Raw genomic sequence first — 230,686 nt, forward strand, 5'->3', positions numbered from 1 at the left:
AAATTTATTTGATTATTAAAAACTTTCAAATCCCATGCACAATATTTTCCACCAAGAACACGTATCTGCTTTGAGAGAGTTTCGCCTGTAGAGTCCTTTCCTCTATCATGATTTCCTAAAATAACAAAAGTAGGAATTTTGATCTCATTAATTTTTTTAATTATTTTGACACTCCCATCAGAAATATCACCAACAAATAAAACAATATTTGGGTTTATAATCGATAAGACTTTCAAGTCTAATTCAGACCATTGACCATGACAGTCACCAACAATAGCAATTTTTAAATTTGTCAGAATTTTTTCTGTTTAAAGGCATATAATCTATTTAGAGATATTCTAAATCCTGACCAGTATAACTTCTACTGCAAAACAGAAATCCATTCAAAACGAAGAGGAATTGATTTCTGAAATAAAGGAGCGTTGCAAAAAAGCTAATGCCATTATTCTTGCGCACTATTATCAAGCTCCAGAGATTCAGGAAATTGCAGATTTTATTGGCGATTCATTAGATCTATCTAGGAAAGCTGCAAATAATGATGCAGATATAATAATTTTTTGCGGGGTACACTTTATGGCCGAAACCGCAAAAATACTTAGCCCAAATAAAACAGTCCTATTACCAGATATTGATGCAGGATGCTCATTAGCAGACGATTGTCCCTCAGATAAATTTCAAAAGTTCAGGGAAGAAAATCCAGATCACTATGTCGTAAGTTATATTAATTGTACTGCAGAAGTAAAAGCTCAAAGTGATTTGATATGTACAAGTAGTAATGCAGTCTCATTAATTAAAAAGATACCTGAAGATAAAAAGATAATATTTGCACCAGATCAGAACCTTGGGAGATGGGTACAGAAAAATTCAGGAAGAGATCTTAAATTATGGCCTGGCAGCTGTATTGTTCATGAATCATTTAGTGAAGAAGCACTACTAAAATTAAAATACCAAAATCCAGGATCTAAAGTAATTGCTCATCCTGAATGCAGTCAAAATTTACTACTTCTATCAGACTTTATTGGATCAACAAGTAAACTGCTTGATTTCATCACCAAAGATACATCAAAAACTTACATGGTATTAACTGAACCTGGAATAATACATCAAATGAAGAAGAAAGAACCTAACAAAATTTTTATTGAGGTTCCGGATATAGACGGTTGCAAATGTAACGAGTGTCCCTATATGAAATTAAATACTCTAGAAAAAATTCTTGATTGTTTGAAAAATAATTCTCCATCTATTGAACTTGACTCAGAAATAATTAAAAAAGCATATGTTCCAATAAAAAGAATGTTGGATATGAGTAATTAATTTAATGAAAATACTTTTTCCCTTTTATTAATTCCTAAGAATGCCTTCAGGTTTTTAGTCTTAGGGTCAAATTGACTAATCTGGTTTTTTCTTTTAATTATATTTATAAGTTCTTTTTCGCCTGCTCTATATTGATTATCTTTTCTAGTACCAACCTCTCTTGGAAGAATAGGATTAATATTCATTTTTACTTCTATATCTGGAACAATTCCTGATTTATTAATATCCGTTCCGTTCGGAGTTAAATACTTAGCAACAGTGACAGTTAATCCTGAACCATCTACAAGAGTTCTCATGGACTGAACTAGACCTTTACCAAAAGTTTTTTTCCCAACCAACTTACCTCTTTTATTATCTTTTATTGCTCCAGAAACTATTTCACTAGCACTTGCAGAAGCCTCATTAACCAGGACAACTAAGGGCTTTTTTGTTAGAGCTTGACCATTTCCTCTTTTAGTTTCTTTTAAACCATCTTTGCTTAGTGTACTTACTATTATTCCGTTATTAATAAAATGCCTAGATATATCAATACTGGAATCTAGCAAGCCTCCCGGATTGCTTCTTAAATCAAGAACATATCCAGAGACCCTTTTTGTTTCTAAATCATTAATAGCCTCTCTTGTCTCTCTTGAGGCATTTGCATTAAATTGTTTTATTCTTACATAGCCAATTAATAAGCCGTTTTTGGTTTTGTTCACCCTACTTGAAACAGATTTTATTTCAATCTTTTCTCTTGATAAAACTCTAAAAAATGATTTAGAACCTCTAAGAATTTCCAGCTTAACTTTAGTACCTCTTTTCCCTCTTATCAATTTAACGGCATCTTCTATATTCATCCCTTCTGTAGAAATATTATCTATAGATAAAATTTTATCTCTAGATTTGATTCCAGCATCATAAGCAGGTGTTCCCTCTATAGGAGAAATTATTATTAAGTCATCAGATTCTTTATCTTTAATTATTTGGATACCAACTCCCGTAAGCTCACCAGAAGTATCAATTCTCATTTGATTAAATTCCTTTGGTTCTAAGAATCGCGTGTAGGAGTCATCCAAACTCAATAACATATTCCTGATCGCATCATATGCTTCATTACTATCAGAGTATGTTTTTGATAAAACTTCTTTTCTTAACTCTATCCAATTAGACCTTTGAAATTTGCCACTTGAATCAAGAAAATCCCTATATACAATTTGCCAAACATTATCAATTACTTCTTTGTAACTATTTTTTAAAACTGTTGCTTCTGCAGGAATACTATAAAATATCCCAGAAAAAGTAGTAGCAAATAAAATTATAAATTTTTTTTTAAGCAATTTTCTTATCTTTAAAAAAACAATTATTTTTCATTATAAAAAAAAATTATTTAAAAATTAGAAATTTGACAAATCCTTAAGGGTCAATCCACTTGCCATCATCCTTAATAAGTTGAATTAAAGCATTAACCCCCTCATCTTCAGGTACTCTTTTTATCTCTTCTTTCCTTCTATATAGTGCAATAGTTCCTTTGCCTTTACCAACATAACCATAATCAGCATCTGCCATTTCTCCTGGTCCATTTACTATACATCCCATTATTGCTATATCTAAACCAGTCAAATGTGAAGTAGCATTCCTAACTTTATCTACAACTTCTTCTAAATTGAAAAGTGTTCTACCACAACTAGGGCAACTGATATATTCAACCATTGTTTTTCTTAATCCTAAAGATTGCAAAATTGAATAGCACACTGGTATTTCCTTCTCTGGGGCTTCTGTTAAAGAAACCCTAATGGTATCTCCTAATCCCTCTGCTAGAAGCGTTCCGATTCCTGCAGTACTTTTGATCCTTCCATAATCACCATCTCCAGCTTCGGTCACTCCCAAATGTAAGGGATAGTTATATCCTTCTGAGTCAAGCCTATCTGCAATCATTCTGTAAGCTGCCATCATGACTGGAGCCCTAGAAGCTTTCATAGAGATAATTATGTTATGAAAATCAAGCTCATCACAAATTTTGACGAACTCCATCGCAGATTCTGTCATTCCTAATGGCGTATCTCCATAAGTAAAAAGCATCCTCTCGGATAGAGACCCATGATTAACTCCAATCCTTAGAGCTTTGTTTTCAGCCTTTAAAACTTCAACTAAAGGGGTAAATCTTTTAAGTATTGTTTGTTTGATGGTTTCAAATTCCTCATCTGTATATTCAGTTCTTGTAGGGTCTGATTTTTCAAACACAAACAATCCAGGATTAATTCTTACTTTATCAACATGCTTTGCAACCTCCATTGCAATTTTCATGCCATTATGGTGAACATCAGCTACCAAAGGGGTATTGATATTATTTTCTAATAATTTTGCTTTAATATCTCCTACTGCTTTTGCATGCGCTAAGGAAGGCACAGTTAACCTTACTATTTCACAACCTACATCATGAAGTCTTTTGATAGCTAAGTAAGCATTTTCGACATCCATAGTATCTTCATTTATCATCGATTGAACTCTTACTGGATAATCACTTCCAATAGCTACATCACCAACCATTACTGTTCTAGTTATCCTTCTCTCAATATGAGTTGAATATCTTTTGGAGAGACTATTAACCTCTTTTGATTGAGTTAATGACATTAAAATTTTTGATATTCAAAAAGGATTCTCTAAATTATACGGCATATAGTTTACTACTTACATTCTCTAGGTCTTTCAAAGTTAGATGGTAAGGTTTGTTGATTTCTTTTGAAGGAAATCTCAACAAATAAGATGGATGAAAAATTACCATAATTTCTCTCCCATCTTTTTTAATCCATTGGCCTCTTAAATTGCTTATAGGATCTTTAACTTCTAAAATAGCCCTCACAGCAGTCGAACCAGTAAGTAATATAAATTTTGGATCAACTAGCTTTATTTGCTTTAACAACCAAGGTTTATGAATATTAATTTCTCTAGCAGTGGGTTTTCTATTATTTGGTGGACGACATTTAATAACATTGCAAAAATAAACATCCTCCTTATAGTCAATCCCAGCTTTTATCAATAATTCGTTTAATAACTTGCCGGATTTACCTACATATGGTTTTCCTTCTAAGTCTTCCTGAGCTCCAGGTGCCTCACCAATTATTAACAATTCTGCAAATACACTTCCTCTCCCAATAACTAACCTTTTCACCGAAAATAAAACTTTAAATATTTTTTATCTTAAGAACTCAAAACATGAAAATAAAATAGATTAAGAAAATGAACTAAATTAAACCATTATGTGATACTTTTATTTATTCTTAATCTATGCATTTGTCATTATTAAAAGTCATATTTGAAAAGTTATAAGTCAATGAGTCAAGTTAATTTATCGGAAAGGGCACTTTCAATTGAGCCTTCTCTTACATTGCAGATAAGTGCCAAAGCAAATCAATTATCTAAAGAAGGAGTAGATATTTGCAATTTAAGCGCAGGAGAACCTGACTTTAATGCTCCAAAAGAAGTTATAGAAGCTACAAGTAAAGCTATATTTGATGGATTCACAAAGTACGGGCCCGCAGCAGGCAATTTAGATCTCCGAAAAGCAATTGCAAATAAATTTCAAGTTCAAAACAATTTAAATTATGAATTTGAAAATGTAATGGTTACAAATGGTGCTAAGCAAGCAATATATAATCTTTTCCAAGTTTTGTTAAATACTGGAGACGAAGTTATTATTCCTTCTCCATACTGGTTAAGTTATCCCCAGATGGTTAGATTGGCGGGTGGAAAGCCAATTTTTACAAATTCTTCAGCAGAAGATGGATTTAAAATAAATATAAAAGATTTGAAGTCTAAAATCTCTTCAAAAACTAAATTTATAATTATCAATTCTCCAAATAACCCTACTGGAAGAGTTATGTCAAAGGAAGAATTATTAGAAATTGCCGATTTAGTCAGAGAAAATCCAAATATCAATATTCTTTCTGATGAGATTTACGAACTAATCCTTAAAAAAGAATTTCAACACTACAGCTTATCTTCATTAGCAAATGACTTAAAAGATAGGATTTTTATAATAAATGGGTTTGCTAAAGGATGGGCCATGACTGGCTGGAGGATAGGATATTTAGTAGGTCCCAAAGATGCAATCAAAGCATCCTCAGCATTACAAAGTCAAAGTACAAGTAATGTTTGCTCTTTTGTTCAAAAAGGTGCTTTGGAGGCTTTAAAAATTAATAATGAATATTTCTCAATGATAAATAGTCATTATGATCAAAGAAGAAGTCTTCTCTATAAAGGCCTTAAGAATATAAATGGTATTTATATTGAAGAACCTAATGGGGCATTTTACGCATTTCCAAGATTACCTAACTCCTCAATTACTTCTGTTGATTTCTGCAATAAAGCTCTTCAAGATTATGGATTAGTTGTCGTACCAGGAAAAGCTTTTGGAGCTGACGAATGTATAAGAATGTCTTGTGCCGCTTCAGACATTAAAATAAAAGATGGATTAGAAAGACTTGAAAAAGCGATATCCGAATATTACTAATCTAAAATCTATCATGTTAAATTTTAAAAATTTCCTATTAAGTTTATCTATATTATTTTCAATTTTTTCATCACCTGTATTTTCAAATCCCAAAGTTTTAAAAGTTGGAGCGATACCTGATCAAAATCAAGATGTTTTAGACAAAAGATTAAATTTATTTTCAAAAGAATTATCCAAACAACTTAATGTAGAAGTTAAATACATTCCTGTTATTAATTATGTGGCAGCAGTAACTGGATTTAGAACTAAAGATTTAGATTTAGTTTGGTTTGGTGGTCTATCAGGAGTTCAAGCAAGATTACAAACTCCTAATTCAGTTGTTCTAGCTCAAAGAGATATCGATAAGGAATTTAAAAGTGTTTTTATAGTAAACAAAAATTTAGAAATTAACTCAATTTCAAACATTAAAGGACTTAAAAAACTAAAGAATTTAAGATTTACTTTTGGCTCTGAAAACTCAACTTCTGGAAGATTAATGCCAGAATATTTTTTAAATCAAGCAGGAGTAGAAATTAAACACTTCAAAGGGAAAAAAGCAGGTTTTAGTGGAAGCCATGATGCCACTATAGCTTTAGTTAATAGTGGCGCATTTGATGCTGGAGCTTTAAATAAACAAGTTTGGGAAAACAATCTTAAAAATAATACCAAAAGAACAAGTAATTTAGAATTATTCTGGATCACCCCAGAATATGTTGACTATCATTGGGTAGCGCAAGGGGATCTTGACAATAAATTCGGGGAAGGTTTTACAAAACAACTTAAATCAGTAATTCTAAATTTAGATATAAATCAAAAATCACATAAACAGATATTAGATATGTTCAATGCAAAAAGATTTGTAAATGCAGAAGCAAAACAGTATAAAAATATAGAGGACATTGGGAGAAAATTAAATAAAATTAGATGAATAATAATCTCTTAGAATTAAAAAACATATCTTATAAATACAAAAATAATCTAATTCTTAATAAAGTAAATTTAAAAATAAATTCAGGAGAGAAAATTGCACTTCTTGGTAAAAGTGGTTCAGGAAAAACTACACTTATATCAGTACTTAATGGCACTATCAAGCCAACTCAAGGTGAGGTTAAATTATTCAATAAAAGTTTCGAGGAATTAGATAGAAAGCAGAAAAGTAAAATAACAACTATATGGCAAGATTTAAGATTAATAGAAGATCTTTCTGCAGAACAAAATGTTAATTGTGGACTACTTGCGGAAAACAATTTTTATTTCGCTTTGAAAAATTTGCTAAATATAAGTTCTTTTAATAAGGCGCATAAATATATGCAATTATGTAGACTTCATAACTCTATTTACGACAAAAAAATCAGAAAACTATCTGGAGGACAAAAACAAAGGGTGGCTATAGCTAGATCATTGATTCAAGAGTCTAATATATTACTTGCAGATGAGCCTTTTAATAATCTAGATCCCAAATTGATAACAACAATTAAAAACCTACTGCTAGAAAGTGCCATTAAAAATAATACAAAAAAATCCCCAAAGACGGTATTAGTTGCATTACATCGATTAGATTTGATGAAGGATTTCGATAAAGTTATTGGAATCAGGGGTGGTGAAATTATTTTCAATATCAAAAGAAATAACTTAAAGAAGCTTCATTTAGACAAAATATATTAATTAGTTGAATAAATTAAAATTAAACTATACCTCATTATCTTTTCTTCCAATTTTGGTATGCATACCTCTAGGGTATCAATTAATAAACAATATTCATTTTGGAGGATTTAAATTATTCCAAGAATTCTTAATTTCTGCATTTAATCCCAAGATCGATAATGAAATTATAATTATCGTAATTAAGCGATTAAATGAAACTATCTTAATTGGTTTTTTTAGTTGGTTAGTAAGTATTATTTTTGGAGCAATTTTTGGAATAATTTCCTCAAATATTTTTTATAAAATCTTTAATATTCCAAATTTTTTCTACCGCATAATAAGGTTTTTTCTAACAATAATAAGATCTATACACGAAGTGGTTTGGGGAATACTATTAATGCAAATATATGGAATAAATTTTTCGATAGGAATAATAGCTATATGTATACCTTATATTGCTGTAAATTCAAAAGTTTTTGCTGAACAATTAGAAACTATTGACTACAAAAGTTTTGAATCTATAAATCAAATAAGTGCACCTAAATTTTCTTCTTTACTAACTTTAATATGGAATCCAATAATAAATACATTTAAAAACTTTGGTTTATATCGATTAGAGTGTTCAATAAGAAGTACGGTGATTTTAGGACTTTTTGGAATTGGAGGAATAGGTACCAGTATTTTTTTATCTTTCCAAACTTTGAATTTTAGAGAGTTATGGACTTATTTATGGTCCTTAGCAATTTTGATAATTCTTTCTGGATTAATTATCAAAAAAATAAAATTTAATACTACAAATAAAATCCTATCTATTTTTTTTATTGCAGTTTTTTTCATAACAATTTTATTTTCTTTTTCATATTTTCTTTATTATATTTTTAATAATAATTTTGAAAATTTTAATTCCATTAGTTCTCTATTTAAATCAAGCTCAGATTTAGGATTATTTGATTTCTTGCAACTTATATTAGAAACAATAATTTTAAGTCTTTTATCAACAGGAATCGCAATTAGTTTACCTCCGTTAGTAATAGGAATTTTTAACAACAATACTTCTAAAATTTTTATAAAAATTTTTGCATTTTTATTACGTTTAATACCTACACCTGTAATACTTCTAACTCTATTAACTTTTAATAATCCTTCTGTATCTTTAGCAGCTTTAACATTAGGTCTCCACAATGCTGGTATTACAAGCAAATTACTTTTTACAAATCTAGATAGCCAAGACAAGAGAAATTATATTGCAATGAAATCTCTAGGAATCTCAAAAAAGACTAGTTGGCTTTTAGGTTTATTTTCTCAACAAGCAAAAAGTTACTTATCATATTGCGCTTATAGATCTGACATCATTATTAGAGAAACTGCAATTGTTGGAGTTATTGGAAGTGTTGGTCTAGGTTGGCAATTGCAAGAATCACTAAGTTCCTTCGCATGGCAAGAAGTTACCGTAGTTTTGATAGCTTATAGCTCCATCGCAATAGTTGGCGAATTAATAAATGGTAAAATCAAAAATAGTTTAACTTGATTTCTAAGAATAATTTGTTGAATCAAGTAATTATTTTTTTCCGGTTATAGTGATTAGTTTACCAAAACAGCTAGTTGTAATTGGAGATAGTTCAGTTTATGGATGGGGAGATAATGAAGGTGGCGGATGGTGTGAAAGGCTTAGAAAAGATTGGTGCAAAAACCAAAGTGGGCCAGTAATTTATCAACTTGGCGTAAGGGGAGATGGGATAGAAAAAGTTTCATCTAGATGGGAAAAAGAATGGTCATCTAGAGGAGAAACGAGAAGAAACAAACCTAAAGCAATTCTGCTTAATGTTGGTCTTAACGACACTGCAGCAATTGGTCAGAATAACGGAAGACATCAATTAGATATAGGTGGATTTCAATATGGATTAGAGAGACTTATTAATGAAATGAATTCTCAAACAAATGTCTTTGTTATTGGTCTGACGCCTGTTGACGAGAGCAAAATGCCGTTCGCAGGATGTCTATGGTACTCAAATGATTTTTGCAATTCTTATGAAAGAAGAATGGAGGAAGTATGCCTCAATCAAAATGTCCCATTTCTTCCTACTTTTAGAGAAATGTACTCTGATAAAAGGAGTAAAAACTGGATTACGCATGATGGAATTCATTTAAATTCCGAAGGTCATTTCTGGCTTTTCCAAAGACTGAAGAGCTGGGAGATACTTACAAAATGGAAGGAATCCTAGATCTTTCCAAATATTTTTAATTTAAAAAATATGAATATAAAACTAGAGCAAAGATAGCAAAAACAGATGCAATACTTGTCTGAATAGCATTTACTAATTCATTACTTAATTTATATTTGTTTTGAAATTTAGCTCCAATAATACTTTCAGAAAGTGTTGCAAAGAATCCAGAAAATACAACAATTATAAAATGATATTTTGTAGAAATAATTGATAGACGAAGCATTACAAAGGCCATAAATATTGATCCCAAAAAACTAGCTAATGTCCCTTCTAAACTTACTCCTCCTTCTGTTCCTCTATCAACCTTTTTAAGAGAAGTAATTAAATATGTATCCTTCCCAAACCTTTTCCCAATTTCGCTGCCAAAAGTATCCGCCAACTTTGCAGCAAAACTTGCAGCAAATCCTATTTTAAAAATCACTACATTGGCGGGATTAAATTTAGTCATAATTGCAAGAAATAATCCTGTAGCTGCGGAGCCCCATACATTTTCAGGACCTCTTCTCCCACCTCTTTTTTCAGCTATTCCTTGTTCTTTTTTAAATTTAAAACCTATTTTAGTAACGAGAGATCCAAATATTAAATAAATTACAACTGACATCCATCCCTGCCAAGACAAACAACCCCACAAAATTGTTCCTAAAATACCTGCACTAATCCAACCACCTTTTGTCATCAAAGGAATCTTGCAAAATATATAAATCAAAATAAAATTAATAAAAAAACCTATAAAAAATTGATTTCTAATTAAATCCATATTTATCTAATTACTTAATTTCAAATCAATTCTCCATTGATTTAGAATTGATGATGCGTTAATACTAGCTGTTGAAGTTCTTAAGATAGTATCAGAAAGTTTAACAAAGGTAATATTATTTTTATTAAAAAAATCAATTTCTTTAGAGGACCAACCTCCTTCAGGGCCGATTACATTCCAAAAAATACCTCCTTTTTTATTCTCAAATTCTTGCTGTTTTCTTAACCATTTATTTAAGTCATACATTGTTTCTTCTCTAGTTATAGAAATTGAAACTCTTTCTTGATTATCTCTACTTTTTAACCATTCAATAATATCCATACCATCTAAAATAAATGGTTTCCATAATCTCTCACTTTGCTCAACTGCTTCTTTGATAATTGAATTCCATCTCAAAAGTTTTCTCGAAAAATTTAAATTTTTGTTTACCTGTCTTTCTGAAAATAATGGCTGTATATAATCAATTCCTATTTCAGTACACATTTTTAAAATATCCTCAAAACCACTTTTTGGTATAACAACAGCTATTCCTAATAGGTAAATTTCTTGTTCTTGAAATAAATAAGGTTTTTTTAATTGAATTATTTCTAAACAATCATTTTTAACTTTTATAGCTTTCCATAATGAGCCCTCTCCGTTAGCTATAAATATTTCTTTACCATTTTTTATCCTCATTACTTTATTTAAATAATGAGCCTCTTCTTTAGAAAGTTCTAAGTTTTTGTTCTTAATATTTTCAATTCTCTCATGGGAAATTATTAATCTAGTTAAGTCTTCCATCTAAAACACTTAATCTTTGAAAACTAAATCTTCATGTTCTTCAATTGCCCAATCATTATTTTCACCCCCAATAATTAACTCTTCAATTTTTACATAATTATTTGATATCTCATTCAAAGAATTTATTAATATATCTATTGAAATGGAGTCTGAAGTTCCAAAATCAACCCAACATCTTCCCCAAAAATTTTGATATTCCATAATTCCTAAATTATGCATTAAGGCTGGAAGAGATGCATTTTTTTGATCATTATCGTAGGACATCCAACTCAGATCGGAACCCTCTTCATGAGTTTGCAAATTTTCAGAATTAAATCCACCTAATCTTCCTAAAACGTACCAACTATCAAAAACACCATCTAGATAATTTTTTTCATCTTGAGTTGGTGATTCTGCAAACCTGATCCATATCCAACAATTAAAAGGATCAACTTCCCTAAAAATAATATTCATATTGACTAATAACTTTTTAGATCTACAGCTATTATAAGTAAGTTATTACTAGATTAAAATTCATACCTATAACTTAATTAATAATGCTTGACTTAAAAGAAATATCTTATCAACCCCAAACTGGTGAAAGAAAAATAATAGACAATTTAAATTTAAAAGTTCATGAAAATGAAATCATTTTAATTTGCGGCAATAGTGGTACTGGGAAAACAACACTACTCGAAATAATAAGCGGATTAACAAATCCACAAAAAGGGAAAATTGCTTGGAAGAATAAAATTTTATCTTCTAGACAAAGAAGATGGTTTTGTGGAGTAGTATTCCAATTTCCCGAAAGATACTTTATAGGTACAACCATTGGGAAAGAATTAAAAATTGGCCATAAATCTTTAAGAGAAAAAAATATAGAAATAGTTTTAAATAAAGTTGGTTTAAAAAATATTAATCTAACTCAACCACCAGAACAGCTAAGTGGAGGACAACAAAGGCGGTTAGCTGTAGCAGTTCAACTACTTAGAAACCCCTCAATTCTTTTACTGGACGAACCAACTGCTGGATTAGACTATTCAATGAGAAATGACGTGAAGAATTTAATTCTTGATTTAAAAAATAAAAATACAATTATTATTGTTACTCATGAACCTGCCTTATTTGAGGGAATTCCTTCTAGAATATTATTCTTGGAGAAAGGGAAAATCAAAAATTTCATGAAAGAAAATCATGCAGGATAAGATAGTTCGGGCTACTGCAGCAAATGGAGGAATAAGATTAGTTGCGGTCTTAACAACAGAATCTTCTTTAGAAGCAAAAAAAAGACACGGTCTTTCTTATTTAACTACCTGTATCTTAGGAAGAGCATTTAGTGCTTCACTGCTTTTAGCAAGTTCGATGAAGATAATGCATGGGAGAGTTACTTTAAGAGTTAGATCTGACGGACCTTTAAAAGGATTACTAGTTGATGCAGGTAGAGATGGAAAAGTTAGGGGTTATGTAGGAAATCCGAATTTAGAATTGGACCTAGTCAAAATAGATAATAATAAATATTCTTTTGATTTCACAAAAGCATTAGGTACAGGATATTTAAATGTAATTAGAGATAGTGGATTTGGAGAACCCTTTACAAGCACTGTTGAATTAGTAAATGGGAATATTGCTGAAGACTTAGCTTCATATTTATATCATTCAGAGCAAACTCCCTCTGCTGTATTTATTGGAGAAAAAATTCAAAATAAAAGTGTTATTTGTAGTGGTGGCCTATTAGCTCAAGTTTTACCTAAAAAAGATACTGACCCTCTGCTAGTCTCACTACTTGAAGAAAGATGCAAAGAAATTAATTCTTTCAGCGAAGATCTATTTAAGTCAAAAGATAATCTTCTTGAGTTAATTAGAAATATATTTCCCGATATTGACGATAAATCTATCTCTGAAAAAGCTCGTTCTCAAGAAGTGAGTTTTAAATGCAAGTGTTCCAAACAAAGAAGTTTAAACGCGATGAAAATGCTTGATAAGAGCGAGTTAGAGGACATCCTCAAGAAAGATGGCAAAGCAGAGTTGGTTTGTGAATTTTGTAAAAATAAATATCTTATAAGTTATGAAGAAATTAAATTTATGATAGAAAATCAATCATAAAAAAATTACGCCTAGCCATAAAATAACCATAGCCGGAATACTTTGAATTTTTTGTATTGATAAAGAGTTGTTTGATACTTCCTGAATGAAAGAATTATTTTCAAGCAATCCACCAAATATTAATCCTATCGAGAGAAAGGTAACACTCCAACCCAGAGAACCTATAAATCTTTTCCCTGATTTAATTTGAGTATAGGTAAGTATTAATGTTGAGATAGAGAGCAAAAGTCTATTATTATAGTCTGGACTGATAAATAACAAAATTAAAAATAAAAACCCAACAGATATTTTTATTGAAAGATTATCAAATGAGGGGGTAGTTATTTTTGGCAGACTATACTGACTTGAATTGTTAGAGTTATTATTTAAATTTTTTATCTTAGAAAGAAGTGGGAAGTTATTATTGGTAAATTGATTAATTTGTTTTTCTTTTTTTGAGGCACTCACAGCTTCATAGCTTACATTTCCTGATTGCCTGGCTTTCAAACTACCCATGAGTAATTGATCAAAGGAAGATTCTATTTTCGCTTTTAAAATTAAGTCTTCACCAGCCTCTTTAACTTTAATATCTCTAGCCTTCTGAATATCCTCAAAAGCAGCACCTTCTTTTACACCTAAAATTTCATAAGGTGATTTTTCGTTATTGTTTTTATTACTGTTTGAATCCAAAATTTTTTACCAATACTAACAGATTAACTAATTTTATAATCCATTAAGACTTTATAAAGCAATTGGTTCGACTCCACTAACAACGGGCGCAACTTTGTTTAAATTTAATTGATTATTGTCTTCAACAAACTGATTTAGATTCCACTCATTTTTGAAAAGAATAACTGGCCTATTCCAACAATCTTTAACTATTTTACAGTTGAATATTCTGCCTAGTTTTTCAATGGCTGGCCATCCATCAGAAATCCATCTAGCCAATTGATATGGCATTGCTTCAAGATTTGCATCTACACCATATTCACTTTTTAATCTGTGAGTTACTACCTCCAACTGCAATTGACCAACGGCTGCGAGTATAGGGTCTCTTTTACTCTCATCAAAGTCATAAAGAATCTGAACAGCTCCTTCTTCTCGAAGTTCATTAACACCCTTTCTAAAGTTTTTAAATGCTGAGGGATTTGGATTTCTTAGCCAGCTGAATATTTCAGGACTAAAGGATGGTATGCCCTCATATTCCAGATGAGCACCCGTATAAAGAGTATCTCCAATAGAAAACATCCCTGGATTATTTAAACCAATAACATCTCCAGGATAGGCATCATCAACTACTTCTCTATCTTGCCCAAATATTTTTTGTGGTCTTGATAATCTAATTGTTTTCCCAGTTCTGGAATGTTTAACTGACATATCCTTTTCAAATTTGCCACTACAAACTCTTATAAAAGCAACCCTATCTCTGTGCTTTGGATCCATATTTGCCTGAAGCTTAAAAACAAACCCACTAAATTCATCGCTTGCAGGTTCAATATCCCCTTTATTACTATTTCTTGAAGTTGGTTTTTGTGCCATTTTTAAAAAACTATCTAAAAATGGCCTTACGCCAAAATTAGTCATGGCAGATCCAAAGAAAACTGGTGTTAAAGAGCCATTAAAAACATTTTCTTTTTCAAATTTAGATCCTGCCTCATCAAGAACCTCCAATTCTTCAAGTGAGTTTTCAAGTAAATCTCTTTCTACATATTTTGATAGCTCTTTATCTTCAAGACTTAATCTTTTCTCATTCGATTGTTTCCCTCTCACTGCTTTATCAAATAAAATCACCTCTCTTGAAAATCTATCAATAACCCCTCTAAATTCCTCGCCACTCCCAATTGGCCAGTTTATAGGTAGGGTATTTAATCCAAGTTCTGATTCAATTTCATCAAGTAAAGAAAATGGCTCTCTTCCTGGTCTATCCATTTTATTTATGAAAGTAAATATTGGTATTTTTCGCATCTTGCAAACTTCAAACAATTTTCTAGTTTGAGGTTCTAGTCCTTTAGCAGCATCTTCCAACATAACTGCATTATCAGCAGCAGCTAATGTTCTATAAGTATCTTCGGAGAAATCTTGGTGTCCTGGTGTATCTAATAGATTAATTACAGATCTTTCATATTCAAATTGCAATACAGTTGATGTAATAGAAATACCTCTTTGTTTCTCAAGTTCCATCCAGTCTGAGGTTGCTTTTCTCTGATTACCCCTAGCTTTTACTGCTCCTGCCTGTTGAATGGCACCTCCATACAAAAGAAGCTTCTCGGTAAGAGTCGTTTTCCCAGCATCTGGATGTGAAATAATAGCAAAATTTCTTCTTTTATTTACCGCATCCAGTATTTCTTTATTATTTAGAATTTTAGTACCTAAGCTCATTTATACAATATAAGGGCCTTTCACTTAGTTCTTAAACATTACCATAGACTATTAAATAATTTTCACCTTCCTCAAAAACATCTAAAGAGGATAGATCATTCTCTAAGATGAAATTTTTTAACTCTTTAAAAGTATAAGAAGCTCTTAAAGAGGCATAATAATCATTAGTTAAAATCTCATTATATTTAGTTGAACATTGTGCTTTGAGTTCTAAAGCAGACTTTTCATCTAATGGCCTTTTTAAGTCCTTGTGAAAATTTACAGTAATATTACTAGATAAAATTCTTATTGTGTTGAAGAAATCTTCAAGATTGGTAATGTGATGAATCAAACTGTTGCTTACAAGTAAGCTAATTCTTTTTTTTAATAAAAAATTATTTGATTTAATGTCTTTGATATCAGAACAAATGTAGCGTAAATTTTTTAATTTTTTTTGATTATTAGAAATACTTTTATTATATTCTGCTCTCAAAATCATCTCTTTAGAACCATCTATTCCTACGACTGCAGTATTAGGCCATTTTATTGCTAACTTCTCAGAAATATTTCCTGGGCCACACCCTAAATCAACTATTAAATCTTTTTCACCTAAAGAAATATTTTTTTTCAAAAGATATTGATTTATTTGATTAATTAGATTAACTTCCCCTTCTGAAAAATCAGCTTTGTCATAAGAAATGACCTGCTCTTTTTCTTCCATTAATTCAGGTTCGGGGACTCTTTCCATATCCTTTCTTGAAACAAAGATTTCATATTAAACATAATTCTACACAAACCGTTAAATAGTGGTAAGAATGGTTGCAGACGCCACAGGTAGAGTTATTCTTCCAGTACGGGTTATTTACATACTTTTTTTTTATCGTGACTGTTGCACCAAATAAAGCTTCTTCAGAGAGCAATTCCAATAATCTTAAAAAAGATGATTTTCCAAAGACTGCGCCAGCTGCTTACCCAGTTTTTTTCAGATCTTATAGTAGAAAAACTTCATCTGGCAAAAGGGAGAACTGGAGCGAAGTAGGCGAAAGGAATTTATCGGGATTAAAAGAATTAGGAAAACTTTCTGAAGAAGAATTAATCCTAATGAGAGAAATGCAAAGTAACCAAAAAGCTCAGCCTTCAGGAAGATGGTTATGGATAGGCGGAACCCCTTGGATTAATAAGAACCAAAATTTCTCAGGAGCATACAATTGTACCTCAACAAACTTAATTGATTGGGAAGCCTTCGCATTAATGATGGACTTAGCAATGATGGGATGTGGAACAGGTGCAATAATTGAGCCTCATTTTATAAATAATCTACCTACGGTAATTAACAAAATAAACATTAAATCAGTCAGTGAAGTTGGAATAACTCCTAAAGATCAAAGAGAAGAAAAGTCATCAATAGAAATTAAAGGAAAAGATCTTCATATCAAAGTTGGAGATAGCAGAAGAGGATGGGTAGATAGCTATAAATATCTTCTTGAGGCATCGAGTAACGAGAGTCTTGAAAGAGAAATTGATGTTTATATTGATTTGGAAGATATTAGGCCTGCGGGAGAATCATTAAAAGGTTTTGGTGGTATGGCAAATCCTATCAAATTGAAAGATCTTTACTCTAGAGTCGCATCACTTCTTGGAAAGGCAATTGGTAGGAAATTAAGCACAGTAGAGTGTTGTTTATTAATTGATGAAGCTGCAGTAACCATAGTTGCTGGGAATATAAGAAGAAGTGCTGGGATGAGACAATTTGCTTCAGATGATAAGGAAGCCGCATCAGCAAAAGAAAATTTATGGAGTCAAGATGAGAATGGTAATTGGAGAATAGATCCTGAAAAAGATGCCCTCAGAATGGCCAATCATACTAGGGTTTACCATACAAAACCCACTTACCAAACTGTTTTGGATGCAGTAACAAAACAATTCCATTCAGGTGAGGGAGCTATTCAATTTGCACCAGAAGCAATCGCAAGGTCAAATGCAGATATTCTCAAAGATGATGAATTGAGAAAGGAATTTATTGAAATCTACTCAGAACAAGGCAAGGATGAAGCGAGAAATTGGATAAATAGTAGTTATGGTCCTTTTTCAGAAGAAGAGTTAGACCACAGGATGAGCCGATATGGACTTAACCCTTGTGGGGAGATCTTGGGAAATGATTTCCATTGCAATTTGGCTGAAGTTCATTTAAATCAGATTGATCCAGGAAATTTTGAAGAGCAAAAAAAAGCTTTTAAAGCAGCCGCTCTTTCTGTAGCATGCTTACTTAATCATGAATTTGAAGTTGAGCGTTACAGAAAAAGTAGGGAATATGATCCTATCGTAGGAGTAAGTTTCACTGGATTATTTGATTTTTGTGTCCATGCCTTTGGGACGCCATGGTTGAAATGGTGGGAAGCAGGAAGGCCAAATTGCGAAGAAGGGAAGGCCTTCAAAGAAAAGGAAGCTAAATTCTTAGATTCTTGGAGAAAAATAGTAAAAGAAACTGTATGGGAATATTGTGATAAGCATAATCTAAGGAGACCAAATAGATGCACAACAGTTCAGCCAGCTGGAACTAAAAGTCTTCTTACTGGAGCAGCTCCAGGTTGGCATCCTCCAAAGGCTCAAAGATTCATAAGAAGAATAACTTTCAGGAAAAATGACCCAATCGCTTTAGCTTGCATGGATTATGGTTACTCAGTTGTTCCATCTCAATCTGATAAAGATGAAAATGGTTGCTTGCTCGATAATCCATTTGATCCAAGATGTACAGAATGGTTAGTTGAAATCCCTACAGAAGTTAGTTGGGCAAATATAGACGGCGCAGACCAAATAGACATCAATAATTTCTCAGCATTAGCTCAATTTGATTTTTACATGCAAGTGCAGAAATTTTACACAGAGCATAATACCTCTGCAACCGTAGAATTTAGAGAAAATGAAATCGAGGATTTAGCTAAGGCCATTCATAATGCAATAGAAAATAATGAGGGATATATTTCAGCAGCATTGCTGGCTAGATTTAGTGCTAACGCTACTTTTCCGAGATTACCCTTTGAACCAATAAGTAAAGAGGAATATATATCATTGCAGAATAAAGTAATAGAAAGGAAAGTCAATAACGATTTCTTTGACGCTCTTAATAAATATGATGTTGGAGAACTATCTGAAGCAGGACCAGCAGGTTGTGATTCAGATAAGTGCTTGCTTCCTCTTGCTAAACCAAAAGATTAAATTTTGAATAATTTGTAAATAAAAAATATAAATTAGTTTTTAAAAATTTAATTTATGGCTACCTCTATAAATAGGGACATAAATTATTTATGACATTAAGCTTAAATATTGGGAACTTGTTTAATGATTCCTCCAGTCATGCATTGGTGGATGAGCTAAGAAAAAGAACATCAGAAGAGGATATCTTAGATTTTGAGGAAAAATTTAACTCCAAAAACGAAAAAAATCTACACATATATATATGTAGATTTCTAAAAAATAGATCAATATCCAGAGGGCTAGCCTCTAGATGGTTAATAACAATAATTGAAAACAAAGAATCAAAAATTGATGCTTTGCAAAAATAAAATATTTAGGTCAGCCCTGATAGTTTCCATAGAGCAATTCCAAAAATTGAGAATCCCATAATAAAAGTAAAAGCCAAAGCATTTACCAATTGGACCTTATCATTCATTCTGTTTGCGAATGGTAATAATTGAGCAAATAATGGAGTCTCTTCAACTATTGCAGATTTTTTTACTGTAGGTTTTTTGCTTTTAGAAAACATAAAACAAATTTTATAATCTTAAGAATTTTACATTTAAAAGTTCATTAAATAAAAAATACTTCTCAAAAACGAACAAAATGTAACCTGTGAGAAATTAAGCCGGGATTCTGATAAATATTTTTATCAGAAACCTAATCTATCATTAATATATTAAGTTTATTTTTATAAACCTAGACAAATAATTTTAATGGATGTTATTATAAATTTGTAGCATTCGCTACCAAAACGTTCAACTTGCGTATAGCAAGCCGCAGATCGACTTAAGCCATGGAACGGGGACTTAAGCGAAACCGGAGCTAAAAAAATGACTCTAATTTACAGAGGACAAAAGTACATCCAGAACAAAGAAGCAGCTAAAAAGCAGCACAATGAACTAACTTATAGAGGAAAAACTTACACAAGCTAGTTTATTTAACCATTAAAAAAAAAAGCCACTGAAAGTGGCTTTTTTATTATCCATTCTTAGACTAAACAATAACTTAATACTTCTCACAAGCATTAAAATAATATGATTCAATTGCATTTATATATTAGATAACAATGGCAGACCAAAAACCTTTATTTAAAGCACCATATGACATAAAAGATGTTAGTGCTCTTTTCGCCATAGTTGCCTTCGTTTTAATAATCGCTGCCATAGTTGGGAATAACTTATTTGGTTTATTTCAACAAAATGTCAACTTTGGGTGATTTTTTTTGTGGCCTAAACTTTTGGACTAAATGTGGCTAATAATTGACTGTTATAACGACTTAACCCGTCATTTTTAAATAAAATTCCTCTCTCAGACAAGTTTCTTGAAATAAATTTTTAATCTTTGAATTTATAGACTATGACTAATTTCTTATGTTATAGTTTTGAAGTTCAACAAAACTGAATAACCTCTGGAGGGGTGGTCGAGTGGTTTAAGGCTCTAGTCTTGAAAACTAGCGTGTCTGCAAGGGCACCGTGGGTTCGAATCCCACCCCCTCCGTATCTAAACGATCTCATAATTTCTCATATATTCTCAAAATAATTTTAAAGTTTCCAAAAGGGAGATATATAGATAATTTAACTTAACTTATCCTTCTCATACTTTCTCATTCATACTCATATTTTTCATCAATTTGGTAGGGAAAATGGTAAGGGCATGAATTGATTTTTGAAATATAATCTGGAGTATATTTAATAAACCACAATATTTGTTTATGTTAAGAAAAAAAGAAAAACAAACTTTAACTAGGCTATTCCTTTTAGGTGTTGGTGCTCCAATTGGACTTGATCGATTCTACGAAGGAGATGTAACAGGAGGTTTCTTAGCTATTTTGGGTTTTCTTACTGCTTTGTTCACAGTAGTGGGTTTATTAATATGGATCTTTCCTTTTATTTCAAAAATTTTTCGTTTACTAAGAGAATTTGAAGATGCAGAGAATTAAATGAAACACTTTCTCTTAATACTATTAACTTCAATTACTTTTACTGAATCACTATTTGCTTCTTTGCCAAAAGTTTTCATAAACAACTGTTACGACGGCGATACCTGTACCACTTCTACGGGAGAAAAAATTAGACTTGCTTGTATTGATACACCAGAATTAAAAGGTAAGAATGCAGATATAATTCTAGCTAAAAAAGCCAGAAATTTTTTGAATGATCTAGTAGCAAATAAAGAAGTCTCTATTAGACGAGTTACTTTTGACAGATATGGTAGAACTGTAGCTGAGTTATACAAAGATGAAATAAATATTCAAGAACTTATTGTTGAAAGTGGATTTGGGAAAATATATAAAAAATATGCCTATCAGTGTAAATGGAGCAATAAATAAAAAAAACATTCTTTTTCGGGTTTGTTTTTTTTAGAACTGACAGTTTCTTGTCAAAAGTTTCAATAAGTACTCATTTGAGCTGAATAAAATTAAACCCCTTTTTTAATAAGAAGCTCTAATTATGTTGATCAACTCCTTTTTTTTTTTTGTTAATATATAAATTTACCTAGATATGAACAAAGGATTTGCCACTGAGACTAAAGTCTCAAAAAAAGAAAAAGATTTAAACTCCTTGAGCGCACCTAAGGGGAGACTAATCTCATGGTCACCCTGGCCACCAGCAGACTTTCAAACTAGATATCCTGCTTTTCCATTCGTTCTTACAATATTAATCATATTGATTTTGCAATGGTATTTTTCGCTTATGAAATGATTATGACTATATTTCTTATTTAAAATGATAGTTATGGATAATAATTAATTTGTTTTTTTCAATCTTATTTTTTGCTCATTTTCAAGCAGTAATAATTCCATTAATCCTTGGAATTAAATCAATTAATCAATTCAAAAATATTCAAAATAATACATTAATCCCTTTTGGATTTTTTTCTATAGGTCTAGCCTCATTGTTTGAGATGATAGATCACAATCAAACAGATTGGATTTATATTGATCATTCTTCCTTATTCAATTGGTTATTTTATTCTTTCCTATCTATAGGCCTAACGTGTTTTTCAATATCAGTTGTAAAAAACAAATTTATTCAAACAACTAACATTTGTATCTCCTTTTTTTCCATCATCTCTTATTTTTTATTCGATAAGACCATTACTCTTCTTTTTCAAGTTATGGTAAGTATCTTTCTAATAATATTTTGGCAAAAAACCTTTAAAGATTGGCTTTTTATACTTTACCCGATATTTGGTATTTTTTTTACAACCTTCTTTGGAACAAATCTCTCAACTAGTGGCGATCAATTTTGGCATATTTTAATAGGTCCATCTGGAACAATAAGTGTTTTTACTTTCTATTTGGTACTAATGAGATCAGTTAAGAAAATTTCTTGAGATAATTATGAAATTATTTATATTTAAAAATTTTGTACTTTGCTTAATCAGCATAATGTATCCAATTCAAGTTTATGCTGATACAGCTACTAATGTTTATTTGAATGACTTTTATTCTAAATCTAATGAAGCTAGCCAGATTCTTAGAGAAATTGAAAATGATCTCAAAGAGGGCTCAAGAAAAAAAGTATGCTCTAGGCAAAGATCAGCCGCAAGACTTGGCTTATTAGCTAATGAATCTTTGATTAAGGCCTTTGAGATTGAAGGGGCTCAACCACCGATGAGAGCGATAAAAGCAAGTAAAAAAAGATGGGAAACCATTCTTAATGAATGCTGAGAAAAGTTAGAAAACCCTTAAATCATTTTTAAATTTGCATTTTTACAGATTTACTAATAAAAGGTATTTCAGGTTCAACTCCACAAATGCATTTTGAAATAGAGTAAATAAAAATAGCGAGTGTAAATACAAAAATAATGGAGCCAAGTTCAACTATTGGTATTATTCTCAAAAGATACGAAATTATTATCAATGCGATATCTATAAGTAATGCTTGACATGCGTTATATCTTACAAAATAGGGTACTTTTGGATTTCTTACTAAACCTGCAAATAAAATTATGAATAACAAAAAGCTACCGAACGGTAGTGATTTTTCAATTATGGCTATTGGTAAAGTCAGAAATAAAATTATTTTCAAAAAAGAATATTTGTAAAACAGATAAACTCCAAAAGGTATTGAAGCATTTAATGGCAAAGTATACATTAACCCCGATGAAAGTCTCTGAAATTTATTATCCAATTTGCCGTATTAACTCTTTAACAATATATTAACTTAAAATTTTTTACTTAAATTAAAAATTAACCTCAAAAATATTATCTTTGGCAGATGGCTACTACATATTAGATAATTGGTTTAGGTTAAAAATTAAGAAATGCGTATCCTACATACAATGTTAAGAGTTGGAAATTTAGATAAATCGATAGATTTCTACGTGAATAGACTAGGAATGAATTTATTAAGAAAAAAGGATTATCCTCATGGTAAGTTTACTTTGGCATTTGTTGGTTATGGTTCAGAAAAAGAGAATTCAGTAATTGAACTAACATATAACTGGGATAAAAATTCAGACGATTACGAACTTGGAGATAAGTATGGTCATATAGCTATTGGGGTTAAAGATATTCATAACATCTGTCAAGCATTAGAAAATAATGGATGTAAGATAACAACTCAGCCTAAAACAATGAAAAATAGTACCACTGTATTGGCTTTTATTGAGGATCCTGATGGATATAAAATTGAACTAATTGAAAGGGATTAAAAAATTATAAATTTTAAAAGATAAATAATTTACAAACGCCTAATAAAGATTCTTAACTAAAAAGATTCTTAACTAAAAAGTTTAATTTACATAAAAACTAATTTTCAACTTTTAAAGATTAAAAAAACTTCCTTTATAAGAAATTTTGAAATTAAATTTCAAAAATTTTTTAAGGTTAAAAAGCTATTAATGATAGCATTTCTACTATGAGGTTTACCTATAGGATAGGTTTAGATTTAAATATTTAATAATCTAATAACATTCTAGATTGAATGTGTAGACAATCTATTTAGATTGATCTATTGTAGAGTTATCGCACAAGCCTTATGCCTAGTAATTGGTCAAAAATAAGAGATGAATGGCTTGACAGCACAGCTACTGCGAAGGATGATGCTAAATGGGCATTAGAAGCTTTAATTAATTCTGAAGAGGAATTATTTGAGATAGAACAAAAAATTAAAAATAAAGAGGACGCTTTAAGCCAGGTAAAAATCCTGAAGAAAAAAGTAAAAGAAACTATTTCTTCAAAAGAAATAAGCCTTGATAATATTGCATTAAATACTTCGAATTCAAACAAAGTACAAATCTCAGTACCATCAAATCTTACTTATCTGTTGAAGGTTTGGGCTGCTGCAGAAGGTCGAGATCTATCCAGTGTTGCTTTTCAGTGTTTAGAAACCGGAATAAGAGAAATGAAAAGCAAAGGTTCAATACCTTCAGTGGCAATAAATAGATATGACTCGGCCTGTCAAAAGAGGATTGCGCTAGCAGAAGTAAACAACCTCTTGGAAAAATACCAAATAGCCCAGAATGAGAACTATTAATTATGAATAACAAGAAAATCGCAAGAGGATACAAAAAAATAATTTCATCCTCTTTTAATGGTGATACCTCTACATACAAATCCAAAAATGGAATAATTTATACTCTTTATTCTGTAGAAACAAATTCACTTAAATTAGGCTTTTCTGAAAATGAAGGGATCCTAGAAAACGAATTATCAAAAGAGAAATTAATTTTATTGGACAGGAAACAAGGAAACAAGAAAGATCTATTTTTATTAATTACAACTCTAAAAGAACTCGGTATCAAATATTCAGACGGTCTTTTTTTCAAATACTCAGGTTCTTTAATGAGACATTTATCTACTTTAGGTTGGCCTGTTGGAAGATCACTACATAAACAAAGAAAAATTAAAAAAGAACTTGTATGTGCATAAATTCAAATGTAGTCGCACTCTAAAGTTTCTCTCGTTTCTCTATTTGTAATTGGATTAGTTCCGGAGGCATCTTCACAAAATTTCCTAACAATATCTTTTGGCAAAAAAACATTTGTGAAGTCTGCGCCTTGTATTTTGACATTTTCAAATTGCGTACTATAAGCAAAAGAATCCTCCAAGTTAGTATTTGATAAATCTGTTCCATTTAAAACAGCTGAATCTAAAGTTACTTCTCTTAAGTTGGAGTTACTTAAATTGGTATCTTTCAATTTTGCTCCATAAAGAGTCGCATTTTGGAGCTCACAACCTGACAAATTTGCGTCTTGTAAATCAGTCAAATAGAAAGTTGCTCCTTTTAAATCTGATCCTGAAAAATCAGCTCCTACCAAGGATTGTTTACCATAATCCAATGCAGCAAAGCTACTAGAGGGGATAATTAAAACAATCATTAAAACAGTTAAAATTATAAATCTCATTGTTTTAATTAATATTTCAATAAATTCTAACTTCTTAAGCCAAAATCTAAAAATTAATTATTTACTGAATGCTATATTTATTGAAATAATAAATCACGAACAAGGTTTTGGATATAAGTCCTTATGATGCAATTGTTGTTGGTTCTGGAGCTACAGGAGGAATAGCAACACTAACATTGGCAGAACAGGGGATAAAAGTTTTAGTAATAGAAGCAGGTCCTCAAGTTAAAAGGCGTGAAGCTAGTAATCATGAGCCAAAAAGTACATTTAAAAGATTATCAGGATTTTTAACACAAAAGCATACTAATCAATGCCAGCATCCTGGTTATTGGAAAAATAATCCTGATTTATATTCTAATGAATTGAAGCATCCTTATGATTCCCCCCCCCAAAAACCCTTCATTTGGACTCAAGGTAAACAATATGGGGGGAGATCATTAACGTGGGGAGGCATAACATTAAGACTTTCCTCAGAAGATTTTCATCCAGCCAAAAAAGACGGATTCGGACCAAACTGGCCTATTTCATACGATGAACTTTCCTCTCACTATGATTTCATTGAAAGTTTCTGCGGAATCTATGGACGAAAAGATGATATAAATGCAGTCCCAAACGGTAAATATATCGGTGAAATCCCTCTTACAGATAACGAGAATGCTTTTGGCAGAAAAGTAAAATCAAAATTAAACTATCCATTTATCCAATCAAGAGGATTTGACCGTAATGCATCAGTAAAAGAAAAACAATGGCCAAAATCTTCTAGTTTAGGGAGTACTTTTAAAAAAGCTTTAGATACTGGTAATGTCCAAATAATCTCTAATCACTTAGTAGAGTCTTTTGAAATTAATAAGGTAACACAACTTGCCTCAAAACTAACGGTCGTAAACCTTGAAAATGGAAGAAAAGAAGTACTAAATTGTGATTTAATTCTTCTTTGCGCATCCACAATTTCAACACTAAGAATACTTCTAAACTCAGAATACAAATCAAATTCCTCAGGGTTTAAAGATAATTCTGGAAAATTAGGCAAATACCTTATGGATCATATATCTATCTGTAAATTTTTTTCAGTCCCAAAAACAAAAAACTCAGAAGAACCATTAGATAATTCTCCCAATCTTTCTGGAGCAGGGAGCTTCTTTATTCCATTTGGCTCAAATCTACCAAAAATTGACAGCATAAATTTCCTTAGAGGTTATGGAATCTGGGGAGCAATTGATAGATTAGGAATACCTGAATTCCTGCAAAAAGACACAAACACATCAACTGGCTTTCTTATAGCCCATGGTGAAGTACTGCCTAGAGAGAAAAACTCAGTCTCTCTCTCAAGAAAAACAGATGAATGGGGTATCCCAATTCCCTTCATTGAATTCGAATGGAGCGAAAATGAGTTAAATATGGCAAAACATATGGAAAAGACAATAAAAAAATCTATAGAAGCTGCAGATGGAGAATTAAAAAATATAGAAGAACTAATTAATATCCCATTAGTTAGTTTATTTACAAAAAACTTGATCTCATTTTCAGAAACTCCTCCCCCCCCAGGTTATTACATACATGAAGTAGGAGGTGCACCAATGGGAAATAATGAAGAAAATAGCGTAGTTGATAAATTTAATAGAATATGGGGATGCAAGAATGTGCTTGTGCTAGATGGAGCATGCTGGCCGACCTCATCTTGGCAAAGCCCAACACTTACAATGATGGCCTTGTCTAGGAGAGCTTGCCTAAATATTAAAAGGACTTAGAAGGCGTAAATAGTTGATTTAAATAAATCTCTGAAACAGAGTTATCGGTACATCCGTTTTGAAACAGAAAAGTAGCTAATGCTGAATTTATAAGCTTATATTGATCCCAAGTTGGGTTACTTAATACAAAATCTTTCATTGTGTTATAGAGAGTTTCTGAAAGCTCTGTTTCTAAAGAGACTTTATTTGAAGAACATTCCTTGTTATTAACATCGGATAAATTTGTTTGGCTGATTTGATCCATAAACCTATTTTTCTACAACACTATAATTATGTTTTTTTTTTAATTTGTCAAAAAAATTTGCCAGATATATTTTTCAAATTATCATATGAGACTCATGTCATAAATAAGATTTTTCAAAAAAATACTTTTTAAACAAGTAAATTGATAAGTGCAAAAAAAAAAGTCAACAATAATGTTGAAGTCCTGTTTTTTGTAAAAAACACTGGCACTTCTAATCCAATGTGGATTTGGACGTGGAAAACAACCTTTAAATTGTGGAAAATCTAGCACAAAATAGTTTCAAGATTTTATATTAAGAATACTTATATATACTGAGTCTATTAAGACTTAGCCGAGAAAGAGACAGTTGATTCAGTTATTTTCAACGGATTTTCTTAAGATTTGATCTTTATTAGGCAAGCGAAGCGTGACAGGTCCTAGTGGGTGTTTTGCATTTGGATAGATACTATGTTGATGGTGATTATGTTCATGTTGATGACCCTCTAAATGTTCATGTTCATGTTCATGTTCATGTTCTAGGTAATCATCTTTTCCTAGGTTTGATTTTTCTTGGTTATGAGTTGAGATTTGATTTTGTATTTCACAAGCACCATTGCATTCAGGATCACATAAATCACAGCTTATACCCAAACCCTCTACATGGTCATGATGACTTTCTTGTATCATCCCGACTTCTTCTTCAAACCCAAATAAATTTGATCTATACTTGCAAGTTGAGCAATTCATAAAATTCTTACCCTCGTTGTTAAGAATCTCTTCAATCCTTTCTACAAAAGTGTCGACCACATAAGTCTGTGATGAGAGATATTTTGCATGTATAAATGAAATATGTGGATTATTAATCGCAACTAAATCACTTTGCCTTTTTATTCTTGTAACAAGTACACCTGAAAAAAGGAAATAAGGGAAAATAATTATATTTTTATAACCAAGTCTCACTACATTTTTCAAGCCAGGTTCAACAAGAGGGAAAGTTACTCCAGAAAAAACAGTTTCCCCCCACCCTATACCAATACCCTCTACGATCATTCTCGTAATTTTTGAAACATTGGAATTCGCATCTGGGTCAGAAGATCCTCTACCAACAACAACTAATAATGATTCTTCAGGTTTGAGATTATCGTTTTGTTTAAATACATCTTTTACTCTTTCACAAGCTGCACTAATCATTAGATTATTAATCCCTAATTCTCTTCCATAAATTATTTCAATACCTGTTTTATTTGAATAATTCATAAGCAGACTAGGTATATCATTTTTTACATGGCCAGCAGCAAAAAGCATCGCGGGTATTGCGATTACTTTTTTTATAGAATGATTTCTTAACTTGTCTAAAGCATCTACAAGTGAAGGTTTGGCAAATTCCAAAAACCCATATTCAACTAAAATGGTTGGATATCTTTTTTGGATGAGTTTTGTTAATTCTTGAAATTCAGTAATGGCTAGTTTATTTCTACTCCCGTGTCCACAGATGAGAATCGCGACTTGATTATTTAACTTCGAATCCAAACTATCCAAAAATAAGTTATTGCTTATACCATAATAGTAAAGAACAATATTCAGTAGTGAAAAATAATCATAACTTGCTTGAAATTCCAAATATTAACTCAAAGGACGCAAAGTTAAAGGAATTAATTTATGACATTGATGATTCATTATTTAATAAAGATAATTATTCTAAGGAAAAATTTGAGCACCTTTGTATATGTAGTGGAGGCACAACTTCTAGCTGTGCCAAAAATGGTTTCACAACTCTTGATCTAAGAAAAAATTACAGCAAAATTCACCTAGATAGAGAAAGCAATTTAGTGACAATTGGAGGTGGAGTAATAATGGGGGATTTAATAAATTATTTACAAAAAAATACTCGAAGTTTTCCTATCGGACTTTCTAAACTTCCTGGAGCTGGCTATATACTTACTGGTGGAGTAAGCCCGCTTAGTAGAGCCTATGGATTAGCTATTGATAATATTGAATCAATAAAAGGTTTCTTGGGTAATGGCACATTTATCTCTTTAAAAAAAAATCAAATAAAACCAGAAAAGCAACTGGTTTGGGAAGCAATTAAAGGCGCAGCGCCCTTCTTCTCAATCATTACTGAAATAGAACTTAAAACTTTCCAATCTAATCCAATTAAGATTATTGAGGGATTTGTAAATCCAGATGAACTATCAGAAATAATATATTTATCAGAGGTATTTCCAGAAAATATTAGTCTTCAATGGATTTATGCCCAAAAAATTTACGTATATGTTTTTGCTGAACTTAAAAATAATTTAGAGGATAAAAGAACAGAAGAATCCTTAAAACCTCTAGACAAATTTCCCGCTCTAGAAAAAAAATTTTATGAAAACTTTAACAAAATAAATTTCTTTCCAAAGAAATTGAATTTATATGAACTGAATGAGAATAACCATTCTGAGGTAATTAGTCTTCTTGGAGGAGATTTAAAAAATAATATCCCAATTTTTATACAATGTTTGAATGAAATAATGGACAATAAACCTAATAATTCCTGTTATATTGCTTCTCAACAATTAGGTTGCAAAACTAAAAAGTTAAATCATGGCTCAAGCTTTTTTGTTCATAGAGAAAGTACTTGGAAACCTTGGATATATGCATCATGGAAAAAAAATGATCTTCAAGAAAAGGAAGTTGCTTTGGACTGGATTTATCAATCTTGGAGTAACCTAAAAAGGTTTTTTCCAAATATTCACTTAGCCCAATTGCATAATCATTTAAATTCTCATGAAGAAGAACTTACGTTAGCTTTTGGAAATAGAATGAATGAATTAAAAACTTTAAAGAATATTTTTGACCCACAAGGTATTTTGCCTCCTTTATAAGGTAACTTCATAATTATAAAGAAAATTACAATGTCAAATTTTTCAAGATATTTATCTAAAAATTGGTTAGGTGATCCAAAGTCAAATATTCTCTCTGGCATAGTTGTTGCTTTTGCGATGATCCCAGAAGCAATTGCTTTTTCAGGTATAGCTGGTGTAGATCCTAAAGTTGGCCTTTTTGGTGCATTTTGCTTGTCTATAACAATTGCGATTGTTGGAGGAAGAAAGGGGATGATCACTTCAGCCACAGGATCAACAGCTCTTTTGATGACTGGACTTGTTGCTTATGGAGAATCACAAGCTCCTGGATTAGGAGTCCCATATCTTATTGCAGCTGGAATATTAACTGGAATTTTCCAAATTCTATGGGGATATTTAAGACTTGCCTATCAAATGCGGTTCGTGCCAACAGGAGTATTAAGTGGATTTGTAAATGCACTGGCACTTTTAATATTTCAAGCACAACTACCTCAGTTAGGAATAGGCATTAAAGAATCAAAGGGATTAGTTGAACAAACTTTAAGTCAATATCCAGTTAACTCTCAGATTCCAGTAGTTTGGATCCTTGTAATCCTAGGATTAGTAATAATTTATGGCCTTCCAAAAATAACAAAAGTAGTCCCATCGCAACTTATCGCAATAGTAGTAATTACTCTTTTAAGCATATTCTTTAATCTAGATGTCCCAACAGTTAGCGATTTAGGTCAATTACCTGATGGATTACCAAGTATCTCTCTGCCTTTTGGATCAATAGAAAATGGTAAAGTGCCTTTTAATCTCGAAACATTAGGAATAATTTTACCGACCTCGCTCGCAATATCTCTTGTGGGTTTAATGGAAACCTTTTTAACTCAAGACATTTTAGACGATGTAACTGATACAAGTTCTAATAAAAATAAAGAAGCAAGAGGACAGGGGATCGCGAATATTGTGGCATCTTTATTTGGTGGTATGGCTGGATGTGCCTTAGTTGGGCAATCTGTAATGAATACTGAGAATGGCGGTAAATCCAGATTATCAACCCTCTCCTCAGGTATATCTCTACTAATTATGATCATCCTCTTGAAGTCTTGGATTGGAGCAATACCAATGGCTGCTTTAGTAGCAATCATGATAACGATTGCAATAAGTACAGCAGATATAAATGGATTAAAAAATATTAGAAAGATACCTAAAAGCGACACTGCAGTGATGCTCATGACTTTTACAGTTACTATGCTTACAAAACCTCATAATCTTGCACTTGGAGTTATTGCAGGAGTTGCATTAGCTGCAATTCTTTTCAGTAGAAAAGTTGCAAAAGTTATAACTGTCTCAAGAGCAAAAGAAAATAATTTAACTACCTACAAAGTAAAAGGACAATTATTTTTTGTAAGTAAAATTTATTTTTTACAAGGATTTGATATTCATGAACATCCAGAAAATATTGTAATTGACATGTCTTTAGCTCATATTTGGGATCAAAGTGGCGTTGTTGCACTTGAGCAAGTTATCAGAAAATTCCAGAATGGTGGTTCTAAAGTTGAAATTGTAGGGTTAAATAAAGAAAGTCTTAACTTATTTGAAAGACTAGGTGGTGTAGAAAGCGCTCATTAAAAAAAGTTAATTAAGACTAACTTTTTGATAACAAAACCAAAGCCATTGCTGAAAAAGCAAATTCCTATGAGACCTCCAAGCGGTTTTTGAACTATTTAGATCAAAATTTTCAGGTGGAGGAACATCTCCCTTTTCTTTATCTCTTTCAATTTCACTAATAATTCTATGCACCGTATATTCAGGATGGCCTAAATGCATAAGTTGTTTTTGATCATTAGATTCAAATATTGTATATCCAACGTTTTCTCCATAAGCCAACAAATTCAACTTCCCTTCTTTTTGGGCCCTCTCCATTTCCAAATCTGGTAATCCAGCGAATCTACTTTGAGGACAAATAAATTCATCATCTTGTGTACCCATCAAAGGGTGTCCAGGAACAAGGCTTTTTAAAGGGAATACCCCAAATAATTTCCTATCAAAAACTTGCTTATTAACCCCTGCCAAATAAGCCAGCGCAAAGCCAGCCCAACATAATCCAAGAGTACTCGCACAAGAATTTCTGGCTTCATTTACAATTTTTACAAATTCATCCCAGTACTTAACCTCCTCAAAAGCTAGGTGCTCAATAGGTGCTCCAGTAATGATGATTCCATCTAACGGTTCTGGATTATTTGCTTCTTCCCAAGTTATGTATAGATTATTTAGATGATTAAGATCCCATGTTTTATAAGAGTGAGTTTTAAGCTTTATCCAAACTGGCTCAATTTGAAGCGGAGATAAGCCAAGTGGATGTAGTAAGTTAAATTCATACTGCTTGCCAAGAGGCATGATATTTAAAATACCAATCCTAAGAGGACGTATATCTTGTCTTTTTGCCAATTCTGGTTCGATCCAAGATATATGATTTTTCTCAACATCACTAATCTTGTGATAATTACTAGGAATTATTAAAGCCAATAAATCTCCTTTTTTATGTGATTTGTGAAAGTGCTTGTTCGAAATCTGCTTTTATATCATCAATATGTTCAATTCCTACAGAAACTCTTACCATCGTAGGAGTCACACCTGCAGATAATTGTTCTTCTTCAGATAATTGCTGATGAGTTGTTGAAGCAGGATGAATTACTAATGTTTTTGAATCACCCACGTTAGCAAGGTGGCTCGCCAATTTTAAGGAATCAATAAATTTGACTGCATTTTCATAACCCCCATTTAGGGAGAACATAAGCATGCAACCCATTCCTCTTCCAGTAGTATATTTTTTGGCACTAGAGTAATATGGATCAGATTCTAGGCCAGGATAATTAACACTGCTTACATTAGAATTTGAATCTAACCATTTTGCTAATTCAAGAGCATTAGAAGTTTGTCTTTCTATTCTTAAACTTAGAGTTTCCAAACCCTGCAATAGCAAGAAAGAATTAAAAGGACTTTGAGCTGATCCCCAGTCTCTGAGGCATTCAAGTCTTGCTCTTAACGCAAAAGCTATATTTCTATTATCAGGTACTCCCAAAGATTTGCAGATATCACTACCGAAACCAAATGCATCCCAATGAACGAGCCCATGATAAGCAGCGCTTGGCTCACTCATTAATGGGAATTTACCATTTCCCCAATCAAAAGTTCCGGCATCAACAATAACCCCACCGATGCTTGTTCCATGTCCACCGATCCATTTTGTTGCACTTTCTACAACAACATCGGCTCCAAAATCAATTGGTCTTATTAAAGCACCACCAGCACCAAGGGTATTATCCACTATTAGAGGAATTCCATTCTCCTTCGCCAAAGCCGAGAGTCCCTCAAAATCTGGAATATTGAACCTAGGATTACCCATTGATTCGACATATATTGCTTTTGTTTTATCATCAATTTTATTTCTAAAACTATCGATACTATCACCATCTGCAAATTTAACTTCTATTCCTAATCTTGGAAATTGTACTTTAAATTGATTATAGGTCCCACCATATAGAAAAGATGTAGAGACAAAATTATCCCCTGCTGTCATGCAGTTCACGATTGCCAAGAATTGAGCAGCTTGACCTGAAGATGTTGCAAGTGCTGCCATACCTCCCTCCAAAGCTGCCATTCTTTTTTCGAAGACATCTGTGGTGGGGTTCATAAGTCGAGTATAAATATTTCCAAATTCTTTTAATCCAAAAAGATTAGCTCCATGCTCGGCATTATCAAAGACATAGGAACTAGTTTGATAAATAGGTACTGCTCTAGAATTTGTAGTTGGATCAGGCACTTGGCCTGCATGTAACTGAAGAGTCTCGAACTTTTGGTTGCTCAAAATTTTTAAATAATCCTATTATCTATTTAACTTAAAAAAGTACCAAAAAAAACAAAAAAAGATAAATATTTATAAATCCTTTTTTAATGAAGGGTAATTATCTTTCATATATGAACTCAAATCTTCTTTTATCGCAGACCTAAGTTTCTCAATATTTGCAAAATCAATTATGGGAAAAGTTTTATTAGCCTCAGGATCTTTTTCAGTAATTGATTTCCAATTTTTACTTACATCTTTTTCAGAGTTGTTAAGAACCTCATCAAAATTGAAACCCTTATCATTGTTCTCAGCATCAAATTCGCTAAAAGCTTTATTTATAAGCTCTTTTCTATTTTCGAATAGATTCTTAGCTTTTAAAGTATCTGGAAGACCCATAACTGGTTGTAATTCCTTAAGAAGTTTTATTTCCTCTTCAATTAAAAGTGTCCAAACACTATATTTATTTTTTGGAAGATTAGAATCACTAAAAATATTAATTTCATCGAGGTAAAAATTTAACCATAGATAATAAGATTTTTCTTCAATATTTTTTTTAACGGATATCTTTTTATTTTGGATCTTTGGGAGTAACTTTTCTGCCTTCTTTAAAAACTGTCTGTCTTCTCTTTCTAAATTTATTAATCCCCATCTTTGACTGTAGTCCCATAAATCTTCGTATCTTGTTAAGTCTTCTTGATTCCAACCAAGAGCTTTAAGTTCATGAGAACGATGTGTTAATTCCTTTTTCAAAAAAAACCTTTTTAACCATAATAATTCTAACCCTGCAATCAAGATTAGTAAATAAATTAAGAACTTTGCTTTCTAGCAAATTAGAAAAATAATCAATTATTAAAATATTTATTAATAATTTTCAATACATTGATATAGCTGGGATTTTTTTTAGAAATTTGATTACTATATTTATTTTTTTTAAGGGCGTTTTGCTCTTTTTCAAAAAATAATTTCTTGTAAAAGTTTTCAATATCATTAAAAAGATAATCTCCTTTTAATTTTTCATTTAGTTCGAAAGACAATTCAGATTTCACAGATTCTTGGCAAAAATTAGTGATTTCTTCTGAACTAATTAAAACCTTATAAATTTCTTTTTTTTCTTCTGAATTAGCATTAAAGCATAAATAAATCAGATTAATCATTGAGCAATTGTTATTTTTGATTTTGAATTCTTTATAAATGTCTGGCCAAAATTTTAAAGATTTTAGACCTTCTAAACCTCCTTGACTGAGAGAGTATTTATTACACCAATTTACAAATTCTGAGACATCTTTTGGACATCTGTTGAGTTGCAAAAGCATATCTGATAAAACTTGTCCTGCTTGAAAATTCCGTGTTGGTTTTCCTTCTGTTGGTAGAGTCATACTCCCTAAGACATCAGCCTTAACAGCATTTAATTGAGAAAAAGTATAATCTCCTCTTTCAAAAAATTTATCATTAATTATTTCCCTTGCACAAATTATTTCTTCACCATAACCAAGTTCTTTTAATGAAAGATATTTATTCTCTAATTTATTTTCTTTTCTAACTTTTGTTGATACTGATGCGGCCTGATCTAAACATTGAGTTAACAAAATCGTATTTATGGTAGGCAGCATTCCTGGCTTATCAGAATGAAAGTTATTTACAAAACCTGCAAATATTGATGAGATATTTTTTATTGATTTTATATATTGACATTCAATATTGTGAACTCCAGGAGAAACTTGAATTTTAGGTGATAATTGATTCAAAATGCGTGCTCCAATTAATGCTGTTAGCGCATCAGGATGGCAGAAATTTGCAGTAAAACTATCATTAGGATTTCGTAAAGCTCCGTGACGATGAAATCCTGTAAAAAAAGCTAAATTTGGATATTTATTACAAAGAATAAAAGGGTTTTTATTTTTATTATCAATACAAAAAGAACCGACTAGACAGCCAAGAACCACATTTTCTCTTTTTAAATTTTTTCTGAGTTCTAGAGCATTTTTAACATCATCTTGTATGTGATTACTATTTGAAGCAAGTATAACTATCTCACATTTCAAGAGAAGATCTTTTAGATCAAAAGACTTAATTTTCCCCTCTGAAGAATAATTCCCCATTCTCTTAATCTTTTCAATAATCTCATTATCCATATCAGAAATAACATCATTTGAGAAAGCACCTAACAAATCTCTATCTTCTCTAGGAGCCAAGAGAATATTATTTGACTTTCCATGCATAGCACAGTTGTATGCTAATGATGCAGGATATAAACCAACACTGTAAAATCCAACTTTGCTATTATCAATATCTTCAATCAATGAATAAAAATATTTTTCATCTTTGATGTTTTCTACGAAATTATTCTTCATTTTTGGAAACTCTTGATAATTTTTTTAATTTCTTACCCATACCAACATTTCTCTACATTAAAGCAATTTTTGACCATAGCAAATTATTTATTGAAAATATTGAGTTTTTTAATTTATAATTTCTAAGAAATTGGAAATTAAATTAAAAGAAAAATAATTATAAATATGGAATATATGACAAGTAATTTAAATGAACAAAAACAATTAATTTCTTCTAAAAATATCTTATTTATTCAAGACATTGACGGAGTTTGTATCCCATTAGTTAAAGATCCAATGACTAGAGAATTAGAATCAAAATATATCTATGCAGTAAAAGAATTTGCCGAGGAATTCTTTGTATTAACTTGCGGGGAACATGAAGGTCCAAGAGGAGTTAACAGAATAATAGAGAGGAGTTTAGGGAGCACTACTGAGCCTAAAAATAAAAAACTATATTTAAGAGGTTTAGCCGCCTGTGGAGTAGAGTATCAAGACAGTAATGGTGAAATAAGTTTTAAAGGAGTCTCAAAAAAAGAATTAAGTTTTTTATCTAAAGTACCTAGTTTAATAAGACCAAAATTTTATTATATAGTTAAGAATATTTTTCCTGAACTTAGCCAAGAGGATATCAATTTTCACGCAGTAAAATCAATTTGTGCAACACGCTTCTCGCCAACGATTAATTTCAATAGTCTATTTGATTTAGTTCATGAAGATTCTGATAAAAGAAAGCTTATTCAAATTAGTTTTGAAAAAATGATGAATGAAATTATTTTAAAAGCTGAATCTGAAGGCCTCAAAAACTCATTTTTCCTTCATATTTCACCAAATTTAGGTAATAAAAACGGCAGAGAAACAATTAAACTTTCTTCTCAAGATGATATCGGATCAACAGACATACAATTACTCATTAAAGGAGCAGTTAAAGATTCTGGAGTTTTATTTCTTTTAAATAAATTTATTGCGGATAAAACTGGTAAAGCTCCTTTTGGAAGAAATTTTAATTTTAGAAACTCTCCAAATTCTGTTACGGAAAAAATTGATTTATGCAAAAAAACTATTCGAAAAGAAGATATGCCTTTGATTGTAGGAGTTGGAGACACAGTCACATCAAAAAAAAATAATGATGAAAAAAGTTATTCAAGAGGAGGAAGTGATAGGTCTTTTCTAGAATTAATACAAATATTAGGTAATGAATTTGGGATCAAGAATAAAATAATTTTTGTAGATAGTAGTTATGGTGAAGTTGAAAGACCCTCTACAAAAAATACTGGTTTAAAAGGGATCAGTGATGTTCATGACAATTTAAAATTTGACATAGTTTTTAAAAATGGTCCCAAAGAATACATTAGTTGGTTTATTGAACTTGCTAATGAGAGATCAAACTTTAAAAAAAAATAGTTGACTTTTTTATTTTCTAATGACAATTTGTAAATATTAGATTTATGAAAGAAAAATTCCCCTCAATATATAAAGAACCTATAGAAACATTGCAAATTAACATAGGTTATAAATGCAATCAGGCTTGTAAGCATTGCCATGTCAATTCGAGTCCCCTAAGGACTGAAAAGATGTCCAATGAAATGATATCTCTTATTCCAAAAATAATTGAAAAATACAAGATCAAGACTTTAGATATTACAGGAGGTGCGCCAGAACTTCACCCAAAATTTAAAAACCTAATAACCAGCTTGAACACAAAACAAGTTGATATTATTGATAGGTGCAATTTGACAATTTTTTTTGAAGAAGGTTATGAAGATCTTCCTCAATTTCTTGCAAAAAATAAAGTAATAGTTACTGCTTCGCTACCATGTTATGAAAAAAATAATGTTGATTTTCAAAGGGGTTTTGGCGTTTTTGAAAAAAGTATTAATGCCATAAAAATTCTTAATGATTTAGGCTATGGAAAGAGAGAAAATGGATTACAATTAAATCTTGTTTACAATCCTGTAAGCCCAATTCTTCCTCCTTCTCAGGAAATATTGGAGAAGGATTATAAAAAAATTCTATTCGAAAAATACAATATCGTTTTTAATAATTTATACACAATAACTAATATGCCAATAAATAGATATGAAGAATCTCTTAGAAGAGAAGGGAAACTAAATACTTATTACAAATTACTAAAAGAAAATTTTAATGAAAAAAATTTAGAAAATCTAATGTGTAAAAAAACAATTAGCGTAAATTGGCTAGGAGAAATTTATGATTGTGACTTTAACCAACAGATAAATTTCCGAGACAATAAAGGACCAAAGACACTTTTTGATCTTTTGGATGAATCATTTACTTTTGACTACGGGGTAGCTGTAAAAGAACATTGTTTTGCTTGCACTGCAGGTGCAGGGTCAAGTTGTGGAGGGACTTTAAGTTAAAACCTGCTAAATGCAATTAGGACAAATTGCTCTTACATTTAAAGATGATTCAATTAGTTTAAAACCATTAACTTTTGCTGCAACTTTACCTGCCTCTAAAACCTCATCATTTTCGAATTCTTCTGTTCTTCCACACCTAATGCAAATCAAATGATGATGATCCGGTGTGTCGTTACTTAGCAATTCATATCTGTGTCCACCCTCACTGAGTTCTAATTCATGAAGTAAACCCATTTGTACTAAAAGTCTTAAAGTTCTATAAATTGTTGCTAGTGAAACTTTGGAGCTTGTTTTAACTAACTTTTCATGAACCTCTTCAGCACTAAGATGCTTACCAGAGCCAATATTTTCAAATAAATTAAGAACCTTTAACCTCTGAGGAGTTAATCTCTTCCCATCTTTATGTAATCCATCACCAAGAGGAGAAGTGATGACTTTGTATTGAGAAGATAATGACAAAATTAACTCTTGGCTATTCTCAATAATAACCTTAGATGAGAGTAAAACAACTTATTGATTTAAAATGTTTACTAAAGTTCTTCAAAACATTATTTTAAATGTATCTTTATATGTAAATGATGAATGATCAAGAAATCTCTTCTAATAAATTATCATCGAAAGTAAACGCCTTGATAATTATTGATATTCAGGAAAAAATAATAAGACCAATTTATAATAAGGATTCAATAATCAAAAACATTAAAAAGCTAATAAATGCTTACCAAATTTTAGAAGAAAACATATTTATATCTGAGCAGAACCCACTCAAATTGGGAGTGACGATACCTGAATTATCACCCGTAGCAGAATTTAGAAAATTTGAAAAAATGGAATTCAGTCTAGCTAAATTAGAAGATTTTTTAAAAGAACTTAAAGATAAGAAAATTACTAATTTGATAGTTTGTGGGATCGAAACGCATATTTGTATTCAACAAACAGTCTTAGATTGTTTACAAAAAGGATTTGAAGTTATTCTCATATCAGATTCCATGGGAAGTCGAAATATGGCAGATCATGAAATAGCATTACAAAGAATGACTCAGAGTGGGGCCATCTTAACAACAACCGAATCAATAATTTTTGAATTATGCAAAACTGCGGATAGAAAAGAATTTAAAGAAATTAGGAAAATAATAATGAGTTAAAGAAAAATAAAGACTGGTTTGTTCTTTAGAGATAATTTAAAATTTTATTAGAGATAAATTTTAAGGTTTTATTTGAATATGAAATTAGTTAGTGAAAACTTCCTTCTGGCAATATCTATTTTTTTTATTGGAACTTTATTGTCGATAATAATTTCAAAGGTTTCAAAAATATTTTTTAAAAAGATTTCCAAAAGAACAAAAACAAATTTCGATGATTTTATTTTTGAGGTGATCTCTGGAATTATAAAACCTATAGGTTTCCTCCTCTCATTTTATTTTTCAATTGACTATCTTTTTGCTGATGAAATAACTTTCATCTCTGTCTTATTGAATATTTTGAAATTATTTATATTAATAATCATCATAAAAGCTCTCAACAAAATTTTATTAAGATCTTTAACAGAATCGACCTCAAAAATTAATGATTCCTCAATTAGTTCAATGGTATCTTCACTAACTCCATTGATAAAAGCATTAACATGGACTATTGGCTCGATTTTTTTCTTACAAAATATAGGTGTTCAAATGACTGCTATTTGGGCTTTACTAAGTGCAGGAGGTATTGGAGCTGGATTAGCTTTGAAAGATCCAGTGCAGGAGTTCTTTGAATATATAACAATTTTGCTTGATAAACCTTTTCAAAAGGGTGAGTTTATAAAATCTGATGGAGTCCTCGGAATGGTTGAGAGAGTGGGAGTACGATCATCAAGGATAAGAAGTATTAATGGAGAAGTAATAGTAATGAGCAATAGCGCCCTTACAAATGGAATAATTTCAAATTACGCACAAATGGAAAAAAGAAGGTTAGTGCATAAATTGGGAGTTGTTTATGAAACCTCTCCAAAACTTATGAAATTGATTCCAATAATAATTAAAAAAATAGTTGAAGAGACAAAAGATGCGTCTTTTGATAGATGTCATTTCACAGATTTCGGCGACTTTAGTCTTAATTTCGAACTTGTTTATTACATCCCAACAAATAATTATCTCGCCGCAATGGAAGCTCAACAATCTATAAATTTAAAAATTATAGAGGAATTTGCGGTTAATAATATAGAGTTTGCATTCCCAACACAAACCTTAAATATTGAAAGTAACAAAGCCAAATGATCTACAAATCTCTTCACTTAAAATCCAGAGTTTTGAAGCTAACTCAGAATTATTTGCCTCATCACTAACCTTACTTTCAAGTAATTTATGTTTTTTAAAAGATATAAGTTTATTACTTAAATGAACGTAGCCAATACTATTTAAATTTGAATCAAAAACAATTTCAGAAAGTAACTTACCAGCATTTTCTATACTTTCAGAAATTCCTAAAATATTTTTTGCAGCTTTAGAAAAAATTAAATATCCAAGGAGATTAAAACGCTTACTGTATCTAAAAAAACCAAGATCATCATTTGGTATTACTAGACCAGGGGCCCAAGTAATTACAGAAATTTTACTAGAGGAAATTTTTAACTTTTTTTCAAGTTCTTTAGCAAACAAAATATTACATAACTTACTATTTTTATAAGCTTCATCAGCATTAAAATTTAAAAATTGACCAGTTACTTTTTTTCTGAAATTAACAAGGTTGTTAAGTCCCGCTTTCTTTCCTATATTGCCACCTGAACTTTTGGGGTCGTGTACATCTGATGATGTAATAATGATTCTTGATTCTTCTTTATCTCTAATAAAATTTTTTAAGACATTTACCAAGTAAAAATGTGCAAGATGATTTACTGCAAAAGTTAGTTCTATGCCTTGTTTTGATACTTTAGGGTAAAAAGAGCCTGTATATTGCAATCCTGCATTTAAAACAAGAACATCTAAAAAAATCTTTTTACTAATAAAGTAATCTTTAATTTTATTAATATTCTCTAGATCTGAAAGATCACAATTTTCAATAATATTTAAAAATTTACTAAGGTAATTTTTATCAAAATGTTTCTCGATTTTTCTGAGAAATTCATTCTTTCTAAATTCGTTTTTTATTACAACATATAAAACATTTTTCGTCTTCAGTAAATTAGTAATAGCAAAAAACCCTATCCCTGAATTACCTCCAGTAATTAAAATATTTTTATTTTTAATCATTAAAATTCCTATATTTTTTTTATGATAAAAAATAAATAAAGTTTTTTTTATTTTGTAATCTTATAAATTATTGTTAAAACACTGAAAACTTAGTCACTAGTATTTGAGTAATTTGATTATTATTAATCTACTCTTCTTATAAGTATTGGATGAAAAATATAATTCTAGGCTCAGAAATAATAATTTGTTCCATAAATTTTTTTAATCATAAGATTTATTTTTAATGTCAAAAAAAAATATGCCAGATGTTCTTGTTTTGGGTGCAGGGCCTGCAGGTATGGCTATTGCCTCAGCTTTAGGGAAGGAAAAATTAGATGTTGAAGTGCTTTCTCCAAATGGACCAGATGAACCTTGGCCAAATACATATGGCATTTGGGGGAAAGAAGTTGATCAACTCGGGCTTCAGGATTTACTTGAATATAGATGGAAAAATACTGTAAGTTTTTTTGGACATGGCGCTTTAGAAGAGCAGGACGACGAGAATAAAGCCACGGAACATTCACTAGATTATGGACTATTTGATAAGAAAAAACTCCACAATTATTGGTTTAACGAATGCAATAAGTCTTTTATTAAGTGGCATCAAGGCTTTGCAAACAAAATACATTTTGAAAAATACAAAAGTACAGTAACTACAAAAGATGGCAAAAATTACTCTGCAAGATTAGTAGTAGATGCAACAGGGTATGATCCTGTTTTTCTTAAATTAAAATCCTGTGGTCCCTTAGCAGTCCAAACTTGTTATGGGATAGTAGGTAATTTTAGTAAACCTCCTCTTAAGAAAGGGCAGTTTGTATTAATGGACTATAGAAATGACCATCTTAACGATGAGCAAAAAAAAGAACCGCCAACTTTTCTTTATGCCATGGATATGGGGGATGGGAAATATTTTCTTGAAGAGACATCTCTTGGTTTGGTAAATCCTCTAACAATGGAAAATTTAAAAGAGAGACTAGAGAAGAGGCTTTCTTATCGAAATATATCAATCACAAGCATGCAGCACGAAGAGCTTGGCTTATTTCTTCCTATGAATATGCCAATCCCAGATTTCAAACAACAAATACTTGGATATGGTGGTGCTGCTTCAATGGTACATCCTGCATCTGGATATTTAATTGGCAATGTTTTAAGAAGAGCTCCACTTGTCGCCAAGGCAGTCTCAGAAGCAATTAAAAACAAAAATCTAAGTACCTATCATATTGCTAGAAAGGGTTGGGAAACTTTATGGTCAAAAGAATTAATTAGGAAGAAATCGCTTTACCAATTTGGATTAGAAAAACTCATGAGGTTTGATGAGAAACTATTGAGAGAATTTTTTGGAAGTTTTTTCCAACTACCTAAAAATCAATGGTATGGTTTTCTAACTGATACTCTTTCTTTAAAAGAGATTGTATATGCTATGTGCGTAATGTTTATAAAGGCACCATGGAGTGTAAAGAAAGGTCTTATGATTATGCATGGAAGAGAATTTAAAATGTTACTTAGGATAATATTTCCAAACACATAGCTAAAAAATGAGAACCATATTAATAAGTGGAGCCAGTAGAGGTATTGGACTAAAAATTGCACATAAAGAATTAAAAGAAGGTAATAGAATTAGTGTTGGCATAAGAGATTTAGAATCATTAAAAGGAAGCGCTATTGATCCAAAAAAATGGCCAGAAGGTAAAATCATACTCAATCACTATGATGCTTTAAAAAAAATTACGGCCGAAAATTGGATAAAAAATACCGTAGATGAATTTGGAGGATTTGATTCAGTAATAAATTGTTCTGGAGTATTATCAAAAGTTCCTTTCTTATACAAAGATGGTGATGAAGAAGATATTTTAAATACATTAAATATCAATTTTTTGGCAATTTGGAATTTATGTAGGCTTTCTTGGGATCATTTATGTACCTCTGGAAGAGGAAGAATTATTGTTTTAGTTTCAATGAGTGGGAAAAGATCCAAAGGTGATCTAGCCGCTTATTCATCTTCAAAGTTTGCTTTGATGGGATTATGCCAAACTATGAAAAATAAAGGTTGGGACAAAAATATAAGGATTTCTGCAATTTGCCCAAGCTGGGTTAATACAAAAATGGCCCAAAATATCTCTTCTTTAGACAAATCAAGCATGACACAACCTGAAGATATTGCTGAAATATGCTCAACTATTCTTAAGTTACCTACCCAATCAGTTCCATTTGAAATCGCCTTAAATTGTAACTATGAAATTTAACCTAAATTAAAAATTAAGTAAGCCATTGAAAGCATTGCAATTGCAATAAATAAACCTTTTATTCGATTAGTTAACAATGAAAAAAGAGATAAATCTTCAGAAAAGTATCCACCAAAACTACCTGTAATAAATAATATAACCATTGGTAGAGATGCCATTCCGAAGGAATAAGATATAGATCTTACAAATCCAAAATTTAAATAATTAAAGATAAAAGAACCTAATGAAAACAATAAAAAAGATGCAAATAGAGTTATAGAAACTTCAGCATCTAAAGTGTGAGGTAAGCTACCCTTTAATTCAAATTGCTTTTTACATTCTCTAATTTGTTTTTTAGAAAGCTTTAAATAACCAGTTTCAGGAATTCTTTGCGACTTATATTTTCTTAGTAATCTTGCTTCAAGAGTTTCTGGCTCCTTAGTCATAATTGATGTTAATAATTCATCTGGCTTTAATTTTTTAATTTTCTTTTCAAGATTATCTGTTTTGCCAATCCTATAAAGGTCTCCTATTCTAATAAGATAAACATATCCCGACATTTGCGTTGTAAAATTAATACTGTTCCTACTTAGATAATACTAAAAGAATTAGGGAAATTAAAAGTTTTTACAATATGAAAAACGATATTTTATATTCATTTCGAAGATGTCCATATGCAATTCGTGCAAGATGGGCCCTGTTAATTTGCGAAATAAAAGTCGAGATAAGAGAAATTGATTTAAAAAATAAACCTCTAGATTTTTTAAATAATTCAAAGACGAAAACGGTTCCAATACTTATAAAAAAAAATAGTGAAGTTATTGAAGAAAGTCTTGAAATCATCCTGTGGGCTCTCTCAGAATCGAAAAAGGAAAACATCAAATTAATTTATTTGCCTGAGAACAAAAAGGAAGATATTTTTGAAATAATTAATGAAAACGATAACGAATTCAAATATCATTTAGATCGATTTAAATATGCCACAAGATATAAAGATAGTGATGAGGAATTTCATTTCACAAATGCTATTAAATTTATAAAGAGATGGAACGAACTACTTGTAGAAAACAAATTTTTTTTTGGAGATAGCCCGACAATCGCTGATTGGTCTGTTTGGCCTTTTGTAAGACAATTTAGAATCGCTTGTGAAAGTCAAAAAAGGATAAATTATTTTGAACCCTCAATAAAAAACTGGTTAGATTCATTTGAGAAAAATAAAGAATTTAAATCCTTAATGTATAAATACGAATTATGGGAACCAAGTTATAGGAAGAATTATTTTCCTTTTAATTAACTTTCTAACAACTTCCTTTTTTCAATTATTCTTGCTAACTCCAAAAAATATCCTGCAGTCCTAAATTTTCCAATATTTTTTTCCTTAAAATCAAGATCGCTTCTAATTTCTGCAGTCTCCGCCATTAGCAAATCTAAATCATTTGATCCAAGACTATACAATTCTCCTAGTTCAATTTCCCTTCCTAGTAAATGACTCCTAAACCACTTCCCTTTATTTTCTTGAGGTGGAATATCGTAGGTAGTAAATGACATTAAAATAAAATTTAGGCTAATACCATTCTAGGGTTCTTATTGAAACTTTTTCATCTCTACTTTATTAAAAATCAATGCAATAAAAAGAATTGCGAATGTAATTAGGGCACAAATTTCTGTCCAATAATCTAACCCAATTTTAGAAATCATTAATGGTGCAAGAACAGTGAATAGTCCCCCAGAAAGAATTAACTGAGCGAAAAGCTGTTTTGACGTAAAAATTGGTAAAGTCTTAGAAATATTTTTTGGATCTGCAAGCCTTAAAAGAAGTAACCCAGAAGCTACTACACCTGTAGAATTACCAAACTCTATCAAGCTTTTTTCAAACCAATAATCATCAAAAATAAAGTATGCGAAATAAGCAATGCAGATTAAATTCCAAAATAAACCAAAAATAGTAAACACTAAAATAAGTATCCAATTATCAAAAACAACTGCGATATTTAAACTCGCCATAGCTGTAAAAATCAACAAATCTGTGGATAAAATACCAATCTCCCTTTGCAGAATATTTGAAATAAATTCTGTATTTTTGGTTTTCTCTAAAATATATCTTATAAGTAGCGAACCTATAAGGATAAAAGGGAATACCGGCAGTGAAAAAATAATTTCCTTCGAAAAATCGCCAAGAGGACTTGAAATATACCTTAAAAATTTGAGAAGCAAAACACCGAAAGAAATTGCCAAACCGGAAAATCCAAGATTTATTATAAAAATTCTTAAATCTGCAAAAATTCCTATCTTTTTTATTCCCTTTAGATTATCTTTTTTTTCAAGAATCTCCTCAGTATCTGAGAGACCTAAAGTTCTCCCAAGAAAGATAAATATGCTACCCAATATTGAAGATGATAAAAGGCCCATTGTCGCCATAGCCAAACCAAGATCCAAACCATTTGGGAACCCTAGTTTATTAAAACTTTCACCGATTATTGATGCAGCTCCATGACCACCCTCAAAACCGACCTCAATTAAACATCCCATTAGAGGATTTTTGTCCATAGAAGCAGGCAAAAAATATTTAACAACTATTCCACCGACGAAAAACTGTCCGAAACCTAGGGAAAGAGCTAGTAGAAATTGATTAAAAATTGGTTTAACTAACCCATTTATATTTGGGATAGGTCTTCCCATCATTAAAGTTGCGAATACTAACGATAAAAGAGGAGTAGGAAAATTACTCCAAACATTGATCGTTTCTTTTGGCAAAAAGTGTATCGCTCCAAATGGTCCTATAGATATACCTAAAATTCCTGATATAACTGCTATTGGCAATCCAAATCTCTCAAGTTGAACAGCTAGTTTAAATTTTCTCCCAAAAATTAATAAAAAAAATATAATTGATAATCCACAAAAACTTATTAATAGAGAATTTGAAAAAATATCTTTATTCTGTAGAGAAAGAATATTCAATGATTTCAAATACATATAATTATAAATCTAAATTAATAATCAAAATTTTTCAAATAAAAAAGGCCCCTATTATAGAAGCCTTTTGATATTTGTAATGAATTTTGAGAATTAATCTTTAAGAGTAACTGTTGCACTATCAATGTTACTGATAGCATTAGTAACTCTCTTGAAATCAAAGCCTAGTGCTCTTAAAGCGTGCCAAAGATGGCCTTGAATAAAGAAGAATCCAAAATAGTAATGAACATTAGCTAACCATGCCCTTGAAGTGTACTCACCATCAGGAAGATCAACAGTATCTACCCAATAAGGAGAAATACTAAATTTCAATTCAAGTGGTTCACCAAAGAATTCAGTTGGATAAACTGTTGTGTTAGCGGCACTCCAGAAGGCTGCAATAATAGCCATCCAGCCTATTCCAGCCAATGACCATGACAATACAGCTTCTGCGGAAAGAAGTCCTTTGCCTTTGAATTTGGTATATTCACCAACTTGCTTAGTAGCAATATGCCAGGCACCACCAGTAATCTCAACAAAAGCAAGGAAAGCATGACCTCCCATTACTTCTTCGAGACTATCGATAGTCAAAAAGTCGGTTTGGTGATTCCAAATCTTGGCCAAATTTAATTCGTACTCAACCTGTCTTACAGAACCAATAGCTGGATCATAAATTCCATGAACCCTTGCCCATTCAACAAAAGCTATAACAGCGAAACCAAGAATAATTAGATGATGACCAAGAATAAATGTCAATTTGTCTGGATTATCCCATTCAATATTGAATTTTCTAGCTCTTGCTATATCAGAATCTTCAAGATTCCCAGGAAGAAGTAAAGAATGTAAAAGTCCTCCGGCTGCTAAAACCATAGAAGAAACTAAGTGAACTATTGCTATCGCTAGAACAGGTTTAGTATCTCCCATCGCAACGCCATTAGCATCAAACCCTATTCCAAGAGTTGCTAAATGAGGAAGAACGATTAGAGGTTGATGACCCATTGGGACACTTGGGTCAAATCGTGAAAGTTCAAAAAGGGTGAATGCACCCGCCCAGAAAACAATTAATCCTGCATGAGCTACATGAGCAGCGATGAATTTTCCTGAGCGATTTGCTACACCTGAATTACCAGCCCACCATCCATAGGTAGTATCTGGATTTCCATAGGTTTGCATTTAGGAATTGATTAGCTTAAACGTTTTGAGAATACTTTATATTTCACCAAACAGTTGAATTCATAACAAAATTGTAAAGGTTAGTAATCCTAGCTATTAGCAAACAAAAAATCTCAATAAAGGAATCAAAGAGCATAGAAGGTAGATTTAATGGAGAAAAATTATTCCCAGAGATATAAGTTTTATCGAATTAAGCAGTATTCTTCAATTTAAATATCTTTGATAAATTTCATTTTGCTGACATTAAACGATGTTTTGTTTCATTAAACCATCCTGTTTATTGCCTCTAACTAAAACAATTATTAAAAAGGGAATAAGACATCTAATATTATGACTACTTCTCAAGAGTCTTCTAGAAAAATTTCACTAGAAATGAAATCAGAAGTTCATTACAAAAAGGCTGCAAAATCTTACAGGAAATCACAACAATATATAAAAATGATTAACTTGTATCCTACTTTGCAAAACACTTTAATTGACTGTGAGAATGAAAATCTAATCGAATAAAGATCTTTTATATCTTCCCAAGTTAATCTTCAAAAAAAGATTTTCTTAAGCTGCAATACTATCATTTTCATCAAAATAATATTTATTAATAATTTTTCTGCACATTTTTATATTGTAAATTGCTTTAGGATTCCATGGTTTTTTCTGACCGAGAGGAGAACTTTTCCAATGAATCCCTGGCTTAAGAATTCCATTCTCACGTAAAAAAGATAGTTTAATTTCAGTTATCCCTAAATTTTCTGCGGTCAACTCAGATGAGCTCCATATATTCCCTAACATTGGATTAAGTAAATATTAATTAATCCTTGATAACGTTAATTTTATTTTTTTGAAAGGGGTAAAACTTTTAAATAATTATTAAGTCACAAAAAACCTAGTATTTACAAAGAAAAGAGATTTGAAAGATTTATATCAAATTAAGAAATATTAAATAAAGAATCTTTATTAATGAATATCTCATCGATACCCTTTTCTTTATTGATAGATTTATAGTTAACGTATTCTTCTGTAATCGATTGATGCTTTGGAAGATTGATCCAACCCTCGTGCCAATTTCCACTATTTATTATTTCTTCATAAGTAGTTTTTAAGTAAATTTCAGAATCAAGGACAGAAACCATTAAAAAACTAATATTTCCTTTTTCTTTAATCTCATTTACTAAAACAAAATGTCTTAATCCTTTTATGGTTTTTTTAGAAGTCCAGTAATTTTCCATAATTATTTTTTCTTAATGTTCCCCTCAGAATTTTTTCTAGATATTTTCTTATATTCATTTCTAATTTCTTCTAATAAAAGTTTTCTTTGATCCATGTAGTTAAGAGAATCTTGTTTTGTTAAGTTATATCTTTCTTTTTTAGTTAAATTCATCCAATTATTAAGATTCTTTTTAGTGAAATTTGTATTTTTTTTAGAATTAAAAACTTTTTGTTTTCTATTTAATTTAAGAAAATTCCTTAAATTAAAAAAAATAAATATAAAAAGAAAAATTATCACTATCTTTAATAACATCACTTTACAAGTAAGTTATTGTTTATCCAATTTTCTAATTTAATATCATTCTCAAAAGATATAACCTCCTCTTCATTCCCATTACCTGATTGATCAAAAAGCCTTATAATAAATTCCCCATTAACTGCCTCATTATCACCGATAACAATAATACTTTTAGATTTAAGTTTATTTGCCTTTTTAAATTGCTTAGAGAATGAGGCTCCGCTTAAATCTAACTCAACTAACAAATCGTAATTTCTTAATTTTCTAGATAAATTCATTGCTAATGATTCAGCAATTAAGCCTTGATTAATTATATAGATATCAGTATTTCTTGGAATTTCAAGATCTTTTCCTGCGAGTAAAATTAATCTTTCTAACCCAATAGCGAAACCTATTGCAGGAGTGTTTGGCCCTCCCATTTGTTTTATTAAATCATCGTATCTCCCTCCCCCGCAAACTGTAGCTTGGGAGCCCAGAGCCCCACTAGTAATTTCAAAAGCTGTATGAGTGTAGTAATCTAGACCTCTTACAAGATTAAAATTTTCTACATAAGGTATTTTTAAAACCTCTAATTGTCTTTTTAAGTCTAAATATCTGTTATGACTTTTATCAGATAAAAAATTAAATAATCTTGGTGCATTTTCAAGAACTTTTTTTGTTTGAATATTCTTTGAATCCAAAATCCTTAAGGGATTTTTAGTAATCCTGTTCTGAGAATCTAAATCTAGAGAATTTTTATTATTTTCTAACCATTTTAAAAAAGATTTTTGAAAATTTGATCTGTCATTAGTATCACCTAACGAATTTATTTCAAGATTGAGTTCTTTTATTCCTAATTTATCTAAGATATCCCAAGCTAAAGCAATAATTTCAACATCACTTCTAACTGAATCATGTCCTATAAACTCAACACCTAATTGATGAAACTGTCTTTGCCTGCCTGCTTGAGGTCTTTCGTATCGAAACATAGGACCCATGTACCAAAGTTTTTGAAGAGGATTAGACGATATTCCATTTTGTATTAACGCTCGTGCGACTGAAGCTGTTCCTTCAGGTCTTAGAGTGCAAGATCTCTCCCCCCTATCAAAAAATGTATACATTTCCTTACTGACAACATCTGTCCCTTCACCAATTCCTCTTATAAATAATTCGGTCATTTCCAATATTGGTGTTCTTATTTCTTTTATGGAAGCTCTAGAAAGCTGTTCTAATAAAATTTTTTCAACGTTTTGCCACTTTATTAATTGATCAGGAAATAGGTCTACTGTTCCTCTTAGGTTTTTTAAGTTATTCAAAGTTCTAAAAAATAATTCAAAATTTTTAATTCATCTAGAAATTAATCTTTGATTGGTTATTTTGTGAGACAATGTTAATTTAACATTTAGAAAAACTATTGGGAATTAATAAAAGAAAAGAGAATCAACATTGCGGTACAAAACCAAAAAAAATTGCTTTTGGAATAGCGCCTCTTGGTATAGTTTCAATAGGGATAGTGCCAATGGGAGTAATAAGTATAGGGGTAGTCCCAATGGGTGTATTTTCTTTTGGTGCAGTCGCAATGGGAATAGTCAATTTATCAGTAGTCGGGATGGGAATTATCTCTGCCGGTGTTACTACTATGGGGATATGGGAGTATTCACCTAATTCTCATAAAAATCATCATAATCATTCCAAACAAATTTCAAATTCAAATAAGGGAAATATGATGTCAGATCTATTTAACACTAAAGAAGAGGCTGAAAAGGCTGCTTCAAAATACGGATGTATTGGAGCACATAAAATGGGTAATAAATGGATGCCTTGTAAGATGCACTAAATATTTTCTTAGTCAAAAATTAAATAAATATTAATTCAAAATCTCAACTCTAAAATCAAGATTTTTTGCCTCATCAGTAGTTAATTTTCTTGACCAAGCTCCTTGCACAGGACTATTCCATCTGAACCCAGCATTTTTAGCTAAAGACCTATCTTCATAACTAACCAAAGCCTTGTATAAGAACCTCGGTTCAGTAGCTTTAAGTAAAAGTTCCTCTAAGTTGTCGCATTTTTTGAAGACCTCAGAAATATAAATGCAATCAGATAAAGCTCTATGTAAATTCCAAACTGGTATTGAAAAAGATAAGGCTAGATCAGTCACTGAAGGTCTTGTTTTTAGTGATTTTTGAAAAGACCAATTAATATCCTCTAAACTACATATCCATTTCTTATTAAGCTTAGGCAATCTTCCTTTTCCAAACCATTTCTTATCAAACTCCACATTATGAGCAACGATGAAATCTGAAGAATCAACAAGTTTTAGAAAGAAATTCAATCCATCTTCCCATGGTTGAGAGATATTAGTTACTTCTGCAGATATACCATTTACATGTTCGGCTTCATTGTTATTAACTGGAAATAAAAAAGAAACTTGTGAAAGTACACATTTAAAAGATACATCAAATAAGACACAACCTATTTCTATCACTTCATCTTTATTTTCGTCTAAACCTGTTGTTTCAGTATCAAGAATTAAAATTTTTTCAATTTTTTTATTTTTATTCGTTATTCTCTCTTCAGAGGGATTGGTGTTAATTTGATCATGAAGAAAATCCAATTGATTTGATTCTTTTTTGTTAAAAAGTTCCAATTAACTCAAAATACTTACATTTATCTTGACGCATTTAATAAATATTTCTTTTAAATTAATATAAATTTAAAAAACAGGCTAGAAAATATTTTTTGAAACATTTTTAGTTTATGAAAGATGACTTTTACAAAATTTCAATTTAACAATTTCTGTTATTGGCCTTCAAATCCAAAAAAAATTGTTGAATTTATTGGTGGAAGTTATTTAGCTTCTAAGCCAGATTTAACTTATAGAAGATTCATAGAGAGTTTAATTAATAAAAATTATGCAGTTCATGCATATAAATACACACCACAATTTGATCACCAACAACTATCTATCAAAGCATGGAAAGATTTTAAGAATTGCCGAATATCTTTATCTAAGAGAATAGGTGCATCAATTCCTTCAATAAGAATTGGTCATAGCCTAGGATGTAAACTTCATTTAATTTCTCCTGATGGCGGAAGAAATTGTGAAAAATTCATATCTATTAGTTTTAATAATTTTAGTGCTAACAAATCAATTCCATTATTGAAACAAATTTCTCAAAAATTAGAATTCAACAGTGAATTTAGCCCAAGTCCCGAAAGAACTTTGCGATTAATTGAAAAAACATATAGTCAAAAAAATAACTTCCTAATAAAATTCAACTCAGACGAATTAGATCAAACAGATAAATTATTTTCTTGTCTAAAAGCAAGAAAAGAAGATAATTCTAAGGGGATAATGCTAAAAGGTACACATACCATAATTGCAAGCGCAGGACTAAGAGAAAATTTTTTGGGAGGCTGGGCCGATGATGAATTCAAAAGAAATACTATAAAAAAAATTTCTAATTTAATTGATGAATCTTAATTAGGATAATTCTTTTAATTTTTCTAAAACGGAACTATCTTCGAGAGTGCTTATATCTCCACTAATTTTTTCTCCAGCAGCCAAAGATCTCAAAATTCTCCTCATAATTTTTCCACTACGTGTTTTAGGAAGAGAGTCAGAAATTATAATTTTTTCAGGTTTTGCGATAATTCCAATTTCATTAACAACATGTTTCTTTAGATTCTCTACTAATTCTGAAGAACCTTTCACGTCTTTCTCAAGAGATACAAAAGCAACTATAACTTCACCTTTTAAATCATCTTTTTTGCCAACGACTGCAGACTCTGCAACTGATTTATGACTTACCAAAGCAGATTCTATTTCCATTGTTCCTAACCGATGTCCTGAAACACTTATGACATCATCAACTCTTCCCATAATCCATATATATCCATCTTCATCAATACGTGCTCCATCTCCAGCAAAATAAACATTTTTTTCTCCTTTAAAAGATATATATTCCCAATAACTCTCCAAATATCTCTCTGAGTTTCCGTGAATTGTTCTCATCATTCCTGGCCATGGTTTCTTAATAATTAAATAGCCACCCTCATTCTCTTTAACCTTATTTCCATTCTTATCGACGATTTCAACTTCAATTCCTGGCAGAGGGAAAGTAGCTGAACCTGGTTTTGTAGCAACGACTCCCGGCAATGGACTTATCATCACACCACCAGTCTCAGTTTGCCACCAAGTATCAACAATAGGACATTTATTTTTACCAATAACATCTTTGTACCACATCCATGCTTCAGGATTAATTGGTTCTCCAACTGTGCCCAAGAGTCTAAGACTCTCAAGATTGTATTTATCAGGGATTTCTCGTCCAGACTTCATAAATGCTCTTATTGCAGTTGGTGCAGTATAAAAAATAGAGACCTTATATTTTTGAACAATTTCCCAAAAAGCCCCTAAATTTGAGGGTCTTGGCACTCCCTCATACATCAAGGTTGTAGCACCATTAGATAAAGGCCCATAAACTATATAACTATGGCCTGTAATCCAACCAACATCAGCAGTACACCAGTAAATGTCGTCATCTTTCAAATCAAAAATCCATTTAAATGTTAAATGCGACCAAAGATTGTAACCACCTGTTGTGTGCACTACACCTTTGGGCTTACCAGTAGAGCCTGAAGTATAGAGAATAAAAAGTCTATCCTCGCTATTCATGACTTCTGGTTCACAATGATCTTTTTGATCTTTTAATAATTCGTGCCACCATAAATCTCTATCATCAACCATCGAAATATTTTTTTTGGTTCGTTGAACAACAACTACTTTTTCAACGACTTTATCTGCCCCACTTTCAATGGCCGCATCAACTGCTTTCTTGAGTTCAATTACCTTATCTTTTCTAAAGCCACCATCAGCAGTAACAACAAATCTGGCGTTTCCATCAATTAACCTATCTTTTAAAGCTTCTGAAGAAAATCCTCCAAAGACAACTGAATGAGGCGCGCCAATTCTTGCACAAGCTAACATCGCAAACATCGCTTCTGGAATCATCGGCATATAAATACATACCAAATCTCCTTTTTTTACACCAATTGCTTTTAATGCATTAGCTGCTTTACATACCTCTTTTAGAAGTTCTTCGTAAGTATATTTTTTGCTATCTCCGGGTTCGCCTTCCCATATAAGTGCAGTCTTACCTCCAAGCCCTCTCTTAATGTGTCTATCTAAGCAGTTATATGTAATATTGAGTTTCCCTTCTTTGAACCATTCGAAAAAGGGCGCATTTTCGTTATCTAATACAGTTTGAAATGGCTCAAACCAATCTAATTCAGATTTTGCAAAAGATTCCCAAAATTGAATAGGATTATCTGATGCTTGTTTTTTTAGACTTAGTAATTCTTCTTGAGAACAAATATTTGAGTTTTCTGCAAATTTTTTTGATGGAGGGAAAATTCTTTTTTCTTCAAGGATGTTATTGATTGAATTTTTTTTATCTAATGACATTAAATAAATCTATGCTTAATAAATTTAGTCGAAAAAATTAGGGTTTTCAAAAATTTTAATATTAATTTAGCTCAAAGATTTATTTCTAGTAGATCTAAAAAATACGGCTTAAGACAAATTCTGGAAGAGCCATTAAAGCTCTTTTATATTCTGAATCAGGAAGCCAGACTATAGCTTCTTTAGAAAGCATTGCAAAATCCTCAGCTAGTTTCCTTGAACTTTCAATAGCTTTAGAGTTCATGATGATATTAAGTGCATCATCTAAATCATCTTTTTCAGCAAGTTCTCTGTTAATAAGAACTGATAATTGTTTATTTTCTTCTAAGGCATATAAAACTGGGGCGGTAAGATAACCACTAGCAAGATCACTTACAGCAGGTTTTCCAAGTTGTTTATCATTTCCAGTAAAGTCAAGAATGTCATCTACAACTTGGAAGGCCAAACCAATATTTTTGCCAAAATCGTACAACGAGGTTAAGTTTTCGTCATTAATCCCACTCAAAACTCCAGCTGCTTTGCAACTATTGGCTATTAGTGATGCTGTTTTACAATAACTTTTATTGATGTATTTGGAAAAAGATTGAGCTGAATCAAATCTATTTAGATTTTGTTTGATTTCACCCTCTGCTAGATCCATTATTACTCTACTAAGTAATTTAACTACATTTACATTGTCAAGATTTGCTAAGTGCCAACTTGCTTGAGCGAATAAAAAGTCTCCCGCCAAAACAGCTACTCTTGTATTAAATCTACTATGAACTGTATCAACTCCTCTTCTTGTAGACGCCTCATCAACGACATCATCATGGACTAATGAGGCTGTATGAATCATCTCAGTTATTTCAGCAAGCCTTTTATGTTTGGTTGTCAAGCAAAATTCAGGAGATATGGCTCTTGAAATCAATAAAACTATTCCAGGTCTCAACCTTTTCCCACCAGCACTAAAAAGGTGTTCTGCTGCGGCTTGAAGAATTGGGTGACCAGCTCCTATTAGATTTTTCAGTTCTAAAATAAGATCATCAAGATCATTTTCAACTGGTTGTAGTAGCTTTGTTACTGTATTCATGATTGACCTCTTTTATATCTTAAGGAATCAAACATTACTTCGGAGGTTAACCAACCTAATTTCTTTATTAATTCCAAGCCAAAATTTTACTTTATTTGAAAAATCATCTCTTTCTGAAGTAACAAAAAATTTTACATTTTCCAAAGAAATACACTCATAGAGGTCGGTTTCTGGAATATTAAAAGATTCATTAAATTTTTTTATTAATGCTACTGATGGATCAATAATTTTTATATTTGAATCTAATTTTTTTCTTAAAAAGTCATAAATTAAAGGATAATGACTACATCCAAGTATTAATTCTTCAATATTTTTGTTTATTAGTGGTCTTAAGTATAAGTCTGATAGGCTATTTAACTTATCAAGATTTAATTTTTCTTTTTCAATTTCTGATACAAATTCTGGACATTCTTGCTGAAATATTATCGTATTCTCTTTTTTAGCATTTATAGCTTTCTTGTAATACGATGATCGGACAGTTGTTTGTGTTGCCAGGACACCAATTATTTGTTTATCAACTACTTCCGAAACTGAGTTTATAAGATCAAAACAAGGGACCTTTAGCTTATCTTCCAGAATATCAAGCGCACACGCATTTGTAGTGTTACAAGCAACTAAAAGTGCATCTAAATTCTTATCAACAAAAAAAGTACAAATCTCCTTTGCAATTAATCTAATCTCTTTAGAATTTTTGTTCCCAAAAGGTATTCTTTTTGTATCCGCCAAATAAAAAACTTCTACATCTTTACGAGTTTTTAGTAAAGAATTAAGAATAGTAAAACCACCTATTCCGCTATCAAAAATACCTATTTTAAGTTTCACCCTACTTTATCTAGATATTCGAGGATGCCTTTTGCAATTGCATAGGCTAATCTTTTTCGATGGGTTATTTTCTCTAATCTTCTTGCATCTAATCTTCCCGTTAAAAATCCAATTTCTACAAGGACTGCGGGCATCCTAGTATTTTTAATTACATAAAATCGACCTTGTTTAACTCCTCGATCAGGGCTCCCAGGGGAAACTCTTAAAATTTGTTTTTGAATTCTTTTCGCAAGTAATCTTCCTCTCCACCCTCTGTAATAAAAGGTTTCCAATCCATTTATGTCTCTTCTTTTACCTCTTGAGGCATTTGCATGAATACTTACAAAAATATCTGCATCCGTATTATTAGCAATGGAAACTCTTGGAGGCAAATCTAAATCAACTTCATTTATTCTAGTCAACCTTACTTTGACGCCTTTTTCAGAAAGTAAATTTTTAACTATTTTTGAAACCTCTAGGACAACATCTGTTTCTCTAATACCACCTATACCTATCGCTCCTGGATCAGGTCCTCCATGCCCTGGATCGATTACAACCTCAAACTTGTTTCGTTTTACCTCTGGTAGTTTCAAGTAACCATAATTGTTTTTCTTCTTATAAATTACATTTTGATTTATTTTGATATTTCCTCTTTTCTTTTCAACTAAACCTTCACCAATCTTTTTAAATGAATATTTTGAGTTAAATAGTTTAATTCTCCATCTATTTTGATCTAAGCCAACCATTTCCCAAGTCAAAGGTTTCAAATAAGTCTCTTCCTTAAATTCAATTACTAGTCTTGTTTTACCCTTATCTGGTTTACCTAATCTAATTTCTTTTATTGGGCCATTACCTTTTATCGTTCTGGGATTTTTTAATTCTCCTGGAAAATCTACCCAGAATCTATCCCCCGATATTTGGTTAGCCTTCTGAAAGTATGCTTTTAAATTTGTATTTGATTTAGTTCTTAATTCTAAAACCCCATTAGTATTTATAGCCCATGCCGCAAGAGCACTTGAAGATTTAACTGGAAGGATTGAAGAATTTAAAAATAAAAAAACGGATAAATAACGAAAAAGTTTATTATCTAAAAACTTTATCATTAGTTTGAAAACAATTTGTTTTTTCTATGTTTAAGGCTTGGCATCTGCTCCCTAATTTTCTTCACTCTTTCTTTATCAGCAGGTGCTATTGCAGCTCCCTGAGTTTTTCCGGCATCAGATAAAACTGTACCCCAAGGGTCAATTACCATTGCATGGCCATGACTTTGCCTTCTTCCATAATGAATACCAGTTTGAGCTGGAGCAACTACATATGCTGTATTCTCAATTGCTCTTGCTTGTAATAGGATTTGCCAATGATCTTTTCCAGTGAATGCTGTAAAAGCTGCGGGAATCATAATTAGCTCAGCACCATTGGAAGACAAATATCTATAGAGTTCAGGAAATCTAACGTCGTAACAAATCGATAATCCTATTTTGCATAAACCTGGGACATCTACAACTGGTGGATACTCTGCTCCAGATAAAATAGTGGATGATTCCTTGTATAGATTTCCATCTGGCAAATCAACATCAAACAAATGAATCTTGTCGTATTTTGCCAAAATCTGTCCATCTTTCCCAAATAAGGCTGACCTATTAAAAGTATGACTATCATCACCAGCAGGGACAGGATACCCTCCTCCTAAAAGAAATACTTGATATCTTTGTGACATAGTTTTTAGAAAATTTGTACACTTCTCTGACAATTCAGAAGCTAATCTAAGTTTTTCATCGTCTCCTCCTAAAAAAGCAAAATTCTCAGGCAATCCTATTAACTCAGCACCTCTTCTAGCAGCTAATTCAATCTGTTCTTCTGCTTCAGTAAAATTTTCTTCAACATTTGAAGTACTCGTAATTTGCAATGCAGCTACCAAAAAATCAGTCAAGACTTTACTCCTAATGAACCAATTCGTAAATCATGAGGCACGAATCACACCTCTTTCAACTTGAGCTGGAACAATATCTAAGCAATCAAGTTCAGAGCAACATTTAAAATCATCCTCATAATCTCCAAGACTTGTCAATCTTTTGCCATGGGTTGCTGTTTTTAAACATTTCAAAATATCATTTTTCCAGACATCCCAAAGTGCCAAAGCAGATTGTAATTCGTCATTCATAATATTAATTTCAAAATCACAGTTCTGTTTTAGGTATGAAGCCAAAGCACCAGCAGCTAAAGAATCCTCGAGTGAATAAGAACCTTCCCAACCACTACCAAGTATTAAAACATTTTCACTTTTTAATGAAATGATTTTTTCGGCAACTGCTTTTCTGTTTGGTAGACCCATAGCAAATAAATGCTTAACATTTTGAACTTTTTGCAATGATTTAGTCCCATTAGTCGTACTCATAAATAGTCTTTTACCATTAACAACTTTTTTTGTAACTGATAAAGGAGAATTTCCCAGATCAAAGCCCTCAATCTTCTTACCGCCTCTCTCTCCAAGCATTAGTCTTTTTTCAGCTTGCCACTTAATTGCAGATTCTTTTAATAAATCTAAATCTGCAAAAACTTGTATTGAATCAGCTCCATTTTTTAAAGCCCAAGAAATTGTGGTTGTAGCTCTTAAAACATCAATGACCACTGCAATGTCAGGACTATTTTCAGGAACATCCTTTGCAACGTGATAATAAGTAAGATTAATAATCAAATCCTTTTTCTGACCTTATTATAGAAAACAGTTACTTAATTTGATTATTTTTTTTTAAAAAACAAACTTATTGATAATATAAAACTAATTTGTTTTTACAGAAATTTTATCAAGTAATTAATTTGAAAATGAATAATATCCGCACAATAAAAGGTGGAGTTAATTTAAAAGGAAAAGTTAAAGTACCTGGAGATAAATCTATTTCTCATAGAGCTCTAATAATAGGAAGTATTGCTAAGGGTAAGACGACTATTGAGGGGTTCTTACATTCCGAAGATCCACTTTCAACTGCTGATTGTCTAAGAAAATTAGGTGTAAATATACCAGAAATAAAAAAAAATGAGCCTTTTACGATTTCAGGATTAGGTCTTGATGGTTTAAAAGAACCAACAGAAATTCTCAATTGTGGAAATTCTGGAACCACTATGAGGTTATTAATGGGTTTATTAGCCTCACAAGAAGGAAAGAATTTCATCTTAACTGGGGACGCTTCTCTTAACGAAAGACCAATGAGAAGAGTGGGCAAACCTTTATCTTTGATGGGTGGCAAAATTTATGGAAGGGAAAGGGGTAACAAAGCTCCAATCTCAATTGATGGGAAAAAACTTAAAGGATGTGTTATTGGCACTCCAGTTGCAAGTGCTCAAGTAAAATCTGCAATATTATTGGCAGGCCTCAATGCTTCTGGAACTACTTCTGTAATTGAACCAGCATCTTCAAGAGATCACACTGAAAGAATGCTAAGAGCATTTGGAGCAGACATCAGTATCAGAGGAGAATTAGGAAGGAATGTAGTTGTCAAGTCAGGTAGCAACTTAATTGGTCAGAGAATATTGATTCCTGGAGACATAAGCTCTGCTTCTTTTTGGATGATTGCTGCATCTATTGTTCCAAATTCAGAGGTTTTAATTCAGAATGTCGGATTAAATCCCACTAGAACAGGGATTTTAAATGTAATGGATTCAATGGGGTGCAATTATGAGATCCTAGATAAATCAACTATTGCAGGTGAACCTATTGGATCAATTAAAGTAAAGACTTCAAATAATTTAAGATCATTCACTATTGAAGGAGATATTCTCCCAAAACTTATAGATGAAATTCCTATTCTTACTGTGGCTGCCTGTTTTTGTAATGGAGTTTCCGAAATTAAGGATGCACAGGAATTAAGAGTTAAGGAAACAGATCGATTAAAAGTCATGGCAAGACAGTTGAAAAGATTCGGTGCCGAAATAACAGAAAAAGACGATGGATTAATAATAAATGGTCAATCAAAATTTCATTCTGGAGAGGTAGACAGTGAGACGGATCATAGAGTGGCAATGAGTCTTGCTATTGCTTCACTTCTCGCTAAAGGTACCTCAAAAATAAAAAGAGCAGATGCATCTAGCGTCTCTTATCCTGCTTTTTGGGAAGACCTTGCCAAACTAATTAATTAAATTAAAAGTTTTTGTCTGAATTCATAGAAGTTTTAACAAAAGATGGGAGTTACTCTTTAAGAAGTGTATTTTTTCAAGAGAATTTCCATAGCTCATTTGGAGCATTGGAGGAAACAAGATTAAAGTTTACATCTCCTTCTGATTTACAAAGATTTAAGGGGGAATCTCTAAATGTACTCGACATATGTTTTGGTTTGGGGTATAACTCCGCCTCTTTATTTGATGAATTAATTAAACAAAAATCGTTCTTAAATTGGTACGCTTTGGAGATTGATAAAAAGCCACTTGAATATTCGCTCCGAAATAAATCTTTCCTGAGATTATGGACTCCAAAAGTCAAAAAAATATTTGAATCCGTATATCAAACAAATTACTTTGAGGATCAATTCTTTAAATGTAGTCTTTTGTGGGGTGATGCTAGAGAAAAAATTAATATTATTCCTTCAGATATTAAATTTGATCTAATTTATTTGGATGGTTTTTCTCCTCAAAAATGTCCACAAGTTTGGACACTTGAATTTTTATCTAAAGTAACTGAAAAGCTTAATCCTCAAGGTTATTTAATAACTTATTCTTCTTCAGCGGCAGTAAGAAAGACATTGAGAAACTTTGGATTAGAAATTTTTACTATTAACCCAAGTATTAATGACAGAACTTTTTGGAGTCAGGGAACTGTTGCAATATCAAAATTTGATAGTAATAAATTAGAACCCAATTTCAATTGTAAAAAGTTATCTAAGTTATCCCAAATGGAAGAGGAACATCTTTTAACTAAAGCTAGTATTCCCTATAGAGATCAAGATTTAAACTCAAGTAAAGAGGATATAATTAAGAAAAGATTAGATGAGCAATTATTGTCAAATTTAGAATCTACGAGTAAATGGAGAGAAAAGTGGGGAATGACGAAGTCGTCCCCTAAGAGTTAGATTTAAATAAATATTTCAAAAAAAATATGTTAAGTGTTGCGATATTGGCGGCAGGCAAGGGTACTAGAATGGAAAGCTCATTGCCAAAGGTTTTACATAAAATTTCTGGCAAAAGTCTTTTGCAGAGGGTAATTGATTCATGTGTTGAATTAAACCCTGATCAAATTTTCGTAATTACTGGACACAAATCAAAAGAAGTACAAAAATCAATCCCAAATGATGAAAAAATCCATTTTGTTGTTCAAGATCCTCAATCAGGAACCGGTCACGCCATCCAAGTGCTTTGCAGAGAAATAAAAAAACATGAAGGAAAACTTTTGGTGCTAAACGGAGATGTGCCACTCATAAAGTCCACAACTTTAAAAAAACTCGTCAATTTACACGATTCAAAAAACTCTGATGTTACTTTAATTACCACTAAGAAGAAAAATCCTCATGGGTATGGCAGAGTTTTTTTGAAGGGAGATTATATAGAGCGAATTGTTGAAGAAAAAGATTGCAATGATCTAGAAAGAGAAAATCCATTAATAAATGCAGGTGTTTACTGTTTTAGCTGGAGCAACTTGTCAGAAATAATTAATACCTTGCAAAGCAATAATAATCAAAAAGAGATTTACTTAACAGATACAATCTCTTTGCTAAAAAATTCCTTAAGTCTCAAGGTAGAGGATAATGGAGAGCTTCAAGGAATTAATAACAGAATTCAACTATCAGATTGCGAGGAATATATTCAGAATTCAATTAAAGAAAAACATATGCTTAATGGTGTAACTTTTATAAATAAAGCAAGTTGTTCAATTAGTGAAGAAGCTGAAATTGATAAGGATGTAATCATAGAGGCTAATACACATATAAGAGGATATACAAAAATAAATAGTAATTGCATTATTGGACCAAATACTTTTATTGAGAATTCTAATGTGGGATTAAATTGTAAAATTTCAAACTCTACTGTTTATGCTTCTCAGATAATGGATAATATAACAATTGGTCCTTACAGTCATATAAGACCTAATTCCAAAATATCTTCCTTTAGCAAAATAGGTAATTTTGTTGAAATAAAAAATAGCCAATTAGAGGAAGAATCTAAAGTAAACCATTTAAGTTACATTGGCGATTCTATTATTGGAAGATCTACAAATATTGGAGCAGGCACTATTACTGCAAATTTTGATGGGGAGAAAAAACATCAAACAATAATTGGTAAAAATTCCAGTATTGGGGCAAATACAGTTTTTGTAGCGCCAATAAATCTCGGGGAATCAGTTACAACTGGAGCTGGTTCAGTCATCACAAAAGACTCTAAAGATAATTCATTAGCCATCTCAAGAACTAAGCAAGTAAATATAGAAAATTGGGAAAGAAAGAAAGAATGATCTAATTAATTAATCAATTCAATAATTTTTTCAAGTTGCCAATATCTGCTCCCTTTTATAAGAATAGAATCACCTTTTTTTGTAGATTTATTTATCTCTTTAGGTACATCTTTTATGTTATTTAAAACTAAAAATTTTTTCTTATCTTTTAGATAATTAGTGTAAATTTTTTCATTTTTTTTATCGCAAATAAATAAACACTTTTCTATGTCTGAATTATTTATTAAGTTGAATATTTCTTTATGAAATTTTTCAGATTCTCCTCCCAATTCTTGCATACTTCCAAATATAAAAAATTTATTTCTCGGTTTTTCAAGCAGGTTTTTAATACATGCTTTTACTGACTCTGGTGAAGCATTATATGATTCATCATATATTGTTGTTTTAATTGATTTAAGAATTTTATTTCTTCCACCTAAACTTACAAAATCAAATTTATTAAAACTTTCAAAATCAATGCCTAGCTCTTTAGCAACTGCATAAGCAAATAAGAAATTTGAAGCATTATGAAATCCCTCAAATGAAATTTCAAAGATATTTTCTTCAATTAAGATTGTTTTATTCGAGGCATTATAAAATCCTCGCAAATTATCATCTTTCTTAAAACTCTCCTTTTGATTTTCTATATTTAAAAGTTCTACTTTTATTATTCTTCCTTTCCAGGATTCTCTTAGAGTTTCTTCAAGAAGTAAATCATTTGCTGGTATTATTACAACTCCTTTGGGATTTAAAAATTTACTAATTTCACACTTTGCATAAGTAATATTTTTTTTTGAGCCTAACAATCCAATATGGGCTGTCCCAATGTTAGTAATTACTGCAATATCGGGTTTACTATATTTAGATAAATTTTCGATCTGTCCAAGACCTCTCATTCCCATCTCAAGGACCAAAACTTTATCTTCTCTATCTGTTGCAAGAATAGTAAGACCAACCCCAATCTCATTATTGAAATTTGCATTAGATAATTTAATTTTTCCAAGTTTTTTTAAAACTTCACCAATCATTTCTTTTGTAGTTGTTTTGCCGACTGAACCAGTAATCGCAACCACAGGGATACTTAATTTTTTTCTTTTGAGTAAGGTTAATTTTTGAAATGCCTCTAAAGTGTCATCCACAACCCAATAAGAAAAATTATCAGGAAGTAATTTCTCCATACCTTCTTTTATAACTACTGATTTCACCCCTTTATTTAAAACCTCTGGAAGAAAACTATGTCCGTCAAAATTTTTACCCTTGATAGCTATAAAAAGATCATTTTTTAAACAAGTTCTACTATCAATACTTATATTCTTAAAATTTAAAGAATCTATTTCTCCCTCGCCCAGATTTTTTATATCACCTAAAACATCTTTTAAATCTAAAAAAGAAAGATCCATTAAGAATTTAAGTCATACTTTTTTTTAAAGATGGATCAGCTGATTGTCCATAAGAAAATTTCTCAACTTCAGCAACATCCGGTGATGGTTCCTTTATTCCGCAAACATCCTTATACATAATTTCGTATTCAAGAGCTGATCTTTGCCAACTAAACTCTTGGCTCATCGCTCTTTTTTGTAGTAATTCCCAACTATCTTTATGCCTAAAAGCTTCCCAAGACCTTACTAAAGAAGTATAGAAATCTATAGGTTCAAAGCGATCAAAGCAAAAACCCGTTCCACTATTATTTTCTGGATCATGAGGTAAAACTGTATCAACTAAACCTCCTACTCGCCTTACTATTGGGATAGAACCATATCTCATGGCAAGCAGTTGACTAATGCCACAAGGTTCAAATCTACTTGGCATCAAGAATGCATCTGAGCCACCATAGATAAGCCTTGATAAAGAATCATCATAGGTAAGAAATACTGAGAATCTTCCTGGGTAATCTAATGCCAGTTGCCATAATCCAGACTCTAAATATCTATCTCCAGTACCTAAAACAGCAATTTGAGAATCTGTATAGGCTAATAGTCTTCTTGAAACTTGTAAAAGTAAGTCAACACCTTTCTGATCAACTAACCTACTGACCATACCTAAAAGATATTTTTTAGAATTAACTTCGAGACCCATTTCTCTCTGCAGAATTTTTTTATTTTCTACCCTATTTTCTAAATTCTTAATACTGAATTTTGCAGGTAAAACTGGATCTTTGGCTGGATTCCATGCATCAAGATCTATGCCATTAAGAATACCCCTTAATTTACCTGAAATGTAATTAAGTAATCCTTCGAGGCTTTCCCCGTATTCATGGGTTTTAATCTCATCTGCATAAGTCGGAGAAACAGCATTGACCCTATCTGCATATAACATTGCCGCAGCCATTGTGTGGTCTCCATGCATATACCAAGGACACCAAGTCATTTTTTCAAGTTTCCACCTCCAGGGGCCTTGGTATTTTAAATTATGAATTGTGAAGACAGTACTAATTTCAGGGTCCTGATGCATCCATACAGGAATCATTCCAGTGTGCCAATCATGGCAATGGAGAACTTGAGGTTTCCAACAATTCCAGGCAAATTCTGCAGTGGCACTAGCAAAAAATGTAAAGCGCCAATCCTCATTTTCGCCTCCGTATATTTGGTCAGAGTCAAATGTTGGATGACCCACTAGGTAAATCACATAATTATGAATGGGATGTTTTGCTTCATATACGGCAAAATCAGTGCCCATTGTATTTGCTCTAAAGACTGGTTCATTCGATACCTCTAAAAGACTCCACAATTTTCCATATCCTGGAATTATTACCCTTACATCGTGACCAAGTTTTATCAAAGATGGAGGCAAAGAACCAACCACATCTCCCATACCTCCAACTTTGATCATTGGAGCACATTCGGCAGCGGCAAGAAGAATTCTCATTAATAATTATTTAAAAAAGTTCTTTTGAAAAATAAGCTAGGGTGTCCACTTATAGTCAGAGAAGTCTGGTGGACGCTTTTCAAGAAAGGCATCTCTACCTTCTTGGGCTTCTTCAGTCGAATAGAATAATTGAGTTGCATATCCAGATAATTCCTGAATACCGGCAATCCCATCATTCTCCGCATTGAATGAAGCTTTAAGAATACGAATAGCAGTTGGACTATTTCGTAAAATCTCTCTTGCCCAGATTACACCCTCGGCTTCTAATTCTTCAATCTTTGTAATTGCATTTATCAAGCCCATCTCAAGAGCTTCCTTGGAATTATATTTTCTACATAAAAACCAAATTTCTTTTGCTTTTCTTTGACCAACAAGCCTTGCTAAATAACTAGATCCAAAACCGGCATCAAAACTACCCACTCTTGGGCCTGTTTGACCAAATATTGCATTTTCAGAGGCGATGCTTAGATCACAAATTAAATGAAGTACCTGTCCTCCTCCAATCGCAAAACCGGGGACTAGGGCAATAACCACTTTAGGCAAACTTCTGATTAATCTTTGAAGTTCAAGTACATTTAATCTCTGCTTCCCTTCATCATTTTTATACCCATTTTTACCCCTTACACTCTGATCGCCTCCAGAGCAAAAAGAATAAATGCCTTTCTTGTCAGGTCCCGCACCTGTAAAGAGAACTACGCCAATAGTTTCATCATTTCTTACGATATCAAATGCGTCAATGAGTTCATCTACAGTTTGAGGCCTAAATGCATTTCTTTTTTCAGGACGATTAATTGCAATTCTCGCAATTCCCTCATCTGATTTGTGAAACAATATATCCTCATAAGATTTGCACTCTGACCAATTTAAAGTTGTTTTACCAGGTAATACTTTCATGAAATCTAATTATTCAAAAATAGAAAATGATAAATTTAACTGCCAATTATTTTTTCTAGCAGAGCATTTTTTTCACAAATTTCATTTTCTGGATCAACATCAACTTTAATTATTACAGATTTCTGGATAGAAATGCTCCAATCGAATGCTTCTCGTAATTTTTTAAAATTTGCCACGCTTTTAAAGTTTACCTGATAGCCCTCTGCGAGTTTTAGCCAGTTTATTTCTTTTGGCATAAGAAACAGTTTTTTTAAATCATCTTCTTTTAAATTTTTTTTATAAATACGATTAAATATATTTCCGCCATTATTATTTATTAGAAGAATTGTTAAATTCATATCGATCGAATTTTCAATCAGCCAACCGTTTATATCATGAATAAAAGCCAAATCTCCAGTCACAAGAAGTAGAGGATTTTTAATTCTAGAAATACCTAATGCAAGAGATAAAGTACCGTCTATACCAGAAGCGCCCCTGAAGCTGAAACAGTTTCTTGTTAAAGTACCATTCTCAGAAAATGTGAGCCAATCTCTAATTGGGCTACTTGCGGAGAGCATTATAGGATTTTCAGCTGGCCAAAGTTTTGGGACAAGGTTTGCAAGCATATACTCAGTAATTTGATTATCTTGGGTAATTTTCTCTTTTAAAACCCCTCCAATCTTCTCGCCTTCCTCTATTAGATCTAAAGCCATTGGAGTAAGAGATTTTTTGTTTTTTTCATTAATTGATAATTCTTCTAGCAATAGAGTAGTAAAATTTGAAAGCCCAAAATCATATTCAAATGATTTTTTTATTGGGTCCAATTTTCTATGGTTTTTTTCTTTTATAAGAATTTGTATACCTTCGAAAGTTGTTAAAAATTTCTCCAAATCAATTGAAGATGACATGGGGCCAAGCCTCAAAAGTTGATGACAATTTATTGAATTTATATTTTTTCTTAAGACTAATTCCCAATTCACCACTAATCCTCTCAAATCAGAATTTACTCCTGAAACAGGATCAGCAAATACTGGCCAACCAGTAATTTCTTGCAATCTTTCTAAAGATTTATTGAAAGAAATTAAATCATTTATGGAACCTTGATAGGGACCTACCAGAATAATGCCGGATTCATCTAAATTTAAATTTTTTGAAATTTCTAAGAATTTGTTTTTATCAGATTTTATTTCAACTTCCTGAAATATATATTTTTTCTTTAAATAAATTCTTTCAAAAACCTCTAAAACATTTTTTTTATTTAAAAGTGAAATACCTAAAGGCTTATCAATAGGAATATTTAAATGAATAGGCCCAGGGAACGTTGATATTTGTTTCTCAGTAATTCGAACTAAATTCAGGATTTCGTTTTCTTGTGTTTCATGAAGTCCATTTAGATTTGTACTTAAAACCCTTCTGCAGACTGAAGTCAAAAAATCTTCTTGATTTACTGTTTGATTAGCGCCACAATCTTTTAATCTTAAGGGTCTATCAGCAGTAAGAAATATAATACCTTTACAAGATCGGTCTGCCTCAACTGCTGCTGGCAATAAGTTACTTACGGCAGTCCCAGAAGTGGTAATAACTAAAGAAAGATTACCTGATGCAGCAGAAATTCCAAGAGAGTGAAATCCCGCAGATCTCTCATCTATTGAATTAAAAATATTTACCAGTCCTAATTTATTTAATTCTCCAGCTGCTATCGCAAGGGGGGCTGACCTACTACCTGGACATAGTATTAAATTTTGAACTCCTATTTTTATTAAGAGATTCAAAAGTTGTAAACTTCTAAGAAAATTTTTGCATTCAATAGATGATGTCATAATTTATATAAATGCTTTGGGATTTTCCTTATAACTGAATTAAATAAAACATGTCTACAACTCAAGAAAAAAGAAATTCAATAATAAAGGATTTAAAAAATCTTTTAATCTGGATATCAATAGCTTTAATTATACGATGGCAGGTTATAGAGCCAAGGTGGATCCCCTCCGGTTCAATGCTTCCAACACTTCAAATACAAGATAAAATTCTTGTTGAGAAAGTAAGCCCCAAAATCACTTCCAAAGCAAATCTTTCAAAATTAAAAAATAAAATAGTTGTTTTTAACGTTCCGGAACAATTAATTAATGCTGGTTATGAAGCAGATACTGCACTAATAAAAAGAGTAATTGGAATACCTGGAGATAAAGTAGAAGTAAGAGACGGTAACCTTTACTTAAATGATATCGCTCAAAAAAATTACGTTTTTGACAAAAATATTAATTATTCTATAGGGCCTTTTATTGTCCCAGAAGAGTCATTATGGGTCATGGGAGATAATAGAAATAACAGTATGGACTCACATATTTGGGGATTTTTACCCTATGAAAAGGTTATTGGTAAAGCTATTTTTAGATATTGGCCGTTTAATAAAATTGGACCTATTCGGTTCCCTGCCCTTAATAATTTAGATTAATGGGTACGCGATGTTGTAGGGTTTTTATATCTTGAAGTTGTAGAAATGTTTAATCCAGAATTTCTTGCTACTGAAAATAATGATCCAAACGATGAGAATGATTTAATCCAATATTTACAAAAACAATCTCCAGAAGTTTTGCAAAGAGTAGCAAAATCAGCTAGTGATGATATTCAAGAAATTATAAGACATAATGTTCAAGGTCTTCTTGGAATGCTTCCTTCAGATCAATTTGATGTAAAAATAACATCTTCAAGAGACAACATTGCTAATTTATTATCTTCTGCAATGATGACAGGATATTTCTTGAGACAAATGGAGCAAAGAAAAGAGCTGGAACAAACTCTTAAAAATGATGAGAACATGTCTATTGAATAATAATTGTTTCTAAAGATTTACTTCTTCAGGAATTATTCCTAGTCCAAACAACTTTTTATATAAACCCATCAAAAATTTATTATCCTCAGGAAGTTTGTCCCACTTTTGGGAATTAATTTCATTAATTAATTTTTGACAATCTTCTATTGTAAATTTTATAGGGGCCGTAAAATGAGCCGGAATTAAATATTCCATATCTTCAAAACACTTGATGTTTTCTAACCATTTGAGTAAAACTTCTTTTGAACGCGGAAAAATTAATTTCTGCAAAACTGGTGCAATTTGAATCTTAGGAGTATCTTTACCCATTATTTCAACAAGAGAAGATTCCCAATCTTCGTCCCATAAAAAGGGATAAATACCGAAATGAGATCTCCAATTCCTCAGATCTTTTTTGAATGAATACTTAAATATTTTTTTTAAAGGTGGAATATTTAATTTACCTGGTTTTAAAAAAGATGAAAACAAGACTAACCTTTTCCATCCTTTTTTTCTATGTTCTATGGAGTCAATCAAAGGTTCATCTCCTCTCTCTCTAGAATGAAAAAGAAGTGGAGTTGGATCAAAATCAAATATCTCAGGGGGAGTAGAGTCTATTCCAACTATTGCGTCTGTCACATGAAGTGTTTTCGTAGGATAATGGAAACAGCTTATCTCCTGATATCTTCCAAGTCCTAAATTCAGAGGGCCTAATGAAGACCATTTAAAGATGTTTGTATGTGGAGTACCATCCTCAAAGAGTATTCTTGATCTTTTTGATGGAATTCCTAAAAAATCTAGTGGTAGATTTATGGGGAAACTCCATTGTCCAGGACAAAGCCAAATTTCTGCATCTTTAAAAGTTCTTGAAAGAGCTGGCAGTCCAACTTTATGTTCTAGTCCAGAGGCACTAGGTAGAATTATTGTTTTTACTTTGCCATGAATCGCAATTAATTTTTCTAACTCATTTATTAATTCTTTTGTCGGAGGCAGTGGATTTATTAGCATCAAACCATTATCAACCTTTATTACCGTCATTCTTATTGGAACCGCAACATAATAAAGTCCCTGTATTTGTTCCAAGGACCATATTTGATCAGGAATTAATTCTTTTAAAATTGTTTTCTTTTTTCCATAAGGATATAAGGGGAATAATGGCCACCAATTCCACTTTTTATTTAAAGTTTCATCCACCACAATCATTTATACCCAGCAAATAATTTCTTTAACTTAAATATTCCGTATCTTGGAGCGAATAAAAAAGCAAATAAAAATATAAAAGTTTGTGCCAAGACAATTGATCCACCTGTTTCAAGATCAAACCAAAAACTAACATAGATTCCTATAAGGCTTGAGATGATTGCACTTAATACTGAAATTACTGTCATATTATCAAACTTATCCGTAAGTAAATATGCTGTAGCCCCTGGTGTAATCAACATTGCAACTACCAAAATAATTCCAACAGACTGCAACCCCACAACAGCTGCCAAAGATAAGCATGTGAGGAGTAAATAATGAAGAAAAAATACATTAATCCCAACTGTTTTTGCATGCCTAGGGTCAAAACAATAAAGCATTAAATCTTTTCTGAAAATTGACAAAAGGATTACTACTAATAAAGAAATGAATATAGTTTGTTTTACATCTGAAAGTGATATTCCTAATGGACTACCAAAAAGAATAGAGTGCAGATCAATATTACTTTTAATCTTAGAAACCAATACTATTCCAAGAGCGAAAAATCCAGTAAATACCAACCCAATAACAGTATCTTCCTTAACTCTAGATTTCTGCTTAATAAACCCTATCAAGGCTACAGAACCAACTCCGAAAATAAATGCCCCTAATGAGAAAGGGAGACCTAATGCATAAGCAACCACAACACCAGGCATTACCGAATGTGACACTGCATCTCCCATTAAAGCCCATCCTTTAAGAGTCAAATAACTTGATAGAAAACCACAAACAGCTGCAACTAATGAACTCATAAGAAGTGCTTTTCTCATAAAGTCATGAGTTAAAGGATCTGTGATGAATGAATCTAAAGTTAAAAAAGAACAGAGCTCCATATAAATTAAAATTTAGGATTCAGGTCCAAACAAGAAATCAGGTGAGATCCCTCCAAAAGTGGTTGTAATATTTTCAGGGGTAAACACTTCAGAGGTTTCACCATAAGCTACAACAGTTTTATTTATTAAAAGAACCAAATCACAAAATTCACGGACATGAATCATATCGTGCGTTGATAATAATATGGTTTTCCCCTCATTTTTGAATTGAATAAATAATTCCGAGATAAGTTTTTCAGTTCTTATATCAACACCTGAAAAAGGCTCATCAAGAAGAAGTATTGATGCTCTTTGCGCAATTGCTCTAGCTAAAAAAGTTCGCTTTCTCTGACCTCCAGATAAGTTTCCAATAGGTGTAGATAAATGATCAGTAAGATCAACTCTCTCAATAGCATCTTTAACCGCCTGCACATCAGACTCTCTAGGAGACCTAAAAATATTCATCGAACCATATCTTCCCATCATCACTACATCCCAAACACTTATTGGAAATTGACTATCAATTCCCTCATTTTGAGGAACATAAGCAATTGTCTGATCTTTTTGAGCAGATCTTACAGACTCTCCATTTATTCTAATTTTTCCCTTTGAAATATTTACAAAGCCAGTTAAAGCATTAAAGAAAGTTGTTTTACCAGCCCCGTTCATCCCTACTAACCCACAAATCTGGCCAGGTTTCAATCTTAAATTGGCATCATACAAAGCCACCTTACCGTTGTAATCTACGCAAATATTCTCTGCCTCAATCCTAAAGTTTTGATAATTGATTGTTTCCATAATTCAAAAAAGTCCTTTTTTAATCAAATCCAAATTATGCTCAAGCATTTTTATATAGGAACTAGCAGGCCCACTATCATCAGATAATGAATCAACAAAAAGATTTCCTCCAAAATTAGCCCCAGTTTCGTTTGCAACAACCATTTGAGATTCGTTACTTACAGTACTTTCGCAAAATACAGATGGAACATTTTTTTCTTTAACTAGTGAGATTGTTCTTGCCATTCTTTTGGGAGTTATTTGACTCTCAGCATTAACTGGCCACAAATAAACTTCCTCTAATCCATAATCATTTGTTAGATACGAAAAAGCACCTTCACAACTTACTAGATACCTCCTGTCTTTATTTAAGTTATTAATAAAAAGTGAGAATTCTTTATCTATTTTAGATAGTTTATCTTTATAAATTTTTCCATTTTCTTCAAATAATGTCCTTTTGGATGGCCTCAATTCTGATAAAGAATCCACGAGAATATCTACGTATAGGATCCCTCTTTTTGGAGAAATCCAGGCATGAGGATTGGGTTTCCCTTTATAAAAATCTTCACTGATAAAAATAGGATCCAAATCTTCCGCGACAGTAATTCTTTTCACTTTTAAATTAGAGACAAATTTTTCAGCCCATAATTCAAATCCAAATCCATTATCAATAAAAACAAAAGCATTAGAGGCATTTACCAAATCGCTTGGAGTTGGTTGGTAGCCATGAACTTCAACTCCAGGTTTAGTTATTGATCTAACAATAAAATCATCTTTTGCGATATTACTAATTATATCCGCCAAAACAGTGAAACTTGCCAGTATTACTTCTTGAGTTTCATTTTTATTTGATATTCTCTTACATGAGCCTGAAACAATAGAAAGCAGAAGTATCAAACTTAAAAAAAATATATTTTTTTTCATTTTTAACATCCATCCCAAGATTATGAATTAAAAGATAGTTTCATAAGTGGTTTTCTAAGATCAGAAATAAATCCTTTCCAATTTATTTTTTCTTTTTCAAAAGCTTCTTCAACAATTTTCTCAGAATTTTTCTTTATAAAATCCAAATCAGGTTCTTCTACTCCTTTTGTTATTGCCATAAAATCAGCCAAAGAACTTGATACTACTCTTGTTAAATAAGCAGCACTGACAGCCTGAATTGTTCCAGAGACAAGCCAATTTGGGCCATGTAATTTTGTTATACCAATTAGAGTCTGTCCACTCCATTCAATAACTCCCTGAGCAATTGCAGTCTTTAAAATCTCTTTGGATACTTTATCTAAAATTTCAGGAGACCAATTACATCCCCATATAGACTTAATTTCTTTAATCATTAAAGAATTTAATACTGTCATTGCCATAACATCAATTGATGGGATAGGAGATAAGAAAACAGTTGTCGCGACAAGAATTTGATTTTTTCTTTGTATACCTTTTAACTGCATTCTTCTTATACCTTCAATTTCAGATTGCCAGGCAGCATGAAGTTCTTTCAAGAGCCTTTTTTTTGTATTTTCAATATTTTTAGATGAACTTATGAAAAACTTCCTTAAAGAAAAAGGTATATTTGTTATTTCACTCTTATTCACATCAAAAGTAATAATTTTGTTTATAAAGTCACTTGAAATTTGAGACTTTAAGTCTTCTATCTGATTTTTGGCTTCTATTTGGTTGGAAGTTAAAGCCACCAACCAGATTGGCATATTTTTAGGAAACTTTTCCAGCCATAAAAAATCATTTGCCGACAAAGGCAAGTTTATAAAATACAAGATTGCATCACTCTTCAAAGCTTCTTGTGGAATAACTTGAGAAGAATTATATTTGGGCAGTTTTTCGTATAAATCAAAGTCAAACTTATCTGCTTTGAAATTACTTTTCAAAACAGATTGAAAACTTTGATAATCTTTTTGTCCAATACAACTTATTTTTTCTTTTTCAGATCTATTAAGAATAGATTCAAGTGTTTTTTGTCTTTTTGAATTCTGCTTTTCTAATTCATTTGTTACTTCAAGTTCTTCAAAAAAATTTAAATCTTCATTACATAGGTTTATCCAACCATCTAAATTACTTGGCTCATTAAATTTAGGCTTATCATTCTTCAAGTAAAAATATCCCCCCAAACACAACGCAAAAAATCCTATTGAGCCTCCTGCAAAATGAATTAAGTCACTGACAAACCATTCCCCAAAACCTAACAATAATAAAATTATAAGAAGATTTTTTTTTGGAAACTTTATGAAATCCTTTAAAAGGTTGTCTTTACTAATATCAAACACAATACTTTATTTTTCTAATTTTATTTTAATGCAAGTTGCGAATGAGAAAAGCAAAATTTCATAAGTCGTTAATCAAAAGATAAAAATTTAAGCCTTTTAAAAAGACTTATTGCATAACAAGATGCTAAGTTAATAGACTATTTAAATAACTTAAGAAACATTAAGATGTCTAATTCAAATTTCAGCAATAATCCTGGACAAGAAAATTACAGAAGTCGTTCTAACAATGAAAGATCTAATTTCAGAGATAGATCGGGCGGCAGAAGAGACGGAGGAGGATTCCGCATAAGATTGAGTGATAACGAAATGAAAGCTGTTAAATCAATACAAGAAACCTTTCAATTAAGATCTACCGTTGCAGTTCTGGGTTTCTCTGTTAGAACACTTAGCGAAATGATCAAAGACGAAAAATTGATTGAATCAATCAAAGAATATGCAAAAAATAATAAAAACTCCTCTCCGAGTAGACAATCACAAGATTCTTATGAAGAAAAGACAAAAAAAGCACCTGACCCTTTTGCAAGACCTGTAAAAAGTACATCAACTGAAGAGATCCAATCTAGCGAAGTAGAAGAGGATGGCAAATAAAAAAAGAATTCTTTCGGGAGTTCAACCAACTGGTGATTTACATATTGGGAATTGGCTTGGGGCCATAAATAATTGGGTTACGCTTCAAGAGCAATATGAAACATTTCTATGTGTAGTTGATTTGCACGCAATAACAGCCTCATATAATCCCAAAGAATTATCTAAAAACACTATCTCTACAGCGGCTTTGTACGTCGCTTGTGGGATAGATCCAAATATATGTTCAATTTTTGTCCAAAGTCAGATTTCAGCCCATTCAGAACTTTGTTGGATATTAAATTGCATGACCCCAATAAATTGGATGGAAAGAATGATTCAATTTAAAGAAAAATCCATACAACAAGGTAATAATGTATCTATTGGATTATTTGACTATCCAATACTTATGGCTGCAGACATCCTTCTTTATGATGCTGACTTCGTACCAGTAGGTGAGGATCAAAAACAACATCTTGAACTTGCGAGGGATATTGCACAACAGAGAATTAATGCCAGATTTAGTAAGGATAAAAATATTTTAAAGATCCCTCAACCAATCATCATGAAGAATGGTTCAAAAATAATGAGTTTAATTGATGGTTCAAGAAAGATGAGCAAAAGTGATCCTAATGAGAGCAGTCGCATTAACTTATTAGATCCTCCTGAAATAATTACAAAAAAAATTAAAAGAGCAAAAAGTGACAGTTCTATTGGGATTGAATTTAACAACCCTGAGAGACCAGAATCTAAAAATCTTTTGATGATTTATTCAATATTATCTGGCAAAGAAATTTCTCAATGTGAAAATGAATTCTCAGAGACTGGATGGGGGACATTTAAAAAATTAATTACCGAACAACTTATTGAATCACTAGAACCTATTCAGAAAAAATATAAATTATTAATTAATGATCCATATCAATTAAATAAAATCCTTAATGAAGGGAAGGAAAAAGCTGAAGATTTAGCAAATCAGACTTTAAAAAGAGTTAAATCAAAATTAGGATTCTTTGAAATGGAGAAATAAATTATGCCAATAATTACTTTACCTGATGGTTCAAAAAAGGTTTTCGAAAAATCTGTAACCATTATAGAAATTGCCCAGAGTATAGGCCCTGGATTAGCTAAAGCAACAATTGCTGGGAAAGTAAATGATGTTCTTCTTGATGCAACTATTCCTATAAATGAAGATTCCGAAGTTGTAATAATTACATCAAAAGATAAAGAAGGAATTGAAATAATTAGACATTCCTTTGCTCACCTTATTGGTCATGCAGTTAAACAAATTTACCCTAATATTAAAATGGCAATTGGGCCAGTAATTGAAGATGGTTTTTATTACGATATTTTTTCTGAATATAGATTTACTCCTGAAGATTTAATAAAAATCGAAGATAGAATTAATAAATTAATAAAAACAAACTACGATGTTGAAATTTTACAAGTTTCAAAAGAAGAGGCAATTAAAACTTTCAAAGAAAGAGATGAGACTTTTAAATTAAGAATAATTGAAGAAATCCCTGAAAAAGGTCTCATCAATTTATACAAACACGAAGAATATATCGATATGTGCAGGGGGCCTCACGTTCCCAATACTAGACATTTGAGACACTTTAAATTACTTAAATTATCAGGTTCATACTGGAGAGGGAATTGTGAGAATGAATCATTGCAGAGAATATATGGAACTGCATGGGCAAAAGAAAAAGAACTCAATGACTACTTAACAAGAATTGAAGAAGCGGAAAAAAGGGATCATAGAAAACTTGGGAAAAAACATTCACTTTTTCATATACAAGAGGAATCTCCAGGTATGATTTTTTGGCATCCGAATGGATGGACAATCTACCAGGTCCTGGAAAAATACATAAGAGGAATACTTAAAAAAAATGATTATTTAGAAATTAAAACTCCACAAACTGTTGATAAATCTCTTTGGGAAAAATCCGGTCATTGGGAAAAATTTAGAGACGATATGTTCACTACTGCATCAGAAAATCGAACTTACGCAATTAAACCAATGAATTGTCCATGCCATATTCAAGTGTTTAATCAAGGTTTAAAAAGTTATAAAGATTTACCTATTCGTCTGGCTGAATTTGGTTCTTGTCATAGAAATGAGCCCTCTGGAGCACTACACGGCTTAATGAGAGTAAGAAACTTTACTCAAGATGATGCACACATATTCTGCACAGAAGAACAAATTCAAGAAGAAGTATCTACTTTTATAGATCTTGTTTTCGAGGTTTATAAAACTTTTGGTTTTGATGAAATCATTATCAAATTATCAACTCGTCCTGAAAAAAGGGTTGGTAGTGAAGAGATTTGGGACAAATCAGAAGAAGCTCTTACCAAAGCTCTCGATAATAAGAATCTAAAATGGGAACTACAACCTGGAGAAGGTGCTTTTTATGGTCCAAAAATAGAATTCTCGTTAAAAGATTGTCTCAATAGAGTCTGGCAATGCGGAACAATTCAGGTTGATTTCTCAATGCCTATTAGATTGGATGCAACTTATGTTGATATTGATAATGAAAAAAGGAATCCAGTTATGCTCCATAGAGCAATTTTAGGATCGTTTGAAAGATTTATCGGAATTTTAATTGAAGAATATGAGGCAAAATTCCCAATTTGGCTTGCACCTTATCAAATAATTCTATTAAGCATTACCGATAGAAATATCGAAAAGTGCTTTCAATTTAATGAATTAATAAGTAATAAAGGTTACCGATCAAAAGTTGATATTAGGAATGAAAAAATAGGATATAAAATTAGGGAGGCAACCCTAGGGAGAGTGCCTTTAATTGCAGTTATTGGAGATAAAGAAGAAGAAATTGATTCAGTTTCCTTAAGAGCTTTGGATGGAACAAATTTAGGAATTTTCAATTTATCGAATCTATACAAATTAATGGATGAATTAATAGAAAAAAAAGGGAGAACAGAATAATTTTAAATAAATGAATTTTCTCGCATGTGATCTAGGAGGTACAAAGGTTCTATTGGGAATTTACAAAAAAGATGTAAATAATGATTCGCCTAAATTAATATTTAAAAAGAAGTATTTATCTTCAGAATGGGATTCTTTTGAGCTAATTTTGGAGGATTTTTTAAAAAAAGAATGCAAAAATATTACTCATCCTCATTATGCATGTTTCGCTGTAGCTGGTCCTATATCCAACGACAATGCAAAAATTGTTAACTTATCGTGGAATATCTCTGGAAATGCATTAAAAAACAAATTTAATTTTAAAAGCTGCGAGCTAATAAATGATTTTGCAGTGCAAATTTATGGAATACCCTTCTTACAAGAAAATCAGTATTCAACAATCCAAAATGGGAACCCCTCTAAAGGAGCTAATAATGATTTGCATGCAATTGTTGGAGCTGGGACAGGTTTAGGTATTGCAAGAGGAATAATATCAGAACATAAAGTGAAAGTTTTAGCTAGCGAAGGTGGTCATGTTGAATACTCACCGAAGTCAGAATTAGAATGGGAATTAAAGATATGGCTTAAAGATTCTCTGAATCTTGAAAGGATATCTTGTGAAAGAATTATTAGCGGCACTGGTTTATCAAGAATTGCCGAATGGAGACTAAGCAAACCTGATGCTCAAAACCATCCTCTACAAAAATATTTAAAAGAAATTAAAATTTTTGATGCTACGAGAAAAGAACTTCCTCAAAAAATTTGTAATCTCGCTAAAGAAGGGGATCTGCTAATGATTGAAGTTGAGAGGATTTGGTTAGGTGCTTATGCCTCTTTATTAGGAGATGTTGCTCTTCAAGAATTGTGCTTTGGCGGTTTGTGGATTTCTGGAGGAACCGCATCAAAACATTTCAAAAACTTTAAATCAGATTTATTTATGAAACAATTTTTCGACAAAGGAAGATTAAAAGATATTCTTAAAACAATACCTCTGAAAGTGATCATAGATGAAGAGTTTGGACTTTTTAGTGCAGCCTGCAGAGCAAAAATGCTTTAAAAAAACTACTTAACAAAAAATGTATATCCCAGAAGTTGGTAAAAAAATAATAGCAACAGTACCTTCCACAACAGCTAATTTGGGGCCAGGTTTTGACTGCCTTGGAGCAGCATTAGATCTATATAATGAATTTATTTTTACAAGAATTGAAGGTGGTGGAGATAGATTTGATTTAATAATGGAAAGTAACGATGGTAATCATTTAAGAGGAGGACCTGAAAACTTAGTTTTTAGGGCGGCTCAGAAAGTATGGGAAAGTGCAAATATGGAACCTTTCGCACTAGAAGCAAGAGTTAAATTGGCAGTGCCGCCTGCACGTGGACTTGGAAGCAGTGCTACAGCAATAGTTGCTGGACTGATAGGAGCAAATGCAATAATGAACTCTCCATTGTCTAAAGAAAAACTTCTTGAACTTGCCATTGATATAGAAGGTCATCCTGATAATGTAGTTCCCTCTCTCTTAGGGGGTCTTTGTCTGACAGCGAGGTCTTCTTCTCAAAGATGGAGAATAATAAGGTGTGATTGGCACGATTCGATTAAAGCTGTTGTAGCTATACCTGCTATGCGTCTAAGCACAAGTGAAGCAAGAAAGGTTATGCCTAGGAATGTGCCCATATCTGATGCAGTGACAAATATGGGGGCACTTACTTTGTTGCTAAATGGATTAAAGGCAGGAAATGAGGATCTTATAAAAGAGGGAATGTTTGATAAGCTACATGAACCCTACAGATGGAAACTTATTAAAGGTGGACTAGAAGTCAAAGATGCCGCTATAAATGCAGGTGCTCTAGGATGCGCAATTAGTGGAGCTGGACCAAGTATCTTAGCTTTGTGTAAAAAAGAAAATGGTAAAAATGTTAGTCAAGCAATGGTAAGAGCATGGGAAAAGTCAGGTATAGCAAGCAGAGCACCATTCTTAAACGTTCAAACAACTGGTAGCCAATTTAGCACTATCTCTGGTAAGTAGTTTTACTTAGGCATTTTTAATGTTATAGTCTCAAGCTAGTACAACTTCAACTAGAATAAAAAAATTATTCATTCCATAAATGAATCTAGAATCTTTTCCTTGGCTATCATCTGTCGTTTTAATGCCTTTAATTGGGGCATTAATAATGCCTTTCTTGAGTTCAAAAGAAGGAGAAGATAATACACTACCTAGAAATATCTCATTAAGTTTTTTATTTGTAGATTTTTTACTAATAATCGGGGTACTTTTTCAAAAATTCAATACTTCAGATAGCTCTTTGCAACTGGTAGAAAGAGCTTCCTGGCTACCCTCAATAGGCTTAGAATGGTCACTTGGAATAGATGGATTATCTGCTCCTTTAGTAGCTTTAAGTGGGTTGATTACATTTTTATCAGCTGCCGCAAGTTGGAAAATAAAAAAGAAATCTAATCTATATTTTGCTCTCTTATTAGTCCAAGCATCAGCACAAGCATTAGTTTTCCTCTCTCAAGATTTCCTATTATTTTTCTTGGCATGGGAACTTGAATTAGTTCCGGTATATCTTCTTATTGCTATTTGGGGAGGGAAAAAGAAATTATATGCTGCTACAAAATTTATTCTTTATACTGCTTTAGCCTCTTTATTAATACTCATAAGTGGTTTAGCTCTTGCTTTGACTGGTGATACTTTTACTTTAAATATTACCGATTTAACGAATAAACATGTAACAGGAAGCCTTGCACTATTATCTTATTTAGGATTTTTAATTGGTTTTGGAGTAAAACTTCCTATCTTTCCATTACATACTTGGTTACCAGATGCACATGGAGAGGCTAATGCACCAGTTTCAATGTTATTAGCTGGAATACTTTTAAAAATGGGGGGCTACGCTCTTCTAAGATTCAATGTTCAAATACTACCTGAAGTGCACCTTCAAATTGCACCAGCATTAATTATTCTTGGAATCATTAATATAATTTATGGAGCACTAAATGCATTTGCACAAGATAATGTCAAAAGGAGAATAGCATGTAGCTCAGTTAGTCATATGGGTTTTGTTCTATTAGGGATTGGAGCAGTAGATGCTCTAGGGATAAGCGGAGCAATGTTACAAATGATCAGCCATGGACTTATCGCTGCAGCAATGTTTTTTGTTACTGGCTCATTCTATGAAAGAACAAATACTCTTTCGATACCGAATATGGGCGGTTTAGCAAAGGTCTTACCAATAACTTTTGCTTTTTTCTTAGCCAGCTCTTTGGCATCTTTAGCTCTACCTGGGATGAGCGGTTTTATAAGTGAAATAACTGTATTTTTAGGTATCACAAGTCAAGAAGGCTTCAGCTCTATATTTAGATCGATAACGATTCTTATTGCAGCTATAGGTTTAGTTCTAACACCAATATATCTATTATCAATGTGTAGAAGAGTATTCTTTGGCCCAAGAATTCCTGCACTAGCTACAGTCAAAGAGATGAATGGTAGAGAATTGACAATTGGTTTCAGTTTATTGTTACCTACACTGGTAATAGGTTTTTGGCCCAAAATCGCCATAAATTTATACGAATCTTCAACAAATGCTCTCAGTCAGCAGCTAACTTTAGCTAAGTTAATTGGGTTAATTTCAAACATTAGTTTAGTTTAATCTGTCTAAATAAATGGAAACCTCAATTTTTAAACATGGAGAATTACCAGAATTTAAAAAATTTACCCCTGAAAACATCAGTAAACAATTTCCAAGAGTACTAGAGAAGATAGCCGAAGACTTTAAAAACATAGAGGAAGATTTATCTAATTACCTAATTCAAAATGATTTAAAATGGAATAAAGTTATAAATCCTTTAAATGAAATCAATGAAATTCTTAGATGGAGTTGGGGAGTAATAAGCCACCTAAATGCCGTAAACAATTCTGAAAGTCTTAGAGATATTTATTCAAAGTTTCTTCCCGAAATCATCAGCTTGAGTAACAAATTTGGGCAAAGTAAAATAATCTATGATTCTTTAATTAAGCTTAAAGAGACAAATAACTTTGATCAAATCAAAAACAGAATTTTAGACAAAGAAATTCTTGAGATGCAACATAGAGGAATTTCATTGCAAAAAAAAGATCAAGAAGAATTCAACAATAATTCGGAAAAACTTGGGAAGCTATCAACAGACTTCAGCAACAATGTTCTTGATGCCACTAATCAATGGTTTTTAATATTAAATAAAAAATCTGAAGTCAATGGTCTTCCTGAAAGGGTTCTAGAATTGATGGCAATTTCTGCGCACAATCACTTAAAAAAAGAAGAGGTAGTTGATATTAAAAATGGTCCTTGGAAATTAAGTTTAGATATACCAACTTATACTTCATTTATGACATATGCCACCGACCGCAACCTTAGAGAAAAACTATATAAGGCATTCGTTGGTAGGGCGTCTCAAGGAGAAAAAAATAATTCTGAAATCATTGAAGAGATATTATCTCTTAGAACGAAACAGGCTAATCTTCTCGGTTATAAAAGTTGGGCAGAACTAAGTTTGTCAACGAAAATGGCGAAAGAAATTAAGAATGTTGAAAATCTTTTAGAAGAATTGAGAGAACCAGCATTGAAAACCGCAAAAATTGAATTAGAAACCCTCAATAAGTTTTCTAAAGCTAACGGTTTTCCAAAATCGCAGAATATTGAGCCATGGGATATCAGTTATTGGTCTGAACTTCTTAGAAAGGAAGTGCTTAATTTGGATCAAGAGTCTTTGAGACCATGGTTCCCACTAAATGATGTTTTGAAAGGTTTATTTAAATTAAGCGAAAATCTTTTTGAAATTAAAGTTGTTGAGGCAACTAATGAGGTTCCTCTTTGGAATGATGATGTTTTGTTTTTTAATATCCTTAATAAAGAAGATAACAAAATAGCATCTTTTTACCTCGATCCATATTCTCGGCCTGAATCAAAAAGAGGAGGAGCTTGGATGGATGAATGTTTGAATAAAAATAATGTTGGTAAAAAGACCCTCCCCGTAGCTTATCTCGTTTGTAATCAGACTCCGCCATCAAAAGATAAACCTAGTTTGATGAGTTTTGATGAAGTTCAGACACTATTCCATGAATTTGGTCATGGTCTTCAACATATGCTTACTACTGTAAATCTTCCTCAAGCAGCTGGTATAAATAACGTTGAATGGGATGCAGTCGAACTTCCAAGTCAATTTATGGAAAACTGGTGTTTCCATAAAAATACAATTTTGAATATTGCTAAGCACTACAAAACAGGAGAAAAATTATCCGATGAAAATTTTGAGAAGCTCCTAAAGAATAGAACTTTTAATTGTGGTATGGCTACTCTTAGACAACTACATTTTGCAATAACAGACCTCAGATTACACAGTAATATTGATAAAAAAGAAGGTGAAACGGCAGATGAAATAAGAAGAGAAATTGCAAAACTAACTACAGTTATTGAACCAATTCAAGAAGATCAATTTCTTTGTTGTTTTAGTCATATATTTGCAGGAGGATATTCTGCAGGATATTACTCCTATAAATGGGCTGAAGTTCTAAGTGCTGATGCTTTCTCAATGTTTGAAGAAGCTGATCTGGAAAACTCTGAAGATCTAAAGTTAATAGGAAAGAAATTTAAAGATACAATACTTAGCTTGGGTGGAAGCTTACCTCCACTAGACATATTCAAACTATTCAGGGGTAGAGAGCCACAAACAGATTCCTTAATAAGACACTTGGGGCTATCTGGAGCTACATAATAATTTCACCGATTATGTTGTCAACCACTGATTTATTTCTCACAAGATTTCTATGTTTATATACTTTTACTGATATTTTTTTTCCTTTATTTAAATTAGTCCACCAGCTAGGGAAAACCATAAGATCCCAATAAGTATAGAAATTTATACATTTGATATCATCCAGAAAAAAATCATTCTTTGCTAGTTCTCTCAAAAACTTACTATTTATTTTCATTTCTGATATCCCTCTAAAAGGGTATTTAGGTATTAACTGAGCCATTAATGTTCCTTTGTGAGGGGAACCTATAGATATAAATCTTCTTGTTCTTTTATATCCATTAAATTTTTGAAGCCAGTACCTACCAATTATTCCTCCCATAGAAAAGCCCAAAATATCTATTTCTTTTTCTAAACCGTATTTATCTAAAATTAATTCATTTAATGTATTTGTTAAATCTATAATTGAAGTCATTCCGAACGAATGATTAAGAGTTGGAGCAAAATATTCAATTCCAATATCATCGAGTTTTGAGGTGATAGAAGAAAAAATACTTGAAGTATTCCAAAGACCATGAATTAATATAATGGGATTTCTTTTTTCCAACCCTTTTTATTTTTTTTCAAGAATTCTTACTATTGAAACCTTCCCATCAAAACCCGTAATTGGAGGATTGCATTTTGTCAAAATAATTTTAATTTTTGAAAGCTTAAATTCCTGATCAATTATTTCTAAAATGGCGCTTGAGTATTTTTCGATGGTAAAACAATATATTTTCCTTGATTGGTCTTTTAGAATTTTAACTAGTTTTGAATAGTCAACTGTTTCCTTTATATCGTCATTTTCAGTACACTTTTCAAAATCAGTCCACAAAAGTATATCCAAAATAAAGAATTGTCCTAATTTCCTTTCTTCTTCTAGGACTCCTACTCTAGCCCAAAGTTTAATATTCTCAATTTTTAAAAATGTCTCCATCTTCAAAAATTCAAAGATCCCTATGAGTATAGATAGCCTTTCCAGAAGAAAAATCATCAACTATATTTCCAACACCTTTTAGGAAATATTTATAAGTTACCAAACCTTCAAGACCTACAGGTCCTCGTGGGGGTAGAGTCTGAGTAGATATTCCAACTTCAGCTCCGAATCCATATCTAAACCCGTCTGCAAACCTTGTTGAGCAATTATGGAAAACGCCTGAACTATCAACTACATTCATAAATTTATTAGCAGTATTTAAATTTTCAGTAATTATTCCATCTGTGTGTTTTGAACTAAATTTTTGTATATGAGCTATTGCCTCATTAAGATCATCAACAATTTTTATCGATAAGATTAAATCCAAATATTCAGTTTGCCAATCTTCTTGACTAGCCTCATGCTTTAAACCTAATTCAACAGATCTTTTATCTCCGATTAATTTAACATCATTAGAATTAAATAAAGGTATAGCCTTTTCAAGAAAAACTGATGCAATATCTTTATGCACTAATAAAGTTTCAATAGCATTACATGCAGCAGGGTATTGAATTTTACTATCTAGAGCAACTGATAAAGCCATTTCAAGATTTGCCTCATTATCTATATACAAGTGACAGATTCCATCAGCATGACCTAGCACAGGAATTCTTGTATTCTCTTGAATAAATTTAACTAATTCATTACTTCCTCTTGGAATTATTAAATTGATATAGTTCTCGAGATTTAACATAGACATACTATCTTTTCTGCTTGTAAGTAGGCATATTGCATTTTTATCAAGACCTGATTTTGATAATCCCTGTTGTAAGGCATTGACAATTGCAGCGTTTGTTAAATTTGCTTCACTACCACCCTTTAGTATTACTCCATTACCTGATCTTATTGCTAAAGAACTAATCTGCATAACCGCATCGGGCCTAGATTCAAAAATAACCCCTAAAACTCCTATGGGCACTGTTTTTCTTTCAAGGATTAGTCCTTTGGAAAGCTCTCTTTTTATCTGAACTTGATTTACAGGATCAGACAAGTCGCCAACTTTTCTTACTCCTTCAATTCCTGAAATTAATTTTTCTTTTGAAAGCTTTAATCTAGAGAGTAAAGCGTTTGAAATTCCTTTATTTTCTGCTCTTTTGTAGTCTTCACTATTAGCCACTAAAATTTCTTTAGAATTTTTTTCTAGATTATCAGCCATAAAATTTAAGGCTTTAATTCTATTTTGATTTTCAGTTTGACTTATTTTTATTGATGCCAAACGAACTTGATCAGCTTTTTCTAGAAGATCATTACCTGGTTGAGAAACTTCAAAGATATTAACCATAATATTTTTTAATTAATCTAATAATAATTCAAATTAACGATTCTTTAAACTAACTTTCTTTATGACTTAATATCTAAAAAATAATTGAACTTGACTTTTCCAATCCCCATCAGAATCATAAGAACCTAATAATTCTAAGTTGGAAGTGGCCTGAAAAGTCAAAATTCCCAGCGGTGAAATATCATCTCTACCTGGAACAGTTTGAAATGCAAAATTTATCGAATCAGTAATATCGAGTCCTACTTCAGCAACCCAAGCTTGAGAAGAAAATGCCTCATTATTTTCTATTTCGTAATTTTCATTAGAAAAAATATTATTTAAGGAATCATTATTTTCTATTAACGCAGGATATAAAGAGAACTGAAATCTTTCACTAAAAGCATCGGCATTATTAATTTGAGAAATAAATGCTCTATTTATTAAATTTGCAGAGTTACCTCCAATTAAGCCTATAATTTGAGATCTACTATAACTAGGAATACTCCTTAGTTGGATTCTTTTATTCTCATCCTCAAAAGATAATTGATCCAAAAACCCCTCATAAGAAGCTTCAATTTTGATAAGCCTCGTATTGCCAATTCCAAATGCTCCAAAACCACTTGAAGTCTCATCTGCATTAATATCACCAGCGATATTTGAATCCTGATTATTTTCACTTATAGGTATTATGGAATCTGGAACTTTACTAACTAAAGAGAAATTAATATATGGAACCACACCACTCCTTGAAGCAAATAAAATATAATTGTCTTTGTTTTTATCAAGCTTAAAAGGGGTAGTATATAAATTAGCTCTACCTTTTTTAAGATAAATTAGACCCCTAGCGTTTAAATCCTTTGCTACTAAACCGTTTATATTAAGATCTAATTTGGTATCTAAATAAGCTGAAACTATTTCTGAATATTGAAGTTTAAAATCTGGTCCAAGTTTTAATTTAAGATTATCAAAACTCAGATTATCCAAGTAACTAGGCAAAGTTTCTCCTAAAAGAACCGAATCCAAAATTGTTTCATTTGAAATTATTTCAATATTCTTTTTGTTGTTCCAATATAGTTCTGGCCAATTTTTTTTATCTTCTTTTGATTTAATATTACTTTCTATTTTATTTTTTTTGTTGGTATTATTGAAGTTAATAAATCCATTATTTAAAGATAGATTACCTCCCAAAATAGGACTTTCAAATGATCCACTTAAATCGATATCAGAATCTATTAGGAAATTAAAATTATTTGTCTTTACATTGAATTTATTCGTTATCAAATTTATCTCTGCATTACCAGAGTTATTTTTATTATAAAAAGGCAAAGAACCAACTATAAAAATATTTCCAGAATCTTCTGCATTCGCTTCTAGCTTCTTAATCTCTAAAGAATCAAAGTCAAAAATTATTAGGCTATTAATATTTTTAATGATATTGTTATAAAAATCTATTTCAGAATCTTTGATAACGACAAATCCATTTAATATAGGTTTATTTATAGTACCTTTTATTATCATTCTAAGATTCAAATCACCTTCTTTGAAGGTAAAGTATTCACCAGCAATAAAATCTATTAATTCAATAAATTCTGAATTTCCAATCAATCTTAAATCTAAATTATCTGATTTATTAATTGGTATTGAGCCTTCAATATTTATTGGAATTTTGGAATCATTTATTAGTAAGGAAAAATCTATATTAAAAATAGAATCATTAAATTCAATAAGTCCTTTGTCAAATAAAATTTGGTTATTTTTTAATAATAAATTGTTGGAAGTAATTTCACTATAGAAAGATTTTTCATCAAGATTATAAAACAAATTCATATCAAATCCTCCACGAAAGTCTCGCGATTGATTTAAAAAGATATTGGCGGCACTTAATGGAAGTTTTCTAATTTTTAAAGAACCTTCACCTCTTAATAATCCTCCTTCCAAATCTATAGAAAATTCCTCTTTCTCATTTTTGTATTCATCCGCAGAAATATCAAGATATCCATTTAATTTTGCACTTAATTTATAGTTTGATGGTTTATCACCTTTAATAGTTAATTTTGCATCATATCTACTTCGAAATTTATTTAAATATTTTTGCAAGTTAAATTTACTGTCTAAAGCACTATTATTTTCGAGAAAGTTATTAATAAAATCAATCCTCTCTTTAAAAGAATTGTTATTTTTATCAATTTCCAAATCATCCAAAATATTCGATTTACTTATTGGAAAACCTATTTTATTTTCAAAGTTAAAAATATCTACTGCGGTTAGAATGGTCCAATTGGTACTTATATTGGTAAATTCCGAATTAATTGGATTTTGTTTATTTGAATCATATTCGACTTCAATTTCTCCTCCATCGATTGGATACAAAGAAGAGTTTACATAAAAAGAATTATTTTTGAAGTTGAAATCAAATAATGAATTTGCCAACTTTATATTTCTGTATTTACCTAAACTCCAAGCGAATCGTCCATCGAGATATGACTGGTCTGAAGATATTGAACCCGCGCCATTAATAATTCCGCTTATTCTATCGAATTGATTTTTGCTTAAAGATAATTCAAGTTCATCAAGAGGAAAATTATCAGCTCTCCAATTATAAATATCATTCTCTTTGATTATCTCTATACTTCCTTTATTTGAATTGAAAACTCTTATAAAATTTGCGTTATCTAGTTTGAGCTTAGAATCAAACTTTACTGAGAGAAATGAAGGGATTGGAGAATATCTATTTTTCATATTTAGCAGAAATTTATTATTCTCTTTTTTGATATCTCCCTCCCATATTTCTCTAATACGGATACCTTTATAGTGCGGATAATCAACATTAAAGTTGATCGAAATATCAGGATCAGTAATATTTCCTTTTAATTCTCCTTTAGCAGTAATGAAACCCCTTATATCATTCTTTCGGAAAATATTTAAATTAGATAATTGAGTTCTATTTATTTTAAAACTAGAATCTAAATCACCAAAATTAATCCCTCTTCTATCGAACCAATAAGGAATATTGCCAGAAAATTTAATATCTGGATTGAGACTATCAATATATCCAACACTACCTTTAAGATCAACTTTATAAGAACTTTTATTTAATGGGACATTTAGATTAACATTTGAAGTCAAAGTTCCATAATTTAAGTTTTCTGAATTACCAATTAAATTATTATCTTTACAAAAAAAACTAGTTGAATCTGAATTTATATTCTCTGAAAAAGCTTCTGGTTTTATTTTTAAATTAGAAAAAGAGAATCTTCCTTTGCAAAATGTTTGAGTTGATGATTTATTAAATTTAAAATTAGATTTAAAACTTCCTTTTTTAAAACTAAATTTTCTGTTACCAAAAATATATTCAGAATTTTCAAGATCTAAACCCCTAGAAAATAAATCTAGACTTAAAAAGTCTTGATTCAACTTTGTATTAAATTTAAATTTTAAAAAACCTTTTTCATCAAAATTTGATTTTAAATTTGCAATAATTTGTCTATTACTTGACTTGTAGATAACATTCCCTTTTATTTTTGTTTTCAATCCTACTTTTTTAAACTTAAGGATTGAATATTTATTTAAGTTAAAGTTCAATTCATATTTTGACTGAGATTTTTTTGTGCTTCGAGCATTTTTATAAGATTCGTTTCTGTTAAAAAAATCTCTATCTATATTTATAGCGGCTTCCTTAGGAACTATTTTTACAATCCATTTTTGTTTAAAAAAAGATTTAAAAGGCATAATGCCCACATAAACATTTTTGGCTTTAATTTCAGAATCTATATTTTTTTTATCATTAATTTTTGAATTACCTAAAGAAATACCTAAAAATCTAATCCCGACATAATCACCTAAATCAACATTTTTAGCTAAAAGATTCTCAATACTTTTTTCTAGTTCTAATTTCCTAGAACTATAAGTTTCTTTTAAAAAATTATTTAATAAAAAAGAGCCTAAAAAACCTAAGGGTAAAAGCATCCCTACTAAAAGAATCTTAGTATTTAAATTTAGAGATCTAATTTTTTTCAAGTTAGAGCCCAAAAATAGAGTAGGCTTACAAAATATAAGAAATTAATCAGGTCAAAGCCACTAAATGTCTTTTTTTGAACTATTAGAGAACACACCCAAAATTTTTGGATTCTTTGGAATATTTCTTTTCATTTGCACCATAGCAGCTTTTATATTTAATTTTGGTTTTAAATTTCGAATAGTTGGAGCAACTATCTTTTCATTATTGCTTTCTCTAAGTAGTTGGGCATTTATACAAAGTTACACCGAAAATGTTGTATTAGAAGGAGCAAAATATGTTCCAATTGTTTATGACAATGGGTTCGATTTGATTATTGCTAAAGCAGATGATGACTTTCCAGAAGAATCTATCAAACCAACTTTACAACAATTATCGGAAAACCTTAGAAAAGGAAGCAGATCTGGTGCGAATGTAAAAATAAAGATAAGAAAACTTGAAAAAATTTCAGATGGTGTAAGTAAACCAGTAGTTATAGGAGTAGTTCAAAAAAATGTCAAAATGAATTAGTCTTTTAAAAATGAAAAGTAAAACCTTTTTAGATTTTTTACCATCTAATTTTAGGCATGAGAAATCTTTTTTTATTCAAAACAATCTGACTGACTTTGAAAAATTAAGTAATCTTTCGGATTTAGATATAAATGAGATTCAAAGAAAATCTTCACTATGCACACTTAATAATCTAAAGAAAATTAGAGCTATAGCTATTTTTAAAAAAGAAATTGGAATTTCTCCACCGCAAGCATATCTACTTTTACATTGCGGTATATCTTCTCTTAAATCATTATCACAATCTACTCCTTACGAAATAGAATGTAAAATTGGGAGATTAAAAAGAAATCTTAGAGTTAAAACTGAGACAGATACAACTTTTACTCTTTTAAAAGAGTGGATTAAAAAAGCTAGTCAAATCCAAAAATCTATTTGAAATCTTGGATAAAAAAATTTTTTAATGTAGAATTTAGAAAAAGCCAGTGATAATGAAACCTTTGTTATTTTTGTTATTTTTGTTTTCCAACTCTTTATACCCAGTTTTTAGTCAATCTAACCTATTGGAAAGTGTAAAAAAGAATCCAAACGAAGCTAGGAATTTATGTAATAAGTTTAGAGAGTTTAATTCAAAAGGTATTTCAGCTAGTTCAGATAAAGCTATAGAGTATGTATCAAACAAACAAAAGTTAACTCCTGTTAACGCAGAGATCTTTTCTATTTACGTCATTGGGCTTCACTGTCCAGACATTATCTAAAGTTTAAATGTCTGGTTCAAGATGGTTTGATAAATCTCTAGTACTTAGAGATGGAGTAAAGCTTATATCAAGGATTTGGACACCTAATAATAAGGGGCCATGGCCTGCATTATTAATGAGACAACCTTATGGCAGGGAAATAGCTTCAACTATCACCTATTCTCACCCTGAATGGTGGGCTTCTAAAGGGTATATGGTCATAATTCAAGATGTTAGAGGCATGGGTTCTTCTGAAGGATTTTTTAATGGTTTTTCTCAAGAAGCCAGCGATACTTCAGAAACACATCAATGGGTTAGGTCTCTAAAAGAATGTAATGGGAAACTTGGCTTATATGGTTTTTCGTATCAAGGATTTACTCAATTAACTGGTGAATTAAATTCAAAACCGCCCGATTGCTTATCTCCTGCAATGACTGGGATGAATATTAAGGATCATTGGTGCTCAGATGGAGGAGCATATTGGTGGCATAACAATATTGCATGGGGACTTCAAATCGCAGCACTAAAAATGAAAAGAGAAAATAAATTTTATGAGTGGGAAAAGATAAGATTAGCTTTAGAAAATAATAGTTATTTAAGAGAAGGAATTGATAATTTAAAAAAATATGATCCTAATAGTTTTGTTTTGGAATGGTTTAAAAATTTGAATAATGCAAGCCCTTTTGAAGAATTTAAACCAATTTCAACATGGATTAAACAGCCTATGTTGATTATTGGAGGACTTTGGGATCCACATTTAAAAGGTGCCTTTGATCTTTATAAAAAATCTAAAGAGGTTGGCGGAAGCCCAGAGATTATTATTGGGGATGCGACGCATTTAAATTGGTGGGAGGGCTCACAAGAATCTTTATTAAAATTTTTTGATAAACATTTAAAATTAAATGAAAAATTTAATTCTAAGAATTTACAAGGCGAGAAAAAAATATGGAATATTTCATTAAATAAATGGGAAGAATTAGATAATAAATTCCACCCTGAATTTATTTTTGGGCTCAAAAGCGATGGCACAGCAAATGTAGAGGTTCAAGATGGAAGTATGACCATAAATCAAAAAGGCTCAGGATGGTTTACAATTGTTAGTGATCCATGGAGACCTACTCCATCTGAAGGTGGTCATTTAGGTCCAAATCCAGGAAAGTTTAATAGAAATGTTATTGATGAACGCCTGGATGTAGGTGTTTTTCAAACAAATTATTTTGAAGAAGATCAATATTTCAGAGGAATTCCCTCACTAGACATCTCTGTAAAAAGTGATCAGCCCAATTTCGATATCTGCCTTGCTTTATCTCTAGTTGAAGAAGGTAATGAGAAGGTGAATCAATTTTCAACTGGATTCTTAAGGGTTAAAAACTCCAAAATAAGTGAAGAATCCATTTATCAAATAACTATGCAGCCAACAAATATTTGTTTAATTAAAGGTAGCAAGCTTCGCTTATCTATATCTGCAACAGCTTATCCCGCTATTGGAGTTAATCCTGGATACGGGGAGGGCAATGTTGGAGCCCCTTCAGCAAATCATAGAGTTATTACTCTAAGTTTTAGCCTTAATAAAACATTTATGAAAATGACCCCTTTTTTTAATAAATAATTATTTTTTTGGTTAATAATTTGATATTATTAATCCTTAATATCTACCAGTCATGATCGAGACAATTCAAGCAGACTGGATTAAATCAGAAGCTATCAACCTAGAAAATTGTTGCAATGATAATCCATTAAAAATATTAGGTCCCCACTTTTATAAAGAACAATGGGTAATAAGAGTATGGATGCCTGAAGCCGAGGAAGTAAAAATAAATTTTAAAAATAATTCCTACAAGGCCGAAAATATAAACCATAAATGGCTTTTTGAAGCGATTATGCCTGAAAATCCAAATTCTGATTACGAAATAAATATTTCACGAGGTGGAATCACACATACACAACATGACCCTTGGTCATATAGAGAGGAGTGGATGGGAGAAGTTGATAGGCATCTGTTTGCAGAAGGTAATCATCATCATATTTGGGAAAAAATGGGAGCGCATCTCATTGAAGAAAATAATCAAAATGGTGTTATGTTTTGCATATGGGCTCCAAATGCAAAATCAATTTCGATAATTGGAGATATAAATTCTTGGGATGGAAGACATCATCCAATGCAAAAAAGATTAGGGGGAATTTGGGAACTATTCATGCCAATAATGAAAGAGGGAGACACATATAAATATGAAATAAGAACACAACAAGGTCACATTTATGAGAAAGCTGATCCATATGGTTTCCAACATGAAATCAGACCTCAAAATGGTTCAATTGTTTCAAAATTGAAAAACTTTAATTGGAATGATAGTTCTTGGATTTCAAATAGAGATTCTTCAAGTCAAATTAACAAGCCAATTTCAGTTTATGAAATGCATTTAGGAAGCTGGCTCCATGAATCAACCGAAAATAAATATCTTGAAGACAATGGCGAACCAAGAGACCCAGTGCCTGCAGCCGATTTAAAACCTGGAACAAGATTATTAACTTATCCAGAATTAACCGAAAAACTCATCCCTTATGTAAAGGAGAGAGGATTTACTCATATTGAACTAATGCCAATATCTGAACATCCTTTCGATGGTTCATGGGGATACCAGGTTACAGGCTGGTACGCACCAACAAGTAGATTTGGGACGCCAAATGAATTTAGAGAGTTCGTCAATAAATGTCATGATGAGGGCATAGGAGTAATTCTTGATTGGGTACCTGGTCATTTTCCAAAAGATAAGCATGGTTTAGCATTTTTTGATGGTTGTCATCTTTATGAACATGGAGATTCACGCATTGGTGAACATAAAGAATGGGGAACCCTAATATTTAATTACAGCAGAAACGAAGTGAGGAATTTCTTAGTAGCTAACCTCGTTTATTGGTTTGAAGAGTTTCATATCGATGGCATAAGAGTAGATGCTGTAGCTTCAATGCTTTATAGAGATTATCTACGTCCAGATGGAGAATGGATACCCAATGAAAATGGTGGTAATGAAAATATAGAAGCCGTTAAATTTCTTCAACAGGCTAATCATGTACTCTTCCAACATTTTCCAGGTGCACTTTCTATCGCTGAAGAATCAACAACCTGGCCAATGGTAACCAAACCAACCGACATGGGAGGGTTAGGGTTTAACTTAAAATGGAATATGGGATGGATGCACGATATGCTTGATTATTTTGAAATAGATCCTTGGTTTAGGCAATTCCATCAAAATAGTGTAACTTTCTCAATTACATATAACTATACAGAGAACTTCATGCTTGCACTTAGTCATGATGAGGTTGTCCATGGGAAAAGTCATCTTTTGCATAAAATGCCTGGCGATGACTGGAAGAAATATGCAAATACTCGAGCATTACTAACTTATATGTGGACCCACCCTGGTAAAAAAACGATATTTATGGGAATGGAATTTGGGCAAAGACAAGAATGGAATGTTTGGGATGATCTGCAATGGGAGTTACTAGAATTTGAGCCTCATAAAGGTATCAGAAACTTGATTGATGACCTAAACGTTCTTTATAAAAATGAACCTGCATTATGGAAAAATGACTTTGATCCTTATGGATTTCAATGGATTGATTGTAATGACAAATCTAATTCGGTTATAAGTTTCATGAGAAGAGAAAACGATACCAATGAGTGGCTAGTTGTTGTTGCTAACTTTACACCTAATACTCATGGGTCATACAAAGTAGGTGTTCCTTTGGAAGGATTCTATAAAGAAATATTTAATTCAGATGGCTCTAGATACGGGGGCAGTAACAAAGGAAATATGGGGGGTAAAGAAACTATAAATTACAATATTCATGATTATCAAAATGCTCTAGAACTTGCTTTGCCCCCATTAAGCGTGAGTATCTTCAAACATCAATCAAAGAAATAAGAAGGCTCATTTAACTTAGTGCTTCATATAAATGTTCATATAACGCTTTTGCTCTGCTTTACATTGTAAGATTTTTAAGTTGGATTTTAATTTTTTTTTAAAAATATCGAATTGAAAAATGGGTCAAGATTTACCACTACTACTTTCTGCCGCATTAGGTAAAAAAGTAAATAGGCCTCCAGTATGGATGATGAGGCAAGCAGGAAGATATATGAAAATCTATAGAGATTTAAGGGAGCGGTACCCAAGCTTTAGAGAGAGGTCTGAAAATCCAGAACTATCATATGAGATTTCAATGCAACCTTTTCATGCTTTCAAACCGGATGGTGTGATCCTTTTTTCAGATATTCTCACCCCTCTTCCAGGGATGGGCATAAATTTTGAAATAATAGAAAGTAAGGGTCCAATAATTGAGGACCCAATAAGAACTCTTAACCAAATAGAAAATTTAAAAGAATTAAATCCAAGTGAGAGTTTAAGTTTTGTTGGGCAAGTTCTTTCTTCACTAAAAAAAGATGTGAATAATGAGGCAACAGTTTTAGGTTTTGTTGGCGCGCCTTGGACTCTAGCCGCATATGTAGTTGAAGGTAAAAGCAGTAAAAATTATTCTTTAATAAAATCAATGGCTTTTAAAGAACCAGATTTACTTCATAAACTTCTTGATCATTTTGCAAAATGCATTGGTGAATATCTTAAATATCAAATAAAATCTGGAGCGCAAGTAGTACAAATTTTTGATTCATGGGCTGGTCAACTAAGTCCACAAGATTACGATATCTTTGCTGGGCCGTATCAAAAAAAGGTTGTTGACATTGTAAAAGCGGAATACCCAGAAACACCAGTAATTCTCTACATTTCAGGAAGTGCTGGTGTCATAGAAAGAATGGCAAAAACTGGAGTCGATATTATCTCATTAGACTGGACAGTAGATATTGAAGAGGCTTGTAAGAGAATCCCTAGCGGGATAGGAATTCAAGGTAATGTTGACCCCGGAATTTTATTCGGGAATAAAGAATCAATAAAAGAAAGGATAGATAATACTTTCAATAAAATTAAAGACAGAAAATATATTCTTAATTTGGGTCACGGGATTTTACCTGGAACTCCAGAAGAAAATGCTCAAACATTTTTTGAACATGGAAAAAAACTCACTTACTAGTCAAAGTCTTGGCATATAAAAACTTATTAATCACAGGTGCGAATGGATGTGTTGGCCAATATTTAGTTGATTGGTTTTTAAAAAACACAAAATTCAGGCTTTATCTAATGGTAAGAGACAAAAGTAAGTTGCCAATTTCTGTTCAAGAAAATAAAAAAGTCAAGTTAATGGTGTGTGATATTAGGGAAGCATATAGGTACAAAAAGGAAATGAGTCAAATTAATTACCTAATACATACTGCTACAGCTTGGGGAGATCCAAGAAGAGCCTATGAAGTAAACATAAAAGCTTTTGAAGAATTACTTGAAATGCTTGATATTGATAAGTTAGAAAAGATTATTTATTTTTCAACAGCTAGCATTCTTGATACCCAAACAGAATTAATGAGGGAATCATTGATTTATGGAACAGAGTACATTCAAACAAAATATGAATGTTTCCAGAGACTTAGAGAAAGCTCATTTGCAGAAAAAACATTCGCTGTTTTCCCTACCTTGGTTTTTGGAGGGAATCTTGGAAAAAAAAGTAAATTTCCTGTGAGTTATTTAACTAGTGGATTGAAAGAAATTAGAAAATGGCTTTGGTTAGCAAGATTTTTAAAACTTGATTCTAAATTTCACTTTATACACGCAAATGATATCGCCCAGATTTGCGGGTTTCTAATTAAAAATCATAAAGAAGAGCAATACAAAGGCTTTAGAAAATTTGTGCTAGGTCAAAAATTCATTTCAATTGATGATGCCATAATTACACTTTTAAAGAAAAATAATATGAGGAGATTTGTTGCGATACCGCTTACAAAAAAAATTCTAAAAATATTATTAAGAATTCTCCCCATCCAAACTACTCCTTGGGATAGCTTCAGTATCAAAAAATATGACTTTAATCATGTCCCCATCACTAATCCTGAGACTTTTAAACTTAAAAGTTATGCCAAGTCATTGAATGATATTTTAAGGTTATCAAAGTTACCAAGCTGTAATAACAATTAAAATTCTCACAGTTAGGTTACCAAAGACTTGTAATATGTATAAATAAGCAAATTTTTTATTATGTTACGTTCAATCTTTGCAGGGTTATTTGCAATAGTTTTAACTCTAGGTTTAGGTATTTCATCAGTTTCAGCTAAGACTGTTGAAGTAAAACTTGGAACAGATGCTGGAATGCTTGCATTTGAACCAAGTACAGTAACCATTAGTGCTGGTGATACAGTTAAATTCGTCAATAATAAACTTGCCCCTCACAATGCTGTTTTTGATGGTCATGAGGAATTAAGTCATGCGGACCTAGCTTTTGCTCCAGGAGAGTCTTGGGAAGAAACATTTGATACTGCTGGAACTTATGATTACTATTGCGAGCCACACAGAGGAGCTGGAATGGTAGGTAAAGTTATTGTTGAATAAATCTTCTAAATAGTTATACACCCTTTTTGACTTAATATTTATTACAGTCATACCCAAATTTTAATTGATGAAAATAGTTCCAAGCGAATTCTCAAATTCTGCTTGGAACTGTTTTATTTTTTCCAAAGAAATTGCTTTTAAAAATTATCAACAAAATGTAGACTCTGATAATTTATTATTAGCTCTTATAAAAAATGACAATATTACAAAAAAGATTTTAAAAAAAAATAATGTAAATTTAAAAGATCTTGAGAGGGAAATAATTTCTTCATTAAATGCGAAGGCAAAAATGAAAGATAAGCAAGATAATTTATATATCGGTGAGACTCTGCACAAAATATTTTTGAAAGCAAATGATATTAAAAATACTTTAAATGATGTAGTGATATCAACAGAACACTTAGTTTACGGTTTCACTTATGATAATAAATATGGATTTCAAATTTTAAATCAAAAAGGCATTCCAGAATTTCTTGAAACTATAAAGAAAATGAAGTCAGATCCAGCAGTAAAAAACGAATTTGATACTTCTAATGAGTCTTTGGGAAAATATGGTATTGATCTTACTCAATCTGCACGAGATGGAATTTTAGACCCAGTTATTGGTAGGGATGAAGAGATTAGAAGAACAATTCAAATATTGAGTAGAAGAACAAAAAACAATCCGGTTCTTATTGGAGAACCTGGGGTTGGGAAAACGGCCATTGTTGAAGGGTTGGCTCAAAGAATTATTAATGGCGATGTACCTTCTGCCCTACAAGATAGGCAACTAATTTCATTAGATATGGGATCACTTATAGCTGGAGCAAAATATCGTGGAGAATTTGAAGAAAGAATAAAAAATGTCCTGAAGAAAGTTAAGGAATCAGACGGTAAGATCATTCTTTTTATTGATGAAATTCATACAGTTGTTGGAGCTGGTGCTAGTGGAGGTTCTTTAGATGCAAGCAACCTATTAAAACCAATGCTTGCAAGAGGAGAACTAAGATGTATTGGTGCCACAACTATTATTGAACACAAACAAAATATAGAAAAAGATCCTGCTTTAGAACGAAGATTTCAAAAAATAAAAATTGATGCTCCTTCAATAGATGATACTGTATCAATATTAAGAGGATTACGAGAAAGATATGAAGTTCATCATAGTGTAAGAATTTCTGATAATGCTTTGGTTGCAGCAGCCACCCTTAGCGAAAGATACATTAACGATAGATTTCTTCCAGACAAAGCAATAGATCTAATCGATGAAGCAGCCTCAAGATTGAATATGGTCATAACTTCCAAACCTGAAGAAATTGATGAGATCGATCGAAAAGTCCTTCAGTTTGAGATGGAAAAGTTATCTTTAAAAAGAGAAACAGATGATTTTTCAATAGAAAGATTAAAAAAAATCAATAATGAACTTATTTTACTTAAAGATAAACAAGAAGAATTAGGTGCTCAATGGAAAAAAGAAAAAGATGAAATTAATGAGATTAGCTCCATAAAAGAAGAGATTGAATCCATCCAATTAAAAATAGATCAAGCCAAAAGGAGTTTTGACCTCAATAAAGCAGCAGAATTGGAATTTGGGACTTTAAATTCTTTACAAAAAAAATTAAAAGAAAAAAGTGATTCCCTGGTAAATTCTCAAAAAAATGGGGAGACAAGTCTTTTAAGGCAAGAGGTGACATTTGATGATATTGCAGAAGTTGTCTCAAAGTGGACTTCAATTCCAGTTCAAAACTTAAACCAGTCAGAAAAAGATAAGCTTTTAAGTCTAGAGTCGATCCTTAAAGAAAAAATCATTGGTCAAGATAGTGCCATTAGAGCTGTTGCAGATTCCATTAAGAGATCAAGGACTGATCTAAATGATCCAAACAAGCCATTAGCCAGTTTCCTTTTTTTAGGTCCAACTGGTGTTGGGAAAACAGAGCTGAGTAAAGTGACTGCAAAAATTATATTCGATTCAAATTCTTCAATTACAAGACTGGATATGTCTGAATATATGGAAAAGCATTCAGTTAGCAAAATCATAGGAGCGCCACCTGGATATTTAGGTTTCGAATCAGGCGGTCAACTAACTGAAGCTGTACGCAAAAATCCTTATTCATTAATACTCCTAGATGAAATAGAGAAAGCTCACAAAGATATCTTAGATATTCTCTTACAGGTTCTTGATGATGGAAACATTACAGATGGTCAAGGTCGTACAATAAATTTCAAAAATTCAATCATTGTTCTCACAAGTAATTTAGGAAGTCAATCAATAAATGATTTATCAGTAAGAAAAGAAGATAGAAGTGAAATTAAAAAAGTTGTAGATTATGAACTGAAAAAATTTTTCAAGCCTGAGTTTTTAAATCGACTTGATGAAATAGTTATTTTTAATAATCTAGAATTAAATGACATAAAAGAAATTGCAAAAATCCAGCTTCAAAATTTAGAAAAAAGACTTAACAAAAAAAACTTAAAATTCAAAATTACGGACGAGGCAATTAACCAACTTGTCGAAAATAGTTTCGATCATGCCTTTGGTGCAAGGCCTTTAAAAAGAATTATTCAAAAACAAATTGAGACAAAAATTTCAAACAACATATTGAATAATCATTACCTTAATAAAGACGAGATTAATATTTATCTGGTTAATGGAGAGATAATTGTTGATTAAAGATCTAAATTGAAGAATCCTATATTTCTTGAACTTTAGCAACTTTAATCTAAGATTTGAACCAATCGGGAATTTCCTCATAACTTGCTTTATTAGATTTATTTTCTTTTGATTCTGTTTTCCAACAACATGTTCTGCCCTTATCCTTATCCTGTAAGTATTCATTAGCCCATCTCCAAATCAATTCAGAAGTGAACTCCATTCCCACATTATCCATAATTCTCAGATCTAAAGCATCTAAGTCATGTAATTTTTCCCAGTAATTCAACAAAGGGTCATCTTTATTTATCAAAAAAGTATGATCAAATTGCTGCTTTAGTTTAATTTCTAGGGGCTTTAGACTTGAAAAATCGACAACAAAACCATTTAAGTCTAATTTTTTTGCAGTAAACCAAAAGGTGAATGATCTTGAATATCCATGCACAAATCGGCAGTGGCCTTCATGACGCCATTGCCTATGTGAACAGGGAAAATCCTCGTAACTTTTACTGCATGAAAATTTTAGAGAATGAAGATACATCAATTAACTGTTAGGATAATTTTGATTAAGACACAATGAATAGGATTTAACATAACAAACATAATGACTTATTCAACTAATTTTTCGATAGAAGATCTACGCTTTGATAATTATGGTTTAATCCCTGCAATAGCACAAGATTGGCTTGACGGATCAATTCTTATGCTTGCTTGGATGAATAAAGAATCATTGACAATGACACTTGAAACAAAAAACGTTCATTACTGGAGTAGATCTAGATCCGAAATCTGGAGAAAAGGAGCTACTAGTGGAAGTACTCAAATACTTAAGGAGATAAGATTCGACTGCGATAATGATGCACTAATCCTTTTGATTGAACAAAATGGCTCAGGTGCATGTCACACTGGTGAAAAAAGTTGTTTTTTCAACGAAATCCAAATTAATCAAAGTGATAAAAAAGAGAAAAAAACAACTCCCTTCTCAAATATTTGCTCTGAATTATTCAATACAATTAACGATAGATCAATAAATCCATCAGAAAAAAGTTACACAAATCATCTGTTAACAAAAGGCAGTAATACTATTTTAAAAAAAATAGGAGAGGAATCTGCAGAATTTATAATGGCTTGCAAAGATAATGATAAAAATTCAATCTCAAATGAAGCTGCTGATTTAATTTATCATTTGCAAGTAGCCCTTAAGCATAAAGGCGTTGAGTGGAGAGATGTACTGGCTGTTTTAGAATCAAGAAGAAAAAATTAATTAATAAAAATTTATAATTTATGATTGTTTGACCTAAAAATTTGAAATAATGTTAATTAACTAATTAATAATTAATTATTAATTAATTATTAATTAATTATTACATGTATGGCTTATTAATGAATTGACTATAAGTTAAATATATCAACAAAGAGGTAAATCGTGAGTTCATTAAGCGATTTTCTTGGTGAAATAGGACGTCATCAACTTTTGACTCCAGAAAGAGAACTCACAATGGGCCGAAAAGTCCAAGAAATGGTTGTGCTTGTTAATAGATGTCAAGAGGCAGGAGGGAAAGGCCCTGCTTGTGAATATTCCGAAGCTGAGAGAAAAAAGATAAAAATTGGTGAAAAAGCTAAAAACGAGATGATAACAGCTAACCTACGACTTGTTGTCAACCTCGCCAAGAGATACCAAGGGAAAGGATTAGAATTACTGGACTTGATTCAGGAGGGTACATTAGGTCTTACAAGGGCCGTAGAAAAATATGATCCGTCTAGAGGACATAGATTTTCCACCTATGCTTATTGGTGGATCAGGCAAGGTTTAAATAGAGCATTGTCAACTCAAAGTAGAACGATAAGGATTCCTGTTAACATTAATGAAAAACTTACAAAACTAAGATCAGCAAAATCAAAGCTTATGCAACTTAAGGGTATTCCACCTACTAGTGATGAGCTAGCTGAAGAAATGAAAATAACCAAAGAGGAAATTGACGAACTCCTTTCTTGTGAATTGAGAAGCATCACTGTTAGTCTACAAGGTACTGTTAAGTCAAAATCAGATCCTTCCGAGTTAGTTGATATTCTTCCAAGTGATCAAACTCCCCCAATGGAATTAGCCGAATTAGCCGAAAGGACAGCCTCGGCTTGGAAGTTATTAGATAAAGCAAATTTAACTGAGAAAGAAAGAAAGATAGTAAGCTTAAGATTTGGTTTAGACGGCTCAAATGAATGGAGAACTTTAGCTGAAGTTGCAAGACATATGAGTTGTAGCAGGGAATATTGCCGACAAGTTGTTCAACGTGCTTTAAGAAAACTTAGAAAAGCAGGAATACAGAATGGATTAGTTGATAGTATTAGCTAAAAATTTCATTAAAAATATTTAAATTTTATTTATAAGGATGAAAGAGAATTACAAAACTCAAGAAAAAATCTATGATGCTGAAGTTTTAGAAAGTTCAACATTTGACGAAAATATCATTATCAAGATTCTTATTAAAGCGGGAAGAACAATTGCCAAGCCTGCCTTAGAAGTTTTGGAGATGGCCTTAGATCCTTATACTCCTGCACAAGTGAGAGTTTCATTAATGGCTGCTCTAGCATATTTGATTATGCCATTTGATCTTTTCCCTGACTTTATGCCTTTAGTTGGTTTTAGTGATGATTTTGTAGCCCTCACAGCAGTACTCAGTATATGGAGCAAATACATGACTCCTTCAATAAGAGCAAGAGCAGAGAATAAGCTTAATAAGTTATTTCCTTTTTATTGAATGAGTAAATTATCTATACAGGAAGAAAAAGAACTCGTCTCCTTCATTAAAGATTGGTTAAAAACGCATGGATTTACCCAAAAAGACTTAGCAAATGAATTAAATATTAAATCGAGTAGAACCTCCGAGATTATTATCAAAATGAAAGAATTATATAAAAAAGGCGGCATGTTCAATATTGCAAAAAATCTTATAAAGATTGAGCAAAAATGGTTAAACAATATCAAGAACGATTATCTAGAAACAAAACAAACACCACCATATAATCAATTAGATATCGACTCATTAGTAAACCAGATAAATCAAGATACTAGTAAATAAATATTATTTAAAATAATATATTTTTAATTAAAAATGATTTAACCTCTTAAACTAACGTTTAAATATATATCGTTTTAACTCCTAGATAAGATAAATAATTGGATTATTAAAGAAAAAATAATATGTATTTTTAAGGTTTAATTAATCCTTTTAATAAATAGTTAATAATTACTAAATTTTTTCGTTAGTCATATTTAAAATGCTTGAATCCAGGGATAAATATCATAATTAATCCATATACCTTTTTTCCAATATATATCCTCCTCAATAAGATCTTTCAACTCGTTTACATCATTTGCATTAAAAATTCCAAACAAATATTTGGTACATTTTGTTGGCCCTAATGTAACTAAAATATCGCTATCTTTTAAGTTTTTAAGTCTCTTAAGATGTTCTTCTCGAAATGGTTTCCTTTTAATAATTGCATCTTCACAATACCGTCCAAAAACTACAAACTTTTCCATTTTTAAATATAAATAATAGAAATGAATAGATACTTAATAATTGCATATATTACACGCAGATTGCTATGTTATTTAATACAACTTTCTTTTAATTAATTATGCTAACTGGTAGCGATCTCCTTGCAAAAGTTAAAGAACTTGGTGATGTTAGCAAATCTGACCTAGTTCGCGCCTGTGGATATGTTTCCACTAAAAAAAACGGAGGTGAACGCTTAAACTTTACAGCATTTTATGAAGCACTTTTAGAAGCAAAAGGGGTTAATCTTGGTGATTCTGGGGTTGCAGGTATTGGGAAAGGTGGAAGAAAACTTAGTTATATTGCGACAGTTCAAGGCAATGGAAATCTTCTGATTGGGAAAGCATATACAGCACTTCTTGATTTAAAAGCAGGTGATGAATTCGAAATTAAGCTCGGAAGAAAACAAATCAGATTATTACCTACAGAAGATTCTTAAAGACAAAAGCAAAAAATTGGTAATAACATTTTTAATTAATTTTCTATAAATAATTCTTTTAATTAATAAATTATCTTTGTATTTATTTTTTTTGATCAGCAGCTAAACGCATTTCTTTACAAAACTCGCCAACATGATCGACAACATCTTTTTCACTTGAGCTCGAGATTCGTTTTACAAATGCACTCCCAATAATTACTCCATCTGCTCCCCACTCACGAACTTTATTAACATGTTCTGGAGTTGATATTCCAAAACCAACAGCAATTGGATTGCTATTAACATCTTTTAATTTAGCAATAAGATTTTCTACTCTATTTTCCATTTTGTTTCTCTCACCAGTGACACCTGTAACACTCACTAAATAAGTAAAGCCTTTTGTATGATTTGATATTTGTTTCATTCTTTCAAAAGGAGTAGTTGGCGCTACCAATAAAATTAAGTCCATAGAATGGTTACTAACTATTTTAGAAAATTTATAAGCTTCCTCCAAAGGGAGGTCAGGAACTATTAGTCCAGAAACTCCGGCATCAGATGCCATCTCACAAAACCTTTCAAAGCCAAAACATAGTAATGGATTTAAGTAAGAAAAAAGGATGATGGGGATATTTAATTTATCTTTTAAAGACTCTAAAAGTTTAATTACTTTTCTTAAGCTAGTACCTGACTTTAAGGCGCGAGAGGCCGCCACTTGGATAACAGGTCCATCTGCAAGTGGGTCACTATACGGGATACCTAATTCAATAAGGTCAGCTCCATTTTCTTGTAACTTTAATAAGATCTCAGACGTTATTTCAATATTGGGATCCCCAGCCATTATAAAAGGCATTAAAGCAAATTTTTTTTTATTTTTTAACTCACAAAACATCTTATCCACCTTAGATAAAGATTCATTTTTAGTAATTTGCATTTTGCTATCTTTCATAATTTTTAGATATTTTTCTATGAAAAATTCATGGATTTTTCTCTAAATCTTCCATAAGTTTTTGCTGCTCTTCCTTTGATAATGAATTGAATTTGGTTTCTAGTTTATCATTAACAACTTTTTCATACTCTTTTCTATAACGCTTCCTTTGTTCCATAAAAGTCATTTTTCCATTTACAACTCTATAAACATAAGATGTTACCCAAGTAATAACAATCAAAATCAAGATACAACTTGATAGAGTAGTGGCTGTAAAATTATCGATACCAATTTGCGGTGCAAATTTATAACTAATTAATCCTATTAATGAAATAAATAAACCTATTTGTATAACTTTTCCTTTAGTCAATTATTTACCCTTTACCACTTCCTTTTAGTCTGAGATTTAAAAATGGAGAAAATAAAATTAAACCAGGAAAGAAAAGAAATACAAGGCCATAAATTCCTAATCTTTCAAATTTGCCCATAATATTCCATCTATTATTCATCCAGTAAAATAGTAACAATGGGATTACCAATAAATAGGTAGAAATAATTCCAATATAAGCAATTAAAGTAGCGAATGAATTATTGAAAAAACTTTCCATTTTAATTTATGGTTGCTTAGTTAAAACATAACAACTATTGGGAGTTATCGTCAGAACTAAAATAAATAATTAAATAATGGGAGTGGGGGGACTTGAACCCCCACGAGCTAAATCGCTCGACGGATTTTAAGTCCGGCGCGTCTACCAATTCCGCCACACTCCCAAAGGAATTTGCGCTTTCTAATCGTAGCTGAAAGTAACCCATTTAACCAAGAAAAATTGGAATATTTACACTTTTAATTGTCAGATTAAATCTAATTTTTTAATTTGCTATTCCTTCCACTTGCCATTGTAAAGTTTCACCTGCATGAAATGGTTTTATTTGTCCGACAATATTTTTTTCTTCAACAACGTCAATAAATTCTTTAATTTTATTAGGTCTAGAAACTATTTTTAATTTTTCTTTATTTGGGGCCACATTATAAAAATTAGGGCCATTCAAACTTGCAAACTTTTCAAAATTATCTAGAGCATCTTCCTCTTCGAATACCGTTAAATAGCTTTCCAATGCTACAGGCGAATTAAAAATACCTGCACATCCGCAAAAAGCCTTCCACTTCCTAAGATGTGGAGCAGAGTCAGTTCCCAAGAAAAAACATTTTTCCCCACTTGTTGCAGCTTTCCTCAAAGCGAGCCTATTATTTTCCCTCTTAGCAACTGGTAAGCAGTAAAAATCACTATTTAAGCCTCCAAAAAACATCGCATTTCTATTTATATGTAAATGATGCGGAGTGATAGTAGCTCCAATATTATTTTCTTTAACAAAATTCACTGCATAAGAGGTAGTTATATGTTCTAAAACGATTTTTAATTTTGGAAATCTTTTAATTATTTGAGAGAGTTCTTTATCTATAAAAACCTCTTCTCTATCGAATACATCTACTTCAGAATCAGTCACTTCCCCATGAATCAAAAGAGGCATCCCACTATCTTGCATTAATTCAAAGATCTTGTATAGATTTTCTATTTTCCTAACTCCATGACTAGAATTTGTCGTGGCATTAGCAGGATATAATTTTGCTGCGAAAAAGACATTATTTTTAAAACCATTTATTAGTTCACCTTTATCAGTCTCATCTGTAAGATAAATTGTCATTAGTGGTTCAAAATTAGAACTTTCTGGTAACGCTTCAACAATAGATTTCTTATAAGAAATAGCACTATTGATTGATGTTATGGGAATTTTAGTATTTGGCATAACAATGGCTCTTCCAAAAAATTCTGAAGTAAAATGAATAATATTTTTTAATACAAGACCTTCTCTTAAATGTAAATGCCAATCATCAGGTTTTATTATGGTTAAAGTCTTCAAAATTTTTTCTATTTAATCAATTTTAACAGCAAATTAAAATTGACAATAAATTATAGATATTCGAGGATAGTTATTAAACAATTAAGAAAAAATTTTTTTTCTAAATAAAGACTAAATATGAGTAATTTTTTATTTCCAATAATAGAAATAGTTTTAGGTATAGTTCTACTTTTTGCTGGAGGAGAATTTTTTATTCAAGGCGCCATATTTTTATCTTTAATTTTAGGAATACCTCAAATAGTAATTGGTTTAACAGTTGTTTCTCTTGGAACAAGCTCTCCTGAGTTGTTGGTAAGTTTAAGTTCAATTTTAAAAGGCAGTGATTCGCTTGCGGCGAGCAATGTAATAGGAAGCAATATTTTTAATGTTCTGGTTGTTTTGGGTATAAGCTCATTGATAACACCACTCAAGGTAAAAAGCAGAATAGTCAGAAGAGATGTACCTCTTTTAATGGCAATTTCTTGTGCAGTTTGGGCTATGTCATCAACAGGCCTATTAACATTTCAAGCAGGGATATTTCTAATATTTTGTTTAATCTTGAATACAGTATGGGAAATCAATACCATCAATGAGAAAGGAGAGGAGACAAAAGATGCTGAACCAGAGATAGAAGAATTTAAAGATAGCAATAAAGGGAAGCTTAATATTTTAATAAAGTTAATATTGGGTATATTTCTTTTAAGCTTTGGTTCAAATATTTTAGTAAATGGTTCTCAAACTCTTGCTACTCTTTTGGGGGTGAATGAAATTGTTATTGGTTTAACTATCGTCGCCACTGGAACATCTTTACCGGAATTAGTGACTTCGATAATTGCTGCATTTAAAGGCAAAACAGATCTTGCCATTGGTAATGTAATAGGAAGTAATTTGCTCAATCAACTTCTAATCCTTGGAAGTTGTAGTATTTTTTCAGGATTTAATGGATTAGTAATTGAACAAAGTCTAATAAAATATGACTTGCCCTTTATGGTTTTAACTACCTTTGCATGCTTACCAATTTTCTGGAGCAAAGGGAAAATAACAAGAATTGAAGGATTTATTTTGCTTAATCTTTATATTTCCTACATTCTCGATAAGATACTTTTCCTTAATGGATTTAACTTCCTTTATGAATTAAGAATAGGTTTGTTTATTTACTTTGCGTTACTTATAGGATTTCTAATTGTTCAAGAAAAATTAAAATTTTCTAATTCATAATTTTATCAATACATAGTCACAAATTCTTCTGAGATAGTTGGGTGCAAAGCCATAGTAATATCAAAGTCTTTTTTTGTTATCCCTGCATTCAATGAAATTGATACCATTTGAATAATCTCAGATGATGTTTCTCCAAACATATGACATCCCAGGACTTTGTCAGTGAGCTTATGAACTACAATCTTCAACATGCATTTTGATTTGTTCTTTTTAAAGGTATTAGACATAGGGGTAAATTTGCATTTGAAAATTTTTATATTTTTTTCAGCATAAATCTCTTTAGCCCTTTTCTCACTTAAGCCAACTGTTGAAATTTCTGGAATAGTAAAAACGGCCTTAGGGATATATTCATAATTTACTTTTCTTTTTTGATCATTAAAAAAATTATCCGAAAAAACTCTCCCTTGTTCTATTGCGACTGGAGTTAAGTTTGGTTTATTTATGATATCGCCAACTGCAAAAATATTTGCGTTGCTTGTTTGATTAAGTTCATCGACATCTAAATATGGGCCATCCATCTTTAGATTTAAAAAATGTAAATTTAATGGCAAAAGATTTGGATCTCTTCCTGTAGCAATAAGGATATTATTAGTTATGAGTTTATACCCCGAGTCTAGGGTAGATTCCAAATTGCCATTTACTCTATTGATAGACTTTAATTGAGTATTGGAGATTATATTGATTTCACTGAAAGTAGGTGATTCCTCTAGGCATGAAGAAAGATCCTCATCAAAACCATTAAGTAAATGTTGACCTCTAATTAATTGAGTTACTTCAGTACCTAAATTTCTGAAAATAGAAGCAAATTCACAAGCAATATATCCACCTCCTACTATTAATATTGATTTGGGAAACTTTTCTAATTCAAAAATATCATCACTAGTCCATGCCAAATCTACCCCAGGAATATTTAATCTCTTGGGTTTACCTCCAACTGAAATAAGAATTTTTTTTGAACTTATTTTGTTTTTAATTTTCTTCGTTTTTGGACAAATAATTTCTAATTCATTTTGAGTAATAAATCTTCCTAAGCCTTCAAAAATAGTTATATTCAACTTTTTTAAAGAATTTCTATGTAAATTACTTAATCTAGAAACCTCCTCTCTAACATTCTTCAACAAAATATTTGATTCAAAATTAATACCTTCATTTTTTAATCCATATCCTTCAGAAGAATCCATATTTTTTTTACTTTTAGCTGCATAAACCATTAATTTCTTAGGCACACATCCCCTTATCACACAAGTTCCTCCTATTTGATTTGCTTCTATGATTGCGACTTTTGCTCCATAACTAGCCGCACGTTTAGCCGCCGCGAGTCCTCCAGATCCAGCGCCAACAACAATTAAATCAAATTCAAATTCCAAGACTTTTTTTAATCAATTATTATAACGTTAGTTTATAGCTTAAATTCAAATAATGAATGAGATTTTGTCATGGGATGATTTAAATAAATTTGAAGTTGACAATTTTGATAGAGTCCATGGTATAAATAATTCCTACGCAAATTTAAGATTATTTGGACATAGTGAAAATGATGTATTAGTTACCCTCTTTAGGGATAGGCATTCTTGGTGTCCTTACTGTCAGAAGATATGGTTATGGCTTGAATTTAAGAAAATTCCATACAGAGTCAAGAAAGTAAATATGTTTTGCTACGGCCAAAAAGAAAATTGGTTCCTTGAAAAAGTCAGATCAGGGAAATTACCTGCAATTGAATTTAAAGGGCAAGTTATAACTGAAAGCGACGATATCATAGCTTTTTTAGAAAATGAATTTGGAGCACTTGGATCTTTTATAACATCTAGTCACCTTATCAAAATTCGAGAGTTAGAAAGAGAAATTTTCAGATCCTGGTGTAATTGGCTCTGCCGAGAAAGCTTTAATTTTATAGATAACTCTTTTAGAAAAAAAAGATTTAAAGAATCAATTTCTAAACTCGATGAAATCTTAAGTAGCTCAAAATCAGGGTTTGTTGATCCATCAGTTTCTAACACGGGTGATATAGAACCTGGTGTTGGAGATATAATTTTTATTCCCTACATGGAGAGAATGAATGCATCACTTACTTATTACAAAGGGTTTAATTTAAGATCTAATTACCGTCATGTAGATAACTGGCTTACCCTTTTTGAAGGGACAAGTGCTTATAGAGGCACTCAAGGAGATTTTCATACTCATTCTCATGATTTACCCCCACAAATGGGAGGATGCTATAAAGAAAGCAATGATCAACAGATTACTTTCTCTAAGTTAATAGATACTGGGGAGGGTTTAGGTAATTATGAATTAAACCAAAATTATGAGTCAAAATATTACGCAACAATTGCTCTTAAAAGAGTGATAAAGCATAAAGACAATTTACTAAATGTAAACCCATACAATAAAGAATCCTTTGACGAATCATTGAGATCAGCTTTGAGCCATATGATCACAGGTGAAGTATTAATCCCTAAAAAACTTTCAGGAATCTCTCTAAGATACTTAAAAAATCGAATCTCAGTTCCAAGAGATATGCCAATTATTTCGGCAAGGTTATTAAGACAATCATTAAATAAAATTGAATCGCTTAGTGATATCAAGGAGATAGATAAGATACCTTTCAGGCATAGATATGATCAAGATCCTAGAAATTTTGTTTCTATTTAATATTAAAACTATAAATTTTTTCTTGAATCTATTTGAAGTAAATCCCTTATTTTTTGCACTTGACTTGCAATGTTGGGATCAATAGATAATTTTTTTTCAACTTGTTCAATAGCATACATAACTGTTGTATGGTCTTTACCTCCAAATTCATCTCCAATTCTTGGAAGGCTTAAATCCGTTCCATGTCGCATAAGATACATGCCTATTTGCCTTGCTTGACTCACTGGTTTTCTCCTGCTTGAACTAATCAATTCATCAGTAGAAACTTTGAAGAAATCTGACACTTTATTAATAACTTGTTTTGGAGTAACAACTACCCCAACACTATTCGGATCAAGCATTGGAGCAATTGATTGGACTGTCATTGGCAAGCCTGTTATTGATGCAAATGCTACAGCTCTAGTGAACGCTCCTTCCAATTCTCGAATATTCGAAGTGAATCTTCCAGCAATAAATTGAATTAAATCTCTTGGAAGATTCATCCTCTCTTGTTCTGCCTTTTTTTGAAGGATGGCTGTCCTCGTCTCAAGGTCAGGTGGTTGAATATCTGCAGTCATGCCCATTGAGAATCTAGAAATTAATCTCTCTTGAATTCCAGACAATTGATTTGGAGGTCTATCACTAGCAATAACTATTTGACTTCCTGATTCGTGAAGAGCATTAAAAGTATGAAAGAATTCTTCCTGTGTATACTCTTTGCCTTCTAAGAACTGTATATCGTCTATTAAAATCAAATCTACATTTCTATATTTATCTCGAATAGCTGTCATCCCATCTCTCCGAATACCACTAATAACATCGTTAGTAAAAGTCTCTGTAGATACATATTTAACTTTTGCTTCTGGATCTATTTCTACTCGATAATGACCTATTGCTTGCATTAAATGAGTCTTACCAAGACCTACTCCACCACAAATAAATAATGGATTGAATTCTCTTCCTGGAGATTCAGCAACGGCTAAAGCTGCGGCATGAGCCAACCTACTATTTGGACCTACTACAAATCTTTTAAATACATAGCGTAAATTTAAACCATTAGGATTTTTGAATTGATTTTTTGAAGAATGATTTTGGTTATTACTAGAAAAAGAACTCGTTTTATGATTAATGTTTTGTTCAATAGGGTTCTCTTCATTTGTTAAATCGCTGCTGGTATTTGTTTCAGATTTAAAAACAACTTTTACATCATGGCCACAGATTTCTTTTGCAGCTTTTTCAATAGTTTCACAATAATTCTTTCTTAACCAGTCACTGGAAAATGTATTTGGAGCGATCAAGGTCAATAGACCATTCTCAAAACAGTTAAATTTAGCAGGCCTTATCCATGTCTCAAATGAAGGCTTACTTAAAGTTTTTTGGAGTGATTGTTGAACTTCCGCCCAAATAGGATCTGTTACTTGCAAAGTTTTATTCTCTAGATTATTAATCTAGTTGGAATTTAATAATTGGCCATTATCAAATCACAAGATCTTGACAAATTTAAAATTACTTAACAAAGTATCAACTAAATTAATAAAAATAATTTTTATATTTTTTTAATAGGCATATAATTATTTTAAATCTCACAAAAGTATTGGATAAAGCATTACTTGTAATCATGACAAAATGGCATGGTTTTGGAAGATGCAAATCAAGATTATCAAAGGATATAGGTAAAAGTAATTCTGCAAAGGTACAAAGTGTGATGACTAAACACACTATTTCAGTCGCGAAATTTCTCCAAGAAAATATGCTAATTGATATTTCTATGGCTATATCTGGTTTGGGAGTGGGGAATTGTCTAAGATGGTCCAGAGAATTAGGCATCAAAAAATTTAATTTACAGGGGAAAGGCTGCTTGGGAGAAAAAATGAAAAGGCAAATAATTATCAATAAAAAATTTTGTGCTAGACATAAGATCAAAAATATTATTTTTATTGGTACTGACCTTCCAGATTTATGCCATCAAGATTTATTGAATACTCTAAAAGAGCTTCAACAAAATGATCTTATTTTAGGACCATCTAATGATGGAGGATATTGGCTTATTGGTTTATCAGAAAAAATAATTTCATCACATATGTATTTACCTTTTGTCAACGTCGAGTGGGGGACGGAAAATGTTCTTCAAAATACAATTGATAATTTTGCTTCTACAAAATTGAAATATAAGTTATTAGATAAAAAGATAGATATAGATACAGTTATTGATATCGAAAATAGAAAGTAATCAACTTGTCTAAAATCTCAATTATCATTCCAACTATCAACGAAGCTAATAATTTGCCATTATTGCTTTCAGACTTGTCAAGTATTCAGAAAGAGCGCGAAATCATAATTGTTGATTGTGGAAGTGAAGATAAAACTATTGATATAGCAAATATTTATGGAGCGAAAGTATTTATATCCAAAGAAAGGAATCGAGGTTTACAATTAGATATTGGTGCTAAGAATTCAAAAGGAGAGTGGCTCATATTTTTGCATGCGGATACAAGATTAAATCATGATTGGTTTAGAAAAATTAATTCATATTTAGAGGGAAACAAAAATAGTATTTACTATTTTGAGTTCAAAATTAATCACAAAAAGATAATTTACAGAGTCCTCGAAATTCTCGTAAATTTTAGAAGTAAATTTTTTAAACAACCCTATGGTGATCAAGGTTTAATAATTCATAGAACTACCTATTTTAAAAATAATGGCTTTAGAAAAATACCTTTGATGGAAGATGTAGATTTTTTAAGGAGATTAAACCAAAAAAAAGATTTAAAACAATTAAATTTACCTATTTTTATAAGTTCAAGGAAATGGGAAAGAACTAATATTTTTCTCCAAGCAATTAAGAACTGGCACTTTAGAAGGAGATGGTTAAAAGGCGAATCTTTAAAATCTATATATTCTGACTACTACAAAAAATGATTAATTTGCATACCAAAAAGCACATTTAGAGCCTCTAGGCTCTAATATCCAACCTTGTCTTTTGTAAAATGAAACCACTTCAGCATCAGCAAAAAGGGTTACTTTAGAAATTCCAATATTTTTCAATTCTTTTAGGACATATTTCATTAACTCTTTACCCAATCCAAGTCCTTGATAGACAGGGTTAATAGCCACATCCCAAACTGTTGCTTCTAGAATTCCATCGCCAGTGCATCTTGCAAATCCTACTAGTCTGGGGAATTTATCATCATGACGCCATAACCCAACCACCAAAATACTGAAATCCAAAGCTCTTTTCACTCTTCTTACAGGTCTTCTACTCCAACCAACAGTTTGCAAAAGTTGATCTAGTTCTATTAGATCTAAATCTTTATTTTTGCTACATACAAATATTTCTTCTTTATTTTTTTGAGTGAACTCATAAGAATTTAAACCATAAAGATCTATCAGCTCGTTCCTCGATATACTGTTTGATTTTTTTATTAAAGATCCTTGGTTTCTAAAAATCATTAAAAATTAGCGAATCCTTTTTGTTGAAGCTCAGAGAGCTGAAAATATAAACCCTTTTTCATTCTCAATTCACTATGAGTTCCTTCTTCGACTAATGATCCTCCTTTTAAGACTAAAATCTTATCAGAACTTTCAATAGTTGCTAATCTATGAGCTATTACTAATGCTGTTCTTTTTGACAGAATTCTCTCTAAATCTTTCTGCAAAGTAGCCTCTGTAGAGGGATCCATAAACGCTGTTGCTTCGTCCATTATCAAAACAACGGGATTTCTAATCGCTACTCTAGCTACTGAAAGAAGTTGTCTCTCTCCAGAAGAGAGATTTCCTCCTCTTTCTCTTAGTAAGGTGTTCAAGCCTTGTGGTAATTTTTGTAATAAATTATCTAACCCTAATTCGTTACAAAGATTTTCTAATTCAAGATTGTCTACATTGGAATTTAGTTTTAAATTATCTGCGACATTCCCACTAAAGATAAAGGTATCTTGCAAAACTACTCCCAACATATTTCTAAGAGTTGCAATAGGAATATCTTTTATATCTATATCATCGATTAAAATTTGTCCTGACTGAGGCTCATACAATCTACATAATAGTCTTATTATGGTGGTTTTACCTGAACCAGTTGGCCCTACAAAAGCCACATGCTCTCCTGGATTGATCGTGAAAGATAAATTCTTTAAAATATGTTCTCCTTCGTTGTAGAAAAAATTAACATTCTTGAACACAATTTTGCCCTTAAATTTTTTATTTACATTTTCAGCACTTTCTAAAAAATATTTTGCGGAAGTAGAGTCCTTAATTTGTATTTCTTCATCCAATAGTTCGTTTATTCTTTCAACAGCTGTTAAACCTCCCTGTATTTGAGTAAATCTTTCTGCAAGTTGCCTAAGAGGTTCAAAAAGTCTTTGGGAATATAAAATAAAGGTTGTTAATGTTCCTAAACCAATATTTCCAGAAGTAACAAGATAACCTCCAACTGCTAAAACCAAGGAAACTGCGGCAAGAGAAATCCACTCTATAAATGCCGAAATACTACTGTCATAAAATATTGTTCCATTAACTGCTTTCTTATAAGCAACTCCAGTTTTGGAAAATTTCTTGCTGTTAAAAGCCTCTCTTCTAAACATCTGAACGACTTCTAAACCTTGAAGATTCTCTTGAAAATCAGAGTTAAGTTGAGACAATTCTTCCCTTACTTGATAATTGGCTCTTCTATAACGTTTTTGAAGCCAAATAATAAAATATGAAACTGGAATTTGAGTCAAAAGTAATAAAATAGCAAGCCCTCTATCAATTGAGAGCATTGTCAATGAAATTACTATCAGACTGACGAAGTCAGCAATGACTCCAACTGCCCCGCTACCAAAAACCTCGGCTAAAGCATCAACATCATTTGTTAATCTCGTTAATAATTTTCCTACAGGCATTTTATCGTGATACTTAAGAGATAAAGATATTGAATGATCAAAAAGTTCTCTTCTTATTCTTGCTGTCAAACGTTGTCCTACTGCTTGGATATTATAAGTTTGGTATCCCTGCAGAACTAATCTGAATAATACAGTTATTAATAAAGTTAGGATTATGGCATTTATTGACTGCCCAAAGAAAGTTTTACTTAGCCAAACATCTGTAGTTTCGTTCTTTAGAATAGTAATGGCTTGACCAACTAATAATGGTTGAATTGCTCCAGAGAAAGAAACCGGTAACAAAACTATCAAAATTAGATAGATTGTTTTTTTATCTTTAGTTAAATATTTACCTAACTTTTTAATCCTTCTAAAATCTTTAAAAAACATTTAGCTAATCTTCTATAAAGCATTAGTTGATTCTATTGATAAAATAGTATCTCTGAGATGATTATCATCTAACCTCATAGATAAAGGATTTCCAATTAGTCTTGCAGTCGAGTAATAAAGATCATCTATTTTAATTAAACCATTCTCCTTAAGAGTCTTTCCGGTTGCAACTAAATCAACTATTGCCTCTGCCATACCTGTAATAGGACCAAGCTCGACTGATCCTGTCAAATGAACTATTTCTACAGGAATATTTAATTCTTCAAAATAAGATCTTGCTGTTTTAATAAATTTACTTGCTACTTTACAATTCGCTGGAAGATCAGTTGGTTTAGAATAATTGCTATTTTTCTTAACCGCCAACGACATATGACAACCACCAAATCCTAAATCTAATAACTTTGCGACTTTTAATTCAGACTCTCGTAAAACGTCATACCCAACAATACCCAAATCAGCCTGACCATAACTTACATAAACAGGAACATCTCCATTTCTTACTAATAAAGCTTTTGCCCGTTTGCAATTTGATTCAAAGGTTAATGATCTATTATTTTCGTCCAATGCATCTGAGAAATCTAACCCAGCTCTTTTAAAAGTTGAAATTGAATCTTTTAACAGAGCTCCTTTTGGTAAAGCTATAGTAAACATAGATCAATTTCTTCCAAGGATTCTTCATTCTAAGTTAACAATGGAATTTAATAAAGCTCGAAATATAATCGGACTTAGAGTTTTAAGTGATAACGTCATTTGGTTGTTGGTAAAAAATAAATCCGTTGTGGTTGTAGATCCATCTGTTCACGAACCAGTTATTAAATATATAAATGAAAACAATTTTCACTTAGAAGCTATTTTGCAAACTCATCATCATTCAGACCATATTGGAGGGACGAAGAGTCTTATTGAAAGATGGCCAAATGTAAAAGTGATTGCTTCTTCCAAAGAAAAAAAGCGAATACCTTTTCAAAATATATCTGTAGAGGATGGAGAAACTTTTAGTCTTTTAGGTGAAGAAGTAAAAATAATTGAAGTATTAGGACATACAAGCTCTCATATTGCCTTCTTTTTGAATGGAGAAAATCCTGTTCTTTTTATTGGTGACACATTATTTTCTGGAGGCTGTGGAAGGATTTTTGAGGGAACTTATCAACAAATGTATTCTTCACTAGAAAGAGTCAAATCTTTACCAAAAAATACCCTCATATATTGTGCACATGAATATACAAAGGAAAATATATTGTGGGCATTGAATCTCAGGCCAGAAGATAAGGATATAAAAAATAAACTTTCGGAAGTTGAAAAAAAACTTTCTCTTAATGAATTGACAATTCCATTTTTACTTGATGAAGAGATGAAAATAAACCTTTTCTTAAGAGCAAAAAATTTAGAAGAATTTACTTTTTTAAGAGCAAATAAAGATTTATGGGTTTAAATAGATAGGTATCTTCTTAAACAAATGTCCCCCAAACAAGTAATTAAAACATCAAATGCTCCAGATCCAGTAGGACCTTATAATCAAGCAATAAAAGCTGGGGATTTCATCTATTGTTCTGGTCAAATTGCTATAGACCCGACTTTAAATGAAATAACATGTTTAGGTGATATAGAGAAGGAAACTATTCAAGTTTTAAAAAATCTCGCAGAAGTTCTTAAAGCTGGTGGAGCCAAAATAGAGGATGTAATAAAAACAACTATTTACTTAACGGACTTAAGTAATTTTCAAATTGTCAATAAAATTTATAGTGATTTTTTTAATATTGAGAATCCTCCAGCAAGGGCCTGTGTGGAAGTTTCATCTCTACCAAAAGGAGTTTTAGTTGAAATAGATTGCGTTGCATTTCTAGATTAATTTCTAATTATTGAGAAATTTGAAATATGAACCAATTGTGCACCATATTTGTATAGATTATTAGGTGATAATTCATCTTTGTTCTATGTCAGCAGCAAAGCTTAATATAGATGAACTAGAAGCAGGTTATCCTTTATTTTGCAAAGCTCTTAGACTATTAATTTTAAAAGGAAACTCAGTTAAAGATATAGAAAAGACAGTGTGTTGGAGTCATCTTGAAACTTTAAATAGATGTCTACCTGGTAGATATAAAGCCCCAACATATTTAATGGCTTTAATCAAAAGAGATATTGCAAAGCCAAATAATTATTAAAAAAAACTAATCTTCTAAATAAAATTTATCAATATCCATTGAAAAGTCTTTTTCTTTGTCTGATATTTCTTTATTGTCTAAAAATATTGAAAGACTTACAAAATTCTTACCGAAGCTGATATTTGGATAGATATCCCTTTCTTTACATAATTTCTCAATTTCCCCCATGAATTTACTAATTCTTGAGTATTGCTCAAATTCAAATCTTTTTTCAATCCTCAAAGGTGATTCTCTTTCATTCCACATTTAATTCTTTATTCAAGACTAATTACACTATACCTTCAACTAAGTTTCTAAATAAATTTTTATTTGAAGTCCTTAATCAGTTTCCCAATAATCAATAATACCGCCAATGGTTAAATCGGTTTGAACTTCAGGATTAGGGCAAGCAAATCTCGCAGCAGAGCCACTAGAAGTAAAAACCCAGTTACCTTCTCTCGCTCCTACAGGATCAACCGCAACTAATTTCTTGCCCTTATTATTTTCCAAAATTCGTAAATTCATATGACCTAAGCCAGCGACTCTTTGAGTACATACCATCCTTCCTAATACCTTCATAATTTCCACAATTACTATCCTCCTTTTTTATGACTTATCAGGGTCCCAATGATCAATTATTCCAACAATCGTTAAATCGCTTGGATAAGATTTGCTTCCCGCTGCTTCTCTAGCAGCAGAACTTCCAACACAAATAACCCAATCTCCGGGCTTACAGCCAACAGCATCAACTGCAACCTTATTAGAAGAACCATCTAATACAACCTGCAGATGTTTATGTTCAAAGCCAGGAATCCTGTTGGTTGATACAAGTGGTTTTACAACCTTACAAATTAACATAATTAGTGAGCCTCCTCTGTTTTTTTATCTAAAGACATTCCAATAATTTGAGCGGAATGGATTTTGTCCCTATCTCTAATAGTAGAGCAAGTATGTAACAAACCTTGATCAACTAAATTTTTATATCTAATTGATATCGCATTATTAACTCTTTCACAATCATTTATTGCCCTCTCTTTTGCGCCGGGTACTTTACCAGAGTAATCAAATCTTATTACTACTGGAATAGGTAGATCTTGAGAAACATTTAATCCAGTAAAAATCTTCACTCCTACATCTAAATCAGGAGCCCCTTCTTCGACTGTATCTAAATGAGCAAAATAAGTTAAATTCCTGAGATGTACTTCTTTGAAACCTATACCTACTCCAATAAACCTCTCTGCATGTCCAATATCTTTATAAGAACCATTATGAAAACTCTTAACATAATCAATTTGAGAAATATTATTAACGATTAATTTAAAAATAAATTTTTCCAGTCCACTGAGTTTATCTTTTGAAGATTGCTTAGAAATTGTCTGGCAAATTTCTCTTTCTGCATCCTCTCTTGAGAAATTTATTGTTGAATTATAAATTTCTAATGTAGAAATAGTTTTTTCTAAATCTATAGCGCCATCGCTAGTTGATAAATGTATTTTTAATGAATCAGTGTCTGTATCAAGTCCAATTAACATTAAATCCACAGAAGCTCCGCAGCAAAAGCTATTCTCTACAGCCTCTTTGAAAGCATATAATTTATTTCTACCTTCTGCTGCAGCTAACTCGTCATTACTCCCATGAGCTGCGCATCCCTGATGCAAAGGATCTACTGAACTAAAGTGATAAGTTACAACTTTTAAGTACCTGGTATCTTTATGAGCTTCATTAGGAACATTCTCTCTATATCTTTTATGTTCAGTTTTTACCCATCGATTAACGGTATTTTCAATATCAAACAGTGCTCCAGCATGGGATCTTCTTCTTACTGAACTAAAAGGTATTCTCATTACATAAGCAACTGAATGAGCTAATCTTCCATCTGAACAAGGAGTTATATCAAGTAAATGTATTCCACAATCTAAGAGGAATTTTTCAAAGTCTTCCGCATCCCTACTTCCAGCGGCACCTTCAAGTGGATCATTGTTAAAAAAATTGTCGCTTAGTTTCTCATGCTGTTTGAAAGCACACCATGCATATAAAGCTCTCATATCAAGAGGTTTAACCCAAGATTTATCTAATACATGTAGGGGTAAATCTATTCCCAAATTTTTTCTTGATATTTTCTGTGCCTTATTTATAAAATCTTCGTGATGTTGAATTCGAGCAATTTCCTTGAGAGTTGGAACAATTTCATCAAAATCACTTTTTATTTTGCTTTCATACCTAAATAGATTTTCATTTTGGATATTATTGGTTAATTTATGAGACTTTCCAGAATTTCGGAAATTATTTGATTCTTTACTTTGTGTATGGACATTTTCAGTAAAAGTTTTCATTGGAGCTGTTGGCCCCAATGTGAAGTTCTTGGCTTTAGCCAGTCCTCTTAAAGGCATTATTTACTTAACCTCTTGCACCACCTGAAAAGGTAACAAGTTGTCCTTCACGAGTATTTCCACTAGATCCAGTTATCAAGAAATCTGGTTTTTCTGTTTCCTCATTTCTTTTAACATCCATAGGGGGCATTGCGCTCATAAATCCTGCTCTTGATGGATTTCTCTTTCTAGAAGAAGCTCCCTCTGTACCTGTTACCTTATCGCCGCGATCCCAATCATCACCAGTTACGTTTCCTACTGATTGACCTTCACCAGTAATCCTTGATGCGACTCTTTTTTCTGGTGTTTTTGCAGCACGGTCTGCCTCTTCAATTTCCATTTTTTGTTTATAAGTAATATTTTTATTCGGTTCAAATCTAAATTTTTCAGTGCCAGTGACCTTATCAACTGCCATATCAAAAGGCCCTGTTACCTTTGAACCATTTTCATATTCATTACCTGTAACTCCTTGAGTATTTTTTTCAGAATATTTATCTCTTGATGGAGATTTAACAGAGAATTCGTTCCAAGAGTTAGCTGCCGACTTTTCCGGATTCGCATAAGCCGCATCATGTGGAGGATTATCACAAGCTTGTGAGAGCTGATCTCCACCAACATAGGGAGTACCTGTTAGATTTTTACAAGCACCTTTCTTAGCACCTGTCATTACTCCGCCAATTCCTGGTTGCTGTCCTGTAAGTCTGGCATTTGAATTATTTCCAGAATTAACTGTTGCTCGGGATTTCATATCTTCTGAAATCTCAGTACTACAATTTTCATTAATCTGATCTAAGCCTGCGTATGGTGTTCCTGTTAACACTTTGCATGAACCTGGTTCATCTCCAGTTACTATTTCTGATCTTCCTGTCATAGTGCCGCTTATTAAATTTGACTTTGAAGAAAGGCTTAAACCTACTTTTCTGGCTTCTGGTTTTGGTTTTGAACCGCAAAACTTCTCATATTGTTGAGATCCTATGTACTCATCGCCAGTTACATTCCTACAACTCCCATGTTCATTACCTGTCATATGGTCTGATCTTCCAACCCCTGTACCAGTTACATTATTCCCATTAAGAGTGTTGTAACTGCCTACTTTTTCAAATGCTTTACCTTTTGGATTTGGCTCAGAGCCAAGATATTGATCTCCAGTTAATTGTTGTCCAGAACCTGATTCATCTCCAGTAACTAGGGTTGACCTACCAGGAAGTGATCCAGATACTTTTAATCCATCGGTTGTAGTGCTGTGTTTAACCTTTGAAGGATTTTTTGGGACATCACCACAATACTTCTGCGACTGATTAGAAGATACATATTCAGTACCTGTAAGGTTTTTACAAGTTCCTGGCTCATCGCCTGTAACCCTATCAGATCTACCAACTTCATTTCCAGTTACTTTATTACCTGATGTTGTAGAGGTAACAGAAGATCTAAGTGGTTGTTTATAACTTGGTCTATCTTGACAAAATTGATCAATAACTTCTGATCCCATATATTGGGTACCAGTTACAGTTCTGCATGTACTTGCTTCATTACCTGTAGTTTTTACAGATCTATTAGCTTGAGTTCCAGTAACTATTTGACCTGAATCAGTTTCACTTTTACCAACTTTCCAGCTAGCATCTGCAATATTTTGTTTGGCACCATTTTTATTTGGACCACATGGTCTACATTTACCATTACCTTTTTTGCCTGTGGCACCAGTTTTACTTCTTAGCTCTCTCACTCTCTGAGAAATTTCTCTACTACTTAAATCTGGGTCTCCCCTTCTAGCTAAAGAAGCTGCACTAGTATTTTGTTTAGTTGCTGATTTACCATGTTTAGATTGAGCTTCTCTTCTCGCTAAAACAATATCTCTACTTGTATTAGTAATAGGCTTTCTCTTCTGATTAATTCTTCTTTTAACGTTTGGTTTTGATGTTTTAATTTCTGTATTATGTGAATTTTGAACTTCTTGATTTTCGCTTGTGGTAGTTTTAACTGTGTTTACAGGACTTTCTTTTTTAACATCAGTACGGGTTCTATCAGATGAAGTTATAGCTGATTTCCCATGGGTAGACATTGCTTTTCTTCTCTCTATTACTAACTCTTTACTAGATAAAGTTGTTGAAGAATTTCTGTTTACTTGAGTTTTTGGAATATGTTTTGTAGCTGGTTTAGAAATATTATTATGAGAAGACTGAGTCCCAGAAATCTGTATATCTTGAGAAGATCTAACTCTATCTTTGGTAGTTGAAGAATAAGCAGCGGCTTTTTTACCGCTATCACTCATCGCCTTTCTTCTTTCTAGTGCAATCTCTCTACTGGTTTTTTTTGACATAATCTTCAAATGTGAAACTCTTTTGAAAAACTTTCTCCAAAACATTTTTTTGGAGAAAGATATTAACTACGATAAGTAGCTTTAACGTCCTTGGAAAACTACAAAAGCTGTTCCTTGACTTTGAGTGTAAGCATCGTATCCGATGATTCTTACATGATGATCAGGGTATGCTCTATGGCATGCCTCTAATTCGCTCACGATCAAGTTAAGATCTTTTTCCCCAAAAAATGGGAGTTTCCAATAAGACCAATAAGTTTGCATACATCCACTAGGATGAACATGCTCAATAACAGGACTCCAACCTTGAGCAATTATGTATGCAATTTGGTCATATATTTCTTCCTGGGTCATCGGTGGTAAAAAACCGAATGTTTCCAGGGTTGCAACTGTTTGATAGTCGCTTACTGTGCTCTGGAAAGGCATAATTAATCAAAATGTGAATGAAATTACTCGTAAAAACGAGATTTTAATAAGTTTGAGGAGAATAAATCTCCTCAATTTCGAAACTTGAGTTAACCCTGAACATCAAGCTTGTCGACAGTGTCAAACTCAAACTTAATTTCCTTCCAAGTTTCTAGAGCAATAGCTAATTCAGGGCTATGCTTAGCAGCTTCCATAAGAATGTCTCTACTCTCTTTTTCGATTTCGCGACCAGCATTACGTGCTTTTACACAAGCTTCTAAAGCAACTCTGTTAGCTGCAGCTCCAGCGGCTGAACCCCATGGATGACCGTGTGTTCCTCCACCGAACTGAAGACAAGAATCATCTCCAAAAATCGCTAGGAGTGCAGGCATATGCCATACGTGAATACCACCTGATGCGACAGCAAATACTCCTGGCATTGAACCCCAATCTTGATCAAAGAAGTTACCTCTTGATCTATCTTCAGGAACGAATGACTCTCTTAAGTTATCAATGTAACCAAGGGTTGTTTGACGATCACCTTCCAGTTTTCCAACAACAGTTCCAGTATGTAATTGATCTCCTCCGGAGAGTCTCAAACATTTTGCTAGAACCCTGAAATGGATACCGTGTTTTGGATGTCTATCAATAACAGCATGCATCGCTCTATGAATATGAAGAAGCATGCCATTTTTACGACACCAGTTTGCTAATCCAGTATTTGCAGTAAAACCACCAGTTATATAATCATGCATGATGATTGGCATATCTAGCTCTTTTGCAAATTCAGCTCTTTCGTAGAGTTCTTCAGGAGTGTTAGCAGTACAGTTTAGATAGTGACCTTTAACTTCTCCAGTTTCTCGTTGAGCAAGTTTAACTGCTTCTGCAACAAACTCAAATCTTTCTCTCCAACGTTGGAATGGCTGAGAGTTTATATTCTCGTCATCCTTCGTTAAATCAAGACCACCTCTAAGGCACTCATATACAACTCGACCATAGTTTTTACCAGATAATCCTAATTTAGGTTTAATGGTACAACCAAGAAGAGGTCTTCCGTATTTATTAAGTCGATCTCTTTCAACTACGATTCCATTTGGTGGACCGCCGCAAGTTTTGATGAAAGCGATTGGAAATCTAATATCTTCTAGACGTAAGTGTCTTAGAGCTTTAAATCCAAAAACGTTTCCTACTAGAGATGTTAATACGTTTGTAATAGAACCTTCTTCAAAAAGATCTAAAGGATATGCAATAAAAGCATAAAAAGCTTCAGGATCTCCAGGAACGTCCTCGATTCGATAACAACGTCCTTTATAAAATTCTAAATCTGTAAGTAACTCGGACCAAACTGTTGACCAAGTACCTGTTGAAGATTCAGCGGCAACAGCTGCTGCAACTTCTTCTCTGGGAACACCTTCTTGACCTGTACATTTGAAACAGGCTAATAAATCGGTGTCTAGGGGTACATATTCAGGAGTCCAGTAGGTATCTCTGTACTCCTTTACCCCTGCATCATACTTCTTACTCATAAGGATAAATTTAGGTCTGTGTAGGGAAAATAATTATTGTGCAAAATTTACAAATTTTGCTTTACTTAATTAGTCCTTTTGACCAAGAAATTCACCGTTACCAAGAGCAGGTTCAACTTCTCTATGAGGACGAGCAATAATGTGAGCTGCGACTAAACCGTCACCAACTCTTTCACAAGCATCAGCACCAGCTCTTACAGCTGCGTTAACTGCGCCTGTTTCGCCTCTAACTAATACTGTGACATAACCGCCACCTACGAATTCACGACCAATAAGGCGAACTTCTGCTGCCTTTGTCATTGCGTCTGCTGCTTCGATTGCAGGTACAAGTCCGCGTGTCTCGATCATGCCGAGAGCGATACCCATTGTTTCTGTAGCCATTGTCTACTAAATACTAAATGTGGAATGTTCAATTCGAAGAATGCTTCATTAAGTACTTATAAGTCAAGCGTTTTCGACAAAATCTCCATTAATGTTTTTTCTATCATTCATAAGTTAAACTTATCACCCTTGGTACTATTGATATGTCAATACTTATGCAAATTAGTTAGTGCATCAAAACATACTGTTGTGTTAAGAAAAAATTTACATTATGTTATTTCCGTACGAGGCAGGCCCTGTCTACACAGGTGTGGAATGTTCAACCTTTCCTGTCTCCGTATCAAGCTTTGAAGTAAGATAATATTCACAATAAATTTATTTGTTATTTTGAACCTTCCAGTTCTAACTATTGCTAGTGGCAATCAAAGAAAAGTATCTGAAATTTCAGAGATGCTGGATGTTTTGTCTTTAAAGGTTCAGAAGCAACCAGAATATTTAAATGTCGAAGAGACTGGAAACACATATTTTGAGAATGCACTTCTAAAAGCAAAAGCAGCTGCTTTAGAGACTAAAACTTGGGCATTAGCTGATGACTCGGGTCTTGAAGTAGATGTTTTAGATGGTCGGCCAGGAATTTATTCTGCTCGATATGCCAAAAATAATGATGAGAAAATTAAAAAATTAATCAATGAACTTTCTGATAGTCCTTACAGAAGTGCAAGATTTATAAGTTGTATGGTTTTGTGCGATCCCTCAGGAAACTTAGTTAAAGATACAACAGGAATATGCTGGGGAGAAATTCTTAAGAACCCCAAATACCCAAATGGGGAGTTCGAATCTATTTTTTGGGTTAAAGAAGCTAATTGTGTTTACGGTGAACTCACACAATCGCAACTAAATAAATTAGGTAGTAGAGGTAAAGCTGCAAAAATTATGTCACCTTTTTTAAAAAAAGAGATGGGTTTAAGTTAAAAAAAATTCTCAATAATTTGAAATTTCATCAATTGCTCTAATAGCAGCTGCTGCTGCCTCTTCTACATCTCCTTCTTTCCCTGCGAGAGTTAATCTACCAAAAGCTCCAACTGCCTTAACATCAACAACAGTAATATTTGAGGCTTTTTCTGCTTCATTTGCTGCTTTTAAAACATAACCAGCTGGTTCAGTTTCTAGTATAAACATGCTCATTCCGGATTGAATCATTGATCCGCTTCTGTTTTGTCTATTTATTAAAACTGCATGATCAGGAGTAATTGCTCTAATAACTTCAGTCCAACTCGTTGAAGGTTTTGTTCTTTTTCTAACTTCACTCCCAATAGCATCTAGAACAACATCTCCAGAATGTAAAACCGTGCTTTGATCTTTATGGTAAAGAGCAAGAGATCCAAATGCTCTTTCAACAATCATCTGACCTAGTCTCACATTACTAGCCTTTAAGGCAATATCAGTCACTCTATGAACGGCCATTCCAGGTGAAACTTCCATCCAAAGACATGAATCTCCAGGAATTGGTAAAAAACCTCTACTAACGGTTCCCATATATGCCGCCAATTGGGGCTGTAGAGAATCCAAAAAAACATATGTTCTCAACTCAATTTGTTCAACTTGACTTGCTTGTCTGGATACCAAAGATTTTTCTGAATCAGTTGTAATAAAACAGCTTGCACCACTGGCCTGAGATTGCACCTCAGATCCTGTGACAAGAGAACTGCCTTTTTTTCGTTCCCCTCTGTTTAAACTAGAAGTTGGTTCCATTCACGCGACTATAACGGATAATGGTTCATTTTTTCTATTAAATTTACTTGCATGCTTCCAACAAAACGATAACTTCAAGTAAAAGATATGCATTTTTATGGGAACTTCTCAAAAAAAAGAACCAAATGTTTCTGGTACTGAAAAGGAATTAACTCCTGATCAAACTCTTGGCTTAGTTAGTCTTAGCTTAATGCAAAAACTATCTCAGAAAGACCCATCTTTTAGTTGGTTAGAAGAAGATAAAATTGAAAAAGTAAATCTTAAGAACCTTAGAGATAGATTGGAGTTAACGCAATTAGCTATAAATACTGGAGCACCTTTAACCACTTCAGAAGTAACAGCTTTAATTGGGGCAAAACCCGGGAAATCCAAGTTAGAAAGAGCAGGATTATTAGCAACTAAAATAGCTAGAAATGTGTGGAAGATTTCAAAAATAAGTCAAGGAAATTCCTTCTACAGAAATTAAAATATGCCCCAAAAGTTTTTTTTCATAATTCCCATTTAAGTATTTAAACATTCATATAAGTTTTTTAAATGTGTTCATTTTGTAAGAGAACTTATTAATTACTTTCTTAAATTAAAAATTGTATGCAAGCTTGAACTATAAGCTCTTGAAAATTTTTAATGAGTAAAGTTGAATTTAACAAGGAAACTGGACCCAGGGAAGTTTTTTGTGGGTTAACTTCAATAGTTTGGCTCCACAGAAGAATGCCTGATGCATTTTTTCTAGTTGTAGGCTCAAGGACATGTGCTCATTTAATTCAAAGCGCTGCTGGAGTTATGATTTTTGCTGAGCCAAGATTTGGGACAGCTATTCTTGAAGAAAAAGATCTTGCTGGTCTTGCTGACGCTCATGAAGAATTAGATCGAGTAGTAAATGATCTTATTGCGAGAAGACCAGAAATAAAAACTCTTTTTCTAGTTGGATCTTGTCCAAGTGAGGTAATTAAATTAGATCTTGCCACTGTCGCAGAGAAATTAAATAAAAGATTTTTAGGTCAAGTGAGATTCGTTAATTACTCTGGCAGTGGGATAGAAACAACTTTTACCCAAGGTGAGGATGGTGCCTTAAAAGCTTTAATTCCATTAATGGAGTCATCAAATGAGGAGAAATTATTATTAGTTGGGACTCTTGCAAATAATGTAGAGGATAGGTTTAAAAAGATTTTTAAAAATTTAGGAATTTCAAATATTGAGAGCTTCCCACCCCGTCAATCAACAGAATTACCAAAGATTGGCAAAAATACAAAAGTTTTATTAACTCAGCCTTATTTAAGTGATACCGTTCGAGACCTAAAACATCGTGGTTGTGAAATAATTTCGGCTCCATTTCCTCTTGGTATCGAAGGCAGTACTGAATGGTTTTTAGCTGCAGCGAAAGCTTTCAAAATTAATGAACTTAAAGTTCATGAAATTATTTCGCCTTTAATTGATAGAGCAAAACTTGCTCTTGAATCTCACAAAGAAATACTTAAGGGGAAAAGATTATTTCTTCTTCCTGAATCGCAACTGGAGATATCTTTGGCAAGATTTTTGCATAATGAATGCGAAATGGATCTTATAGAGGTGGGCACTCCTTACCTAAATAAAGATTTAATGAAAGAGGAGATTAATTTATTACCTGATAATACAAAAATTGTCGAAGGACAACATGTAGAAAAACAATTAGATCGAGTAAGGGAATCTAATCCAGACTTAGTAGTTTGTGGAATGGGTTTAGCTAACCCACTGGAGGCTGAAGGAATTAGTACTAAGTGGTCCATAGAAATGGTATTCAGTCCAATTCATGGAATTGATCAAGCCGCAGACTTAGCAGGTCTCTTCTCTAAACCTTTAAGAAGGAATCAAATATTAACTACAAAAACTCTAGTAACTCATTAAAAGAATATGGAATTAACTCTATGGACATATGAAGGACCGCCACATGTTGGTGCGATGAGAATTGCCTCTTCAATGAAAGATATTCATTATGTTCTTCATGCCCCTCAAGGAGATACATATGCAGATCTTCTTTTTACAATGATTGAAAGGAGGGGGCAAAGACCTCCTGTAACTTATACAACTTTCCAAGCTAGAGACCTTGGAGGCGATACAGCTGAATTAGTAAAGAAAAATATTAAGGAAGCTGTCGAACGATTTAAACCCAAAACTCTTTTAGTTGGAGAAAGTTGTACTGCAGAATTAATCCAAGACCAGCCTGGGGCTCTTGCAAAAGGAATGGGGTTTGATATGCCAATTGTTAATCTTGAATTACCTGCCTATAGCAAGAAAGAAAATTGGGGAGCTTCAGAAACTTTTTATCAATTAACAAGAACTCTTTTGAAAGAGAAAGTAAGTTCTTCAGAAAAAATAAGTCCTCTAAGATGGAAGGAGTTAGGTCGCAGACCAAAAGTCAATATACTGGGCCCTTCACTACTGGGATTTAGATGCAGAGATGATGTAATTGAAATCCAACGCATACTTTCAGAGCAAGGAATAGATACAAACGTAGTTGCTCCATTAGGTGCTAGCCCAGATGATATTGAGAGACTAATTGATGCTGAAATAAATATTTGTCTTTATCCAGAAATTGCGGAAGCATCATGCGAATGGCTTAAACGGAACTTTGGAATGGAATATACAAACACTATTCCAATTGGAATAAAAAATACAATTGAATTTATAAATGAAGTTCATAACAAGTTGAACCTCCCCTTGACTAATAAAGAAGAATTAGAAAATAAATCAAAACTTCCTTGGTACTCAAAATCAGTTGACTCTAATTACTTAACTGGCAAAAGGGTTTTTATTTTTGGTGATGGAACACATGCAATCGCGGCTGCAAAAATTGCCAAAGAGGAATTAGGTTTCGAAGTAGTTGGTCTTGGTACATACAGTAGGGAAATGGCAAGACAGGTAAGAGCAACTGCAAAAGATCTAAACTTAGAAGCTTTAATTACTAATAATTATTTAGAAGTAGAAGATGCAATGAAAAAAGCCGCACCTGAACTAGTTTTAGGGACTCAAATGGAAAGGCATAGCGCCAAGAGACTTGGCATTCCATGTTCAGTAATAAGTACACCAATGCATGTTCAAGATGTTCCTGCAAGGTATAGTCCACAAATGGGATGGGAAGGAGCAAATGTGATTTTTGATGATTGGGTACATCCCTTAATGATGGGATTAGAAGAGCATCTTATCGATATGTTTAAACATGACTTTGAGTTTGTCGACGGTCATCAAAGCCATTTAGGACATACAGCGACAAACACAAAGGACATTTTAAATTCTGACGAAAAAAAAGAGAATAATCCTAAAGAGGGCATTATTTGGACTGAATCAGGTAGAGCTGAATTAACAAAAGTTCCATTTTTTGTAAGAGGTAAAGTTAAAACAAATACTGAAAAATACGCAATCTTGAGAGGAATTCCAGAGATAAACGATGAAACTCTTTACGATGCCAAAGCATATTTTAGTTAATTTTTTACTAATAAATTTTAATTAAGTCATGAGTATTTTCACTCATAACTTGATAAATTAAATCCAAAAAATGTAGTTATAAGAACATATTTCCCGCTTTTAATACAATTAAATACATATTTGTTTAGAAACATATTTCATGTGTATTTACGCTGCAAGAATATAAATAATAATGTGTTTTAAAGCTTTAAATGACAAGTACTATAAACAAACCTCTTGATGGGGAAGGGAGTGTTCAAGTAAAGCAAGATCCTAAAATAAATATCGAAGAAGGGGCTTTAGTTATTGCCGTATACGGAAAGGGCGGCATCGGGAAATCAACTACATCATCAAACCTATCTGCAGCATTCTCAAAATTAGGGAAAAAAGTTCTACAAATTGGATGTGATCCAAAGCACGATAGCACTTTCACTTTGACTCACAAGATGGTACCTACAGTTATCGATATTCTCGAAGAGGTAGATTTTCATAGCGAAGAATTAAGGCCAAACGATTTCATGTTTGAAGGCTTTAATGGCGTAATGTGTGTTGAAAGTGGAGGCCCTCCTGCTGGGACAGGGTGCGGGGGATATGTAACCGGTCAGACTGTTAAACTATTAAAAGAACATCATTTATTAGAAGATACTGACGTTGTTATTTTTGATGTCCTAGGAGATGTCGTTTGCGGAGGATTTGCTGCTCCATTGCAACATGCAAATTATTGTCTAATTGTTACTGCTAATGATTTCGATTCAATATTCGCTATGAATAGAATTGTTTCAGCAATTAAAGCAAAAGCTAAAAATTATAAAGTCAGATTAGGTGGGGTAGTCGCAAATAGATCAAAAGACACAGATCAAATTGATAAATTTAATGAAAGAACAGGTTTAAAAACTATGGCCCACTTTAAAGATGTCGACGCCATAAGAAGATCAAGGCTAAAAAAATGCACAATTTTTGAAATGGAACCAACTGAAGATGTTATTGAGGTTCAAAATGAATATTTATCACTTGCCAAAAATATGCTTGAAAACGTAGAACCTTTAGAAGGTAACCCACTTAAAGATAGAGAAATTTTTGATTTATTAGGATTTGATTAGTCTGAGTTAATCTAATCCAACCAATTGGCTTGTTAAATCAAAAGTTTGTTGAGAGGTCTTCGAATCAATTATTCTTTTTGACAATTTTTGAGAAAAAGCTTTTCTGCCAGTTTTCTGACGATTTCCCCAGCTCCAATGGACTGATGGTTTAGCAAATTCTTTATAAGTTGCCACTTGAGCAACCCTCTCTCCTGCCAGTCTTTGTGAAACATATCCTTTTGTTATAAATTTTTGAAATATCGGGAAAAGGAATCTAAATAACCAAGGTGTATCTCTAAAAAGTTTTGTATCAGCAACACATCCAGGATATAGAGAATTTACAATAATCTTCTCTGCAGGATATCTTTTTGATAATTCCTGAACGGTCACCATATTGCAAAGTTTACTATCCTTATAAGCCTTACCAGGTTTAAATTTCTTTCCATTAGCCATACTTATGGGAGATAAAAAACCATTTTTGAAACCTGCTAAATCTCCCAAATCAGCTGGTGCAGGGATGGGGATCCTTCCTCCTAGTTCTGAATAATTAGCAGTAACAGTCCCTAATACTGTAATTCTTGGCTTGAATACAGTTGATTTGCCATTTAAAACAATTTCTCTTTCAGAAGATAAAATATTTTCCATAAGTAGGTTTATCATGAGAAAATGCCCAAAATGATTTACTGCCATAGAGTTTTCAAACCCTTGAGCAGACCTTTCAGGTCTCTTTAGTCGCGGTTTATAAACTGCTGCATTACAAATAAGAGAATTTATTGGTTTATTAAATTTTTCTAATATTTCATCGCAACCTTTTCTCACATCCTCCAAGTTAGAAAGATCTATTTCTATAAAGTGAACATGTTTAACTTCCTCTTTTGTCAAGAATTCATCAGCTATTTTTATAGCTCGTTTATTTGATCGATTAACAGCAATAACCTCCCATCCAAACCTTAAAAGAGGTTTTAGCGTATTTAATCCAACTCCTGAAGTTGTTCCTGTTATTAGGACTAAACCCTTAATGTTCTTACTCACTAGCAAAAAAGTTAATTGAAAAATGAAAAGTATGATGATTCAAGATCATCCTTATCAACGCCATATTACTCTGATAATGTCCCTAGAAATTATTTGATCCTGATCCTTCATAAATCTTTGCTCACCTTCAGCAGAAAGTAAATCATCAAACCTGCTTGTTAAATCATTAAATCGATATTTTTCGTATAAAAATGAGTCTTGAATTTCCCTAAGTCTGGTTAATCTAACCTTCGAACTATAACCAAGTTTAACTAAGCTTATAATTGCTAAAAGTGAAAAGCAAAATTTTAAAATCAAAAAAACTAAAGATACAAAATGTTCCTGTTTCTGTTGCTTTTCTAAAAATGCAGAACAAAGATATTTTTTGTAAAAATTACTTTTTTTATAGAAAGATTTTGACAATTTTAATTATTGGTAAATTGCTGAATAAGTAAATTCAGACTATTCATATTATTACCTAAAAAAATTTATTTTCTAATAAATTTTAGTTTCTACCTAAACTAATGCCTAACCTAAGTGCTAAGACTCCAGCATGCATAACCACTATTAGACTTAGTGCAATTAAATTTATTGTTTGAGTTGGCTCCATAGTAAAAAAATATTTTCTATATTCTCCACCCAAAAGAGAAAAATTTAAACACTATTACAAAATGATGTTACGTAATTAATAAATTGTAAGAAAAAATTTTTTGAAAATTATTATAAAAAGACCTGCAAAATTAATTTTGGGGAAAGAAAATCAAGCTTTAATTTTTTCGACAAATAATTTACCTGGATTTAATCAAATGGCTTTTGATTTAAATTCTTTGGATAAGACTATTTCGAACCCTGAAATAATTCTTACATTGAGGTTCTATTATTGGACTGGAGATTGGCTTTCAATTGGCTATCACCAAAAGGAAATTCCTAATCATTGGAAAAAATTATTATCAAATGGGGAAATTAACATTGTTAGACGTCCCACTGGAGGGGGAGCTGTTTTGCATTCAGGGGGCATAACATATGCAATAACATTTAAAAAAACTTACTATAAAATCCTTAGTTATGAAATGGTTAATAATTGGTTAATAAAGAGTTTCAGAAAATTAGGTCTCAACTTACAAAATGGTAATTTACCAAAATCACCCATTAAAACAAATTGTTTTGGGACTTCATTAATTTCTGATTTAGTTGATCAAGATGGCTTCAAGAGGATAGGAAGTGCACAATATCGTAAAAAAGGTGCATTTCTTCAACATGGAGAAATCCAAACAAATCCTTCTCAAGATTTGTGGTTCAAACTATTTAAAGAAGAAGCCCCACCGAAATTTAATTTAGGATTAACCAATGATGAAATAGTGGAACATTTAAGAAATTCATTCCTAGAGAATAAATCAAATCTAAGGATCAATAATGTTTTCCTAGATAATAAAGATATTGAAAAATTTCATAAGGCTAATTTTTAAAGATCCCCTCTCTGCTTCATTGAATTGACTATTCTTGGTAAATCAATACCTAATGGATACTGATTTTTGTTAATTAATTTATTAAAAATCTCTGAAGGTAAATTAAAACCTAATTTGTTCAATATGTGATTTCCAATTTTAGACCTATCAATTATTCCTAAAGGAATATCTGCTGCATTTAGTACTAATATAAAACCTTCACTTGTTTCTTCTATTATTTCTATAGTTCTCCATAATTTGTTAGTAATATATATGTTTGCAAAACTTTTTATTGGTTTCTTGAAGTCTCCAACTAAGGTCCTTTCCCATTTTTTTATCGAAACAGATTTTAAGATATCTTCATCTACAAAACCTATCCATCTGCCATTATTTACGACAAACAAATATTTGTCGGTTGCATCCTTTTTATTTTTTATTAATGTATTAAATTTTAAAAAATTAGAATCGGACTCAATTTTTCTCAATGGCTTTAATTTCAGGTCTGAAACCTTATCAAATTTAAGTATGTTTTCAATTTTAAAAAATTGACTTTCTGATTTTGAAGAATTAACTCCAAATAAACCTAAAAAAGAAAGAATAAAACCATAGTAAAAATTAAATCGAACTAAGCAAACTATTCCAAATATCAAAACTAAAAAAGATAAAGATAAATTAACTTTATTTAGAAAATTTCTTCCCTTATTTTTACTCCCTGAAAAATGCCAAATAATACTTTTTAATAAATTCCCTCCATCTAAAGAACCAATTGGAATCAAATTTAAGAAGCCTAAGAATAAATTAAATATACCTACTCTTGAAATTACATTAACTGCTATTTGTTCCTGAGATGCACTGTTATTACTAATTAAAAGTAAGATAGATGCTGTAGCAAAACATAAAAGAGGTCTTACAATTGCAATTTTTATATTACCTAAAGCAGTTTGACAATACTTATCTATTTGTAAAATTGCTCCTAAAAAATAAAAAGTAATTTTTTTTATTTTTACACCCTGATTAAGTGAAACAAAAGTATGAAAAACCTCGTGAAAAATAATTGAAGATAATAAGAAAAAAGAAGTTAAAAACCCTATAATCCAAGCTTCTTTATTATCATAAATATCGCCAGAAGATAAATTGACCTGATTACTTATACTCCATGAGAATAAAAAGAGAATAACAAACCAATAGGGATGCACTTTAAAGGGAATTCCCCATATTTTAAAAATTTGCCAACTTCTCAAAAATAATCTCCGCTATATTTAGCAATAATATTAATCTTACATGCAGGATAATGATATGCCCAAGACTAATCCTTTAGTTAAAATTTGTGGACTAACTTCTGAAGAACAAGCTCTTCAAGTCGCTAAATTAGGAGCGAATGCTATTGGCATTATTTCTGTTGAAGAGTCGCCAAGGTATGTATCAGCTGAAATTAAGAAAAAAATATTTAAAACCCTAGAAAACTTTTATCCAAAAATCGATAGAGTAAATGTTGTGCAAAATTGTCCTATAGATTTAATTATCAAAAACTTCTTAGGCAACCCAAGTGAAACTATCATTCAATTACATGGAGATGAAGATATTGATTATTGTAAAGAAATAAGGAAAAAAATTCCCTATATTGGCCTATGGAAGGCTTTCAGAATAAAAACGGAAAAGGACATAGATAAAATAAAACCTTTTGAAGATTTTGTAGATGCGATACTACTTGATTCTTGGAATAAAGAAACTTATGGAGGTTCAGGTAAAAAAATAAATTCTATTTATTTAAAGAATTTGCAATTTAGCAAACCATGGTTGTTAGCAGGTGGAATATCAATCGAATGGATTGATGAAATCCTTACTGACTTCAAACCAGATGGCCTGGATATTTCAAGTAGTATTGAAATATCTCCAGGTTTAAAAGATATAAAAAAAACAGAGGATCTCTTTAAGTTGTTAAAAAGATTTTAGTAATTATTAGTAGCGGACTGCTGTTTTACAAGCTCAAAAAATTCTTGTTTTAAACTTAAATCGTGTCTAAAATCGCCTCTCACAACAGAATTAATCATGCTTGTATTTGGTTCTTTGACTCCCCTCCACTTCATACAATAATGTTGGGCCTTTACAATAATTCCTAAACCTTTGGGTTCGCAAAGTTTTTCAATTTCATCTGCAAGGATCATTACAGCTTCTTCCTGAATATGAGGTCTTGAAAAAACCCAGTCAGCAACTCTCGCAAATTTTGAAAGTCCTATGACTTTATTTCCAGGTTTAATACCAATCCAACACTCTCCTAGAATTGGTACTAAGTGATGTGAACATGCAGATCTGACAGAAATTGGACCGACTGTATAAATTTCATCAAGATTCTTGTCATTAGGAAAACTTGTAACTTTAGGTTGTTCATGATATCTGCCTTTAAAAACTTCGTTTAGATACATTTTTGAAACTCTCTCAGCAGTTTCTTGAGTATTATGATCATTCTCAACATCAATTACGAGGGACTTTAGTAGGTCTTTAACTCTTGAGGCTACTTCTTTTTCTAAAATTTCTAATTCACCAGGATTTATAAAATCAGAAATATTATCGTTTGCACTAAATCTTGTACCAGAATTCTTAATTCTGTCTCTTATAATTTCAGAAATTAGTTTATTAGTAATCTGGTCGTCAAAGTTTCTAATATTATCGTTGGGTAATGTAGAGGTCATAAAATTCTAAACAGAAAATTGTATGCAACTTAATTAACTGTATCTTCCAAAAGCTTAATTGCTCATATACTATATCACATTCTCTTGTTCAATCGGGTTCTAGTAGTACTAAAAAAAATCACTGTTTTAAGATTAATTAGATAAACAAAATGTTTAAAAGGCTCCGCCAGAAGGCATCAAAGTCAAGTCTTCGATCAATTGAGATTGAGGTTTATTAGCCATGTAGAGAATAGTTTCTGATACCTCTTTTGAGGAGAGCATAGAAGTTCTATCAAAATCAGAATTGATTGATTCGGAGTCCCAAAGAGGAGTATTGACTGAACCAAGAGTTATTGTGCAAGCTCTTATTGAATTAGATCTCTCCTCCTCCCTCAAGCATTTAGTAAACATAGCTAATGCAGATTTTGAAACACAATAAGCTCCCCATTGGGGGAATGCATTATACGAAGCATGACTACTAACATTAATAACTAAACCGCCATTTTTTCTCATTTGAGGAATTATTGAACTACAAATTTGAAAAACACTTGTCAGGTTTATTTGAATAGTTTGTTCCCATTGACCTAATTCCATTTCGACTAAAGGGCTATTAAATGCGCAACCGGCATTATTTATCAATACTGAAGGGCATCCATATTTCTCAATTGCCTCTTTAACACAATGCTCTATTTCTAGGGGATTAGATAAATCACACTTTACAAGGTTAATTTTTGATTTAGTGGTCAACAGTTCGCTTTTTAGTTTCTCCATTAAATGCATATTCCTGGAGAGTAAAATTAAATCCCAGCCAGCATTAGCAAAAGTAATTGCGGTAGATTTACCAATACCTTTCGTAGCACCAGTTATAAAAGCTAGTTTCAAGTTATTCAGTTTTTTGAGGGATTTCACTATAAATCTCTTCAATATTATTTGCTTCGATAAATTTACCTAAAACCCTGAACTTTTTGTATCTTTCCTCAATTAATTGGTCTTCAGGCATTTGAAGTAGAGCATTCAGGTGTTTCTCAATAGCCTCTTTTAGTGTATTACCAGCATCTAAAGGAGCCCAATTATTCCCACCAGAGGGTTCTGGTAAAACCTCATCTATAATACCTAATTTAAGTAAATCTTTGCCTGTAATTTTAAGTGCTGATGCCGCTTCTGGTGCCTTCGCAGCATCTCTCCACAAAATTGATGCACATGCTTCTGGACTAGCAACCGTGTAAACACTGTGTTCAAACATTAGTAACCTATCGGCAACACCTATTCCAAGTGCGCCACCTGAACCTCCTTCTCCAATAACGGTAGCAACAATTGGAACTTTCAATCCAAACATCTCTCGAAGGTTTCTGGCAATTGCTTCACCTTGACCTTGTTCTTCAGCTTTTAAACCAGCATAAGCTCCAGGAGTATCAATAAATGTAAGAATTGGCAAAGCGAATCTATTTGCATGCTGCATTAATCTAAGAGCTTTTCTGTAACCTCCTGGTTTTGCCATTCCAAAGTTTCTTACTACATTTTCTTTTGTATCCCTTCCTTTTTGATGACCTAACATCAATACTGGTCTATTATTTATCGAACCTATCCCCCCAATTAATGCCATATCATCGCCACCATTTCTGTCTCCATGTAATTCGATCCAGTCATCACAAAACATTTGAACAAAGTCCAAAGTACTTGGTCTTTGAGGATGTCTAGCTACCTGAATCTTTTGAGCAGGGGTGAGAGATTTAAATATTTCTTCTCTTCTTCTAGCAGCCAAGGTTTCAAGCTGTAGAAGCTGTTGACTAACATCTACCTCTGAATCTCGAGCTAATTCTTTAATTTGCTCTATCTGCTTCTCAAGTTCAACAAGAGGCTTTTCAAAATCAAGAAGGTAACGTTTAGCCATGATTTAGACAGTTAATACTTTAGGCTGCTTATCAAGTCCAATGGCGGAAAAACCATGCTTTAAAGAAGCTGCTCCAATAAATTCCATCTTTTCAAGGGAAATGTTATTTCTTCCCCAACTAAAGTTTGTATGACACTTTTCAAATTCTAAAATCATAGCTTCTGCAAAGCAAGCAAACATCTCTCGCTGAGGGTTTTGCATTTCCGCAAGTTCCATCATATTCCAACCAATATCATTGAAAAACTCTACTATACCTCCTTTTAAAACATAAATATTTTCACCCTGAAATTTCTCATCAAGATTTTTGGGGTATCCGCCATCAATCATTAAACATGGTTTTTTTAAGTTGTCAGTATCAATTTCAATAGTTTTAGGCATACTTGCAACCCACACAACAATGTCCGCCTGAGGCAATGCCTCATCCAAACTTGTTATGGTGCCACCATCTAATTCTTTTTGTAACAGCAAAAGAGGTTCTTGTTGTCTTGCTACCATAAGAAGTTCTGAAATTCCAGTTTTATTGATAAGCCACCTACAAACAGCGCTACCAATATCACCTGTAGCACCAATTACAGCGACAGTTGCTTTTTTAAGGTCTATCCCGATGCGAGGAGCATTTATTTCTAGTTGCTTACAAATAACCCAGGCGGTATGAGTATTGCCAGTAGTAAACCTTTCCCACTCTAATGAAGTATTTCTAATTTGTTTATGCTGTAAAAGATTAAAATTCTCAAAAATAATAGAAGTAAATCCTCCTAAAGCAGTAATATTAATTCCTTTTTTCTGAGCTAGTTCCATAGCATTTAGTACTTTTCTTCTAGCGGTTTTAAACCTAGAAAGCATTTCAGGAACAAAGCACGAATCTATATAAGAACCTTCAATAGATATTCCAGTTGCACTCTTAACTTCTACATTTTCAACAAGCTGAGGAGGAGCAGTACACCAAACATCCAAGTCACCATCAGCAATATGATCAAAGCCTAGCATCGAAGCTTTTCTTTTTGCATCTTCAAAACTGGTTGAGTGGCCTATTAACCCAAACATTTAAAATTTATAAATGGTTTCTATACAATGTTATGAACAATAGCACAGAGGTAACTACTTAAATAGGTTTGATTAATTATTAAAAGCCTTAATTAATTAGAAATGTTATTAGACGATGGCTGCCATAGCCATTCTTGCAATTTCTCTATTATCTAGACCTATTTCCATCAATGTATCTTGATAAGCAATCATAAATTCTTCCATTAATTCTTCTCTGTCCATAGCTAAAACTGATGCGTCATCTGCTACTTCGTCTAACATCTTTTTAATTAACGGAAGATTAACCTTATTAGCTTCCATTAATTCCTCTTTACAAGTTGATAGATTCTCTTTGAGCCATTCTTGACCGTAATTTAAATGAAGATATTCATCTTTAACCACTCCCTCTGTTATTTTTTTTGCGAAAGGATCCGCAACTCTTATGTAGACGTTATAAGCAGAAATTGCGAATGCTTCAATTAAGATGGCTTGTATTAAAAGACATGTTGTTAAATTTCCTTTTTCAAGAGCAACTTGAAAATTACCATGTAATTTAGAAAAGAATTTTTTAGCAAAATCCATATCAGCTACTACACCTAAATTTCTTCCACATGCAGTGAAGCCTTTTTTATGCTTCATTTCCATTCTCGCCAATTTAGTTAATTCCTCTAACTCATTTGGAATTAAAGTTGCTATTGAAATGTAATTATCATGAGCCTCTTGCTCTCCCTCTATAACAATTGCATTTATTCTGCTGTATGCATCCTTATAGGAATCTGTAGTGAAGTCGGGTAAATCTAAAGAAATCGGATTAATCGATTCTTCAATAGTTTTTTTATTTGATTCTAGAGTTTGCATGTCAGTAATCTTTAGCTCATTATGCATGAATATTACACGATTATAGAAAGTTTATTTAAATATCATGAAAATAGTTTCAATTGTTAAGTCACATTTTTTACTTAAACTTGTTTAAGAATTGTTTGGCCAATCTGATTGCATCAGATTCATAATCAATTTGAACCAATGATTAATTAATAATTCTTTTAAATTTTTTCCTAAAGACTCATTTGCTCCTCTGCTATCTCCAATAACACCTGATTTACTGAAGTCGTCAGTAAGCCAAGCAGTAGGGGCATTCCCCTCTAGACTCCAGCCTTCTGGGATTTGTCCTTTAATGCCCTCATTTGGGCGTTCATCACCTACTAATTCTGGTTTCAAAGCGAGCATCAAACTTGTTTCTGCTAAAGAGGCATGAAGCCCATCCTCAATTTCAGTTTTTGTTAACAATTCACTTAATCCATTAACACCACTCCATAGAAAACAAGGGAAAACTGCCATTTCTGGTGAGAAACTTCTTAGCTCTCTTGCCGCAGTATTTAGAAGTGAGATTTGACCTCCATGTCCATTTATTAATATCAATCTTTTAAAACCCATTTCAGATAATTGACCTCCGACTTCCTTAATCATTGAGGTTATTAAATTTGAGGAAAGTGAAATTGTCCCAGCAAAACCTTTATGTTCTGGCGAAAAACCAATATATTGAGTTGGAAATTTTTTTAATGGAATATCGGCAGGTAATAATTTAAAAACTTCCCTAATGATGTCATCAACAAAAATACTATCTGTAGCAAGAGGCAAATGAGGTCCATGTTGCTCAACAGCACCAAAGGGCCAAATCACTGTTGATCTTTTTTCTTTTGCAATACTCTCAATTTCTTGCCAATTTAAATATTCAAATTTATTAGATATTGGTTTAAAGTTCATTAATTTTAATTTTGAGTATTAACATTTAGAGTATGTTAATAATTAATTATTCTTATTTTACCTACGATGGGAGCAAGTAATAAAAATGCCCAAAATAATATCCAACAAAAGGGCAATAAAAAACCTCTTCAGGTACTTCACATAAGCAAGAAAGATTCTCAAGAAATAAATAATGAGCAAAACAATTCGCAAGAAGATATAAAAAAAGAAAAAATTGTAATTAAACCTCGAATCACTAAAGATAATTCAGTAAAAGAAATTGAGGACAGTAATGAAAAGACTGAGGATTTTGATATTTCTAAACAAGATTTAACTCAACAAGACTTAAATAGACCGCTTAACTTTTCTGAGCAAAATACAGATTTTCAATTAGAAAGAACCGTTGATGAATTTGATTTTGATGAAAGTGCTTTTTTGGAGGCTTTAAATTCAAATGAGCCAATTGGGGCTACTGGAGAAACAATTTCAGGTAAGGTTATAGCAATCGAAAGTGATGGATTATATGTTGACATTGGTGGAAAAGCACCTGGTTATATGCCAAAAAAAGAATGTGGTTTGGGTGTCATAACTAACTTTAAAGAAAAGTTTTCTATAGGCCTTGAAATGGAAGTTTTGGTTATCAAAGAACAAAATGCTGATGGTATGGTAACAGTGAGCGCTCGGGCATTAATTCTCAGGCAAAGTTGGGAGAAAGTATCAAGTTCCGCAAAAAATGGAGAATTAATTAACGTTTTAATTAATGGATTTAATAGAGGTGGTCTTACGTGTGATGTAGATGGATTAAGAGGATTCATCCCAAGATCCCAACTTGAAGATGGTCAAGATTATCAATCTTTTGTTGGCAAGACTCTAAAAGTAGCGTTTCTTGAAGTGAATCCAGAATCCAGAAAATTAGTTCTCTCTGAAAAGAAAGCATCATTAGTCTCTAAACTTACAAGTTTAGAATTAGGTCAATTAATTGAAGGAGAAGTTTTAGCAGTAAAACCATATGGCTTCTTTATAGATTTAGGTGGAGCTAGTGGACTTCTTCATCAATCCTCACTAACAAATGGATCGATTCGTTCTTTAAGAGAAGTTTTTAGAGAAGGGGAAACAATAAAAGCTTTAATATCTGAAATAGACCTCGAAAAAGGTCGTATTGGTCTCAATACAGCACTCCTAGAAAACTCTGCGGGAGAATTAATTATTGATAAGCAAAAAGTTATGCAAGAAGCCACAGAGAGAGCACTAAAAACTAAAGCACTCTTCGATAAAAAAGAACAAGATAAATGAACATCAATAAAAAAATGGAGTCAAATATTAAATTAAAAATTTCAGATTGGGAATTAGACTTTTACTCAAGACCAATTATTGAATCAAATGGAAAAAAAAGGTGGGAATTAATTATCTGCTCTACAAGAAGTTATAAGACAGAAGATGTTTTTCTGTGGAATAAAAAGTGCCCCGCGAATGAAGTTAATTCAGTCTGGCTTACAAAGGCGCTAAATGAAGCAATAAGTGATGCAAAAAAACAAGGGTGGGAGAAACCTTCCATGGTTCGATTCTGGAGGTCTTCAATGAAATCGATCATTAAGAAATCTCTGGAGGCCGTAAGTATTGAGGCTATCGTAAGTAGGAGAACTTACAATTTATTAGATCGAATAGAATTTCTTGAAAAAGAGATTTATCCAAAGGAAAAAGGTTATGTAAGAGGTGTATTAGCTCCTACTTTTACATCTAAAATGGAAAACTCTCCTACACCTCTACCAGAAGCAGTAAGAGGTGATGCTTTAACTATCTCCGAAATATCAATTGGCGAATTAAAATCAGCAGAAAGTTGGCCTATGGAATTTGGAGATATTTTCCCAATTCAGCAAGATGTAGATGATAGTTACTTAGTTCCAGGATTAAGACTTTTTAGCAAAGATAGATCTTTGGCACTTTCTGCATGGTTCAGTTGTTTAGAACCTATTAAATTAATAGTAAATAAGAACCAACTCATACTTGAAGCTTCAGAAGATGATAAGTGGCTGGTAACTGATTTACCAGAAAAAGATGCAAGCATTTTGAATAAAAAGTTTTTAGAGAATAAAAAAAATTCTTTTGGTTATCAATTTATTTCCATACAGTCAACACCGTATATCGAAAAATTTGCAGGATTCTGGATCTTGAGAGATATTGAATTAATTTAATAAATTCAGTTTAGGAGCAGGAACTATTCCTTACAAAGAAATATATTTCTCAAAAGATGAAATTTATATTCAAAACAAAAAATTTGAGTATTATTCATCACCTATTCTTAGTCAAAATAATTTCAAACATGCATACTTCACGAAGTCTTGCTCTGAGAAATTTCTTCAAATATTAGGAAACCACTTTAATAAAAATTCCATAAATTGTGTTTCCAATCAGATTCACAGTAATGTGATTGTCTTTGGATCACTTTCGCAAGAGGGGAGTAAGAATGATGCAGATGGTCTTTTTGGCAATAAATGCAGTCAAAACTTATGGGTTTACACAGCTGATTGTATGCCAATATTTTTTGCAGATAAAAGGACAAGAAATGTAGCAACTTTACATTGTGGAAGAAAAGGTTTAGAAAAAAAAATAATAAAAAATCTGGTAAAAATTTTCGATACTTATGGGACATCTAGAGATGACTTGCTTGTTGCGATAGGACCAGCAATTTCTAAGAAACATTATCTAGTTGATAAAATAACACTCAAAGAATTTTATAGAAAAGCCGAAAACAAAAACATAACTAACAAATTGACTAAAACCAAAAAAGATCTTTGTTTTAGTGATTCAAATCACTTCAGAGAGCAAAACTTAAATCAACTTGATATAAAAAGATCTGCCTATAGGCAACTTTTAAATGAGAACATCCCTCATACAAATATAGATATCTCAAATTTATGCACATACAAATTCAATAATGAATTTTATTCCTGGAGAAGGAGCAAAACAATCTCGAGACAATGGAATCTTATTTGCTCATAAAGATAATTAACTTGGACAAATTTCACTACTTAAGTTTTTAGCGGCCAATAATTCCGTCATCTCCTTAGTACCTTTAGTATTAAAAACTTTGGCTAGCAAAACATTCTCTTTGAAACCAAAGGGCTTTATTTTCACTTTGCTCCCCCTTGGGAATTCACTCTTTAGTAGATTAGTTGCTTCAATCTCATCATTTTCATTTACATCTACACAGAATAATTCTATGGTTAAATTTCTATTTTGATCCCCCACCAAAATAGTATTTGAACTTTTAATTTGAAGAATTTCGGCCGAGTTTGCTATTAAAGGATTAAGAACAATCAAGCAGACTATAATTAAAATTTTTGATAATTTTTTCAATTCAGTAATATCTAAGTTTTTTAAATTTTCTTAAAGTTAATTTTTCAAAATAACGAATCAAGAAAAAATTAGTCTTCACAATTAACATATCCAACCATTTGAGCATTACTTTTACCAGGAGGAACCATTGGATAACAATTTTCACCTCTTCTGACAAGGATGTTAATCAAGGCAGGGCCGTCATGATCAAGCGCATTTTTTAATTCATTCTGTAATTGTTTTCTATCAGAAATTAAATATCCTTTAACTCCAAAAGACTCTGCAAGTTTTACAAAATCAGGTTCACCACAACTCATATCAGATGAGGAATATCTTTCATCATAGAAACTTTCCTGCCATTGTCTAACCATCCCTTGCCAGCGATTATTGATAATAATCAATTTCACCTTTAGACCATATTGAGATAAGGTTCCTAATTCTTGAATATTCATTAAGACACTTGCATCTCCTGCAATACAAATTACATCTGAATTAGGTAAGGCTGCCTTTACTCCAATTGCCGCTGGTAATCCAAAACCCATAGTTCCTAAGCCTGCACTACTAATCCATTTTCTTGGAGAATTCCTAAGATACTGAGCAGCCCACATCTGATGTTGTCCTACATCTGTAGTTATATAAGCTTCTGGTGAAAGTTCCCTCACTTTTAAAAGAACTTCCTGAGGATAAATTTCTCCTTCTTTAGGCGGTTCATATAAAGGGTGTTTATTTTTCCAAAAGTCAATTTTTTCTAACCAGTTTTTCGTCTGAGAAGTAAATTTGTTTTTTAGGGAATGTTTATTAATTTTCAGAACAGCTTTTGAAACATCAGAGACAATTGCAACATCTACACGTCTATTTTTATTAACTTCTGCTGGATCGATATCTATATGAATTACCTTTGCATTAGGTGCAAAAGTATCTAATTTTCCTGTCACCCTATCATCGAATCTAGCTCCAATAGCAATTAAAAGATCACATTCTGTAACAGCAAAATTTGCATAAGCAGTTCCATGCATTCCTAACATTCCTACTGATAAATTGTCTTTTTCATCAAAAGCACCCTTACCCATTAAGGTCGTAGTAACTGGTATTTGATAATTCTTTGCCAAAGTTTTTATTTCATCATGAGCTCCTGAAGATATTGCCCCACCTCCTACGTATAGAAGAGGTTTTTCAGAATCTTCTATTAATTTAATTGCTTTGTTGACATCGCAATCATTAATTTCTCCATTCCTTTTAAATCCTTTAGGAATAATCTCACCAGGCAAAACTCTTTGGTAATTAAAGAACTCCTGACCTACATCTTTGGGTATATCAATTAAAACAGGGCCAGGTCTTCCAGAGGAGGCTATAAAAAAAGCTTCAGAAACCACTTTCGCTATGTCTGAGGGATCTCTTATCACCCATGAATGTTTAACTATTGGGAGGGTTATACCAAAAATATCAGTTTCCTGAAAAGCATCTGTCCCAATGGCTGGTCTTGGAACTTGACCTGTAACAACTACAAGAGGGACTGAGTCCATTTGAGCAGTTGCAATACCTGTTACCAAATTTGTGGCACCTGGACCTGAAGTCCCAAAACATACTCCAACTTCACCAGTAGACCTGGCATAACCATCAGCAGCATGAGAACCTCCTTGTTCATGTCTCACCATATAATGTTTTAACCAACCATCTTGTTCAGCCTTGTGAACAGCATCATATATTGGAAGTATGGCTCCTCCAGGATATCCAAATATAACCTTTACCCCATGAATTTTTAGAGAATCCATTAGTGCATCAGCACCAGTTATCCAAACTGTATTTTCATTTTTTGAACTACCCTTTGACAAGGATCTCGAAGTAAGAGTCACTAAAGAAATTCAATAATTTATATAAATTTTAAACTTAATTAAAAACTTTTGCCTCATTTAGAAATGTAATGTCAGAAAAGTATTCAAAAATATTTTTAAATAAAACTAAAATTTTATAGTATCTATATAGATCTTTATAAAATTCCTAGCTTATGTAAGGGTCCAGACCCTGAAATAAGTTCAATAAAAAGTACCAGAAAAACAATCATCGCAACCCTTCCATTCCAAACCTCAGAGCTATTATTCCAACCCCATTGCCATTTCTCCTGGGGATAAAGTTTAACTTTTTCAGGCAACTTAGAAGCCTCTTCAATATTAACTAGAGGCCCTTCCAAACAAGAAATCACTAAATCTGTAAGCCCCTCAATAAAAGTAGGATGAGTGTTTAAAGCCTTCACTCTTCTAAAGTTTTCAATACCAGCTTTTTCAGCAATTTCTCTATATTCAATATCGATTTCTTGCAATGTTTCAATATGCTCTCCAACGAAACTTATAGGCACCACAATCAGATCCTTAACATTCGATTTGCCAAGTTCAGCCAATACTTCTTCTGTGTACGGCTTCAACCACTCCACTGGACCAACTCTACTTTGATAAGAAAGTGTATAGGGGTTACTGTGCCCTAAAAATTTTTCCAACTCATTTATTACCAATAAAGAACAATCTTCAATTTGTTGCTTATAAGGGTCACCAGCTTCATCTACATAACTCTTAGGAACTCCATGCGCAGTAAAAAATATATGGGCATCTGGAGGTGATTCACAATGTGAAATCTGTTCAGAAATTAATTCGACCATTGACTTTAAATAACCTGGTTGACTGAACCAACTCCTTACACATCTCATTGGGATTTTCCTAAAATCATCATCAGAATCACGCAATTTTTTTAATTCCCTAAAGCTTGAACCACTAGTACTTATTGAGAAATGCGGATACAAAGGTAGTACAACGATTTGATCTATACCATCTGCTTTCATATCTGCAATTGCTGATTCGGTAAAAGGATGCCAATATCTCATAGCGATATAAGTAGTAGCATTTAAACCTTTATCCCTTAATTTAGATTGCAATTCTCTTGCTTGTTGTTCAGTTATCCTTCTGATTGGCGATCCTCCGCCTATAGAAAGATATGCCTGTTGAGAAGTAGTACTTCTAAGTGTACTAATTAACCAAGCTAAAGGTTTTTGAAAAGCAGGGAATGGAGTTCTGATTATTTCTGGATCAGAAAAAAGATTATATAAGAATGGGCCAACATCGGTAATGCGTTCAGGCCCTCCTAAATTCATTAGTAAGACGCCTATTTTATCCATTTAAAATTTATGGAGATTGAAAATCAACATTAAAAACGTCATCATATAAACAATTATAGAATTAAATGAACGTAATTCAGGAAATTAATAAAGTCAATGATAAATTTGCTACTCAAGGCAGTAAGCTTAGAATTGAAAAAAGGGGCGAGAAATTAAATATTAGGGGTTCATTACCTTCTAAAAAAAATAAAAACTTTTTTAAAACTCAAAGAATATCTCTTGGTATAAAAGCTGATATTTCTGGATTAGAGGAAGCAAAAAAAAAATTACAATTAATCAATTTGCAACTGGAATTAGATCAATTTGACTGGACTATTTGGACAAGTAACCTAAATAAGAAGCGAGTAAAAAATGATTCTGAATTTCCAAATAAATTAAATCAATTTGAGGAGTTCTTTTTTAAAGAAAGTAAGAGTGTATATCTAAGCAGCACTAGAAAAACAACTTGGAGGAGTTCTTATAAGCCTTATGTGAAAAGAATTCTTGATATTTATTATTCTTATGAGAATGAGCCTTTAGATAAGATATTTCAAAAAACACTTGAAAGCTACAAGGAAGGTAGTAGAAGTAGGAAACAATGCGCTACATCTTTAAATGTCCTGGCTAAGTACTTGGATATTCAACTTCCAGAAGATTGGAAATTGAACTCTAGAGGATATGGTCTTAATAAAGCAGGATTTAGGGATCTCCCCAAAGACGAGTTAATAGAGAAGCTTTGGGAGAGGATACCAAACGAATCTTGGAAATTTGTTTTTGGATTGATGGCTACATATGGATTAAGAAATCATGAAGTATTTTTTTGTGATTTAAGTTCTCTTACAAATTTTGGAGATAAAATTATTAGAGTTTTACCTACAACTAAAACAGGAGAACATCAAGTCTGGCCATTCCATCCTGAATGGGTAGAAAAGTTCGAATTATCAAAACTTGGTGAAAATCCAGAATTACTACCAAATATCAATAGAGATCTTAAAATTACAACCTTACAAAATATTGGAAAAAAAATTACAGATCAGTTTAAGCGTTACTCTTTACAAATAAAACCTTATGATCTTAGACATGCTTGGGCAGTAAGAACAATTTTTTATGATTTACCTGATACGGTGGCCGCCAGAATGATGGGACATTCAGTTAGTTTACATACTCAAACTTATCATCATTGGATTACTAAAAGAGATCAACAACAGGCGGTTAATAATGCACTTTTAAAAGTGAAACAAGCTAAAAATACTTAAAGATTTATAATCACTAAATAAAATTTGAGTCATATGCAAGAAGAACCTTTATCTGCGGAAAAAATATTCAACCTCGATAATCAAGCTAAAGAACTTGGTATGGGAGGGAAACTATCTCCAGAGGGCAATGAGAACTCATATAAAAAAAGGATGCAGAAAAGAAAAGATATTCAAGCTGAAAGACTGCAAATTAGAAAAACTAAAAAAGGTTTATTAATTGTTTTTACAGGAAATGGTAAAGGTAAAACAACTGCCTCTTTAGGAATGGCCTTAAGGACAATAGGGCACGGTTACAAAGTAGCAATTATTCAATTCATAAAAGGGGGATGGAGCACTGGAGAAGAAAAAGCACTAAAAAATTTATCTTCAAATATTTCTTGGCATGCATTAGGAGAAGGATTTACCTGGGAAACGCAGGATAGAATTAGAGATGAAAAATTAGTTCAAGAAGCATGGCAACTAGCTAAAAAATATATAAAGAATGAATCTTATAAACTCATAATCCTTGATGAAATCAATATAGCTACAAAACTTGGCTATCTTGATTCAGAAGAAATAATCACTTATTTAAAAAGTCTCAATAATAGAAAAAATCATATTGTTTTAACTGGAAGAGGAGCATCAGATTCTATTATCAATTACGCAGATTTAGTAACAGAAATGAAACTAATAAAACATCCTTTTAAAGAACAAGGAATAAAAGCACAAAAGTGCGTTGAATTTTAGTTAAAGCAAATTATTATTTTAATTTTCTTTAGATATAGAAATGTTTAAAGACGCAAGCAATATCAGAACAAATAATAAATTTGGTGCATTTACTTGCTAAGGTCTTAAAAGTACAATTATTGAATGACTTACAAAAGAGTTCTCTTAAAACTTAGTGGTGAAGCACTAATGGGTGAAAAACCTTATGGTATTGATCCCGCTATAGTACAGTCAATTGCAGAGGATGTTTCAAAAGTAGTCGAAAATAATGTGCAACTTGCAATAGTTGTTGGGGGTGGGAATATTTTTAGGGGTCTCAAAGGGTCTGCAGATGGTATGGATAGGGCGACGGCTGATTATGTTGGGATGCTAGCTACAGTAATGAATGCGATTTCACTTCAAGATGGTTTAGAGAGAGTTGGAGTGGCAACCAGAGTTCAAACTGCAATAGAAATGCAGGAAATTGCAGAACCCTATATAAGAAGAAGAGCCATGAGACATCTAGAAAAAGGTAGAGTTGTAGTCTTTGGAGGTGGATGCGGAAATCCATTTTTTACAACTGATACTACAGCTGCTCTTAGGGCAGCAGAGATAAATGCTGAAGTTGTTATGAAGGCCACCAAAGTTGATGGGGTTTATAATTGTGATCCTAATAAATATAAAGAAGCAAAAAAATATTCTACTCTTAGTTATCAACAGGTTCTTAGTGATGAAATCGCAGTAATGGATAGTACTGCGATAGCACTATGCAAGGACAACAACATCCCTATTATGGTATTTGATATATTCAAAAAAGGGAACATCTCTAAAGCTGTTGCTGGGGAGCCTATAGGTTCATTAATTAGTTAAAGCTTATTTAAATTTTTTATTATGAAATATCAAGAAATTCAAGAAAATATGAGTAAAAGTATTGAAGCAACTCAGAGAAACTTTAATACAATTAGGACAGGAAGAGCTAACGCTTCATTGTTAGACAGAATAAGCGTCGAGTACTACGGTGCGGAAACACCAATCAAATCACTTGCCACAATAAGCACTATTGATTCACAAACAATTTCAATACAACCATTTGATATTTCATGTTTACAGGCTATAGAGAAATCTATTTCGATTAGCGATTTAGGTATTACTCCAAATAATGATGGAAAAGTAATAAGGATAAATGTTCCTCCTTTAACAGAGGAAAGAAGAAAAGAATTTTGTAAATTAGCCTCTAAATATGCAGAGGAAGGAAAAGTCGCTTTGAGGAATATTAGAAGAGATGCTATTGAGAAAGAAAAAAAAGACGAAAAAGATGGTCTTATTTCTATTGACGAATCAAGAGATAATCAATCTCAAATTCAGAAAATTACTGATAAAAATATTGCCTTAATAGAAACAAAATTATCTGAGAAAGAGAAGGAAATTCTAAAGGTTTGATAAGATTTGATGTCGTAATAATTGGGGGAGGTTTATCAGGATCTTCCACCGCTCTTAACCTATCAAAGAAAGGATATTCTGTTTTAGTTATTGAAAAAGAAAAATTCCAAACTTACAAACCATGTGCTGGTGGGATGGCCTCTTCAATGCAAAGATTTATCCCTTTAGATATTGAAGATGCCATAGAATCAAAAATTAAAAATGTAGAATTTAGATGGAAGGCTGCAGATAATGTAACTGCTGATTTAACTGGTGAATCACCTTTTTGGATTATTAAAAGAGAGAAATTTGATCAATTATTACTAGATGAATCCATAAGGAATGGAGTTCAGATAATAAGACCGCTATTAGTAGAAAAGATAATAAAAAAAGATGATAAATGGGTAATCAACTGCAATAATAAAGAGCAATATATATCTGAATTTCTTGTTGTTGCAGACGGGTCCCAATCCAAATGGGCTGGATATTTCAACTTGGGGCCAAGAAAACCTAAATTTGCAAACACAATCTCATTAAGATTGAAAGGCTTAGGTGAAATTCCTAGAGATGCAGTTAGATTTGAATTTGGATTTATAAAATATGGATTTGCATGGGCATTCCCCTTAAAAGAAAGCCTTAATATTGGTTTAGGTACTTTTATCAATAATGGTTTTTTAGAAAAACAGGCTATAAATAATGAAGTTATTAGAAGTTTTGGATTTGATAATTTTCCTTACAAAACAATCAATAAAAAACTGAGAATATGGAATGGTTTTCACCAAATAAATGGTAATAAAGTTTTAGCTGTTGGAGATGCGGCCTCTTTATGTGACCCATTTTTAGCTGAAGGTATTAGACCGTCTTTAATCAGCAGTTTTTATGCTGCAGAATGCATAGATCAATGCCTATCGGGAAAAGTAGATGACCTTAATCTTTATACGAAAACTATAAATAATAATTGGGGAAAATCTATGGCTTGGGGAAGGAGGATTGCACAGGTGTTTTACAGATTTCCCAAAACTGGATACCAATTAGGTGTTAAAAGAAAAACCGCGCCTAAACGTATTGCTCAAATATTGTCTGGAGAAATGAGTTATGAGGATATTGCCAAAAGAGTTATCAAAAGACTTTTAATAAAGAGTAGTATTTAACTGTTATTTTTCAATGCAAACTTAAATTTAATTAGCCGAAATTAATTTGTGATTTTTAATTTCAGATAATCTCTTGAGTAATAACTCTTCTAATTCTTCTATAGCCTTACTAAATCCTGTGATACCCTCACTAAGTTTTTCACTAGCCATTTGATCTTCTAACATACTCAACCTAAAATCTTTTTCTTCAAATTTGTAATCAATAGATTTATTTATTGGGGTACTTGCGTCTAATTTTCTAGTTAATACTCCTTTCTCTTTTTTTAGTTCCTCTAAAAACTTTGGGGCTATTGTTAGAAGATCACAACCAGCTAATTCTTTTATTTCATCAAGATTTCTAAAACTTGCTCCCATTACTTCTGTCTCGAAACCTTTTTCTTTAAAATAGTTATAAATCTGTGTAACCGAAACAACGCCGGGATCTTGAGGTCCTGCAAAACTAGTTTTGCCAGTTTTTGCTTTATACCAATCTAATATACGCCCAACAAATGGAGAGATTAAGGTTATCTTTGCATTCGCACAAGTTACCGCCTGGCAGAAATTAAAAAGTAAAGTTAAGTTGCATTTAATACCCTCTTTTTCCAAAATTTCAGCTGCCTTAATTCCTTCCCAAGTTGCAGCAATCTTAATTAAGATTCTTTCTTTTTCAATTCCAAAATTTTTATAGAGATTAATTAATTTTCTTGCTTTATTTACAGTGGCTTCAGTATCAAAGCTCAGTCTCGCGTCAACTTCTGTTGATACTCGCCCTGAAATAATTTTCAATATTTCTTTTCCAAAGAATACTGAAACTTGGTCAACAGTTTCTTTAATTAATTCAATCTCAGTGAATCCCTCAGGTAAAGAATTTTTTGAGCTTTCTAAAGCTTTATCAATTAATTTTATATAATCAGGATTTTTAGCGGCCGCTAGAATTAATGATGGATTAGTAGTAGCGTCCCTTGGTTGAAATTTTTTTATCGAATCTAAATCTCCAGTGTCAGCTACAACAATAGTCATTGAGGACAATTGTTCTAAAATTGATTTCATATCCAGATAATCATACATATATATAAACTAGCTTTAATTCCTAATGAAATCATCAAAAAAATAAACCAATTATCTATAAAGTTAGAAAATTTTAGGGTTTTTTAACAATCATCTCGTGATCTTTAATCTTAGGAGGTATTTTTTCAATTACTATTAAGCTCTCAATTATTTCTTTAGCAACTGGCACCGCAACAGTTGAACCATATGCATATGATTTTGATGGCTCATCAACGATCACAAGAACAACATATTTGGGATCATTAACTGGCAAAGTCGCGACAAAACTACAAACTTTTTTACTTGTATAAGAACCATTTAATGCTTTTTGAGAAGTTCCTGTTTTCCCAGCTATTCTATAACCATCAATTTTCACTCCTGCTCCACTACCTTTCTCAACTACGCTTTCCATCCATTCGAGAACAGTTTTGGAGACCTCGTGCGAAAAATATTGCTTTTTTAAAGTATCATTTATTCTTCCTTTGAAAGTTGATGTTACATGGGGCGTTACTTCAAAACCACCATTTGCTAGAGATGCATGAAGTTGGACCAACTTAAGTGGCGAGATTGAGAATCCTTTACCAAAAGAAGCCACAGCGGGTTCAATTAATTGATTTATAAATAAATCTTTTCCTTTTAGTTGACCAGCAGTTGATTCATATAAGTCAGTTTCTAAATTTTTATTTATACCTAAGTTGTTCAGCCAATCCCAATAAATTGTAGGATCTAAGTTTTGCATTATTTTTACCATCCCAACATTACTTGAAACCTGCAATACTCTTGGATAATCAATGTAACCATTTCCTTTTTTATCCCAATTAGAAAGTGTCCAACCTCCAACTTTTATCTTTCCGATATCTTTAACAAAACCATCTTTGTGGATAACTTTTTCTTCTAGAGCCAACGCCAGATTAATAGGCTTAAAAGTTGATCCAGGCTCAAATAGATCTTGTGAATACCAACCCCTAAAGAGTTCAGAATCATACTGCCAAAATTTATTCGGATCATATGAAGGTACTGAAACTAAGGAAAGAATCTGTCCATTATTAACATCCATAACTATTGCAAAACCCTTCTTTGCTTTCCATTTGCTAACTTGCTTTGATAATGCATAAAATGATGCTTTCTGTAATTTTGAATCTATTGTCAGGCCTAAATTTTTGTAGTCAGAAACAAAATCACCTGGGGCTGAATTATCAGGTAGAGGGGTTCCATCACCTCCTCTTTTAATAAAATTGCTCTTATTTAAAACTTTAATTTGATTATCTAAATGCAGCTCCAAACCTGCTGACCCTTTATTCTCATCATTAACAAAACCCACAAGATTAGAATAAAGCTCACCTTGTGGATAATATCTTTGTGAATATTTAAACAAATCAAGCCCACTTATTTTAAGGTTTGCAATCTTTTTTGCTTTTTCTTCAGGAATTTTATCCAAAAGCTTAACACCGCTCATTTTATTATTGAATTTCCTCAAAAGTATTTCTTCTTTAATATCCAAAATAGGTGACAATTTTTTTGCGACTTCATCAATACTACGAACTCCGTTAATTGAATCACCAGGAAAATTAAAGTATTTTGGATGGGCCCATAATTTATAGAGTGGTTTATCATAAGCAATTATTCTATTATTTCTATCCACAATAGATCTCCGTTTTTTCAAGGAGTTAGTTTTAGAAGAATGTATTAATCTCGCTTTTCTTTGCAAATCAGAAGCATTAAAGACTTGCAATTTAATTAACCTACCAAATAAACATAATATTAAAAGTAAGCTAAAAATATAGATAAATTTAAATCGCCTTTGATCAAGAGGTATTAAACGAACAATTTTTTTGTATTTTCTCATCAATATCCCCTTTGATATTTGCTATCGTTGAAGCCTTTGATGAATCCACTAAAATTCTTCTTAAAAAAACTTTCTTTTTTTTCTACAATTTTATTTAGATATATTAAATCTTCAGGTTTAGTTTTTTTGTATTGATTTAGAGACTCAAGTTCACTAATATAAAATTCCTCAATTTTAGAAATATAGTCAATGAGATTATTATTAAGTGATCTTGTTTTCGATAAACTTTTATATGTATTTGACCATTGCCTTTGACTATCAAAAGATAAGAAAAATAAGGTAAAGATTAAGACCAAAAGAGAGATATTAATTGTGTCAAAAATTTTATGTATAAATTTGATATTAAGTCCAGATATTTTTTCAGAATTTTTTTGAGTATTGCTTATAACTTTTTTTTTTAAATTAGATTGATTCCCATAAATTTTCATCTATGATTATTTTTTAAATAAAATAAGTCTTATTAGTTAAGTAAACATCTTTTACTTTGATTCGCAAGTTAAAATTTAAATTTTCTATGTACGTAATAAGAACAAATTTAAGAAGGTCATCCCATTCCATAAAGAATGCATAATCACAGAAGAAAACAAACTTCCTGACGCAATTCTTGTGATTCCCAGCCCTAGACCTAGAACAAATAATGGCGGCATTTCTCCAAAACTTAAATGAGCTAATGCAAAGATAAATGCTGAAACTATAATGCCAGAAATTATTCCAAAATCTCTTGAAAGAGTTGGCAGTAAAATACCGCGAAAAATAATCTCCTCAAATAGAGGAGCTAATAAAGTAGTTGTAATAAATAATAGAAAAAATGATAAGTAATTATTAGTATTAAGAACAATTTCAAGCAGAGGATTACTACCATTCTGATTATCGATCAGACTATTCATAATTAGAGAAATTAATAAAACAAAGGGGGTAATTGTTAACCAACCTTTAATTCCCTGAATAATTGGATATTTAATTGGCAAGAAATTGAACTGAAAATAATCTCTCTTTAAAATAAATTCACCATTCAAAGATTTAATTTGATAATAAACTATCCCTAATGGCGGAATAGCCATAAAAAGATATCCAAAGAATATTTTTAGAGATTGAGACAATTCATTAGATATATTTTTAGAAAAAAATTCAACTAAACTTATAGAGAATAAAGGTGATACCACTTCTCCTAAGACAACAAATCCTCCTGCAATTAATAGAACCATATCTATTAATTCTAAGTCTAAAGGTTTAAATTCTTTCCAACCAAATTTTTTCGAAGATATAGCATTCCATGATATTTTTAAAGCCAGAATGGAGCCAAGGAGTATTGTTAAAATTGGAACTAATCGAATAGCTAAAATTTTTAAAAACATTTTGTTTGAAAATGATTTCGTTATTAATGAACTATCGTCAAAATCAAATTTCTTGCTTAAAAGGTGATATAAAAATCTATCTCCTTTATATGAATCAAAATTATCAAAATTTGGGGCATGAGAATTATTAAGAGAATTTTTTTCTATATCATCAATTAGTAATTTAAAGTTTTTATTATCAAAATCTTTAGATATATTTTTAGATATTAATGGTTCATTTGATTCTGAAGAAATTATTCGAATTAATTTATTTCTATCTGTTAATTCATCAAATGGGACCTCAGAGAGTGACTTATTGATTTGATCAACAGGTTCATTTACGAGAACAAACTTTTTAAGATTTTCAGGTATTGATTGGACCGCTAATTCAGCAATTTCAAGCTCTTTTTGACTTATGTCAAATGAAACGGATGGTCTATTTAAACTATCTCTTAAGCCCTGTTGCCATACAAAAAATGTTATGACGAGAGAAACTAAAGCTAAAGACAGTTTTGTCTTAGAAATATTTTTAGAGATCATAACTCATTATATTGTTAAAAACTATACTTAGGTATCATTGAAATTTCCAATATTTATATATCTATTTTAATCACGCCATGAGATGATTAAATTATCTTAATTTTAAAATTTATATAATGACTATACGATTAGTTTTAGTTAGACATGGACAAAGCAGTTTCAATGCAAAAGGATTAATTCAAGGGAGAACAGATGATTCTTTTTTAACTGATGAAGGATACGAACAAGCCCTAAAAGCAGGGAAATCGTTATCAAAAATAAACTTTGATAAAATCTATTCATCTCCACTTGTGAGAGCAGCAGAGACCGCAAAAACAATTAACAAAAGCTTCAAAAAAGAAAAAATTATTGTATTCGATAAGAATTTGCTAGAGGTTGACCTAAGTGAATGGTCTGGTCTCAAAGTAGATGAAATAAAAAAGAAATTTCCAGAAATATATCCTATTTGGAAAAATGATCCAGAAAATCTAATTTTAAAAAGAAATGACGATAAAACTTATAAACCAATTCAAGAGTTATTTGACCAAGCAACTAAATTCATAGAAGATATTATTAAAATTTATTTAGATAAAGATGATGTAAATATTTTAATAGTTGGACATAATGCCATTCTTAGATGTTTAATCCTCTTGTTATTAGGAAAGCCTAAGCAAGGTTTTAGGAAAATTAGATTAGAAAATGCTTCATTTTCAATTCTAAATATTTCAAGGAAAGATAACTCTTATAAAACTCAAATTGAGTGTTTAAATCAGACTTCCCATCTTAATAAAAATATTCCAATTCAAATTGGAGATTCAAGAATATTTCTAATAAGACATGGTGAAACCAACTGGAACAAAGAAGGTAGATTCCAAGGCCAAATTGATATCCCTTTAAACGAAAATGGTAAAGATCAAGCAAGAAAGACTTTTGAATATTTGAGAAATATTTATTTTAATAAGGCATTTTCAAGTTCAATGAATAGGCCTTATGAGACTGCACAAATAATTTTGCAAAATAACAAAGATTTAAAAATAGAAAAAATAGATGCACTTATAGAAATTAGCCATGGATTATGGGAGGGTAAACTAGAAACTGAAATTAGAGAACAATGGTCTAATTTACTAAAAAATTGGCATGACAAGCCTGAAGAAGTGATAATGCCTGAAGGCGAATCTATAAAAGATGTATCAGAAAGGTCCGTATTAGCATTTGAAAAAATTTGTTTATCTCAAAAAGATAATGATCTAACTCTTCTAGTCGCTCATGATGCAGTCAACAAAACTCTTATTTGCAATATTCTTGGGATTAGTTATTCAGATATTTGGATGATAAAACAAGGTAATGGCGGTATAACTGTAATTGACCTTTTTAATGATCCTACTAAACCACCTGTGATTAGTGCTCTTAATATCACAACACATCTTGGAGGGATAATTGATTCAACTGCTTCAGGAGCACTTTAAATTAAATGCTTTTTAGAAAATTATTTTCATTAAGCGTGAGACAAAAGTAAGACTTTAATTATTAAAAAAGCCAATTTTACTGAGAGGCCAAAATCTAAAATAAGCTCTTCCGATAAGCTCCTTTTTGTGAATAAATTTACTTCCTGGCCAATATCTTCCATCCCAGCTATTGGACCTATTATCGCCTAAAACTAAAAAATGATCTTTTGGAACTTTGATATTTTCAAACTCGCCGCATTTATTAAAAAAGGATTTCGAGCATTTATATGCTACATATGGTTCAGAAATTAATTTATTGTTTATTGTTACTTCACCTTTAGTATTTACACTAACTATTTCTCCAGGTAGTGCTACTACTCTTTTGATATATGCATCGCAAGCTTGATCCCTCAAACCAGGAATAAAAGATATTGGAGGAAAACTCATAAAAAAACAATATGTTTTTTTTGGTAAAGGCTTTGATCTAAATGAAATTAGTTTTTCATCAAATGAGTAAGGAGATTTGAAAACAACAATATCGCCCCTTTTTGGCAAAGAGTTCCTCAGAGAGAATTTTTCAATTATTAACCTATCGTTTATTTGCAATCCTGGGAGCATAGATCCAGAGGGAATATAACGAGGTTCTGCGATAAAAGATCTACAAGAAGAAACAAAAAAAGTTAAAAGGATTAGCAGACCCCATTCTTTTAAAAAACTTTTAACAGAAGCATGCATAGTTTGTTGTAAGCTTAGTTATTAACCTTACATAAATTGTTTAGCATATTCAATTTCGTTAAATCCTAATATTACTTTTTCTTCGTATATCAAAAATGGTCTTTTTATTAATTTGCCATCACTTAAGAGAAGTTTAATAATTTCTTCCTTTGATAAAGAGTAAATATTAGGATTTATCGATTTAAAGGATTTACCTCTGGTATTAAAAATTCTTTTGATATCTTCAGAATATTGTTCTAAAGCTTGATTTAAATAATCGAGCTTTGGGGGTTCTTTTACAATATCAATTAATTGGTATTCGAGATCTTTCATATCAAGCCAATTTGCCGCTTTTCGGCAAGTGGAGCACTTTGAATAACTATAAAAAATTATGTTTTTCAATTTACGTTATTAATGGAGGGTTTCTTTAGGACTTTAAATTTTTTCTTTTTCATAGGTATACAATCTTTCAATAAGTTTTCGACTACATTAAAATCCCTCCAACCATCAATTTTAACTGTTCTTCCATCAAGTCCTTTACTAGTTCTAAAAAATTCAGCAACATCCTCAAGTTGATTAGGAGCAATTTGTTTGATACTTACAATATCGGCCTGTCTAGGATTTGCCATTGGCACACATAAAAGTTTTCCGTCATATGCACCACAATCATGCATATCTAAGACTCCAATTGGTCGAGCTTTGATTAGACAACCCGCAAAAGTCGGCTCATCCATAATCACCATCGCATCAAGAGGAGCACCATCATCAGCAAGAGTATTTGGAATGAAACCATAATCAAAAGGATATCTAACTGAAGAATGCAATACTCTATCTAATGCCATTATTCCTGCGTCAGAACAATATTCATATTTATTCCTACTACCTGCAGGGATTTCAACAACTATATTTACTATTCCCTTCATTGGAGATGGAGGTATCGAACTAAGATCCATCTTTTTTTAAATCTTTATTAAAAATTACCTCATTTCCACTAGATAAGGGTCTTCCAATAAAAATGCTTATTGAAGGTAACACAAATGTCAGAAAAGCAAAAATGATACCTAGAGAAGTTAATGAAAACTGCCTTATACTTAAGGGATCATCATCATCTTTTTCAAAATCAATTGAAGCAGAAGCAAGAGAAGAGTCTTCGCCTAATTTACTTTTTGTAAAATGCTTTGATTTTGTATAACTCAAGAACTCTTAATTGGTAAATGTTAAGGAGATAATTGAACAACATTATTTTACATTCTAAATGTCAATAAATCAAAACATTCGTAAGCAACTTTTAAGTTATTCTTTTTCTAATAGGGACCTAATAGATCTTAATTCATCTAATATTTGAGCCAGAATGTTTTGAGCCGCTGAAGAGGGTGTATTAAATACTTCTACAGTAACCTCTTTAATCCTTAATATATCTTTTGCAAATCTTGCTACCTCGTTAGGGTGGAACATCAAAGGATCCTTTTGGTCAGTCCTAAATTCAGGATTTAATTTTCTTGGATTAAAGCTAGGGTTTAGATTTCTTAAATCAGTATTTGTATACCTGTAAACAGATGCTCTTGATCGGTTTAAAAATTTTTGAACCTCATCAATTCCAACTAATTCCTCTTCAGTAGAAATATTGAGATCTATATTTTCCATAACCCTAATAGAATGATTTAGAAATAGTTAACTTTGCTAAGATTTTAAACCTCATTACTGAAGAAACTAGCAGAAAGAATATACCTAGACTAGTTGCGTTGAGGGACTCAAGACACTTTTAATTCTTTTTTTATCTTAATTGATAAGATTAGTTATTATTATTTATTTTTTGTATGCGCGTGAACACCTCATTTCCTCTGGGGACACTTCGTGACACACCTTCTGAAGCCGAAATCATTTCACATCAACTACTTTTAAAAGCTGGCTACATTCGCAGAGTTAACAGTGGTATTTATGCATACATGCCAATAATGCTGAGAGTTATTGAAAAAATATCCGCAATAATTGAAAAGGAACTAAATACTATTGGCTGCTCTAAATTACTTTTACCTCAACTTCATCCAGCAGAATTATGGAAAAAAAGTGAACGGTGGGAAGGTTATACAGCAGGGGAAGGGATAATGTTTAATCTGAAAGATAGGCAAGGTAAAGAATTTGGTTTAGGTCCAACTCACGAAGAGGTAATTACAAGTATTGCCTCTGAAATAATAAACTCCTATAAGCAATTACCTCAATGTTATTATCAAATTCAGACAAAATTTAGAGATGAGATAAGGCCACGATTTGGATTAATGAGAAGTAGAGAATTTATAATGAAAGATGGTTATTCTTTTCATTCTTCAGGCGAGGATTTAGCTTCATTTTATGAAAAAGTAGGTAAAGCTTATGAAAATATTTTTAAATCTTGCGGGTTGCAAACGGTAGGTGTTGAAGCAGATAGCGGAGCTATAGGGGGGGCCTCATCAAAAGAATTTATGGTGACTGCAGATGCTGGGGAAGATTCCATATTGTTTACTCAAAGCGGTTCTTATGCAGCAAATATTGAAAAGGCTGTTTCTATACCATCACCACCTATTCCATTAAAGGATAATATTTCGGGATGGATAGAAACACCTCAACAAAAAACAATCTTAGAAGTTTGTGAAAATAATGATTTAGACCCAAGTCAAATTGTCAAAGTTGTAGTTTTCTTGGCAAAGTTCGAAAGTAAAGAAGAAGTTCCAATTCTTGCATGCTTAAGAGGTGATCAATTTATTAATGAAGTAAAGCTTTTTAACTCTTTAAATAAACTAAATAGTTCTAATCTCCTAAATCTTAAGAAAATTGAGGACAAAAATATTATCGAAAAAAACCTAATTAATTTTCCTTTAGGTTTTATTGGTCCCGACTTAGATAATAATACGATTAAAAAAAGTTCTAATTGGGACAAAAAATGGATCAGAATAATTGATCATTCTGCTAGTGATCTCTCAAAGTTTATAAGTGGTGGAAATAAAGTTAATTTCCACAAAGTTTTTCAGAATTTTTCTTTCACTTCACAAGATTATCAAATTGAAGATATCAGAAATGCTAAGGAGGGAGATAAAATAAAAAATGATGATATTGAGTTTCTAGAGGAAAAAAAAGGGATAGAAATTGGACATATTTTCCAACTAGGGCAAAAATACAGCGAAAAATTAAATGCTAAGTTCTCTGATAAGGATGGTCAATTAAAAAATTTATGGATGGGTTGTTACGGAATTGGGGTAACAAGAATAGCCCAAGCAGCTATTGAGCAGAATCATGATCAAAAGGGGATTTGTTGGCCAATCCAGATTTCTCCTTTTGAAGTCATTATTATTCCTACAAACCTAAAAGATCCGATTCAAAGAGACATTACTGAGAAAATTTATAATAATCTTTTGATTAATAAAGTTGACGTCCTTCTTGATGATAGGGACGAAAGAGCGGGGATAAAATTTAAAGATGCAGAATTAATTGGTATCCCTTTTCAGATAATAGTTGGCAGAGATTCTGCTAAAAATGAAGTCGAACTTTCGTTTAGAAAAAATAATACCAAATTAAAAATTAGTTCCGACAAATTATTTGAAACATTTATTTTCGAATCAGAAATAATGTACAATAAATATTCAAAAGATAAATTATTTGGGAGCTAAGTTATGTTACTGAAACATACATATGAGTTTATTTTCAAGAATCTTACCAAGGCTATATCTTTTTCTCTATCAATAATTGTTGTTTTTACATTATTTAATTCCCCGTCCTTAGCGGTAAAAACCTCAATGACAGGCGACTATGCAAAAGATACGATTTCAGTTGTTAAAACACTACAAACAGCCGTTGATACTCCAAAAGATTCTCCAAATAAAGATGAAGTAAGAAATGAAGCTCTTATCCTCATAACTGACTACATTTCTAGGTATAGAAATAGAGGGATGGTGAACAAAACTCAATCATTTACTACTATGCAAACAGCATTAAATGCTATGGCTGGCCATTACAAAAACTTTGCAACTAGACCATTACCAGATAAACTTAAAGAGCGTCTAACAAAAGAATTTTCTCTCGCTGAAAAAATGGTCCTCAGAGAAAGTTAATACAATTCATTTACTTTTTAAAAGTAAACCAATATTTTTGAATATATTAAATATTCGCACAAAAATAATGTTCTTCTAAAATTGGCTAATGTTGTTGTAATCGGAGCCCAATGGGGTGACGAAGGAAAAGGTAAAATAACAGATTTACTTAGTCGTTCGGCAGATGTTGTCGTGCGCTACCAAGGGGGGGTAAATGCGGGTCATACTATAGTAGTTGATGATAAAGTCTTGAAATTACATCTAATTCCTTCAGGAATACTTTATAAAAATACTACTTGTCTAATTGGATCAGGAACAGTTGTAGATCCAAAAATCTTGCTGAAAGAAATTGATATGTTGATTGATAATGGAATTGATATCTCTGGATTAAAAATCTCATCAACATCACATGTAACAATGCCCTACCACCGAATTTTAGATGAAGCTATGGAAGCTGATAGAGGTTCAAACAAAATAGGGACAACAGGGCGTGGGATCGGCCCAACTTACGCAGATAAGTCGCAAAGAAATGGTATTAGAGTAAGAGATTTACTTAATAGGGAACGACTAAGTGATGTAATCGAAATTCCATTAAGAGAAAAAAACGGTCTTTTAGAAAAAATCTATGGTATCGAACCACTTAAATCAGAAGACATTGTTGAAGAATATCTTGACTATGGGAAAAGATTATCAAAGCATGTTGTTGACTGTACAAGAACTATCCATGCAGCTTCTAAGGACAAGAAGAACATTCTATTCGAAGGCGCTCAAGGTACTTTATTGGACTTAGATCATGGGACTTATCCTTTTGTTACCTCTTCTAACCCAATCTCAGGAGGGGCATGTATTGGAGCTGGAGTTGGCCCCACGCTAATTGATAGAGTTATTGGAGTCGCAAAAGCTTACACTACAAGAGTCGGTGAGGGCCCCTTCCCAACAGAACTAAAAGGTAGTATTAACGATCAACTTTGCGACAGGGGGAGTGAATTTGGAACAACTACTGGGAGGAGGAGGAGATGTGGATGGTTTGATGGAGTTATTGGTAAATATGCTGTATCTGTAAATGGTCTTGATTGTTTAGCTGTTACAAAACTAGATGTATTAGATGAATTAGATGAGATTAAAGTTTGTATTGGATACGACCTTGATGGAGAGGAAATAGACTACTTTCCAACCAATTCAGATGACTTAAAAAAATGCAAACCAATATTCAAGAAATTAAAAGGTTGGCAATGTTCAACTGCAAATTGTAGGAAACTATCTGATCTCCCTGAAAATGCTATGAATTATCTCAGATTTTTAGCAGAATTAATGGAGGTACCAATTGCTATTGTGTCATTGGGAGCAAATAGAGATCAAACTATAGTAATTGAAGACCCCATTCATGGACCTAAAAGAGCACTTCTAAGGTGATTTAATTACAAATAATGAGGGAATCGTTCAGACATTTTGAACATAAAAAAGTTGATCTCATTGGTCTCGGGAACGCAATAGTAGATATTATTGTAAATATTGAAGATAAGTTTCTTGAGATAAATAATCTGGATAAAGGATCAATGAATCTAATTAATTCTGATGAATCTCAGAGATTGTTAGAAAATTGCAAAGTTATAAAACAAATTTCAGGTGGTTCCTCAGCAAATACTGTCGTTTCTTTAGCAGAATTAGGCAATCATGTACAGTTCATAGGAAGAGTGAAAAATGATCAATTTGGTAATTTCTTTTCTGACGATATAAAAAAAAGTAAAACTATATTTAATACTCCACCAACTATTGCAGGTGCTCCAACAGCTCATTCAATCATTTTTGTTACACCTGATGCACAAAGAACTATGTGCACTTACCTAGGAGCATCTGTAGAGTTTGAGCCGAAAGACATTGACTTTACTGTAATTAAGGAAAGTAAATACTTATATTTAGAAGGATATTTATGGGACAGCGAATTAGCTAAAAAAGCTTTTATTAAGGCAGCCCAAATTGCAAAACAATCTAATACAAAAATAATCCTTTCTTTGTCTGATTCATTTTGTGTAGATAGGCATCGTGAGAGTTTCTTGGAATTAATTTATGAATATGTAGATATCGTTTTTTGTAATGAATCCGAGGTATTAAGTCTATTTAAAAATGATAAATTAGAAAACTGCCAAGAAGACCTATCTACCTTATGTGAATTAGTCATAGTAACTCTGGGAAGAAATGGTTCTCTCATAGTTAATACAAACAATGTTGAAATAATTGAGTCAATAACGAAAGGCAAGATTATTGATACTACAGGAGCGGGAGATATCTACGCGGGAGGATTTATCCATGGATTAATAAACAATTGTTCCCTCAAAAAATGCGGAGAGATAGCATCAATTTGTGCGGGGCAAATAATTACGCAATTAGGATCTAGATCAGATATTGATCTTAAAAAGTTAATAAAATAGATTTAATCAAATAGTCTTATTCAACCAATCATAATATTTCATCTCAGCATTGTATTTTTTGTAAATAATTTGAGGGACATTATATGTGGAATTTTTATTTACGAAATCAATTAAACAATCTTTAAATTCTAGTTTACTTTTTATTATGATTTCAAACTCTTTAGTTTCTTCAATATCATCATTCCACTTATAAATTGAAAAAATTTGCTTTATCGAAACACAAGCTGCAAGTTTATTTTGTATTAATAATTTAGCCATTAGCAAAGCATTTGCGTTACTTGATTCAGTTGTGATCATAACTAATACTTCCATAATGAATTAAACATCAATATTTTTTAATTATGTGATTTATCAAATCTTGATATTGATCAAAAGAGTAAGAATAATCATTTTTAAGTTTCGGCCTTTTAACCAAAAATAACTTCATTTTACTTCCAGAAACTATACTCTCCCAGTTTTTCTGAGAATAACTTCCAGATTCTCTACATAAAACATAATCTATCTCCCAAAAATCACAAAGTTTTTTTTCTAAAATGCTTTTATTATTTTTACTCGGTTCAAGTATTGCTATGTTTGAATTTTGAATACATGATCCAAAAGCTTTAGTTATACTCTCATAAGTTGGAAGTACCCTGGTAAATACATTTGCTCTACAATTCATATAATGATTAGCTGTATCGTTAAGGAATCTTGATCCTATTGCAAGAAGAATATTCTTATTCTCAATATCAACGTTATTTATATCCTTTAGATCCTCAATGTAAAAAAAATTATTAGTATTATTTATGATAGATTTCCTCTCAAATAGTAAAAGAGGTGTATTAATCTCTTTACATGCATTATTAAGATTTTTAGAAATTATTACCGCAAACGGATGAGTAGCATCTACAACGCATGTGATTTTATTTTTATTTATGAAATTAATTATTTGATCTTTATTATTTAATTTCCCCGTAATGATATGTAACTTTGGATTCTCAATATAAGCTTGCCCTGCTTTATAAGTTAAAACACTTGCAAAGACTGAATAATTTAGTTCAAGAAGCCTATTAGCTATTACAGGTCCATCCGAAGTTCCTGATAGGATCCAAACATTTTTATAGCAATTTCCTTGATTCTGCATCAGTATGTCTTTAATTAAATAGTAAGAAATGAATCATTGTTTAATTCAGGCGGTCATTAATAGCGCTCCCAAGATGAGGTATACAAAAGAAAACCAAACTCCAATTGCAGAAATGATTGTTAATTTTAAAGGATTACGTAGTGAAGATCCAACCAGAGATCTCAAGATCATAGGATGGGGGAATATTGCCCAAGAAATGGTAGATGAACTAAAGGAGGGGCAAAATATTGTTATTGAGGGACGTCTAAAGATGAATTCTGTCACTAGAAAAGACGGAACGAAAGAAAAGCAACCAGAACTAACAGCTTCAAAAATTCATCAAATATCGCCTTTTGATGTTATTAAATCTGATCAAAAAGAAAATAATGAGTCATTTGAAAAAAAAGAAAGTCCCAAAAATTCAAGTTGGGATAGTTCACCTTTAGTGCCTGAGGTTGACGAAATACCTTTTTAAATCAAATATCAACATTATTTTCTTGAACACTTATAATTAACTTGCTTATTTTTCTTTCAAGTGCAGCAAGTTCGCTTCTAATTTCTGGCCATTTACCCTTATCAAGATTTTCTAATAGCCATGCTCTATCTTGATCAAGTTTAAAAATTAAATCTCCTTGATTTGCAGTATTAGGATCTTGCATAATACTTGTTAGACAATTTAAAACTCATTCTACTAAATCAAAATGAAGAAATACCTATCGCCTGGAAACTTAATCGTAACCGCTGGGGGTATATTAGCTTTTGTAGGAATGACTGCTTATTTTACAGACTCAGTAAATTTAAGTGTACCTACTTTTTTTTATGGAGTACCTATTTTTTTAATTGGATTAGGTTTAAAGACTTCCGAAATACCTCCTGTAGAATTGTTTGACAAGACAAATTTTGCGACAAATAAATTTAATAGACCAAAAGAATTAACAGCACTAGTTAAAGATGTCACAAGATGGAGATATGGGATAAAAGCTCATCTTGAATCTTCATTAGAATCTCTAAATTTGTGGGACGAGGATAATCCCCCTCAACTAAAAGAAATCGAAGAAATTACAAAGGAAGAAAAAAATGGTCTAAGAATGCGTTTCGTATTAAACGCTGTCCCTCTAGAAAAATGGATTGAAAAACAAGAAAGATTAAACAGGTTTTTCGTTAAAGGTCTTGAATCAGAATTTATTATCGACGATAATAAAAAAGAATTTGATTTTATTCTCTTTTATTGAATATAGGGATATATTTGTAAAAACCTAATTTTTCAATTCAATCAAGTTTTAATGAATTTTAATAATGAATGATTCTCAAAGAGTATCAATATTAAGCGAAGCACTCCCATATATACAAAGTTTCTCAGGTAGAAAAATTGTTATCAAGTATGGTGGCTCTGTTATGGAAAATGATAATTTAAAAAATGCTTTTTTTAGAGACATAGCACTTTTATCAACCGTTGGGGTTTGTCCGATAGTAATTCATGGAGGTGGACCCGAGATTAATAATTGGTTAAAGAAATTAGAAATATCTCCTAAATTCGAAAATGGATTAAGAGTTACTGATCAAAAAACAATGGAAATTGTCGAGATGGTTCTAATGGGTAGAGTTAACAAACAAATTGTAAAAGGCATTAATAAAACTGGATCTTTAGCTGTAGGAATATCAGGTCTTGATGGCAACTTAATTCAATCTAGAGAACTAGGAGATGGCAGCCATGGGTTGGTGGGAGAGGTTACAAAAATCAATCCAGAGATATTAGATCCTCTTATTTCTAAAGGATATATCCCCATTATTTCTAGTATTGGATCAACCATAGAAGGTATTTCCCATAATATTAATGCAGATTTTGTTGCTGGAGAAATTGCTGCTTCAATAAATGCAGAAAAACTTATTCTTCTTACTGATACTCAAGGTATTTTAAAAGAAAAAGATAACAAAAATAGTCTTATTGAAAAAACGAATCTCAAAGAGGCAAGAGATTTTATTGATAAAAAAATTGTGACTGAAGGTATGATTCCAAAGACAGAATGCTGCATAAGAGCTTTAGCACAAGGAGTCAAAGCAGCTCACATAATCGATGGGAGAATAGAACATTCATTACTTCTTGAGATTTTTACAAATTCTGGAATAGGCACAATGATAGTCGCCTAACCTATGAAAACTTATGAGCAAGTTTTAGAGACAGTAGAACTTGCTTTAGCTAAAGGTGAGTATCATTATTGTATTGAATTTCTTTTGCCCAAAATTGAATCATTTCCTTTATCAAGCAAAGAGGGGGTAAATTTAAGAACAATTTTAATTACTGCTCTTTGTGGAGTTAATAAAAAGGAAGAGGCTAAAAGATTTTGTAAAGAACTTCTAAAATCTTACGATAATAAGACGAGAGAAAATGCAAAATATTTGATGGAAGTTATAGATTCTCCTGACATTAAAAAGCCAGAAAATTGGAACGTACAGTTTGAAAGCGAACCATCATTAAATAAAAAATCTCTTAACTCACTTCGCAAAAAAAAAGAAGTTTTGCAGAAAAAGAAATTTATTAATGTTACCGAGACTCCGACTGGTGAAACAAAACCGTTTCAGAAAGGCTTTTCACTTATCATTTTTTTAATTTTATTATTATTAATTCCACTCCTAAGTGGCTGCGTTAAAGTTGAGGATACACTTGATCTTGGTGAACTTGATTCAATAACCAATAATTTAGTTATAGAAAGCAAATACATAAAGAAATTTCCTTGGCAATTAAAATTTGAAGAGAAGATCAAAGATATTTTTCCTAATGCAGAAATTGAACAAGACGAATCAACCTTTTCTTTGAAACATAAAAATCTCAATCTTGAAGATACAAAGCATGTTCTTAAAATCACCCAAAATACCGCTGGAGAGTTAGCGGGAGGATCAACAAATATAGAAATTAATACTACTCAAAAAAACTTCATTTTTTTTAAAAAATACTTTTACAGGTTAGATTTGGATCTAAGTTCAATTCAAGGTGTAGATAATTTAGAACTCATTTTCAAAATTATTCATCCTAATAAAGCTAATGTTACTGGTAAAAATAATTCAAATTTAGAAATTACAAAAAATCAAATCATTTGGAATTTAAATCAAGGACAACTAAATAGTCTTGAATTTTCTTTCTGGAGTCTCAACAAACTTTTGATTGGAATATCTATTATTTTAATATTTATAATTATGGCTTATTTATTAAGATTCTATAGATTTCAATTAGGTACAGATTTACCTCAACTTCCATCAAAGTAATTACAACTCTGCTGGATTAACATCAATTGTTAAAAAAACATTTCTTGGAATAAGTTTCCATAATATTGATCTATCAGGTAAAGGTATCTTTGTTCCTTCAGGACCATGTATTAATATCTGCCATCTAAATTTCTTGCCGACTTTAGCAATTAAACTAGGAGCAGGGCCAATTAGTTTCCAGTTCTTTTTCTCACAAAAATTGAGAAGATATTTTGCTAATTTCATTGCAACTGATTCAGTTAATGCATAATTTTCACCTGATAATTTAAGAAGGCAAATCCTGCAAAATGGAAATAAATGTGCATCTTTTCTCAATCTTGAGTTTTCAATTAAGAATCTTTCATAATCTCTTTTCTGAAGATACGAAATTACCGGGTGGTTAGGTTTATATGTTTGAAAAATTACTTTTCCTTTTTTTTGAGCCCTTCCTGCCCTGCCAGCTAATTGTAAAAACAATTGTAAAGATTTTTCTTCTGCCGAAATATCTGGGCGATGAAGTAACCCATCTGCTGCAATAACTACTGAAAGAGTAATATTGGGGATGTCAATCCCTTTTGCCAACATTTGTGTTCCCACAAGAATATCAGCTTCTCCTCTAGAAAACTTTGAAAGAATATCTCTATGACCATCCTTTCCTGAGGTTGCATCTCGATCAAAGCGAAGTACTCTTAATTCGGGAAATTCTTCATTTAAAAACTCTATTACCCTTTGTGTCCCTATTCCAAAAGGTTTAAAGGCAGTTGAATGACAATCTGGGCAAAGATTGATCAACCTCGATTTATGATCACACCAATGACAACTTAACCATTTTTTGCCTTGTGAACCCAGATGTACTGATAAAGGAACGTCACAGTTGGGGCAATTTACTAAATATCCGCAATTTCTACAACTTAAAAAACCACTATGCCCCCTTCTAGGGATCAAAATTATTGCTTGCTCATTTTTTAAACGTAGTTGAGGAAGCGATTGTAATAATTCATTGGAAAAAATTTTCACATTTCCCTTCTTGAACTCATCGCGCATATCAATAATTCTTATTTCAGGAATCTCTTTACTGGATATCCTTTGAATCATTCTTACCAATTTAAATTTGTTTTCAAAAATACACTTTTTCCAAGTCTTCATTGATGGGGTTGCACTCCCAAAAATTAACTTTGCAGAATTCCTTTTTACTATTTCAAGTGCAATCTCTCTCGCGTCATAACAAGGCATAGGACTATCTTGTTTATATGAAACATCATGTTCTTCATCGATTATTATTAATCCTAGATTTTTAATTGGAAGAAAAACTGCTGACCTTGTTCCTATTACAATTAAAGGTTCATTAGCATTAATAATTTTTTTCCAAAGTACAGTTCTATGAGTGGAAGAACAGTTACTATGATATTCGTAAACAATGTTATTAAATCGCCGTATAAACCTATCAATCAGTTGAGGGATTAGTCCAATTTCTGGGGTGAGTATCAAACAACTTTTTTTCTTAAGAACTTGATCTTCAGCCATTCTCATATAAACTTCTGTTTTCCCTGAACCTGTTTCGCCCCATAGAAGTAGCGCATCTCCTGGTTTCATTATTTGAAATTCTTGAAATGCAATATTTTGTTCATTTGTAGGATTTGGTTTTTTCGTGGCAATTTGATCATTTAAAAAGGAATTTAATTTAGTATTTATATTTCTTTTTCTTTTAGATTTAAGGAGGTAATTTTTACTGACCATTGAGTTAATAAGAGTGTGATTAAAACCAGACTTTATTAATTCACTTTGCCAATTACCTTTTTCAGGCAAAGTATTTATTAAAAAAAATTCTTTTTTGGTTAATCCATTTTTCTTAATATCAAATTCTTTTTTAGTTTCAATCCATATTTGATCCTTTAAACCTTGAGAAATATGCTTATATTTACCAATCCAACCTGGAGGAAATGCTGTTTTAAACATTTTTAAATTACTAACCATATAAAAAGAGGCTAGGGACTCTATCCATTCTCTCCAAGAGTCATCAATTATTTTTTTCTGCAGAATACTTTCAACAAACAAATATCTTATATTTTTTCCTCCAGTAATATTTGATTCATCTTCATTCATTTTCGAAAAATTTTTTTTGGATATGACCAACCCATTCAATAATCTTCCTCTTAGTCTCACACTTACAATATCCCCAACTTCTGCTCCAAGATTATTTCCATCTAAATAATAAAAGCTTTCATTACTACTTCCAATATCAAGCAAAATTTCCAATTTATAGGAGATATTTAATGACTGATTACTTGCCGGCTTCAAAACTTTTTCTTAGTATTGGATTGTTGAACATTCCACAAAGTGTTTTTTGCACATTGTAAGTATCCTGCTCTTAAGGGAGACATGAAGCTTTGATCATTGACTGAAAATTCAAAAAATGATCTGCCTGTCTGAGAAATCCCAAGACTTTTTACTTTAGGTAATCTATAGCACTATTTAAATTTTTCAACAGTTTAAAAGAACTTTTTTATTCAAATAACTCAAAAAGGTCTTTTACAAATTAACGGGGAAATTTACTACTAAATGTACAAATTAGCCCTAAATAAAATTTAATCTAGTTAAATTCACCGTAGAAAGGAGTCAATCATGTGTCCAGTAGCAGCAGAATCAAAGAATTCCAAATCCAGCTCAACAAAAAAGATCAATAAAAAAATTAATGCAAACTTAGGAACAGTAGTTGAAGAAGATATTAATAAAAATGGTCAAAGTTTGGGGACATCTTCTGAGTTAAACGAAAGCAGTATGCAAAATACTAATGAATTTAGTGATTCTGAAGAAGAAGATAAAGGACTTGGGAATATAAAACTTGGCCCAAAAGGTATCTACACTGAAGATTCAATAAGAGTTTATCTCCAAGAAATTGGAAGAATTAGACTTTTAAGACCAGATGAAGAAATAGAACTTGCGAGAAAAATTGCTGATTTACTTCAATTAGAAGAACTAGCAACTCAATATGAATCAGAAAAAGGTCATTTCCCATCTGTTAGAGAATGGGCTGAGTTAATAGATATGCCTCTTTCCAAATTTAGAAGAAGACTTCTTTTAGGTAGGAGAGCTAAAGAAAAAATGGTTCAATCAAATTTAAGATTAGTTGTTTCCATCGCTAAAAAATATATGAATAGAGGTTTATCATTTCAAGACTTAATCCAGGAAGGAAGTTTGGGTCTAATTAGGGCAGCAGAAAAATTTGACCATGAAAAAGGTTACAAGTTCTCTACATATGCAACTTGGTGGATTCGTCAAGCTATTACAAGAGCAATTGCGGATCAAAGCAGAACTATTAGATTGCCAGTTCACTTATACGAGACAATATCAAGAATCAAAAAAACTACAAAAGTTCTTAGCCAAGAATTTGGCAGGAAACCTAGCGAAGAAGAAATTGCTGAGAGTATGGAAATGACAATTGAAAAATTAAGATTTATAGCTAAAAGTGCGCAGCTTCCAATTTCTTTAGAAACTCCAATAGGAAAAGAAGAAGACTCAAGACTTGGAGACTTCATAGAGGCTGACATCGAAAACCCAGAGCAAGATGTTTCTAAAACATTATTGAGAGAAGACTTAGAAGGAGTTTTAGCAACTTTAAGTCCAAGAGAAAGAGATGTGCTTAGGTTGAGATATGGGATTGATGACGGAAGGATGAAAACTCTTGAAGAAATAGGACAGATTTTTGATGTAACAAGAGAGAGAATCAGACAAATAGAAGCAAAAGCTCTTAGAAAGCTTAGACATCCAAATCGAAATGGGGTTTTAAAAGAATATATAAAATAATAATAGTTAAATATAATTTTCAGCTTTGAAAAGTTGCAAAAGAATAGCTTAAAATAAATTCGACTTAATTTTAATCCAAACTCAAAATAATATTTAATGACTAATTTTAAACTGAGAATAGCAAGTAGAAGAAGTAAACTAGCAATGGTTCAAACTTTATGGGTTAAAGATCAACTAGAAAAAAATATTCCCAATTTAGAGGTATCTGTTGAAGCCATGGCAACTCAAGGAGACAAAATTCTTGATGTAGCCTTAGCAAAAATAGGTGACAAAGGCTTATTTACAAAAGAACTTGAGGCACAAATGCTAGTAGGCCAAGCAGATATAGCAGTACACTCTCTTAAAGATTTACCAACAAATTTACCTAGTGGCCTTAAATTAGGATGCATAACAAAAAGAGAAGACCCTGCTGATGCTTTAGTAGTAAACAAAAAAAATGATTGCTTCAAATTAGAAACTTTACCAGCAGGTTCAATTGTGGGTACAAGCTCTCTTAGAAGACTTGCTCAATTAAGAAATAAGTATCCACATCTTGAATTTAAAGATATCAGGGGAAATGTGATTACAAGAATAGAAAAATTAGATGCCGGTGAATTTGATTGCATAATTCTCGCTGCAGCTGGTTTAAAAAGATTGGGCTTTGAATCAAGAATTCACCAGATTATTCCAAATGAAATTTCCCTTCATGCTGTTGGTCAAGGGGCACTGGGTATTGAATGTAAATCTAATGATAAAAAAGTTTTAGAGATTATAAATGTCTTAGAAGACCAACCCACTAGTCAAAGATGTCTAGCAGAGAGGGCTTTTTTAAGAGAGCTTGAAGGGGGATGCCAAGTTCCAATAGGTGTCAATAGTAAAATTCAAAATGAACAACTTTGCCTTACAGGCATGGTTGCATCTCTCGATGGAGAAAGGCTTATTAAAGATCAGTATATTGGCAATATTAATAATCCTGATGAAGTAGGCAAAGAACTTGCTAAAAAACTAAAGCTCCAAGGTGCTGGCGAAATACTAAGCGAAATATTTGAACAATTTAGAGAAAAATAAAATTAGTTAATTTACTAATTTAGGATCAATTTCTTTTTTATATCTATCTTCACAATCTTTAATTACTTCAATAGCTTCCTCTATCCCAAAAAAACCATTTACTGTACATGTTCCTGGTTTTTTTAGATCTTTGTAATGTTCCCAATAATACTTAGTTTCTTTTAGCCAATGCTCTCCAAGATCTTTAAAACTTGAGATATGATCCATTCTTTTATCATCTGCCAGAACTGCTATTACCTTATCATCCACCTCTCCACCATCATCAAATTTCATCACCCCAATAATCCTAGCCTCGACAATTGATCCGGGTATTAACGGCTCAGTTACTCCAACAATTTCTATATCAAGCGGGTCTCCATCTTCATCCCATGTCCTTGGTATACATCCATAAGCGAATGGATAAGCAAGTGAAGAATAACCCACCCTATCAAGTTTAAGATGACCCGTTTCTGTAATTAATTCATATTTATTTATTGTATTAGAATTCAATTCAACAATAGTATTAACTATTGAATTTGAGCTATCAGTGAAAGCATTTAGTATATGCAATAAATTAGGTGTAACCCTGCTTGGAGGTTGATTAAGATTTGCCATCAAAAAATTATTTTTGTTTATCTTACATCCTCGCACTCAAACAAATTCTTTAAAAGTAATGTTTCAGCAAAAATCATCTATTTTAGACCGTAAATGATTAATAAAATAATTTGGCGATAGTTCTTTATCAGTGACAGCTCTTACCAACTCCATAGAGTTAACTGATCTGCCATATTTGTGTATATTATTTTTTAACCATGAAATGATCTTTTGATATTCACCATTTTCAATTACATTATCAATCAAACCAACATCTTTTTCCATTTGATTGGATATTTGTGCACTTATAAGATGTCCTAACAAATATGAGGGGAAATATCCAAAAGCACCTTCACTCCAATGAACATCTTGAAGACAACCTTCTGAATCATTAGATGGTTTTATTCCTAACAGTTCACCATATCTTTTATTCCATTCTGTTGGAATATCCTCAACAGGTAACCCTCCCTCAATTAAATCTATTTCAAGTTCGGTCCTAATAAGAATATGTAAACCATAAGTCAATTCATCTGCTTCAACCCTATTTAATCCTGCTTCCAAATGATTAATAGATTTCCAAAGTTCAAAATAATTATTTAATGTACATCCAGCTGAAACAAATTTTTTAAAAAATCTCTTCGAAAAAGATTTTGATTTAACTATTCTATTTTCCCAAAATAAAGACTGACTTTCATGTATACCCATAGAAGTTGCTTGACCTAAAGGCCAAGCAAACCATTGATGACTTTGAGATGGCAGACCTTGCTCATAAATTGAATGCCCCCACTCATGCGCAGTTGCTAAAAAACTTGATAGAGGTTCACCTAAAACTATTCGTGTAGTGATCCTATAATCATTAGGTCCTAAAGTAATTGAAAAAGGATGGGGAGATTTGCCAACGACAACTAGATCTTTATCTCTCCCAAACTCATCAAGTAATTTAGAACATAAATTATGTTGAGATTGTGGACTTAAATCCCAGTGATATTTCTTTGACTTACTAATTCCTTTAATCAATTCTGGGAGAGTATCTTTCAAAGGCTGAAACATTTTATTCAACCACTTTAAAGTTATTTCAGGCTCAAAGGGTTGGGCTAGAGTCTCCCATGGTGAATATTGATCTGATATTTGTTTCGCCTCTTCAATCCTTAATTTGACTAGTTCTTCAAAGAATGGGAGAAAAACTTTAAAATCTGATTTTTTCTTAGCTTCTTGCCAACTTTCATATCCTTTAGACTTTGCCTTTGCTAAAGACTCAACTAATTTAGGATCTATATTTTTCGCTCTATTAAATTCCTTAATTAAAAGATTAATATTTCTTTCTTTTTCTTTAATAAAGAGAAGATTATTAGAATTTTGTTCAGTATCTAATAATTCATTTTTAGCACATTGTATTAAATTAAAAAATTCTTCAGAAGAATTTCTACTATGCAAGATTTTTGCAATATATGTAAGTTGTTCAGATCTCCAAGAAGCTCCTTTCTTGGGCATCCCAGTATTCTGATCCCAATAAAGCGTATTTTGGATTGAACCTAATATTTGAGTTTCTTTAAGATAAGCTCCCAGCTTATTCCATTGAATTTCGGCCAAAATTTACATATAAATTTAATTTATTTTAAGATAAAAATTTTGATGTTTGCATAAAACATACTTTCTTTATCCATAATAGAATATCAATTAATTGAGTTTTTATTTATATGGAACAAATATTTTCAAAATTAGAATTTATAACTAATGGTGAGGGTTTTATTGACATAACAAATGATTTGAATTTATTTATTGAAAAAAATAATTTTGATTCAGGAATTTTAAATTTAACTTCACTTCATACCAGTTGCAGCTTAACTATTAATGAGAATGCTGACCCAAACGTACTAAGAGACTTAAAAAAATATATACAATCTATAGTCCCATATAATTCCTACTTAACATTATCAAAAAATAGAGAAGAAATTTCATATAAACATTATCAAGAAGGAGCTGACGATATGCCAGCTCATATTAAAACTTCTTTAACAAACACTTGTTTATCTTTAAGTTTTCAGGGCGGCAATATTATGCTTGGCACATGGCAAGCAGTGTATTTATGGGAACATAGATTCGATCAGAAAGAAAGGGTTTTAAATTTACATATAATTGGTGAGAAAAGGCAGAATATTTATAATGTAATTAATAAGACCTAATATTAATCATTTAATGAAACCTTACCTTTTGCAAGATGAAGAATTGAAGGAATTAGTTGTCAAAATACCAGGCTGGGAAATTAACAATGAACAAATCCAGAGAGAATTTAAATTTTCTAATTTTATTGAAGCCTTCTCATTTATGACTAAAATTGCTTTAATATGCGAAAAATATAATCATCATCCTAACTGGGAAAATGTTTATTCAAAAGTAATAATTAGGTTAAGTACTCATGATTTGGGGGGCATAACAAATCTTGATCAAACATTAGCTTTAGAAATAAATGAAGTTTTCGATAAATAGAATTACAAATTTAAATTCATTCATTTAAAAAATTCGTCAAAATGTCTAAAAAATTATTACCTGTTACAATTATTAGCGGATTTTTAGGTTCTGGGAAAACTACACTTCTTAATCACATTTTAAAAAATCAAGTTGGTCTTAAAACTGCTGTTTTGGTTAATGAATTTGGAGAGATAGGAATAGATAATGACTTAATAATAGAAGGCTCAGAAGATATGATCGAATTAAATAATGGCTGTATATGTTGTTCTATTAATGGTGAATTATTAAATACAGTATCCAAAGTTTTAGAAAGATCTGAAAAAATAGACTATTTGATTGTCGAAACTACTGGGCTAGCAGATCCATTACCAGTAGCCATGACTTTTGCAGCTGGAGATCTTAGGGAAAAAGTAAGATTAGATTCAATCATCACTGTCATTGATGGAGAAAATTTTGATTTTGAAATTACTAATACAAGCATCGCCTATTCTCAGATTTTATATGGGGATATCCTTCTCTTAAATAAATGTGATTTAGTCAACGAAGAACAACTAAGGAAAGTCGAAAAATTTATAAATAAAATAAAAAAAGAACCTAGGATATTAAGATCAACCAATAGTGAAGTCGGATTACAAACAATAATGAGTGTAGGTCTATTTGAAACAGATACTTTTAAATTCGATAAGGATAAAAAAGATGTAGAAGGCAAGGAACAAGATCACTCTTCTCATTCACACGATCACTCTTCTCATTCACACGATCACTCTTCGCATTCACACGATCACTCTTCGCATTCACACGATCACTCTTCGCATTCACACGATTTGATCAATAACATAGAGGGCTTTACATCAGTTTCTTATGAGACATTTGAACCTTTTTCTTTAAGGAAATTTCAATATTTCTTAGATAATCAAATATCACAAAATGTATTTAGAGCAAAGGGTATTTTATGGTTTATGGAAAGTGAAAGAAAACACATTTTTCACTTATCTGGAAAACGATTTTCTCTAGATGATGAAGAATGGACAAAAGACAAATCAAACAAGATAGTATTAATTGGGAAAAACTTAGATCATCAAACTATTAAAAATCAACTTTCATCATGTAGATTTAATTCAGATAAGAGTACATAGTAGGATTTAATTAATTTTTGAAAATACTTATTAAAGGATTAAAAACAGCAATAAGTGAATTAAAACTTCTATATTTTACTTCGTTTATTGTTGCACTCTTAGTAATCATTCCAATTTCTAATTTTCTTCTAGAAGGAATTATTTACTTAATTAGTGGGAATTTTTCATTAGGTAATGCTGGAGGAGAAGAGGTAATAGGCACTTTAAAAGTTTTAGTGCTGACAAGTTTGTTCGGAGGAGGCTTAGGAACCTTGAATGGATGGCTGCTTTCAAATTGCGATTTTAAGTTCAGAAAAGTTCTCCGTATGTGTCAGCTTGTTCCACTAGCTGCCCCAGCATATCTAATAACAGCCATCGTGCAGGATTTGGGGAGTATTTTTGGGTATCAAATAACTGGTTTATGGTGGGGAGTCTTGATCCTTTCGATTTCTACTTATCCATACGTATTCATTCTTGCTAATGAGAGTTTTAATAAATTTGGAGTTAATCAAATCAATGCTAGTAGAGGATTAGGAGTTGGGCCATGGAGAAGCTTCTTTAGAATAGCTTTTCCAATGGCTTTACCAGCACTAATAACAGGAATAAGTTTAATGTGTATGGAATTAATGAATGAGCTCGGGACTTTTGCATTATTAAATATTCCAAGTATTTCTACAGGCATAGCTGAGAATTGGATAATTGAAGGCAATCCAAAAAGTGCTATTGGATTATCTTTGGTAGCCTTGTTAATAATTTTCACTTTAATAATTTTTGAAAAATTCTCAAGAAGAAAATCAAAGAGATGGAGTGAAAATCCTGCATTACAAGATTCTCAAGGATGGAAATTAAAAAAAACTAGAGCTTTTTTAGCAATAACCATGTCCTTATTTCCTCCAGTTTTTTCTTTTGGAATTCCGTGTTTTTGGGTTCTTCTAAATATCGATCAAATCCAAAAAGGATTATCCATTGAATTACTTACCCTTTCATTAAGGACCATTAGTTTAGGAATCTTTACGGCAATAATAACAATGTTATTCTCCTTAATAATTTCCTTAGCTAGACGACCAAACAAAAGCTTATTAATAGAACTCATAACAAATCTTTCGGGAATAGGTTATGCAATCCCAGGCACGGTATTAGCGTTATCTTTGATAAGTATTTCTTCTTCACAATTCAATTTCGTAGCTATCTGCCTACTTATTTGGGGTTATCTTGCTCGTTTTCTTACTATTTCAAAGGGTTCTATTGATTCTAGTCTTGAGAGAATTTCTCCTAGCCTTGATGAAGCGGCATTAGGACTAGGAGTGAATTGGCTGGGTATCATCAAAAAGATACACCTACCTTTACTCCAAGGGCCAATATTTGTTGGCTCACTTTTAGTTTTTGTAGACACCATAAAAGAGTTACCAATCACATTTATTTTAAGGCCATTTGATTTTGATACATTATCTGTAAGAATATATCAATATGCTGGAGATGAAAGAATAGTAGAGGCAATATTACCAGCAATTCTAATCATGACATTAGGTCTTATTGCATCAATTACATTGATACCAAGTTTAGAGAAAAAAAACTAAATTCTTTTAAATAGTTTTTTAATTAAAAAAGGGCAGCTTAAGCATAAATCTGCCGAGGTAGATATAACTCTAAAGTAAATTAAGCTAACAAGAATTATATTTTCTGGAATATTTCTGCCAACAAAAAAAAGTAGACAGGCTTCAAAAACGCCAACTCCTCCAGGAGCTGCTGGAACTACCAAACCTAAAGACCAAGACAAAGAAAAGATTACTAATAAATATAAAATGTTTAAAGTATTATTTGTATAAAAAGTATTAAGGCAAATATAAAACCCAATAAATTTTGATAAAACAAATCCTATTTCAAGTAAAAATGCTCTTGTAGGGAAAAAAGAAATTATATTGATTCTCCTTTCAAACTGGTCATTTGAATTTGCAAGTCTCAAAACCTCAAATACTTTACCCTTGAGAGAACCTAATCTTTTTAAAACAAAATAAATTAATTTCCTATTTAAAAATACTAAAGGCAAAATGAAAAACAAATAAAATGGTGAAAAAATTACTCCCAGCGATGCTAATAGAAAAGAGCCACTCAACATAAAGTAAGGTTCGATAAGTGTTGAATACAAAGCAATCTGAGGATTACTTATTTTTTTTATAAAATTAAACCTTTCAACAAAATGCCAAATCCCTCCTGGAACATATTTAAGAATATTGGTTAAAACATAAAAGGTAACTAAATTATTACTTTTAAATTCTTTCCCGAACCAATTAAGTATATATTTCCATGCATAAGCGTTGATGTAGAGGCTTAAAACACAAAATAAAAATGATAAAAATAGATTAATTCCATTTTTTTTTAAATTTACATCGAAAGAAATTTGGTCAATATTATAAAAAAAATATATACAAAAATATAGCAAGCTTGAAATAAAGAAAATACTCTTTAAAACACCAAAGTTAAAATTTTTGAGCAATTTCCAATATGGTTGCTTACTCATATTAAATCTCATTTCCAGTTTTCAAATGCTTTAAATTCTTTACTTGACTCGTCTATTAGTTGTCTTATTTCGTCAGTTGATATTTGATACTCAAGTTTTAATCTCAAAACTTCATCATTTTCTGGTTTCATTATTATTGATCCATCAGGTTTCATAATCTGTTTAACTTTTATTTTTCCAAAAGTCGTTACACATTCTCCTATCCTTCTAAGTAATGTCCATCTTGACTGGGTCCTTTCACGTACTCCAATAGTATTGGAATAATCAAACCATAACCTCCTAAAAGATTCTTTTTTCTCTACTGGTAAGATTGCTTGAATAGAAAATCCAATTCTATTTTTTTTCATATTAATAGCTTGATAAGAAACATCGAATGCTCCCTCAATTCTCAATTTTTCTATAAAATTTGAAATCTCTTCAGGTGTTTGATCGTCAATCCATGCCTCTTGAATAGATATCTCTTCATACTTTGGATTAATTTGTTCATTAATATAACAATCCTCAAATGAAGTAATTCTATAAACTCTTACCAAATTAGGGAATGGGAATTTTAGGTTGCCAATGCCTACCCCATAAGAATTAATAGTATATTTTGAAGGGGGTTGTAAATAGTCGACTAAATTAGAAAGTAAGGCAATGCCAGTAGGTGTAGATAGTTCACCTTCTATTGAATCAAAGCTTGACAAAACCTTAAATTTTTTTTGTCTTATAAGCTCTATTACAGCAGGAGGTGGCACAGATAATTTTCCATGTTCAGTATTAACAAAACCTTTCCCCAACATTGGTTCATTACAATAAACCTTCCTTGGATTTAAGTAATGCAACGCCGCACATACTCCTATGATATCCACTAGTGAATCAATAGCTCCAACTTCATGAAAATGAACATCCTCAGATTTGATGCCATGAACTTTTCCTTCAGCAATTGCTAAAGATTCAAATACTTCATAAATAATTTGCTTTAATTTGTCTTCTAAGTTCCCATTTGAAATAACTTCTTGAATACTTCTCCAAGTTCTTTTAACAGGTCTTCGATCAGTATTCTTTACCTTCGCCTTTATCCCTCGGATTGAACAACTTTTCGATTCTTTAAACTCTAGATGATAAAGATCATGTAAACCAAGCGCAATAAGTGGTTCTTCAATGATTTTTTTAGGCACACCTAAATCATAAAAAGCTCCTAACAACATATCTCCAGAGATACCTGGAGAACATTCAATTAATACATCATCCATAAATCTAAGATTTCTTAATTGGTAAAATTGCTCTGAAAATCAACCTTTCATTCTAGATATTTCAAGAAAGATCTTTTTCAATAACTTCGTACCTGATTAATTGCAAAGTATTTCCCTCTCTGGTGATATCTAAACTTACAAAACTATTAAGAAGTGCAAGAGAAAGCTCACCTTTTATAACTAATTTAAAATTTTTATTTTTTAAATTATTTAACTTTGAAGATGGACAAATTTTAATAACAATTTCTTTTTTTTGAGTATTAACAAAAACTAATTCACCTCTAACAGAAAAATAATTATCTTTTAAATCTAATTCTTCTAATAATTTGGAGAATTTAGTTTTTGAAGAATCATTTGGAAAATTATTTAGTTTATAAGGATCCCAGATACCTGCAACCTGTAAATGCAAATTTAAAGTATTTTTATTCTTTGGATAAACAACCCAAAAATAATTTTTCTTCAAATCAATATGCTTTTTTAAAAGTGATAATGCTTTACCCAGTACTACTGTTTCAATTTTTTCACCTTTATTATCAATTAAGAAACCTCTATTCAGCTGCTCACCATCATGGGGAGTAAATTTACCATTAATAATACCAATTGCTCTGTACTGCAATTGATTAGTAACTTGTGGGATAGGGTTTTTTAACATATTTGGAATTTTAAATTAAAGTTTATCGTTTTAAATTTCTTATTTTTCCTCCAGACTATCAAAGGATTTTAACGCATCATCAATAGCATCAGAAGGTTTAGTCGCATCATTCATACTATTATGTCTCCTAATCATTTCCACAATTTCAAATGGATTTGTTGGAATAACTGAACTATCATCATCTCTTTTTGTTGAGGAATCAATTTCTAATTCATCCAATAAATATTCAGCTTTTAAGTAATCAGCTTTTGAGGAAAAAAATGAAATAAAAATAATTATTAAGGATATTGATTTAGGTAAGCTTTTGCAAAAAAAATTTTTCATCTTATTTAATTTCAAAATTCTTTAACGTATAAAATTTTTGCTAACTTAATTTTACATAATATGGTAAAAAATTGTTAATAGCAACTTGGAATGTTAACTCTATAAGAACCAGACTTTCACAAATAATAGATTGGATGAATAAAGTCAGTCCAGATATTCTATGTTTTCAAGAAACAAAAGTAATGGATGATAGTTTCCCAGTTGAACCTTTCGAAAAATTAGGATATTCAGTAGAGGTTTACGGACAAAAGTCATATAATGGTGTTGCTATTGTTTCTAAAATAAAAGCTGAAAATATAAACAAAGGATTTTACGGTTGTACGGACTTTGATCAAAACTTCGACACTTTTCTAGATCAAAAAAGATTAATTTCTGCTGATATTAATGGTATTAAGATAATAAATGTTTATGTTCCTAATGGATCTTCACTGGAGTCTGATAAGTTCGAGTATAAGATTAATTGGCTAAAATGTTTATCTTCATTCTTGGATGATCAAGAAAAAAAAGGAAAGCCGATTTGTCTTGTGGGCGATTTTAATATTGCTCCATCTAATTTAGATATTCATGATCCAAAGAAATATGAAGGAGGAATAATGGCATCAAAAATAGAAAGGAATGAACTAGATAATGTTCTGAAAGGAAGATTAATAGATTCTTTCAGGATTTTTGAAAAAAACACTGGTCATTGGAGTTGGTGGGATTACCGTAATAACTCATATGAATTAAATAAAGGTTGGAGAATAGACCATATTTATATCAGTAAAGAACTTTCATCAAAACTTAAAAGTTGTGTGATAGACAGCTCACTTAGAGCAAACTTACGCCCTAGTGATCATGCCCCAGTAATGATTGATCTTAACTTAAATGACATAAATGAAGATTTTTTTGAGGATGAGGATAATTTTTTCGAAATATAAATAATATAAATAGATTTCTATTTAACACCTGAAAAGGCTTACAAGTAAAGGGTTATTTATAGATAAATTGATTTGCTTGATAATTTATTTGAAATTAATAATTTACAATCCAAACTATCGCAATAAAAATATCATAATGTAGAATTTCATTCTGATTGACAAAATTTTTACTTATTTCTAAGTTAGGACATGACTAAATTTTTTTCAAAGCTTTATTTAATTAAATTGTGACTGAAATATTAAATTGCACCAAATCTGAAGAAATTTTCTCCGCTGCCCAAGAATTAATGCCCGGAGGAGTAAGCTCTCCAGTAAGAGCCTTCAAATCTGTAGGAGGTCAGCCAATTGTTTTTGATAGAGTTAAAGGACCCTATGCTTGGGATATCGATGGGAATAGATATATTGACTACATAGGAAGTTGGGGGCCTGCTATATGTGGACATGCCCACCCTGAAGTTACAACAGCATTGCAGGAGGCTATCGAGAAAGGCACTAGTTTTGGAGCCCCATGCGTTTTAGAGAACACACTTGCTCAGATGGTAATAGATGCTGTTCCATCTGTAGAAATGGTGAGATTTGTCAACAGTGGGACTGAAGCTTGTATGGCTGTTTTAAGGCTAATGAGAGCATTTACGGGTAGAGATAAAGTTATTAAATTTGATGGATGTTATCACGGTCATGCGGATATGTTTTTAGTGAAAGCAGGATCAGGTGTCGCCACCCTAGGTTTACCAGACTCTCCAGGAGTTCCTCGAACAACAACTGTTAATACACTTACCGCTCCATACAACGATCTTGAAGCAGTAAAAAAATTATTTTCTGAAAATCCTGACGCAATTTCCGGAGTGATTCTTGAGCCTATTGTTGGAAATGCAGGCTTTATTACTCCTGAGCCTGGATTTTTAGAAGGTCTAAGAGAACTAACTACTGAGAATGGATCTTTATTGGTTTTTGATGAAGTAATGACTGGCTTTAGAATTAGTTATGGAGGTGCTCAAGAAAAATTTGGGGTTACTCCTGACTTAACAACACTCGGTAAAGTAATCGGCGGGGGACTACCTGTAGGAGCTTATGGAGGCAAAAAAGAAATAATGTCAATGGTTGCCCCTTCAGGTCCGGTTTACCAGGCAGGTACGTTGAGTGGGAATCCACTTGCGATGACCGCGGGAATAAAAACTCTTGAACTCTTGAGACAAGAGGGGACCTACGAAAAACTTGATGCACTAACTTCAAGATTAATTGAAGGTATATTGCAGTCTGCGGAAAATAATGGATTCGCGATTAACGGCGGGAGTGTAAGCGCAATGTTTGGCTTTTTCTTATGTGATGGACCAATTAGAAATTTTGATGAAGCCAAGACAAATGATGTAGAAATTTTTGGTAAGTTGCATAGAGAAATGCTCAAACGAGGAGTTTATTTAGCCCCAAGTCCTTTTGAGGCAGGCTTTACATCATTGGCACATAGCGACGAGGAAATTGATAGAACTATCGAAGCTTTTGATCAATCTTTTGCAGCTATTAAGAATTAATAATTGAATATTTATCTATAAAGAAGAAGAATTGAATGGATTATAATTTCAATAAAATTGATTAAATTAAATTATCTTTTACCTCCTACTATTACTGGTGGATTACTGCCTCCAGAGCCGGGGAGGCCTGGAACGACCTGTGTACTACCATCCCATTTGTCGAGAAATAATTTGAAAAGTACTTGATCGTCAAGACTCTTGTTTAATGTTTCGTATCTAAGAGCTTCCTGTTCTGCAATTTCCACTTCTGTTTTTGCACGTAATAATTGCTGACCCGCTATTTGCTTTTGTTCAATAGCAGCTCTATATTCTTCAGCAATCTCTAATCCGGTTAGATCCAAACTTTTAACATCTACATAATCAAAGGAATTTAGTTCTTTTGCAACAGTATCACCAACTTTTTCTGAAATGACTGCAAACTCTGTAGCAATTGTCTCTAATTCATATTGAGAAAAAACTGATTTAAGAGCTTTGAGCAAGGATGGCTGAACAATTTTTTGATAAACATCACTATTTCTGCTAGCAATAGTGGCGAAAATTCTTCCAGCCTCATTAGGCTTAACCGAGTATTTTACAGTTGCCGTAGCTCTGATAACTTGAAGATCCTTGGTTAAAGTCTCAAATTTTTCAGGTTGAACCTGAGTTTTAATGTCAAATGGATAAACAGATTGAATAAATGGAATTTTTAAGTTTAAACCAGCTCTTCTGGAAGGACCACTTACTTTCCCTAGTGTTGTTACCACTGCGACTTGTCCAGATGGAACAACAAATAAGGACTGTGTCAGCAAAAGAAAGCCTGTAAAAGACAATACTATAAATAGAGTTGCGGTCCCACCTGGACCCGTAGGTGTGACATTTTTAAAAGATGTTGACATTAAATTATTTCCTTTAATTCATCATATTTAATCAAATTAGTTAATGCATTAATAAGGCATTTAATTAAAATATTTTTTTAATAATTAATACCATGAACATTTATAAATTATTTTATTAAGTAGTGGATTTAAATTCTTGCAGAAGTTCTAAATAAAGGTCCTCATCTATCTCTCTAATATCATATTCAGAAGGCAAAACACCATGCTTATGCTCATGCACTGCCATCCAACAAAATTTTTCTATTTCTCCTTTTGAAAAGCGAGGATATTTTTTAACCTTTAGATACAATTTTCTTATAAGAGAGCTTTGATGATCTGTCATTTTTTTTAATTAAATTTTTAAAAATATTATCTAAAGTTATTAGCTTTTAAAGGAATGTTCAAAGACTCTTCTAGATCGCTGACAAGTTTAATCGCTAACTGAAGATCATTTTTGCTTTTGCTCGACACTCTTAGAGTATCCCCATTGATGCTAACATTAATTTTTTTTATTTGATCTCTAATATTTTTACTGATTTTTTTTGCTATTTCTTGTTTAATCCCTTGTTTTAATAAGATTGTCTGCTTTACTTTATTTCCACTCACAACTTCGATTTCACCGTAATCAAAAATTTTTAAAGATAAGTTTCTTTTTGTTGCCTTTTGTCTAATCATGTCATTTATAGAATTTATTGTTAATTCACTATTAGTAATTATAAAAATATTTTCTTTATCTAAAGAAACGGATGTATCTGTTCCTTTCAGGTCATATCTCTGAGAAATTTCTCTTTTTACTTGATCCAAAGTATTAACCAATTCCTGTCTATCGAATTCAGAAACAACATCAAATGAAAAACTTTCTGCCATCTTAAACTTTTAAACGCAAGATAATTAATAGCATAAATTTGATAAAAAAAGAGTAATTGGATTTATTTAATCAAAAAATAACAAACTAACAACTTTTCCCATTTCTTCTGCGCATCTACAACTATTTAATAGAGTTTCACTATCATGAAAAGCAAAGCATATTAATTGATCACACCTATTAATAATTTCTTGATTACACAGGCTACTTGCTAGTGGCAAGGGTAATTCATCATTTTCACTTTTTTCAACCAAATGCATTACCCTCTCGAGTTGATCCTTGATTTCGGGTAATTGTCTATCAAGGCTTTGTGGTAATAAAACAGTTAACAATGATGGATTAATATCTAAAACAGCACGAATAACTGCAGCATTAACCCCCTGTGATCCAGATGTAAGAATATTATGACCTTCTTCTGCTAGTGACCTTGCTATTAACTCAATCAAGTGGATATCGACAACTGGGACATGTCTACTACCCAGAAAAGCGATCCTCCTTTTCCCATCATCCTGGAGTTTTGCGAGTTCTTGAGCTAAGGCATCAACGCCTTCAGTAGCTGGTAGATCTAAAGAGCGACTCAAAATAAAATTGTTACTACATTTGAAATTAGCATTTATCTGGAAAATTGCAGGGAAAATCTATCTTTTCAAGAATTCTTTTTAGATTTACATGCTCCTGAACTAATTGAATTGCATAAGAAGCTTTTATAGATTCATGTATTCTGACATGACCAAAAGCTTGTTCAATAATTTCTACGGAAGCAAGAGTGTCTAATTCCACTTTTAAAATTGGTACTTCCAATTCCTCAGCTCTATGAATCAATTGTGATAAAGGTTCTCCCAAACCAGTAAGAATAAGGCATTGTGTCGAAGCTTCCAAGGCGGCAAGTTGGATATCAGTTCTTTCAGCTCCTGTTACTACAGCCATATTTCGTCTTCTTCTGAAAAACTCAATTGCAGAATTTACACCCATTGCACCAATACTTAATGTTTCAACAAGTAATTGATCCTTTTCAGGGCAACAAATAACTTGCGCATCTAATCTTCTTACAAGCTCTCCGACAGTAACACTTCTGAGAAGTGGTGATTTAGGCATGACCCCGAACACTTCAATATTCATACCTTTAAGAGAAGGTATTATTTCATTTTTGATTTTTTCGACTTCTTGAGGTATAACTGCATTTAATACTACTCCGGCCAAATGATCTCCCAATTGTTTTTTCGCATCGAGTAAGGCATCCACGCTTTTACAGTCTTCCCATAAATTCACAATTAAGACTTTGGCATCTAAACTCTCAGCTAATTGTGGGAGACTTAAGCCATAAATCAACCCCTCATGGAGACTTCCAGCAGCTTCAAGAATATTTAACCCTTCAAAATCATCATTGACCAACCCTCCAATTTGATCAAAACCTTTTCCTGGAAGTATATCTTTATTAGATATTCTTTTTTCAGCTGAAATATTATCTAATAACCCCACTGAAGAAATTAAATTATCCTCTTCGAGATCTAAAGTAGATCCAATAAATTTAACATCATCATCTATTAATCCTTCATAAGACATTGAAGGAAGATTAGTGAGTTCGATACATGTGGCTAGTGGTTTCCCAATGCGTACTTTCTTTTTCTCCTGTAAAAGTCTTTTTGCTATTCCTAGAACCAATGCAGATTTACCACTAAATGGCTCACATGAACCAATTAATAAAATATCACTCATAATTTGAAAATTTATTTATCGATAGGTTCAAGATAATATTTTTTTCAGAACTAAACAAATATTTATTTTTAAGCTTTAATCAAATAAACAAATAATTATTTTTTAAGGCAAATTTATTTTAATTCTCTTGTATTTCACCAAAACCAAATAAAATGATAAATTCAACGAAAAACAAAAAAACTATTGGAATTACAGGAGCTTCTGGCGCGCTAGGGAAAGAACTAACAAAGTTGTTTCGAAAGAAAGGATATAAAGTGATTGGATTTACTCACAGTAAAACTAATTCTGAGGTAAATCTTGAATCTCCTAATGAATGGATTAAATGGGAATGTGGGAAAGAATCGACCTTAAAAAAGCATTTTAAAAAGATTGATATTTTAATTTTGAACCATGGCATTTACAATTTAAGTAGATCAAACATCAATTATGAAAATTCAATAGAAATAAATGCATTAAGCAAATTCAAATTTTTAAATTTATTTGAAGATATTGCCCGAAATAATGAATCTTTAATAAAAAAAGAGATTTGGATAAATACATCTGAAGCAGAAATATTACCCGCCCTTAATCCTTCATATGAGATAAGTAAATCCCTTATTGGTCAATTAGTTTCTTTCAAAAAAAATCTTCTGGATAAAAATACTAAGAAAAAATTAATAATAAAAAAAATCATATTAGGACCTTTTAAATCAGAGCTAAATCCTATCGGAATAATGAGTCCCAAATTTGTTTCTAAAAAAATTTATGATTTAGCAAATTCAAAAAATTATTTAATAATAATTAGTCCAAACCCAATAAGCTACTTACTTTTCCCACTAAAAGAATTTTTTATTTTTTTGTATTGCCAAATTATCTATAATTACAAATCTTAGTGTCTAAAAATCTCTATCTGTCAATATTTCAATTCCATCTGTTAAAACAACTATTGTATGTTCCCATTGCGCCGATAATTTTCCATCCTTTGTTACAACGGTCCAGCCATCATTTAATGTTTTACAAAATTTAGTGCCTTCATTAACGATAGGTTCGACAGCTAAGGTCATCCCTTTACGAAGGACTACGTTAGGCAATTCATTGGTTCGAAAATTAAATACAGAGGGTTGCTCATGAAGATTTCTTCCAACTCCATGTCCTGTATAATCCTCAACTACACTAAAACCATTTTTTTTGACGACGTCTTCAATAGCCCCAGCAAGTTCATAAAGCGTAATGCCCTCTTTTATCTTGGCAAGACCAGCATAAAGAGCATCATTTGCAACCTTACTAAGTTTTAAAGCTTTATCGCTCGCTTCCCCTACGCAAATTGTGATACAACTATCCCCCCAATAATTCTCTAAATAGGCTCCAGTATCAATTTTCACAACATCACCATTTTGAATAATCTTTTTTTTACTAGGAATTCCATGAACTACCTCATTATTAATACTCGAACAAATACTTGCAGGAAAGCCATATATACCCTTAAAACCCGGTCCCAAACCCCCTGAAGGAACTGCTCCCATTTCCATAATTCTTTTTGCAGCAAAATCATCTAAATCTTGAGTACTCATTCCAGGCTTAATTAAATCTTTTATTTCTCTTAAAACCGTTGCAACAATTCTACTTGAATTTTTCATTAACTTTATTTCTCTTGGCGACTTAAATTCGATACCTCGAGTCCTTGGAATAAAAGATTCCTGATCATTTGACTTGGAATTATTTATTTTTGGTAAGAGATCTGCAAATTTCATCATTGGATTCAATAATAGGGATAGTTAAATATTTTCAAAAAAGCTTAAAACTTTTATTTATCTAAGTCTATCAATAACTAAAGTAAAAATGAAAAATTCTAGGCAATTTCATAAAGCATTGGCACCTTGGGTTTTCCTTCCATTATTTATATCTTCAATTACTGGGCTTCTTTATAGGGTTTCAAAAGATTTATTAGGTTACTCTAGAGAGCAAGTTCATTGGTTGATGTCTATCCATGAGGGCGAATGGCTTGGAGATAATGGAGAACTTATATACGTAATATTGAATTCCCTCGGAGTTTTATGGATGCTCATAACAGGATTCCAAATGTTTTCAAAAACAATTTCATTTACCAAAAAGGTTACTAAAGGCGAGTCAAAAGGTTAAGATATAGAACTTGTAGGACAAAAAAGACCAAAATGGCTAAAGAGAAACAAGAGAAGGAATTAGAAACCGCTATTAAAGCTGACACATCAATTGATGTAGCAGTTGAACAAAAAGGAAAAAACATGGTTTCTGAAACTACTCCAACCTTAAGTCCATCCAATCTGATTAAGGAATTTGAGAATGGACAATTAAAAAAGCAATTGCCTGAAATTTATGTTGGGGACACTGTTAAAGTTGGAGTAAAAATTACAGAAGGTAATAAAGAGAGAATTCAACCTTATGAAGGCGTTGTTATAGCAAAAAGGCATGGAGGCATTAACCAAACCATTACAGTTAGAAGAATTTTTCAGGGTATAGGCGTTGAAAGAGTATTTATGCTACATAGTCCACAGGTTGCCTCTCTAAAAGTTGAACGTAGAGGTAAAGTAAGAAGAGCTAAGTTATTCTATCTCAGAGATAGAGTAGGAAAAGCTACTCGCGTAAAACAACGCTTTGATCGATAAAGTTGTAAATTAATCAACTTATTGGTCACAAAGACGCTTATAATCATTTAAATGCGTCGTTAGTTCAGTTGGTAGAACGCAGGTCTCCAAAACCTGATGTCGGGGGTTCAAGTCCTCCACGACGCGTTTGATCAACATTATGTAAATCATTTTTTCATAAGATGGAGTTAGATCTTCAACCTGGGGACGTAGTTAAAGTCCTCGAATCAGCAGCATTAGGATGGGTTCGTGCAAGAGTCATCAGAGTTAAGTCTGGTGGGAGAGTTGTCGTACAAAGTGACCAAGGCAGAGAATTTACTGCTAGAGGTAACCAAGTTAGGTTGATAGAACCTGCTGGTTTTAGACCTCAAAAATAAATAGTTGTTATACTAACTCACCCGTAAAACTAACTATTTCTGTAAATGCTCAAATTAATAAATTTTTTTTATTACAACACCATAAATTAAGTATTATGATCTGATAATTTTAAGAATGAAGTTCTAAATAAATTTAGAACAAAACTCTGGGACCGTAGTTCAACTGGTTAGAGCACCGCCCTGTCACGGCGGAAGTTGCGGGTTCGAATCCCGTCGGTCCCGTTTTTTCTAAAAGAAATTTGGAAAAACGTTTAAGACTAGCCCCGAGCCCAACGGGTTTATTTCATATTGGGACAGCGCGAACAGCATTATTCAACTGGTTGTATGCAAAAAAAATAGGCGGAAAATTTCTTATCAGAATAGAAGATACAGATTTTCTTCGATCTAAATCTGAATATACAAAAAATATATTAGAGGGCTTGAAATGGCTTGGACTTAAATGGGATGAAGAACCTATAAAGCAAAGTGAACGAATTTCGATTCACAAAAGTCACATCAAAAAGCTATTGGAATATGGAGCTGCATATAGGTGCTTTACAACAGAAGATGAAATTTCTGAATTAAGAGAAGAACAAAAAAAGAAAGGATTACCTCCAAAGCATGACAATAGACACAGAAGTCTTTCAAAAGAAGAAATAGAAACATTCATTTCCCAAGGGAGGACTTCAGTAATAAGATTTAAGATTGATGAAAAAATTGAAATTAAATGGGTAGATCAGATAAGAGGCGAAATCAAATGGCTAGGGAAGGATTTAGGTGGTGATTTAGTTTTGTCAAGAAGGGCAAAGGGATATGAAATTGGAGATCCTTTGTATAACCTTGCCGTTGTAGTTGATGATAATTTCATGAATATTACTCATGTTGTAAGGGGTGAAGACCATATCTCGAACACTGCAAAACAAATATTAATTTATAAAGCATTAAATTTTAATTTGCCGACTTTTTCGCATACACCTCTAATACTAAATAGTGAAGGTAAAAAATTATCTAAAAGAGATTGCGTTACTTCAATCGACGAATTTAGGGATATGGGATATTTACCTGAGGCCTTATCGAACTATATGGCCTTTTTAGGTTGGTCTCCAAAATCTGCAGACAGAGAAATACTCTCACTTGATGAGATATCTGAAATTTTTGACTTATCAGACATAAATAAAGCTGGAGCAAAATTCAGTTGGGAAAAACTCAACTGGATTAACTCTCAATATATAAAAAAAATGGAATCAATAAAGTTAAGTGAGATAATGAAGGAATACTGGGATGATAATGGTTGGGTGCCGCCATCTCAAGAATGGGCTAATAAATTAGCAATTTTGCTTAGAGACTCTATCACTCTTTTAAAAGATGCTATTGATCAATCAAAACCGTTTTTCTTAATACCAACAATTCAAAAAGAAGGTCAAGATTTTCTGGAAAAAGAAGATAGCAAAGCATCTCTAAAACTAATCTTAAGTTATTTAAATGAGCAAAATACGATGAAACTAGATAAAGAAAAAGCCAAAGACATAATAAATGTAATCTCAAAAACGCATAATGTTAAAAAAGGAATATTAATGAAATCATTAAGAGTAGCTTTTTTTGGATCTCTCAGTGGGCCAGATTTAATTCAAAGTTGGGAACTTTTCTCAGAGAGCAAAACTGATAGATCTCGAATTGAAAGATGTCTTAAATCAATCTAAATTATTTTTTTGTTCTAATTCAAGCCTATTTGCCAAAGGTTTAGCTGAAAGACCCTGGATTCCTACTGTCAATAAAATGGTAAGAAAAACTAAACCTTGAAGACGGCCAGCCCCAAGGATACCAGCCTGCTCTAACCTTATAGAAAAAAGAGAAGCTACAGCTGCAGTAACAATACCTCTTGGGGCTAACCAGGCTAAAAATATTTTTTCTTTTAAGTTCAATTCTCTTCCCATTGTTGCTACCCATATAGAAAAAGGACGAACAATTAACATCAACATGAAAACACAAACAACCCCTCCCCAGCCAAGGGGACTTAGTTCACCCCAAGAAACGTCAGCGGCCAAAAGAGGAAAAAGAACTGTAATTGCTAATTGAGCTAACTCACCTATTAGATTATCCAATCTCTCCTTATCTATAACTTCTCTTTTTCCGACAATAAAACCTGCTGCGACAGAAGCCGGTAAGCCTGATTCTGGCAGAAAATATTCGCAAATTCCATACACAAGGAAAATAAATCCAAGTGTAACTTGAAGCTCTATACCAAATGAGGCTTCATTTTTTATTTTTTTTAGAATTTCTGATAGTAACCATCCTGCACTTAATCCAATTAAGACTCCTCCCCCTAATCTTTGCATTAATGCTACAAATACATCGTTAATCCCACGGAGGTCGCCTAAAGTCAGTTCTAAAAGCAGTAATGCCAGTACTGCACCAATTGGTTCAAGCAACAACCCCTCAGCTTTTAAAACTTCCGAGAGAGGGGAAGCTAATTTTATTTGTTCCACTAATGGAGAGACAACTGTTGGCCCAGTAGCCAGAACGATAGCACTATATATTCCTGCAACTTGCCATGAGAGGCCTGCCAGCCAATGAGAAATAAAAATTCCAGCTGATAATGAAATAAAAAGTCTTACCAATGAAATTTTCAAAACAGTATTTCTTATATTCCCCTCAGGCAGTTTTAAATTTAGTCCCCCTTCAAATAGAACCAAACAGACTAAAAGCCCTACAATAGTTTCAAGCCCTTGCCCAAGATCTAAAGGCTCAACAAGTCCTAAACCTGATCTTCCTATAAGTAATCCAGAAAGCAATAAAATAACAACACTGGGGAATCCTGTTAAAGAAGAAAATAATCGAGCACAAGCACCTGCGAAAACAGTTATTCCCCAAAGTAATCCAAGCCTTTCAGGCGTCATAAAAAATTATATATAGTAAAAATATTTATTATTTTGATTAAATCAACAATCTTATCTGAAGTCCAATTAATACAATACTTTTTAATTTAATTAATCAGCTGAACAAGGATAATTTTTATTAAATATTTCAAAACTACTTTTAAATCAAATGAATTTTATTTCTATTAAGAAAATTGGCTTATTAAAACAATAATTATAAAAATAATTCCTATACCAACAGTTGCCATCCTTCCATTCCATATTTCAGCTTGAGGGGTAAAACCTCTTTTCCACAAATTCAGTTCCTTTTTGTCAACAAAGTTTTTTGTCTCTTTAATCTCGATTTTAGGTTGTTTGTTCATTGAAGTTAAAAAGGAGGGCTTTCTTCATAAAGGGTATTTGCTTGTTCAATTGATAGTCTTCCTGCGACACCTAATTTAAGGGAACTAAAATGATCCTTTAATTTGATCCTGAACAACGCTGCCGCTCCAATCATTGCCGCATTATCTGTACAAAGTTTGAGGGGAGCTAAATGAACTTTAATAGATTTTTTACTTGCTTCACTAATCATCATTTTTCTTAATGTATTGTTAGCAGCCACTCCTCCAACTACAACAACATCATCCAAGCTGTAATCTTCTGCGCATTTTATTGTTCTCTCTACCAAGACTTCTGCCACTACTCTCTCAAAACTTGCAGCAATATCAGGAATTGGAATGGTATTCCCATCCAAATTTATTCTCTCAACTAATCTTAATACTGCAGTTTTTAGACCGCTAAAAGAGAAATCATATTTAAGAAATCCACCTTTTTTATCAGAAATCCTACATTTTGGTAAATTGAATTTCATTGGGTCCCCATTTTTAGCAATTTTTTCAATTGCCGGTCCTCCAGGATAACTCAGACCTAATAGTCTTCCAACTTTATCAAATGCTTCTCCTGCGGCATCATCAAAACTTTTCCCAAGTCTCTGCATTCCCCTTCTATCATCAACCCTTATCAATTCAGTGTGTCCGCCGCTAACAAGTAATGTAAGAAAAGATTTCTTTGGATAGTTTTCTGAAAATAGAATTGAAGATAAATGGCCCTCTAAATGATGAATCCCTAAAAATGGCTTTGAATGTAACATGCAAAGTGATCTTGCAGTTATAGAGCCAACTCGTAAACAACCAACTAATCCAGGAGCTACAGTTGATGCAATATAGTCCATTTCCTCAATTTTGAATTTTGATTCTTCTAAAGCCTTATCTAAAACAAAAGGTAATAACTCTAAGTGCTTTCTAGCTGCAAGTTCAGGCACGACACCTCCCCATTTTGAATGATCCTCAATTTGAGATGCGATTATATTTGAATGTATTCTGAAATTATCGCCAATATTAGAAACTATTGAGACAGATGTCTCATCACAACTTGTTTCAATAGCTAAAACTTTATGCATTTTTGATTCAACTTGTTCTATTTTAATATTAATTTCTTACTTAAACACATTATAAGGAATTAAAGATTGCAACTTATGAAATTCTTTTTTTCAATCATAACCTCAGTTTTTCTGTTCCTAGGAATTACTCCAATTGCTCTGGCTGCTAATGGGCCTGCGTTAAACGCAGATAGAGCTAGCACTGAATATACTGCTTCAGCCCTCACAAAATGCTCTGAAAATCCTAAATTCATTGAGAGAGCAAATTCTGCAACTACTCAAAAAGACATCTCAAGATTTGAAAGATATGGGAAAGCATCATGCGGAGATGATGGTCTTCCACATTTAATAATTGGACCTCCTCTTGAGCCATGGGGGGCTCTTTTAAATAGAGGTCATGAAGGAGATTTACTTATCCCCGGAGTATTGTTCATTTACATTGCTGGAATTATAGGCTGGTCTGGAAGAGAGTATCTGATTGAATCAAAAAAGACCAAGAATCCAGCAGATCTTGAGATCATTATTGACCTAGATTTAGCCAGAAAATGTCTTGTAAAAGGAGCCCAATGGCCTCTTCTTGCTAATAAACAAGGTAGAAATGGAGATTTAAGAGAGAAAGATAACAACATTACACTTAATGGTCCTCGCTAAACATCCTTAAAAAACTTTCATAAAACAAATGTTCAAAATTCTAAACACAAAATTTATCAGGTCTGCTCCAGTGGTAGCAGCAATTTGGCTAAGCCTTACAGCTGGAATAATTATTGAATTTAATAGGTTTTTCCCAGATTTATTATTCCATCCAATGAGTTGATAAATAGAAAATAATCAAGTTTTTATTAACTTGATTATTTTTTTTGCTGTTTCATCAACATTGTGATTTGTTAATGCAAAATCAAATTCATTTGATACTGAAATCTCATAATTAGCCCTTGAGAGTCTTTTTTTAATTGCCTCTTCTTTTTCTGTACCTCTATTTCTTATTCTTCTCTCTAACTCTTGTTTATCAGGAGGAAGTAAAAATATTGACTGTGAATTAGGAAACTTATTTTTTATTTGCCTTGCACCCTCTACTTCAATTTCAAGTAGTACGGTAAATCCCTTTTTTATTTTCTCATTAACTGAAGACAAAGGCGTTCCATAGAAGTTTCCAGCAAATTGAGCCCATTCAAGGAAAAGGTTTTGTTCAATCATTTCTTTAAACTTTTCTTGGTTTAAGAAATAATAATTTTCTCCGTCCTTCTCTCCCTCTCTAGGTTCTCTAGTAGTTGCAGATATTGAAAGCCAAAAGTTTTTTTCTTTACCTAATATTTCTTTAACAACTGTTCCTTTACCTACCCCGCTGGGTCCAGTAAGGATAATAAGTTTTTTTTGATTTTTCATATTAAATTTTTTACAGTAAAATAGACATCTTGTGAACTAAAAAGGAATAATGCAAAAAGGTGTTCCACAGATAATGGATATTACATCTATTAGATCTGTCTTGCATTATTTGTCAAAGAATATCTTACCTACAAAGTTTGAGACTGCCCAACAACCAGAGCCTAATACAATTCAATTATGTTTCAGAGGAGTTGATTCTCAAACATGGTTAGAAGTTTCATGGAATGGAGACTCTCCAAGAATACTAAAGATAAATAAGCCAGAAAAGATAGGGAGAGAAAGCACACTTTCTAAACAAATAAGATACGGATTAAAGTATATGGCTTTAATTTCGATTGATCAAGATGATTTTGAGAGAGTTATAAAATTTAGTTTTGCGAAAAAACCTGGAGATGAAATTAATAAGTATTTAATTTTTGAATTAATGGGAAAACATAGTAATATTTTTTATCTGGATAATAAACATAAGATAATTGCCGTTGGTAAACAAATTAAATCAAGTCAATCTAGTTTTAGAACAATTTCAACAGGATCAATTTATTCTGGCCCTCCAGTCAATCTCAAAAAACAACCTAGAGAAGATGAGTCTTTTCAATCATGGAAAGACTCAATTTCAATAGTACCTGAGTCTTTGAAATACTGTTTAATAAATACCTATCAAGGAGTAAGCCCTATCCTCACAAAACAATTAGAGGTTGTTAGCTCAACTGTTAATTCAGAAATAATGGGGAAAAATATTGATTTCATTAGCAACTCAGACTTAAAGGAGATATTTAAAAATTGGAAGATTTGGATAAATAGGTTTAAAAACAATAACTTTAACTTTTCTACATTCAACAAAGATTTTTATTGCGTTTGGTTTTTTGATAAGGAAATTAATTGCGAAAATAAAACAGATTTATGCACAAGCTTAGAGAATTATTATGATTATCATCTGAAACAAAAAAAACTTGAATTATTGAAAAAGAAAATTGAAGGGATAATTTTTAAGCAGGCAAATACTGAGAAAAAGAATTTAAATATTCAAAATGATCTTCTGACAAAATCAGAAAACTACGAGATATATAAAGAAAAAGCTGATATTATATTCTCCTCACATGAAATTAAAAAACAGGACATTATAAAGGGACAAAAACTATATAAAAAATCAAAAAAACTAAAGAGATCTAGAGAATTAATAAAAGAAAGATTAAGCATTTACAAAACAAATATAGAGAGATTAGACGAATTCACTACGCTTCTAGAAAATTTAAATTCTTTAAATCATGAAAAACTTTCTATGAGAATCAAACTAATAGAAGAAATTATGGAAGAAATTTGTAACGAGTTTAATATCAATATCAAAAAGCAAAGAGAAGATCAGAAAAATACATATGAGATAGAGTCTTCACCAATTCAAGTTGACACTCCCACAGGATTAAAGCTTCAGGTAGGGCGAAATATGAGGCAAAATGATTTAATAAGCTTTAAGTTCTCAAAAAAAGGCGATTTATGGTTTCATGCACAGGAATCACCAGGCAGTCATGTAGTTTTAAAGTCTTCATCTCAAGTAGCATCTGAACAAGATCTTCAAATAGCTGCTGATTTAGCTGCTTTATTTAGTAAGGCAAAAAGAAACATTAAAGTTCCAATTAATTTAGTAAAGATTAAAGATTTGCAAAAAATCAAAAACGGAGGACCGGGTTGCGTTTCCTTTAAAAATGGAGAAATTATTTGGGGAAATCCTACAAGAGGAGAAGATTACATTAAAAAAAATCTTAAAACAGTAATTTAGTTTATAATAAAAAAAAAATTTTAAATCTAAATGTTTGATTTTCTTTTAGGCACTCATGAATTTTTAGGAAATCATAGTTTTCCAGAATTTATTGTTGGATATCTATTTGGTGCTGCATTAATAATTGGAGCTCCTACTGTTTTCTTACTACTTGCCTTCGTAAGCGCTTTAATGAAAACAAATGGGAAAATGGGTGGATATAGAGAATATGAAACTTATGGTGAATCATCTTTGAATGATGCCCCTCCTTTCTTATTACCAGATCCAACAAATCCTAAATTAAGCAAATAATTAAGTTTATTGAAAAATAAATTGGACTTTGACAATAGTAGTGTTAAACCTTTTTCTTACATAATTTTTATCAAATAATAATGAGAAGTTCAGGTCAAAGTGAAAAAAAATTATCAGATTCGATGACTTTTAGTGATCATTTAGAGGAGCTTCGTCAAAGGATACTAAACTCAATTTACTCAATAATTATTTCAATATTCTTTAGTTTTCTCATCATAAAGCCATTAATATCTTTTTTAGAAATTCCAGCTGGTGATATTCATTTACTACAACTTGCTCCAGGAGAGTTTTTATTTGTCGCTATTAAAGTTGCAGGTTACAGCGGATTGATAGTTTCTATGCCTTATATTTTTTATCAAATAATATTATTCATTTCTCCTGGGTTAACAAAACAAGAAAAAAGCCTTATCTTGCCTGCAGTTTTTGGTTCAGGTCTTCTATTTTTTTTAGGATTAATTTTTTCATGGTGGATATTAGTCCCTGCAGCAATAAATTTCTTCATTAGTTTCGGTGCTGATATTGTTGAACCAACTTGGTCTATAGAAAGATATTTTGATTTTGTTCTCTTATTAATGTCTAGCACTGCAATAGCTTTTCAATTGCCAGTATTACAATTTATTCTTGGTTCTCTAGGAATAATCACAACAGAAAAAATGATTTCGAATTGGAAGATAGTTGTAATTTCCTCTGCAATATTATCTGCAGTGATTACCCCTTCAACTGACCCATTGACTATGTCATTGCTATCTATATCGATTGTGTTTTTATTTTTTGTAGGTACTGGATTAACTTACTTATCAGAAAATCTTAAGTCAAAAACTCTTTCATCTTCTCATTAAGATCTAATTGCAAACTGACAGCTCTACCTAACCTTGGCTTAGCATTGACTTTCTTTAGCCATTCCCTTACTTCTTCTGAATATCCACATCTATTTAAAATCTCGATTTTATCAGCTATCGATTTTTTATATTCATCTTCACTTAAAGGGAATGATTCCTGTCCAAGAAATCCCCACATCATTTGAAAATACACGAATTTTCCTCTTCTAAAGAGTCTAAAATCATATTTTTTTCCCCAGCGATGAATCAAATAATGTATAACTTCATCTACTAGCAATGGGTTCATTTAAATCAATTAATTAAGACTTCCTAAACTTTTACTTTAAATTATTAAAAGTCCTATCTATTTGCAACAGAAATTGAACAATTTGCTCCATAATAATTAATAAATAACAGAACCAAGTAGCGAATGACTCAATTAAGTTCCAATGATGTCCCTTCTATGGGTCGAAGGCAATTTATGAATCTTCTTACATTTGGTACCGCAACTGGTGTAGCTTTAGGAGCCCTTTACCCTGTAGCGAATTATTTCATGCCTTTAAGAGCAGGCGGTGGTGGAGGTGGAACTTCTGCTAAAGATGAATTAGGCAATCCAATAACTAAAACAGGTTGGTTAGCTACCCATCAAGCAGGTGACAGAAGTCTAGTTCAGGGGCTAAAGGGAGATCCAACTTATTTAATAGTTAATGAGGGTGGGGAAATAGGAGAATTTGGGTTAAATGCAATTTGTACTCATTTAGGTTGTGTTGTCCCATGGGATAGTGGCGCTAATAAATTCATATGTCCTTGTCATGGCAGTCAGTACGATACTAACGGGAAGGTAGTAAGAGGGCCTGCGCCTTTATCTTTAGCTCTAGCTCATGTCGATATTGAAGATGATGCTGTACTCGTCAAACAATGGTCAGAAACTGACTTTAGAACTAATGAAAATCCATGGTGGGCATAAAAAAAATGAAAGGTCTTAAAAATCAAATTATGAAAAAAACAAGTTTATTTATCTGTACTCTGCTTTTCATTTCAAGCATTGTATTTTATCCAGAGATCAGTTTTGCTTATCCATTTTGGGCTCAGCAAAACTACGAATCCCCAAGAGAAGCCACAGGTAAGATAGTCTGTGCAAATTGTCATCTAGCTCAGATGCCTACAATTGCAGAGGTTCCACAATCTGTTGGAGCAGACAGTGTTTTCAAAGCTGTAGTCAAAATACCCTACAAAAATGATTTAAAAGAGATAGGGGCTGATGGTTCGGAAGTTCCATTACAAGTTGGTGCTGTTGTAATGCTGCCTGATGGCTTTAAACTTGCTCCACAAGAAAGATGGACCGAAGAAATAAAAGAGGAGACAGAAGGGGTTTATTTTACTAACTACAGTGAGGAGAAAGATAATATCATTATTGTCGGACCTTTACCTGGCGATACCAATAAAGAAATCGTTTTCCCTGTACTTTCCCCTGACCCATCCACTAATAAAGAATATCACTACGGGAAATACTCGTTACATATTGGAGGCAATAGAGGTAGAGGTCAGGTATATCCAACTGGAGACAAGAGCAATAATGTAGTATTCACTTCTTCCACCGCAGGAACTATAAATTCAATAGAAACAATTGAAGATGGTAGCTATCAAGTCAATATAGAAAACGATAATGGTGAAATAACTACTGAAGCAGTGCCTGTTGGTCCTCAACTTATCGTAAAAGCGCAAGACAAAATTAATGTAGGTGACCCTCTTACTAATGATCCCAACGTTGGTGGCTTTGGGCAATTAGATGCTGAGGTTGTACTTCAGAGCCCTTATAGAGTTATTGGATTGATTGCATTCTTCATTGGTGTAGGCTTAACACAAATACTTTTAGTATTAAAGAAAAAACAAGTAGAAAAAGTGCAAGCAGCAGAGGGTATCTAACTTTCTCTAAATGCTTATACTTCAAGCTTTTATACAATCTCCAGGAGAAACTTTTTTAAATTTAGGATTTATAACTATTAGATGGTACGGACTTCTTATTTCGGTTTCAGTTTTAATAGGCCTATTTGTCTCTAAAAAACTTGCAAGGGCAAGAAATATTAACCCAGAGTACATTAGTGAAATACTTCCATCATTAATAATCTCTTCAATAATTGGAGCTAGAGCTTATTACGTAATTTTTGAGTGGAGGCAATATAGCGGAGAGAACTTTTTTACTTCTTTTGAACTATTCAACAACATCATTCAAATACCTTCTTTTCTCGCAGTTTGGGAAGGAGGCATAGCAATCCATGGAGGTCTAATAGGAGCATTAATATCTATTATCTATTTCTGTAACTCAAAAAAAATTAATTTAAAAACCTTTATAGATATATTAATACCCTCGATTATTCTTGGACAATCAATAGGAAGGTGGGGGAATTTTTTCAATAATGAAGCCTTTGGAGTTCCTACAAATTTGCCTTGGAAATTATTTATACCTATCCAAAATAGGCCTTTAGAATTTATTAATTATGAATTTTTTCATCCTACATTTCTCTATGAGTCATTGTGGAATCTTTTGATTTTCATCGTCCTTATTATTACCTTTAATAAACAAAATAAAACCGATTTTTTCAGGCCTGGCTTTATTAGCTGTCTTTATTTAATAAGTTATAGCTTTGGACGATTCTGGATTGAAGGTTTAAGAACTGACCCACTATGCATTGGTGGACTTCCACCTTTCTGTGATGGCGGTATAAGAATGGCTCAATTTATAAGTATTTTTCTATTTTCTTCTGGATTAATTGGAATATCTTTTTTAAGATTGAGAACATATAGTGGGAAAAATAGAAAGAATGGATAACAAAATATCCTTTATTGGTGTCGGTCCAGGCGATCCAGAATTATTAACTTTAAAAGCATTAAAAAAGATAAAAATTGCAGATGTCATTATTTGGACTGATTCTCTAATTCCTGAAAAGATTTTAGATTCTGCTAAAGAAGGTTCTGAAAAAATAAAAACGAGTTCGCTCAACTTAGAGCAAATTACCTCAATAATGATAGAAAAATTTCAGGCAGGGAAAACTGTTGTAAGGTTGCATGATGGAGACCCTTGCCTTTTTGGAGCAATTAGAGAGCAAATCGAAATTTTAAAAACCGAAAAGATTGAAATCGAGGTTGTTCCTGGAGTAAGTGCTTTTCAAGTTGCTGCAGCATATCATGAAGCTGAGTTAACCACCCCTGACGTAACGCAAACAATAATTTTAACTAGAGCAGGAGGGCGAACAGGGATGCCCGAAAAAGAATCTCTGAAAGATCTTGCGAAACACAATTCCTCTATATGTCTTTATCTAAGTGCTAGGCATGTGAAAAGGTCTCAAGAAGTTCTACTAGAGTTTTACCCTCCAGAGACTAAAGTGATTGTTGGATTTAGAGTATCTTGGGATGATGGTTGGACAGCATTAATAGAATTAAAAGATATGGAAAAATTTTCTATTGAAAAAAAACTAATTAGAACAACCATTTACATAATTAGTCCAGCAATTAATAATTCTCAAAAAAGATCTAATCTTTATAATCCATCTTATAGGCATCTCTTTAGGAAAAAATAATCTTAAAGTTGATAGAAAAATATTAATTACTATAATTGGTAAAAATTTATTAGCTTTGAAAGAAATAAAATCTAACCCAAAAGACAATACCAAAAGAGAACAATCCGCTTTAAAGAGAATTGGAAGTTTTATTAAAGAGGCAAGGTTAAGTAGAGAGCAATCTATTGAAGAATTGGCTTCTGATTTAAAAATTGGATCTCATCAACTTAAAGCCATTGAAGAAGGTAACGAAGAAGAACTACCTGAAAAAGTATTTGTCAAAGCAATGGTTCGTAGAATTTCACAGAAGCTGAAACTTGATACAGAATTTTTAATGAATGAATTCAAGACGGAAAGGCAAGAGATAAAAATTGACGAAATAGTTGAAGAAGTTGCTAAAAAAACAAATAAAACTAGACAATTTAAGAATCTAAGTCCAGTAGGGTTTTGGATATTTATTTTAATTTCAGGCCTTCTTGGACTAATCGCCTCGACCTTAATTTTCAATTTATTTTCAGACTCTTCTCAAAAGCAAACCCCAAAACAAGAACTTATTAAAAACTAAATAACTTTTAAATCTAAATTCTTTAGTTCTTTTATTACATTACGACATAATCCTAAGTTCCATTTTTCAAGAATAAGATCATGGTTTTTATTTAAAGGTAAAAGTTCAAATGTAAGAATATTTCCCTGTAATTTTATTTGAACTGTGGAGATCGCCTTGTCAGGTCTTTGATCAAGAGATGCTGCTAGTCTCAAAATCAATGACATTTCAAGAACTAATGTTTTATCTTCTTTGGATATTAAATTTTGCCAAGACTCATGTCTTTTCTTGGGTAAAGTCTTTCTATGGTATCTAGCAATTGAAGCAATAATATTTGTTTCTGCTTCAGAATATCCCAACAACTCACAATTTTTTATTAAGTACCAAGAGTGTTTGTGATATGAACCAACATTCACGTATTTCCCACAATTATAAAGATTAGAAGCTGCCCAAAGAAGTTCTTTGGCTTTAGGGTCTTTATCGCTATGAAAGATATTTTTAGTCTGATCGTAGATTTGAAAGGCAATATCGATAACTTTCTCAGCTCTTGTACTATCTACGCCAAACTTTCTTGCCTGATGAACTATGGTTGTTTTTCTAATATTACTTTGAATATTTAATTCGTTTTTTATTATCCCTTTACGAAGCATCCAATCAACAACTAAACCCTCTCTAAGAGCCCTCTCACTTATAGTTAATTCATTAAAGTTCAACATCTCCATTGCGGTGTTTAATATCAATGCTCCTGGAACAATTATTTCCGCTCTTCTCTCACTTAATGAAGGTATTTTCTTGATTTCCGAAACTGGCAATTTAATTAGTTTTTCCAATACATTTTGTAAATTTTCCCTTTTAAATTTATAACCATGCAACTTTTGTTTAGATTCTCCCAAATCATCTGAAATCAAATTTCCTAATGAGGTTGCAGTGCCACTAGTTGCAATCATAGATAAAGTATTATCTCCCTTAGATCTACTGTTTATTTTTCTAACAGATGGTTCTAAAGATCCTTTAATAAAAGTTTTTAGAAAACTCGATCTTTCTGAATCTATAGAATCTTTATTTAAAAAATCATTTTTAAGTCTTACCGCACCAATTCTAGAACTGGTAAGAGCTATAGCATCTTTTTTATCAGCAAGTATTAATTCAGTAGATCCTCCTCCAATATCTATGATTACAAAAGACTGATCTTCAAAAGCCATACCAGAGAGAACACCAAGGTAAATTAATCTAGCTTCCTCAGAACCACTTATCATTTCTATTTGAATATCAGTTTCATCAAGAACTCTTTTAATAAAATCTTGACCATTTGGAGCTTCCCTAACTGCACTTGTTGCTGCTGTTACTATTTGTTTTACTCCATTACTTTTGCAATATTCCTTAAATCGCTTAAGAGTAACTAATGCTCTTTGGATTGATTCTTCAGTAAGATTACCCTCCTCATCTCTTTCTCCAAGACGAGTGGTTGATTTATCAGTAAATTTTATTGAAAATGATTTTAATTCTAGATTAATTTCTGCTACCAAGAGATGTGTAGAGTTAGTTCCAATATCTATAGAAGCTACTAAAACTTGCTTTTCTTGAAAATATCTTAAATCTTGTTTCTGTATCATTTCTTTTTATAAGATGCAGATATCTTTAATCCATTAATAAATATACCCAAGATTGATTATTAAATAATAGAAATCATTTAATACTAGTAAGATTATTTAAAGTTATGAAATATACAATAGGTCATATGCAAAATAAAAATCGACAAATTAAATTAAGTGCATTTTTTGAATTACTAAGGTGGAATAAGCCTACAGGAAGAATGATCTTACTTATCCCTGCTGGATGGAGTTTATATTTAACCCCAGATGCTAATCCAACATTTTTAATGTTGATAAGAATAATACTGGGAGGACTACTAGTAAGTGGATTAGGCTGCGTTGTTAATGATATTTGGGACAAAAAAATTGATCAAAGAGTTGTTAGAACAAAAAATAGACCTCTAGCTGCAAATAAAATCGGTCTTAAAACAGCTTATTCAATTCTTTTCATTTTAATTTTATGTAGCTTCCTTTTAACTTTGTCACTACCTCAGCCTGGAAGAATCCTCTCCATTTCACTTGCTTTTTTAGCTTTACCTATTATTTTAATTTATCCTTCAGCCAAAAGATGGTTTAAATATCCTCAATTAATCTTATCCATATGCTGGGGTTTTGCTGTCTTAATTCCCTGGGCCGCAAATGAAGGCAACTTAAATAGTATTGTTTTATTATTTTGCTGGCTAGCTACCATTTTTTGGACTTTTGGCTTTGACACGATTTATGCTTTAGCAGATAAAAAATATGATATCAAAATTGGAATAAATAGTTCCGCTGTTAACCTTGAGAACAATACAAGAATAACTATTCAAATTTGTTATTTTTTAACTTCTTGTTTTCTCGGATTATGCGGATTTATTAATCAAATGGATTTTATTTTTTGGCCAATTTGGGTTGCAACGTTAATCTTAATGCAGAGAGATATACTAAAAGTATTTCCTGAAGAAAAGCAATCAATAAAAAATATTGGGAATCACTTCAAAAATCAATCAATTTATGGAGGATTACTTTTATTAGGTATTATTATTGCTTCATAAATTCTAAATATGGTTTTTAGATTAAAAAAAGGGGATCTAATAGATATTTTAGCTCCAGGCTCCTTTATTGATGAAGACGAGAATTTTCAAAAAGGCATAGAAATCTTAAAAAATTGGGGCTTGGAAATTAATGAAAATAATTCTCTATCAAAAAAATTTGGTTACTTTGCAGGTGACGATCTAACTAGATTTGAAGAACTGGAAAAAGCACAAAATAGTAAGCTAATCATTTTTGCGAAAGGAGGCTGGGGTTCAGCAAGACTTTTAGAAAAAGAACCTTCTTGGCAGAATGGTTTAATGCTTGGATTCTCAGATACATGTTCTTTATTACTATCTAAATATTCTCAAGGATTTATAGGTTCTATTCATGGCCCAATGGTTACTGGCCTTTGCAAAGAGCCAGAGTGGAGTCTAAAGAGATTAAGAAATTTACTTTTTGAAGGATATGTTGAGGATATAAGAGGAATTCCTTTAAAAGCTGGAAAAGCTAAAGGAGAAATTATCGTTTCTAACTTAACTATTGCTACTTTTTTAATTGGTACTAATCACTTTCCAGATTGCAAAGGAAAAATAATAATTTTTGAAGATATTAATGAAGATATTTATAAAATTGATCGCATGTTGACTTACCTCAGAATGACTAAAACACTCTCTGAAATTGCTGGTATTGGATTTGGAAGTTTTTCTAATGATTCCTCCGACCTTGAATGGAGAGATTTACTAAAAAACTGCATTATTGAAAGACTCCAAGAGTTTGATTTCCCTATTCTTTATGACCTCCCAGTAGGCCATATTTCGGGAAATGCTTGTATTCCCATAGGATACGAAGGAACCATAAATGGTGATGATGGCATTCTTAGTATCGATACACCTTTTTAACTAGGAGTTCTTCACAAAAAGTTTTGCTATTTTCAAATCTATAGGGGATGTAATTTTAATATTTGAATAAGTTCCTTCAATAATCTTTACTTTCCAATTAAGCATTTCGAATAGTGAGGCATCATCTGTGACTTTCCAGTTTTTATCAATTGCCATCGTATGAGCTTTTTTTAATCTATCTACTAAAAAGCCCTGAGGAGTTTGCGCTGCCCATAAATAATTTCTATCTGGTGTTTCTTTAATAAAGCCTTCATTATCAACAATCTTTATTGTGTCAATTACCTTAGTAGCTAAAACAACACCTTCATTTTCATCTAATTGCTTGGCACATTGATCTATCAATTCAGGATTAATTAGACATCTAGCACCATCATGTATTAAAACTTTTTCAGCATCTTTTGGCAACGCTTTTAAACCATTAAAAACTGACTGTTGCCTGGTATCTCCACCATTAATCCAATGAACTTTATGGGCAAAATCCTTTGCTGAATTTAATAATAAATTTTTATCTTTGGGTTGCCCAATTATTCCAACCCATTTTATGGAGCTTGAAGAAAATACAGATTTAAGTGTCCAATAAATCAAAGACTCTCCCTCTAAATCAATAAGTAATTTATTTTTTCCAGCTTTCATTCTGCTACCACTCCCTGCAGCTGGGATTAAAAAGTGCACGATAAAAGGTTTTAATATTTTCTAGACAATTATAAATAAAAGCAATATCTTTACACAAATAGTACTACGATTGAAAATTATAAAATTTCATAATGTCCAATACAGATTCATTATCAGGCAAAGTTGCTTTAATCACAGGAGCTAGCAGGGGAATTGGTAAAGAAATTGCTTTAGAACTAAGTCGCTTAGGAGCAGAAGTTTTTATTAATTACTCTTCTTCTGATGAAAAAGCTGAAGAAGTTGTTAATTCAATAAAAAATTTGGGAGGTAAAGCTCATAAATTAAAATTTGATGTTTCAAAAGAGAGTGCTGTAAGTTCAGCTTTTGAAGAAATCGTCAAAATTAATGGCACCATTGATATCCTCATTAACAATGCTGGTATTACTAGAGATGGACTATTGATGAGAATGAAATCGGAACAATGGGATGACGTACTAAATACAAATTTAAAAGGAGTTTTTCTTTGTACAAAATATGCGTCAAAATTTATGATGAAAAAAAGAAGTGGTAGTATCGTAAACATTTCATCTGTTGTTGGAATAATTGGTAATCCCGGTCAAGCAAATTATTCTGCCGCCAAAGCTGGAGTTATTGGATTCACCAAAACTTGCGCGAAAGAATTTGCTTCAAGAGGTATAAACGTAAATGCAATAGCTCCAGGTTTCATAGAAACAGAGATGACCGAAAAACTTAATACTGAAGAGATACTAAAAGTTATTCCTTTAGGAAAATTAGGAAGTTGTACTCAAATCGCAAACTTAGTGGCTTTTTTAGTTTCTAGTAATGCAGGAAGTTACATCACAGGACAAACAATAAGTATAGACGGGGGTATGAGTATTTAATTATGTACTTTCATAAGGTTGGCCCAATTCATCTCTTAACCTTCTAATTTTTTGTAAAAGTTTTAGCCTTCGACTTCTAGCAGTTAATGTCAAGAAAAATCTTAAAGGAAAGTATATTAATGTCATAGCAATCGCGAGGATTGCGGTAAGAGTAAAAACAAGATTATTCGTAACATCCATAACTTAAAGATACTCTTATTTAAGAGAATTTGTTTATCTCATTAAAAGAAATTCGGCTTTCCCCACTTAATTAAATATCCCTTAAAAATGATTCTATGGGAGATTAGAATAACATTAAAGAACGAGTAAACATGGCTAAACAGTTAAGTTTTTCTAATGAATCAAGAGAAGCGCTAGAAAAAGGTGTAAATTTCGTAGCTAACGCAGTAAAGGTTACTATTGGACCAAAGGCAAGAAACGTAGTGATAGATAGAAAATTTGGTTCTCCAGATGTAGTAAAAGATGGATCTACAGTTGCTAAAGAAATTGAGATTGAAAACCCTATTTCTAATTTAGGAGCCAAGTTAATAGAGCAAGTTGCCTCCAAGACAAAAGAAAGTGCTGGTGATGGAACAACAACAGCAACCATTTTGGCTCAGAAGATGGTTCAGGAAGGATTAAAAAATATTGCTTCAGGTGCTAGTCCTATGGAATTAAAAAAAGGTATGGAGGCAGGCTTGGCTTTTGTTTTAGAGAAATTAAGTTCGAAAAGTATTTCAATAAGTGGATCTGATATCCAAAAAGTTGCAACAGTTAGTGCGGGAGGTGATGAAGAAATAGGATCTATAATTTCAAAAGCCATGGATATCGTTACTTCAGATGGTGTAATAACTGTTGAAGAATCTCAATCATTAGATACAGAATTAGACATAACTGAAGGAATGTCTTTTGATAGAGGCTATAGTTCTCCGTACTTTGTAACAGACCAAGAAAGACAAGTTTGTGAACTTGAAAACCCTAAAATATTAATTACTGACCAAAAAATTTCAACTTTAGCTAACCTAGTCCCAATACTAGAGGAAATTCAGAAATCAGGCTCACCATTTCTAATTCTTGCTGAAGATATAGAAGGAGAGGCTTTAACTACTCTCGTATTGAATAAAAATAGCGGAGTGTTAAATGTTGCTTCCGTAAGAGCTCCATTATTCGGTGAAAGAAGAAAAGCTGCCCTTGAAGACATTGCAATTCTTACTGGAGCCAAGCTAATTAGTGAAGATAAATCGATGACATTAGAAAAAGTATCGATTAATGATTTAGGCAAAGCAAAAAAAATAACTATCACAAAAGATAAAACTACAATAATAGCCTTCGATGACACTAAAGATTTAGTTAATGCGCGGGTCAAGAAATTAAAAAGAGAAGTTGATATAACTGAATCAGAATACGACAAGGATAAAATCAATGAAAGGATAGCCAAACTTGCGGGAGGAGTAGCTCTTATAAAAGTAGGTGCTGCAACAGAAACAGAGATGAAGTATAAAAAGTTGAGAATAGAAGATTCCCTTAATGCTACAAAAGCTGCTATTGATGAAGGTGTTGTTTCTGGAGGTGGTCAAACTTTAATTGAAATATCAGATGAACTTTTAAATTTAAGTCAAAAATCATCCGATGATTTGAAAACGGGGATAAACATAGTAAAAAAAGCCCTTTTAGAACCTACTAAACAAATAGCAAAAAATGCTGGTTTTAATGGCGATGTAGTTGTCGCTGAAATTATGAGGCTTAACAAAGGATTTAATGCTAATTCAGGGAAATATGAGGATTTAAAGGACTCAGGGATATTAGACCCAACTAAAGTAATAAGATTAGCTCTTCAAGATTCAGTATCTATTGCCGCTATGCTCCTGACAACAGAAGTTGCAATTGCTGATATTCCAGAGCCTGAAATTGCAGTCCCTGGAGGCCCAGGAGGAGATCCGATGGGAGGCATGGGTATGCCAGGTATGGGAGGTATGGGCATGCCAGGAATGGGAGGTATGGGCATGCCAGGTATGGGGGGCATGGGTATGCCAGGTATGGGAGGTATGGGTATGCCAGGTATGATGTAAAAGCTAACTAGCTTTTTTATCTTTATTAATCCACTTTCGTAAATTTTTAATATAAGGCAGGGGTGATTTTTGGTTTGTTGTATATTGTTTTGTTTTATTTAAATCTTCATATTTGCTAATAATTTTATTGCTTCTAGAATTTTGCAAAACAGTAGATTCCCACTTCATTTTTTCTTGTTTTTTTTCTTCATGCACTTCATCAATTAAAGATATTTGTTCTTGATTTTCTTCTTCATGTACTTCATTAATTAAAGATATTTGTTCTTGATTTTCTTCTTCATGTACTTCATTAATTAAAGATATTTGTTCTTGATTCTCTTCTTCATGTACTTCATTAATTAAAGATATTTGTTCTTGATTTTCTTCTTCATGTACTTCATTAATTAAAGATATTTGTTCTTGATTCTCTTCTTCATGTACTTCATTAATTAAAGATATTTGTTCTTGATTCTCTTCTTCATGCTGATTTTCCTTTTGTACTGGACTATAGATTAACAAATCATTTAAAGAATCAATCCCAAATCTATGGACCCATTTAAGAACTATATTTTCTTTAAGCAAAAAATTATTTTCTAAAGAAGCCTTTTTAAAAACTTCAATTAGATGATTTTTTAATAGCATGAAATTTTTTTTAATTTAACTTTCTGTTTAACAGAGGTCTTATAATTATCAAGGATAAAACTGTTAAAGAAAATAAAATTGAAATACAACTCTTACAAGTTAAATCACCATATGGGGCGTGTAAAGCTACTAATTCTAAATCCATAGTTTGTGTATAGGCAGTCCTAATAGGTTCAATAGCAAAAGTTAATGGATTTAATGAAGCTAGCCACCCAAGCCAATTTGGCATAAAAGAGATTGGGGCTAAAGCAGTACTTGCGAAAAGGAGAGGTAAGTTTATTACAAATATAAGAGCGATTAATTCAATATGGCCAGGTAAAACAAATGCTAAACATAAACTTATTGATGTCACAAAAAGAACTAATAGAACTAGCGTCGTAAACACAATTCCTAAACCATATAAGTTGGGCCATCCATAACCCAAAATGTATGAAACAACCATAATTACAATACTCTGAACAAAGCTCAGGATTGTTATGTAAAAAAAAGAAGATAAAACTATAGACAATCTACTTGTTAAAGGTGCTACAAGTAACCTATTCAGGAATCCAAACTCCCTATCAAACATTAAAGGGAGACCCGAGTTTAGGGCTCCGCTAAAAGCAGTAAAAACAATAAGGCCTGCGCCTAAAAAATTTCCATAAGAATCAACTCCTGGTAAAAAACCTTCAGGAGCTTTAGAGAATAGTGCTCCAAATAAAAAAAGCCAAATTATTGGTTGTAATATTCCTGCCAAAAGGGTTGATGGCCTTCTTTTCAGTTGGATAAATAATCTCTTAGTTAAGGCAAATGTTTCTTGATATAAAAAAAATAAATTATATTGTTTTAATTCCATAATTGGCTGAACTTAATATCCATTATAATCAGATACCAAAAAATTTTTATCGCATTGCTTGTTTTGATTCTTTTTTAAAGTCTCTTTTCCCTGCCATTGAAATTTCTGCATCTAATAATGTTTTCCCAGTTGCCTGAAGATATACATCATCCAAGCTTGGCTGACTTTGAGTTAAAGAAAAAATTTCAAACTTTGAGAAGGCCAATTCCACTTTGAGTTTCGTAAGTAAATCTTTTTCCTTATCTGCTACAAAATTTATTGAGAAACCTTGAGCTTCATTTATGATAATCTGACTAATTCCATCTATTGAAGATAAAATTTGACATATATTTTTTGCTTCTTCTTGATTACTAAATTCTCTTACTTTCAAAGTTACTCTATCTCCTCCTAATTTATTTTTGAGCTCTGCAGGAGTACCTTGTGCTATAACTCTTCCATCATCAATTATTACTAATCTATCTGCCAATTTATCTATTTCATCAAGATAGTGACTGCTTAAAATAATGGTCATTCCATTATTTCTCAAATCTTTCAAAAGATGCCATATAATATTTCTACTTTCAATATCTAAACCAACTGTAGGTTCATCCAAAATTAATACTTGGGGCAAATGTAAAAGTCCAGCTGCCAGATCTATTCTTCTTTTCATTCCACCTGAATAAGTTCCGCACTTACGATCAATCCAATCATTCATTTCTAGTTGATCTATTAATTTCTTTATCCTTTCAAATTTTTTGTTTTTGTTAATGTGATATAAATCTGCTTGAAAATCCAAAAGCTCTCGTCCAGTTAATATTTTATCAAGTGCAATATCTTGGGCAACATAACCAATTAATTCTCTAATTTTCCTTGAATTTTTTATCAGATTAATATTATTTATAAAAACTTCCCCACTATCAGGCTCAATTAAAGTAGCCAATATTTTTATTAGTGTTGATTTACCAGCACCATTTGGACCTAGTATTCCAAATAATGTGCCAGCTTCAATTTCCATCGATAAATTTTTTAATGCATTGATATCTGAATAAGATTTTGAGAGCCCTTGAACTTTTATATAATTCATCAAACTTACAATTTACTTAAAAAACATTTTACATCTAATTTAATTACTAAGCAGGGATACTATAGATAAAAATATTTGCATAGATTGCTGCTCAAATTCTACAGATAGTTGGGTTCTAGAAATTAATAACAAAAGACAAATGCCAAACATATAGAGTATGGACCACCTAAAAAGAGACTTTGCTTTTGAAAGATCATCAGGAGATTTCTTTAATTCATTAATTAATTGCAAAAGTCTTCCATTAAATGGCAATAACATAATTCCGTATAAGAGACCACCTTCAGGTAAAGCAAAGACTCCCATAATACTCATTAAAACTGTTGCCCATCCGTAACGAGAAATCGCTTTGGCAGTAAAAACAGATCCTTTAACAGAAGGGAGCATAGGAATGCCAACAGATGCGTAATCATCCTTCAACAAAATTGCAAGTGCCCAAAAATGAGCTGGGGTCCATAACATTACTAAACCAAACAACCACCAACCACTAAGCCCTACATGCCCTGTAGCAGCAGATGCTCCAACTAATGGTGGAATAGCACCAGCAACTCCTCCGAAAACAATGTTTTTTGTTGTACGAGGTTTCAAAATAACTGTATATAAAATTACATAGCTAAATAAACCAAGAAGAGTTAAACCCGCAGCCAAATAATTTACACCACTTACTAAAAGCATCGAAGCTGCCAAAGTACAAGATACGGCAGCTAAAAATACAGTCTCAGATGATAACTTTCCTGCTGGCAACGCTCTTCTGCTAGTTCTTGTCATCCTCTTGTCTAATTCCATTTCCCACAAACAATTAAGAGCTCCTGCTGCTGCTGCTGCCAAAGCGCCTCCTCCTAAAGTACAGATAAGTTTTGGAGAAGACAAAGGCCATTCTTCTGTTAAAGCCATTCCTCCTAAAGTTGTTGCCAATAAAAGTGGGATTAATCTAGGTTTTGCTACTTCAAGCCAAGGCGGCAAAGTTAATCTTTTTCTTGAAGGTACAACCTCATCCCTAGTTGGAGATTTATAGTTAAAGTTTTCTAAGTTACTACTGTTCATGAATTAATACCAACCATTTGAGAATTAAGGGAGTGGTCTAGACCTCTTTTGGTAAAAGGATTTCTAAAAATTAATGTTGTTAATATTGCAATAAATAAAGAGGCGTTAAGTTGATGACCGATAATAAAAATAGGTTCATTCAAATTTGTTTTAAGACTTAAAACACCCAAAGCAATTTGGGAAAACAAGAGAAAAATAAGCGCTAAAAGATATTTCCAATTTTCATTAAGTAAATTTCTCTTGTAAATTGCAGTAGCAATAATCAATAGAATTGAAAAAGCAATTGGAAAAGCAAATAATTTATGAGTATTTAGAATTAGACATTGTTTATTAAAAGATAAGCAAATATGTGCTGACCAAGTTGATGAAAGCCTTACTCCAATAAAAGATTGAATCAGAGTAAGTAAAAGAGGAACAAACAATAATAATCTCCACCAAATTAATGGCTCTTCTATGTCGTCATTTTCTAAATTTTGATTTATTGAAATTGTTGTAATTAGAAGTAGAAAAGCTATTAAAAGATGACCAGTAACAGTATATGAATCAAGCAGATTTATTACTGTTAAAGCTCCAAAAGATCCTTGGACAATAACGAGAAAAAGTAATAATGAATAAGTTTTAGGTAACCAATTTGGAATTTCATTTTTCCAAATAATTGAAAGGGCAAATTTAAAAAGAATTAAAATTCCAACCAGAAAAGCATCTAGACGATGAAACCACTCTAGAAATACTCTTAGGTTCATATGATTAAAAGGCAAAAAAGATCCATAACACAATGGCCAATCTGGGCAGGCAAGTCCGGCCTCCATGACTCTCGTAGCACCCCCAATTGCGATTAGTGCGATTAGTGCGAGTACACTATGACTCCCCAACCTTTTAAAAATTGTCAGATATTTTGATTTATATAATTGGTTATTAATCAAATGGATAAAACCTATTATTTTGCATCTTAAATTAGATTCAAAAACCAAACATTAATTAAAAATTAATATGTTTAATTTAAAAAATAATTTACTAATTTAATCTTTTTTCCCTGACAATTAACTCTAAAAAGTTATTAATAATACGCCTTTTATTTCAAAAATCTTAAGAAGTTGTGAATTTAAATGTTTTTCTTTTAACAAAGGATGCAGGATTAAAAAAATTGAATATCTTGAGGATAGAAATACAAATTTTCAAGGAATCAATTGTTAAATAAAAACATTTATTTAATTCTAATTATTTCGCTCGTTTTTGGTATATCTTTTTGGATTGGTTTTAATGTAAATTTGCTCCCAGCGGAAGCAAGTATTAATGCACCAATTTACGATGAACTTTTTAAAATTCTTTTCATTATTGGATTAATTATTTTTATAGGAATGACAATAGCAGTCATTTATAGCTTATTTAAATTTAGGAAAAGAAATGATCAGATAGGCGATGGTATAGCTTTAGAGGGAAATTTAAGCTTAGAAATTGTATGGACAATTATCCCTTCAATAATCGTTTTATTAATAGGTCTATATAGCTACAACATCTACGATCGAATGGGAGGGATGAAAGAACTAAATCATAACCATGAAATGATGAGTTCTAACACTGAAAAAATATGGGCTGGAATAAGTCAAACTTCTGATAATGAAATAGCAATAAATAATTTATCAATTGAAGTTTCAGCTATGCAATTTGCATTTCTATTCAATTATCCCAAGGGCAATTTCATATCAGGAGAACTCCACGTTCCTGTTGATCAGAAAGTATCAATGAAAATGGAATCCAAAGATGTCATTCATGCTTTTTGGGTACCGGAGTTCAGAATTAAGCAGGATATTATTCCTGGACAACCGACTATCCTAAATTTCACTCCTACAAAAGTAGGAAAATATCCGATAATTTGCGCAGAATTATGTGGCCCATATCATGGAGGAATGAGAGCCTCCATAATTGTTGAAGAAGAATCTGATTACAAGGAATGGTTTAACAAAAATAAAAAACCAGAGGTAAATTTATGACAATATCAATTGATCCACAAAAAACTAATAATGAAAGTCTTCAACCTAAAGGCTGGCTTAGATACTTTAGTTTTAGCCTTGATCATAAAGTAATTGGGATTCAATACTTGGTTTGTGGTTTTCTCTTCTATTTAATAGGAGGAACCTTAGCGAGCGCTATAAGAATTGAACTGGCCAGCCCAATGTCTGATTTTATGCCAAGAGATGTTTATAACCAAGTTTTAACTTTACACGGAACGATAATGATATTCCTTTGGATAGTGCCTGTAGTTAACGGTGCTTTTGGAAATTATTTAATTCCATTTTATGTAGGTGCAAGAGATATGGCATTCCCAAGATTAAATGCCGTAGCTTTTTGGTTAATTCCTCCTTCAGGTTTGATGCTGGTAGCAAGCTATTTTGTTGATGGTGCTGCTCAGGCTGGATGGACTGCTTATCCACCTTTGAGCATAACTACTCCTCAATCGGGACAAATTATTTGGATTCTGAGCGTTCTATTACTTGGAGGCAGTTCTATATTTGGTGGAATAAACTTTATCGCGACCATTATCAAATTAAGAAGGCCAGGATTAAAACTTATGAAATTGCCAATGTATTGTTGGGCAATGCTTGGAACAAGTCTATTAGTTGTTTTGTCAACTCCTGTATTAGCTGGCACCTTAATTCTACTTAGCTTCGATATCATCGCTAATACAGGTTTTTTCAATCCTGTCTTGGGAGGCAATGTCGTAGTTTATCAGCATTTATTTTGGTTTTATTCTCATCCAGCTGTATACATTATGGTCCTTCCTGCCTTTGGTTTAGTTAGTGAAATACTTCCTGTACATGCTAGAAAACCACTTTTTGGATATACAACAATGGTTTTTTCAATAATGGGGATAGTAGTTTTAGGTTTAGTTGTTTGGGCACATCACATGTTTACGAGTGGAACGCCACCTTGGATGAGGTTGTTCTTTACTATTGCCACGGCATTTATTGCTGTTCCAACAGGTATAAAGTTTTTCAATTGGGTTGCAACATTATGGGGAGGTAAAATTTCTATCAATAGTGCAATGTTATTCTCTTGCGGATTTATTATAAATTTTGTTTTTGGAGGTATCACAGGAGTTGCTTTGGCACAGGTACCTTTCGATATTCACGTACATGATACCTATTTCGTTGTAGCCCATTTTCATTACATAGTTTATGGAGGGACTGTTTTTATTATTTTTTCTTCAATTTATCATTGGTTCCCAAAAGTAACTGGGAAAATGCTCAAGGAAAAATTAGGAATTTTACATTTTATCATTACCTTTATTGGATTTAACTTGTGCTTTGCTCCTCAACATTGGCTTGGTTTAAATGGAATGCCTAGAAGAGTTGCGGAATATGATCCTCAATTCCAGTTCGTTAATCAAATTAGTAGCCTAGGGGCTCTTTTGATGGCTATGAGTACAATTCCTTTTTTAATTAATGTATATCTTAGTGTGAGAAATGGAAAAGATGCTGGAGATAACCCTTGGAATGCTCTTACACCTGAATGGTTAACATCTTCTCCACCTCCAGTTGAAAATTGGGAAGGGGAAGCTCCATTAGTTGAAGAACCATATGGTTATGGTAAAGAAATTACTGAAGGAAAATAAAAACATATGACAACTCTTGATAGCTCAAAAGAAATTCAAAAAAATAATTCTGAAGCCAATGAAACACATGAAGACTTCAGAATGTTTGGTCTTATAACTTTCCTAATTGCGGACGGAATGACTTTTGCTGGATTCTTTGCTGCTTATTTAACTTATAAAGCAGTAAATCCATTACCTGATGGTGCTATTTATGAATTAGAACTACCAATACCTACACTCAATACAATTTTGTTACTTATTAGTAGTGCAACTTTCCATAAAGCAGGCAAAGCACTTTTAAAAGATAAAAACTCTGAATCCCAAAAATGGTTATTTTTTACTGCTTTTCTTGGAATTATATTTTTAATATGTCAATTATTTGAATATTTTCATTTACCTTTTGGATTAACCGATAATTTATTTGCAAGTACTTTTTATGCTCTTACTGGTTTTCATGGATTACATGTCACTTTAGGCACTTTAATGATTTTAATTATTGCTTGGCAATCGAGAATCAAGGGCGGAAGATTAACTAGTCAAAATATGTTCCCCTTGGAAGCTGTTGAATTGTACTGGCATTTTGTAGATGGAATATGGGTTATTTTATTTATTATTTTGTATCTTTTATAAAAAACTAAATTTTAAAAATTAAAAATATTTTTTATTAATTTATATTGCCACAGTTCTCCTTTTAGTAAGATTATATAATTAGAAATTTGTCAGATAATGCTAGAAGGAAAAGAACTTCTTGAAAAAGCAAAATTATTAAGTAAAAAATCTGAAGATGAGATAGCAAAAGGTTGTGGTTACGTAGGTCCTAGCGGAAGAATCTTAAGAAAAAGTTTTTATAAAGCGCTTATTGAAGCTAAAGGTTACAAAATAGGAAATGGTCGGCAGGGGAAAAATGGTAATAGAGCTTCAAGAGGCAGACAGACAGAATTCAAAACTAAAGTTCATGGCAATGGGAACCTATTAATTGGTCATGCATACACCAAAAAATTAGGTCTAGAACCTGGTCAGGAATTTAAAATCGATCTTAAAAAAGAATCAAAAACAATTTATCTGATTCCATTAAATTAAAAAATATATTTTACCAACCGTTTTCTTTAAGCCACTCGGAAGAAATATTATTTGAAGATATATCTTGATTACTATTTTTATTAAATAAAAGTAATTTCTCTACATATTTAATTAGTGCATCTGCCTCAAGGTTTACGCTGTCACCTATATTTAATTTATTTAGATTTGTGTTATGCCAAGTATGAGGAATTATCGCAATAGTAAATATTTCTCCTTCTTGCTCATATTTTGCAATAGTAAGACTTATACCATTTACACAAATACTCCCTTTATTAACTACATATTTTGAAAAATTATTATTTTTCCACTTTATTGATAAGAGCCAAGATTTCTCTAATTTTTCTATATTCTCGACCGTTCCAAGGCCATCAACATGCCCGCTGACTATATGCCCGCCTAGACGATCAGACACCCTTAGAGCCGGCTCCAAATTAACAATCTGATTCAGGTTCGACTTTACTCCTAAAGTTGTTTTTTTTAATGTCTCCTCACTAACATCAACAGTAAATTTATTTTGAAAAATCTCTTTAACTGTCAAACAAATTCCATCAACAGCTATGCTGTCACCGATTGCCATATCAAATAAATTATCTAGAATTTCAATTTCTAAAATATTTTTTTCTTGTCTTAGTTTTCCAACTGATTGAATTATTCCTGTGAACATAGATTTAAGAAAAATATTTTTGCAAAATTTTGTATTTACTTTAATTTACTTTAAATGATTTTCAACTATAAATAAATTAAAGAGTAAATAAAAAGAAATTGATCATATTTAGATGATTATTAATTCACAAAAAAGATCATTTGGTAGAGGGGAGAAAGTGAGCTTATTCACTTTAGGGACAATGCGCGCAACTGAAAGTCTCGAAAAAATGTATAGCATAATAAAAAATGCATATTATGTAGGAATTAACCATATAGAAACAGCACCCTCTTATGGTGATGCTGAATCACTTATTGGAGATTCAATAAAAAAATTAGCAATAGAAGAGAATATAAAAGAAAAAAATTGGGTGATTACTTCCAAAGTTTTACCAAAGGGTGATTTTGACTTTTTAAAAAAAAATTTTAAAAAGTCTCTTGAAAATTTAAATCGCGAGAAAATTAATAATCTTGCAATTCACGGACTTAACTTAAAACAACATCTAGATTGGGTTCTTGCTGGAGAGGGTAAGAAATTCATATCTTGGATACTTGAAAAGGAACTAGTCGATCAAGTTGGTTTTAGTTCTCACGGAAGTTATTCACTAATTAAAGATGCAATTAACTCTGAAGTTTTTACTTTTTGTAGTCTTCATTTACATTATTTAGATCAATCTAAGATTGATTTAGCAGAGGAAGCTATAAAAAAAGGGATGGGAGTTTTAGCAATATCCCCTGCTGACAAAGGCGGTAGATTGTATTCTCCAAGTGAAATTTTGATAGAGGCCTCTAAGCCCTTTCATCCATTAGAATTAGCATATCGATTTCTGCTAGCAAAAGGCATTACAACTTTATCCTTGGGGGCGACAAACAAAAAAGATTTTGAATTTGCGCATAAACTTAGAAACTCATTCCAGAAGCTTACAAAACTAGAAAAAGACGCCCTGAATAAAATTGAGAAAGTTTCTAATGAAAGATTAAATTCAACCAAATGTGAACAATGTAGATCTTGTCTTCCATGTCCAAATGAAGTGCCTATTCCAGAAATACTTCGTTTAAGAAATATATCTATTGGTTATGGCCAATTAGAATTTTCAAAAGAAAGATACAATTTAATAGGAAAAGCTGGCCACTGGTGGGTAGAAAAAAATTCCTCATTTTGTCAAGAATGTAATGAATGTATTCCTAAATGTCCTAATAAATTAGATATACCAAATTTATTAAAGGAAACTCATAACTTATTAATTGAAAATCCTACAAAAAGATTATGGGGATAAGGACTCATTCCAGATATTTTTAAGATTAATTTTTTGTTCATTTGTTAATACAGAAAAAGACCAACTATTTTCCCAACATTTCTCAGAAGGTCCTGAGATGGGTAACATTTCAGATTTATATTTACTTTGCAAATAATCACTATTGAATGGAAGATACCAACCCTGGCTTACTAATTTATCTACTATTGATTTATTTTCTAAAGATTTAATCCATTTAATTAAAATTGCATTATTTAGATTTGATCGACTAAGTAGAAAATGCCACATCAAAGGTACACCTTGGCTTGGGAAAACTAAAGAAAGCCTTGGATCTATTTTTAAATATTTTGAACAAAAACTGTAAGGAACTATTGCGACAATAGCATCAGAATTAATCAACCAATTGAGCATATTTTTATCATCAAATAACATTGCTTGGCTTTTGAGTTTTTTTAAAGAATTGTATGAATTAATTTTTTGAGCAATCGACAATATTATTCTGGGACTTTGTGGAAAAATAATTTTCCCAGTTAATTTTTTAGAAAGAAGAAAATCCCAAGATGTTCTGGCTGAATTTATTAATTCTTTATTATTTTTAATGATAATTGTATAGGGTACTACGCCAATAGGAAATAATTTACTCCTCTGATTTTGATTAAAACTTCCCAAAAAATCTATCGATCTCTTATCCAAATTTTCGAACAGTTCATATTCATTTATTTTTTCAAATTCTGAAAAATCTATACTAGAAATCCACCCATCATTTATTAAAGTAAAGTCAGAATTGAAAATTGTGTTTATATTTTTTTGTATCCGAATATTTTCAAAATTAATTTTTTCCTGCTTCCAATCTTTTGGAATCGTATCTTTAAAAGATTCTGGATAAAAAGAATTTTGTAATGCAATTTTTAATTTATTAGGTTGATTACTGCAAGAGTTTAAGAAAAATAAAAGCGAAAGCTTACCACAATTTAAAAATTCTCTTCTAGTTGTAAATTTTGAAAACATTCAGCAATCCTTCTCTAAAGAAATTTGACCCAGGCCCTTCATCATTTCCAGATTTAGTTGACACAATGAAACTATTTCTTCATTTTTAAATCCATCTAAGAAAGCAAGCAATGATATTCCACCAGCACCTACACCTTCTTTCACATGACCTAATTCATAATCCTTCAATTCTTTGTATTTTGAAGATTTGAAATTTAAAGGACTGGCTAAACCTAATAATTTGACATCATATTTTTGATTAATTAAATTAACTAAATCATTTAGAGAATTATCTTTCACAAGCCACCCAGTTGTAGCAATAAAAACATCTTCAATAAATTCATCTTTGTTTTTTCCATCTAACATTTCTAGTACAAGCAAAATGATCGCTAACATCTGACTTCCTCCAGACAATATTACAGGTTGTTTTGCCAACCTGGCACCATTTAATAGACCCATTGAGAAAGCTTGGAAAGGATCACCTACCGCCGCGACAACATCAAAAGAGTCGAAATCAGCCTTGAAATTAGCATTGAAAAGTCCTCTTTTAACTACTTGTCTTCTTAATTCTCTTGGAGCTTTAAATAAACTACTCCCTACTAAATTAGATACCTGCAAACCAAAAGCTTCCATTACTGCCTGTGCAGTTGTGGTGCCCCCCGGCACAGATTCAGAAATTAAAACTGGTTGTTTTAAGGATTTTCCTATCGCAAGACCTTTTTCATAGAGATTTAAAACTCTCTCTTTAGTCATCGATTTACCAGTAGTAAGACAATTTGATGGCCCCAAATTTCTATCTTCTACAACCAAATGATCAAAGTAAGGCTTTACTCCTATTCCCAAAGGAACAATAACTGGATAAATATTTATAAGCTTTGAACAAACATGACTGATTAGGGCAGGAGTTACTCCTGCATTAAGGAGAGGCAATTTATATTTATGACCCTTTGAAGCACCATTAAGCAAAAATTCGGCATCTGCCAGAGCAGTTATTCTTCTTGATTTTGCATTAATACCTGCAGCAGAAATTCCTTGAATTTGGGATGTATTAGTGCTTGCAATTACAAGAAATATTTTGAAATTATTTATATTTTTTTTCAGTATCTGTATTCTATTAATTTGTTTTTTTTTATTGGATTCACTGCCAAAAAAATTTATCCCTGATTCTGTACAATGCATTTCTTTATAAACCATTTAAATCAAATAAGCTATTTAATAATCTTGGAGGATCTGGAATAGTTAATTTAAACCTTGGGAAGAGCGAATAGGCAACTACATGTATCGTTAAAACATAAACTATTTCTTGAAAAATTATTAATAAGATAGCACCTAGTTGAATACTTAAAATTGAGGGAGAAAAAGGTAAATTAAATAATCCAATAAACTTTTCTATTAGACTAAAACTTGCTCTTGTAATTAACACCCAAAGATTATCGCCAACTAATGTAGATAATGCTATTACTCGCAGGAAGAAACCAAGAGTTCCAATCACGACTCCTAAAGTTAAACTTAATTTCCAACTTTTTTCTTTAAACCAACACCAACCCAACCAAAAAGCCAAAATCCCATAAGGGAATAAAAATAAGGTTCCCCTTACTGGACCCATTATTATAAATAAAAGTAAAAATTGTATTAGAAGTCCTTCCAATGCAGTTTTAGTTCCTCTTCTCAAGTGCAAAAGGATAATTGGGAGTGGCAAAATCAACCTCAACAAAGCTCCACCAATTGGCAAATAATATAGAGCAACCCATAATAGAGCCGAAAGAGATGCTAAATACGAGGTCTCGACGATATTTAGTGCTTCAGTTTTTGATGTTATTTTCATCTTTAGTTGAAAATTTTTAATTAATTTTTATTCATACTTTTTTTGTCTGAATTTAAGATACGTTCAATCTTTTCTATTTCAAAATTTACCTCAGAATTACTTAATATGGAACTTAATTCTTGAGTAGGATCTTTTGGATCTACATCTTTTAAGATAAATATTATTTTGTAAGATTGAAGCTCAATTTTTCTTTTTTTTGAAGAATTTTTAATTTTATTATTTTTTTGTTTTGGTATTTTTTCTAAATTTATATTCTTTTTATTTTCTAGAACATTTTCTGGCTTTTCTACTTTGATTGTTTTTTTATTTTTTTTATCATTGAACTCTTTATTTTCTTTTTCTACAATTTTTTTATTTACAAGAATATTTTTTGGCTTTTCTACTTTGATTGTTTTTTTATTTTTTTTATCATTGAACTCTTTATTTTCTTTTTCTACAATTTTTTTATTTTCTAAATTCTTTTTGAAATCTTCATTTTGGCCTATTTTTTCTAAATCATTAAAACTACTTTCAAGAAAATTTCCAATCCTACCTCCAGAACATGATTGCAAGAAAATTAAAAAAATTAATAAAAAAAATTCTTTTTTTTTCAAAATCATATTTTTCTAACTTTTCTTTTTCCTTGTATTTTTTTTATTACCAATCTTTGTTTTTTTTAAAATAGAGCCTTTTTTATCTTTTAGTTTTTGTTCTAAAAGAAATACTGCTTCATCTATGGTGATTTTTTCTATGTCGGTATCTTTGGCAATCGAAACGTTAGTTTTGCCACATTTTAAATAAACCCCATATCTTCCATTTAATATTTGAATTTTTTCTTTAAATTCTTTCGGTTTACCAAAGTCTTTAAGTACCTCTTGACCACCTCTACCCATTTTTGGCATCGCAAGAATTTCTAATGCTCGTTTTATATCAACTGTAAAAACATCATCCTCTTTCTTTAGGGATCTATTTTCAGATTCGTTTTCATTTTTAATCCATTTAATATAGGGTCCAAATCTTCCTCTGTCAGCCTCAACAATACCTCCTTCAGGATGGACTCCCAACAACCTAGGCAAACTTAAAAGTACAAGGGCTTGATCTAGAGTTAGATCATCAGTTTTCAACTCTTTGGGTAATGAAGCTCTTCTTGGTTTAGCTTTATCTTGATCACTATTTCCCAATTGTACGTAAGGTCCATAAGGGCCAAATCTTAAAAAAACTTTTTCCCCAGTTTTTGGATCAGTTCCAAGATCTGATGGACCACTTAAAATTTGATCAACTTGCTTTATGTCTAAATCTCCAGGAGTAATATCCATTGGAAGATTACCTTTCGCCTGAATTTCATTTCCAGATTCATCAATTTTTGTACCCTCTAGCCAAGGTCCGTTAGAGCCTATTCTGACTACGCAAGGAAGGTCATCGAAATCAACTTGTCTATAAGCTTTACCATCAATATCACCTTCCGTTTTCTGAACTTTTACCTCCAGACCATTTTTACCTTTATAGAAAGTCTCAAGGTATGGAAGCCACTCAAGATTACCTGAAGAAATTTCATCCAATGAAGATTCCATTTTTGCAGTAAAAGTAGTATCCACCAAATCAGGGAAATGCTCTTCTAATAGAGCGGTAACAGCAAAAGCTGTAAACGTTGGAGCCAAAGTATTGGAAGATATATTTGCATAACCTCTATCCACAATTGTCCCAATAATGCTTGCATAGGTAGATGGTCTCCCAATCCCTTCTTTTTCAAGAACTTTAACTAATGCAGCCTCTGTATATCTTGCGGGTGGTTTAGTTTCATGAAAAGTAGATTCCTTATTAGTAACTTCAAGAGTTGTTCCGGTTGTTAGATTTGGGAGAATAATTTCTTGTTGTTCAAGGGATGAACTAGGGTCATCACTTCCCTCGACATAAGCTCTGAAGAATCCCGGGAAATCAATACTTTTCCCACTCGATTTAAATAATCCATCCCCAACACTAATTTCAGCATTAATCATTGTCAGCCTAGCTTCCGCCATTTGACTAGCTACTGTTCTTTTCCAAATTAAATCGTAAAGAGATAAGTCTCTACCAGTTAGATTAGTTTCCTTTGGTGTTTTAAATACCTCACCTGCGGGCCTAATTGCTTCGTGTGCTTCTTGAGCATTTCTTGCAGTTGAATTAAATTGTCTTGGTGCGTTAGATAAATATTCTTTTCCGTACATAGAGCTGACACATTCTCTAGCAGCTTTTGTGGCTTGTTCGGAAAGATGAACCGAATCAGTCCTCATGTATGTTATGAAACCTCTCTCATATAGTCCTTGTGCACATCTCATAGTTTCTCTTGCAGACAAACGAAGCTTCCTATTTGCTTCTTGTTGCAATGTACTAGTTGTAAATGGAGGAACTGGCTTGCGAGTAGATGGTTTTTTTTCTATTTTTGAGACTAACCAATCCTCAGAGGAAAAAATCTTCAATAAGTCATTTACTTTTTCTTCTCCAATTATTAAAGATTTATTTCCTTGTTTTAATTTACCGGTCTGTTCATCGAAATCGGAACCATTAGAAATTCTTTGGCCGTTTAAGCTAAATAATTTAGTTTCGAAAGTAACATTATCTTTTACTAGGGAAGCTTTAATTCCCCAGTAACTTGCTTTTTTAAAGGATCTTCTTTCTCTCTCTCTTCTAACAAGAAGTCTTACAGAAACTGATTGAACACGCCCAGCAGATAAACGGGGGGCTACCTTCTTCCAAAGTAAAGGAGATAATTCATATCCAAAAAGCCTGTCCAAGATTCTCCTGGTTTCTTGAGCCTGAACAAGTTCCATATCAATTTCTCTGGTTTGATCTAAAGCTTTATTAATTGCCTTTTTTGTAATTTCATGAAAAACCATCCTCTTAGTAGGTATTTTAGGCTTAAGTATTTGCAGAAGATGCCAGCTAATACTCTCTCCCTCCCTATCTTCATCAGTAGCAAGTAATAGTTGGGTTGCACCTTTCAATGCATCTTTAAGCTCTTTAACAACCTTTTTCTTCTCTTTTGGAACTATGTAAAGCGGTTCAAAATCTTCCGTTGTATTTACTCCTATCCTTGACCATTTTTCCTTTTTGACTGCAGCAGGTATTTCAGCCGCCCCTTTTGGAAGATCTCTTACGTGTCCCATAGAAGCAAGAACTTCAAAATTAGAAGGCAAAAACTTTCTTATAGTTTTTGCTTTGGTGGGACTTTCAACAATAACTAGTGTGTGATCCAAGGTTTATTTCAAAAATTGGTGTTTTTGTTCAGTTAGGGCATATTATGATTATTTGAAACTTTTTCAAGTAATTTCTCTTGAAAATTTCAAAAATCATACCCATAAATTATAATCAAGTTAAGATTAACTCTTTGATCATTACAATCAATCATTTAATTTAATCCTATTTAATAAAGTGCCCAACGAAATCTTTACAATTAATTTAAATGCACAAGCCATTATTCCAGAGGCCTTTATCTTATTAGGCATTGTTGGAACTCTTCTTGTAGATTTAGCGGGAGAAAAAACTGCATCAAAGTGGGCACCAACAATTTGCTATTTATCAATCGGCAGCTCTCTTTTAAGTTTAGCCTTGCAATGGAGTAATCCAGTAAATAGTGCATTTCTTGGTTCTTTTAATTCAGATAATTTAGCAATAGCATTTAGAGCAATAATAGCTTTATCAACTTTAGTTTCTTTACTTATCAGCTGGCGTTATACAGAGCAAAGTGGAAGCCCTATTGGGGAGTTCGCAGCCATAGTTCTTTCGGCGACTCTTGGGGCAATGCTTCTGTGTGGATCTACTGACCTTATTAGTGTATTTATATCTCTTGAGACTCTTTCGGTGGCGAGCTATTTACTTTCTGGTTATCTCAAAAGAGATCCTAGAAGTTCAGAAGCAGCTTTAAAATACTTGCTTGTTGGTTCAGCTGCTGCGGCAGTCTATTTGTACGGCTCCTCTTTTCTTTATGGATTAAGTGGTTCAACAAACTTAACAACAATTGGTTTAGAAATAATAAATAAGCCCTCATTCATTACCTCTTTAGCTCTTGTATTTGTCTTATCAACTGTTGCATTTAAAATAGCTGCTGTTCCTTTTCATCAATGGACTCCTGATGTGTATGAGGGATCACCTACACCTGTAGTGGCTTTTTTATCTGTCGGTTCAAAAACAGCAGGGTTCGCATTCGCTATAAGAATACTAAGCACCACTTTCTCTTCTTTCGATGAGGAATGGAAACTTTTATTTACTATTTTGGCTATCTTGAGCATGGTTCTAGGAAATATAGTAGCTCTAGCTCAAACCTCAATGAAAAGGATGCTAGCTTACAGTTCTATTGGTCAAGCTGGATTTGTAATGATTGGAATAGTATCTGGTACACAAGATGGGTTATCAGCTGCTGTTTTATATTTGGCCGCATATTTGTTTATGAATTTAGGAGCTTTTTCATGCGTAATACTTTTCTCATTAAGAACTGGTTCTGACAGGATTCTTGATTACTCAGGACTTTACCAAAAAGATCCTCTCATTACATTAGGCTTGAGCCTTTGTCTTCTATCACTTGGAGGTTTACCTCCAATGTTAGGATTTTTTGGAAAGATATATTTGTTCTTTGCAGGTTGGGCAAATCATCAGTATCTATTAGTAATCGTTGGATTAGTTACTTCAGTAATATCTATTTATTACTACATTTCAGTGATAAAAATGATGGTAGTTAAAGAACCAAAGGAAGCTTCTGAAATAGTAAAATCATACCCTGAAATTAATTGGGAAATTGTGGGATTACCACCCTTGAGAATTGCACTTTATACTTGCATTGCAGTAACTGCTCTTGGAGGAATCCTCTCTAATCCTCTTTTTAAATTAGCTAACACAGCAGTTTCAGAAACTCCT

249 protein-coding genes and 4 tRNA genes (2 of these 253 running past the window's edge) are annotated in these 230,686 nt (G+C 32.0%); 126 read left to right on the forward strand and 127 right to left on the reverse strand.

Features of this window, described 5'->3' with window-relative positions:
- A protein-coding gene (locus tag JJ842_01740) for a TIGR04168 family protein (protein ID MBO6970635.1) crosses the window boundary here: on the reverse strand, nt 1-275 show its 5' portion. It extends 538 nt beyond the left edge of the window; the window shows 275 of its 813 coding nt (coding positions 1-275); the start codon lies at nt 273-275; the stop codon falls past the left edge of the window.
- 79 nt (nt 276-354) lie between these two features.
- Between JJ842_01740 and nadA the strand changes: the two genes are divergently transcribed.
- Nucleotides 355-1,314, forward strand: a complete 960-nt coding sequence (gene nadA, locus JJ842_01745) for a quinolinate synthase NadA (protein ID MBO6970636.1) — start codon at nt 355-357, stop codon at nt 1,312-1,314.
- On the opposite strand, the gene JJ842_01750 is transcribed toward nadA, so the two are convergent.
- The 3 genes from JJ842_01750 to JJ842_01760 form a co-directional block, all read right to left on the reverse strand.
- Nucleotides 1,311-2,612: a PDZ domain-containing protein gene (locus JJ842_01750; GenBank protein ID MBO6970637.1), complete on the reverse strand. Its 1,302-nt coding sequence runs from the start codon at nt 2,610-2,612 to the stop codon at nt 1,311-1,313. The genes nadA and JJ842_01750 overlap by 4 nt on opposite strands.
- A gap of 94 nt (nt 2,613-2,706) precedes the next feature.
- Complete coding sequence (ispG, locus tag JJ842_01755) at nt 2,707-3,924, reverse strand: (E)-4-hydroxy-3-methylbut-2-enyl-diphosphate synthase (protein MBO6970638.1); 1,218 nt, start codon at nt 3,922-3,924, stop codon at nt 2,707-2,709.
- Between the two features lie 34 nt (nt 3,925-3,958).
- Complete coding sequence (locus JJ842_01760) at nt 3,959-4,462, reverse strand: uracil-DNA glycosylase (protein ID MBO6970639.1); 504 nt, start codon at nt 4,460-4,462, stop codon at nt 3,959-3,961.
- A gap of 162 nt (nt 4,463-4,624) precedes the next feature.
- On the opposite strand from JJ842_01760, the gene JJ842_01765 reads away from it, so the two are divergent.
- The 5 genes from JJ842_01765 to JJ842_01785 all read left to right on the forward strand — a co-directional run bounded on the left by JJ842_01765 (nt 4,625) and on the right by JJ842_01785 (nt 9,648).
- Nucleotides 4,625-5,803 (forward strand): pyridoxal phosphate-dependent aminotransferase, encoded by a 1,179-nt coding sequence (locus JJ842_01765; protein MBO6970640.1) that lies wholly within the window; start codon nt 4,625-4,627, stop codon nt 5,801-5,803.
- Nucleotides 5,804-5,816: 13 nt separating this feature from the next.
- Nucleotides 5,817-6,710 carry a putative selenate ABC transporter substrate-binding protein gene (locus JJ842_01770; protein ID MBO6970641.1) on the forward strand — a complete coding sequence of 298 codons (894 nt, stop codon included), beginning with the start codon at nt 5,817-5,819 and terminating at the stop codon, nt 6,708-6,710.
- Complete coding sequence (locus JJ842_01775) at nt 6,707-7,447, forward strand: ATP-binding cassette domain-containing protein (protein ID MBO6970642.1); 741 nt, start codon at nt 6,707-6,709, stop codon at nt 7,445-7,447. The genes JJ842_01770 and JJ842_01775 overlap by 4 nt, the downstream gene beginning before the upstream one ends.
- A 376-nt stretch (nt 7,448-7,823) precedes the next feature.
- Nucleotides 7,824-8,954 carry a phosphonate ABC transporter gene (locus JJ842_01780; protein MBO6970643.1) on the forward strand — a complete coding sequence of 377 codons (1,131 nt, stop codon included), beginning with the start codon at nt 7,824-7,826 and terminating at the stop codon, nt 8,952-8,954.
- Nucleotides 8,955-9,003: 49 nt separating this feature from the next.
- Nucleotides 9,004-9,648: an arylesterase gene (locus tag JJ842_01785; GenBank protein MBO6970644.1), complete on the forward strand. Its 645-nt coding sequence runs from the start codon at nt 9,004-9,006 to the stop codon at nt 9,646-9,648.
- 16 nt (nt 9,649-9,664) lie between these two features.
- On the opposite strand, the gene JJ842_01790 is transcribed toward JJ842_01785, so the two are convergent.
- From JJ842_01790 to JJ842_01800, 3 genes are read right to left on the reverse strand one after another with little or no spacing between them, the layout of a single operon-like run.
- Nucleotides 9,665-10,408 (reverse strand): TIGR00297 family protein, encoded by a 744-nt coding sequence (locus JJ842_01790; GenBank protein ID MBO6970645.1) that lies wholly within the window; start codon nt 10,406-10,408, stop codon nt 9,665-9,667.
- A 6-nt stretch (nt 10,409-10,414) separates the two neighbouring features.
- Nucleotides 10,415-11,188 carry a 16S rRNA (uracil(1498)-N(3))-methyltransferase gene (locus JJ842_01795; GenBank protein MBO6970646.1) on the reverse strand — a complete coding sequence of 258 codons (774 nt, stop codon included), beginning with the start codon at nt 11,186-11,188 and terminating at the stop codon, nt 10,415-10,417.
- A gap of 9 nt (nt 11,189-11,197) precedes the next feature.
- Nucleotides 11,198-11,641: a DUF3531 family protein gene (locus tag JJ842_01800; protein MBO6970647.1), complete on the reverse strand. Its 444-nt coding sequence runs from the start codon at nt 11,639-11,641 to the stop codon at nt 11,198-11,200.
- 83 nt (nt 11,642-11,724) lie between these two features.
- Between JJ842_01800 and JJ842_01805 the strand changes: the two genes are divergently transcribed.
- Complete coding sequence (locus JJ842_01805; protein ID MBO6970648.1) at nt 11,725-12,372, forward strand: ABC transporter ATP-binding protein; 648 nt, start codon at nt 11,725-11,727, stop codon at nt 12,370-12,372.
- Nucleotides 12,362-13,270: an Hsp33 family molecular chaperone HslO gene (gene hslO / locus JJ842_01810; protein MBO6970649.1), complete on the forward strand. Its 909-nt coding sequence runs from the start codon at nt 12,362-12,364 to the stop codon at nt 13,268-13,270. The genes JJ842_01805 and hslO overlap by 11 nt, the downstream gene beginning before the upstream one ends.
- On the opposite strand, the gene JJ842_01815 is transcribed toward hslO, so the two are convergent.
- Genes JJ842_01815 through JJ842_01825 form a run of 3 tightly spaced genes read right to left on the reverse strand, consistent with a single transcriptional unit; the run spans nt 13,265 to nt 16,355 of the window.
- Nucleotides 13,265-13,939: a CPP1-like family protein gene (locus JJ842_01815; GenBank protein ID MBO6970650.1), complete on the reverse strand. Its 675-nt coding sequence runs from the start codon at nt 13,937-13,939 to the stop codon at nt 13,265-13,267. The genes hslO and JJ842_01815 overlap by 6 nt on opposite strands.
- A 51-nt stretch (nt 13,940-13,990) precedes the next feature.
- Nucleotides 13,991-15,628: a peptide chain release factor 3 gene (locus JJ842_01820; protein ID MBO6970651.1), complete on the reverse strand. Its 1,638-nt coding sequence runs from the start codon at nt 15,626-15,628 to the stop codon at nt 13,991-13,993.
- A 31-nt stretch (nt 15,629-15,659) separates the two neighbouring features.
- Nucleotides 15,660-16,355 (reverse strand): class I SAM-dependent methyltransferase, encoded by a 696-nt coding sequence (locus JJ842_01825; protein MBO6970652.1) that lies wholly within the window; start codon nt 16,353-16,355, stop codon nt 15,660-15,662.
- 134 nt (nt 16,356-16,489) lie between these two features.
- On the opposite strand from JJ842_01825, the gene nrdJ reads away from it, so the two are divergent.
- Both nrdJ and JJ842_01835 read left to right on the forward strand, forming a co-directional pair.
- Nucleotides 16,490-18,823, forward strand: coding sequence for a ribonucleoside-triphosphate reductase, adenosylcobalamin-dependent (gene nrdJ, locus JJ842_01830; GenBank protein ID MBO6970653.1), 2,334 nt, complete (start codon nt 16,490-16,492; stop codon nt 18,821-18,823).
- Between the two features lie 89 nt (nt 18,824-18,912).
- On the forward strand, nt 18,913-19,170 hold the full coding sequence (locus tag JJ842_01835; GenBank protein MBO6970654.1) for an RNA recognition motif-containing protein: 258 nt from the start codon (nt 18,913-18,915) through the stop codon (nt 19,168-19,170).
- A gap of 5 nt (nt 19,171-19,175) precedes the next feature.
- On the opposite strand, the gene JJ842_01840 is transcribed toward JJ842_01835, so the two are convergent.
- Entirely contained in the window at nt 19,176-19,370 is a 195-nt protein-coding gene (locus JJ842_01840; protein ID MBO6970655.1) for a hypothetical protein, read from the reverse strand.
- Nucleotides 19,371-19,674: 304 nt separating this feature from the next.
- On the opposite strand from JJ842_01840, the gene JJ842_01845 reads away from it, so the two are divergent.
- The 8 genes from JJ842_01845 (at nt 19,675) to JJ842_01880 (ending at nt 22,517) form a co-directional block, all read left to right on the forward strand.
- The gene (locus JJ842_01845) at nt 19,675-19,776 is read left to right on the forward strand and encodes a DUF4278 domain-containing protein (protein ID MBO6970656.1); all 102 of its coding nucleotides are present in this window, start codon (nt 19,675-19,677) and stop codon (nt 19,774-19,776) included.
- A 134-nt stretch (nt 19,777-19,910) separates the two neighbouring features.
- A complete protein-coding gene (locus JJ842_01850; protein ID MBO6970657.1) occupies nt 19,911-20,060 on the forward strand; it encodes a hypothetical protein in 150 nt (49 codons plus the stop codon).
- Nucleotides 20,061-20,254: 194 nt separating this feature from the next.
- Nucleotides 20,255-20,341: transfer RNA gene (locus JJ842_01855), tRNA-Ser, on the forward strand.
- Nucleotides 20,342-20,555: 214 nt separating this feature from the next.
- Nucleotides 20,556-20,783 carry a hypothetical protein gene (locus tag JJ842_01860; GenBank protein ID MBO6970658.1) on the forward strand — a complete coding sequence of 76 codons (228 nt, stop codon included), beginning with the start codon at nt 20,556-20,558 and terminating at the stop codon, nt 20,781-20,783.
- A complete protein-coding gene (locus tag JJ842_01865) occupies nt 20,784-21,173 on the forward strand; it encodes a thermonuclease family protein (protein ID MBO6970659.1) in 390 nt (129 codons plus the stop codon).
- Nucleotides 21,174-21,345: 172 nt separating this feature from the next.
- Nucleotides 21,346-21,546 carry a hypothetical protein gene (locus JJ842_01870; protein ID MBO6970660.1) on the forward strand — a complete coding sequence of 67 codons (201 nt, stop codon included), beginning with the start codon at nt 21,346-21,348 and terminating at the stop codon, nt 21,544-21,546.
- A gap of 49 nt (nt 21,547-21,595) precedes the next feature.
- Entirely contained in the window at nt 21,596-22,180 is a 585-nt protein-coding gene (locus JJ842_01875; protein ID MBO6970661.1) for a hypothetical protein, read from the forward strand.
- Between the two features lie 7 nt (nt 22,181-22,187).
- A complete protein-coding gene (locus tag JJ842_01880) occupies nt 22,188-22,517 on the forward strand; it encodes a hypothetical protein (protein ID MBO6970662.1) in 330 nt (109 codons plus the stop codon).
- 28 nt (nt 22,518-22,545) lie between these two features.
- Here the strand turns inward: JJ842_01880 and JJ842_01885 are convergent, their stop codons facing one another.
- Nucleotides 22,546-22,980, reverse strand: coding sequence for a hypothetical protein (locus JJ842_01885; protein MBO6970663.1), 435 nt, complete (start codon nt 22,978-22,980; stop codon nt 22,546-22,548).
- Nucleotides 22,981-23,113: 133 nt separating this feature from the next.
- Between JJ842_01885 and gloA the strand changes: the two genes are divergently transcribed.
- From gloA to JJ842_01900, 3 genes are all read left to right on the forward strand, one after another.
- Nucleotides 23,114-23,503 (forward strand): lactoylglutathione lyase, encoded by a 390-nt coding sequence (gloA, locus tag JJ842_01890; GenBank protein MBO6970664.1) that lies wholly within the window; start codon nt 23,114-23,116, stop codon nt 23,501-23,503.
- Between the two features lie 326 nt (nt 23,504-23,829).
- The gene (locus JJ842_01895; protein MBO6970665.1) at nt 23,830-24,327 is read left to right on the forward strand and encodes a VHS domain-containing protein; all 498 of its coding nucleotides are present in this window, start codon (nt 23,830-23,832) and stop codon (nt 24,325-24,327) included.
- A gap of 2 nt (nt 24,328-24,329) precedes the next feature.
- Nucleotides 24,330-24,722, forward strand: a complete 393-nt coding sequence (locus JJ842_01900) for an LEM domain-containing protein (protein ID MBO6970666.1) — start codon at nt 24,330-24,332, stop codon at nt 24,720-24,722.
- A gap of 2 nt (nt 24,723-24,724) precedes the next feature.
- Here JJ842_01900 and JJ842_01905 read toward each other — a convergent pair whose 3' ends face one another.
- Entirely contained in the window at nt 24,725-25,198 is a 474-nt protein-coding gene (locus JJ842_01905) for a pentapeptide repeat-containing protein (GenBank protein MBO6970667.1), read from the reverse strand.
- Nucleotides 25,199-25,305: 107 nt separating this feature from the next.
- Here JJ842_01905 and JJ842_01910 point away from each other — a divergent pair, with 107 nt between their 5' ends.
- Nucleotides 25,306-26,946, forward strand: a complete 1,641-nt coding sequence (locus JJ842_01910; protein MBO6970668.1) for a GMC family oxidoreductase — start codon at nt 25,306-25,308, stop codon at nt 26,944-26,946.
- Here the strand turns inward: JJ842_01910 and JJ842_01915 are convergent.
- Complete coding sequence (locus JJ842_01915; protein ID MBO6970669.1) at nt 26,933-27,190, reverse strand: DUF2811 domain-containing protein; 258 nt, start codon at nt 27,188-27,190, stop codon at nt 26,933-26,935. The two genes, JJ842_01910 and JJ842_01915, sit on opposite strands and share 14 nt — an antisense overlap.
- 351 nt (nt 27,191-27,541) lie before the next feature.
- Nucleotides 27,542-28,789 carry a sirohydrochlorin chelatase gene (locus tag JJ842_01920; GenBank protein ID MBO6970670.1) on the reverse strand — a complete coding sequence of 416 codons (1,248 nt, stop codon included), beginning with the start codon at nt 28,787-28,789 and terminating at the stop codon, nt 27,542-27,544.
- Here JJ842_01920 and JJ842_01925 point away from each other — a divergent pair.
- Together JJ842_01925 and JJ842_01930 are read left to right on the forward strand one after the other, a co-directional pair.
- Complete coding sequence (locus tag JJ842_01925) at nt 28,756-30,036, forward strand: FAD-binding oxidoreductase (GenBank protein MBO6970671.1); 1,281 nt, start codon at nt 28,756-28,758, stop codon at nt 30,034-30,036. The two genes, JJ842_01920 and JJ842_01925, sit on opposite strands and share 34 nt — an antisense overlap.
- Before the next feature lie 30 nt (nt 30,037-30,066).
- Nucleotides 30,067-31,632 (forward strand): SulP family inorganic anion transporter, encoded by a 1,566-nt coding sequence (locus JJ842_01930; GenBank protein MBO6970672.1) that lies wholly within the window; start codon nt 30,067-30,069, stop codon nt 31,630-31,632.
- Between the two features lie 6 nt (nt 31,633-31,638).
- Here JJ842_01930 and JJ842_01935 read toward each other — a convergent pair whose 3' ends face one another.
- From JJ842_01935 to JJ842_01950, 4 genes are all read right to left on the reverse strand, one after another.
- On the reverse strand, nt 31,639-32,529 hold the full coding sequence (locus JJ842_01935) for a homoserine O-succinyltransferase (GenBank protein ID MBO6970673.1): 891 nt from the start codon (nt 32,527-32,529) through the stop codon (nt 31,639-31,641).
- Nucleotides 32,530-32,542: 13 nt separating this feature from the next.
- Entirely contained in the window at nt 32,543-33,871 is a 1,329-nt protein-coding gene (locus JJ842_01940) for an O-acetylhomoserine aminocarboxypropyltransferase/cysteine synthase (GenBank protein ID MBO6970674.1), read from the reverse strand.
- Nucleotides 33,872-33,940: 69 nt separating this feature from the next.
- Nucleotides 33,941-34,600, reverse strand: coding sequence for a hypothetical protein (locus tag JJ842_01945; protein ID MBO6970675.1), 660 nt, complete (start codon nt 34,598-34,600; stop codon nt 33,941-33,943).
- Between the two features lie 92 nt (nt 34,601-34,692).
- Nucleotides 34,693-36,201: a hypothetical protein gene (locus JJ842_01950; GenBank protein ID MBO6970676.1), complete on the reverse strand. Its 1,509-nt coding sequence runs from the start codon at nt 36,199-36,201 to the stop codon at nt 34,693-34,695.
- A 165-nt stretch (nt 36,202-36,366) separates the two neighbouring features.
- On the opposite strand from JJ842_01950, the gene stpA reads away from it, so the two are divergent.
- Both stpA and arsS read left to right on the forward strand, forming a co-directional pair.
- Nucleotides 36,367-37,584, forward strand: a complete 1,218-nt coding sequence (gene stpA / locus JJ842_01955; GenBank protein MBO6970677.1) for a glucosylglycerol 3-phosphatase — start codon at nt 36,367-36,369, stop codon at nt 37,582-37,584.
- 44 nt (nt 37,585-37,628) lie between these two features.
- Entirely contained in the window at nt 37,629-38,561 is a 933-nt protein-coding gene (arsS, locus tag JJ842_01960) for an arsenosugar biosynthesis radical SAM protein ArsS (GenBank protein MBO6970678.1), read from the forward strand.
- 6 nt (nt 38,562-38,567) lie between these two features.
- Here arsS and JJ842_01965 read toward each other — a convergent pair whose 3' ends face one another.
- Nucleotides 38,568-39,020 carry a transcriptional repressor gene (locus tag JJ842_01965; protein MBO6970679.1) on the reverse strand — a complete coding sequence of 151 codons (453 nt, stop codon included), beginning with the start codon at nt 39,018-39,020 and terminating at the stop codon, nt 38,568-38,570.
- 116 nt (nt 39,021-39,136) lie between these two features.
- Here JJ842_01965 and JJ842_01970 point away from each other — a divergent pair, with 116 nt between their 5' ends.
- Both JJ842_01970 and JJ842_01975 read left to right on the forward strand, forming a co-directional pair.
- Nucleotides 39,137-39,706 (forward strand): isochorismatase family protein, encoded by a 570-nt coding sequence (locus JJ842_01970; GenBank protein MBO6970680.1) that lies wholly within the window; start codon nt 39,137-39,139, stop codon nt 39,704-39,706.
- A 78-nt stretch (nt 39,707-39,784) separates the two neighbouring features.
- Nucleotides 39,785-40,816 carry a mechanosensitive ion channel gene (locus tag JJ842_01975; GenBank protein ID MBO6970681.1) on the forward strand — a complete coding sequence of 344 codons (1,032 nt, stop codon included), beginning with the start codon at nt 39,785-39,787 and terminating at the stop codon, nt 40,814-40,816.
- Here the strand turns inward: JJ842_01975 and JJ842_01980 are convergent.
- Complete coding sequence (locus JJ842_01980; GenBank protein ID MBO6970682.1) at nt 40,787-41,788, reverse strand: SDR family NAD(P)-dependent oxidoreductase; 1,002 nt, start codon at nt 41,786-41,788, stop codon at nt 40,787-40,789. The genes JJ842_01975 and JJ842_01980 overlap by 30 nt on opposite strands.
- A gap of 223 nt (nt 41,789-42,011) precedes the next feature.
- Between JJ842_01980 and JJ842_01985 the strand changes: the two genes are divergently transcribed.
- Together JJ842_01985 and JJ842_01990 are read left to right on the forward strand one after the other, a co-directional pair.
- Nucleotides 42,012-43,295 (forward strand): lycopene cyclase family protein, encoded by a 1,284-nt coding sequence (locus JJ842_01985; GenBank protein MBO6970683.1) that lies wholly within the window; start codon nt 42,012-42,014, stop codon nt 43,293-43,295.
- A gap of 7 nt (nt 43,296-43,302) precedes the next feature.
- The gene (locus tag JJ842_01990; protein ID MBO6970684.1) at nt 43,303-44,010 is read left to right on the forward strand and encodes an SDR family NAD(P)-dependent oxidoreductase; all 708 of its coding nucleotides are present in this window, start codon (nt 43,303-43,305) and stop codon (nt 44,008-44,010) included.
- Here JJ842_01990 and JJ842_01995 read toward each other — a convergent pair.
- Nucleotides 44,007-44,549 carry a GIY-YIG nuclease family protein gene (locus JJ842_01995; GenBank protein ID MBO6970685.1) on the reverse strand — a complete coding sequence of 181 codons (543 nt, stop codon included), beginning with the start codon at nt 44,547-44,549 and terminating at the stop codon, nt 44,007-44,009. The two genes, JJ842_01990 and JJ842_01995, sit on opposite strands and share 4 nt — an antisense overlap.
- Nucleotides 44,550-44,623: 74 nt before the next feature.
- Between JJ842_01995 and JJ842_02000 the strand changes: the two genes are divergently transcribed.
- Nucleotides 44,624-45,283: a glutathione S-transferase gene (locus JJ842_02000; protein ID MBO6970686.1), complete on the forward strand. Its 660-nt coding sequence runs from the start codon at nt 44,624-44,626 to the stop codon at nt 45,281-45,283.
- On the opposite strand, the gene JJ842_02005 is transcribed toward JJ842_02000, so the two are convergent.
- The 3 genes from JJ842_02005 to JJ842_02015 form a co-directional block, all read right to left on the reverse strand.
- Nucleotides 45,280-45,537 carry a hypothetical protein gene (locus JJ842_02005; protein ID MBO6970687.1) on the reverse strand — a complete coding sequence of 86 codons (258 nt, stop codon included), beginning with the start codon at nt 45,535-45,537 and terminating at the stop codon, nt 45,280-45,282. The genes JJ842_02000 and JJ842_02005 overlap by 4 nt on opposite strands.
- A 36-nt stretch (nt 45,538-45,573) precedes the next feature.
- Entirely contained in the window at nt 45,574-46,962 is a 1,389-nt protein-coding gene (locus JJ842_02010) for a sodium:solute symporter (GenBank protein ID MBO6970688.1), read from the reverse strand.
- 93 nt (nt 46,963-47,055) lie between these two features.
- A complete protein-coding gene (locus JJ842_02015; GenBank protein MBO6970689.1) occupies nt 47,056-48,114 on the reverse strand; it encodes a chlorophyll a/b binding light-harvesting protein in 1,059 nt (352 codons plus the stop codon).
- 330 nt (nt 48,115-48,444) lie between these two features.
- Here JJ842_02015 and JJ842_02020 point away from each other — a divergent pair, with 330 nt between their 5' ends.
- Entirely contained in the window at nt 48,445-48,621 is a 177-nt protein-coding gene (locus tag JJ842_02020) for a hypothetical protein (GenBank protein MBO6970690.1), read from the forward strand.
- A 45-nt stretch (nt 48,622-48,666) separates the two neighbouring features.
- Here the strand turns inward: JJ842_02020 and JJ842_02025 are convergent, their stop codons facing one another.
- From JJ842_02025 to JJ842_02040, 4 genes are all read right to left on the reverse strand, one after another.
- Nucleotides 48,667-48,900 (reverse strand): hypothetical protein, encoded by a 234-nt coding sequence (locus JJ842_02025; protein MBO6970691.1) that lies wholly within the window; start codon nt 48,898-48,900, stop codon nt 48,667-48,669.
- A 137-nt stretch (nt 48,901-49,037) separates the two neighbouring features.
- Nucleotides 49,038-49,337: a TIGR02450 family Trp-rich protein gene (locus tag JJ842_02030; GenBank protein MBO6970692.1), complete on the reverse strand. Its 300-nt coding sequence runs from the start codon at nt 49,335-49,337 to the stop codon at nt 49,038-49,040.
- 2 nt (nt 49,338-49,339) lie between these two features.
- Nucleotides 49,340-49,633 (reverse strand): glycoprotein, encoded by a 294-nt coding sequence (locus tag JJ842_02035; GenBank protein ID MBO6970693.1) that lies wholly within the window; start codon nt 49,631-49,633, stop codon nt 49,340-49,342.
- Nucleotides 49,630-50,910, reverse strand: coding sequence for a histidine--tRNA ligase (locus tag JJ842_02040; protein ID MBO6970694.1), 1,281 nt, complete (start codon nt 50,908-50,910; stop codon nt 49,630-49,632). The genes JJ842_02035 and JJ842_02040 overlap by 4 nt, the downstream gene beginning before the upstream one ends.
- A 98-nt stretch (nt 50,911-51,008) precedes the next feature.
- Between JJ842_02040 and JJ842_02045 the strand changes: the two genes are divergently transcribed.
- A complete protein-coding gene (locus tag JJ842_02045; GenBank protein MBO6970695.1) occupies nt 51,009-51,431 on the forward strand; it encodes a hypothetical protein in 423 nt (140 codons plus the stop codon).
- 30 nt (nt 51,432-51,461) lie between these two features.
- On the opposite strand, the gene JJ842_02050 is transcribed toward JJ842_02045, so the two are convergent.
- On the reverse strand, nt 51,462-52,241 hold the full coding sequence (locus JJ842_02050; protein ID MBO6970696.1) for a 3'-5' exonuclease: 780 nt from the start codon (nt 52,239-52,241) through the stop codon (nt 51,462-51,464).
- Between the two features lie 117 nt (nt 52,242-52,358).
- Here JJ842_02050 and JJ842_02055 point away from each other — a divergent pair, with 117 nt between their 5' ends.
- Nucleotides 52,359-53,078: a DUF1350 family protein gene (locus tag JJ842_02055; protein MBO6970697.1), complete on the forward strand. Its 720-nt coding sequence runs from the start codon at nt 52,359-52,361 to the stop codon at nt 53,076-53,078.
- Here JJ842_02055 and acs read toward each other — a convergent pair whose 3' ends face one another.
- The 6 genes from acs to JJ842_02085 form a co-directional block, all read right to left on the reverse strand.
- Nucleotides 53,079-55,061, reverse strand: coding sequence for an acetate--CoA ligase (gene acs, locus JJ842_02060; GenBank protein ID MBO6970698.1), 1,983 nt, complete (start codon nt 55,059-55,061; stop codon nt 53,079-53,081).
- A 94-nt stretch (nt 55,062-55,155) separates the two neighbouring features.
- Complete coding sequence (gene sds / locus JJ842_02065; GenBank protein MBO6970699.1) at nt 55,156-56,127, reverse strand: solanesyl diphosphate synthase; 972 nt, start codon at nt 56,125-56,127, stop codon at nt 55,156-55,158.
- 27 nt (nt 56,128-56,154) lie between these two features.
- Nucleotides 56,155-56,949 (reverse strand): glutamate racemase, encoded by a 795-nt coding sequence (gene murI / locus JJ842_02070; protein ID MBO6970700.1) that lies wholly within the window; start codon nt 56,947-56,949, stop codon nt 56,155-56,157.
- On the reverse strand, nt 56,946-58,031 hold the full coding sequence (locus JJ842_02075; GenBank protein ID MBO6970701.1) for an N-acetylmuramoyl-L-alanine amidase: 1,086 nt from the start codon (nt 58,029-58,031) through the stop codon (nt 56,946-56,948). The genes murI and JJ842_02075 overlap by 4 nt, the downstream gene beginning before the upstream one ends.
- Entirely contained in the window at nt 58,031-58,858 is an 828-nt protein-coding gene (locus tag JJ842_02080; protein MBO6970702.1) for a carbon-nitrogen hydrolase family protein, read from the reverse strand. The genes JJ842_02075 and JJ842_02080 overlap by 1 nt, the downstream gene beginning before the upstream one ends.
- Nucleotides 58,859-58,888: 30 nt before the next feature.
- The gene (locus tag JJ842_02085; GenBank protein ID MBO6970703.1) at nt 58,889-59,617 is read right to left on the reverse strand and encodes a 2-phosphosulfolactate phosphatase family protein; all 729 of its coding nucleotides are present in this window, start codon (nt 59,615-59,617) and stop codon (nt 58,889-58,891) included.
- A 128-nt stretch (nt 59,618-59,745) separates the two neighbouring features.
- Between JJ842_02085 and aroA the strand changes: the two genes are divergently transcribed.
- Genes aroA through glmU form a run of 3 tightly spaced genes read left to right on the forward strand, consistent with a single transcriptional unit; the run spans nt 59,746 to nt 63,364 of the window.
- The gene (gene aroA, locus JJ842_02090) at nt 59,746-61,062 is read left to right on the forward strand and encodes a 3-phosphoshikimate 1-carboxyvinyltransferase (protein MBO6970704.1); all 1,317 of its coding nucleotides are present in this window, start codon (nt 59,746-59,748) and stop codon (nt 61,060-61,062) included.
- A gap of 11 nt (nt 61,063-61,073) precedes the next feature.
- The gene (locus JJ842_02095; GenBank protein MBO6970705.1) at nt 61,074-61,988 is read left to right on the forward strand and encodes an SAM-dependent methyltransferase; all 915 of its coding nucleotides are present in this window, start codon (nt 61,074-61,076) and stop codon (nt 61,986-61,988) included.
- 26 nt (nt 61,989-62,014) lie between these two features.
- On the forward strand, nt 62,015-63,364 hold the full coding sequence (glmU, locus tag JJ842_02100) for a bifunctional UDP-N-acetylglucosamine diphosphorylase/glucosamine-1-phosphate N-acetyltransferase GlmU (protein MBO6970706.1): 1,350 nt from the start codon (nt 62,015-62,017) through the stop codon (nt 63,362-63,364).
- 5 nt (nt 63,365-63,369) lie between these two features.
- On the opposite strand, the gene murF is transcribed toward glmU, so the two are convergent.
- The 4 genes from murF to menD are packed head-to-tail and all read right to left on the reverse strand — an operon-like array spanning nt 63,370 to nt 68,901.
- The gene (gene murF / locus JJ842_02105; GenBank protein ID MBO6970707.1) at nt 63,370-64,743 is read right to left on the reverse strand and encodes a UDP-N-acetylmuramoyl-tripeptide--D-alanyl-D-alanine ligase; all 1,374 of its coding nucleotides are present in this window, start codon (nt 64,741-64,743) and stop codon (nt 63,370-63,372) included.
- Nucleotides 64,744-64,750: 7 nt separating this feature from the next.
- A complete protein-coding gene (gene glgA / locus JJ842_02110; GenBank protein ID MBO6970708.1) occupies nt 64,751-66,208 on the reverse strand; it encodes a glycogen synthase GlgA in 1,458 nt (485 codons plus the stop codon).
- Nucleotides 66,209-66,244: 36 nt separating this feature from the next.
- Nucleotides 66,245-67,102, reverse strand: a complete 858-nt coding sequence (gene menB / locus JJ842_02115) for a 1,4-dihydroxy-2-naphthoyl-CoA synthase (protein ID MBO6970709.1) — start codon at nt 67,100-67,102, stop codon at nt 66,245-66,247.
- 35 nt (nt 67,103-67,137) lie between these two features.
- A complete protein-coding gene (gene menD / locus JJ842_02120) occupies nt 67,138-68,901 on the reverse strand; it encodes a 2-succinyl-5-enolpyruvyl-6-hydroxy-3-cyclohexene-1-carboxylic-acid synthase (protein ID MBO6970710.1) in 1,764 nt (587 codons plus the stop codon).
- A 50-nt stretch (nt 68,902-68,951) separates the two neighbouring features.
- Here menD and lepB (JJ842_02125) point away from each other — a divergent pair, with 50 nt between their 5' ends.
- The gene (gene lepB, locus JJ842_02125; GenBank protein ID MBO6970711.1) at nt 68,952-69,536 is read left to right on the forward strand and encodes a signal peptidase I; all 585 of its coding nucleotides are present in this window, start codon (nt 68,952-68,954) and stop codon (nt 69,534-69,536) included.
- 45 nt (nt 69,537-69,581) lie between these two features.
- On the forward strand, nt 69,582-69,914 hold the full coding sequence (locus JJ842_02130) for a DUF760 domain-containing protein (protein ID MBO6970712.1): 333 nt from the start codon (nt 69,582-69,584) through the stop codon (nt 69,912-69,914).
- A gap of 9 nt (nt 69,915-69,923) precedes the next feature.
- Here JJ842_02130 and JJ842_02135 read toward each other — a convergent pair whose 3' ends face one another.
- The 5 genes from JJ842_02135 to JJ842_02155 are packed head-to-tail and all read right to left on the reverse strand — an operon-like array spanning nt 69,924 to nt 75,000.
- Complete coding sequence (locus JJ842_02135; protein MBO6970713.1) at nt 69,924-71,096, reverse strand: DUF4336 domain-containing protein; 1,173 nt, start codon at nt 71,094-71,096, stop codon at nt 69,924-69,926.
- Nucleotides 71,093-71,965, reverse strand: a complete 873-nt coding sequence (locus JJ842_02140; protein MBO6970714.1) for a metal ABC transporter permease — start codon at nt 71,963-71,965, stop codon at nt 71,093-71,095. Before JJ842_02140 ends, JJ842_02135 begins: the two co-directional genes overlap by 4 nt.
- Nucleotides 71,966-71,977: 12 nt before the next feature.
- Nucleotides 71,978-72,742 carry a metal ABC transporter ATP-binding protein gene (locus JJ842_02145; protein ID MBO6970715.1) on the reverse strand — a complete coding sequence of 255 codons (765 nt, stop codon included), beginning with the start codon at nt 72,740-72,742 and terminating at the stop codon, nt 71,978-71,980.
- A gap of 3 nt (nt 72,743-72,745) precedes the next feature.
- A complete protein-coding gene (locus tag JJ842_02150) occupies nt 72,746-73,645 on the reverse strand; it encodes a metal ABC transporter substrate-binding protein (GenBank protein MBO6970716.1) in 900 nt (299 codons plus the stop codon).
- Nucleotides 73,646-73,665: 20 nt separating this feature from the next.
- Nucleotides 73,666-75,000 carry a YcjF family protein gene (locus tag JJ842_02155; GenBank protein ID MBO6970717.1) on the reverse strand — a complete coding sequence of 445 codons (1,335 nt, stop codon included), beginning with the start codon at nt 74,998-75,000 and terminating at the stop codon, nt 73,666-73,668.
- Nucleotides 75,001-75,165: 165 nt separating this feature from the next.
- Between JJ842_02155 and JJ842_02160 the strand changes: the two genes are divergently transcribed.
- From JJ842_02160 to JJ842_02190, 7 genes are all read left to right on the forward strand, one after another.
- Complete coding sequence (locus JJ842_02160) at nt 75,166-75,588, forward strand: hypothetical protein (protein MBO6970718.1); 423 nt, start codon at nt 75,166-75,168, stop codon at nt 75,586-75,588.
- Nucleotides 75,578-76,594: a tryptophan--tRNA ligase gene (gene trpS / locus JJ842_02165; protein ID MBO6970719.1), complete on the forward strand. Its 1,017-nt coding sequence runs from the start codon at nt 75,578-75,580 to the stop codon at nt 76,592-76,594. The genes JJ842_02160 and trpS overlap by 11 nt, the downstream gene beginning before the upstream one ends.
- 3 nt (nt 76,595-76,597) lie before the next feature.
- Nucleotides 76,598-78,514, forward strand: coding sequence for a threonine--tRNA ligase (gene thrS, locus JJ842_02170; protein ID MBO6970720.1), 1,917 nt, complete (start codon nt 76,598-76,600; stop codon nt 78,512-78,514).
- Between the two features lie 10 nt (nt 78,515-78,524).
- A complete protein-coding gene (glk, locus tag JJ842_02175) occupies nt 78,525-79,550 on the forward strand; it encodes a glucokinase (protein MBO6970721.1) in 1,026 nt (341 codons plus the stop codon).
- A 19-nt stretch (nt 79,551-79,569) separates the two neighbouring features.
- Nucleotides 79,570-80,517, forward strand: a complete 948-nt coding sequence (locus JJ842_02180) for a homoserine kinase (protein MBO6970722.1) — start codon at nt 79,570-79,572, stop codon at nt 80,515-80,517.
- 79 nt (nt 80,518-80,596) lie between these two features.
- Entirely contained in the window at nt 80,597-82,141 is a 1,545-nt protein-coding gene (locus JJ842_02185) for an NAD(P)H-quinone oxidoreductase subunit 4 (protein MBO6970723.1), read from the forward strand.
- Nucleotides 82,142-82,154: 13 nt separating this feature from the next.
- Nucleotides 82,155-84,242, forward strand: a complete 2,088-nt coding sequence (locus JJ842_02190) for a M3 family metallopeptidase (GenBank protein MBO6970724.1) — start codon at nt 82,155-82,157, stop codon at nt 84,240-84,242.
- Here the strand turns inward: JJ842_02190 and JJ842_02195 are convergent.
- The 4 genes from JJ842_02195 to JJ842_02210 form a co-directional block, all read right to left on the reverse strand.
- Nucleotides 84,235-84,828 carry an alpha/beta fold hydrolase gene (locus tag JJ842_02195; GenBank protein MBO6970725.1) on the reverse strand — a complete coding sequence of 198 codons (594 nt, stop codon included), beginning with the start codon at nt 84,826-84,828 and terminating at the stop codon, nt 84,235-84,237. The two genes, JJ842_02190 and JJ842_02195, sit on opposite strands and share 8 nt — an antisense overlap.
- Nucleotides 84,829-84,834: 6 nt before the next feature.
- Nucleotides 84,835-85,197 (reverse strand): dihydroneopterin aldolase, encoded by a 363-nt coding sequence (gene folB, locus JJ842_02200; GenBank protein MBO6970726.1) that lies wholly within the window; start codon nt 85,195-85,197, stop codon nt 84,835-84,837.
- A 10-nt stretch (nt 85,198-85,207) separates the two neighbouring features.
- Nucleotides 85,208-86,518, reverse strand: coding sequence for a glutamate-5-semialdehyde dehydrogenase (locus tag JJ842_02205; protein ID MBO6970727.1), 1,311 nt, complete (start codon nt 86,516-86,518; stop codon nt 85,208-85,210).
- A gap of 66 nt (nt 86,519-86,584) precedes the next feature.
- A complete protein-coding gene (locus JJ842_02210) occupies nt 86,585-90,463 on the reverse strand; it encodes a translocation/assembly module TamB domain-containing protein (protein MBO6970728.1) in 3,879 nt (1,292 codons plus the stop codon).
- A gap of 115 nt (nt 90,464-90,578) precedes the next feature.
- Between JJ842_02210 and JJ842_02215 the strand changes: the two genes are divergently transcribed.
- The 9 genes from JJ842_02215 (at nt 90,579) to JJ842_02255 (ending at nt 100,876) form a co-directional block, all read left to right on the forward strand.
- On the forward strand, nt 90,579-91,022 hold the full coding sequence (locus JJ842_02215) for a hypothetical protein (protein ID MBO6970729.1): 444 nt from the start codon (nt 90,579-90,581) through the stop codon (nt 91,020-91,022).
- A 10-nt stretch (nt 91,023-91,032) separates the two neighbouring features.
- A complete protein-coding gene (locus tag JJ842_02220) occupies nt 91,033-91,440 on the forward strand; it encodes a DUF4332 domain-containing protein (GenBank protein ID MBO6970730.1) in 408 nt (135 codons plus the stop codon).
- Nucleotides 91,441-91,492: 52 nt separating this feature from the next.
- Complete coding sequence (locus JJ842_02225) at nt 91,493-91,759, forward strand: hypothetical protein (GenBank protein MBO6970731.1); 267 nt, start codon at nt 91,493-91,495, stop codon at nt 91,757-91,759.
- Between the two features lie 7 nt (nt 91,760-91,766).
- Nucleotides 91,767-93,347 carry a CocE/NonD family hydrolase gene (locus JJ842_02230; protein MBO6970732.1) on the forward strand — a complete coding sequence of 527 codons (1,581 nt, stop codon included), beginning with the start codon at nt 91,767-91,769 and terminating at the stop codon, nt 93,345-93,347.
- Nucleotides 93,348-93,399: 52 nt separating this feature from the next.
- Complete coding sequence (gene glgB, locus JJ842_02235) at nt 93,400-95,664, forward strand: 1,4-alpha-glucan branching protein GlgB (protein MBO6970733.1); 2,265 nt, start codon at nt 93,400-93,402, stop codon at nt 95,662-95,664.
- A 118-nt stretch (nt 95,665-95,782) separates the two neighbouring features.
- Nucleotides 95,783-96,823, forward strand: a complete 1,041-nt coding sequence (locus JJ842_02240) for a uroporphyrinogen decarboxylase (protein MBO6970734.1) — start codon at nt 95,783-95,785, stop codon at nt 96,821-96,823.
- A gap of 8 nt (nt 96,824-96,831) precedes the next feature.
- A complete protein-coding gene (locus JJ842_02245) occupies nt 96,832-97,815 on the forward strand; it encodes an NAD(P)-dependent oxidoreductase (protein MBO6970735.1) in 984 nt (327 codons plus the stop codon).
- A 60-nt stretch (nt 97,816-97,875) separates the two neighbouring features.
- Nucleotides 97,876-98,226 (forward strand): plastocyanin, encoded by a 351-nt coding sequence (locus tag JJ842_02250; GenBank protein MBO6970736.1) that lies wholly within the window; start codon nt 97,876-97,878, stop codon nt 98,224-98,226.
- 67 nt (nt 98,227-98,293) lie between these two features.
- Nucleotides 98,294-100,876, forward strand: a complete 2,583-nt coding sequence (locus tag JJ842_02255) for an AAA family ATPase (GenBank protein MBO6970737.1) — start codon at nt 98,294-98,296, stop codon at nt 100,874-100,876.
- A 49-nt stretch (nt 100,877-100,925) separates the two neighbouring features.
- On the opposite strand, the gene JJ842_02260 is transcribed toward JJ842_02255, so the two are convergent.
- Nucleotides 100,926-101,396, reverse strand: a complete 471-nt coding sequence (locus JJ842_02260) for a 6-carboxytetrahydropterin synthase (GenBank protein MBO6970738.1) — start codon at nt 101,394-101,396, stop codon at nt 100,926-100,928.
- A 63-nt stretch (nt 101,397-101,459) separates the two neighbouring features.
- On the opposite strand from JJ842_02260, the gene JJ842_02265 reads away from it, so the two are divergent.
- From JJ842_02265 to JJ842_02280, 4 genes are all read left to right on the forward strand, one after another.
- On the forward strand, nt 101,460-102,119 hold the full coding sequence (locus JJ842_02265; GenBank protein MBO6970739.1) for a bifunctional phosphoribosyl-AMP cyclohydrolase/phosphoribosyl-ATP diphosphatase HisIE: 660 nt from the start codon (nt 101,460-101,462) through the stop codon (nt 102,117-102,119).
- A gap of 162 nt (nt 102,120-102,281) precedes the next feature.
- Nucleotides 102,282-103,205, forward strand: a complete 924-nt coding sequence (locus JJ842_02270) for a sigma-70 family RNA polymerase sigma factor (protein MBO6970740.1) — start codon at nt 102,282-102,284, stop codon at nt 103,203-103,205.
- Between the two features lie 37 nt (nt 103,206-103,242).
- The gene (locus JJ842_02275; GenBank protein MBO6970741.1) at nt 103,243-103,611 is read left to right on the forward strand and encodes a DUF1232 domain-containing protein; all 369 of its coding nucleotides are present in this window, start codon (nt 103,243-103,245) and stop codon (nt 103,609-103,611) included.
- Nucleotides 103,612-103,932: a hypothetical protein gene (locus tag JJ842_02280; GenBank protein ID MBO6970742.1), complete on the forward strand. Its 321-nt coding sequence runs from the start codon at nt 103,612-103,614 to the stop codon at nt 103,930-103,932. It abuts the gene before it with no gap.
- A 194-nt stretch (nt 103,933-104,126) separates the two neighbouring features.
- Here the strand turns inward: JJ842_02280 and JJ842_02285 are convergent, their stop codons facing one another.
- Complete coding sequence (locus JJ842_02285; protein ID MBO6970743.1) at nt 104,127-104,396, reverse strand: YciI family protein; 270 nt, start codon at nt 104,394-104,396, stop codon at nt 104,127-104,129.
- Between the two features lie 98 nt (nt 104,397-104,494).
- Here JJ842_02285 and JJ842_02290 point away from each other — a divergent pair, with 98 nt between their 5' ends.
- Nucleotides 104,495-104,851 (forward strand): AbrB family transcriptional regulator, encoded by a 357-nt coding sequence (locus JJ842_02290; protein MBO6970744.1) that lies wholly within the window; start codon nt 104,495-104,497, stop codon nt 104,849-104,851.
- Between the two features lie 82 nt (nt 104,852-104,933).
- On the opposite strand, the gene JJ842_02295 is transcribed toward JJ842_02290, so the two are convergent.
- From JJ842_02295 to pyrC, 5 genes are all read right to left on the reverse strand, one after another.
- Complete coding sequence (locus JJ842_02295) at nt 104,934-105,776, reverse strand: tryptophan synthase subunit alpha (GenBank protein ID MBO6970745.1); 843 nt, start codon at nt 105,774-105,776, stop codon at nt 104,934-104,936.
- A gap of 28 nt (nt 105,777-105,804) precedes the next feature.
- Nucleotides 105,805-106,125 (reverse strand): DUF3007 family protein, encoded by a 321-nt coding sequence (locus JJ842_02300; GenBank protein ID MBO6970746.1) that lies wholly within the window; start codon nt 106,123-106,125, stop codon nt 105,805-105,807.
- A gap of 4 nt (nt 106,126-106,129) precedes the next feature.
- Nucleotides 106,130-106,363 (reverse strand): NAD(P)H-quinone oxidoreductase subunit L, encoded by a 234-nt coding sequence (locus JJ842_02305; GenBank protein MBO6970747.1) that lies wholly within the window; start codon nt 106,361-106,363, stop codon nt 106,130-106,132.
- A 77-nt stretch (nt 106,364-106,440) separates the two neighbouring features.
- Nucleotides 106,441-106,526, reverse strand: a tRNA-Leu gene (locus tag JJ842_02310).
- A gap of 99 nt (nt 106,527-106,625) precedes the next feature.
- A complete protein-coding gene (pyrC, locus tag JJ842_02315) occupies nt 106,626-107,675 on the reverse strand; it encodes a dihydroorotase (GenBank protein MBO6970748.1) in 1,050 nt (349 codons plus the stop codon).
- Nucleotides 107,676-107,792: 117 nt separating this feature from the next.
- Here pyrC and JJ842_02320 point away from each other — a divergent pair, with 117 nt between their 5' ends.
- Nucleotides 107,793-108,872 carry a calcium/sodium antiporter gene (locus JJ842_02320; protein MBO6970749.1) on the forward strand — a complete coding sequence of 360 codons (1,080 nt, stop codon included), beginning with the start codon at nt 107,793-107,795 and terminating at the stop codon, nt 108,870-108,872.
- Between the two features lie 5 nt (nt 108,873-108,877).
- On the opposite strand, the gene gorA is transcribed toward JJ842_02320, so the two are convergent.
- Nucleotides 108,878-110,239: a glutathione-disulfide reductase gene (gene gorA / locus JJ842_02325; GenBank protein ID MBO6970750.1), complete on the reverse strand. Its 1,362-nt coding sequence runs from the start codon at nt 110,237-110,239 to the stop codon at nt 108,878-108,880.
- Between the two features lie 52 nt (nt 110,240-110,291).
- Between gorA and JJ842_02330 the strand changes: the two genes are divergently transcribed.
- A complete protein-coding gene (locus JJ842_02330; protein MBO6970751.1) occupies nt 110,292-111,521 on the forward strand; it encodes a glutathione S-transferase N-terminal domain-containing protein in 1,230 nt (409 codons plus the stop codon).
- Between the two features lie 8 nt (nt 111,522-111,529).
- Here the strand turns inward: JJ842_02330 and dnaA are convergent, their stop codons facing one another.
- Nucleotides 111,530-112,924, reverse strand: coding sequence for a chromosomal replication initiator protein DnaA (gene dnaA, locus JJ842_02335; GenBank protein ID MBO6970752.1), 1,395 nt, complete (start codon nt 112,922-112,924; stop codon nt 111,530-111,532).
- A gap of 194 nt (nt 112,925-113,118) precedes the next feature.
- On the opposite strand from dnaA, the gene JJ842_02340 reads away from it, so the two are divergent.
- Nucleotides 113,119-113,730 (forward strand): TIGR04282 family arsenosugar biosynthesis glycosyltransferase, encoded by a 612-nt coding sequence (locus tag JJ842_02340; protein MBO6970753.1) that lies wholly within the window; start codon nt 113,119-113,121, stop codon nt 113,728-113,730.
- Nucleotides 113,731-113,735: 5 nt separating this feature from the next.
- A complete protein-coding gene (locus tag JJ842_02345; GenBank protein MBO6970754.1) occupies nt 113,736-114,419 on the forward strand; it encodes a TIGR04283 family arsenosugar biosynthesis glycosyltransferase in 684 nt (227 codons plus the stop codon).
- On the opposite strand, the gene JJ842_02350 is transcribed toward JJ842_02345, so the two are convergent.
- Genes JJ842_02350 through JJ842_02360 form a run of 3 tightly spaced genes read right to left on the reverse strand, consistent with a single transcriptional unit; the run spans nt 114,420 to nt 117,397 of the window.
- Complete coding sequence (locus JJ842_02350; GenBank protein MBO6970755.1) at nt 114,420-114,950, reverse strand: GNAT family N-acetyltransferase; 531 nt, start codon at nt 114,948-114,950, stop codon at nt 114,420-114,422. It lies immediately after the preceding gene.
- The gene (locus JJ842_02355; GenBank protein ID MBO6970756.1) at nt 114,950-116,746 is read right to left on the reverse strand and encodes an ABC transporter ATP-binding protein; all 1,797 of its coding nucleotides are present in this window, start codon (nt 116,744-116,746) and stop codon (nt 114,950-114,952) included. Before JJ842_02355 ends, JJ842_02350 begins: the two co-directional genes overlap by 1 nt.
- Before the next feature lie 12 nt (nt 116,747-116,758).
- Nucleotides 116,759-117,397, reverse strand: coding sequence for an ATP phosphoribosyltransferase (locus tag JJ842_02360; protein MBO6970757.1), 639 nt, complete (start codon nt 117,395-117,397; stop codon nt 116,759-116,761).
- Nucleotides 117,398-117,437: 40 nt separating this feature from the next.
- Between JJ842_02360 and gloB the strand changes: the two genes are divergently transcribed.
- The 3 genes from gloB (at nt 117,438) to JJ842_02375 (ending at nt 118,908) form a co-directional block, all read left to right on the forward strand.
- Nucleotides 117,438-118,178 (forward strand): hydroxyacylglutathione hydrolase, encoded by a 741-nt coding sequence (gene gloB / locus JJ842_02365; protein MBO6970758.1) that lies wholly within the window; start codon nt 117,438-117,440, stop codon nt 118,176-118,178.
- Nucleotides 118,179-118,202: 24 nt separating this feature from the next.
- Nucleotides 118,203-118,595: a RidA family protein gene (locus JJ842_02370; protein MBO6970759.1), complete on the forward strand. Its 393-nt coding sequence runs from the start codon at nt 118,203-118,205 to the stop codon at nt 118,593-118,595.
- Nucleotides 118,596-118,680: 85 nt separating this feature from the next.
- Entirely contained in the window at nt 118,681-118,908 is a 228-nt protein-coding gene (locus JJ842_02375) for a DUF3136 domain-containing protein (GenBank protein MBO6970760.1), read from the forward strand.
- Between the two features lie 6 nt (nt 118,909-118,914).
- Here the strand turns inward: JJ842_02375 and JJ842_02380 are convergent, their stop codons facing one another.
- The 8 genes from JJ842_02380 to JJ842_02415 form a co-directional block, all read right to left on the reverse strand.
- Nucleotides 118,915-119,154, reverse strand: a complete 240-nt coding sequence (locus JJ842_02380; protein ID MBO6970761.1) for a 4a-hydroxytetrahydrobiopterin dehydratase — start codon at nt 119,152-119,154, stop codon at nt 118,915-118,917.
- Nucleotides 119,155-119,226: 72 nt separating this feature from the next.
- Entirely contained in the window at nt 119,227-119,475 is a 249-nt protein-coding gene (locus JJ842_02385) for a carboxysome peptide B (GenBank protein ID MBO6970762.1), read from the reverse strand.
- An 18-nt stretch (nt 119,476-119,493) separates the two neighbouring features.
- On the reverse strand, nt 119,494-119,745 hold the full coding sequence (locus JJ842_02390; protein ID MBO6970763.1) for a carboxysome peptide A: 252 nt from the start codon (nt 119,743-119,745) through the stop codon (nt 119,494-119,496).
- A gap of 2 nt (nt 119,746-119,747) precedes the next feature.
- Nucleotides 119,748-121,277, reverse strand: coding sequence for a carboxysome shell carbonic anhydrase (locus tag JJ842_02395; GenBank protein ID MBO6970764.1), 1,530 nt, complete (start codon nt 121,275-121,277; stop codon nt 119,748-119,750).
- Nucleotides 121,278-121,284: 7 nt separating this feature from the next.
- On the reverse strand, nt 121,285-123,573 hold the full coding sequence (locus JJ842_02400; protein MBO6970765.1) for a CsoS2 family carboxysome shell protein: 2,289 nt from the start codon (nt 123,571-123,573) through the stop codon (nt 121,285-121,287).
- A gap of 81 nt (nt 123,574-123,654) precedes the next feature.
- Nucleotides 123,655-123,996: a ribulose bisphosphate carboxylase small subunit gene (locus JJ842_02405; GenBank protein MBO6970766.1), complete on the reverse strand. Its 342-nt coding sequence runs from the start codon at nt 123,994-123,996 to the stop codon at nt 123,655-123,657.
- An 89-nt stretch (nt 123,997-124,085) separates the two neighbouring features.
- Nucleotides 124,086-125,501, reverse strand: coding sequence for a form I ribulose bisphosphate carboxylase large subunit (locus JJ842_02410; GenBank protein MBO6970767.1), 1,416 nt, complete (start codon nt 125,499-125,501; stop codon nt 124,086-124,088).
- A 69-nt stretch (nt 125,502-125,570) separates the two neighbouring features.
- Nucleotides 125,571-125,882 carry a BMC domain-containing protein gene (locus tag JJ842_02415; GenBank protein MBO6970768.1) on the reverse strand — a complete coding sequence of 104 codons (312 nt, stop codon included), beginning with the start codon at nt 125,880-125,882 and terminating at the stop codon, nt 125,571-125,573.
- 327 nt (nt 125,883-126,209) lie between these two features.
- Here JJ842_02415 and rdgB point away from each other — a divergent pair, with 327 nt between their 5' ends.
- A complete protein-coding gene (gene rdgB / locus JJ842_02420; GenBank protein ID MBO6970769.1) occupies nt 126,210-126,794 on the forward strand; it encodes an RdgB/HAM1 family non-canonical purine NTP pyrophosphatase in 585 nt (194 codons plus the stop codon).
- Between the two features lie 9 nt (nt 126,795-126,803).
- Here the strand turns inward: rdgB and JJ842_02425 are convergent, their stop codons facing one another.
- Nucleotides 126,804-127,574 carry a BMC domain-containing protein gene (locus tag JJ842_02425; GenBank protein ID MBO6970770.1) on the reverse strand — a complete coding sequence of 257 codons (771 nt, stop codon included), beginning with the start codon at nt 127,572-127,574 and terminating at the stop codon, nt 126,804-126,806.
- A 97-nt stretch (nt 127,575-127,671) separates the two neighbouring features.
- On the opposite strand from JJ842_02425, the gene JJ842_02430 reads away from it, so the two are divergent.
- The 4 genes from JJ842_02430 (at nt 127,672) to JJ842_02445 (ending at nt 132,112) form a co-directional block, all read left to right on the forward strand.
- The gene (locus JJ842_02430; protein MBO6970771.1) at nt 127,672-128,040 is read left to right on the forward strand and encodes a hypothetical protein; all 369 of its coding nucleotides are present in this window, start codon (nt 127,672-127,674) and stop codon (nt 128,038-128,040) included.
- A 158-nt stretch (nt 128,041-128,198) separates the two neighbouring features.
- Complete coding sequence (locus JJ842_02435; protein ID MBO6970772.1) at nt 128,199-129,455, forward strand: ferredoxin:protochlorophyllide reductase (ATP-dependent) subunit N; 1,257 nt, start codon at nt 128,199-128,201, stop codon at nt 129,453-129,455.
- Between the two features lie 6 nt (nt 129,456-129,461).
- Nucleotides 129,462-131,033, forward strand: a complete 1,572-nt coding sequence (locus tag JJ842_02440) for a ferredoxin:protochlorophyllide reductase (ATP-dependent) subunit B (protein MBO6970773.1) — start codon at nt 129,462-129,464, stop codon at nt 131,031-131,033.
- Between the two features lie 191 nt (nt 131,034-131,224).
- A complete protein-coding gene (locus JJ842_02445; protein ID MBO6970774.1) occupies nt 131,225-132,112 on the forward strand; it encodes a ferredoxin:protochlorophyllide reductase (ATP-dependent) iron-sulfur ATP-binding protein in 888 nt (295 codons plus the stop codon).
- 6 nt (nt 132,113-132,118) lie between these two features.
- On the opposite strand, the gene JJ842_02450 is transcribed toward JJ842_02445, so the two are convergent.
- The 3 genes from JJ842_02450 to JJ842_02460 form a co-directional block, all read right to left on the reverse strand.
- Nucleotides 132,119-133,123: a protochlorophyllide reductase gene (locus JJ842_02450; GenBank protein ID MBO6970775.1), complete on the reverse strand. Its 1,005-nt coding sequence runs from the start codon at nt 133,121-133,123 to the stop codon at nt 132,119-132,121.
- Nucleotides 133,124-133,177: 54 nt separating this feature from the next.
- A complete protein-coding gene (locus JJ842_02455) occupies nt 133,178-133,525 on the reverse strand; it encodes a hypothetical protein (GenBank protein MBO6970776.1) in 348 nt (115 codons plus the stop codon).
- Between the two features lie 82 nt (nt 133,526-133,607).
- The gene (locus tag JJ842_02460) at nt 133,608-133,712 is read right to left on the reverse strand and encodes a photosystem I reaction center subunit XII (protein ID MBO6970777.1); all 105 of its coding nucleotides are present in this window, start codon (nt 133,710-133,712) and stop codon (nt 133,608-133,610) included.
- A gap of 100 nt (nt 133,713-133,812) precedes the next feature.
- On the opposite strand from JJ842_02460, the gene JJ842_02465 reads away from it, so the two are divergent.
- Nucleotides 133,813-134,568 (forward strand): protein ligase, encoded by a 756-nt coding sequence (locus tag JJ842_02465; GenBank protein ID MBO6970778.1) that lies wholly within the window; start codon nt 133,813-133,815, stop codon nt 134,566-134,568.
- On the opposite strand, the gene JJ842_02470 is transcribed toward JJ842_02465, so the two are convergent.
- Nucleotides 134,565-135,788, reverse strand: coding sequence for a site-2 protease family protein (locus JJ842_02470; protein MBO6970779.1), 1,224 nt, complete (start codon nt 135,786-135,788; stop codon nt 134,565-134,567). The genes JJ842_02465 and JJ842_02470 overlap by 4 nt on opposite strands.
- A gap of 55 nt (nt 135,789-135,843) precedes the next feature.
- Here JJ842_02470 and JJ842_02475 point away from each other — a divergent pair, with 55 nt between their 5' ends.
- Nucleotides 135,844-136,500, forward strand: coding sequence for a phosphoribosylanthranilate isomerase (locus JJ842_02475; GenBank protein MBO6970780.1), 657 nt, complete (start codon nt 135,844-135,846; stop codon nt 136,498-136,500).
- Here JJ842_02475 and JJ842_02480 read toward each other — a convergent pair.
- The 6 genes from JJ842_02480 to JJ842_02505 all read right to left on the reverse strand — a co-directional run bounded on the left by JJ842_02480 (nt 136,497) and on the right by JJ842_02505 (nt 141,894).
- Nucleotides 136,497-137,237: a GTP cyclohydrolase I gene (locus JJ842_02480; protein MBO6970781.1), complete on the reverse strand. Its 741-nt coding sequence runs from the start codon at nt 137,235-137,237 to the stop codon at nt 136,497-136,499. The two genes, JJ842_02475 and JJ842_02480, sit on opposite strands and share 4 nt — an antisense overlap.
- A 153-nt stretch (nt 137,238-137,390) precedes the next feature.
- Complete coding sequence (locus JJ842_02485; protein ID MBO6970782.1) at nt 137,391-138,125, reverse strand: SDR family oxidoreductase; 735 nt, start codon at nt 138,123-138,125, stop codon at nt 137,391-137,393.
- On the reverse strand, nt 138,100-139,107 hold the full coding sequence (locus tag JJ842_02490; protein ID MBO6970783.1) for an acetyl-CoA carboxylase carboxyltransferase subunit alpha: 1,008 nt from the start codon (nt 139,105-139,107) through the stop codon (nt 138,100-138,102). The genes JJ842_02485 and JJ842_02490 overlap by 26 nt, the downstream gene beginning before the upstream one ends.
- Nucleotides 139,108-139,110: 3 nt before the next feature.
- A complete protein-coding gene (locus tag JJ842_02495; protein MBO6970784.1) occupies nt 139,111-140,151 on the reverse strand; it encodes a long-chain acyl-[acyl-carrier-protein] reductase in 1,041 nt (346 codons plus the stop codon).
- A 108-nt stretch (nt 140,152-140,259) separates the two neighbouring features.
- Complete coding sequence (locus JJ842_02500; protein MBO6970785.1) at nt 140,260-140,988, reverse strand: aldehyde oxygenase (deformylating); 729 nt, start codon at nt 140,986-140,988, stop codon at nt 140,260-140,262.
- 111 nt (nt 140,989-141,099) lie between these two features.
- Nucleotides 141,100-141,894 carry a creatininase family protein gene (locus tag JJ842_02505; protein MBO6970786.1) on the reverse strand — a complete coding sequence of 265 codons (795 nt, stop codon included), beginning with the start codon at nt 141,892-141,894 and terminating at the stop codon, nt 141,100-141,102.
- 66 nt (nt 141,895-141,960) lie between these two features.
- Here JJ842_02505 and JJ842_02510 point away from each other — a divergent pair, with 66 nt between their 5' ends.
- From JJ842_02510 to pgeF, 3 genes are read left to right on the forward strand one after another with little or no spacing between them, the layout of a single operon-like run.
- Nucleotides 141,961-143,166: a S1 RNA-binding domain-containing protein gene (locus JJ842_02510; protein ID MBO6970787.1), complete on the forward strand. Its 1,206-nt coding sequence runs from the start codon at nt 141,961-141,963 to the stop codon at nt 143,164-143,166.
- Nucleotides 143,163-144,065, forward strand: a complete 903-nt coding sequence (locus JJ842_02515) for a Tab2/Atab2 family RNA-binding protein (GenBank protein MBO6970788.1) — start codon at nt 143,163-143,165, stop codon at nt 144,063-144,065. The genes JJ842_02510 and JJ842_02515 overlap by 4 nt, the downstream gene beginning before the upstream one ends.
- Before the next feature lie 40 nt (nt 144,066-144,105).
- Nucleotides 144,106-144,873: a peptidoglycan editing factor PgeF gene (gene pgeF, locus JJ842_02520; protein ID MBO6970789.1), complete on the forward strand. Its 768-nt coding sequence runs from the start codon at nt 144,106-144,108 to the stop codon at nt 144,871-144,873.
- Between the two features lie 6 nt (nt 144,874-144,879).
- On the opposite strand, the gene JJ842_02525 is transcribed toward pgeF, so the two are convergent.
- The 3 genes from JJ842_02525 to JJ842_02535 all read right to left on the reverse strand — a co-directional run bounded on the left by JJ842_02525 (nt 144,880) and on the right by JJ842_02535 (nt 148,372).
- Entirely contained in the window at nt 144,880-145,230 is a 351-nt protein-coding gene (locus tag JJ842_02525; GenBank protein MBO6970790.1) for a hypothetical protein, read from the reverse strand.
- Between the two features lie 68 nt (nt 145,231-145,298).
- Entirely contained in the window at nt 145,299-147,062 is a 1,764-nt protein-coding gene (ilvB, locus tag JJ842_02530) for a biosynthetic-type acetolactate synthase large subunit (protein MBO6970791.1), read from the reverse strand.
- Between the two features lie 134 nt (nt 147,063-147,196).
- Nucleotides 147,197-148,372, reverse strand: a complete 1,176-nt coding sequence (locus tag JJ842_02535; GenBank protein ID MBO6970792.1) for a ferrochelatase — start codon at nt 148,370-148,372, stop codon at nt 147,197-147,199.
- A gap of 65 nt (nt 148,373-148,437) precedes the next feature.
- On the opposite strand from JJ842_02535, the gene JJ842_02540 reads away from it, so the two are divergent.
- The 5 genes from JJ842_02540 to JJ842_02560 all read left to right on the forward strand — a co-directional run bounded on the left by JJ842_02540 (nt 148,438) and on the right by JJ842_02560 (nt 152,861).
- Nucleotides 148,438-149,607, forward strand: coding sequence for a site-specific integrase (locus tag JJ842_02540; protein ID MBO6970793.1), 1,170 nt, complete (start codon nt 148,438-148,440; stop codon nt 149,605-149,607).
- A gap of 33 nt (nt 149,608-149,640) precedes the next feature.
- Nucleotides 149,641-150,333, forward strand: coding sequence for a cob(I)yrinic acid a,c-diamide adenosyltransferase (cobO, locus tag JJ842_02545; GenBank protein ID MBO6970794.1), 693 nt, complete (start codon nt 149,641-149,643; stop codon nt 150,331-150,333).
- A 123-nt stretch (nt 150,334-150,456) separates the two neighbouring features.
- Entirely contained in the window at nt 150,457-151,161 is a 705-nt protein-coding gene (locus tag JJ842_02550; protein MBO6970795.1) for a UMP kinase, read from the forward strand.
- A 21-nt stretch (nt 151,162-151,182) separates the two neighbouring features.
- Entirely contained in the window at nt 151,183-151,731 is a 549-nt protein-coding gene (frr, locus tag JJ842_02555; GenBank protein MBO6970796.1) for a ribosome recycling factor, read from the forward strand.
- Nucleotides 151,728-152,861, forward strand: a complete 1,134-nt coding sequence (locus JJ842_02560; protein MBO6970797.1) for an NAD(P)/FAD-dependent oxidoreductase — start codon at nt 151,728-151,730, stop codon at nt 152,859-152,861. The genes frr and JJ842_02560 overlap by 4 nt, the downstream gene beginning before the upstream one ends.
- 27 nt (nt 152,862-152,888) lie before the next feature.
- On the opposite strand, the gene tal is transcribed toward JJ842_02560, so the two are convergent.
- From tal to JJ842_02580, 4 genes are all read right to left on the reverse strand, one after another.
- Entirely contained in the window at nt 152,889-153,890 is a 1,002-nt protein-coding gene (gene tal, locus JJ842_02565; protein MBO6970798.1) for a transaldolase, read from the reverse strand.
- A 91-nt stretch (nt 153,891-153,981) separates the two neighbouring features.
- Nucleotides 153,982-155,733 carry a penicillin-binding protein 2 gene (locus tag JJ842_02570; protein ID MBO6970799.1) on the reverse strand — a complete coding sequence of 584 codons (1,752 nt, stop codon included), beginning with the start codon at nt 155,731-155,733 and terminating at the stop codon, nt 153,982-153,984.
- Entirely contained in the window at nt 155,733-156,161 is a 429-nt protein-coding gene (locus JJ842_02575) for a hypothetical protein (GenBank protein ID MBO6970800.1), read from the reverse strand. Before JJ842_02575 ends, JJ842_02570 begins: the two co-directional genes overlap by 1 nt.
- Before the next feature lie 84 nt (nt 156,162-156,245).
- Nucleotides 156,246-157,607: a CPBP family intramembrane metalloprotease gene (locus tag JJ842_02580; protein MBO6970801.1), complete on the reverse strand. Its 1,362-nt coding sequence runs from the start codon at nt 157,605-157,607 to the stop codon at nt 156,246-156,248.
- 116 nt (nt 157,608-157,723) lie between these two features.
- Here JJ842_02580 and JJ842_02585 point away from each other — a divergent pair, with 116 nt between their 5' ends.
- Nucleotides 157,724-159,052 carry a histidine phosphatase family protein gene (locus JJ842_02585; GenBank protein MBO6970802.1) on the forward strand — a complete coding sequence of 443 codons (1,329 nt, stop codon included), beginning with the start codon at nt 157,724-157,726 and terminating at the stop codon, nt 159,050-159,052.
- Nucleotides 159,053-159,106: 54 nt separating this feature from the next.
- Here JJ842_02585 and lepB (JJ842_02590) read toward each other — a convergent pair whose 3' ends face one another.
- The 5 genes from lepB (JJ842_02590) to JJ842_02610 form a co-directional block, all read right to left on the reverse strand.
- Entirely contained in the window at nt 159,107-159,766 is a 660-nt protein-coding gene (gene lepB, locus JJ842_02590) for a signal peptidase I (protein ID MBO6970803.1), read from the reverse strand.
- A gap of 27 nt (nt 159,767-159,793) precedes the next feature.
- Nucleotides 159,794-160,147 carry a Spx/MgsR family RNA polymerase-binding regulatory protein gene (locus tag JJ842_02595; protein MBO6970804.1) on the reverse strand — a complete coding sequence of 118 codons (354 nt, stop codon included), beginning with the start codon at nt 160,145-160,147 and terminating at the stop codon, nt 159,794-159,796.
- On the reverse strand, nt 160,144-160,698 hold the full coding sequence (locus tag JJ842_02600) for an inorganic diphosphatase (protein MBO6970805.1): 555 nt from the start codon (nt 160,696-160,698) through the stop codon (nt 160,144-160,146). Before JJ842_02600 ends, JJ842_02595 begins: the two co-directional genes overlap by 4 nt.
- Nucleotides 160,688-160,942, reverse strand: coding sequence for a hypothetical protein (locus JJ842_02605; protein MBO6970806.1), 255 nt, complete (start codon nt 160,940-160,942; stop codon nt 160,688-160,690). The genes JJ842_02600 and JJ842_02605 overlap by 11 nt, the downstream gene beginning before the upstream one ends.
- Nucleotides 160,943-161,038: 96 nt before the next feature.
- Complete coding sequence (locus tag JJ842_02610; GenBank protein ID MBO6970807.1) at nt 161,039-161,389, reverse strand: resolvase; 351 nt, start codon at nt 161,387-161,389, stop codon at nt 161,039-161,041.
- Nucleotides 161,390-161,562: 173 nt separating this feature from the next.
- On the opposite strand from JJ842_02610, the gene JJ842_02615 reads away from it, so the two are divergent.
- The 4 genes from JJ842_02615 to JJ842_02630 all read left to right on the forward strand — a co-directional run bounded on the left by JJ842_02615 (nt 161,563) and on the right by JJ842_02630 (nt 166,235).
- Nucleotides 161,563-163,386, forward strand: a complete 1,824-nt coding sequence (locus JJ842_02615) for a proline--tRNA ligase (GenBank protein ID MBO6970808.1) — start codon at nt 161,563-161,565, stop codon at nt 163,384-163,386.
- A gap of 3 nt (nt 163,387-163,389) precedes the next feature.
- A complete protein-coding gene (gene psb27, locus JJ842_02620) occupies nt 163,390-163,827 on the forward strand; it encodes a photosystem II protein Psb27 (protein ID MBO6970809.1) in 438 nt (145 codons plus the stop codon).
- A gap of 81 nt (nt 163,828-163,908) precedes the next feature.
- Nucleotides 163,909-165,219 carry an adenylosuccinate synthase gene (locus JJ842_02625; protein ID MBO6970810.1) on the forward strand — a complete coding sequence of 437 codons (1,311 nt, stop codon included), beginning with the start codon at nt 163,909-163,911 and terminating at the stop codon, nt 165,217-165,219.
- A 14-nt stretch (nt 165,220-165,233) separates the two neighbouring features.
- The gene (locus JJ842_02630; protein MBO6970811.1) at nt 165,234-166,235 is read left to right on the forward strand and encodes an adenosine kinase; all 1,002 of its coding nucleotides are present in this window, start codon (nt 165,234-165,236) and stop codon (nt 166,233-166,235) included.
- Between the two features lie 6 nt (nt 166,236-166,241).
- Here the strand turns inward: JJ842_02630 and JJ842_02635 are convergent, their stop codons facing one another.
- Nucleotides 166,242-166,547, reverse strand: coding sequence for a divalent-cation tolerance protein CutA (locus JJ842_02635; protein MBO6970812.1), 306 nt, complete (start codon nt 166,545-166,547; stop codon nt 166,242-166,244).
- Between the two features lie 13 nt (nt 166,548-166,560).
- Nucleotides 166,561-167,358 carry a precorrin-6A reductase gene (cobK, locus tag JJ842_02640; GenBank protein ID MBO6970813.1) on the reverse strand — a complete coding sequence of 266 codons (798 nt, stop codon included), beginning with the start codon at nt 167,356-167,358 and terminating at the stop codon, nt 166,561-166,563.
- Between the two features lie 28 nt (nt 167,359-167,386).
- Here cobK and JJ842_02645 point away from each other — a divergent pair, with 28 nt between their 5' ends.
- Complete coding sequence (locus JJ842_02645) at nt 167,387-167,812, forward strand: single-stranded DNA-binding protein (GenBank protein MBO6970814.1); 426 nt, start codon at nt 167,387-167,389, stop codon at nt 167,810-167,812.
- Between the two features lies 1 nt (nt 167,813).
- Here JJ842_02645 and JJ842_02650 read toward each other — a convergent pair whose 3' ends face one another.
- Nucleotides 167,814-167,996, reverse strand: a complete 183-nt coding sequence (locus JJ842_02650; GenBank protein ID MBO6970815.1) for a hypothetical protein — start codon at nt 167,994-167,996, stop codon at nt 167,814-167,816.
- Nucleotides 167,997-168,038: 42 nt separating this feature from the next.
- Here JJ842_02650 and JJ842_02655 point away from each other — a divergent pair, with 42 nt between their 5' ends.
- From JJ842_02655 to JJ842_02665, 3 genes are all read left to right on the forward strand, one after another.
- A complete protein-coding gene (locus JJ842_02655) occupies nt 168,039-168,569 on the forward strand; it encodes a DUF2854 domain-containing protein (protein MBO6970816.1) in 531 nt (176 codons plus the stop codon).
- A 64-nt stretch (nt 168,570-168,633) separates the two neighbouring features.
- The gene (argB, locus tag JJ842_02660; protein MBO6970817.1) at nt 168,634-169,485 is read left to right on the forward strand and encodes an acetylglutamate kinase; all 852 of its coding nucleotides are present in this window, start codon (nt 168,634-168,636) and stop codon (nt 169,483-169,485) included.
- 3 nt (nt 169,486-169,488) lie between these two features.
- Nucleotides 169,489-170,598: a DUF3153 domain-containing protein gene (locus JJ842_02665; protein MBO6970818.1), complete on the forward strand. Its 1,110-nt coding sequence runs from the start codon at nt 169,489-169,491 to the stop codon at nt 170,596-170,598.
- Here the strand turns inward: JJ842_02665 and priA are convergent, their stop codons facing one another.
- Nucleotides 170,599-172,875, reverse strand: a complete 2,277-nt coding sequence (gene priA / locus JJ842_02670; protein ID MBO6970819.1) for a primosomal protein N' — start codon at nt 172,873-172,875, stop codon at nt 170,599-170,601. It lies immediately after the preceding gene.
- A 324-nt stretch (nt 172,876-173,199) separates the two neighbouring features.
- Here priA and rpoD point away from each other — a divergent pair, with 324 nt between their 5' ends.
- Together rpoD and hemC are read left to right on the forward strand one after the other, a co-directional pair.
- Complete coding sequence (gene rpoD / locus JJ842_02675; GenBank protein ID MBO6970820.1) at nt 173,200-174,381, forward strand: RNA polymerase sigma factor RpoD; 1,182 nt, start codon at nt 173,200-173,202, stop codon at nt 174,379-174,381.
- A 96-nt stretch (nt 174,382-174,477) separates the two neighbouring features.
- Entirely contained in the window at nt 174,478-175,428 is a 951-nt protein-coding gene (hemC, locus tag JJ842_02680) for a hydroxymethylbilane synthase (protein MBO6970821.1), read from the forward strand.
- 6 nt (nt 175,429-175,434) lie between these two features.
- Here the strand turns inward: hemC and JJ842_02685 are convergent, their stop codons facing one another.
- Together JJ842_02685 and JJ842_02690 are read right to left on the reverse strand one after the other, a co-directional pair.
- Complete coding sequence (locus JJ842_02685; GenBank protein ID MBO6970822.1) at nt 175,435-176,022, reverse strand: inorganic diphosphatase; 588 nt, start codon at nt 176,020-176,022, stop codon at nt 175,435-175,437.
- Nucleotides 176,023-176,085: 63 nt separating this feature from the next.
- Nucleotides 176,086-177,591: a carboxypeptidase M32 gene (locus JJ842_02690; GenBank protein ID MBO6970823.1), complete on the reverse strand. Its 1,506-nt coding sequence runs from the start codon at nt 177,589-177,591 to the stop codon at nt 176,086-176,088.
- 107 nt (nt 177,592-177,698) lie between these two features.
- Between JJ842_02690 and JJ842_02695 the strand changes: the two genes are divergently transcribed.
- Genes JJ842_02695 through JJ842_02710 form a run of 4 tightly spaced genes read left to right on the forward strand, consistent with a single transcriptional unit; the run spans nt 177,699 to nt 181,162 of the window.
- Complete coding sequence (locus tag JJ842_02695) at nt 177,699-178,184, forward strand: YjbQ family protein (GenBank protein MBO6970824.1); 486 nt, start codon at nt 177,699-177,701, stop codon at nt 178,182-178,184.
- A 13-nt stretch (nt 178,185-178,197) separates the two neighbouring features.
- Nucleotides 178,198-178,488 carry a 4a-hydroxytetrahydrobiopterin dehydratase gene (locus JJ842_02700; protein MBO6970825.1) on the forward strand — a complete coding sequence of 97 codons (291 nt, stop codon included), beginning with the start codon at nt 178,198-178,200 and terminating at the stop codon, nt 178,486-178,488.
- A gap of 41 nt (nt 178,489-178,529) precedes the next feature.
- Nucleotides 178,530-179,606 carry a GTP-binding protein gene (locus tag JJ842_02705; protein MBO6970826.1) on the forward strand — a complete coding sequence of 359 codons (1,077 nt, stop codon included), beginning with the start codon at nt 178,530-178,532 and terminating at the stop codon, nt 179,604-179,606.
- Nucleotides 179,607-179,623: 17 nt separating this feature from the next.
- Nucleotides 179,624-181,162 (forward strand): iron ABC transporter permease, encoded by a 1,539-nt coding sequence (locus JJ842_02710; protein MBO6970827.1) that lies wholly within the window; start codon nt 179,624-179,626, stop codon nt 181,160-181,162.
- Here the strand turns inward: JJ842_02710 and JJ842_02715 are convergent.
- From JJ842_02715 to JJ842_02730, 4 genes are all read right to left on the reverse strand, one after another.
- Nucleotides 181,159-182,115 carry a flippase-like domain-containing protein gene (locus tag JJ842_02715; GenBank protein MBO6970828.1) on the reverse strand — a complete coding sequence of 319 codons (957 nt, stop codon included), beginning with the start codon at nt 182,113-182,115 and terminating at the stop codon, nt 181,159-181,161. The genes JJ842_02710 and JJ842_02715 overlap by 4 nt on opposite strands.
- Nucleotides 182,112-183,338: a nickel pincer cofactor biosynthesis protein LarC gene (gene larC / locus JJ842_02720; GenBank protein MBO6970829.1), complete on the reverse strand. Its 1,227-nt coding sequence runs from the start codon at nt 183,336-183,338 to the stop codon at nt 182,112-182,114. Before larC ends, JJ842_02715 begins: the two co-directional genes overlap by 4 nt.
- Nucleotides 183,339-183,399: 61 nt before the next feature.
- On the reverse strand, nt 183,400-183,990 hold the full coding sequence (locus JJ842_02725) for a hypothetical protein (protein MBO6970830.1): 591 nt from the start codon (nt 183,988-183,990) through the stop codon (nt 183,400-183,402).
- Between the two features lie 39 nt (nt 183,991-184,029).
- Nucleotides 184,030-184,314 carry a hypothetical protein gene (locus tag JJ842_02730; GenBank protein ID MBO6970831.1) on the reverse strand — a complete coding sequence of 95 codons (285 nt, stop codon included), beginning with the start codon at nt 184,312-184,314 and terminating at the stop codon, nt 184,030-184,032.
- 71 nt (nt 184,315-184,385) lie between these two features.
- Between JJ842_02730 and xth the strand changes: the two genes are divergently transcribed.
- Together xth and hemL are read left to right on the forward strand one after the other, a co-directional pair.
- Complete coding sequence (gene xth / locus JJ842_02735) at nt 184,386-185,231, forward strand: exodeoxyribonuclease III (protein MBO6970832.1); 846 nt, start codon at nt 184,386-184,388, stop codon at nt 185,229-185,231.
- A gap of 227 nt (nt 185,232-185,458) precedes the next feature.
- Nucleotides 185,459-186,760, forward strand: coding sequence for a glutamate-1-semialdehyde 2,1-aminomutase (gene hemL, locus JJ842_02740; protein ID MBO6970833.1), 1,302 nt, complete (start codon nt 185,459-185,461; stop codon nt 186,758-186,760).
- Nucleotides 186,761-186,831: 71 nt separating this feature from the next.
- Here the strand turns inward: hemL and JJ842_02745 are convergent, their stop codons facing one another.
- From JJ842_02745 to JJ842_02765, 5 genes are all read right to left on the reverse strand, one after another.
- Entirely contained in the window at nt 186,832-187,635 is an 804-nt protein-coding gene (locus JJ842_02745) for a prohibitin family protein (protein ID MBO6970834.1), read from the reverse strand.
- Between the two features lie 115 nt (nt 187,636-187,750).
- Nucleotides 187,751-187,957: a hypothetical protein gene (locus tag JJ842_02750; GenBank protein MBO6970835.1), complete on the reverse strand. Its 207-nt coding sequence runs from the start codon at nt 187,955-187,957 to the stop codon at nt 187,751-187,753.
- A 26-nt stretch (nt 187,958-187,983) separates the two neighbouring features.
- Entirely contained in the window at nt 187,984-188,481 is a 498-nt protein-coding gene (locus JJ842_02755; GenBank protein MBO6970836.1) for a YajQ family cyclic di-GMP-binding protein, read from the reverse strand.
- Nucleotides 188,482-188,547: 66 nt separating this feature from the next.
- Nucleotides 188,548-189,060 (reverse strand): DNA recombination-mediator protein A, encoded by a 513-nt coding sequence (locus JJ842_02760; protein ID MBO6970837.1) that lies wholly within the window; start codon nt 189,058-189,060, stop codon nt 188,548-188,550.
- 25 nt (nt 189,061-189,085) lie between these two features.
- A complete protein-coding gene (locus JJ842_02765) occupies nt 189,086-190,195 on the reverse strand; it encodes a phosphotransacetylase family protein (GenBank protein MBO6970838.1) in 1,110 nt (369 codons plus the stop codon).
- A gap of 152 nt (nt 190,196-190,347) precedes the next feature.
- Here JJ842_02765 and JJ842_02770 point away from each other — a divergent pair, with 152 nt between their 5' ends.
- The gene (locus JJ842_02770; GenBank protein ID MBO6970839.1) at nt 190,348-191,067 is read left to right on the forward strand and encodes an NAD-dependent epimerase/dehydratase family protein; all 720 of its coding nucleotides are present in this window, start codon (nt 190,348-190,350) and stop codon (nt 191,065-191,067) included.
- Between the two features lie 3 nt (nt 191,068-191,070).
- Here JJ842_02770 and map read toward each other — a convergent pair whose 3' ends face one another.
- Nucleotides 191,071-191,928 (reverse strand): type I methionyl aminopeptidase, encoded by an 858-nt coding sequence (map, locus tag JJ842_02775; protein ID MBO6970840.1) that lies wholly within the window; start codon nt 191,926-191,928, stop codon nt 191,071-191,073.
- 85 nt (nt 191,929-192,013) lie between these two features.
- Here map and JJ842_02780 point away from each other — a divergent pair, with 85 nt between their 5' ends.
- The 6 genes from JJ842_02780 (at nt 192,014) to JJ842_02805 (ending at nt 194,851) form a co-directional block, all read left to right on the forward strand.
- Nucleotides 192,014-192,313 carry a PepSY domain-containing protein gene (locus JJ842_02780; GenBank protein ID MBO6970841.1) on the forward strand — a complete coding sequence of 100 codons (300 nt, stop codon included), beginning with the start codon at nt 192,014-192,016 and terminating at the stop codon, nt 192,311-192,313.
- Between the two features lie 122 nt (nt 192,314-192,435).
- Nucleotides 192,436-192,816 carry a 50S ribosomal protein L19 gene (gene rplS / locus JJ842_02785; protein MBO6970842.1) on the forward strand — a complete coding sequence of 127 codons (381 nt, stop codon included), beginning with the start codon at nt 192,436-192,438 and terminating at the stop codon, nt 192,814-192,816.
- A gap of 53 nt (nt 192,817-192,869) precedes the next feature.
- A tRNA-Trp gene (locus JJ842_02790) sits at nt 192,870-192,942 on the forward strand.
- Nucleotides 192,943-192,977: 35 nt separating this feature from the next.
- Entirely contained in the window at nt 192,978-193,172 is a 195-nt protein-coding gene (locus tag JJ842_02795; protein MBO6970843.1) for a hypothetical protein, read from the forward strand.
- Nucleotides 193,173-193,320: 148 nt separating this feature from the next.
- A tRNA-Asp gene (locus JJ842_02800) sits at nt 193,321-193,394 on the forward strand.
- Nucleotides 193,395-193,411: 17 nt separating this feature from the next.
- Nucleotides 193,412-194,851, forward strand: a complete 1,440-nt coding sequence (locus JJ842_02805) for a glutamate--tRNA ligase (protein ID MBO6970844.1) — start codon at nt 193,412-193,414, stop codon at nt 194,849-194,851.
- Here the strand turns inward: JJ842_02805 and JJ842_02810 are convergent.
- The 3 genes from JJ842_02810 to tsaD all read right to left on the reverse strand — a co-directional run bounded on the left by JJ842_02810 (nt 194,843) and on the right by tsaD (nt 197,465).
- Nucleotides 194,843-196,048 carry a cation:proton antiporter gene (locus JJ842_02810; protein ID MBO6970845.1) on the reverse strand — a complete coding sequence of 402 codons (1,206 nt, stop codon included), beginning with the start codon at nt 196,046-196,048 and terminating at the stop codon, nt 194,843-194,845. The genes JJ842_02805 and JJ842_02810 overlap by 9 nt on opposite strands.
- 164 nt (nt 196,049-196,212) lie before the next feature.
- Nucleotides 196,213-196,389, reverse strand: a complete 177-nt coding sequence (locus JJ842_02815; GenBank protein MBO6970846.1) for a high light inducible protein — start codon at nt 196,387-196,389, stop codon at nt 196,213-196,215.
- 5 nt (nt 196,390-196,394) lie between these two features.
- A complete protein-coding gene (gene tsaD / locus JJ842_02820) occupies nt 196,395-197,465 on the reverse strand; it encodes a tRNA (adenosine(37)-N6)-threonylcarbamoyltransferase complex transferase subunit TsaD (GenBank protein MBO6970847.1) in 1,071 nt (356 codons plus the stop codon).
- Between the two features lie 75 nt (nt 197,466-197,540).
- Between tsaD and JJ842_02825 the strand changes: the two genes are divergently transcribed.
- Together JJ842_02825 and psaJ are read left to right on the forward strand one after the other, a co-directional pair.
- Nucleotides 197,541-198,095: a Photosystem I reaction center subunit III gene (locus JJ842_02825; protein ID MBO6970848.1), complete on the forward strand. Its 555-nt coding sequence runs from the start codon at nt 197,541-197,543 to the stop codon at nt 198,093-198,095.
- A gap of 28 nt (nt 198,096-198,123) precedes the next feature.
- On the forward strand, nt 198,124-198,258 hold the full coding sequence (gene psaJ / locus JJ842_02830) for a photosystem I reaction center subunit IX (GenBank protein ID MBO6970849.1): 135 nt from the start codon (nt 198,124-198,126) through the stop codon (nt 198,256-198,258).
- A 14-nt stretch (nt 198,259-198,272) separates the two neighbouring features.
- Here psaJ and gmk read toward each other — a convergent pair whose 3' ends face one another.
- Complete coding sequence (gene gmk / locus JJ842_02835) at nt 198,273-198,827, reverse strand: guanylate kinase (protein ID MBO6970850.1); 555 nt, start codon at nt 198,825-198,827, stop codon at nt 198,273-198,275.
- Between the two features lie 73 nt (nt 198,828-198,900).
- Here gmk and JJ842_02840 point away from each other — a divergent pair, with 73 nt between their 5' ends.
- The 3 genes from JJ842_02840 to tatC all read left to right on the forward strand — a co-directional run bounded on the left by JJ842_02840 (nt 198,901) and on the right by tatC (nt 201,731).
- Nucleotides 198,901-200,601: a DUF814 domain-containing protein gene (locus tag JJ842_02840; GenBank protein ID MBO6970851.1), complete on the forward strand. Its 1,701-nt coding sequence runs from the start codon at nt 198,901-198,903 to the stop codon at nt 200,599-200,601.
- Between the two features lie 30 nt (nt 200,602-200,631).
- On the forward strand, nt 200,632-200,892 hold the full coding sequence (locus JJ842_02845; GenBank protein MBO6970852.1) for a hypothetical protein: 261 nt from the start codon (nt 200,632-200,634) through the stop codon (nt 200,890-200,892).
- An 80-nt stretch (nt 200,893-200,972) separates the two neighbouring features.
- Nucleotides 200,973-201,731, forward strand: a complete 759-nt coding sequence (tatC, locus tag JJ842_02850) for a twin-arginine translocase subunit TatC (protein ID MBO6970853.1) — start codon at nt 200,973-200,975, stop codon at nt 201,729-201,731.
- On the opposite strand, the gene JJ842_02855 is transcribed toward tatC, so the two are convergent.
- Complete coding sequence (locus tag JJ842_02855; GenBank protein ID MBO6970854.1) at nt 201,700-202,017, reverse strand: DUF3067 family protein; 318 nt, start codon at nt 202,015-202,017, stop codon at nt 201,700-201,702. The two genes, tatC and JJ842_02855, sit on opposite strands and share 32 nt — an antisense overlap.
- A gap of 123 nt (nt 202,018-202,140) precedes the next feature.
- Between JJ842_02855 and JJ842_02860 the strand changes: the two genes are divergently transcribed.
- From JJ842_02860 to JJ842_02880, 5 genes are read left to right on the forward strand one after another with little or no spacing between them, the layout of a single operon-like run.
- Nucleotides 202,141-202,677: a cytochrome b6-f complex iron-sulfur subunit gene (locus JJ842_02860; protein MBO6970855.1), complete on the forward strand. Its 537-nt coding sequence runs from the start codon at nt 202,141-202,143 to the stop codon at nt 202,675-202,677.
- 5 nt (nt 202,678-202,682) lie between these two features.
- Nucleotides 202,683-203,636 carry an apocytochrome f gene (locus tag JJ842_02865; protein MBO6970856.1) on the forward strand — a complete coding sequence of 318 codons (954 nt, stop codon included), beginning with the start codon at nt 202,683-202,685 and terminating at the stop codon, nt 203,634-203,636.
- Nucleotides 203,637-203,646: 10 nt separating this feature from the next.
- Nucleotides 203,647-204,540: a prolipoprotein diacylglyceryl transferase gene (locus tag JJ842_02870; protein ID MBO6970857.1), complete on the forward strand. Its 894-nt coding sequence runs from the start codon at nt 203,647-203,649 to the stop codon at nt 204,538-204,540.
- Nucleotides 204,533-205,288 (forward strand): precorrin-4 C(11)-methyltransferase, encoded by a 756-nt coding sequence (cobM, locus tag JJ842_02875; protein ID MBO6970858.1) that lies wholly within the window; start codon nt 204,533-204,535, stop codon nt 205,286-205,288. Before JJ842_02870 ends, cobM begins: the two co-directional genes overlap by 8 nt.
- Before the next feature lie 55 nt (nt 205,289-205,343).
- Nucleotides 205,344-205,832 (forward strand): helix-turn-helix domain-containing protein, encoded by a 489-nt coding sequence (locus JJ842_02880; GenBank protein ID MBO6970859.1) that lies wholly within the window; start codon nt 205,344-205,346, stop codon nt 205,830-205,832.
- Here the strand turns inward: JJ842_02880 and JJ842_02885 are convergent.
- Nucleotides 205,829-207,424 (reverse strand): Ppx/GppA family phosphatase, encoded by a 1,596-nt coding sequence (locus JJ842_02885; protein MBO6970860.1) that lies wholly within the window; start codon nt 207,422-207,424, stop codon nt 205,829-205,831. The two genes, JJ842_02880 and JJ842_02885, sit on opposite strands and share 4 nt — an antisense overlap.
- Nucleotides 207,425-207,549: 125 nt before the next feature.
- Between JJ842_02885 and JJ842_02890 the strand changes: the two genes are divergently transcribed.
- A complete protein-coding gene (locus tag JJ842_02890) occupies nt 207,550-208,437 on the forward strand; it encodes a 4-hydroxybenzoate polyprenyltransferase (protein ID MBO6970861.1) in 888 nt (295 codons plus the stop codon).
- Nucleotides 208,438-208,446: 9 nt separating this feature from the next.
- On the forward strand, nt 208,447-209,316 hold the full coding sequence (locus JJ842_02895; GenBank protein MBO6970862.1) for an LD-carboxypeptidase: 870 nt from the start codon (nt 208,447-208,449) through the stop codon (nt 209,314-209,316).
- On the opposite strand, the gene JJ842_02900 is transcribed toward JJ842_02895, so the two are convergent.
- On the reverse strand, nt 209,317-209,988 hold the full coding sequence (locus JJ842_02900; protein ID MBO6970863.1) for a 2-C-methyl-D-erythritol 4-phosphate cytidylyltransferase: 672 nt from the start codon (nt 209,986-209,988) through the stop codon (nt 209,317-209,319).
- Between the two features lie 92 nt (nt 209,989-210,080).
- Here JJ842_02900 and fabG point away from each other — a divergent pair, with 92 nt between their 5' ends.
- Complete coding sequence (gene fabG, locus JJ842_02905) at nt 210,081-210,830, forward strand: 3-oxoacyl-[acyl-carrier-protein] reductase (protein MBO6970864.1); 750 nt, start codon at nt 210,081-210,083, stop codon at nt 210,828-210,830.
- Here the strand turns inward: fabG and JJ842_02910 are convergent, their stop codons facing one another.
- A complete protein-coding gene (locus JJ842_02910) occupies nt 210,831-211,010 on the reverse strand; it encodes a hypothetical protein (protein MBO6970865.1) in 180 nt (59 codons plus the stop codon).
- A gap of 131 nt (nt 211,011-211,141) precedes the next feature.
- Between JJ842_02910 and groL the strand changes: the two genes are divergently transcribed.
- Nucleotides 211,142-212,878 (forward strand): chaperonin GroEL, encoded by a 1,737-nt coding sequence (groL, locus tag JJ842_02915; protein ID MBO6970866.1) that lies wholly within the window; start codon nt 211,142-211,144, stop codon nt 212,876-212,878.
- Nucleotides 212,879-212,881: 3 nt separating this feature from the next.
- On the opposite strand, the gene JJ842_02920 is transcribed toward groL, so the two are convergent.
- From JJ842_02920 to JJ842_02940, 5 genes are read right to left on the reverse strand one after another with little or no spacing between them, the layout of a single operon-like run.
- Complete coding sequence (locus JJ842_02920) at nt 212,882-213,499, reverse strand: glycoprotein (GenBank protein MBO6970867.1); 618 nt, start codon at nt 213,497-213,499, stop codon at nt 212,882-212,884.
- A 10-nt stretch (nt 213,500-213,509) separates the two neighbouring features.
- A complete protein-coding gene (locus tag JJ842_02925) occupies nt 213,510-214,334 on the reverse strand; it encodes an ABC transporter permease (GenBank protein ID MBO6970868.1) in 825 nt (274 codons plus the stop codon).
- 46 nt (nt 214,335-214,380) lie between these two features.
- Nucleotides 214,381-215,397 (reverse strand): ABC transporter ATP-binding protein, encoded by a 1,017-nt coding sequence (locus JJ842_02930; GenBank protein MBO6970869.1) that lies wholly within the window; start codon nt 215,395-215,397, stop codon nt 214,381-214,383.
- 39 nt (nt 215,398-215,436) lie between these two features.
- The gene (locus tag JJ842_02935) at nt 215,437-216,438 is read right to left on the reverse strand and encodes a protoheme IX farnesyltransferase (GenBank protein MBO6970870.1); all 1,002 of its coding nucleotides are present in this window, start codon (nt 216,436-216,438) and stop codon (nt 215,437-215,439) included.
- Nucleotides 216,435-217,361, reverse strand: coding sequence for a heme A synthase (locus JJ842_02940; GenBank protein ID MBO6970871.1), 927 nt, complete (start codon nt 217,359-217,361; stop codon nt 216,435-216,437). Before JJ842_02940 ends, JJ842_02935 begins: the two co-directional genes overlap by 4 nt.
- A 264-nt stretch (nt 217,362-217,625) precedes the next feature.
- Between JJ842_02940 and coxB the strand changes: the two genes are divergently transcribed.
- The 4 genes from coxB (at nt 217,626) to JJ842_02960 (ending at nt 221,110) form a co-directional block, all read left to right on the forward strand.
- Nucleotides 217,626-218,429, forward strand: coding sequence for a cytochrome c oxidase subunit II (gene coxB / locus JJ842_02945; GenBank protein ID MBO6970872.1), 804 nt, complete (start codon nt 217,626-217,628; stop codon nt 218,427-218,429).
- Nucleotides 218,426-220,051: a cytochrome c oxidase subunit I gene (gene ctaD, locus JJ842_02950; GenBank protein MBO6970873.1), complete on the forward strand. Its 1,626-nt coding sequence runs from the start codon at nt 218,426-218,428 to the stop codon at nt 220,049-220,051. Before coxB ends, ctaD begins: the two co-directional genes overlap by 4 nt.
- A 6-nt stretch (nt 220,052-220,057) precedes the next feature.
- Nucleotides 220,058-220,660 (forward strand): heme-copper oxidase subunit III, encoded by a 603-nt coding sequence (locus JJ842_02955; protein ID MBO6970874.1) that lies wholly within the window; start codon nt 220,058-220,060, stop codon nt 220,658-220,660.
- Between the two features lie 96 nt (nt 220,661-220,756).
- A complete protein-coding gene (locus tag JJ842_02960) occupies nt 220,757-221,110 on the forward strand; it encodes a transcriptional regulator (GenBank protein ID MBO6970875.1) in 354 nt (117 codons plus the stop codon).
- A 10-nt stretch (nt 221,111-221,120) separates the two neighbouring features.
- On the opposite strand, the gene JJ842_02965 is transcribed toward JJ842_02960, so the two are convergent.
- Entirely contained in the window at nt 221,121-221,774 is a 654-nt protein-coding gene (locus JJ842_02965; GenBank protein ID MBO6970876.1) for a riboflavin synthase, read from the reverse strand.
- 112 nt (nt 221,775-221,886) lie between these two features.
- Here JJ842_02965 and JJ842_02970 point away from each other — a divergent pair, with 112 nt between their 5' ends.
- A complete protein-coding gene (locus JJ842_02970) occupies nt 221,887-223,029 on the forward strand; it encodes an aldo/keto reductase (GenBank protein MBO6970877.1) in 1,143 nt (380 codons plus the stop codon).
- Here JJ842_02970 and JJ842_02975 read toward each other — a convergent pair.
- The 5 genes from JJ842_02975 to topA are packed head-to-tail and all read right to left on the reverse strand — an operon-like array spanning nt 223,018 to nt 229,032.
- Nucleotides 223,018-224,016: a hypothetical protein gene (locus tag JJ842_02975; GenBank protein ID MBO6970878.1), complete on the reverse strand. Its 999-nt coding sequence runs from the start codon at nt 224,014-224,016 to the stop codon at nt 223,018-223,020. The two genes, JJ842_02970 and JJ842_02975, sit on opposite strands and share 12 nt — an antisense overlap.
- Complete coding sequence (locus JJ842_02980; GenBank protein ID MBO6970879.1) at nt 224,017-225,174, reverse strand: TIGR00303 family protein; 1,158 nt, start codon at nt 225,172-225,174, stop codon at nt 224,017-224,019. It abuts the gene before it with no gap.
- A 4-nt stretch (nt 225,175-225,178) separates the two neighbouring features.
- Nucleotides 225,179-225,820 (reverse strand): DUF2232 domain-containing protein, encoded by a 642-nt coding sequence (locus tag JJ842_02985; GenBank protein ID MBO6970880.1) that lies wholly within the window; start codon nt 225,818-225,820, stop codon nt 225,179-225,181.
- 20 nt (nt 225,821-225,840) lie between these two features.
- Nucleotides 225,841-226,419: a hypothetical protein gene (locus JJ842_02990; GenBank protein MBO6970881.1), complete on the reverse strand. Its 579-nt coding sequence runs from the start codon at nt 226,417-226,419 to the stop codon at nt 225,841-225,843.
- Nucleotides 226,420-226,425: 6 nt separating this feature from the next.
- Nucleotides 226,426-229,032: a type I DNA topoisomerase gene (gene topA / locus JJ842_02995; protein MBO6970882.1), complete on the reverse strand. Its 2,607-nt coding sequence runs from the start codon at nt 229,030-229,032 to the stop codon at nt 226,426-226,428.
- A gap of 175 nt (nt 229,033-229,207) precedes the next feature.
- Between topA and JJ842_03000 the strand changes: the two genes are divergently transcribed.
- A protein-coding gene (locus JJ842_03000) for an NAD(P)H-quinone oxidoreductase subunit N (GenBank protein ID MBO6970883.1) crosses the window boundary here: on the forward strand, nt 229,208-230,686 show its 5' portion. Its footprint extends 42 nt past the window's final position; only the first 1,479 of its 1,521 coding nucleotides appear in the window; its start codon is at nt 229,208-229,210; the stop codon falls past the right edge of the window.

The organism is Prochlorococcus marinus CUG1433 (assembly GCA_017644425.1).
GTDB lineage: Bacteria > Cyanobacteriota > Cyanobacteriia > PCC-6307 > Cyanobiaceae > Prochlorococcus_A > Prochlorococcus_A marinus_U.

Excerpts from the sequence above, each read along its gene's own strand:
- ispG (MBO6970638.1), bottom strand. The coding sequence starts at position 3,924 with ATGTCATTAACTCAATCAAAAGAGGTTAATAGTCTCTCCAAAAGATAT.
- JJ842_01765 (MBO6970640.1), top strand. The coding sequence starts at position 4,625 with ATGAGTCAAGTTAATTTATCGGAAAGGGCACTTTCAATTGAGCCTTCT.
- JJ842_01770 (MBO6970641.1), top strand. The coding sequence starts at position 5,817 with ATGTTAAATTTTAAAAATTTCCTATTAAGTTTATCTATATTATTTTCA.
- JJ842_01775 (MBO6970642.1), top strand. The coding sequence starts at position 6,707 with ATGAATAATAATCTCTTAGAATTAAAAAACATATCTTATAAATACAAA.
- JJ842_01780 (MBO6970643.1), top strand. The coding sequence starts at position 7,824 with ATGCAAATATATGGAATAAATTTTTCGATAGGAATAATAGCTATATGT.
- JJ842_01790 (MBO6970645.1), bottom strand. The coding sequence starts at position 10,408 with ATGGATTTAATTAGAAATCAATTTTTTATAGGTTTTTTTATTAATTTT.
- JJ842_01795 (MBO6970646.1), bottom strand. The coding sequence starts at position 11,188 with ATGGAAGACTTAACTAGATTAATAATTTCCCATGAGAGAATTGAAAAT.
- JJ842_01800 (MBO6970647.1), bottom strand. The coding sequence starts at position 11,641 with ATGAATATTATTTTTAGGGAAGTTGATCCTTTTAATTGTTGGATATGG.
- JJ842_01805 (MBO6970648.1), top strand. The coding sequence starts at position 11,725 with ATGCTTGACTTAAAAGAAATATCTTATCAACCCCAAACTGGTGAAAGA.
- hslO (MBO6970649.1), top strand. The coding sequence starts at position 12,362 with ATGCAGGATAAGATAGTTCGGGCTACTGCAGCAAATGGAGGAATAAGA.
- JJ842_01820 (MBO6970651.1), bottom strand. The coding sequence starts at position 15,628 with ATGAGCTTAGGTACTAAAATTCTAAATAATAAAGAAATACTGGATGCG.
- JJ842_01825 (MBO6970652.1), bottom strand. The coding sequence starts at position 16,355 with ATGGAAAGAGTCCCCGAACCTGAATTAATGGAAGAAAAAGAGCAGGTC.
- JJ842_01835 (MBO6970654.1), top strand. The coding sequence starts at position 18,913 with ATGACATTAAGCTTAAATATTGGGAACTTGTTTAATGATTCCTCCAGT.
- JJ842_01840 (MBO6970655.1), bottom strand. The coding sequence starts at position 19,370 with ATGTTTTCTAAAAGCAAAAAACCTACAGTAAAAAAATCTGCAATAGTT.
- JJ842_01845 (MBO6970656.1), top strand. The coding sequence starts at position 19,675 with ATGACTCTAATTTACAGAGGACAAAAGTACATCCAGAACAAAGAAGCA.
- JJ842_01850 (MBO6970657.1), top strand. The coding sequence starts at position 19,911 with ATGGCAGACCAAAAACCTTTATTTAAAGCACCATATGACATAAAAGAT.
- JJ842_01860 (MBO6970658.1), top strand. The coding sequence starts at position 20,556 with ATGTTAAGAAAAAAAGAAAAACAAACTTTAACTAGGCTATTCCTTTTA.
- JJ842_01865 (MBO6970659.1), top strand. The coding sequence starts at position 20,784 with ATGAAACACTTTCTCTTAATACTATTAACTTCAATTACTTTTACTGAA.
- JJ842_01870 (MBO6970660.1), top strand. The coding sequence starts at position 21,346 with ATGAACAAAGGATTTGCCACTGAGACTAAAGTCTCAAAAAAAGAAAAA.
- JJ842_01880 (MBO6970662.1), top strand. The coding sequence starts at position 22,188 with ATGAAATTATTTATATTTAAAAATTTTGTACTTTGCTTAATCAGCATA.
- gloA (MBO6970664.1), top strand. The coding sequence starts at position 23,114 with ATGCGTATCCTACATACAATGTTAAGAGTTGGAAATTTAGATAAATCG.
- JJ842_01895 (MBO6970665.1), top strand. The coding sequence starts at position 23,830 with ATGCCTAGTAATTGGTCAAAAATAAGAGATGAATGGCTTGACAGCACA.
- JJ842_01900 (MBO6970666.1), top strand. The coding sequence starts at position 24,330 with ATGAATAACAAGAAAATCGCAAGAGGATACAAAAAAATAATTTCATCC.
- JJ842_01905 (MBO6970667.1), bottom strand. The coding sequence starts at position 25,198 with ATGAGATTTATAATTTTAACTGTTTTAATGATTGTTTTAATTATCCCC.
- JJ842_01915 (MBO6970669.1), bottom strand. The coding sequence starts at position 27,190 with ATGGATCAAATCAGCCAAACAAATTTATCCGATGTTAATAACAAGGAA.
- JJ842_01930 (MBO6970672.1), top strand. The coding sequence starts at position 30,067 with ATGTCAAATTTTTCAAGATATTTATCTAAAAATTGGTTAGGTGATCCA.
- JJ842_01950 (MBO6970676.1), bottom strand. The coding sequence starts at position 36,201 with ATGAAGAATAATTTCGTAGAAAACATCAAAGATGAAAAATATTTTTAT.
- stpA (MBO6970677.1), top strand. The coding sequence starts at position 36,367 with ATGGAATATATGACAAGTAATTTAAATGAACAAAAACAATTAATTTCT.
- arsS (MBO6970678.1), top strand. The coding sequence starts at position 37,629 with ATGAAAGAAAAATTCCCCTCAATATATAAAGAACCTATAGAAACATTG.
- JJ842_01970 (MBO6970680.1), top strand. The coding sequence starts at position 39,137 with ATGATGAATGATCAAGAAATCTCTTCTAATAAATTATCATCGAAAGTA.
- JJ842_01975 (MBO6970681.1), top strand. The coding sequence starts at position 39,785 with ATGAAATTAGTTAGTGAAAACTTCCTTCTGGCAATATCTATTTTTTTT.
- JJ842_01980 (MBO6970682.1), bottom strand. The coding sequence starts at position 41,788 with ATGATTAAAAATAAAAATATTTTAATTACTGGAGGTAATTCAGGGATA.
- JJ842_01985 (MBO6970683.1), top strand. The coding sequence starts at position 42,012 with ATGTCAAAAAAAAATATGCCAGATGTTCTTGTTTTGGGTGCAGGGCCT.
- JJ842_01990 (MBO6970684.1), top strand. The coding sequence starts at position 43,303 with ATGAGAACCATATTAATAAGTGGAGCCAGTAGAGGTATTGGACTAAAA.
- JJ842_01995 (MBO6970685.1), bottom strand. The coding sequence starts at position 44,549 with ATGTCGGGATATGTTTATCTTATTAGAATAGGAGACCTTTATAGGATT.
- JJ842_02000 (MBO6970686.1), top strand. The coding sequence starts at position 44,624 with ATGAAAAACGATATTTTATATTCATTTCGAAGATGTCCATATGCAATT.
- JJ842_02005 (MBO6970687.1), bottom strand. The coding sequence starts at position 45,537 with ATGTCATTTACTACCTACGATATTCCACCTCAAGAAAATAAAGGGAAG.
- JJ842_02010 (MBO6970688.1), bottom strand. The coding sequence starts at position 46,962 with ATGTATTTGAAATCATTGAATATTCTTTCTCTACAGAATAAAGATATT.
- JJ842_02015 (MBO6970689.1), bottom strand. The coding sequence starts at position 48,114 with ATGCAAACCTATGGAAATCCAGATACTACCTATGGATGGTGGGCTGGT.
- JJ842_02020 (MBO6970690.1), top strand. The coding sequence starts at position 48,445 with ATGACTACTTCTCAAGAGTCTTCTAGAAAAATTTCACTAGAAATGAAA.
- JJ842_02025 (MBO6970691.1), bottom strand. The coding sequence starts at position 48,900 with ATGTTAGGGAATATATGGAGCTCATCTGAGTTGACCGCAGAAAATTTA.
- JJ842_02030 (MBO6970692.1), bottom strand. The coding sequence starts at position 49,337 with ATGGAAAATTACTGGACTTCTAAAAAAACCATAAAAGGATTAAGACAT.
- JJ842_02055 (MBO6970697.1), top strand. The coding sequence starts at position 52,359 with ATGACTTTTACAAAATTTCAATTTAACAATTTCTGTTATTGGCCTTCA.
- acs (MBO6970698.1), bottom strand. The coding sequence starts at position 55,061 with ATGTCATTAGATAAAAAAAATTCAATCAATAACATCCTTGAAGAAAAA.
- sds (MBO6970699.1), bottom strand. The coding sequence starts at position 56,127 with ATGAATACAGTAACAAAGCTACTACAACCAGTTGAAAATGATCTTGAT.
- JJ842_02075 (MBO6970701.1), bottom strand. The coding sequence starts at position 58,031 with ATGATAAAGTTTTTAGATAATAAACTTTTTCGTTATTTATCCGTTTTT.
- glmU (MBO6970706.1), top strand. The coding sequence starts at position 62,015 with ATGTTAAGTGTTGCGATATTGGCGGCAGGCAAGGGTACTAGAATGGAA.
- murF (MBO6970707.1), bottom strand. The coding sequence starts at position 64,743 with ATGGATCTTTCTTTTTTAGATTTAAAAGATGTTTTAGGTGATATAAAA.
- glgA (MBO6970708.1), bottom strand. The coding sequence starts at position 66,208 with ATGAGAATTCTTCTTGCCGCTGCCGAATGTGCTCCAATGATCAAAGTT.
- menB (MBO6970709.1), bottom strand. The coding sequence starts at position 67,102 with ATGAAAGTATTACCTGGTAAAACAACTTTAAATTGGTCAGAGTGCAAA.
- menD (MBO6970710.1), bottom strand. The coding sequence starts at position 68,901 with ATGACATCATCTATTGAATGCAAAAATTTTCTTAGAAGTTTACAACTT.
- lepB (MBO6970711.1), top strand. The coding sequence starts at position 68,952 with ATGTCTACAACTCAAGAAAAAAGAAATTCAATAATAAAGGATTTAAAA.
- JJ842_02130 (MBO6970712.1), top strand. The coding sequence starts at position 69,582 with ATGTTTAATCCAGAATTTCTTGCTACTGAAAATAATGATCCAAACGAT.
- JJ842_02135 (MBO6970713.1), bottom strand. The coding sequence starts at position 71,096 with ATGATTGTGGTGGATGAAACTTTAAATAAAAAGTGGAATTGGTGGCCA.
- JJ842_02140 (MBO6970714.1), bottom strand. The coding sequence starts at position 71,965 with ATGGAGCTCTGTTCTTTTTTAACTTTAGATTCATTCATCACAGATCCT.
- JJ842_02145 (MBO6970715.1), bottom strand. The coding sequence starts at position 72,742 with ATGGAAACAATCAATTATCAAAACTTTAGGATTGAGGCAGAGAATATT.
- JJ842_02150 (MBO6970716.1), bottom strand. The coding sequence starts at position 73,645 with ATGAAAAAAAATATATTTTTTTTAAGTTTGATACTTCTGCTTTCTATT.
- JJ842_02160 (MBO6970718.1), top strand. The coding sequence starts at position 75,166 with ATGTCTAATTCAAATTTCAGCAATAATCCTGGACAAGAAAATTACAGA.
- trpS (MBO6970719.1), top strand. The coding sequence starts at position 75,578 with ATGGCAAATAAAAAAAGAATTCTTTCGGGAGTTCAACCAACTGGTGAT.
- thrS (MBO6970720.1), top strand. The coding sequence starts at position 76,598 with ATGCCAATAATTACTTTACCTGATGGTTCAAAAAAGGTTTTCGAAAAA.
- glk (MBO6970721.1), top strand. The coding sequence starts at position 78,525 with ATGAATTTTCTCGCATGTGATCTAGGAGGTACAAAGGTTCTATTGGGA.
- JJ842_02180 (MBO6970722.1), top strand. The coding sequence starts at position 79,570 with ATGTATATCCCAGAAGTTGGTAAAAAAATAATAGCAACAGTACCTTCC.
- JJ842_02185 (MBO6970723.1), top strand. The coding sequence starts at position 80,597 with ATGAATCTAGAATCTTTTCCTTGGCTATCATCTGTCGTTTTAATGCCT.
- JJ842_02190 (MBO6970724.1), top strand. The coding sequence starts at position 82,155 with ATGGAAACCTCAATTTTTAAACATGGAGAATTACCAGAATTTAAAAAA.
- folB (MBO6970726.1), bottom strand. The coding sequence starts at position 85,197 with ATGGAGACATTTTTAAAAATTGAGAATATTAAACTTTGGGCTAGAGTA.
- JJ842_02205 (MBO6970727.1), bottom strand. The coding sequence starts at position 86,518 with ATGGTTAATATCTTTGAAGTTTCTCAACCAGGTAATGATCTTCTAGAA.
- JJ842_02210 (MBO6970728.1), bottom strand. The coding sequence starts at position 90,463 with ATGCTTTTACCCTTAGGTTTTTTAGGCTCTTTTTTATTAAATAATTTT.
- JJ842_02215 (MBO6970729.1), top strand. The coding sequence starts at position 90,579 with ATGTCTTTTTTTGAACTATTAGAGAACACACCCAAAATTTTTGGATTC.
- JJ842_02220 (MBO6970730.1), top strand. The coding sequence starts at position 91,033 with ATGAAAAGTAAAACCTTTTTAGATTTTTTACCATCTAATTTTAGGCAT.
- JJ842_02225 (MBO6970731.1), top strand. The coding sequence starts at position 91,493 with ATGAAACCTTTGTTATTTTTGTTATTTTTGTTTTCCAACTCTTTATAC.
- JJ842_02230 (MBO6970732.1), top strand. The coding sequence starts at position 91,767 with ATGTCTGGTTCAAGATGGTTTGATAAATCTCTAGTACTTAGAGATGGA.
- glgB (MBO6970733.1), top strand. The coding sequence starts at position 93,400 with ATGATCGAGACAATTCAAGCAGACTGGATTAAATCAGAAGCTATCAAC.
- JJ842_02240 (MBO6970734.1), top strand. The coding sequence starts at position 95,783 with ATGGGTCAAGATTTACCACTACTACTTTCTGCCGCATTAGGTAAAAAA.
- JJ842_02250 (MBO6970736.1), top strand. The coding sequence starts at position 97,876 with ATGTTACGTTCAATCTTTGCAGGGTTATTTGCAATAGTTTTAACTCTA.
- JJ842_02255 (MBO6970737.1), top strand. The coding sequence starts at position 98,294 with ATGAAAATAGTTCCAAGCGAATTCTCAAATTCTGCTTGGAACTGTTTT.
- JJ842_02260 (MBO6970738.1), bottom strand. The coding sequence starts at position 101,396 with ATGTATCTTCATTCTCTAAAATTTTCATGCAGTAAAAGTTACGAGGAT.
- JJ842_02265 (MBO6970739.1), top strand. The coding sequence starts at position 101,460 with ATGACTTATTCAACTAATTTTTCGATAGAAGATCTACGCTTTGATAAT.
- JJ842_02275 (MBO6970741.1), top strand. The coding sequence starts at position 103,243 with ATGAAAGAGAATTACAAAACTCAAGAAAAAATCTATGATGCTGAAGTT.
- JJ842_02280 (MBO6970742.1), top strand. The coding sequence starts at position 103,612 with ATGAGTAAATTATCTATACAGGAAGAAAAAGAACTCGTCTCCTTCATT.
- JJ842_02285 (MBO6970743.1), bottom strand. The coding sequence starts at position 104,396 with ATGGAAAAGTTTGTAGTTTTTGGACGGTATTGTGAAGATGCAATTATT.
- JJ842_02290 (MBO6970744.1), top strand. The coding sequence starts at position 104,495 with ATGCTAACTGGTAGCGATCTCCTTGCAAAAGTTAAAGAACTTGGTGAT.
- JJ842_02295 (MBO6970745.1), bottom strand. The coding sequence starts at position 105,776 with ATGAAAGATAGCAAAATGCAAATTACTAAAAATGAATCTTTATCTAAG.
- JJ842_02305 (MBO6970747.1), bottom strand. The coding sequence starts at position 106,363 with ATGGAAAGTTTTTTCAATAATTCATTCGCTACTTTAATTGCTTATATT.
- JJ842_02320 (MBO6970749.1), top strand. The coding sequence starts at position 107,793 with ATGAGTAATTTTTTATTTCCAATAATAGAAATAGTTTTAGGTATAGTT.
- JJ842_02330 (MBO6970751.1), top strand. The coding sequence starts at position 110,292 with ATGAATGAGATTTTGTCATGGGATGATTTAAATAAATTTGAAGTTGAC.
- JJ842_02340 (MBO6970753.1), top strand. The coding sequence starts at position 113,119 with ATGACAAAATGGCATGGTTTTGGAAGATGCAAATCAAGATTATCAAAG.
- JJ842_02350 (MBO6970755.1), bottom strand. The coding sequence starts at position 114,950 with ATGATTTTTAGAAACCAAGGATCTTTAATAAAAAAATCAAACAGTATA.
- JJ842_02355 (MBO6970756.1), bottom strand. The coding sequence starts at position 116,746 with ATGTTTTTTAAAGATTTTAGAAGGATTAAAAAGTTAGGTAAATATTTA.
- JJ842_02360 (MBO6970757.1), bottom strand. The coding sequence starts at position 117,397 with ATGTTTACTATAGCTTTACCAAAAGGAGCTCTGTTAAAAGATTCAATT.
- gloB (MBO6970758.1), top strand. The coding sequence starts at position 117,438 with ATGGAATTTAATAAAGCTCGAAATATAATCGGACTTAGAGTTTTAAGT.
- JJ842_02370 (MBO6970759.1), top strand. The coding sequence starts at position 118,203 with ATGTCCCCCAAACAAGTAATTAAAACATCAAATGCTCCAGATCCAGTA.
- JJ842_02375 (MBO6970760.1), top strand. The coding sequence starts at position 118,681 with ATGTCAGCAGCAAAGCTTAATATAGATGAACTAGAAGCAGGTTATCCT.
- JJ842_02380 (MBO6970761.1), bottom strand. The coding sequence starts at position 119,154 with ATGTGGAATGAAAGAGAATCACCTTTGAGGATTGAAAAAAGATTTGAA.
- JJ842_02390 (MBO6970763.1), bottom strand. The coding sequence starts at position 119,745 with ATGTTAATTTGTAAGGTTGTAAAACCACTTGTATCAACCAACAGGATT.
- JJ842_02395 (MBO6970764.1), bottom strand. The coding sequence starts at position 121,277 with ATGCCTTTAAGAGGACTGGCTAAAGCCAAGAACTTCACATTGGGGCCA.
- JJ842_02400 (MBO6970765.1), bottom strand. The coding sequence starts at position 123,573 with ATGTCAAAAAAAACCAGTAGAGAGATTGCACTAGAAAGAAGAAAGGCG.
- JJ842_02405 (MBO6970766.1), bottom strand. The coding sequence starts at position 123,996 with ATGCCTTTCCAGAGCACAGTAAGCGACTATCAAACAGTTGCAACCCTG.
- JJ842_02410 (MBO6970767.1), bottom strand. The coding sequence starts at position 125,501 with ATGAGTAAGAAGTATGATGCAGGGGTAAAGGAGTACAGAGATACCTAC.
- JJ842_02415 (MBO6970768.1), bottom strand. The coding sequence starts at position 125,882 with ATGGCTACAGAAACAATGGGTATCGCTCTCGGCATGATCGAGACACGC.
- JJ842_02425 (MBO6970770.1), bottom strand. The coding sequence starts at position 127,574 with ATGGAACCAACTTCTAGTTTAAACAGAGGGGAACGAAAAAAAGGCAGT.
- JJ842_02430 (MBO6970771.1), top strand. The coding sequence starts at position 127,672 with ATGGGAACTTCTCAAAAAAAAGAACCAAATGTTTCTGGTACTGAAAAG.
- JJ842_02435 (MBO6970772.1), top strand. The coding sequence starts at position 128,199 with ATGAGTAAAGTTGAATTTAACAAGGAAACTGGACCCAGGGAAGTTTTT.
- JJ842_02440 (MBO6970773.1), top strand. The coding sequence starts at position 129,462 with ATGGAATTAACTCTATGGACATATGAAGGACCGCCACATGTTGGTGCG.
- JJ842_02445 (MBO6970774.1), top strand. The coding sequence starts at position 131,225 with ATGACAAGTACTATAAACAAACCTCTTGATGGGGAAGGGAGTGTTCAA.
- JJ842_02460 (MBO6970777.1), bottom strand. The coding sequence starts at position 133,712 with ATGGAGCCAACTCAAACAATAAATTTAATTGCACTAAGTCTAATAGTG.
- JJ842_02475 (MBO6970780.1), top strand. The coding sequence starts at position 135,844 with ATGCCCAAGACTAATCCTTTAGTTAAAATTTGTGGACTAACTTCTGAA.
- JJ842_02480 (MBO6970781.1), bottom strand. The coding sequence starts at position 137,237 with ATGACCTCTACATTACCCAACGATAATATTAGAAACTTTGACGACCAG.
- JJ842_02490 (MBO6970783.1), bottom strand. The coding sequence starts at position 139,107 with ATGGCTAAACGTTACCTTCTTGATTTTGAAAAGCCTCTTGTTGAACTT.
- JJ842_02495 (MBO6970784.1), bottom strand. The coding sequence starts at position 140,151 with ATGTTTGGGTTAATAGGCCACTCAACCAGTTTTGAAGATGCAAAAAGA.
- JJ842_02500 (MBO6970785.1), bottom strand. The coding sequence starts at position 140,988 with ATGCAAACTCTAGAATCAAATAAAAAAACTATTGAAGAATCGATTAAT.
- JJ842_02505 (MBO6970786.1), bottom strand. The coding sequence starts at position 141,894 with ATGAACTTTAAACCAATATCTAATAAATTTGAATATTTAAATTGGCAA.
- JJ842_02510 (MBO6970787.1), top strand. The coding sequence starts at position 141,961 with ATGGGAGCAAGTAATAAAAATGCCCAAAATAATATCCAACAAAAGGGC.
- JJ842_02515 (MBO6970788.1), top strand. The coding sequence starts at position 143,163 with ATGAACATCAATAAAAAAATGGAGTCAAATATTAAATTAAAAATTTCA.
- JJ842_02535 (MBO6970792.1), bottom strand. The coding sequence starts at position 148,372 with ATGGATAAAATAGGCGTCTTACTAATGAATTTAGGAGGGCCTGAACGC.
- JJ842_02540 (MBO6970793.1), top strand. The coding sequence starts at position 148,438 with ATGAACGTAATTCAGGAAATTAATAAAGTCAATGATAAATTTGCTACT.
- cobO (MBO6970794.1), top strand. The coding sequence starts at position 149,641 with ATGCAAGAAGAACCTTTATCTGCGGAAAAAATATTCAACCTCGATAAT.
- JJ842_02550 (MBO6970795.1), top strand. The coding sequence starts at position 150,457 with ATGACTTACAAAAGAGTTCTCTTAAAACTTAGTGGTGAAGCACTAATG.
- frr (MBO6970796.1), top strand. The coding sequence starts at position 151,183 with ATGAAATATCAAGAAATTCAAGAAAATATGAGTAAAAGTATTGAAGCA.
- tal (MBO6970798.1), bottom strand. The coding sequence starts at position 153,890 with ATGAAATCAATTTTAGAACAATTGTCCTCAATGACTATTGTTGTAGCT.
- JJ842_02570 (MBO6970799.1), bottom strand. The coding sequence starts at position 155,733 with ATGAGAAAATACAAAAAAATTGTTCGTTTAATACCTCTTGATCAAAGG.
- JJ842_02575 (MBO6970800.1), bottom strand. The coding sequence starts at position 156,161 with ATGAAAATTTATGGGAATCAATCTAATTTAAAAAAAAAAGTTATAAGC.
- JJ842_02580 (MBO6970801.1), bottom strand. The coding sequence starts at position 157,607 with ATGATCTCTAAAAATATTTCTAAGACAAAACTGTCTTTAGCTTTAGTT.
- JJ842_02585 (MBO6970802.1), top strand. The coding sequence starts at position 157,724 with ATGACTATACGATTAGTTTTAGTTAGACATGGACAAAGCAGTTTCAAT.
- lepB (MBO6970803.1), bottom strand. The coding sequence starts at position 159,766 with ATGCATGCTTCTGTTAAAAGTTTTTTAAAAGAATGGGGTCTGCTAATC.
- JJ842_02600 (MBO6970805.1), bottom strand. The coding sequence starts at position 160,698 with ATGGATCTTAGTTCGATACCTCCATCTCCAATGAAGGGAATAGTAAAT.
- JJ842_02610 (MBO6970807.1), bottom strand. The coding sequence starts at position 161,389 with ATGGAAAATATAGATCTCAATATTTCTACTGAAGAGGAATTAGTTGGA.
- JJ842_02615 (MBO6970808.1), top strand. The coding sequence starts at position 161,563 with ATGCGCGTGAACACCTCATTTCCTCTGGGGACACTTCGTGACACACCT.
- psb27 (MBO6970809.1), top strand. The coding sequence starts at position 163,390 with ATGTTACTGAAACATACATATGAGTTTATTTTCAAGAATCTTACCAAG.
- JJ842_02630 (MBO6970811.1), top strand. The coding sequence starts at position 165,234 with ATGAGGGAATCGTTCAGACATTTTGAACATAAAAAAGTTGATCTCATT.
- JJ842_02635 (MBO6970812.1), bottom strand. The coding sequence starts at position 166,547 with ATGGAAGTATTAGTTATGATCACAACTGAATCAAGTAACGCAAATGCT.
- cobK (MBO6970813.1), bottom strand. The coding sequence starts at position 167,358 with ATGCAGAATCAAGGAAATTGCTATAAAAATGTTTGGATCCTATCAGGA.
- JJ842_02645 (MBO6970814.1), top strand. The coding sequence starts at position 167,387 with ATGAATCATTGTTTAATTCAGGCGGTCATTAATAGCGCTCCCAAGATG.
- JJ842_02650 (MBO6970815.1), bottom strand. The coding sequence starts at position 167,996 with ATGCAAGATCCTAATACTGCAAATCAAGGAGATTTAATTTTTAAACTT.
- JJ842_02655 (MBO6970816.1), top strand. The coding sequence starts at position 168,039 with ATGAAGAAATACCTATCGCCTGGAAACTTAATCGTAACCGCTGGGGGT.
- argB (MBO6970817.1), top strand. The coding sequence starts at position 168,634 with ATGAATGATTCTCAAAGAGTATCAATATTAAGCGAAGCACTCCCATAT.
- JJ842_02665 (MBO6970818.1), top strand. The coding sequence starts at position 169,489 with ATGAAAACTTATGAGCAAGTTTTAGAGACAGTAGAACTTGCTTTAGCT.
- rpoD (MBO6970820.1), top strand. The coding sequence starts at position 173,200 with ATGTGTCCAGTAGCAGCAGAATCAAAGAATTCCAAATCCAGCTCAACA.
- hemC (MBO6970821.1), top strand. The coding sequence starts at position 174,478 with ATGACTAATTTTAAACTGAGAATAGCAAGTAGAAGAAGTAAACTAGCA.
- JJ842_02685 (MBO6970822.1), bottom strand. The coding sequence starts at position 176,022 with ATGGCAAATCTTAATCAACCTCCAAGCAGGGTTACACCTAATTTATTG.
- JJ842_02695 (MBO6970824.1), top strand. The coding sequence starts at position 177,699 with ATGGAACAAATATTTTCAAAATTAGAATTTATAACTAATGGTGAGGGT.
- JJ842_02700 (MBO6970825.1), top strand. The coding sequence starts at position 178,198 with ATGAAACCTTACCTTTTGCAAGATGAAGAATTGAAGGAATTAGTTGTC.
- JJ842_02705 (MBO6970826.1), top strand. The coding sequence starts at position 178,530 with ATGTCTAAAAAATTATTACCTGTTACAATTATTAGCGGATTTTTAGGT.
- JJ842_02715 (MBO6970828.1), bottom strand. The coding sequence starts at position 182,115 with ATGAGATTTAATATGAGTAAGCAACCATATTGGAAATTGCTCAAAAAT.
- larC (MBO6970829.1), bottom strand. The coding sequence starts at position 183,338 with ATGGATGATGTATTAATTGAATGTTCTCCAGGTATCTCTGGAGATATG.
- JJ842_02725 (MBO6970830.1), bottom strand. The coding sequence starts at position 183,990 with ATGTTAAAAAACCCTATCCCACAAGTTACTAATCAATTGCAGTACAGA.
- JJ842_02730 (MBO6970831.1), bottom strand. The coding sequence starts at position 184,314 with ATGAAAAATTTTTTTTGCAAAAGCTTACCTAAATCAATATCCTTAATA.
- JJ842_02745 (MBO6970834.1), bottom strand. The coding sequence starts at position 187,635 with ATGTCAACATCTTTTAAAAATGTCACACCTACGGGTCCAGGTGGGACC.
- JJ842_02750 (MBO6970835.1), bottom strand. The coding sequence starts at position 187,957 with ATGACAGATCATCAAAGCTCTCTTATAAGAAAATTGTATCTAAAGGTT.
- JJ842_02755 (MBO6970836.1), bottom strand. The coding sequence starts at position 188,481 with ATGGCAGAAAGTTTTTCATTTGATGTTGTTTCTGAATTCGATAGACAG.
- JJ842_02765 (MBO6970838.1), bottom strand. The coding sequence starts at position 190,195 with ATGAGTGATATTTTATTAATTGGTTCATGTGAGCCATTTAGTGGTAAA.
- JJ842_02770 (MBO6970839.1), top strand. The coding sequence starts at position 190,348 with ATGATAAATTCAACGAAAAACAAAAAAACTATTGGAATTACAGGAGCT.
- map (MBO6970840.1), bottom strand. The coding sequence starts at position 191,928 with ATGATGAAATTTGCAGATCTCTTACCAAAAATAAATAATTCCAAGTCA.
- JJ842_02780 (MBO6970841.1), top strand. The coding sequence starts at position 192,014 with ATGAAAAATTCTAGGCAATTTCATAAAGCATTGGCACCTTGGGTTTTC.
- rplS (MBO6970842.1), top strand. The coding sequence starts at position 192,436 with ATGGTTTCTGAAACTACTCCAACCTTAAGTCCATCCAATCTGATTAAG.
- JJ842_02795 (MBO6970843.1), top strand. The coding sequence starts at position 192,978 with ATGGAGTTAGATCTTCAACCTGGGGACGTAGTTAAAGTCCTCGAATCA.
- JJ842_02810 (MBO6970845.1), bottom strand. The coding sequence starts at position 196,048 with ATGACGCCTGAAAGGCTTGGATTACTTTGGGGAATAACTGTTTTCGCA.
- JJ842_02815 (MBO6970846.1), bottom strand. The coding sequence starts at position 196,389 with ATGAACAAACAACCTAAAATCGAGATTAAAGAGACAAAAAACTTTGTT.
- tsaD (MBO6970847.1), bottom strand. The coding sequence starts at position 197,465 with ATGCATAAAGTTTTAGCTATTGAAACAAGTTGTGATGAGACATCTGTC.
- JJ842_02825 (MBO6970848.1), top strand. The coding sequence starts at position 197,541 with ATGAAATTCTTTTTTTCAATCATAACCTCAGTTTTTCTGTTCCTAGGA.
- psaJ (MBO6970849.1), top strand. The coding sequence starts at position 198,124 with ATGTTCAAAATTCTAAACACAAAATTTATCAGGTCTGCTCCAGTGGTA.
- gmk (MBO6970850.1), bottom strand. The coding sequence starts at position 198,827 with ATGAAAAATCAAAAAAAACTTATTATCCTTACTGGACCCAGCGGGGTA.
- JJ842_02840 (MBO6970851.1), top strand. The coding sequence starts at position 198,901 with ATGGATATTACATCTATTAGATCTGTCTTGCATTATTTGTCAAAGAAT.
- JJ842_02845 (MBO6970852.1), top strand. The coding sequence starts at position 200,632 with ATGTTTGATTTTCTTTTAGGCACTCATGAATTTTTAGGAAATCATAGT.
- tatC (MBO6970853.1), top strand. The coding sequence starts at position 200,973 with ATGAGAAGTTCAGGTCAAAGTGAAAAAAAATTATCAGATTCGATGACT.
- JJ842_02855 (MBO6970854.1), bottom strand. The coding sequence starts at position 202,017 with ATGAACCCATTGCTAGTAGATGAAGTTATACATTATTTGATTCATCGC.
- JJ842_02860 (MBO6970855.1), top strand. The coding sequence starts at position 202,141 with ATGACTCAATTAAGTTCCAATGATGTCCCTTCTATGGGTCGAAGGCAA.
- JJ842_02865 (MBO6970856.1), top strand. The coding sequence starts at position 202,683 with ATGAAAGGTCTTAAAAATCAAATTATGAAAAAAACAAGTTTATTTATC.
- JJ842_02870 (MBO6970857.1), top strand. The coding sequence starts at position 203,647 with ATGCTTATACTTCAAGCTTTTATACAATCTCCAGGAGAAACTTTTTTA.
- cobM (MBO6970858.1), top strand. The coding sequence starts at position 204,533 with ATGGATAACAAAATATCCTTTATTGGTGTCGGTCCAGGCGATCCAGAA.
- JJ842_02885 (MBO6970860.1), bottom strand. The coding sequence starts at position 207,424 with ATGATACAGAAACAAGATTTAAGATATTTTCAAGAAAAGCAAGTTTTA.
- JJ842_02890 (MBO6970861.1), top strand. The coding sequence starts at position 207,550 with ATGCAAAATAAAAATCGACAAATTAAATTAAGTGCATTTTTTGAATTA.
- JJ842_02895 (MBO6970862.1), top strand. The coding sequence starts at position 208,447 with ATGGTTTTTAGATTAAAAAAAGGGGATCTAATAGATATTTTAGCTCCA.
- fabG (MBO6970864.1), top strand. The coding sequence starts at position 210,081 with ATGTCCAATACAGATTCATTATCAGGCAAAGTTGCTTTAATCACAGGA.
- JJ842_02910 (MBO6970865.1), bottom strand. The coding sequence starts at position 211,010 with ATGGATGTTACGAATAATCTTGTTTTTACTCTTACCGCAATCCTCGCG.
- groL (MBO6970866.1), top strand. The coding sequence starts at position 211,142 with ATGGCTAAACAGTTAAGTTTTTCTAATGAATCAAGAGAAGCGCTAGAA.
- JJ842_02920 (MBO6970867.1), bottom strand. The coding sequence starts at position 213,499 with ATGCTATTAAAAAATCATCTAATTGAAGTTTTTAAAAAGGCTTCTTTA.
- JJ842_02925 (MBO6970868.1), bottom strand. The coding sequence starts at position 214,334 with ATGGAATTAAAACAATATAATTTATTTTTTTTATATCAAGAAACATTT.
- JJ842_02930 (MBO6970869.1), bottom strand. The coding sequence starts at position 215,397 with ATGAATTATATAAAAGTTCAAGGGCTCTCAAAATCTTATTCAGATATC.
- JJ842_02935 (MBO6970870.1), bottom strand. The coding sequence starts at position 216,438 with ATGAACAGTAGTAACTTAGAAAACTTTAACTATAAATCTCCAACTAGG.
- ctaD (MBO6970873.1), top strand. The coding sequence starts at position 218,426 with ATGACAATATCAATTGATCCACAAAAAACTAATAATGAAAGTCTTCAA.
- JJ842_02955 (MBO6970874.1), top strand. The coding sequence starts at position 220,058 with ATGACAACTCTTGATAGCTCAAAAGAAATTCAAAAAAATAATTCTGAA.
- JJ842_02960 (MBO6970875.1), top strand. The coding sequence starts at position 220,757 with ATGCTAGAAGGAAAAGAACTTCTTGAAAAAGCAAAATTATTAAGTAAA.
- JJ842_02965 (MBO6970876.1), bottom strand. The coding sequence starts at position 221,774 with ATGTTCACAGGAATAATTCAATCAGTTGGAAAACTAAGACAAGAAAAA.
- JJ842_02970 (MBO6970877.1), top strand. The coding sequence starts at position 221,887 with ATGATTATTAATTCACAAAAAAGATCATTTGGTAGAGGGGAGAAAGTG.
- JJ842_02975 (MBO6970878.1), bottom strand. The coding sequence starts at position 224,016 with ATGTTTTCAAAATTTACAACTAGAAGAGAATTTTTAAATTGTGGTAAG.
- JJ842_02980 (MBO6970879.1), bottom strand. The coding sequence starts at position 225,174 with ATGCATTGTACAGAATCAGGGATAAATTTTTTTGGCAGTGAATCCAAT.
- JJ842_02985 (MBO6970880.1), bottom strand. The coding sequence starts at position 225,820 with ATGAAAATAACATCAAAAACTGAAGCACTAAATATCGTCGAGACCTCG.
- JJ842_02990 (MBO6970881.1), bottom strand. The coding sequence starts at position 226,419 with ATGATTTTGAAAAAAAAAGAATTTTTTTTATTAATTTTTTTAATTTTC.